We start from the raw sequence: 225,447 nt of genomic DNA, 5'->3' as shown, positions 1-225,447 counted from the left end.
TGCCCGCTGAAGGTCTTGCCCGACTCGGTGAGGAATCCGCTCACCATCAGCTGCTCGACCAGCGACGACACCGCCGCCCTGGTCAGCCCGACCCGCGCCGCGACCGCCGCCCGGGTCACCTCGCCCTCGTCGTGCACGGCCCGCAGCACCAGGCTCAGGTTGTGCCGGCGCACGGTCGCCTTGTCGGCCTTGGGCTCCAGCGGATCCAGCGTGTTCCTCATCGTGACGCCGAGCCTATGCGAACCCCGCCCACACCGAAGAGCGGGCCCGGTCTGCCGACCGGACCCGCTCTCCTTCTCTGTGTCCGAGGGGGGACTTGAACCCCCACGCCCGATAAAGGGCACTAGCACCTCAAGCTAGCGCGTCTGCCATTCCGCCACCCGGACAAGGTGTCTGTCTCGCGGCCCGTGGCCGTTCCGACGTGGAAAACCATAGCAAACATTCGAGGTGCTCGATCACGCCCCCGCCCGTACCGGGGGAGGGGGCAGGATGAGAGGACCCAGCAGCAGCTACGCGGGAGGAACCAGCGTGAGCGAGTCGAGCACGGCACGAACCGCCAACACCACGGCGGGCGAGGACGAGGTCACCGACCTCTGCCGCGACCTCATCCGGATCGACACCAGCAACTACGGCGACCACTCGGGCCCCGGGGAGCGCGCGGCCGCCGAGTACATCGCCGAAAAGCTCGCCGAGGTCGGACTCGAACCGAAGATCATCGAGTCGCACCCGGGCCGCGCCTCCACCGTGGCCCGCATCGAGGGCGAGGACCCGTCCCGGCCCGCGCTCCTCATCCACGGCCACACCGACGTCGTCCCCGCCAACGCCGAGGACTGGACGTACGACCCCTTCTCCGGCGAGGTCGCCGACGGCTGCGTCTGGGGCCGCGGCGCGGTCGACATGAAGGACATGGACGCGATGACCCTCGCGGTCGTACGGGACCGGCTGCGCAGCGGCCGCAAGCCCCCGCGCGACATCGTGCTGGCCTTCCTCGCCGACGAGGAGGCGGGCGGCACGTACGGCGCCCGCCACCTGGTCGACAAGCACCCCGGGCTCTTCGAGGGCGTCACGGAGGCCATCGGAGAGGTCGGCGGCTTCTCCTTCACGGTCAACGAGAACCTGCGCCTGTACCTGGTGGAGACCGCCCAGAAGGGCATGCACTGGATGCGGCTGACCGTCGAGGGCACGGCCGGCCACGGTTCGATGACCAACACCGACAACGCCATCACGGAGCTGTGCGAGGCCGTGGGCCGGCTCGGCCGCCACACGTGGCCGGTCAGGGTCACCAAGACCGTGCGGTCCTTCCTCGACGAGCTCTCGGACGCGCTCGGCACCCCGCTGGACCCCGAGGACATGGAGGCCACGCTCGCCAAGCTGGGCGGCATCGCCAAGATGATCGGCGCCACGCTCCGCAACTCGGCGGCCCCGACCATGCTCGGCGCCGGCTACAAGGTCAACGTCATCCCGGGGCAGGCCACCGCCCATGTGGACGGGCGCTTCCTGCCCGGGTACGAGGAGGAGTTCCTCGCCGACCTCGACCGGCTCCTGGGCCCGCGCGTGCGGCGCGAGGACGTGCACGCCGACAAGGCGCTGGAGACCAGCTTCGACGGGGACCTGGTGGACGCCATGCAGACCGCGCTGCGGGCGGAGGACCCGATCGCCCGGGCCGTGCCGTACATGCTCTCCGGCGGCACCGACGCCAAGTCCTTCGACGACCTCGGCATCCGCTGCTTCGGCTTCGCGCCGCTGAAGCTGCCGCCGGAGCTGGACTTCGCCGGGATGTTCCACGGCGTGGACGAGCGGGTGCCGGTGGAGGGGCTGAAGTTCGGCGTGCGGGTGCTGGACCGTTTCATCGACGCCAGCTGAGACCCGTGGGGGCTCCAACCGGGCGATTAGTCGGCTGAAACGACACTCCAATAATCGACCGCCTGTGCACATGCGACCGAAAAGGGTGAACACGGTCATCATGACGTAGCCCCATTACTTCCCCCTCGTTACAGGTGGTGCGGTCCGCGGCTGGGATCGCATTGCCAACAAGGAGGAATAATGATCAAGAAGGTCGTCGCCATCGCGGCCGCCACCGGGGGCCTGGTTCTGGCGGGCGCCGGCATGGCCGTCGCCGACGCTGGTGCGCACGGTGCCGCTGTGGGCTCCCCGGGCGTCATCTCGGGCAATGTGGTTCAGGTTCCCATCCACATCCCGGTGAACGTCTGCGGCAACACCGTCAACATCGTGGGCCTGCTGAACCCGGCCTTCGGCAACGTCTGCATCAACAAGTGATGCCTGGGCCTCGGCCCGCAAGGGTGTGAGGCCCGGCCGGCCCCGGAGCGCGCGCGACGCGCTCCGGGGCCGGTGGACATGACGCCTCCGCGCGGTGTGCCCGGGGGTATTTCCGGAGCCCAGAAGGCAGGGAACTAGCTATGCGACAGGTCACGCGAAAGGGCCTGACCATCATGGCGGCCGCGGGCGGGGTACTCGCTCTCGGCGGCGGGTACGCACAGGCGCACAACGGCGCCGGCGCCCACGGGGCCGCGACGAACTCCCCGGGCGTCGCGTCCGGGAATTCGGTCCAGGCACCGGTGAGCGTGCCGGTGAACGCGTGCGGCAACTCCGTGAACGTCGTGGGGGCGCTCAACCCCGCGTTCGGGAACAGGTGCGCCAACAAGTCGAGCGGGGCCAAGGCGAGCGGCGCGACCGCCAACTCGCCCGGTGTCGCGTCCGGCAACAACGTCCAGGCGCCGGTGAGCGTGCCGGTCAACGCCTGCGGCAACAGCGTGGACGTCGCCGGCGCGCTGAACCCGACGTTCGGCAACGGCTGCGCCAACGGCCACGACAAGCCCGGTCACCCCGGCAACCCCGGCCCGGGCAACCCCGGGAACCCCGGACCCGGCAACCCGGGTAACCCGGGCCCCGGTGAGCCCGGCCAGCCCGGCCCGGGCAACCCCGGCCCCGGTGAGCCCGGCAACCCCGGCAACCCCGGCCCCGGTGAGCCGGGCAAGCCCGGCCCGGACGAGCCCGGCAAGCCCGGGAAGCCCGGTCAGCCGGCCAACCCGGACGAGCCGACCACTCCGGAGGAGCCCGGTTCCCCGGTCGAGCCGAACGAGCCCGGCGCCCAGACCGTCACCCCGCCGAAGGCGGAGGACGAGCTGGCGCAGACCGGTGCCGGCACCCTCGGGATGCTCATCCCGGCGGGTGCGGGCCTCCTGCTCGGCGGGACGGTCCTCTACCGCCGCGCCCGGCAGTCCTCGTAGTCACCGGCGGTCGCCGTCGGTAGTCGGCCACCGACGCACGCCCCACGACGGAGCGGGCCCCGCATCGCGGGGCCCGCTCCGTCCTGTGCGCTCCTGCGCGTCACCTCACCAGGTGGCGCGTACCTGACGGATGATGCGCCGGCGCAGCCGCACGCGACGGCTGCCGTCCCGGTGCAGACTCAGTCGGTCCAACTCCCAGTGTCCGTACTCGGCATGGTCGGTCAGCAGACGGGTCGCCTCCTTGCGGGACACCCCGCGAGGTACGTACACGTCGACAAATTCGTATTCCGGCATCGCATCTATTGTGCAAGCACCGGCTTCGTACGGATAGCGTCTGGGGTATGTCTGATGCTGCGCAGCCCACCGCTGCCGAGGTACGCGCCGCCGCCGAGGCGGTCAAAGCCGCACTGGACCGCCACCTGGAGGCGGTCGAGAACCGCACCGGTGACGACGACCCGGCCGTCTACGCCGCGTTCAACGAGCTCGCCGCGGCGGCCGAGGCGTACGACGAACGTCTCTACGACCGCTACGACGAGGTCACGCCCTTCGAGATCCCGGGCGTGGAGGACTCGCTGCCCCCCTACGAGGGCCCGGAGGACCCGAGCGCGCTCACCGTGCTGATCCGCCGCGACTACGCCGTGGCCGAGCCGCAGAGGCTGCTGGCCCAGGCGCAGCGCATCGCCGACCTGGACCGGGGGGACCGCGAGGAGGACGGCGCGGACGCGGCCGCGGTGGTGGGGGCGAGCGTGCACGCGGCCCTCGGCGTGCTCTTCGGCGAGTTCGAGCCGGACGAGATCGCCTCGCGCCACAAGGAGTTCGGCCTGGAGGAAGGCGACTCGACCCTCTGGGTCGCCGCCGCGGACGAGCTCCCCGAACCGGGCGAATGGCTCAGCACGCCCTTCGACCAGGCGGACCCGGAACGGGTGATCTGCCGCTTCGACGTGAGCGCGGTGTTCGACGAGGACGAGCTCCACGGCGACCCGGACGAGGCCCCGCCCGGCAGCTCCTGAACCCGTGGGCGCCCCGCCTGGGCGGGGCGCCCACGCGTCACTCCTCACTCCTCCGGTGCCGCCAGCAGCGACTCCAGCAGCCCGCGCAGGCGGGTCGTGCGGGGCGCGGGCAGGATCTCCGCGACCGCGCGCGGAAGCGCCTGGTCCACGCCGTGCACCACCGACAGATGCCGCTCGGCGCGGCCGAACGCCGTGTACACCCACGCCCGGTTCAGGCCCTGCGCCGCATCGCCCGGCAGCACCACCACCGCCGCGGGCCAGCGCGCGCCCACCGCCTGGTGCGCGGTCAGCGCCCAGCCGTGGCGGACCGCCGACTCCACCCGCTCCTTGGGTACGACGACCCGCTCGCCCGCGCAGTCGAGGTGCAGCCCCTGCGCGTCGGCCGACACCACCGTGCCCGGCACCGTACGGCCCGGCGCGGGGGCGTACGCCACGCGGTCGCCCGGGTCGAAGCCGCCGAAGCGGCCCGGCCCCGGGTTGAGCCGCTGCTTCAGCGCCGCGTTCAGCGCCCGGGTGCCCGCCGAGCCGCCGTGGCCGACGGTGATCACCTGGGTCTGGTCGGCGGGGATCCCGAACGCCCGCGGCACCGAGTCCGCGACCAGTTGCACCGTACGGTGCACGGCCTCGCCCGCGTCCCGCACCGGGACGATCACGACCTCCTTGTCCGGGGCCTCCACCTGGTTCAGCTCGCCGACCCCGATGCCGGAGACCAGCTCACCCAGGGGCCCCGGGTCCGGCCTGCGGGAGGCGACCTGCGGGCACACCCGCGCGGCCAGGAGGTCCGCGAACACCCGCCCCGCGCCGGCCGACCACAGCACCCCCGGGTCGCCGCTCAGCACCAGTCGGCAGCCGTCCGGCAGGGACTCCACCAGCATCGCGGCGGTCTCCACGTCCAGCTGCGGGGCGTCCAGCACCACCAGCAGGTCCAGGTCCGCCGTGTCCACGGCTCCCGAGAGCAGACCGGAGACCGTCACCGTGTCCACCGCGCCGTCCGCGCCCCCGCCCTCGTCCGCGTCGAGCCTGCGGCGGCCGTTCTCCGTGTACGTCGCCACGGTGGCCCGCAGGCCCAGCCCGCGCGCCGCCCGGGCCAGGGCCAGCGGTTCCGCCCGGGCCGCCTCGCCGCCCGTGTGGGCGACCAGCCCGTGCTCGGCGACCGCGCGGGCCAGTTCGGCCGGCTCGGCGCCCTCCCAGCGGGGATCGGGCCCCGACTTGGCCAACCGGGCCAGGCCGTCGGCGAGGCTCTCCTCGGCGAGCGCGTACCGGTCCAGCCCCAGCAGCACGGGCACCGGCTCCGCGGGCTCGCCGGACGCCTCGGCGGGCTCCTCCTCCGGGCCTTCCTCCAGGTCGTCCTGCGGCTCCTCCTCCTCGTGGAAGACCAGCACCGCGCCCTCGGTGATGGCGTGCCGTACGGCGTCGTCGGGCTCCGGCACCGAGTGCCCGGCCAGCGCCGCGCGCACCTCGGTCGCCTCCAGCGCCGTGTGCCCCTGGAGCGCCGCCCGTTCCAGCAGCCAGCCGATGAGCGCGGCGGACCGGCGCTCGTCACCCGGTCCGCACTCTTCGCCGAGCAGCGCCCGCGCGAAGCCGTCGGCCTGCTCCGGCCGTACGCCCGGGACCGCCAGCAGCTGCCACGGGTCCTCGCGCAGCACCCGCGCCGCCGACTCGCCGAGCACCGTCGCCACGCGCACGGCGAGGGCCTCCGGAGCGCCGCCCTCGGCCAGCACCGCACGCACGGCCGCCACGGTGTCCGCATCCGCCGTACGCGGCGCGCGGGGGGCCTCGACGGCCCGGGGCCGCTCGGGCGCCGACGGCTCGGGAGCGGGGCGCCGGGGCGCGGACGCGGGGGAGTCGAGGAAGGAGGCGGCCGGCTTCTCACCGCTCTCCACGGCGCGGACCGCCGCGAGCAGGTCCGCCGCCCGCCCGCTGAGCTTGGTGCCCGCCTCGATGGGCCCGGCCTGCTCGGCCTTACGCCGCTCGATGCGCGCCCGCAGCTCCCGCTGGGCGGCCAGCTCGGCTTCCGCCTCGGAGAGCCCCTCGGCGGTCTGCTCCGTGCCCTCCGCGCCCTCCGCGCCCTGCGTGCCTTGCGCCGAGTCCTCCGTACGGGGCTCCGTGCCGTCCTCCGCGGCGGCCTCGGCCTCCGCCTCGACCGCCGCGCCCGGTTCGGGCTCCGCGGCGGGGGCCTGGTCGTCGGAGGAGGGGCCGGGGGCGGTCCCCCGGGGAAGCGCGGTCACAGCGTGCTCCAGTCCTGGTCGGGATAGCGGTGCACCGGGGCGGACACATCGTCCAGCGCCCGGCGGATCTCGTCAGGAAGACTAAGGCTCTCCACTGACAGTGCCTCGCCGAGCTGCCGCGCGGTGCGCGCGCCGACGATCGGCGCCACCACGCCCGGCCGGTCCCGCACCCACGCCAGCGCCACGTGCAGCGGGGTGGTCGCCAGCCCGTCCGCCGCCGTCGTCACGGCGTCCACGATCCGGCTCGACGCCTCTTCCAGGTACGGCTCCACGAACGGCGCCAGCCGCTCCGACGCGCCGCGCGAGTCGGCCGGGGTGGCGTGCCGGTACTTGCCCGTCAGCACCCCTCGTCCCAGCGGTGACGACGGCAGCAGGCCCACGCCCAGGTCCCGCGCGGCCGGCAGCACCTCGCGCTCCACGCCCCGCTGCAGCAGCGAGTACTCCATCTGCGTACTGGCCAGCCGGGCGCGTATCCCGCTGTGCGCGAGCTGCCAGGTGGCCGCCTTCGCCAGCTGCCAGCCGCAGAAGTTCGACACGCCCACGTACCGCGCCCGCCCGCTGCTCACCGCGATGTCGAGGGCCTGGAGCGTCTCCTCCAGCGGCGTCTCGGGGTCGTAGGCGTGGATCTGCCACAGGTCCACGTAGTCGGTGCCCAGCCGGGCCAGCGAGGCGTCGAGCGCCGCGAGCAGATGGCCGCGCGAGCCGTCGAACCGCCGGTCCGGGTCCGGCACGCTGCCCGCCTTCGTCGCGATGACCAGTTCCCGCCGCGGTACGAGCCGCTCCACGAGCTGCCCGAGCAGGTACTCGGCCTCGCCGCCGCCGTACACGTCCGCCGTGTCGATCAGCGTCCCGCCCGCCTCCCAGAACAGCTTCAGCTGGTCCGCGGCGTCGTGCTCGTCGGTGTCCCGGCCCCACGTGAGGGTGCCGAGGCCGATCCGTGACACGCGCAGGCCCGTACGGCCGAGATGCCTCTGCTCCATGGTCGCGAGATTACTGGCCAAGGGCCCACGCGCAGAGACCCTGTGGACAACCTCCCCGGGCCCCGTCCCCTGCCGCGTCGGGGGCGTGCGCGCTAGAGTCCGGCACCAGGACATTACTGATGAGTAGATGAGTGGAGGGGCCGGTATGCGGCTTGGCATCAACCTCGGCTACTGGGGCGCCGGCATGGACGGCGACAACCTCGCCGTCGCCCAGGAGGCCGACCGCCTCGGCTACGACGTGTGCTGGGCCGCCGAGGCCTACGGATCCGACGCCCCGACCGTCCTCGCCTGGGTCGCCGCCCAGACCGAGAACATCGACGTCGGCTCGGCGATCATGCAGATCCCGGCCCGCCAGCCCGCCATGACGGCGATGACGGCCGCCACCCTGGACACGCTCTCCGGCGGCCGGTTCCGCCTCGGCCTCGGCGTCTCCGGACCGCAGGTCTCCGAGGGCTGGTACGGCGTGAAGTTCGACAAGCCGCTCTCCCGCACGCGCGAGTACGTCGAGATCGTCCGCAAGGCGATGGCGCGCGAGCGCCTGACGCACGAGGGCGAGCACTGGACCCTCCCGCTCCCGGGCGGTCCCGGCAAGCCGATCAAGCTCACCGTCCACCCGCAGCGCGCGCACATCCCGCTCTACATCGCGGCCATCGGCCCGAAGAACCTGGAGCAGACGGGCGAGATCGCCGACGGCGCGCTGCTGATCTTCCCCTCCGCCGAGCACCTGGAGGAGACGGCCCTGCGGCACCTGCGCGCGGGCCGCGAGAAGGCCGGCCTGACCATGGAGGGCTTCGACGTCGCCCCGACCGTCCCGCTCGCCCTCGGCGACGACGTCCCCGCGCTCGCCGACACCTTCCGCCCGTACACCGCCCTGTACGTCGGCGGCATGGGCAGCCGCAAGCAGAACTTCTACAACCAGCTCGCCCAGCGCATGGGCTACGAGAAGGAGGCCGCCGAGATCCAGGAGAAGTACCTCTCCGGCGACAAGGCGGGCGCGGCGGCGGCCGTACCGCACCGGCTGATCGACCAGACCACGCTGCTGGGCTCCGTGGAGCGGATCGCCGACGGGATGGCGGCGTACGCGGCGGCCGGGGTCACCACGCTCACGCTCGCCCCGGCCGGCTTCACGCTGGAGGAGCGGATCGCGGCCCTGCGAGCCGGTACGGAGGCCCTGGAGCGCGCCGGGCTCGCGGACTAGGCCTGTCTTCCGGATCAGGCCGGATTAGGGAGCGGGGTCTGGTGCATGGGGTCTCCCCAGGCCCCTTGGGGCCGAGGGGACGGATCGCAAGGCGGAGGAGAGAGCCACTGCGGAGCAGTGGCGACCGACGACAACGCGGCGAGGTGCGGCACCAGGGGCACGCGAGCCCGGCAAGATCCGGAAGACAGGCCCTAGGGCAGGGGCACCGACTGACGGACAAGCCTGCGGCCGTGGTGGGGGCTCGGGGGTCATCCCCGCCACGGCCGTCACGCTGCACAACGCGCCACCGGTCGCGTCGGTTACTGCCTGGACGCCTCGGGAAGCGTCCGGTTCCTCCCCATGCTGCTCCTTTCGGCGGAGTTGCCCCGTGGGTCTGTTGCCACGCCCCCCTCGCCGCACTTGACTCGTCCTTTGCGGAAGTGCGGACAAATGAGGGCCGCCCGCCTGCATGGAGGTGCAGTGATGCTTTCGGCGCGAAGCCTGTTCCAGGAGATCCTGGACAACGACGACTCCTACCAGTTGTTCTGTTCCATCGCGGCCAGCGGCGAAGCCCAGGGCGGCTGGGAGAACGCCCGGATCGCCGCCCTCGTCCCCGAGAGCATGCGCGAGCTCGCCCCCAAGATCACCCGGCACGGCGCCGACGAGGACAAGCACGGCCGGATCTTCAACGCCCTGCTCAAGAAGCGCGGCCTGGACCCGGCCCCCGTCCCGCCGGAGACCGACTACACCATGCTGCTGGAGCGGCGCGGCATCGGCCTGGCCCACGACAAGCTCCGCCGCGACGAGCCGCTGACGGAGCACGACATCGTCGTCTACCTGTCCCACAGCCGGGTCACCGAGCAGCGCGCCGCCGACCAGATGGACATGCTGGTCAAGCACTTCGCCGACCACCCCGAGGTGGGCAAGGCCATCCGCATGATCTGCCACGACGAGGACAACCACCTCGCCTACTGCCACGAGGAGCTGCTGCGCCTCGCGCGCGAGGGACACGGCCGCACCATCCAGCGCACCCTGCGCGAGTCCGCCCTCGCCGAGATCGAGGTCTACCGCGACGTCAGCCTCGCCGTCATGGACCACATGGGCCGCCTCCTGAAGTGGCCCCGCCCCAAGCGGACCGCCCTCGCCCTCGGGATCCGGGCGATGTACGCGTACGAACGGGCCGGCGGCTGGCGACGCATGGTCAGCCTCACCATGCCCCAGCGGCGCGACGCGCTCGGCGGCCCGGCCGAGCCGGCCCCGGCCTTCTGACGCGCTTTTCCCGGAGCCGGCCCGGTCCCGCGCGCGACGGTCGCGGCGGGGCCGGGCCGGCGGGGGTTCAGAGCCAGCCGCGGCGCTTGAAGAGCCGGTACAGGCCCACGCACGCGACGGCCATCAGGACGATGACCATCGGGTAGCCGAACACCCACGTCAGCTCCGGCATGTGCTCGAAGTTCATGCCGTAGACGCCCGCGACCATGGTGGGCACCGCCGCCATCGCCGCCCACGCCGAGATCTTGCGCATGTCGTCGTTCTGCCGCACCCCCATCTGTGCGAGGTGTGCCGAGAGAATGTCCGAAAGCAGTCGGTCCAGCCCTTCCACCTGCTCGGTGGCCCGGGTCAGGTGGTCGCTGACGTCCCGGAAGAACGGCTGGGCGTCCTCGTTCACGAACGGCACACCCGCGCCCGCGAGGCGGGTCATCGGGGCGGCCAGCGGGCCGGTGGCCCGCCGGAACTCCAGGACCTGCCGCTTGAACATGTAGATCCGCGACGCCGTGTTCTTGGAGTCGCCGCCCGCGGGCTGGAAGACCTCCGTCTCCATCTCCTCCAGGTCCACCTGGAGCTCGCCCGCCACCTCTATGTAGTGGTCCACGACGGCGTCGCTGATCGCGTAGAGCACCGAGGTCGGCCCGTGCCGGAGCAGCTCCGGCTCCGCCTCCAGCCGCTTGCGCACGGCCCCCAGCGGTGCGCCCTCGCCGTGCCGGACGGTCACCACGAAGGAGTCGCCCATGAACACCATCAGCTCGCCGGTGGTGACGGTGTCGCCCTGCGGCTCGTACACCACCGGCTTGAGGACCATGAACAGCGAGTCGTCGTACACCTCCAGCTTCGGCCGCTGATGCGCCTTGAGGGCGTCCTCCACGGCGAGCGGATGGAGCCCGAACTCATCCGCGACGTGATCGAACTCACTCTCCGTCGGCTCGTGCAGGCCGATCCACAGGAACGCGTCACCGCCCCATGCCCGTGCCTGGTCCAGGGCGTCGGAGAAGTCTGAGGGGCCCTCGCTGCGGTGCCCGTCCCGGTAGATGGCGCAGTCCACGATCACGGCGCGTATTCTTCCCCGGTCACCGGCCCCTTGCACCCACGATGTCGGTGCGGCCACCTAGGCTGGCGTGCATGGCCACGCTGATCCTCGTAAGGCACGGACGTTCGACCGCCAACACGGCCGGTGTGCTCGCGGGCTGGACGCCCGGCGTCGCGCTCGACGAGCGCGGTGCCGCGCAGGCCGCCGCGCTGCCCGCGCGGCTGGCCGGCGTGCCGATCGCCGCCGTCGTCACCAGCCCGCTCCAGCGCTGCCGGGAGACGCTGCAGCCGCTGCTGGACGCCCGGCCCCGGCTGCCGGTCCACACCGACGAGCGGATCGGCGAGTGCCGGTACGGCGACTGGTCGGGGCGCAAGCTCGCCGAGCTCAACGACGAACCGCTCATGGAGGTCGTCCAGCACCACCCGTCCGCCGCGGCCTTCCCCGGCGGCGAGTCGGTCCGCGCCATGCAGGCGCGCGCCGTCGACGCCGTACGGGAGTGGAACGCCCGGGTGGAGGCGGAGCACGGCGAGGACGCCGTGTACCTGATGTGCTCGCACGGCGACATCATCAAGTCCCTCGTGGCCGACGCCCTCGGGATGCATCTCGATCTTTTCCAGCGGATCCATGTGGATCCTTGTTCCGTGACCGTGATCCGTTACACCCGCCTGCGGCCATTTCTCGTACGGCTCGGCGACACCGGCGACTTCGCGGCGCTGATACCGCGCGAGCAGACCACCGGAGGGTCCGCGGAGGTGGGAGGCGGCGCGGGCGCACCGTGATCGCCCGGCACAGTAGGGTGGACGGGCCGAAGTGCCGTCGGACCGCACGCCGTCGCACCGCACAACTCAAGGACGCAAGGGAGAGGGAACGTGTCCCGTCAGGTGTTCCTCTATGACCCACCGGAGCGCTTCGTGGCCGGCACGGTCGGGCTGCCGGGGCGCCGTACGTTCTTCCTGCAGGCGTCCGCCGGAGGCCGCGTCACCAGCGTCGCGCTGGAGAAGACGCAGGTCGCCGCGCTCGCCGAGCGGATCGACGAACTGCTCGACGAGGTGGTACGCCGGACCGGCGGCAACGCCCCGGTCCCGGCCGTGGCTCCCCCCGACACCGCCGACACCGCCCCCCTGGACGCCCCCATCGAGGAGGAGTTCCGGGTCGGCACGATGGCGCTCGCGTGGGACGGCGAGAACCAGCGCATGATCGTCGAGGCGCAGGCGCTCGTCGAGCTCGACGCGGACTCCGAGGAGGACCTCGCCGAGGCCGAGGAGCGGCTGCTCCAGGACGAGGAGAACGGCCCGCCGATGCTGCGCGTCCGGCTCACCGGGGCCCAGGCGCGGGCCTTCGCCAAGCGCGCCCTCGACGTCGTCAACGCCGGCCGGCCGCCGTGCCCGCTGTGCAGCCTGCCGCTCGATCCGGAAGGACACGTATGCCCGCGTCAGAACGGATACCGCCGAGGGGCCTGACCGGCCTCACGGCGGTGGAGCGGCTCGACCTGCTCGCCGAGGGGGAGCTGACCGTCCGCGGCCAGGTCCGCGAGGCGTCCAACGCGGTGCTGCTCTGTTCCGTCGCGTACGAAGGCCAGGAAGCCGACTGCGTCTACAAGCCCGTCGCGGGGGAGCGCCCCCTGTGGGACTTCCCGGACGGGACCCTGGCGCAGCGCGAGGTCGCGGCGTACGAGGTCTCCGAGGCGACCGGCTGGGGCCTGGTCCCGCCGACGGTCCTGCGCGACGGGCCGTACGGCCAGGGCATGGTCCAGCTGTGGATCGACGGCGACCCGTCGGCCACCCCGCTCCTCGCCCTCGTCGACGACGACGAGCCGGGGGAGGGCTGGAAGGCGGTGGGTCTCGCGGAGGTCGGCGAGGGCCGCACGGCGCTGCTCGTCCACGCCGACGACGTACGGCTGCGACGGCTCGCCGTCCTCGACGCGGTGATCAACAACGGCGACCGCAAGGGCGGCCACCTGCTGCCGGCACCGGACGGCCGGCTGTACGCCATCGACCACGGCGTGACCTTCCATGTGGACGACAAGCTGCGCACGCTGCTGTGGGGCTGGGCGGGCGAGCCGCTCCCCCAGGAGGCGCTGGAGGTCCTGGCCCGCCTGGACGCCGCCCTGGCCCCCGGAGCGGCCCTCGCCGGCCGCCTGGCCGAGCTGCTCACGCCCGCCGAGGTGACGGCGGCCCGGGCCCGGGTGGCACAGCTGCGCACCTCCGCCCGCCATCCCGAGCCGTCGGGGCGGTGGCCCGCGATCCCCTGGCCCCCGGTCTGACGCACCGACGCGGCCGACGTACCCCGGCCGCGTCACCTGCACAGATGGCGCCACGGCGCAAGAGTGCCTATCGCGTCATGATCGTGCATCCGGTTCGTATCCGGAACACCCGTCCGGTTACGCTCGTGGCATGCATGCCTGGCCCGCTTCTGAGGTCCCCGCCCTGCCCGGCAAGGGCCGCGACCTCCGGATCCACGACACCGCGACCGGCGGGCGAGTGACCCTCGCCCCCGGCCCCGTCGCCCGTATCTACGTCTGCGGCATCACGCCGTACGACGCGACCCACATGGGTCACGCGGCGACCTACAACGCGTTCGACCTCGTTCAGCGCGTGTGGCTCGACACCAAGCGGCAGGTCCACTACGTCCAGAACGTCACCGACGTCGACGACCCGCTCCTGGAGCGGGCCCAGCGGGACGGCATCGACTGGGTCGGGCTCGCCGAGCGCGAGACCGCGCTGTTCCGCGAGGACATGACCGCCCTGCGGTTGCTGCCGCCGCAGCACTACATCGGTGCCGTCGAGGCGATACCCGGCATCGTGCCGCTCATCGAGCGGCTCCGCGACGCCGGCGCCGCGTACGAACTCGAAGGGGACGTCTACTTCTCCGTCGAGGCGGACCCGCACTTCGGCGAGGTGTCCCACTACGACCACGACGTCATGCGCGCCCTGTCCGCCGAACGCGGCGGCGACCCGGACCGCCCGGGGAAGAAGAACCCCCTCGACCCGATGCTGTGGATGGCCGCCCGCGAGGGCGAGCCCCGCTGGGACGGCGCCAGCCTCGGGCCCGGACGGCCCGGCTGGCACATCGAGTGCGTCGCCATCGCCCTGGACCACCTGGGGATGGGCTTCGACGTCCAGGGCGGCGGCTCCGACCTGATCTTCCCGCACCACGAGATGGGCGCCTCGCACGCGCAGGCCCTGACCGGCGAGCACCCGTACGCCAAGGCGTACGTGCACGCCGGGATGGTCGCCCTCCACGGCGAGAAGATGTCCAAGTCCAAGGGGAACCTGGTCTTCGTCTCCAAGCTCCGCCGCGACGGCGTCGACCCGGCCGCCATCCGGCTCACGCTCCTCGCCCACCACTACCGCGCCGACTGGGAGTGGACCGACCAGGTCCTCCAGGACGCCGTCGAGCGGCTCGGCCGCTGGCGCGCCGCCGTCTCCCGCCCCGACGGCCCGTCCGCCGACGCCCTGCTCGAGGAGGTCCGCGAGGCACTCGCCGACGACCTGGACACCCCGCGCGCACTGGCGGCCGTGGACCGCTGGGCCGCGCTCCAGGAGTCCGAGGGCGGCACGGACGAGACCGCGCCCGGCCTCGTCTCCCGTACCGTCGACGCGCTGATGGGCGTCGCGCTGTAGTGACGCCGTCCGCCCGACGTACCGTCAGGCGGCGGGCGACGGGCGACGGCTGAGCGGCCGTGACCATGACGGAGGGGCGGCACCGAATCCTCGGTGCCGCCCCTCCGGCGTGCTCTCACTCCTCGGCGGAGCCGTCTTCCTCGGCGGCGTCCGGCCCGGCCTCCGGTCCGGCGTCCGGTCCGGCCTCCGGTCCGGCCTCCGGCCGGGCGTCCGGCCCGGCGTTCGGCCCGGATACCGGCCCGGTGTCAGGCCCGCCGCCGGGCTCGGTGTCGGGCCCGGAACCGGCCTCCCGCTTCGGCGGCTTCGGCGGCCGCGTACGGCCGCTGGAGGTGTCGCGCAGGTACGAGCTGTCGCCCATGTCGGTCGCGTGCCCGGGAGCGGCTCCCTGGCCCCCGGCCCCTGGACCGGTTGCGGGGCCGCCGTCGCGGCGCCGCAGGTACCGCTCGAACTCCCGGGCGATGGCCTCACCCGACGCCTCCGGGAGCTCCGCGGTGTCCCGCGCCTCCTCCAGCGTCTGCACGTACTCCGCCACCTCGCTGTCCTCCGAGGCGAGCTGGTCCACGCCGACCTGCCAGGCCCGCGCGTCCTCGGCCAGCTCACCCAGCGGGATGCGCAGGTCGATCAGGTCCTCCAGCCGGTTCAGCAGCGCCAGCGTCGCCTTCGGGTTCGGCGGCTGCGACACGTAGTGCGGCACCGCCGCCCACAGGCTCACCGCCGGCACGCCCGCGTGCGTACAGGCCTCCTGGAGGATGCCGACGATGCCCGTCGGCCCTTCGTACCGGGTCTCCTCCAGGTCCATCGTGCGCGCCAGGTCCGGGTCGGACGTGACGCCCGTGACCGGCACCGGCCGGGTGTGCGGGGTGTCCCCGAGCAGCGCGCCCAGGATCACCACCATCTCCACGCCCAGTTCGTGGGCGAAGCCCAGCAACTCGTTGCAGAACGAGCGCCAGCGCATCGACGGTTCGATACCGCGGACCAGCACCAGGTCACGCGGCTTGTCGCCGCCCACCCGGACCACCGACAGTCTCGTGGTGGGCCAGGTGATCTTCCGTACCCCGCCGTCCAGGTACACCGTGGGGCGGTTGACCTGGAAGTCGTAGTAGTCCTCGGCGTCGAGCGCCGCGAACACCTCGCCCTTCCACTCCCGCTCCAGGTGCGCGACCGCGGTGGAGGCGGCGTCGCCGGCGTCGTTCCAGCCCTCGAACGCGGCCACCATGACCGGGTCGATCAGCTCGGGAACCCCCTCGAGCTCGATCACCCAGGCCTCCTTCCGAAGTTCCGTGCGTACGAACCAACCTTACGGCTTCCAGGGGGCCCGGCCGCAGCCCCTGTACACGTCCGAGTGCACTGTTCGAGCCGGGGCGCGCGCCCCCGGGACGCGGGCGAGGGCGGCCCCCGGAGGAGCCGCCCTCGTCGTCACCAGACCCCGCGGGATCAGGCCTTCTTGCCGAGCATGTCCTCCACCTTGGCGCGGATCTCGTCCGTCGCCAGGCCACGGATCGTCAGCGTCGTACGGCGGCGCAGCACGTCGTCCGCGGTCTCGGCCCACTCGTGGTCGCGGGCGTAGGCGACCTGCGCCCAGATCTCCGGCGCGTCCGGGTGGATGCGCTCGCCCAGCTCCGGGTCGTCGTACGCCATGCGCGCGATGTCGAAGGAGAGCGAGCCGTAGTGCGTGGCCAGGTGGCGGGCGGTGTCGGCGGCCATGCGCGGGCCCGGCGTACCGCCGTCGACCAGCAGCCGGTGGGCCACGGCGTTGGGGTTGGCTATGCCGGGCAGCGGCAGCTTCTTCGGCAGGGCCGAGATCGGCTCCATGTCGTCGCCGAGGGGGCCGCCGGGCAGGGACGCCAGCTTGTTCATCACCGTGCGGCCGATGTGGCGGAAGGTCGTCCACTTGCCGCCGGCCACCGACAGCATGCCGCCGCGGCCCTCGGTCACGACCGTCTCGCGCTTGGCCTTGGAGGTGTCGCCCGGGCCGCCGGGCAGCACCCGCAGGCCGGCGAAGGAGTACGTGATCAGGTCCCGGGAGAGCTGCTGGTCGCGGATGGAGAACGCGGCCTCGTCCAGGATCTGGGTGACGTCCTTGTCGTTGACCGCGACCTCGCCCGGGTCGCCCTCGTACTCCTCGTCGGTCGTACCGAGCAGCAGCATGTCCTCCCAGGGGAGGGCGAAGGTGATGCGGTACTTGTCGATGGGGGTCGCGAGCGCGGCGCGCCAGGGGGAGGTGCGCTTCAGGACCAGGTGCGCGCCCTTGGAGAGGCGGATGGAGGGGGCCGCGTTGGGGTCCTCCATGCGGCGCAGGTGGTCGACCCAGGGGCCGGTGGCGTTGAGCACGAGGCGCGCGTCGACGCCGAACTCGTCGCCGCTGAGGCGGTCCTTGAGGTCCGCGCCGGTGACCCGGCCGCGGGTGAAGCGCAGGCCGGTGACCTCGGCGTGGTTGAGGACGGTGGCGCCCGCGTCGACGGCGGCGCGGACCGTCATCAGCGCCATGCGCGCGTCGTTCATCTGGTCGTCGCCGTACACGGCCACGGCCTTGAGGTTGTCGGTGCGCAGCTCCGGCACGTCCTGCGCGGCCTTGGCGGGGCTGAGCAGGTGGCCGACGCCGTCGCCGAAGGCGGAGAGCGCCGAGTAGGCGAAGACGCCCGCGCCGAGCTTGGCGGCGCCGTGCGGGCCGCCCTTGTAGACCGGCAGGTAGAAGGTGAGCGGGTTCGCCAGGTGCGGGGCCACCTGGCGGGAGACCGCACGGCGCTCGAAGTGGTTCTCCGCGACCAGCTTCACCGCGCCGGTCTGCAGGTAGCGCAGACCGCCGTGGAGCAGCTTGGAGGAGGCGGAGGAGGTGGCGCCGGCGAAGTCGCCGGCGTCCACCAGGGCCACCCGCAGCCCGGACTGGGCGGCGTGCCAGGCGGTGGAGATGCCCAGGATGCCGCCGCCGATCACCAGGAGGTCGTACGTCGCCTTGGAGAGCTGCTCCCGCGTCTCCGCACGGCTCGGCAGGGAACCGGCAGCCGGGTGCGTCCCGAGGGCCGGGACGCTCTGCAGGGTGGTCATGTCGATTTACTCCTCGTCAGTTCTCTTCTTCGAGCCAGCCCATGGAGCGTTCAACGGCCTTGAGCCAGTTCTTGTACTCGCGGTCGCGGGTGTCCGCGTCCATGCGGGGGGTCCATTCGGCGGCGCGGCGCCAGTTGGCGCGGAGCGCGTCGGTGTCGGGCCAGAAGCCGACGGCCAGACCGGCGGCGTAGGCGGCGCCGAGGCAGGTGGTCTCGGCGACCATCGGGCGCACCACGGGCGCGTCCACGAAGTCCGAGAGGGTCTGCATCAGCAGGTTGTTGGAGGTCATGCCGCCGTCGACCTTCAGGGCGGCGAGCTCGACGCCGGAGTCCTTGGTCATGGCGTCGGTGATCTCGCGGGTCTGCCAGGCGGTGGCCTCCAGCACGGCGCGGGCGATGTGCGCCTTGGTGACGTACCGGGTGAGGCCGGCGATCACACCGCGGGCGTCGGAGCGCCAGTACGGGGCGAAGAGGCCGGAGAAGGCCGGTACGAAGTACGCGCCGCCGTTGTCCTCGACGGAGGATGCCAGGGTCTCGATCTCGGCGGCGGTGCTGATCAGGCCCATCTGGTCGCGCATCCACTGCACCAGGGAGCCGGTGACGGCGATGGAGCCTTCCAGCGCGTACACCGGGGCCTGGTCGCCGATCTTGTAGCCGACGGTGGTGATGAGGCCCGAGTAGGAGTTGATGATCTTCTCGCCGGTGTTCAGCAGCAGGAAGGTGCCCGTGCCGTACGTCGACTTCGCCTCGCCCTCGGAGAAGCAGGTCTGGCCGAAGAGGGCCGCCTGCTGGTCGCCGAGCGCGGAGGCGACCGGGACGCCGTCGAGGACGCCGCCCTTGACCTGGCCGTAGACCTCGGCGGAGGAGCGGATCTCCGGCAGCACGGCCGCCGGGACGCCCATGGACTCGAGGATCTTCTGGTCCCAGTCCATGGTGTGCAGGTTCATCAGCATGGTGCGGGAGGCGTTGGTGACGTCGGTGACGTGGTGACCGCCCTCGACACCGCCCGTGAGGTTCCAGATGACCCAGGAGTCCATCGTGCCGAAGAGGATCTCGCCACGCTCGGCGCGCTCGCGCAGGCCCTCGACGTTGTCGAGCAGCCAGCGGACCTTAGGGCCGGCGAAGTAGGACGCGAGGGGCAGGCCGGTCTCGCGGCGGAAGCGGTCCTGGCCGACGTTGCGGCCGAGCTCCTTGCAGAGCGCGTCGGTGCGGGTGTCCTGCCAGACGATGGCGTTGTGGACGGGCTCACCGGTGTTCTTGTCCCACAGCAGCGTGGTCTCGCGCTGGTTGGTGATGCCGATGGCCTTCACGTCGGCGGCGGTGATGCCGGCCTTCTCGATGGCGCCGGCCACGACCTCCTGGACGTTGGTCCAGATCTCGGCGGCGTCGTGCTCCACCCAGCCGGGCTTGGGGAAGATCTGCTCGTGCTCCTTCTGGTCGACGGAGACGATGCGCCCGTCGCGGTCGAAGACGATGCAGCGGCTGGAGGTGGTGCCCTGGTCGATGGCCGCGATGAAAGGCCCGGTGGTGTGTGCGTCGGTCACGGTTGCTCCCGGAAGTCGGTAAGGGGACGAAGGACGTCTCAGGCGAAGGCGATGGTGTAGATACCCGCGGCGAGGGCTCCGCCCATCAGCGGGCCGACCACGGGGATCCAGGCGTACCCCCAGTCGGAGCCGCCCTTGTTCGGCAGCGGGAGCAGGGCGTGCACGATGCGCGGGCCGAGGTCGCGGGCCGGGTTGATGGCGTAACCGGTCGGGCCGCCGAGCGACAGGCCGATGCCGACCACGACGAGCGCCGTGATCAGGGCGCCGAGGGTGCCGAGGCCCTTGCCGCTGTCGTTGAGGCCCTGCGTGAGGACCGCGAGGACGAGCACGGTGGTGCCGATGATCTCGGTGGCGAGGTTCTGCCACACGTTGCGGATCTCGGGGCCCGTGGAGAAGACACCCAGGACGGGCCCGGCCTTGGCGGCGGCCTCGTTGTGCGGGCCTTCGACGGCCTTGTCGGCCGGGTCACCCACGATCTCGCGATCGGTGAGGTGCGCGTGGAACTGGCCGTAGTACGCGATCCAGACCAGCGCGGCGCCGATCATGGCGCCGAGGAGCTGGCCGGCGAAGTAGACGGGGACGTTCTTCCAGTCCCCGTCCTTGATCGCGATGCCGACCGTGACGGCGGGGTTGAGATGGGCGCCGGAGAGGGAACCCGTCATGTAGACCGCGGTCAGGACCGCGAAGCCCCACCCGAAGGTGATGGCCAGCCAGCCGGCGTTCTGCGCCTTCGAGCGCTTGAGCACGACGGCGGCGACGACGCCGCCGCCGAGCAGGATGAGTACGGCGGTACCAATGATCTCGCCGATGAAGATGTCGGAGCTGGACACCCGCGACTCCTTTGTCCTTCGTCCAGGGGAAGGCGAACCCCGGGTCCCTCCGGTGGTCCGCGCCCTCGGCTGAGGGCGTTAACCGGCCTCCTGGCGTTGCCACACTCTAGCGCCTATTGCCGGTAGGTGTTCGACAATGCCGACCGATGAACGGCAGTTTTGCCGTCGGTTAAACGTGCCGTCAATGGGTTCGGCTGGCCGAAATGCGTTCGTTACCGGGGTGCGGGCGGTGCGGTGAGGCCTGCCCGGTGCGCGGCGCGGGCGCTGCCGTGACGGAGCCGGCGGCCGGGGGCCCGCGCGGCCGGGCCTGGCGCACTAGGGGCGTCCGGGCGGGCGCGCCTGCTCGCTCCCGGGCGCGCGGGTGCGCGGGTGCGGGGCACGGAGGCGGGTGGGGGAGTGGTACGGGCGCGAGGCGGCCGGGCGGGCGCCGCGGCCCGCTGTGCCGGGGTCCGGCAGGGCCGGGGGCGCGTGTGCGCAGGGGGCTCGGTGGGCTTGAGGACCCGTACGGCGGTCCATGACCGCGCCCGGCAGGGCGCATGATCGGCGGTGCGGGCCGCGGGGCTTTGCGGTGCCGGGGGGCGGACGGGTTCAGGGCTCCGGGGTGCGCCGGGACTCTGTGGCGCCGGGACTCGGAGGGGTCCGGGGCTCTGGGTGCCCCGGGGCTCTACGGCGCCGGCGTGCGTGGAGCCGTGTGCGGTCGTGCCGCGCGAGGCCCCGCACAGCGCCCGAGGCCCTCGCACAGCGCGCGAGGCCCCGCCGGCAGCAGGTGCCGGAGGGCTCAGAAGCGGCCCGCGCCCAGGTCGCGGGAGACCGCGCGGGCGCAGTCCCGTACCGCCGCGACCAGCTCCGAGCGCAGCTCGCCGTCGTTGCAGACCCGCTCCACCGCGCCCGTGATGGCGACCGCGCCGACCGGCATCCGGCGCCGGTCGTGGATGGGTGCGGCCACCGACGCCACGCCGTCCCAGGTCTCCTCCACGTCGGCGGCCCAGCCGCGCGCCCGCGTCATCTCCAGTACGGTCTCGAAGTCGTCCAGCGTCGTGATGGTGCGCGGCGTGAACGCCTCGCGCTCCGCCTCCACGGCCTCGCTGTGCGCCACCGGATCGTACGCCGACAGCACCTTCCCCAGCGCCGTGGAGTGCAGCGGCTGCATCGCCCCGACCTCCAGCACCTGGCGGCTGTCGTCCGGGCGGAAGACGTGGTGGATGACGAGCACGCCGTGCTGGTGCAGCACGCCCAGGTGGACGCTCTCGCCGCTGGAGCGGGCCAGGTCGTCCGTCCATACCAGGGCCCGGGCCCGCAGCTCGTGCACGTCCAGGTAGCTGTTGCCGAGCCGCAGCAGCTCCGCGCCCAGCTGGTAGCGCCCGGAGGCCGGGTCCTGCTCGACGAAGCCCTCCGCCTGGAGGGTGCGCAGGATGCCGTGGGCCGTACCCTTCGCGAGCTCCAGCGACGAGGCGATGTCGGACAGACCGAGACGGCGCTCCCCACCCGCGAGCAGGCGCAGCATCGCCGCCGCTCGTTCAAGCGACTGGATGTTCTTCGGCATCGCCCCTGCCCTTCTTCCACAGTTCGACAATGCTGAACACTATCGGCCGATGCCGACCTTGAGCCACACCCGAGAAGCACTCGGAAATCAGTCGGCCCCGGCACACCCCCGACAGCCCGAGGACAGCATGCAGTCCGGCACGTGGAACGAGATGTCCACCCCATGGGGTACGCGGTTACCCTGGCCCGGTGCGCTTCCCACTGGAGGCGCAAAGCCGACAGCCGTCGCAACCAGGGAGCACTTCCATGGCCTCGTCGCCGACCCCTTCCGCTGACAGCAATCAGGTCACTGACAGCAGGACCCGAGCCGCCGCCCTCCGCGAGGCCCTCGCCACCCGTGTGGTGGTGGCCGACGGAGCCATGGGCACCATGCTCCAGGCCCAGGACCCGAGCCTCGAGGACTTCGAGAACCTCGAAGGCTGCAACGAGATCCTCAACGTCACCCGGCCCGACATCGTGCGCTCGGTCCACGACGCGTACTTCGCCGTGGGCGTGGACTGCGTCGAGACCAACACCTTCGGCGCGAACCTCGCGGCCCTGGGGGAGTACGACATCCCCGAGCGCGTCCACGAGCTGTCCGAGGCCGGCGCCCGGATCGCCCGCGAGGTCGCCGACGAGTACACCGCCTCCACCGGACAGCAGCGCTGGGTGCTCGGCTCCATGGGCCCCGGCACCAAGCTGCCGACGCTCGGCCACGCCCCGTACACCGCGCTCCGCGACGCCTACCAGCAGAACGCCGAGGGCATGATCGCCGGCGGCGCCGACGCGCTGCTCGTGGAGACCACGCAGGACCTGCTCCAGACGAAGGCCGCCGTCCTCGGTGCCCGCCGCGCGCTCGACGCCCTCGGCACCGACCTGCCGCTGATCGTCTCCGTCACCGTGGAGACGACGGGCACCATGCTCCTGGGCTCGGAGATCGGCGCGGCGCTGACCGCGCTGGAGCCGCTCGGCATCGACATGATCGGTCTGAACTGCGCCACCGGCCCCGCCGAGATGAGCGAGCACCTGCGCTACCTGGCCCGCCACTCGCGCATCCCGCTGTCCTGTATGCCCAACGCCGGCCTGCCGGTGCTGGGCAAGAACGGCGCGCACTACCCGCTGACCGCCCCCGAGCTCGCCGACGCGCAGGAGACCTTCGTGCGCGAGTACGGGCTGTCGCTGGTCGGCGGCTGCTGCGGTACGACCCCGGAGCACCTGCGCCAGGTCGTCGAGCGCGTCCGCGGCCTCGCCCCGGCGCCGCGCGACCCGCGCCCGGAGCCGGGCGCCGCGTCGCTGTACCAGACGGTGCCGTTCCGGCAGGACACCTCGTACCTCGCCATCGGCGAGCGGACGAACGCGAACGGCTCGAAGAAGTTCCGCGAGGCCATGCTGGAGGGCCGCTGGGACGACTGCGTGGAGATGGCCCGCGACCAGATCCGCGAAGGCGCCCACATGCTGGACCTGTGCGTGGACTACGTCGGCCGTGACGGCGTCGCCGACATGGAGGAGCTGGCCGGGCGCTTCGCCACCGCCTCGACGCTGCCGATCGTGCTGGACTCCACCGAGGTCGAGGTCATCCGGGCCGGCCTGGAGAAGCTCGGCGGCCGCGCGGTGATCAACTCGGTGAACTACGAGGACGGCGACGGCCCCGAGTCGCGGTTCGCCAAGGTCACCGCGCTCGCCAAGGAGCACGGCGCCGCGCTGATCGCGCTGACGATCGACGAGGAGGGCCAGGCCCGCACCGTCGAGACGAAGGTGGCGATCGCCGAGCGGCTGATCGCCGACCTGACCGGCAACTGGGGCATCCACGAGTCGGACATCCTCATCGACACCCTGACCTTCACCATCTGCACCGGTCAGGAGGAGTCGCGCAAGGACGGCATCGCCACCATCGAGGCGATCCGCGAGCTCAAGCGGCGCCACCCGGACGTCCAGACCACGCTCGGCCTGTCGAACATCTCCTTCGGCCTCAACCCGGCCGCCCGCATCCTGCTCAACTCCGTCTTCCTCGACGAGTGCGTCAAGGCGGGCCTCGACTCGGCGATCGTGCACGCCTCCAAGATCCTGCCGATCGCCCGCTTCGACGAGGAGCAGGTCACCACCGCCCTCGACCTCATCTACGACCGGCGCCGCGAGGGCTACGACCCGCTCCAGAAGCTGATGCAGCTCTTCGAGGGCGCCACCGCCAAGTCCCTCAAGGCCGGCAAGGCCGAGGAGCTCGCCGCGCTGCCGCTGGACGAGCGCCTCAAGCGCCGCATCATCGACGGCGAGCGCAACGGCCTGGAGGCCGACCTCGACGAGGCGCTGGCCACCCGCCCGGCGCTCGACATCGTCAACGAGACGCTGCTCGACGGCATGAAGGTCGTCGGCGAGCTGTTCGGCTCGGGCCAGATGCAGCTGCCGTTCGTGCTCCAGTCGGCCGAGGTCATGAAGACCGCCGTCGCCTACCTCGAACCCCACATGGAGAAGGTCGAGGGCGAAGAGGCGGGCAAGGGCACCATCGTGCTGGCCACCGTCCGCGGCGACGTCCACGACATCGGCAAGAACCTCGTCGACATCATCCTGTCGAACAACGGCTACAACGTCGTCAACCTCGGCATCAAGCAGCCGGTCTCGGCCATTCTCGAGGCCGCCGACGAGCACAAGGCCGACGTCATCGGCATGTCCGGGCTCCTGGTGAAGTCCACGGTGATCATGAAGGAGAACCTGGAGGAGCTCAACCAGCGCGGCCTGGCCGCCCGCTTCCCGGTCATCCTCGGCGGCGCCGCCCTCACCCGCGCCTACGTCGAACAGGACCTCCACGAGATCTACGAGGGCGAAGTCCGCTACGCCCGCGACGCGTTCGAGGGCCTGCGCCTGATGGACGCCCTGATCGCCGTCAAGCGCGGCGTGCCCGGCGCCACCCTGCCCGAGCTCAAGCAGCGCCGCGTCCGGGCGGCCGCCACCGTGGTGGAGGAGCCGGCCCCCGAGGGCGGCGTCCGCTCCGACGTCGCCACCGACAACCCGGTGCCCACCCCGCCGTTCTGGGGCACCCGCGTCGTCAAGGGCATCCCGCTCAAGGACTACGCGTCCTGGCTGGACGAGGGTGCGCTGTTCAAGGGTCAGTGGGGCCTCAAGCAGGCCCGTACCGGGGACGGCCCCACGTACGAGGAGCTCGTGGAGACCGAGGGCCGGCCGCGGCTGCGGGGCTGGCTGGACCGGCTCCACACCGAGAACATGCTCGAAGCGGCGGTCGTCTACGGCTACTTCCCGTGCGTGTCCAAGGGTGACGACCTGATCCTCCTCGACGACAGCGGCCACGAGCGCACCCGCTTCACCTTCCCGCGCCAGCGGCGCGGCCGGCGCCTCTGCCTGGCGGACTTCTTCCGCCCGGAGGAGTCCGGCGAGACCGATGTCGTCGGCCTCCAGGTCGTCACCGTCGGCTCGAAGATCGGCGAGGCCACCGCCGAGCTGTTCGCCGCCGACTCCTACCGCGACTACCTCGAACTGCACGGCCTGTCCGTCCAGCTCGCCGAGGCCCTCGCCGAGTACTGGCACGCACGCGTGCGCGCCGAGCTCGGCTTCGCCGGCGAGGACCCGGCGGACGTCGAGGACATGTTCGCGCTGAAGTACCGCGGCGCCCGGTTCTCCCTGGGCTACGGCGCCTGCCCCGACCTGGAGGACCGCGCCAAGATCGCCGGCCTCCTCCAGCCGGAGCGCATCGGGGTCCACCTCTCCGAGGAGTTCCAGCTCCACCCCGAGCAGTCCACGGACGCGATCGTCCTCCACCACCCGGAGGCGAAGTACTTCAACGCCCGCTGACGCGGCCGAAGGCGCGTTTCCGGAACGCGACGTACACTGGTCGGTCCAGTGCAGGCCGGTCGCCCTTCCCACCGGGGGTTCTCCCGCGGGAGCGCGACCGGCCTTCTCGTCCCTCGATGGAGGTGTGCCGATGACCAGCACGGTCCCCGTGTCCCCGACCCGTACGGCCGATGGAGCCGCCCTTCAGGCCGTCTTCCTGGACATGGACGGCACGCTGGTCGACACCGAGGGCTTCTGGTGGGACGCGGAGGTCGAGGTCTTCGCCGAGCTGGGCCACCGGCTCGACGAGTCCTGGCGGGACGTGGTGGTCGGCGGGCCGATGACCCGGAGCGCCGGGTTCCTCATCGAGGCCACCGGGGCCGACATCACCCTCCCCGAGCTGACCGTGCTCCTCAACGACAGATTCGAACAGCGCATCGACCGCGGTGTGCCGCTCATGCCGGGGGCCGAGCGGCTGCTGGCCGAGCTCACCGCGCACGAGGTCCCCACCGCCCTCGTCTCCGCCTCGCACCGCCGCATCATCGACCGCGTCCTGCTCTCCCTGGGCCCGGACCGGTTCACCCTCACCGTCGCGGGCGACGAGGTGCCCCGGACGAAGCCCCACCCGGACCCGTACCTCCTCGCCGCCCGCGGCGTGGGCGCCGAGCCCGGCCGGTGCGCCGTCATCGAGGACACCGCCACCGGGGTCGCCGCCGCCGAGGCCGCGGGCTGCAGGGTGGTCGCCGTTCCCTCCGTCGCGCCGATCGCGCCCGCCGCCGGCCGGGCCGTCGTCCGCTCCCTGGAAGAGGTCGACCTCGGTTTTCTCCGTTCATTGATCAACGGAATGAACTGAGCCGCATACGGCGAAAACCGAGAGCGCCCGGCCGGGTCTTTTCCGTAACCGGGAAAAGAGGGAATCCGGCGTGACGTTGGTCACTCTGCGTGCTGGTCAGGCCAGGCCTTCGGAGCCTCCGGGTGCCGCTTCCGGCCCCTGCGGTGGGCCCATGTGTCCCGATTCATCAAGGCGTGTACGAAAAATTCGCCGCATAGTGATCGCCGGTGGCGCATTACTCCTCACTGTCTGATGCGGGCTCAACTCAAGCCCGTTCCAGAGCGCCTGACACCGCCCACTAATCTCTTGGCGAGAACTTCGCCGCACTAATCCGCGTGTTCGCGTCAAGCCACCAGCACTTCCGTCGAACACCGGACCGATCGCTCTGTATCCCGGCCCGATCGCCCCGCCCCGACCGGGCGGCCGCGGCGGAGTACGCCACACCGCTGTACCCAGTGCCGGATGAGGAGAACGTCCAGATGAACCGCAAGACCTTGGTGCTGCCGGCCGTCATCGGCCTGCTGGCCCCCGTACTCGCAGCCTGCGGCGGCTCGGAGGCGGGATCCGGCGACGGCAACGCCATCGTCGTCGGCACCACGGACCGGTTCACCGCCACGAAGGACGCCTCCGCCCCCTTCGACCCGGCCTTCGCGTACGACGCCGGCGCCTGGAACGTCCTGCGCCAGACCGTGCAGACGCTGATGCGCGTCCCGCGCGGCGGCGGCACGCCGGTCCCCGAGGCCGCCTCCCAGTGCGCCTTCACCGACCGGGCCAGCGAGCGCTACCGCTGCACCCTGCGGGAGGGCCTCACCTTCTCCGACGGCACGCCCGTCACCGCCAAGGACGTGAAGTTCTCCATCGAGCGCGTCCTCGCCATCAACTCCGACAACGGCGCCGCCGGCCTCCTGTCGAACATCGACACCATCGAGACCAAGGCCGACGACGAGGTCGTCTTCCACCTCAAGACGCCCGACGCCACCTTCCCGTACAAGCTGTCCACGCCCGTCGCGGGCATCCTCAGCGCCGACAAGTACGACGCCAAGAAGCTCCGCGACGGCTTCCAGGTCGACGGCTCCGGCCCGTACACCATGCGGCCCGAGGTGCGGGACGACCAGGTCACGAAGATCGTCTTCACCCGGAACGAGCACTACAAGGGCGACATCAAGCTCCGCAACGACCGCGTCGAGCTGCGCTCCTTCGACGGCTCCGCGGCCATGGGCGACGCCCTGGAGTCCGGCTCCATCGACATGATGACCCGCACCATGTCGCCCGAGCAGATCAAGGACCTCGCCGAGCACCCCGAGGAGGGCGTCGAGCTCCGCGAGATGCCGGGCCTGGAGATCCGCTACCTCGCCTTCAACACCAAGGCCGCCTCCGTCCAGGACAAGGCCGTCCGCCAGGCCGTCGCCGCCGTCGTCGACCGCGGCCAGATCGCCGCCAAGGTGTACGGCTCCACGGCCACCCCGCTCTACTCGCTGATCCCGTCGACGATCACCGCGCACACCAACTCGTTCTTCAACAAGTACGGCGAGCCCAGCAGCCAGAAGGCCGCCTCCATCCTGCGCGAAGCCGACATCACCACCCCGGTCAAGCTGACGCTGCACTACACCAGCGACTACTACGGTCCGGGCACCGCCAAGGAGTTCGAGGCGCTGCGCGACCAGCTCAACGCCACCAAGCTCTTCGACGTCCGCGTCGAGGGCGTCCCCTGGTCGACCTTCCGCCCCGCGCAGAAGCGCGGCGAGTACGCCGTCTACGGGCTCGGCTGGGTCCCCGACTTCCCCGACCCGGACAACTACATCGCGCCGTTCCTCGACGCCGACAACTTCCTCAACTCCCCCTACGTCAGCACCGAGGCGCGCGGCAAGCTCATCCCGCAGTCGCGCCGCGCCGCCGACCGCAACTCCGCCTCGCCCGCCTTCGAGCAGCTCCAGGACATCGTCGCCAACGACGTCCCCGTGCTTCCGCTGTGGCAGGGCAAGCAGTACGTCGCCCACCGCAACGACCTCACCGGTGTGGAGTGGGCCCTCAACACCTCCTCGGACCTCCAGCTCTGGGAGCTGGCCCGAGGCAACGCCTGACCCACGATGTACCCGGCCGCGCGACGGGCGCGGTCGTCACATGCAAGATCCAGAGGCAAGGTTCCTGTGAAGGTGCACAACAAGTGGCTGACCGCCCCCCTCTCGGCAGTGCTGGCGGCCGCCATGCTGAGCGGTTGCGGTTCGGAGAAGGGCGACGCGGGTGAGAGCGGCGTCACGGTGCTCGTCGGCATGTCCGACGACGTCCTGTCGACCGACCCCGCCGCCGGTTACGACCCCGGCTCCTGGCTGCTGTTCAACAACGTCTTCCAGTCCCTGCTGAGCTTCCCCAAGGGCGGTTCCACGCCACAGCCGGAAGCGGCCGAGAAGTGCGGCTTCGACCAGGGCAGCAGCACGGTCTACCGCTGCACGCTCCGCGACGACCTGAAGTTCAGCAACGGCAACCCGCTGACCTCCGAGGACGTCAAGTTCTCCTTCGAGCGGGCGCTGAAGATCAACGACCCGGCCGGCCCGGCGCCGCTGCTGACCTCGATCCAGTCCATCGATACGCCCGACGAGCAGAACGTCGTCTTCAAGCTGAAGGTCCCGGACGCGACCTTCCCCAGCAAGATCGCCTCGGGTGCGGGCTCCATCGTGGACCACCGCGAGTACGCCGCCGACAGCCTGCGCACCGACGGCAAGGCGGTCGGCTCCGGCCCGTACAAGCTGGAGTCGTACTCCGACGGCAAGGCGGTCTTCTCCGTCAACCACGAGTACCAGGGCACGGCCAAGGTGAAGAACGGCGGCGTCACGCTGAAGTTCTACAACGGCGACCGCAAGTCCCTCGCCGACGCCCTGAAGAAGGGCGACATCGACGTCGCCTACCGCGGCCTCGCCGCCGCCGACATCGCCGAGCTGAAGGAGTCGGCGACGGCCGACTCCAAGATCGAGGTCATCGAGGGCACCAGCGCCGAGGTCAAGCACCTCGTCTTCAACGTGAAGGACCCGGTCGTCGGCAAGCTCGGCGTCCGCAAGGCCATCGCGTACCTCGTCGACCGCGACGCCCTGGTGGAGGACGTCCACCGGGCCACCGCCACCTCCCTCTACTCGATCGTCCCGGCCGGCATCACCGGCCACAACACCGCCTTCTTCGACACCTACGGCGACCGGCCCCAGCCCGAGAAGGCCAAGCAGGCCCTGCGCTCCGCCGGTGTCGACGGCAAGGTCCAGCTCACCCTCTGGTCCACGCCCAGCCGTTACGGCCCGTCCACGGACGAGGAGTTGAAGGCGATCGCCAAGCAGCTCAACGCCAGCGGCCTGTTCGACGTCACCGTGAAGTCCGTCGAGTACGCCCAGTACGAGAAGGACATCAAGGCCGGCAAGTACGGCGTGTACGTCAAGGGCTGGGTCCCCGACTACCCGGACCCGGACAACTTCACCTCGCCGTTCTTCGGCGAGGGCAACGTCCTCGAGAACAACTACGAGAACAAGCGGATCACCGGGACGATCATCCCGAAGACCGCGGCCGCCGCCGACCGCACGGCCACCGAGGAGGACTACGGCAAGCTCCAGGACCTCGTCGCCGAGGAGCTGCCGATCCTGCCGCTGTGGCAGGGCAAGCAGTACGCCGTCGCCCGCGACGGCATCACGGGCCTGGAGTGGACGCTGGACGCGTCGACCGTCTTCCGGTTCTGGGAGATCAAGAAGGCCTGACCGGCCCGACGGCCGGATACGGGGCGGGGTGCCTGCGGCGGACGCCGGGCACCCCGCCCCGTCGTCGTACCGACAGGCCGGTCCGGGCTACTTACCGGTCCGGGCTGCTCGCCGGTCCGGGCTACTGCTGCGCGCCGGGGCGCACCAGGCCGCTCTCGTACGCGTACACCGCCGCCTGCACCCGGTCGCGCAGGCCCAGCTTCGTCAGCACATGGCCCACGTGCGTCTTGACCGTCGTCTCGCTGACGAACAGATCCGCGGCGATCTCCGCGTTCGACAGCCCCCGCGCCACCAGCTTCAGCACCTCGACCTCACGGTCGGTCAGCGTGTTCAGCGCGTCGGGCACCGGCTCCTCGCCCGAGGGCAGATGGCTCGCGTACTTGTCCAGCAGCCGGCGCGTGATGCTCGGCGCCAGCATCGCCTCGCCCGCCGCGACCACCCGGATCGCCTGCACCAGCTCATGGGCGGGCGCGTCCTTCAGCAGGAAGCCGCTCGCCCCCGCGCGCAGCGCCTCCACCACGTACTCGTCCAGGTCGAAGGTCGTCAGGACCAGCACCTTCGCCGGCCCGTCCCGCTCCGGCCCGGTGATCTGCCGGGTCGCCTCCACCCCGTCCATCCGGGGCATCCGGATGTCCATCAGCACCACATCGGGCTGCAGCGCCCGCACCTGGTCGAGGGCCTGGAGGCCGTCCCCGGCCTCCCCGACGACCGCGATGTCCTGCTCCGCCTCCAGAATCATCCGGAAACCGGTGCGCAACAGCGGCTGGTCGTCGACCAGTAGGACGCGGATGGCCACGAGTACTCCTTAAAGGCCGTCAAGGCTCGGCTGACCGGGCCCATTCTGCCCTGCCGCCTCCGGAGCGTCCGCCCGCTGCGCCGGGATCACCGGCAGCGGGTACACCGGAGGCGTACCCCCGAACTCCGGGCAGAACGACCGGTGGTCGCACCAGCCGCACAGCTTCGTCGGCCGCGGCCGCCAGTCACCCGTCTCGGTCGCCCGGCGGATCGCGTCCCACAGCGCCAGCAGCTTGCGCTCGACCCGCAGCAGGTCCGCCTCCACCGGGTCGTACGTCATCACATCGCCGCTGCCCAGATACACCAACTGGAGCCGGCGCGGCACCACGCCCTTCAGCCGCCACACCACCAGGGCGTAGAACGTCATCTGGAACAGCGCCCCCTCGCTGTACTCCGGCCGCGGCGCCTTGCCCGTCTTGTAGTCGACGATCCGCACCTCACCCGAAGGAGCCACGTCGACCCGGTCGATCACCCCCCGCAGCCGGAGCCCCGACTCCAGCTCCGTCTCCACGAACAGCTCCCGCTCCGCCGGCTCCAGCCGCGTCGGGTCCTCCAGCGTGAACCACCGCTCGACCAGCTGCTCCGCCTCGGCCAGCCAGCGCGTCAGCCGCTCGCCCTCGGCGTCCCCCTCGAACAGCTCCCCGAGCTCCGGCCGCGCCTCAAGCAGCCGCTCCCACTGCCCGGGCACCAGCGACCTCGCCCGCGGAGCCGTACGCTCCGCCGCCGGGGCGTCGAAGAGCCGCTCCAGCACCGCGTGCACCAGCGTGCCGCGGGTCGCCGCCTCGCTCGGCTTCTCGGGCAGCTTGTCGATCACCCGGAACCGGTACAGCAGCGGGCACTGCATGAAGTCGCTCGCCCGCGACGGCGACAGCGACGCGGGCGGCCGGGGACTCGCGGGGCCGTCCGGGCCCGGCGAGCCGGAAGGGCTCGTGGTCATGGTTCAGAACCCTACGGCCCGCCACTGACAACGAGCGGCATACCATCGACGCCAGACCGCCCGCCATTGCATGATCGTGAGTAGCTCATCACGCTACGCACCGAAGGGAACCCGTGAAAAAGGACGACGAGAGCGGCGAGACCCCCCGCCCGAGGTCCGACACGGCCGCAGCCGGCCCCGACACCGGCACACCGCGCGAACCCGGCGGTGGCATCCTCATGGGCCGCCTCTTCGGCGTGCCCGTGTACGTGGCCCCGAGCTGGTTCCTGGTGGCCGCCCTCATCACCTGGGTCTTCGGCGGCCAGCTCGACCGCGTCCTGCCCGAACTCGGCACCATGCGCTACCTGGTCTCCCTCTTCTTCGCGGTCGCCTTCTACGCCTCCGTACTCGTCCACGAACTGGCCCACACCCTCGCCGCGCTCCGCTTCAAACTGCCGGTGCGCCGCATCCAGCTCCAGTTCTTCGGCGGCGTCTCCGAGATCGAGAAGGAGTCCGAGACCCCCGGCCGCGAGTTCGTCCTCGCCTTCGTCGGCCCGCTGCTCTCCCTGGTCCTCGCCGGAGCCTTCTACGCCGCGCTGTACGCCGTCGAACCCGGCACCGTACCCGGCGTCCTGCTCGCCGGACTGATGATCTCCAACCTGCTCGTCGCCGCCTTCAACCTGCTGCCCGGCCTGCCGCTGGACGGCGGCCGCATGCTCCGCGCCGTCGTCTGGAAGATCACCGGCAGGCCCATGGCCGGCACCGTCGCCGCCGCCTGGGTGGGCCGCGCCCTCGCCGTCGCCGTCCTCATCGGGCTGCCGCTGCTCACCCACACCGGCGCACTCGGCGCCGCGGGCGGCGAGATCGGCGGCATGGAGACCGTCACCGACGCCCTCCTGGCCGCCATCCTCGCCGCGATCATCTGGACCGGCGCCGGCAACAGCCTGCGCATGGCCCGCCTGCGCGAGCACCTGCCCGACCTGCGCGCCCGCGCCCTCACCCGGCGTGCCGTCCCCGTCGAGTCCGACACCCCCCTCTCCGAGGCCCTGCGCCGTGCCAACGAAGCAGGCGCCCGCGCCCTGGTCGTCGTCGACGGTCACGGCGAGCCGACCGCCCTCGTCCGCGAGACGGCCATCGTCGGCGTCCCCCAGCACCGCCGCCCCTGGGTCGCGGTCAGCGGCCTCGCCCAGGAGCTCACCGACGGCATGCGCGTCCCCGCCGAGCTCGCCGGAGAGGCCCTCCTGGACCGGCTGCGGGCCACCCCCGCCAGCGAGTACCTCGTCGTCGAGGAGACCGGGGAGATCTACGGCGTCCTGTCCACGGCCGACGTCGAGCGGGCCTTCGTCCAGGCCATGGCACGGCCGGGTTCGTAAACCCCATACACTGGTCACATGTCCGAACCGACCGGTGCCGCCCGCCGTCGCGGGCCCTTCAAGGTCGGGGACCAGGTCCAGCTCACCGACCCCAAGGGACGCCACTACACGTTCACGCTCGAGGCCGGGAAGAACTTCCACACCCACAAGGGTTCCTTCCCGCACGACGAGCTGATCGGTGCTCCCGAGGGCAGTGTTGTCCGAACCACGGGAAACGTCGCCTATCTCGCGCTGCGCCCCCTGCTCCCCGACTACGTCCTGTCCATGCCCCGCGGCGCCGCCGTGGTCTACCCCAAGGACGCGGGGCAGATCCTGGCCTTCGCCGACATCTTCCCCGGCGCGCGCGTCGTCGAGGCGGGGGTGGGTTCCGGCTCGCTCAGCAGCTTCCTGCTGCGCGCGATCGGGGACAGCGGCATGCTGCACTCCTACGAGCGCCGCGAGGACTTCGCCGAGATCGCGAAGGCCAACGTCGAGCGCTACTTCGGTGGCCCGCACCCCGCCTGGCAGCTCACCGTCGGCGACCTCCAGGACAACCTGTCGGACTCCGACGTCGACCGCGTCATCCTGGACATGCTCGCCCCCTGGGAGTGCCTGGAGGCCGTCTCCAAGGCGCTCGTCCCCGGCGGCATCCTCTGCTGCTACGTGGCGACCACGACCCAGCTCGCGCGGACCGTCGAGTCCATCCGCGAGATCGGCTGCTACGCCGAGCCGCAGCCCTGGGAGTCGATGATCCGCAACTGGCACGTCGAGGGCCTGGCCGTCCGCCCCGACCACCGGATGATCGGCCACACCGGCTTCCTGGTCACCGCCCGCCGCCTCGCGGACGGCGTCGAGCCGCCGATGCGCCGCCGCCGGCCCGCCAAGGGCGCGTACGGCGACGACTACGAAGGCCCCAACAAGGGCTGACGCCCTGAGGCTGACGCCTCGACAACGCACGGGCGCCGCCCTCCCGTTCCCGCCATCGGCGCGGGAACGGGAGGGCGGCGCCTTCGCGTTCACCCGGGCTTGACCCCCCTGTTCCGCCTCCCTGTGACATATGGCACGATGCAGGCCACCCCCACCGCACAGCCCACAGGAGGCACTCCGCGTGCAGCCCTCCGCCGCCCTGGACCTCGCGCACACCCACGCCCGCCCGGTGCACTGGCTCGCCACCGCCACGGCGATGGCCGCGGTGGTCGCGGCCGCCGGACTGCTGCAACCCGGCGCCGCCACCGCCTCGCAGACCGGCGGCGCCGTCACCACCGCCGCGGCCCCGGCCGCCCCGGCGCCGGTCACCGCCCCGGACGCGAGAGCGGCGACGTACCCGCTGGAGTGCGGCGGAGCGCCCACCGCGGTGGCGAAGCGCGCATCGGGGGACCTCGACGGGGACGGGCGTCCCGAGACGGTCGCGGCCGTCCGCTGCGACGCCGGTTCCGGTACGCCGCCGAGCGGCCTCTACGTCCTCACGGCGGGGCGCGACGGCACCGGAGCGCGCGTGGTGGCCACCCTGGTGGAGCCCGCCGAGCGGCTCTCGGCGAGCGAGCTCGCCGTCCGTGACGGTGTCGTCACCGCGACGCTCATGGGGTACTCGTCGGCGGACGTGCCGCGCTGCTGCCCGGACCGGGTGGAGACGGTCAAGTGGCGGTGGGCGGGTGGAAAGTTCGTCCGCTCCGAGCTCGCCGAACCAAGCGATATGTAGGGGTATGCCCGTGTTGACGCTGTCACTCAGCGTCGGGACCGTAGACCTCCACCTTGTCCGAAACGCGTCGGACATGGATGCAGTCGCCCGGACATTCCTTGGCGGAGTCCACCACGTCCCGCAGGAGCGGCAGCGGTACGGGCGTCGTGGCGCCCTTGTCCTGCAACAGCTCGTCGTCAGCGCTCTTGACGTACGCCAGGCCGTCGATGTCCAGTTCAAAGACCTCGGGGGCGTACTGCGCGCAGATCCCGTCGCCGGTGCAGAGGTCCTGGTCGATCCAGACCTCAAGGGCCTCGTCGGCGCTCGTGGTCGGAGCCTCGTGCTGCACGCAATTCCCCTAGCTTCGTTCGTCTAAGTCCGGCCACCCCCGACGGGTGTTGGCCCCTCCGACCATACAACCGCCCGCTTTCAGATGTTGATGGGTGGGTATCCCCCTGGCAGTGAGGGAGAGCGCAAGGGTGAAGATCGGACACACCTCGAGAGTCTTTGTGATCTAGGGGTTTCAATCACCACCCACCCAGGTAGGGTCAGGAAGCGTCCAGCTCCCCTTGGAGGAGGTGAGGACCGTGGCAGCCCACGACGACGACATCAACCGCGGCATCCGGCCGGGGCGGGGGTCTGAGGACCCAGCCGGCCAGGTCGCCTATCTCGAGCAGGAAATCGCCGTCCTGCGACGTAAGCTCGCCGACTCTCCGCGTCACACGAGGATTCTCGAAGAGCGGATCGTCGAGCTGCAGACCAATCTGGCCGGCGTGTCCGCTCAGAACGAGCGGCTCGCCAACACGCTCCGTGAGGCCCGCGATCAGATCGTGGCCCTCAAGGAGGAGGTCGACCGGCTCGCGCAGCCGCCGGCGGGGTTCGGTGTCTTCCTGCAGGCGAACGAGGACGGCACCTGCGACATCTTCACCGGGGGCCGCAAGCTCCGGGTGAACGTCAGCCCCAGCGTCGAGCTCGAGGAGCTCCGGCGCGGCCAGGAAGTAATGCTCAACGAAGCGCTCAACGTGGTCGAGGCCATGGAGTTCGAGCGCGCCGGGGACATCGTCACCCTCAAGGAGATCCTGGAGGACGGCGAGCGGGCCCTGGTGCTCGGGCACACCGACGAGGAGCGGGTGGTGAGGCTCGCCGAGCCGCTGCTGGACACCACCATCCGCCCCGGCGACGCCCTGCTGCTGGAACCCAGGTCCGGCTATGTGTACGAGGTCATCCCGAAGAGCGAGGTCGAGGAGCTCGTCCTCGAAGAGGTTCCGGACGTCGACTACACGAAGATCGGCGGTCTGGGCAACCAGATCGAGCTGATCCGCGACGCGGTCGAGCTCCCGTACCTCTACCCCGACCTCTTCCAGGAGCACGAACTGCGGCCGCCGAAGGGCATCCTGCTCTACGGCCCGCCCGGCTGCGGCAAGACGCTGATCGCTAAGGCCGTCGCCAACTCCCTTGCCAAGAAGGTCGCCGAGGTGACCGGCCAGCCCGCGGGGAAGAGCTACTTCCTCAACATCAAGGGCCCCGAGCTCCTCAACAAGTACGTCGGCGAGACCGAGCGGCACATCCGCCTCGTCTTCCAGCGTGCCCGTGAGAAGGCGAGCGAGGGCACCCCCGTCATCGTCTTCTTCGACGAGATGGAGTCCCTCTTCCGCACCCGCGGGTCCGGTGTCAGCTCGGACGTGGAGAACACCATCGTCCCCCAGCTGCTCGCCGAGATCGACGGTGTGGAGGGCCTGGAGAACGTCATCGTCATCGGCGCCTCCAACCGCGAGGACATGATCGACCCCGCCATCCTGCGGCCCGGCCGGCTCGATGTGAAGATCAAGATCGAGCGCCCGGACGCGGAGGCGGCCAAGGACATCTTCGCCAAGTACCTGACACCTTCGCTGCCGCTGCACGCCGACGACCTGGCCGAGCACAACGGCAACAAGGAAGCCGCCGTCGACGCCATGATCCAGTCGGTCGTGGAGCAGATGTACGCGGAGTCCGAGGAGAACCGGTTCCTCGAGGTCACGTACGCGAACGGCGACAAGGAAGTCCTGTACTTCAAGGACTTCAACTCCGGAGCGATGATCCAGAACATCGTCGACCGGGCGAAGAAGATGGCCATCAAGGCGTTCCTCGACCACAACCAGAAGGGTTTGCGGGTCTCCCACCTCCTCCAGGCGTGCGTGGACGAGTTCAAGGAGAACGAGGACCTGCCGAACACCACGAACCCGGACGACTGGGCTCGTATTTCCGGAAAGAAGGGCGAGCGGATCGTCTTCATCCGCACCCTCGTCACCGGAAAGCAGGGCGCGGACACCGGTCGCTCCATCGACACGGTGGCGAATACCGGCCAGTACCTGTAATCGCAAACCGGCTGCGGGTGTCCGTACCGGGCATCCGCAGCCGGTTGCTTTCCGTGATGAACAAATGAACGAATGAACGGCCACGGGGGCATCATTCCGACCACACCGCAGCAATGACGCAATGGATCTCCCCACCAGCGCGGAGGCGTTCTAGGCTCTTCCATACCGCCGGGTCGCGCAGTGCGGGGACGGGCACCGCATACGCATCGGGGTACCAGCGGTACTTGAGCGCCGTTTCCGAACGGGGACGCCGCCGGGCAAGGAGGGCCGCATGACTGTACGGCGAGTAATGGGCATCGAGACGGAGTACGGGATCTCCGTCCCTGGGCACCCGAACGCCAATGCCATGCTCACCTCGTCCCAGATCGTCAACGCCTACGCGGCGGCGATGCACCGGGCGCGCCGCGCCCGCTGGGACTTCGAGGAGGAGAACCCGCTGCGGGACGCCCGCGGCTTCGACCTCGCCCGCGAGGCCGCCGACTCCAGCCAGCTCACCGACGAGGACATCGGCCTGGCCAACGTGATCCTCACCAACGGCGCCCGGCTCTACGTGGACCACGCCCACCCGGAGTACAGCGCCCCGGAGGTCACCAATCCGCGCGACGCCGTCCTGTGGGACAAGGCGGGCGAGCGGATCATGGCCGAGGCCGCCGAGCGGGCGGCCCAGCTGCCCGGCGCCCAGCCGATCCACCTCTACAAGAACAACACCGACAACAAGGGCGCGTCCTACGGCACGCACGAGAACTACCTGATGAAACGGGAGACCCCCTTCTCGGACATCGTGCGCCACCTGACGCCGTTCTTCGTCTCCCGGCAGGTCGTCACCGGCGCCGGCCGGGTCGGCATCGGCCAGGACGGCCACGAGCACGGCTTCCAGATCAGCCAGCGCGCGGACTACTTCGAGGTCGAGGTCGGCCTGGAGACCACGCTCAAGCGACCCATCATCAACACCCGCGACGAGCCGCACGCCGACGCCGAGAAGTACCGCCGGCTCCATGTGATCATCGGCGACGCGAACCTGTCGGAGATCTCGACGTACCTCAAGCTGGGCACGACCTCCCTGGTCCTGTCCATGATCGAGGAGGGCTTCATCACGGTCGACCTCGCCGTCGACCAGCCGGTGCGCACCCTCCACCAGGTCTCGCACGACCCCTCCCTGAAGCGCCTGATCACGCTCCGTAACGGACGGACGCTGACCGCCGTGCAGCTGCAGATGGAGTACTTCGAGCTGGCCCGCAAGTACGTGGAGGAACGGTTCGGGGCCGACGCCGACGAGCAGACCAAGGACGTCCTGTCCCGGTGGGAGGACACCCTCAACCGGCTCGAGAACGACCCGATGAGCCTCTCCGGCGAGCTCGACTGGATCGCGAAGCGCGAGCTCATGGAGGGCTACCGGCGCCGGGACGGCCTCGACTGGGACGCCGCCCGGCTCCACCTGGTGGACCTCCAGTACGCCGACGTACGGCCCGACAAGGGCCTGTACAACCGTCTGGTGGCCCGCGGGAAGATGAAGCGCCTCCTGGACGAGGAAGCGGTCCAGCGGGCCCAGAGCAAGCCGCCGGAGGACACCCGGGCCTACTTCCGCGGCCGGTGCCTGGAGCAGTACGCGGACGACGTCGCGGCGGCCTCGTGGGACTCGGTCATCTTCGACCTGCCCGGCCGCGACTCCTTGCAGCGGGTGCCCACCCTGGAACCGTTGCGCGGTACACGCAACCACGTGAAGGCGCTGCTGGACCGCTGCCGCACGGCCGAGGAGCTGGTCCGCGTCCTGTCCGGCGGCTGAGACCACGGGACCAGTCGTTCGAAAAGAGCTTCGGCCGGCGATCTTCCGGGAATCATGGTGATGGGCCCCGGACGTTGAGGAAAGTGCAGGGCCGATGTCAGACCGTCCTTGTAGGGTCTGATCTTGAGAGACCGAACCAAGCGGGCAAACCGAGCGGGGTGAGGGATATGGCGACCAAGGACACCGGCGGCGGGCAGCAGAAGGCGACGCGCTCCACGGAGGAGGTCGAGGAGCAGGCCCCGGAGGCGCAGGCTTCCGAGGACCTCAAGGAGCGCCAGGAGAAGCTGTCGGACGACGTCGACTCCGTGCTGGACGAGATCGACGACGTACTCGAAGAGAACGCAGAGGATTTCGTGAGGTCCTTCGTGCAAAAGGGCGGGCAGTAGGGGTCGTTGTCCGTTTCCGGGCCGTCGGTGGAGGAGCTCCGGCAGGAGCTTCGATCCCGACGGCACCGGGGCGGATGACCGGCGACGGCACGGGTAAGGTCCGTGCACAGCACGCATGATCGGCCCGGCCGCCGCAGCGGCGGGCCGCCGCCTCATTTCGGAAGGAATCGCGTGGAAGCCAACCCTCGTAGCACCGGGCGTCTGCCGGCAGCCTTCCTGACGCCCGGCTCGTCCTCCTTCATGGACTTCCTGGCCGACCACTCGCCGGAGCTGCTGCCGGGCAACCGCACGCTGCCGCCCCTGCAGGGCGCCATCGAGGCCCCGCACGGGACCACCATCGTCGCCGCCACGTTCCCCGGCGGCGTCGTCCTCGCCGGTGACCGGCGGGCCACCATGGGCAACATGATCGCCCAGCGCGACATCGAGAAGGTCTTCCCGGCCGACGAGTACTCGGCCGTGGGCATCGCCGGCACCGCCGGTCTCGCCGTGGAGATGGTCAAGCTCTTCCAGCTGGAGCTGGAGCACTTCGAGAAGGTGGAGGGCACCCAGCTCTCCCTGGAGGGCAAGGCCAACCGCCTCTCCACGATGATCCGCAGCAACCTGGGCATGGCCATGCAGGGCCTGGCCGTCGTCCCGCTCTTCGCCGGCTGGGACGTCGAGCGCGAGAAGGGCCGGATCTTCTCGTACGACGTGACGGGCGGCCGCTCCGAGGAGCACGGCTTCGCGGCCACCGGTTCCGGTTCGATCTTCGCGCGGGGCTCCATGAAGAAGCTCTACCGCGAGGACCTCACCGAGCAGCAGGCGGTCACCCTCGTCGTGCAGGCGCTGTACGACGCGGCGGACGACGACTCGGCGACCGGCGGTCCCGACGTGGCGCGCCGGATCTTCCCGGTCCTCACCGTCATCACGGACGAGGGCTTCCGGCGGCTCACCGAGGCCGAGGCCTCCGAGATCTCCCGCTCCGTGCTGGAGCGCCGCCTCGAACAGCCCGACGGACCGCGCGCCGCGCTGCTCTGATGAACCCGCCACTGAAGAAAGGGACGGATAGCCGGTGACGACGCCGTTCTATGTCTCGCCCGCCCAGGCCATGCAGGACCGGGCGGAATACGCCCGCAAGGGCATCGCCCGTGGACGCAGCCTGGTTGTGCTGCAGTACGCCGACGGCATCGTCTTCGTCGGTGAGAACCCGTCCCGAGCCCTGCACAAGTTCAGCGAGATCTACGACAGGATCGCCTTCGCCGCCGCCGGCAAGTACAACGAGTACGAGAACCTGCGGATCGGCGGGGTGCGCTACGCCGACCTGCGTGGCTACACCTACGACCGGGCCGACGTCACGGCCCGCGGGCTCGCCAACGTCTACGCCCAGACGCTCGGCACCATCTTCTCCAGTGCCGGCGAGAAGCCGTACGAGGTGGAGCTGGTCGTCGCCGAGGTGGGCACCTCGCCCGAGGGCGACCAGATCTACCGGCTGCCGCACGACGGGTCGATCGTCGACGAGCACGGCTCGGTCGCGGTCGGCGGCAACGCCGAGCAGATCAGCAGCTTCCTCGACCAGCGGCACCGCGACGGGATGTCGCTCGCCGAGGCGCTGAAGCTCGCCGTACAGGCGCTGTCCCGGGACACCAACGGCAGCGAGCGGGAGATCCCCGCGGAGCGGCTGGAGGTGGCGGTCCTGGACCGTACGCGTCCGCAGCAGCGCAAGTTCAAGCGGATCGTCGGCCGCCAGCTGGTCCGCCTGCTGGAGGCGGACGGCGCGGCTTCGACGCCGACGGACGCCCCCTCGGACGAGGCGGAGGAGGAGTAGCCCCCGGGTTCAAGGGCTGCGAATGTCGCTGATGCCCCGGTCCGCCGCCAGGCGGGCCGGGGCATCGCCGTGCCGGGGCCCGGCACGGCGGGCGCCGGGCCATTCCGGTGTGGGCGCGCCCGCCGTGGGCTACGCCGGTGCCGGGCCCGAGGAGCCGCGGGGGACCAGGGCCACCGGGAGGTCGCCGTCCTCCGGGGGCCGGCCCGTCAGCACGGCCAGCAGCGCCGCCATGCCGCGCTCGCCGATGCGCTCGGCCGGCAGCCGCACCGTCGTGAGCTCGGGCTCCACCGCGGTCGCCAGCGCCAGGTCGTCGAAGCCGGTGACCGACACGTCCTCCGGCACCCGCAGTCCCAGGCGCCGTACCGCCTTGCAGGCGCCCGCCGCCAGGATGTCGTCGTCGCACACGACGGCCGTCGGACGCGGGCCGGGCCCGCCCAGCGCACGCTCGGCCGCCTCCCGGCCGCCCGCCACGCTCAGCGGCGCCGCGACGGTACGGACCTCGACGCCGGGCGCCTCGCGCAGGTACGCGTCCAGGGCGCGGGCGCGTACGTCGAAGGTCCAGGACGGCACCGCCGACGACAGGTGCAGGAAGCGGCGGTGGCCCAGGCCCAGCAGGTGGGCCAGCACCTGCCGCATGCCGTCGGCGACGTCGAGGTTCACATGGGCGGCCGCGCCCGGATCGGCCGGGTCGCTGTCGAGCATCACCAGCGGCAGGTCCGTGCCCCGGATCGCCCGCAGCGCGTCGGCGGCCATCGACGAGGCGATGACCCCGTCCAGCGCGGCGCGCGCCGAGGCGAACGGGTCCCGCGCCGGGCCGACGCCCTCGGGCGAGGGGTACAGGACCACGCCGAAGTCGTGTGCGGCGGCGACCGTGGCCGCGCCCGTGTAGACGCGGGCGAAGAACTCGTTCGTGAGCGCCGGGACCACCAGCAGCGCCGTGCGCGTACGGCCGAGGCGCAGGCTGCGGGCCGCGAGGTTGGGCCGGTAGCCCAGCTCGTCCGCCGCGTCCCGCACGACGGCGGCGGTCCGCTCCGAGACCCGCCCGCGCCACTTGTCGCCGAGCACCAGGGACACGGTGGCCTGCGACACCCCGGCCGCGCGGGCCACGTCCCGGCTGGTGGGCGGGGCCGCGGCCCTGGGTGCCGGGTCCGGGTCCGGGTGGTGCACGCGCGCCTCCGCGTCTCGACGATCAGTGACGATCAGTGGCCGCGGGGTGGACCCGCGGAATGCCGTCATGGTACGTATGACGCAGGACGTTATACGTAAAACCTCGGCATGATCGCCGGGTGAGAGGGGCAGCACATGGCCGCCACGGCCGGCGGATACGCCGACATACTCCGGGCACCCCACGCCCTCCGGCTGCTCGTCGGCACCCTCGTCGGGCGGCTGCCCAACGGCACCGGACCCATCGCGATCATGGTCTTCACCCGGGCCGAGGGCGGCAGCTACAGCCTGGCCGGCGCGCTCGCCGGCGTGTACGGCCTCGCCAACGCCATCGGCCAGCCCGTCCTCGGCCGCGCCGTCGACCTGTACGGCCAGCCGCGCGTGCAGCTGCCCGCCGCCGTCGTCTCCGCGCTCGGCATGGCGCTGCTCGTCCTCACCGGAACGGAGCCGCTGCCGCTGACGTACGCGGCCGTCGCCGTCGCCGGGCTCTTCACCCCACCGCTGGAAGGCGGACTGCGCGCCCTGTGGCCGAGCGTGCTGGGCCGCGAGGACCGGGTCCACCGGGCGTACGCCATGGACGCGGTCGCCCAGGAAGTCATGTTCACCGTCGGCCCGTTGCTGGTCACGCTGCTCGTCGCGGTCTGGTCGCCGTCCGCCGCGCTGCTGGTGATCAACGCGCTCGGCGTCCTCGGCGCCCTCTCCGTCGTCGTCTCCGAGCCGTCCCGTACCTGGCGCTCCGCGCCCCGCGACGCGCACTGGCTGGGCGCCCTGCGCTCGCCCGGGCTGCTCGCCCTGCTCGGCTCCTTCTTCTTCGTCGGCCTCGCCCTCGGCTCCATCACGGTCGCGGCGTACGCGTACGCCGAGGACCACGGCAGCGAGTCCGTGTACGGCTGGCTCATGGCCGCGCTCGGGCTCGGCGCCCTCATCGGCGGCGGCCTGTACGGCGCCCGCCAGTGGGCCGGCGCCCCCGAGCGGCGGCTGCGCGCGCTCGTCGCCCTGCTGGCCCTCGGCTATCTGCCGCTGGTGCTCACCCCCGGGGTCGTCCCCATGACGGCCCTGGCGGCCGTCTCCGGGGTCTTCCTGGCGCCCGCCATCGCCTGCGCCTTCATCGTCGTCGACCGGCACGCGCCGCGCGGCACGGTCACCGAGGCGTTCTCGTGGCTGGTCACCACCTTCGGCGTGGGCGCCGCGGCGGGAACGGCCGTGGCCGGTCCGGCAGTAGAGCTGGCCGGTACCGCCGCGAGTTTCGCCGTCGCGGGCGCCGCCGGATTCGCCGCCCTGCTGGTCCTGCTGGCCACCCAGCGGGCACTGGCAGTTCCGCTGCGTACGGCCCAACCCGCCGACGATGTCGTGGCGACATCGGAAAATGATCGAAACGGTGCAGTCGAACCCGGTTTCAGCACGGGCCATCAGGCGTAATGTTCCCTCATGGACCGCCGCATTTTCGGGCTGGAGAACGAGTACGGCGTCACGTGCACGTTCAGGGGACAGCGCCGACTGTCTCCTGACGAAGTGGCGCGCTACCTCTTCCGCCGTGTCGTGTCATGGGGCCGCAGCAGCAACGTCTTCCTGCGGAACGGCGCCCGCCTCTACCTCGACGTGGGATCGCATCCGGAATACGCAACGCCCGAATGCGACAACGTGACCGAACTGGTCACGCACGACAAGGCCGGCGAGCGCATTCTGGAAGGCCTGCTCGTCGACGCAGAACGCCGTCTGCACGAGGAGGGAATCGCGGGCGACGTCTATCTCTTCAAGAACAACACCGACTCGGCGGGAAACTCCTACGGCTGCCACGAGAACTATCTCGTCGCCCGCCACGGAGAGTTCTCCCGGCTCGCGGACATCCTCATTCCGTTCCTGGTGACCCGGCAGCTGCTCTGCGGCGCCGGCAAGGTGCTGCAGACCCCGCGCGGCGCCGTGTACTGCGTCAGCCAGCGCGCCGAGCACATCTGGGAGGGCGTCAGCTCCGCCACGACCCGCTCCCGGCCCATCATCAACACCCGCGACGAACCGCACGCCGACGCCGAGCGCTACCGCCGCCTCCACGTCATCGTCGGCGACTCGAACATGTCCGAGACGACCATGCTGCTCAAGGTCGGCGCCACCGACCTCGTCCTGCGCATGATCGAGGCGGGCACGGTCATGCGCGACCTCACCCTGGAGAACCCGATCCGGGCCATCCGCGAGGTCAGCCACGACATCACCGGACAGCGCAAGGTACGCCTCGCCAGCGGGCGGGAGGCCTCCGCCCTGGAGGTCCAGCGCGAGTACTACGACAAGGCCGTCGACTTCGTCGACCGGCGCGGCATCCGCACCGGTACGGTCGCCCAGGTCCTGGAGCTGTGGGGCCGCACGCTCGACGCCATCGAGCAGGAGGACCTGGACCGGATCGACACCGAGATCGACTGGGTCATGAAGTACAAGCTGCTCGAGCGCTACCGGGCCAAGCACAACATGACCATGTCGCACCCGCGGGTCGCCCAGATAGACCTCGCGTACCACGACATCCACCGTCGGCGCGGGCTCTACTACCTGCTGGAGAAGAACGGACAGGCCGCCCGGATCTGCAACGACGTGAAGATCTTCGAGGGCAAGTCCGTGCCCCCGCAGACCACCCGCGCCCGGCTGCGCGGCGACTTCATCCGCCGCGCCCAGGAGCAGCGCCGGGACTTCACGGTCGACTGGGTGCACCTGAAGCTCAATGACCAGGCGCAGCGCACGGTGCTGTGCAAGGACCCCTTCCGGTCGGTCGACGACCGGGTGGAGAAGCTGATCGCCGGGATGTGATCCGCAGGCCTCGGCGCCGAAAGGGCCCCGCACGTTTCTCGTGCGGGGCCTTGTCACGCCCTAGAGTGGCGGACGACCACTGTGCCGTCTGAGATCTGAGGAACACGTGCGCCGACTTGCCGGCCTACTCGTCGTCCCCCTGCTGCTGCTGTCCACGGCGGCGTGCGGCGACGACAAGGGCTCCACCGCCTCCGACACCGCCTCTACCGCCTCGATGAAGAACGGTCTCCCGGCGATCACCGCGGGAGCGAAGTTCGGGGAGAAGCCCACCCTTGCCAAGGGCGAGGGCGCCCCGCCCAAGGAGCTCAAGGTCGAGGTCCTCAGCGAGGGCAAGGGCCAGAAGCTCAAGAAGGGCGACCAGGCCCAGGTGCACTACCTCGGGCAGACCTGGGACTCCGACAAGCCCTTCGACAACAGCTTCGACCGCGGTGAGCCCTTCTCCGTGTCCATCGGCGGCGGCGGCGTCATCGAGGGCTGGCAGAAGGCCCTGGACGGCCAGAAGGTCGGCAGCCGCCTGGAGGTCTCGATCCCGCCGGAGCTCGGTTACGGCGCGCAGGGCCAGGGCGACATCAAGCCGAACTCCACCCTCGTCTTCGTCATGGACATCGTGAAGGCCAAGACCTTCATGTCCTCCGCCAAGGGCACCGAGGTCGCGCAGGACAACATCGACCTGCCCAAGGTCGGCACCAACACCGACGGCAAGGCCCCGTCGGTCGACGTGCCGAAGAAGGCCGCGCCGAAGAAGCTGGTCTCGAACTACGTCATCGAGGGCACCGGCCCGGCCGTGAAGCCGAGCGACACGGTCGCCGTGCAGTACAAGGGTGTCCTGTGGGACGGGGGCAAGGAGTTCGACAGCAGCTTCTCGAAGGGCGGCCCCGTCACCTTCCCGCTGGCCAACGTGATCCCCGGCTGGTCCGAGGGCCTGGCGGGCAAGAAGGTCGGCAGCCGCGTGCTCCTCGTCGTACCGCCGGACAAGGCGTACGGCGACCAGGGCCAGGGGCCGATCCCGCCCAAGGCGACGCTGGTGTTCGCGGTGGACATCCTCGGAGTCGCGTAGCGGACGTCTGTAAGACTGGCCCTTTGCACATCGCACACCAAGGAGCATGTTTCCCGTGAGCAACGACAAGCCCGAGGTCGACTTCCCGGGCGGCGAGCCGCCGGCCGACCTTGAGATCAAGGACGTCTGGGAGGGCGACGGCGAGGTCGCCCAGGCCGGCCAGTTCGTCAAGGTCCACTACGTGGGTGTCGCCTTCTCCACCGGCGAGGAGTTCGACGCCTCCTGGAACCGCGGCACCCCGCTGGAGTTCAAGCTCGGTGTCGGCCAGGTCATCGAGGGCTGGGACAAGGGCGTGCAGGGCATGAAGGTCGGCGGCCGCCGCCAGCTGATCATCCCCCCGCACCTCGCGTACGGCGACCGCGGCGCCGGTTCCGCCATCGCCCCGGGCGAGACCCTGATCTTCGTCTGCGACCTGGTGGCCGTCCGCTAGGGCCGACGCCCGCGGCCGTTTCCCGGTCGTACCGGTCGTACCGGTCGTTCGAGGCCCATGCCGTTCCACGGCATGGGCCTCGGCTTTTGCCACGACACCCCGGGGCGGTACCGTCATCCGGCGAGAGTGTCTCCACGAGCAGAGGTGGGTGCAGGGCGTCGATGGCGATTGCCAAGGCCGAGCGGCTGATGAATCTGGCGCTGTGCCTGCTCGGGACCCGCCGTCCGCTGAGCAAGCGCGAGCTGCGCGGCTCCATCGAGGCGTACCTGGAAGCCGGCTCCGACGAGTCCTTCAACCGTATGTTCGAGCGCGACAAGGACGACCTGCGCGAACTGGGCCTGGTCATCGAGACCGTGGAGAACCTCGACGGCGAGACCGGCTACCTCGCCCGCCGCGACTCCAACCGCCTGCCGCCCGTCCAGCTCGACGCCGAGGAGGCCGCCGCGCTCGGCCTCGCCGCCAAGGTGTGGCAGCAGGCCCGCCTCGCCGGTGCCGCCAGCGGCGCCCTGCAGAAGCTGCGTGCCGCGGGCATGCCCGAGGCCGAGGACACCTTCGACGACCGGCACAGCGCGCTCGAACCGCGCATCCCGGTCCACGAGGCTGCCTTCGAACCGCTCATGCTGGCCTGCCGCGACCGCCGCCCGGTCGTCTTCCAGTACCGCAAGGCCAACGCCGCCCGCCCGGAGACCCGCCAGGTCGAGCCGTGGTCGCTGGAGTGCTGGCGCGGCCACTGGTACCTGGCCGGCTGGGACCGCGAGCGTGGCGCCGGGCGCGTCTTCCGCCTCTCCCGGATCACCGGCACGGTCCGCTCCCGGGCCGGCGCCTTCACCGCGCCCGTACCGGACGTCTCGACCGTCCGCGAGACCGTCGAGCGGTGGGCGGGGGAGAGCGCGACCCGCTCCGCGCGGATCCGGCTGCGCACGGACTGCGGCTACCCGCTGCGCGCCCGCGCCCTGTCCGTGACGGAGCTGGGTGACGGCTGGGACGAGCTGGAGATTCCGTACGGGCACGGCCTGGACGCCTGGCTCGTCGAGTTCGGGCCGGACGTCGTCGTACTGGAACCGGCCGATCTGCGGGCCGATGTGGTGGACCGGCTGCGCGCCGTGGCCAAGGGCTGAGGGGGACGTACGAAACGATGGCCACGAACGCGATCGACCAGACCCGGCGGATGCTGTCCCTGGTGACGTACCTGCGTGAGCGCCCCGGCGCGCACGTCGGCGACGTCGCCCGGGCCTTCGGGATCACCGAGGACGAGCTGATCTCCGACCTCGACGTGCTGCCCATGTGCGGGACCAGCTTCCGCGGCGGCGACCTGCTGGACATCGACACCGACGGCGAGCGGATCTGGTGGCACAACCCGGCCGCCCTCGCCGCCGAGGCCGCCGAGCCGCTGCGGCTCGCCGCCGACGAGGCCACCGCGCTGCTGGTCGCCGCGCGGGCCGTCGCCACCCTGCCGGGACTGCGCGAGGGCGACCGCGAGGCGCTGCTGCGCGCCACCGCGAAGCTGGAGGCGGCGGCCGGCGAGGCGGCGGGCGCGAGCTCCCGCCTCTCGGTGACCTTCGAGTCCGAGGGCGGCGTCTTCGCCGAGGTCGACCGCGCCATCTCGGAGCGGCGCCGGCTGTGGGTGCGGTACTACTCTCCCGCGCGCGACGAGCTCACCGAGCGCGAGGTCGACCCGATCCGGCTCTTCGCCGTCGGCCATACGTACATGGAGGCGTGGTGCCGGCTCTCCGAGGCGCGGCGCACCTTCCGGCTCGACCGGGTGGCCGAGATCCGGATCCTCGACGAGCCGTCGGCGCCGCCGGAGATAGAGCTGCGCGACCTGTCCGAGGGCCTCGTCCAGCCGTCGGCCGACGACCCCGAGGTCGTGATCGAGGTGGGCCCCGGCGGCCGCTGGGTCGCCGAGTACTACCCGCACGACAGCGCCGAGGAGCTGCCCGACGGCGGCCTGCGCGTCACCGTGCGCACCCCTGACCCGGCGTCGCTGCGGCGGCTCGCGCTGCGGCTGGGGCGCGACGGGCGGATCGTCTCGCCGCCGGAGCTGGCGGAGAGCGCGCGACGGGCGGCGGCCGAGGCGCTGGCCGCGTACGACGGCGTCTGACGCGGCGGCCGACGGGTCCGACGGCGTCCTACGGGTCCGACGGGGTCCGACGGCGACGGTCGTCGGGGGCGACCGCGAAGAACCGGCCATGTGGGAGCCGACGAGTGGATGAAAAGTCGAGGGAATCGAGCGATATGTCCGCGACGCCCGGAACCGGGACCAGCGTCGGAATCGGAATCGGAAGCGGAAGCACCGCCGGTGCCGGCACCCGTGCCGGGGTCGGGGCCGGAGCCGCCGCCGGAACCGGAACCCTGTCCCCGTCCCCGCCGCTCGCGCCGGTCCTCTTCAAGGCCGCCTGCTCCGAGTGCCACGCACGCTGCGAGCTCTCCGCCGGCTGCCTCCGGCTCGCCATCGGCGCCAGCCGGCGTACCACCTTCTACTCCTTCACCTGCCCCGCGTGCGGCTCCGCCGTCCGCAAACCGGCCGGCGCGCGCATCGTCGAGCTCCTCACCGGGGGCGGCGTGCGGACGCTGCGGCTCCACTCCACCGTCTGACGAGGTCTAGGCTCTGCGCATGTTCTGGCCCATGCTCGCCATCGCCCTCGGTTTCCTCGGTATCGCCGTCCTCGGCGTCCTGGGCATCCGGGTGTTCATCGAGGCCCAGCGCCTCGGACGTCAAGTGACGCACACCACACAGCGGATCAACCGCGCGGCCGAGGACCTGGAACGCGCGGCCACCGATCTGGCCCGTACGGGGGAGACGCTGCGGTGACGCGATAGCGCACGCGGCCTCCTCCCGTCCACTCCCGGCAGGTACGCTGCTGGTTGCGGCGGTTTCGCTGAAATCCGCCGCAAACGGGAGTACGCACAGGGATTGCCGGGCGTTTACCCGTGCGCGTTACGATCCTGACGGCCGTTGGCTCGGACATCAGTCCGGTTCACCGGCCGGGAGCCCGCCCCAAGCCGCCTCGGTGAGAAGGTAGACAACAGTTATGTTCCGACAGATCGGCCCTCTTGAGATCACTCTCATCGTCCTGGCCATCGTCCTCCTCTTCGGCGCCAAGAAGCTCCCGGAGATGGCCCGTTCGCTCGGCAAGTCCGCCCGCATCCTGAAGAGCGAGGCCAAGGCGATGAAGACGGACGGGCAGCAGCCCGCCCCGGCCGACCCGCCGGCCGAGCAGCCCCCGGCCCAGCGCACCATCAAGGCGGCGCCCGGTGACGTGACCAGCGCCCGCCCGGTCACCGAGCCGTCCGACACCACCCAGCGCTGACCCAAGGCCGACCGCCGAGCGGACGGCCTGCCGCACGAGATGAGGACGTGGGTTGCTCAAGCCTGCCCGCAGTAAGAAGGAGAAGGACCCCGAGGGGCGGATGCCGCTCGCGGACCACCTGCGCGAGCTCCGCAACCGGCTCGCGAAGGCCATGCTGGCGATCACCATCACGTCCATCGCCGCGGCGTTCTACAGCCAGGAGTTGATGGACTTCCTCTCGTCACCGGTCGAGCGGTGCCCGAAGGGAGTCATGGAGACCGGTGGCAAGTGCGCCACCATCGTCTACAACGACCTGCTGTCCCCGTTCACGACCACGGTCAAGGTCGTCCTGATGGCGGGCATCGTCCTGTCGTGCCCCGTCTGGCTCTACCAACTGTGGGCCTTCGTCGCGCCGGGCCTCCACAAGAGCGAGAAGAAGTACACGTACTTCTTCGCCGCCGCCGCGGTCCCGCTCTTCGCCGCCGGCGTCTACGTCGCGTACCTGATCATGCCGGTGAGCATGAGCGTGCTGCTCAGCATCACGCCGGACCCCGCGGCCAACCTGCTCGAAGTCGACAAGATCCTGGACTTCACGGTCCGGATGGTCCTCATCTTCGGCTTCTCCTTCGAGCTGCCGGTGCTGCTGATCATGCTCAACGCCGCCGGGATCGTCACCGGACGGCGCATGGCCGGCTGGTGGCGCGGTGTGATCATGGGCATCTTCGTCTTCGGCGCCATCGCCACCCCGTCCACGGACCCGCTCGGCATGATCGCCCTCTCCGGGCCCATCATCCTGCTGTACTTCCTGGCCGTCGGCATCGCCCTCCTCAACGACAAGCGGCGACGGCGGAACGACCCGGACGCCGAGCTGGACGACGACGAGGCCGCTCCCGTCGACCTCACCCCCGCCCCGATCGGCGAGGTGGAGGCCGTGCCGTCCGCGCGCGCCGCGCTGCCCGAGCAGGCCACCGGAGACGCCGCCGGCTCCCGTACGCAGCGGCTGAACGGCTACGACGACATCACCTGAGGCCGGTCACACCCCGCCTCCGTACCGCTGCGGACCGTGGTGTCGTGCACGGCGGATTAAAGATCGAGCTGACTGTCAGTGGTGACGGGTACGCTCGATAACAAGATGACCCAAGAAGACCTCACACCCGCGGAGGCGTACGCGGCGGCCCGGCGCCGCGCCGCCGAGCAGGCGACCGCGCTCGCTCCCTTCCGGGACCTGTACGACTTCGAGCTGGACCCGTTCCAGATCGAGGCCTGCCGTGCCCTGGAGGCAGGCAAGGGCGTACTCGTCGCGGCCCCCACCGGCTCCGGCAAGACCATCGTCGGTGAGTTCGCCGTGCACCTCGCCCTGGAGCAGGGGCGCAAGTGCTTCTACACCACGCCCATCAAGGCGCTGTCCAACCAGAAGTACGCCGACCTGGTCAAACGCTACGGGCCGGAGAAGGTCGGCCTGCTGACCGGCGACAACAGCGTCAACTCCGAGGCACCGGTGGTGGTCATGACCACCGAGGTCCTGCGGAACATGCTGTACGCGGGCTCCCAGTCGCTGCGCGGCCTCGGCTACGTGGTCATGGACGAGGTGCACTACCTCTCCGACCGGTTCCGAGGCGCCGTGTGGGAGGAAGTGATCATCCACCTCCCCGAGTCGGTGACGCTGGTGTCGCTCTCGGCGACCGTGTCCAACGCCGAGGAGTTCGGCGACTGGCTGGACACCGTCCGCGGCGACACCGAGGTGATCGTCTCCGAGAGCCGTCCCGTCCCCCTGTGGCAGCACGTGCTGGCCGGGCGCCGGATGTACGACCTCTTCGAGGAGGAGACCGACCACGGCGGCCGCGGCTCCGCCCGGCGCGAGGTCAACCCCGACCTGCTGCGCCTGGCCCGCATGGAGAACTCCCGCCCGTTCAACGGCCGTGACCGGCGGCGCGGCAGGATGAGCGAGGCCGACCGGGAGCGCGAGCGGCGCCAGCGGTCCCGGATCTGGACACCCGGACGCCCCGAGGTGATCGAGCGGCTCGACGCCGAAGGGCTGCTGCCCGCCATCACCTTCATCTTCAGCCGCGCCGGCTGCGAGGCCGCCGTACAGCAGTGCCTGTACGCCGGGCTGCGGCTCAACGACGAGGAGTCGCGCCGACGGGTGCGGGAGCTCGTCGAGGAGCGCACCGCGTCCATCCCGACGGAGGACCTGCACGTCCTCGGGTACTACGAATGGCTCGAAGGCCTGGAGCGGGGCATCGCCGCACACCACGCCGGCATGCTGCCGACCTTCAAGGAGGTCGTCGAGGAGCTCTTCGTACGGGGCCTGGTCAAGGCGGTGTTCGCCACCGAGACCCTCGCCCTGGGCATCAACATGCCCGCGCGGTCCGTCGTGCTGGAGAAGCTCGTCAAGTGGAACGGCGAACAGCACGCCGACATCACCCCGGGCGAGTACACCCAGCTGACCGGACGCGCCGGGCGGCGCGGCATCGACATCGAGGGCCACGCCGTCGTGCTCTGGCAGCGCGGCATGGACCCGGAGTACCTCGCGGGCCTCGCCGGCACGCGCACCTACCCCCTGCGCTCCAGCTTCAAGCCGTCGTACAACATGGCGGTGAACCTGGTCGACCAGTTCGGGCGGCACCGCTCGCGCGAGCTGCTGGAGACGTCGTTCGCTCAGTTCCAGGCGGACAAGTCGGTGGTCGGCATCTCCCGCCAGGTGCAGCGCAACGAGGAGGGGCTCGAGGGCTACCGCGAAGGCATGACCTGCCACCTCGGCGACTTCGAGGAGTACGCGCGGCTGCGCCGCGAGCTCAAGGAGCGCGAGACCGAACTGGCCAAGCAGGGCGCGGCGCAGCGGCGTGCGGCGGCCGCCTCCTCGCTGGAGAAGCTCAAGCCCGGTGACGTCATCCACGTGCCGACCGGCAAGTTCGCCGGCCTGGCGCTGGTCCTGGACCCCGGCCTGCCGGCCGGCCGGTCCAACGGGCACCGCGGCTTCGAGCACGCCGACGGGCCGCGCCCGCTGGTGCTCACCGCCGAACGGCAGGTCAAGCGGCTCGCCGCCATCGACTTCCCGGTGCCGGTGGAGCCCCTGGAGCGGATGCGCATCCCGCGCACCTTCAACCCCCGCTCCCCGCAGTCGCGGCGGGACCTCGCGTCCGCGCTGCGTTCCAAGGCCGGGCACATCGTCCCCGACCGGCACCGCAAGCAGCGCTCCGCGGCGGCCGACGACCGCGAGATCGCCCGGCTGCGCAAGGCGCTGCGCGCGCACCCCTGCCACGGGTGCGACGAGCGCGAGGACCACGCCCGGTGGGCCGAGCGGTACCACCGCCTCCAGCGGGACACGCGCCAGCTGGAGCGGCGCATCGAGGGGCGGACGAACACCATCGCCCGTACCTTCGACCGGATCGTCGCGCTGCTGACCGAGATGGACTACCTGCGCGCCGACGAGGTGACCGAGAACGGCAAGCGGCTCGCCCGGCTCTACGGCGAACTGGACCTGCTGGCCAGTGAATGCCTGCGCGAGGGCGTGTGGGAGGGCCTCAACCCCGCCGAACTGGCCGCCTGCGTCTCGGCGTTGGTGTACGAAGCCCGGCAGTCGGACGACGCCGTCGCACCGAAGCTGCCGACGGGCCGCACGAAGGCCGCGCTCGGTGAGATGGTCCGCATCTGGGGCCACCTGGACGCCCTGGAGGAGGAGTTCAGGATCAACCAGACCGAGGGCGTCGGCCAGCGCGAGCCGGACCTCGGTTTCGCCTGGGCGGCCCACCAGTGGGCCTCCGGCAGCGGCCTGGACGAGGTGCTGCGCGAGACGGAGATGCCGGCCGGCGACTTCGTCCGGTGGTGCAAGCAGGTGATCGACGTCCTCGGCCAGATCGCGGCCGCGGCGCCGAGGGAGGACAGCACGGTCGCCAAGAGCGCGCGCAAGGCGGTCGACGGGCTGCTGCGGGGAGTGGTGGCGTACAGCTCGGTGGGCTGACGGCGTTCCACCCCGTGGAGAGGTGAGGGCCCGGTCGGATCGCTCCGGCCGGGCCCTCAGTGCGGGTGCGCGCCGAGACGCTCGGCGAGCGCGACGAGTTCGGGGGCGCGCAGGACCCGGTCGCCGTATCCCGGGAGCGGGACGTGCAGCGGTGACGTCCAGCGCGCGGGGATGGCGGCCGCGCCGTACACGGCGCCGGCCAGCGCCCCCGTCACCGCGGCGACCGTGTCGGTGTCGCCACCCAGGTCGATCGCCGCCGCCAGGGCCTCCTCGAAGGAGCCGGTCGTCCGCAGGGCCCAGAGCGCGGAGCCCAGGCACGGCCAGACCGCGCCGTTGAACTCGGTGGCGTCATCCGGATGCCAGCCGGGCGCCAGGACGGCGGCCCACCGCGCCCGATGGCCCGGGTGCACGGCGGCGAGGGCGTCCGGTACCGCCGCCACGGGGTCGGCGCCCTCCAGTGCCACGCGGATCAGCTCGTGCAGCAGGGCCGTACCCTCCCACGCGGCCCGGTCGCCGTGCGTGAGCGCCGCGATCCGCCGGGCGGCCTCCATGGTGCCGGTGCGTCCGGCGCCCGCGAAGTACACGGCGGACGTGGCGGCCCGCATGAGCGAACCGTTGCCCGCCGCGCGGCCGTTGAGCTGGAAGTGCAGCGCGGCCGCCAGGTCCCACGGCTCGCCGTTGGTCAGGACGTCCTCCGTCTGGAGCCCGATGTCCTTGGGCTGGCCCGCCGCCCAGCGCCGGAACCGGTCGAAGACGTCCGGCAGGTCGAGGCCGCCCCGCTCCAGCAAGGACTCGCCCACCAGCACCGCCATCTGCGTGTCGTCGGTGGCCTCGCCCGGGTCCCAGCCCCCGCCTCCGCACATCTCGCCGACGCCGTCCGGGAACCGGGCGCGGTACACGCCCGGCAGGCCGAACTCGAAGGGCGCGCCGAGGGCGTCGCCGACGGCGGAACCCAGGACGGTGCCGGTGACGCGCTCGTACGGGTGCATGTGTTCAGGCTAGGGGCTGGTGGGCCCGGTGCGCCGGGTCCTCACCTCTCGTACGGCCAGGAAGACGAGCAGGCCGATGGGGGAGAGGAGGATGGTCAGGACCAACAGGGGCCCGGTGAGCAGCGGGTGCAGGGTGAGTTCGCGCGACCGCAGGAAGATCCACTGTCCGATCAGCAGGTCCCAGGCGATGACCTGGGCCCAGATGGCTCCGGCTCCGTCCGCCAGGGCGGTCAGGTCGCGGAAGGTCTCCAGATCGGGCTCGCGTACGGCGGCCCAGAGCTCCGGGAACACCGGGACGGCCAGGCCCAGATAGACGAGCAGGATGGGTACGACGGTGAGGGGGGACGAGGCGATCCGCGTGGTCCCTCGCCAGTGGGGCGCCAGGATCATCAGCAGCCAGACGGGCGCGGCCAGATAGAAGGACAGCTCGAAGAGGATGACGGTCATGCCACTCGCTCCAGGTGCGCGGGGCGGGCACCAGTCGCCGGCGCCGTCGTACGGAGCGCGGCCCAGCCGCCGACCGCGGTGAGGAGCGCGACGACCCCCGCCGCGGTGAGTGTCGCGCCGTCCGGGTGGACCAGGGGCTGACCGCGCAGCGCCTGCCAGGTGACCAGGGCGAAGACGGCCGCGTACGCCGCCGAGGCCACGAGCACCAGGCGCAGGCGTACACGCTCGTCGCGCAGCCGGGCGAACCGGGGCGCCAGGGCGACGAGGACCAGGAGGAAGAGCGGCAGCAGTTGGAGCGCGTGCATGCCGACGAAGTGCGGGATGCGGAGGTCGCCGCCGGTCGTCGACCAGCCGGTGAGGGGCATGGCCGGACCGCCGTCCGGTACGCCGACGCTGTGCGCGCCGACCACCTCGGAGGCGCCCGGCTGCTGACCCGGCGCGGGCCGTGTCATGCGGAAACCGATTCCGGCGCCCGCCAGTGCCAGCAGAGCGCCCAGCCTGAGGGCCCAGGCGGACGCCCGGTCCACGAACCGCGCCCGGAACAGCAGGACGGCGATGACGAGCGTCGCGCTCCACAGCACGACGACCGTGCCCGCCATCGCGTCGTACAGCGTGCTGTCGAAGGGCGTGGCGTGGTTGAAGTGGCTGCGTCGTCCGCGGGCCGCCTGGAAGGTGATGATCGCCATCTCGACGGCGGACGACGTGGCCACGATGGTCCCCGCCCACCAGCCGGTGCGCCGGAAGCGCGGCAGCAGCGACAGCATCCACGCGAGCGACAGGCAGTACGCCACGAACGAGACCGCGAACTTGAACGGCTTGGCCCAGACCGGCGCCCCGGCGAGGACGCGGTCGTCGATGACCAGTCCGACGGCGGCGACGCCGGCGAGGAGGGCCATGGCGGCGGAGAAGAGGAGGAGAGGCCGGTGCAGCGATGACAGCCGGTGCGAGAAGGACATGGAGAACCCCCAGTTATGGGTAGCGGCGCTATCCGCTATCCGATAGCGAGACTATCTATGATGAGAGTTCTCAAGGCAAGGGGTGACGCGGGCATGCGCATTGGTGAGTTGAGTCGGCGGACCGGGGTGTCGGTCCCGACGATCAAGTACTACGTACGGGAAGGGCTGCTGCCGGCCGGGCGGCTGACCAGCCCCAACCAGGCGTCGTACGACGAGACGCACGAGCGGCGGCTCCGCCTGGTGCGGGCCCTGATCGACGTCGGCGGGCTGTCGGTCGCGGCCCTGCGCGAGGTGCTCGCCGCGATCGACGACCCCCGGCGGCCGGTCCACAAGGTGCTGGGCGAGGCGACCCACCGCCTGACGGCGTCGAGCGGCGACGAGGTGGACCCGGAGCGGGAGGCGGCGCGCGTGACGGCGAAGGAGCTGGTGGCGGGCCGGGGGTGGCGCGTCGGGGACGGGAACCCCGCGCTGGACGCGCTCGCCGGCGCGCTGGCCGCGTTGCGGCAGGTGGGGCACGCGGATTTCTTCGAGGTGCTGGACGCCTACGCGGAGGCCGCGGAGCGTGTCGCCGCGGCGGATCTCGCGTGGGTGGCGGGGGGTGCCAGGCGCGAGGACCTGGTGGAGAGCGCGGTGGTCGGGACGGTGCTGGGGGAGGCGGTGTTCGCGGCGCTGCGGCGGTTGGCGCATGTGGATGCGTCGGCGCGGCGGTATGGGGAGGGGGAGGGTGAGGGCGAGGCGCGGGAGTGAGAGGGAATCCGCCCCGCGATGCCCAGGGTGGCTTCGGAGTTGCTCGGCTTGATCCCCCGGGCGAATCCGCGCTCACGCGACGCTCGGCCTGATCACGCCTCACTGTTGAGCAAGGCCCACGCCCTGCGGGACCGCCGCCCGCAGTTCCCTCACCACAGCGCGCACGACGGCGGATCCGGCCAGTTCGGAGGTGGTGACATAGCCGACCTGGCGTGTCGGGCGATCGAGACCGAGATCGGTGATCGCGACCGAGTTCGCCGCTCCGACCAAGGAGAGCGCGGGCATGATCGCCATTCCGTGACCGCCGCTCACCAGGGAGAGCACCGCTCCGTCGTCCTCGGCCTCGACGGTCGCCTTCGGGATCCAGTCCTGTGCCGCCCACCAGTCACGGGTGTACGAGCCGCAGTTCTCCGCCCAGTCGACCAGCGGCAGCGAGCGCGGGGCGGCGTGACCCTTCGGGTGTACCAGGGCGTACGGCTCTTCGAGGAGCCGGCTCGCGACCAGACCCGGTGGAGGCGGCACGGAGCCGCCGAGTGTGGCGATGGCTATGTCGGCTCTCCCGTCGGCCACTTCGCCCGCGGTGCCGCGCCCCACCTCGCGTACGATCCGCACCCGCGGCTCGATCCCGGGATGCCGGACGCGTAGCCGCTGGAGGACGGGCGGCAGCAGGTGGAGAGCCGCGCTGCGGAAGGCCGCGATCCGCAGCGGCCCCTCCGCCGCGTCGAACCGGGCCGCGCCGCGCGCCTCGGCGTTCAGGACGTCCAGCAGGCGCAGGATGCGGCGGGCGTACGCCACGGCCTTGTCTCCGGCGAGGGTGGGACGGGCGCCGGTGCGGCCGCGGTCGAAGAGCACGGCACCGATCTTGCGCTCGCTGCCGCGCACCGAGTGGGAGACCGCGGACTGCGTCAGACCGAGTGTCCCGGCCGCGGCCGAGAACCCGCCGGTGTCCGCGACCGCCACCAGGACGCGCAGTTCGTGTGGGGCGAGATCGGAGTCGGTACTGCGGGCCACAGGGCGCTCACCTCGAGATATGAGGACTGCTCATGGAACGGTCGGTCGCATGAGCCCAACCGACTGCCCAGGTGGCGCATTCCCGCCCTACGGTCCGTTCATGAACACGACCGCGCTCACCGTGCATCAGATCGCCCGCCCCCACGGCTTTCCCACCGCCCAGCACTTCGCCTTCATCGAGTCCCCGCTTCCCGAGCCCGCAGTCGGCGGCGCGCTCGTGGAGAACCTCTACTGGTCCGTCGACCCGTATCACCGCGAGCTGATGGACGACGTGCCCGGCGGCTTCGCGCTCGACGCACCGCTGGAGGGCCGCACCATAGGGCGAGTCATCGCCTCGCGCACGCCCGATCTGGCCGAGGGCGAGATCGTGTTCCACCGGCAGGGCTGGCGCACGCATGCCGCGGTCACGCCGGAGGAGGTCCGACGGCTGTCCCGCTTCGAAGGGGTGCCGCTGACCGCGTACTTGAGCACTCTCGGTGGTACGGGCCTGACCGCCTATGTGGGCCTCACCCGGATCGCCCGGCTTCAGGAGGGCGAGGATCTGTTCGTGTCGGCAGCGGCGGGCGGGGTCGGCACGGCGACCGGGCGGTTCGCCCGACTGCTCGGCGCCGGACGGCTCGTGGGCAGCGCGGGCTCGGCGGCGAAGGCAGACCACCTTACGCGGGAGGTGGGCTATGACGCCGTCTTCGACTACCACGACGGGCCCGCCGCCGACCTGCTCGGCAAGGCCGCGCCAGGCGGCATCGACGTGTTCGTCGACAACGTCGGCGGCGAGCAGCTGGCCGCGGCAGTGGGAGCGCTGCGCGAGTTCGGGCGCATCGTCCGCGTCGGCACGATCAGCCAGTACAACACCCCCGGCGCGTCGCACCCGCGCTTCGACTACGCGGACATTGTGGAGAAGAGCATCCGGATGGAGGGCTTCCTGGTCAGCAACCACCGCGATGTGCAGGAGGAACTGTACGAGTTCGCGGTGCCGCATCTGCAGAGCGGTCGGCTCGCTCTGGACGAGACGGTGGTCGACGGTTTCGAGCACATCGTGGACGCGTTCCTGGGAATGCTGCGCGGCGAGAACACCGGCAAGATCATCGTGCGGGACCGCACGGAGGCCCCGTCCGTGAGCTGACACCCGACCCGGTATCGCGGAGCGGCGTCTCCAGGACCCTCGACCGACACATGACCAGCGATCGATCGTGACCGGGCCATCGCGGATCGGTTCGCAGCCGTGATCCGCCCCGGACCCAGGGGCCGGCGGGCCCCGGCCCTTCAGGGCGTGAGGTCCCGGTGGCGGGCCGGGGTGCGGGGACGGTAGGGCTCGCCGGGGCCGGGGCCGGGGCCGGGGCCGGTGCCTGCGGCGGCCGGGAGGTGGCTCAGGCAGCCGCCGGGCCCGCGGGGGGCTCCTGTTCGCGTTCCACCTGGGCGTTCCAGTCGCGCTTGATCGCGCGCCAGGCCTCGTCCGTCTGGCCCAGGCGCCAGTAGCCCGAGATCGAGAGGCGTTCGCGGGGGATCTGGCGGTCCTGGCGGAGGTGGCGGCGGAGGTCCTTGACGAAGCCGGCTTCGCCGTGGACGAAGGCGTGGACGTCGCCGGGCGGGAAGTCCAGGTCCTGGACCGCTGTCAGGAGCGCCTCGCCGACCGGGCGGCCGGTGCGGTGGAACCAGCGGAGCTCGACGCCGGGCGGAGCCGCGATCTTCTGTTCGTCGTCGGGGGAGTCGACCTCCACGAAGGCGTGCCCCACGGCGCCCTCCGGCAGCCGCTCCAGCGACGCGGCGATCGCCGGCAGTGCGCTCTCGTCGCCGACGAGCAGGTGCCAGTCCGCCGCCGGGTCCGGCGCGTACCCGCCGCCCGGGCCGAGGAAGCGAATCGTTTCGCCCACCTGCGCGGAGGCCGCCCACGGGCCGGCGAGGCCCTCGTCGCCGTGGACGACGAAGTCGACGGTCAGCTCGCGCTGGGCGGCGTCCCACGCCCGTACCGTGTACGTCCGGGTCGTCGGCCACTGCTCGCGCGGGAACTCCTCCCGGATGCGGTCCATGTCGAAGGGCTCCGGGTAGGTCACCCCCGGCGCCGGGAAGAGCAGCTTGACGTAGTGGTCGGTGAACTCGTCCGCGCTGAAATCGGACAGCCCCTCGCCGCCGAGGACCACCCGCACCATGTGCGGCGTGAGCCGCTCGGTACGGACGACACGAGCTTCGCGGGCCTTCGGTGCCTTGCGGGCGGGCTGCTGCGCCACGGTGGTCTCCCCGTCTCTCCCCGAACATGGTTGCTTAGGCTTACCTAAGCTAACACCTCACCCCCGTAGCACGGAGAGCAAACGGTCCAGCGAGCCGCCCAGCCCCCACCGCGCCGCCAGCTCGTCCAGCGCCTCCGGCTCCACCGGCCCCGCCGGCAGCGCGGGGTCGAAGTCCGGCAGCGGCACGTCGTCGGCGACCCGCACCACCTTCGGCGCGACCGCCACGTACTCCCGCGACTCGGCCAGCCGCCTGCGCTGCGCCGGCGAGAGCTTCGACGCCGGGTCGTCGACCGCGGCCATGATCCCGGCGAGGTCCCCGTACGCCGCCAGGAGCTTCGCGGCGGTCTTCTCGCCGATGCCGGGCACCCCCGGCAGCCCGTCGCTCGGGTCCCCGCGCAGCAGCGCCAGATCGGCGTACCCCCGCCCGTCCACGCCGTACTTCGACCGCAGCCAGTCCTCGTCCGTGACCTGGAGGCTGCCGACGCCCTTGAGCGGATACAGCACCCGCACGCCCCGGGCGTCGTCCACCAGCTGGTACAGATCGCGGTCCCCGGTGACGATGTCCACCGGCCCCGCCGCCCGCGCCGTGAGCGTGCCGATCACGTCGTCCGCCTCGTACCCCGCGACGCCGACCCGGGCGATGCCCACCGCGTCCAGCACCGCCTCGATCACCGGCACCTGGGGCGACAGCGTGTCCGGGATCTCCTCCTCGTCCGGGCCCGTCCCCGGAGCGGCCTCCTCGGCGACCCGGTGCGCCTTGTACGACGGGATCAGCTCCACCCGCCAGTGCGGCCGCCAGTCCGCGTCCATGCACGCCACCAGCTCGTCCGGCCGGTGGTCCTGGACTAGCCGGGCGATGAAGTCCAGCAGCCCGCGCACGGCGTTGACCGGCGTGCCGTCCGGGGCCTTCACGGAGTCGGGGACCCCGAAGTAGGCGCGGAAGTAGAGGGAGGCGGTGTCGAGGAGCATCAGGCGTCGCGTCACACCACCGATCATGCACCACCCCACCGACACCGGACTGACACGCCAGTGAAGGGGGTCACCATTCCGTTGTGCCGGAAGTGCCCGGGCCGGTCTCACCGTGCGCGTGAGGCCCGCCCTATCGCGCCTTTCCCTCCCGTTGCGCTACTCGGTGGTACCGACGCTGCGTAAGGTGGTCGGAGAGGGAGGGAGCCGTAGAGATGGACGACAAGGAGACGCTTCGCGTGGGCGCGGCCGTCCGCCGGAGGCGCAGAGCACTCTCGCTCACCCTCGCCGCGGTGGCCGAGCGCAGTGGGCTGTCCGTGCCGTTTCTCAGCCAGATCGAGAACGAGCGCGCCCGGCCCAGCACGCGCTCCCTGGAGCGCGTCGCGGACGCCCTGGAGACCACGGCCGTGGAGCTCCTCTACGCGGCCGACTCGACGCGCACCGTCGACGTCGTGCGGGCCGACGACGCCTCCGGCGTGCCCGGCGTACGGCCGCTGGTGCGCGGCGAGCACCAGATGCACGCCGACGAGTTCACCGGCGAGCACGACGCCGGACGGGAGCTCGTCCTGCGCAACGACGCCCTGCTGTACGTCGCCGACGGCGCCGCCCAGGTGGAGGCCGAGGGCCGCGCCTACCGGCTGGAACGCGGCGACACGCTGTACCTCTCCGGTGGCGTGCGCCACCGCTGGCGTGCCACCGGGCCCGCCACCCGCATCCTGGTCGTCGCCGTCGCCGAGCACATGGGGACGGCGCCCCGCGATGGCTGAACGCACGGGTGCCGAGCGCACGGGGGCCGGGCACGGGGCGGCCGTACGTACGCGGGTCGTCTCCCTGGTGCCCTCCCTGACCGAGACCGTCGCCGCCACGGCGCCCGGCCTGCTCGTCGGTGCCACGGACTGGTGCACCCACCCCTCCGGCCTCGACGTCACCCGTATCGGCGGTACGAAGAACCCGGACGTGGCCGCCATCGCCGCCCTGCGCCCCGACCTCGTCCTCGCCAACGAGGAGGAGAACCGCGCCCCCGACCTCGCCGCCCTGCGTGCCGCGGGACTGGACGTGCTGGTCACCGAGGTGCGCACCCTGGAGCAGGCCTTCGTCGAGCTGGACCGCGTGCTGCGGGCCTGCGGCGTACGGACCCGGCCGCGCTGGCTCGACGAGGCCGAGGCGGCCTGGGACGCGCTCACCCCGGGCCCGTACCGGCGCAGGGCCGTCGTGCCCATCTGGCGCCGCCCCTGGATGGTGCTGGGCCGCGACACCTTCGCGGGCGACCTGCTGGCCCGCCTGGGTGTGGTCAACGTGTACGCGGACCACGCCGAGCGCTACCCGCGCGTCCCGCTCGACGAGCTGCGCGCCTCCGGCGCCGACCTGGTGGTCCTGCCGGACGAGCCGTACCGCTTCACGGCGGACGACGGACCCGAGGCGTTCGAGGGCATCCCCGCCGCGCTCGTCGACGGGCGCCACCTCACCTGGTACGGGCCGTCCCTGGCGACGGCACCGGCGGCGCTGCGAGCAGCGCTCCGCTGACCAGCCCCCGTACGGTCCGGGCGGCGGCCACCAGCCAGACCGCCACCAGCAGCGCGTACAGCGCCACGGCCAGCCACAGCAGCGGCGTGAGCCCGGTGTGCCGGGCCAGCCCCTCCGCGCCGGTCACGCACACGCCCACCGGGAACGTCAGCGCCCACCACGTCATCGCGAACCCCATGCCCCTGCGGCGCGCCCGCACCAGCAGGGCACCGGCCAGTACCAGCCACATCAGGGCGAAGCCCATGACCGGCACGCCGTACAGCACGGCCAGCGTCGTCCCGTAGGGAAGGTACGGTGCCGCGTCGGCGAAGTTGTTCGCGGCCGTCGTGGACTGGCCCAGCGGCCCGAGCACCAGGAAGAGCGTCGGCGTCAGGGTGAGGGGCAGCGGCCCGCCCGTCATCAGCCGCCCGAAGACCAGCGGAAGCATCAGCAGCACCGCGAACAGGCTCAGCCCGAACAGCCCGTAGCAGGTGAGCAGCAGCGTCCCCTGCCACTGCCCCGGCGGCAGATGCGGTACGAGGAAGGGGCCCTGCGCGGCGGAGACCATGGGCGCCACCACCGGCAGCAGCCACACCGGAGAGGCGGCCTCGATCCGGTGGTGCACCACCATCAGGTACGGGACGGTGACCGCGACCGCCACGCCGAGGGCCGTGCCCAGGGCGAACAGCACACCGTCCAGGGCGAGGGCCGCGTCCATCCCGATCCAGTCCCTGCCGACGGTGAGGGCGCCCCCGCCGACCGACACCATGGCCATGGCCACGCACCCGTAGAACGGCGCCACCGCCGGGTCCAGCAGATGGGCCCGGGCCTGGTCGCGGTGGTGCGTCCAGTGCAGCGTCCGCGCCACGAGCAGTACGGCGAGCATCAGCAGGGACAGGGCCCAGACGGCGGTGCAGGCGGTCCGCAGACCGGGCACCCGGACGGGCAGGGCGGCACCCGCGCCGGCGACGATCGCGGTACCCATCACCGTCGCGTACCAGTTGGGTCCGAGATGGCGGACCGCCAGGGTGCGGGGGACGCGGGGGAGAGGGGTGTACTGCGCGAGCGTTGTTGCCATCCACCCACCGTGACCTGCGCCGATGCCCACCACCAGGGATCTTGTCCCTATGACCCCATAAACTGAAGTTATGAGCCTGTCGCATCGCGTCCCCGACCTCGGAGCCCTCGAACTGCTGCTCGCCGTCGCCCGGCATGGCAGCCTGGGCCGGGCCGCGCGCGAGGTCGGCATCACGCAGCCGGCCGCCAGCAGCCGGATCCGCTCCATGGAGCGGCAGCTCGGTGTCGCCCTGGTGGACCGCTCGCCGCGCGGCTCGCGGCTGACCGACGCGGGTTCCCTCGTCACAGACTGGGCGCGGCGGGTGGTGGAGGCGGCGGAGGCGTTCGACGTGGGGGCGCAGGCGCTGCGGGACCGGCGCGATTCGCGCCTCCGGGTCGCCGCCTCCATGACCATCGCGGAGTACCTGCTGCCCGGGTGGCTCATCGCGCTGCGCGCCGAGCGCCCCGACACGGCCGTCTCGCTCCAGGCGGGCAACTCGGCCGCCGTCGCCGCCTGCCTGCTCGCGGGCGAGGCGGACCTCGGGTACGTCGAGGGGCTCGCCGTGCCGGACGGCCTGGACGCCGTGGTCGTCGCCCACGACCGGCTCGTGGTGGTCGCCGCGCCCTCGCACCGCTGGGCCCGCCGCCGCGGCCCCGTCACCCCGGCGGAGCTGGCGGCGACCCCGCTGGTGCTGCGCGAGTACGGCTCCGGCACCCGCCAGGTCCTGGACGCCGCCCTCGCCGACCACGGCGGCCTCGCGGACCCGCTGCTGGAGCTCGCCTCCACCACGGCCGTCAAGGCGGCGGCCGTGACCGGCGCGGGCCCGGCGGTCCTCAGCGAGCTCGCGGTCACCGAGGAACTCGCCTCGCGCCGCCTGGTCGAGGTGCCGGTCGAGGGCGTCCACCTCCACCGCGCCCTGCGCGCGGTCTGGCCGACGGGCCCGCTGCCGACGGGGCCGGCCCGCGACCTGCTGTCGCTGGCGCGGGGGTAGGGGCCGGAGGGGAGAACAGGCAGCCGGACGGGTCCCGCAACTCCCTGTGCAGCTTCGTCCATTGGCTTGTGTAGGGTCATCCATTGACGTGTCCCGGACGTCCTGAGTCCGTTTCCGTCCGGAACGTCGATCATTCGCTTGTCCGCACGGGGGAAGGGAGCCCAGCAGATGGCATGGGACGAATGGGAGCGACTGAAGGCCGACGCCAGCGGCAGAGATTCCTCGCGAATGCAACTGAACGAGGCTCCGAGCGGCAAGGGCGGAGCCGGACAGGGCGACCTCACGGTCTCGCAGAAGGACCTGGCCGCGGTCGGCGACAGCGCGTTCAAACTGTTCGAAGACCTCGGCCGGTACGGCCGTGACGCCTGGTCCAGCAGCCAGACCGCGGCCAAGGACCTCACGTCGCAGGAGTTCGCGCTCGGCGGCGCCCTGCACACGGTGCAGGACCGGTGGGAGAAGTCCCTCACGACCCTGCTCGACGCCTGCGCGCACATCTCCAACCACATGGACTTCACCCAGAAGGCCCACGCGGGCGACGAGTACCACATCACGTCGACCGTGAGCAGCATCGCCACCCTGGACAAGGGCTTCGACGAGGGGGCGAAGCGCTGATGGACCTCGAGGCGCTGCGCAACGCCAACTTCTCCGCGCTCAGCACCGCGATCGGCGACTGGTCCACGGTCGTCAAGAACCTGACGACCATGGAGAAGCGGGCGCAGGACGACATGAAGGCCAAGGCCGACAGGGCCAACTGGACCGGTGTCAACGCCACCGTCTCCCGTACGTTCATCTCCAAGACGGCCGGCGAGTTCTCCGACGCCCTCGCCCAGGCCACCTCGATCCACAACATCCTCAAGGACACCCACGACGAGCTCGTCGGCTACCGGGACCAGCTGAGGAAGGCCCTCGACGACGGCTTCGCGCGGGACAAGCTGTCCGTCTACGGCGAGAAGGGCGGCGGCTTCCGCGTCGAGGCCGCCGTCCACCCGAAGCCGCCGGACTGGGAGCAGAAGGCGGATGCGCTGCGGGACACCATCCAGCGCATCCTCACCCAGGCCACCACCAGCGACTCCACCGCCGCCCGCGCTCTGCGAGCCATCGCCGAGCAGGCCGACTACGGCTTCTCCGGCATCAAGGCGGCCGACCGCGACTCCGCCGCCGACGCGCTGAAAGCGGCCGACGCCATGGCCAAGCTGGCGAAGGACGCCAAGAAGATGTCGCCCGAGGAGTTCGCCGAGTTCCAGCGGACCGTGGCCAAGTACAAGAACGACGAGCTCTTCGCCGCGCAGTTCGCCTCGCAGCTGGGCGGGAAGCAGACGCTCCAGTTCTGGAACGACGTCGCCGAGATGAACGCGGGAGCGCGGGGCGACGAGCTCAAGCAGCTCCAGAGTCTCCAGAGGGACCTGAGCACCACGCTCGCCACGGCCACGATCTCCGACACGGCCGGCATGACGGAATGGAAGAAGACGGTCCTGGCCGAGGCGACCACCGCCTTCCGGTACGACACCGCCGACCCGCTGCGGCCCAACGGCGCCATGGGTTACCAGGTCATGAGCAGCCTGATGCACCACGGAAAGTACGACTCCGAGTTCCTGGACGCCTACGGCAAGCAGCTCCTGAAGATGGACATGGCGCCGGCCGGCCTCACCGGCATGGGCACCAACGACCTCTGGAAGGCCGGCAACATCACGGACCTGGTCTTCGGCGACGACGACGGCCGGGACCCGCTGATCGGCTACATGAAGGCGCTGTCGCACAACCCCGAGGCGGCGCTGGACACCTTCGGCGACAAGAAGGTGTTCGAGCACATGCTGGAGAGCACCCGCTACACCGACCGCGACGGAGCGGTGGCGCACGCCCTCGAGGCGGCGGTGACGGGTTACGGGGACGGCGAGAAGGCGACCGACGTCAGGCCGCACAGCAAGGCGCAGATAGCGCTGATGCAGGACGTCATGCACGCGGTCGCGCAGCCGGAGACCGGCGCCAAGCTGGTGAACAAGGCCACGGGCGAGAGCTTCGGCGACATGGCGGCGGCGTACATGCCGGAGATCAGCAGGTCGATCGCCGGCACGGGAGCCGAGTCGATCTTCTGGACCAATGGCCAGTACACCGAGGGCGACTTCCAGAAGGTGGACGTCACGCGCTTCCTGTACGAGACGGCCAGGGACCCCATGGGGCGCGCCGCGATCATCGTCGGCGAGAGCGTCTACACGGCCAGTTCGCTGGAAGCGCACATCGCCGAGCCGGAGCGTTTCGACGGGAAGACGGAAGACGCCGTCAAGGCCATCGCCACGAACGCCGGAATCATCGAGGGCATCGTCGGACATTCGGTCGCGGACGCCAGGATCGCCGGAGACCTGGAGGCCGAGAAGGAGGCGAACACCGCCCTGAAGACCAAGGGTGACGTCGTCAAGTCCATCCTGTCCGCCGGCGTCGGCGTGGGTACCGTCGCTCTGGTGGGCACGGCACCCGCCGTGGCCGCGACGGCAGCAGCGGTCAGTGGATTCTTCGGCGGAATCGCCGGTATGTCCGTCGACCGCATCATCGACGCGCAGCAGATTGACGGAGCTCTGGACCAGTCCCTCTACGACAGTGGAGGGAAGTTGAACGACGCCCAGGAATCGGCCAATTCGCAGACACAGGAAAGCGCCGTCAACGCCATCAACGAGCACGGCTCCAAGGAATTGACGGAAGGCGCCACCCGAAACATGATTCGCGAGGCGATCGAGGCGGGCTGGACTCGAAGCGACACCTTGCTCGAGGACTCCCATGCCCGCCCGGCCGCGTGACCTTTGAGTGGATACGGGCAGTCTGATGCAGGCAAGTCGTAAGAAGACCGTCATGCGCGCGGGTCTGGGGTGTCTGCTGGCCCTCGCGGCGGTTTTCGGATACCTGGAGATCTTCACCAAGGGGCTCGACCGGCTACCGGCCCGGCCGTGTGACGGTGCGGTCGACCGGGAGACGGTGGCCCGCGTGCTGCCGACGGCCCGTTCGGCCGAGGAACGCGGGAGGCTCAACCTGGAGGCCGGCGGCGGCTTCCTGTTCGGGTGTTATGTCCGCACCAGCGGCGGCTCCGTCATCTCGGGAGAGGCGGAGGGCCGCGACGCCGCTGCGGATCGGTGGCGGGACTCCCACGAGAAGAACGGGAACGAAGCGGATCCCGTCGAGGTGTCGTCCGGCGGCATCAGAGCCGTGGTGCACTCGGACAGCGCGTTCGTGTACGTCCCCTGCACTCCGCCCGGCAAGAAGCCCGGCGAGGCGCGGGAAGCGTACGCGCTGACCGTCGACGCCCGCACCATCGGTGAGACCCGCGTTCACGGGCACGAGCTGCGCCAAGTCCTCGTCGACTTCGCCTACCAGCTCGCCCGCCACACGTACGAGACCGTCGACTGCCAGGAGGCGCGGACCTTCCCGAAGGAGCTGCCCCGGCTCCCGGCCGCCTGAGGCACGCGAGAGGCCCGGTCCGCTATCAGCGGGCCGGGCCTCACGCGTACTCACGACGCCGCCGCGACCAGCCCCTCCATCACCCGCAGGTCGGCGTCCATCTCGGGGTGCCACTGCACGCCCATCGCCCAGCGCGTGCCCGGCAGCTCGACCGCCTCCACCGTGCCGTCCTCCGCGTGCGCCGAAGGGGTCAGGCCGCGGCCCAGCCGGTCCACCGCCTGGTGGTGGTACGTCGGGACCGTCACCGCTTCCGGGACCAGGGAGGCGTACCGCGTGCCCGGGACCGGCTTCACCGTGTGGGCGGCGAAGACGCCGGGGCCGCCGGTGTGCCCGTCCAGGTGCTGCACCAGGGTGCCGCCGAGTGCCACGTTGAGCAGCTGCATGCCGCGGCAGACGCCCAGCAGCGGCGTGCCGGTCGCGAGGGCCGCGTCGATCAGCGCGAGCTCCCAGGAGTCCCGCTCCGCCGCCGCCGGGCCCGTGCGGGGGTCGCGCTCGGCGCCGTACCGTACGGGGTCGACGTCGGCGCCGCCCGCGACGACCAGGGCGTCGAGGCGGGCCACCGCCTCCGGGGCCGTGGCGGGCGCGTCCGGCGGGAGCATCGCGGCGATGCCGCCCGCCGCCTGGACCAGGCGCGGGTACGTCTCCGGCAGCAGCGCCGCCGGCATGTCCCAGACGCCCCACCGGGCGCGGTCCAGGTAGGTGGTGACGCCGATGAGCGGCTTCGGCACGGGTGGTTCCTCTCGGTTGCGTGTCAGTTGCGTTCGAGCTCGGCTTCGGCTGCCGCCAGCGCCGCGAACTCCTCCTCGGGCGCGCTCGCGACGAGACGGTGCCGACTGTAGAAGGCGAAGTACGCGAGGGCGACGACGTACACCCCCAGCGCGATGAGTGCCGCGTCCACGTCCACCAGAAACGTCGCCACCAGGGCGGACAGCGCGAGGACCAGCGCGACGGAGGACGTCAGGACGCCACCGGGCGTGCGGTAGGGGCGCGGCAGGTCCGGCTCGCGGCGCCGCAGCACGATGTGGGACAGCGCCATCAGGGCGTAGCTGATGGTGGCGCCGAAGACGGCGATGTTCAGCATCCGCGCGCCGTCGCCGGTCCCGGCCGCCAGCGCAAAGCCGATCGCCCCCGGGATCAGCAGCCCCAGGTACGGCGACCTGCGGCGGCTGGTCAGCGACAGGAAGCGGGGCAGGTAGCCCGCGCGGGACAGGGCGAACAGCTGGCGCGAGCCCGCGTAGATGAGCGAGAAGAACGACGCCACCAGGCCCGCCAGGCCCGCGTAGTTGACGAACCGGCTCAGCGGGGTCGGACCCCCGTCCCCCTGGAGCGCGACGACGAGCGGGTTGCCCGCGTCCTGGATCGCCGCCGAGCCGCGCGCCCCCGTGGCCGCGAAGAACGTCAGGACGGCGAGCAGCACCAGGACCATCATCGACAGCGAGAGCGCGCGCGGCATGGACCGCACCGGGTCCTTGGCCTCCTCGGCGGCCAGCGGCACGCCCTCCACGCCGAGGAAGAACCACATCCCGAAGGGGAAGGCCGCCCAGATGCCGAGCAGGCCGAAGGGCAGCCAGGAGCTCGCCCCGAAGGCGGACCCGTCCACCGGGATGTCGTCCAGCCCGTCGGCGTGGAACTCCGTGAAGGCGCCGGCCGCGAAGATCAGCAGCGCAGCCACCGCGATCGCCGTCACGATGAGGCTGAAGCGCAGCGCCTCGCCCACGCCCCACAGGTGGATGCCGATGAAGACGACGAAGCACGCGAGGTAGACCGGCCAGCCGGACTCCAGGCCGAACAGGCCGAGCGATTCGACGTAGTCGCCGATGAAGATGGAGATGGCGGCCGGGGCCAGGACGTACTCGATGAGGATGGCCGTCCCGGTCAGGAAGCCGCCCCAGGTGCCGAGGGCGCGGCGCGCGAAGCCGTAACCGCCGCCGGCGGCGGGGAGGATGGCGGACAGCTCGGCGAGCGCGTACACCAGACAGGCGTACATCACGCCCATCAGGAGGGTGGCGATGGCCAGCCCGCCGAAACCGCCCTCCGCCAGGCCGATGTTCCAGCCGGAGAAGTCTCCCGAGACGACGTAGCCGACCCCCAGGCCGGTCAGCAGCAGCCAGCCGGCGCTGCCCTGCCGCAGGGCCCGTCGTTTCAAGTAGTCGTCCGCGGGGACCGGGGTGTCCTTGGTTTCTTCCAGCGTCATGGCAGCGTGCTCCCGCATCGGTCGGGGCCCAATGGAATGGACCCATACCTTTGCGGTGGCCGGGAGGGGAGCGCAACCCCCGTGCGTTACGTTCCGGTTACGCCGGGCCCCGCGCCCCGGCCGCGGCTCACGCCAGGAAGCCGCGCAGCAGCGCAGCCGTCCCCGCGCAGTGCTCCCGCATCACCTCGCGCGCCGCGTCCACGTCCCCCTCCAGCACCGCCTCCACCAGCGCGGTGTGCTGGTGCTGCGAGTGCTCCAGGTTCCGCACCAGCAGCGGGATGCAGTCCAGCAGGTCGTTCACCGTCGCCCGGACCGCCGCGTACTGCGCCGTCAGCGTCGGCGACCCCGACAGCTCCGCCAGTGTGAGGTGCAGCAGTGTGTCCTGGCGCCGGTAGTCGTCCAGCGGTGCGTCGTGCGTCGCCCGCAGCGCCGCGCGCAGCCGCTCCGCGCCCTCCTCGGAGAGCCCGTGCGCCGCGCACAGCCCGGCCGCGCCCACCTCCAGCACCTCCCGGAAGCGCAGCGTGTCCTCGACGTCGACGGCGGCGACGCGGCGGCGCAGCTCCTCCTCGCCGTGGTCGCCGGGCGCGCGGTCGCGGCGCAGCACAAACGTTCCGCCGTAGCGGCCGCGCCGGCTCTCCACGAGCCCCTGCTCCTGGAGCACCTTCAGCACCTCGCGCAGGGTGACCCGGCTGATGCCCATCCGCTCGGCCAGCTCCCGCTCGGCGGGCAGGCGCTCGCCACCGGGCACCAGGCCGAGCCGTACGACCTGGAGGATCTGCTCCAGCGCCTCCTCGAAGCCGTTGCCCGCCCGCACCGGGCGCAGGACCGGTGTCAGCCGGTCCTCCGGTTCGCTCTTCTTCGCCACCTCGCGGTTTCCCCTTCCCAAGCAATGGTCTCCGGCAATACCTTATGGCTCCCGGCTGACCGAAGGAGGAGCATTCCCGTGGCAGACCGCAAACCCCCGCTCACCGTCGAGGAGCTGCGCGCCCTCGTCGCGAGCGGTGAGATCGACACAGTGGTCCTGGCCTTCCCCGATATGCAAGGGCGGCTCCAGGGCAAGCGGTTCGCCGCACCCTTCTTCCTCTCCGACGTGCTCGAGCACGGCACGGAGGGCTGCAACTACCTCCTCGCCGTGGACGTGGAGCTGAACACCGTCGACGGCTACGCGATGTCCTCATGGAACAACGGCTACGGCGACTTCGCCATGCGCCCCGACCTGTCCACCCTGCGGCGCGTCCCCTGGAACGAGGGCACGGCGCTCCTCATCGCCGACCTCGCCTGGAGCGACGGAACCCCGGTCGTCGCCGCGCCCCGCCAGATCCTGCGCCGCCAGCTGGAACGGCTCGCCGAGCACGGCTACACCGCGCACGTCGGCACCGAGCTCGAGTTCATCGTCTTCAAGGACACCTACGAGCAGGCCTGGGACGCCGGGTACAAGGGGCTCACCCCGGCCAACCAGTACAACATCGACTACTCCGTCCTCGGCACCGGCCGCATCGAGCCCCTCCTGCGCCGCATCCGCAACGAGATGGCCGCCGCCGGCCTCACCGTCGAGTCCGCCAAGGGCGAGTGCAACCCCGGGCAGCACGAGATCGCCTTCAAGTACGACGAAGCCCTGGTCACCTGCGACCAGCACGCCGTCTACAAGACGGGTGCCAAGGAGATCGCCGCCCAGGAGGGCGTCTCGCTCACCTTCATGGCGAAGTACAACGAGCGCGAGGGCAACTCCTGCCACATCCACCTCTCCCTCCAGGACGCCGAGGGCCGCAACGCCATGGCGGGCGACGGACCCGGCGGCATGTCCCCGGTCATGCGCCACTTCCTCGCCGGGCAGCTCGCCGCGCTCCGCGACTTCTCCCTCCTCTACGCGCCCAACATCAACTCGTACAAACGCTTCCAGCCCGGCTCCTTCGCCCCCACCGCCGTCGCCTGGGGGTACGACAACCGCACCTGTTCCCTCCGGGTGGTCGGCCACGGCCGCTCCCTGCGCTTCGAGAACCGCCTCCCCGGCGGTGACGTCAACCCGCACCTCGCCGTCGCGGGCCTGGTCGCGGCCGGTCTGTACGGGATCGAGCACGAGCTGGAGCTGCCCGAGCCGTGCGACGGAAACGCCTACACCGCCGACTACGCCCACGTGCCGACCACCCTGCGCGAGGCCGCCGAACTGTGGGAGAACAGCCCCCTGGCGAAGGCGGCCTTCGGGGACGAGGTCGTCGCCCACTACCGCAACATGGCGCGGGTCGAACTGGACGCCTTCGACGCCGCGGTCACCGACTGGGAGCTGCGCCGCTCCTTCGAACGCATGTGAGGCCCTCCCCTTGAGCACCGAAGAGACCACCGAACACCTCGTACTGAACCCCGCCACCGAAGAGGTCGTCGCCACCGTCCCGGCGGCCACCGCCGCCGACGTCGACGCCGCGGTCACGCGCGCCGCCGCCGCCCAGAGGACCTGGGCCGCCGCCGCCCCCGCGGACCGCGCCCGTCTCCTGCGCCGCTTCGCCGCCGTCGTCGACGACCACCGGGAGGAGCTGGCCCGGCTGGAGGTCCGCGAGGCCGGCCACACCCTCGGCAACGCCCGCTGGGAGGCCGGCAACGTCCGGGACCTGCTCGACTACGCGGCCGGGGGAGTGGAGCGCCTGAACGGCCGCCAGATCCCCGTCCCCGGCGGCCTCGACGTCACGATCCTCGAACCCCTCGGCGTCGTCGGCGTGATCGCCCCCTGGAACTTCCCGATGCCCATCGCCGCCTGGGGCACCGCCCCCGCCCTCGCGGCCGGCAACGCCGTCGTCCTCAAGCCCGCCGAGACCACCCCGCTCACCGCACTGCGGCTCGCCGAGCTCGCCCTGGAGGCGGGCCTCCCGGAGCACCTGTTCCAGGTGCTGCCCGGAGCCGGGGCCGTCGCCGGGAACGCGCTCGTCGAGCACCCCGGAGTCGCCAAGATCGTCTTCACCGGCTCCACGCGCGTCGGCAAGCAGATCATGGCGAAGTGCGCCGACCGCGTGAAGCGCGTGACGCTCGAACTCGGCGGCAAGAGCCCCAACATCGTCTTCGCCGACGCCGACATCGAGGCCGCGGCCGCCACCGCCCCCATGTCGTTCCTCGACAACTCCGGCCAGGACTGCTGCGCCCGCACCCGCATCCTCGTCCAGCGCAGCGCGTACGACCGCTTCCTGGAGCTCCTCACGCCCGCCGTCGAGGAGGTCGTCGTCGGCGACCCGTCCGACGAGCGGACGCAGATGGGCCCGCTGATCTCCCGCACGCAGCTGGACAGGGTGCGCGGGTACGTCCCCGAGGACGCGGCCGCGATCCGCGGGAAGGCCCCGGAGGGGCCCGGTTTCTGGTTCCCGCCCACCGTCCTCACCGGGCTCCCGGCGGACGCGCCCGCCGCCATGGAGGAGATCTTCGGGCCGGTCGCCGTCGTCCTCCCCTTCGAGGACGAGGAGGACGCCGTACGGCTCGCGAACGCCACCGAGTACGGCCTGTCCGGCTCCATCTGGACCCGCGACGTCGGCCGCGCCCTGCGGGTCTCCCGCGCCGTCCGCGCGGGCGCCCTCTCCGTCAACTCCCACTCCAGCGTCCGCTACTGGACCCCGTTCGGCGGCTTCAAGCAGTCCGGCCTCGGCCGTGAGCTCGGCCCCGACGCCCTGACCGCCTTCACCGAAACCAAGAACGTCTTCATCAGCACGGAGGCCTGAGACCCCATGACCGCCACCAACGAGAACACCGTCTGCCGCCGCCTGGTCGGCCGTACCGCCGTCATCACCGGCGCCGGCAGCGGCATCGGCCTCGCCACCGCCCGCCGCCTCGCCTCCGAGGGCGCCCACGTCGTCTGCGGCGACATCGACGAGAAGGCCGGCAAGGCCGCGGCCGACGAGGTGGGCGGCACCTTCGTACGCGTCGACGTCACCGACGCCGAACAGGTCGAGGCGCTCTTCAAGACGGCGTACGACACGTACGGCAGCGTCGACATCGCCTTCAACAACGCGGGCATCTCGCCGCCCGACGACGACTCCATCCTGGAGACCGGCCTGGAGGCGTGGAAGCGCGTCCAGGAGGTCAACCTCACCTCGGTCTACCTGTGCTGCAAGGCCGCCATCCCCTACATGCGGCGCCAGGGCAAGGGCTCCATCATCAACACCGCGTCCTTCGTCGCCCGCATGGGCGCGGCCACCAGCCAGATCTCGTACACCGCCTCCAAGGGTGGCGTGCTCGCCATGTCACGCGAGCTGGGTGTGCAGTTCGCCCGCGAGGGCATCCGCGTCAACGCCCTGTGCCCGGGGCCGGTCAACACCCCGCTCCTGCAGGAGCTGTTCGCCAAGGACCCCGAGCGGGCCGCGCGCCGCCTCGTCCACATCCCGGTCGGGCGCTTCGCCGAGGCGGAGGAGATCGCGGCCGCCGTCGCGTTCCTCGCCAGCGACGACTCGTCCTTCGTCAACGCCACCGACTTCCTCGTCGACGGCGGCATCTCCGGCGCGTACGTCACGCCCCTGTAGGGACCGCGCGGGTGGCCGGGCGTCGTCGTACGGCGTCCGGCTGCCTACGCTGATCGCATGAGCATGACGACTCCTCCCGGCTGGTACCCGGACCCGGGCAACCCCGCCGTCGAGCACTGGTGGGACGGCACCGCGTGGACCGGCCGCACCCGCCCTGTCGGCCGCCCCCCGAGAGGCCGGAGCGGTGTGCTTCCGCTCGCCGTCGCCGGGACCGTCCTGGTGGCGGCGGTCGCCGTCGCGGCGGTCGTCCTCCGGCCCTCCGGCGACGACGAGGCCCTCGCCCCGCCGCCCTCCCCCACGGCCCCGGTGACGACGACCCCGGCGACGCCTACGCCTTCCCCCTCCGGTGCCGGCGCCGAGGGCGACCCCGCGGTCGTCGTCGACCAGCTCAACGGCATCACCCTCCCCATCCCCGACGGCTGGGAGAAGCCGGAGCACACCACGGCCGACGTCGCCACCGTGACCACCGTGGCCGACGTGCCCTGCCCCGGCGACACGAGCCGCTTCTGCAAGCCCGGGACCGTCACCTCCTGGACCGTCAGCGCGCCGGAGGGCAGCACCGTCAAGGCCATCGCCGAACAGGACGTCGTGACGGCCGCGGACCGCGCGTACGAGGAGGACGCCCTCGGCAACCGCCTCCACGGCGGCATCCGTTCCCACAAGGTGATCGCCTCGCGCCCGGCCGTCGTCGCCGGCCGTACCGGCCACCTGGTCCGCTGGCAGGTCACCACCGGCAACGGCCCGGGCGGCTACGTCCAGTCGCTCGCCTTTCCCGCCCCCTCCGGCAACGGGACCCCCGTGGTCGTACGGTTCGCCTTCGACGCCGGCCCGGAGGGGCCGCCCCTGACCCTCATGGACGAGATCACGCGCGGGATCCGCCCCATCGGCAGTGCCACGGGCGGCGGCGTCGGCAGCTCCATCGGGCCGTGAGGGCCGCGAGGGCCGCGAGGCCTTAGAGGAACGTCCGGCCCTCACCGCGGTACGTCGGTACGGTCGCCGTGATCCGGTCGCCCTCGATCAGGTGCAGCGCGTCGAACCGCTCGCACAGCTCGCCCGCCTTCGCGTGCCGGAACCACACCTTGTCGCCGATCAGCAGATCGTCGGCGGGGGTGCCCAGCAGTGGCGTCTGCACCTCGCCCGCGCCCTCCTGCGGGTCGTACCGCAGCCCTTCGGGCAGGTACGGCACCGGCAGCCGGTCCTTGCCCGGCGCGCCCGACGCGGGGTAGCCGCCGCCGAGCACGGTGACCGCGCCCACGCCCGGGCGGCGGACGACGGGCTGCGCGAACAGCGCGGCCGGCCGGCCGGTGAAGGAGGTGTAGTGGTCGAACAGCCGCGGCACGTAGAGCCCCGACCCGGCCGCGACCTCCGTCACCGCGTCCTCGGCCGCGGTGTGCTGCACGCTCCCCGTACCGCCGCCGTTGACGAACTCCAGCTCCGGCGCCACCGCCCGGACCGCGTCCACCACGGCCGCCCGCCGGACCGCCAGCTCCCTACGGGCGGCCGCCTGCATCAGCCGCACGGCCCGCGACCGCGCCGGCCGCCCCGCGACCGCGTCCCCGACCCCCGCGACGTGCCCCTCGTACGCCATCAGCCCGACCAGCCGGAACCCCGGCCGCCGCGCCACCGACCGGGCCACCTCGGCCACCTGCGCGGGCGTGTGCAGCGGCGAGCGCCGCGCCCCGATCCGTACGCGGCCGCCCAGCAGGCGCAGCGAGGTGTCCAGCTCCAGACAGACCCGGATCTCCTCGGCCCCGCCCTCACGGGCCCGGTCGATCAGCTCCAGTTGCGCCGGGTCGTCGACCATCACCGTCACCGCGCGCGCGAGCTTCGGGTCCCGCGCGAGCTCCGAGAAACCGGCCCGGTCGACCGAGGGGTACGCCAGCAGGACGTCCTCGAACCCCGCCCGCGCCAGCCACAGCGACTCGTCGAGCGTGAACGACATGATCCCGGCGAACCCGTCCCGGGCGAGCACCCGCTCCAGCAGCGCCCGGCACCGTACCGACTTGCTCGCCACCCGGACCGGCTTCCCGCCGGCCCGGCGGACCAGGTCGTCGGCGTTCGCGTCGAACGCCTCCAGATCGACGACGGCCAGCGGCGCGTCGAGATGGGCGGTGGCCCGGTCGTACCGGGCCCGGTCAGCGGCACGGGGAGTCATGGCCCGAGCCTGCCAGACGGTGCTACCTCCGGGTAGGGGGATGTTCCGGTCAGATCGGTGCGGGCCCCCGCCGCCCACCCGCGGCCGCGTTGCGGCGGACCTGGGAGGAAGCCTTAGAGTGACGACACGCGCCGACGAACGGGCCTGCCCCGAAAGGCGATCCGGACGACAACCAGGGGGGCGGATGAGCACCGAAGCACGACGCCCGTCCTCCCGCATCACCGACGCCCTCCTCCCTCCGGAACGCCCCGCATCGCCGGAACGCCCCACGCCTCCGGAAACGCCGACCCCGGCCGCCCCGCGGTCCGCGCCCTCCGGCGCGGCACGGCCGGCCGCCCCGCTGCCCCCGCTCGCCGAGAGCGCCCCGCCGGCTGAACCGCCGGCCTCCCCGTCGCCCGAGAACACCCCGCCGGCTTCCCCGCCGCGCCGGGCCGCCGCCCCGCTGCCTCCGCTCGCGCCGACCTCCCCGCCGACCGCGCCGCCGACCTCGCTGCCGGTCGCGCCCCCGCGCCCCGCCGCCCCCCGGCAGCCCGCGCCCGCCGCCGCCCAGGAGCCGCCGCGCGCCCCCGGAGTGCCGCGGCCGCAGACCCAGGCCGCGCCGCAGCCTCCCGCCGCGCCGCAGCCGCCCGCGTCCGCCGCCGGCGAGACCACCGCGCGTCTCCGCCCCGTGCGGCAGGAGCCGGGCGCCGAAAGCACCGCGCGCCTGAGGCCCGTACCGCAGCAGTCCGCCCCGGCAGAGGCACCGGCCGGCGCCCCGGCCGTGGCTCCGGCGCCCTCGCGGCGACCGCCCGTCGGGTCCGTCAACCTGGGACCGGCGCCCTCCGGCCCACCCGTCAGCGCCCCGCACGCCTACTGGGGGCCGCTGCCCCCCGAGGCGCCCGTGGAGCAGACCACCCGCCTGCGGCCCGTCCGGGACCGCCACCCCGCGCGCACCGGGGCCGCCCTCGCGTGCCTGGTGCTCGGGCTCGGGCTGATCGGCGGCGCCGTGGCCGGGGCGTGGCTCGCCGGGGGCCCGGGCCCCGACCCGGCCGCCCGTACCGCGTACACCGAGGCCCGCACCCTCTGGCACAGCGTCCCCGTCGACACCCTCTTCCCCCGCACCCTCAAGGGCGAGGACGCCGGTCCCGGCCGCGCCGACCGAGTGTGGACGCGCGTCGCCGTGGCGCCCGACGGCCCCTGCGCGGGGGCGCTCGACCCGCTGCTCCTCAAGGCGCTGCGCCCCGTCGGCTGCGCACGCGTGCTGCGCGCCACGTACACCGACGCCACCTCGACCAGCGTCACCACCGTCGGCATGGTCTTCACCGAGGCCGACGCCACCGCCATGACCGCTCTGAGGGCGCGTTTCGGCGACGAGAGCCTCGACGAGCGCCCCGACCTGATGCCCCGCACCCTCCCGGCCCCCGACACCGTCGCCGCCGGCTTCGGCGACAAGCAGCGCGCCAGCTGGCGGGTGAGCGTCCTCACCGAGGCACCGGTGATCGTGTACGCGGTCTCCGGCTTCGCCGACGGCCGTACCGTCCCCGACCCGCAGCCCGCCGCCGAGGCGATGGCGGAGGGCCAGACGACCGCGTCCGCCCAGGCCGGCCTCGGGCACGAGGCCAAGGGCATAGCCGACCGCGTCGAGCGCGGCCTGCGCGCCGCCCTCGCCAAGGCCACCAGCACCCAGGAGCCGCAGTGAGACGCCGCCCGCGCGCCGTCGCCGCCGCCCTCGCGGCCGTCGGCTTCGCGCTGCTGCCCGCCGCCCCCGCCCACGCCGACGCGATCCGCGCCCAGCAGTGGGGACTGGAGGCCATGCACACCTCCCAGGCGTGGCGTACCACCAAGGGCGCGGGCGTCACCGTCGCCGTCCTCGACACCGGCGTCGACCCCACCCACCCCGACCTCGCCGGCAACGTCCTGCCCGGCAAGGACCTCATCGGCTTCGGCGCCGGCCAGGGCGACCGCGCCTGGGCCCGCCACGGCACCGCCATGGCCGGGATCATCGCCGGTCACGGCCATGGGCGCGGCAACCAGGACGGCGTCCTCGGCATCGCGCCCGAGGCGAAGATCCTCCCCGTCCGCGTCATCCTCGAAGGCGCCGACCCCGCCCGCACCAAGGCCCGCACCACGCGCGGCACCGCCCTCGCCAAGGGCATCCGCTGGGCCGTCGACCAGGGCGCCGACGTCATCAACCTCTCCCTCGGCGACGACAGCGAGTCCGCCCACCCCGACGCCGGTGAGGACGCCGCCGTCCAGTACGCCCTCTCCAAGGGCGTGGTCGTCGTCGCCTCCGCCGGCAACGGCGGCGAGAAGGGCGACCACATCTCGTACCCCGCCGCCTACCCCGGCGTCATCGCCGTCACCGCCGTCGACCGCTACGGCACCCACGCCGCCTTCTCCACCAGCCGCTGGTACGCCACCGTCAGCGCGCCCGGCGTCGACATCGTCATCCCCGACCCGGACCGCAAGTACTACCAGGGCTGGGGCACCAGCGCCGCCTCCGCGTTCGTCTCCGGAGCCGTCGCCCTGGTCCGCGCCGCCCACCCCGAACTGACGCCCGCCCAGATCAAGAAGCTCCTCGCCGACACGGCCCGCGACCGCCCCGAGAGCGGCGGCCACGACGACGACAAGGGCTACGGCACGGTCGACCCCGCCGCGGCGATCGAGGTGGGCGGCACGCTGCGCCCGGCCGACCCGAAGGCCGCCACCTCCGGCTACGCCAAGCGCTACTTCGGCACCGGCCCCAGCCCCGAGCCCGAGGAGGAGGCGGGCACCGGGCTGATCGCGCCCGTCACCGGCGGCGTCGGCGTCCTGCTGGTGATCGTCGCCGTCGTCCTGTGGCGAGGGGGCCGCGCGAACGGGTACTGACGCCCGGATAGGCTCGACGCGTGGCGCTCAAGAACATCCCCGACCCCGGTTTCTCCGACGACGACGGCACCGCCGACCCCGAGCTCACCGCCGCCCTCGCGGCCTGGGCCGAGGACCGGTCGGCCGAGCCGCGCGTGCTCGCGGCGCTCAAGGGCGCCCGGCTGCTGGTCCCCGTCGTCGCCGTCCTCGGCGAGGTGGAGGAGGACGAGGAGACCGGGCTGCGCCGCGAGAAGACCAGCGACATGGCCGTGCCCACGCTCACCGCCGGCGACCGCCGCGCGCTCCCCGCGTTCACCTCCCTCGAGTCCCTGGCCCGCTGGGACCCGGCCGCCCGCCCCGTCGCCGTACCGCTGCACCAGGCGCTCCAGGCGGCCGCCCACGAGAAGGCCGACACGCTGGTGCTGGACCTCGCGGGACCGGTGTCGTACCAGCTGACCGGCCGCGCGCTGCTCGCCGCCGCCGAGGGCCGCACGACGACCGACCCGCTCGCCGACCCCGCCGTCACCGAGGCGGTACGCGCGGTGGTGACCGCAGAGCCGGCCGTGCTCCGCGCGTACCTGGTGCCCGGCGGCGGCGCGGACGGCACGCTCGCGCTCGTCACCGGTCCGGCCGCGCCGCCCGCGGAGACCGCCCAGCGCGTGGCCCGCGCGCTCGCGGCCGACGAAACACTGAGGGCCCGCCTGGTGCGGGGCCTGGACCTGGCACTCCTGCCGGCCGAGGCCACCCCTCCGGGCGAGCCCTTCTACGTGAGACCGTGAGCGATCAGCTGTAAACGGGACCCGTGTACTTCTCGCCCGGCCCCTGACCCGGCTCGTCCGGCACGATCGACGCCTCGCGGAACGCCAGCTGCAGCGACTTCAGCCCGTCGCGCAGCGGCGCCGCGTGGAACGAGCTGATCTCCGTCGCGCCCGCGTCGAGCAGACCCGCCAGCGCGTGGATCAGCTTGCGCGCCTCGTCGAGGTCCTTGTACTGGTCGCCCTCCTCGGTGAGACCGAGCTTCACGGCCGCGGCGCTCATCAGGTTGACGGCGACCGTGACGATCACCTCGACCGCGGGCACCTCCGCGATGTCGCGGGTCATGGTCTCGAAGTCGGTCGTCTCCGCACCGGAGGCGGAGTCGGAAGCGGAGGGGTTGCTCGGCGTGGCGTCACTCATGACGCCCACGATAGGCGCAGGCAAGGGGCGCGGCGAAAGCCGCTCCAGTGGAGCCGGTGCTTGAACCGGACAGTTAGCCGCACCCCCGGGAAGCTGCTAACCTGGTGTGACGACCGGCCGGACACGACTCGTGCTCCGGCCCACAAGTGGAGGCTCCGCTCTCCCACCTGGCCGTCCTCCGGGACGGCGGGTCACCGGTCAGACGGCGACCATCGTTCCGTACGGACGATGGGGCCGTCCGAATGCGCGCCCCGCGGTTGACCGCGGCGGTGCTCCGGTAGCACGAGGAGCCCCGCCTGTGTCCCGTCCGGGGCATTTTTCATGCGCCGGCGCGGTTGGTCTCACTAAACAGACGTTACGCGTCCGTCCGCCAGGCGGTCGCGTGGTGCTACCGAGGAGGATCCATCAGCACCGAGCCCCGCATCAACGACCGGATTCGCGTTCCCGAGGTGCGACTTGTCGGTCCCAGCGGCGAGCAGGTGGGCATTGTGCCGCTCGCCAAGGCGCTGGAGCTTGCGCAGGAGTACGACCTGGACCTGGTTGAGGTCGCGGCGTCCGCACGGCCGCCGGTCTGCAAGCTCATGGACTACGGCAAGTTCAAGTACGAGTCGGCCATGAAGGCCCGTGAGGCGCGCAAGAACCAGGCGCACACGGTCATCAAGGAAATGAAGCTCCGGCCGAAGATCGACCCGCACGACTACGACACCAAGAAGGGTCACGTCGTCCGGTTCCTCAAGCAGGGCGACAAGGTCAAGATCACGATCATGTTCCGTGGTCGCGAGCAGTCCCGGCCGGAGCTCGGCTACCGACTGCTGCAGCGGCTGGCGGAGGACGTCCAGGACCTCGGCTTCATCGAGTCGAACCCGAAGCAGGACGGCCGCAACATGATCATGGTTCTCGGTCCGCACAAGAAGAAGACCGAGGCCATGGCCGAGGCCCGCGAGGCGCAGGCCGCCCGCAAGGCGGAGCGCCAGGGCCAGCCCGCTCAGGCGGACGAGCCCACCGAGGTGGAGCAGCCCGCCGAGGCGGAGTCCGCCCAGTAGGCCCGAGGTCCCCGAGGGCCTGTGTCCGGGGCATCCGCCCAGGACTCAACCGATACACCTGACGCTCCCGCGTGCCGGTCCCCGGACCGGCTGGGAGCGCCACTGACGAGGAGAGAACGGCGCTATGCCGAAGAACAAGACGCACAGCGGTGCCAAGAAGCGCTTCAAGATCACCGGCTCCGGCAAGGTGCTGCGCGAGCGCGCCGGCAAGCGCCACCTGCTCGAGCACAAGTCGTCCAAGCTGACGCGTCGCCTCACCGGCAACGCCGAGATGGCCCCGGGTGACAGCGCCAAGATCAAGAAGATGCTGGGCATCTGATTGACCTCCCGCCCTCGGTGACGGGGGCATCCGGTCACCGCCGGGATCCATTCGTTTCCGGGTCGTGTGAGTCCAACCACGACCCCGCTACAAGGAGTTAACACGTGGCACGCGTCAAGCGGGCAGTCAACGCCCACAAGAAGCGCCGGGCGATCCTCGAGCAGGCCAGCGGTTACCGCGGCCAGCGCTCGCGCCTGTACCGCAAGGCGAAGGAGCAGGTCACCCACTCCCTCGTCTACAACTACAACGACCGCAAGAAGCGCAAGGGCGACTTCCGTCAGCTGTGGATCCAGCGCATCAACGCCGCTGCCCGCGCCAACGGCATCACCTACAACCGCTTCATCCAGGGTCTGAAGGCCGCCAACATCGAGGTGGACCGCAAGATCCTGGCCGAGCTGGCCGTCAACGACGCCAACGCGTTCGCCGCGCTCGTCGAGGCCGCCCAGAAGGCGCTCCCGAGCGACGTCAACGCCCCGAAGGCCGCCGCCTGATCTCCCAGGCTGTAGGACTTCCGCCCGGACCCGCAGGCCCAGCGCCTGCGGGTCCGGTCTGTTCCACCCCCGTGCGTACGAGAAGAGAGCCGCCGACCACCATGGGCACCCCCGAGCTCCCCGAGCTGATCTCCCCCCGCTCCCCGCGCGTCATCGCCGCCCGGCGGCTCGCCAAGCGGAACTTCCGGGGCAAGGAGCGGCGGTTCATCGCCGAGGGCCCGCAGGCCGTGCGGGAGGCCGTCGCCCACCGCAGCGGCGGCGAGCCGACGCTGGTCGAGCTGTTCACCACCGTCGAGGCCGCCGAGCGGTACGCCGACATCGTCGAGGCCGCCCGCGCCACCGGCGCCCGCGTCCACCACGCCTCCGACGCCGTCCTCGCCGAGGTCTCCCAGACCGTCACCCCGCAGGGACTCCTCGGCGTATGCCGGTTCCTGGACTCGCCCTTCGAGGAGATCCTCAAGGGCCGCCCCAAGCTCGTCGCCGTCCTCGCCCACGTACGCGACCCCGGCAACGCCGGCACCGTGCTGCGCTGCGCCGACGCCGCCGGCGCCGACGCCGTGGTCCTCACCGACGCCTCCGTCGACCTGTACAACCCCAAGGCGGTACGCGCCTCCGTCGGTTCCGTCTTCCACCTGCCGGTCGCGGTCGGCGTCCCCGTCGAGCAGGCCGTCGCCGGGCTCCGGGGGGCCGGCGTGCGGATCCTCGCCGCCGACGGGGCGGGCGAGGCCGACCTGGACGCCGAGCTCGACGCGGGCACCATGGGCGGCCCCACCGCGTGGATCTTCGGCAACGAGGCCTGGGGCCTCCCCGAGGAGACCCGCGCCCTCGCCGACGCGGTCGTCCGCGTACCGATCCACGGCAAGGCCGAGAGCCTGAACCTGGCCACCGCCGCCGCCGTATGTCTCTACGGCTCCGCGCGTGCGCAGCGCGCTGCCGGAGGGTGCCGCTCCGTCACCTCCAGCTAGTAGGCTGGCGGGCCGGGGGAGCGGCCCACTGTGCGGTACGGAGGGGTGGGATTCGGGGATGACGCCCGGGACGAGCAGGCCGTCGGCAAAGCGGGGCGCTTTACTCAACGCGCCCGCCGAACGCGCGCCCGCCGCACCCAGCGCGCCCGGCGCGCCCGCCGAGTCCGCCGCCCAACGCACGCCCGCCGCCCCCGGCGCGTCCCCGGTGCCCGCCGCCGCGCCGGACGCCTACGCGTCCGCCTGCGCCTACGAGCCCGACGACCTGCCCGACGGCCTGGTCATCGCCGACCGGCACGGCACCGTGGTCTGCTTCAACGCCGCCGCCGAACGCCTCACCGCCGTCCGCCGGGACGCGGCCCTCGGGCGGCCGCTGGAGGAGGCGCTCCCCCTGGAGGACCTCAAGGGCCGTCGCTGGTGGGCGCTGACCGACCCGTACGGCGGGCTCGCCATCCGGGGCGGCCAGCCCGAGCGCAACCTGCTGCTGCCCGGCAACCGGGAGGTCCTGGTCGCCGCCCGCTACGTGCGCGAGCACCCCCTGGGCCCGGTCCGGAAGGTCGTCGTCACCCTGCGCGGCACCGAGGCCCGGCGCCGTACCGAGCGCAGCCACGCCGAACTGATCGCCACCGTGGCCCACGAGCTGCGCTCCCCGCTCACCTCCGTCAAGGGCTTCACCGCCACGCTCCTCGCCAAGTGGGAGCGGTTCACCGACGACCAGAAGCGGCTGATGCTGGAGACCGTGGACGCCGACGCGGGCCGCGTCACCCGGTTGATCGCCGAGCTGCTCGACATCTCCCGAATAGACTCCGGCCGCCTCGAGGTGCGCCGCCAGCCCGTCGACATCGCCGCGGCCATCGGCCGCCACATCCAGGCCCACACCGCGCGCGGCCAGTCCCCGGACCGCTTCTTCGTGCGCGTACGCCGCCCGCTGCCCGATCTGTGGGCCGACCCCGACAAGATCGACCAGGTCCTCGGCAACCTGCTCGAAAATGCGGTGCGGCACGGCGAGGGAACCGTCACCATCGAGGTGGCACCCACCGGCGCCGACGACGAGGAGAAGGGAACGGCGGTCACCGTGAGCGACGAAGGCCCCGGCATCCCCGAGGAGTCGATGGGCCGTGTCTTCACCCGCTTCTGGCGGGGGAGCAAGCGCGGCGGGACCGGCCTCGGCCTGTACATCGTCAAGGGCATCGTCGAGGCGCACGGCGGGACGATCACCGTCGGCCGCGGACCGGCCGGCGGCGCCGAGTTCCGATTTACGCTGCCCGTGAGCGCCCCGGCCTATCTGGCGTAACAGAGGCCGCGCAGGTGTCCACGGGCTGATCCTCGGCTCATCCGCCACCCCATACCCCGTTAGACTCGTCCTTTGGCACCTTTGCGTCCTCGGTCGTCGAGCGGGGGCCCCAGCCAGCCCACGGAAGTACGGAAGAGATGTCGGCACCCAATAAGTCGTACGACCCTGTCGAGGTCGAGGCACTGAAACCGGAAGAGATCGAGCGCATGCGGGACGAGGCGCTCGCCGCCTTCGCCGCCGCCGGCGACCTCGACGCGCTCCACGAGGCGAAGATCGCGCACACCGGCCCCACCTCGCCGCTGTCGCTCGCCAACCGGGAGATCGGCGCCCTGCCCCCGCACGCGAAGGCGGAGGCCGGCAAGCGCGTGGGCCAGGCCCGCGGTGCCGTGAACAAGGCACTCGCCGCCCGCCAGGCGGAGCTGGAGGCCGAGCGCGACGCGCGCGTGCTGGTCGAGGAGGCGGTGGACGTCACCCTTCCGTACGACCGCGTGCCGGCCGGCGCCCGCCACCCGCTGACCACCCTTATGGAGCGCATCGAGGACGTCTTCGTCGCCATGGGCTACGAGGTCGCCGAGGGCCCCGAGGTCGAGTCCGAGTGGCTCAACTTCGACGCGCTCAACATCGCCGTCGACCACCCCGCCCGCGGCGAGCAGGACACCTTCTTCGTCGCCGACGCCGAGGGCACCTCCGGCTCCGGTGTCGTGCTGCGCACGCACACCTCGCCGGTCCAGGTCCGGTCCATGCTGGACCGCGAGCCCCCGGTGTACGTGATCTGCCCCGGCCGCGTGTACCGCACGGACGAGCTGGACGCCACGCACACCCCGGTCTTCCACCAGGTCGAGCTGCTCGCCGTCGACGAGGGCCTGACCATGGCCGACCTGAAGGGCACCCTCGACCACATGGTCCAGGCGCTCTTCGGCGGTGAGGGCATGAAGACCCGGCTCCGGCCGAACTTCTTCCCCTTCACCGAGCCGTCCGCCGAGATGGACATGGTCTGCTACGTGTGCCGCGGCGAGTCCGTCGGCAACCCCGACCGCCCCTGCCGCACCTGCTCCAGCGAGGGCTGGATCGAGCTCGGCGGCTGCGGCATGGTCAACCCCAAGGTGCTGACCGCCTGCGGCGTGGACCCGGAGAAGTACAGCGGCTTCGCCTTCGGGTTCGGCATCGAGCGGATGCTGATGTTCCGCCACAACGTGGAAGACATGCGAGACATGGTCGAGGGTGACGTCCGGTTCACCCGGCCGTTCGGGATGGAGATCTGATGCGGGTCCCGCTTTCGTGGCTGCGGGAGTACGTCGACCTGCCGGCGACGGAAACCGGCCGTGACGTACAGGCCAAGCTGGTGTCGGCGGGCCTGGAGGTCGAGACCGTCGAGCAGCTCGGCGCCGGGCTCACCGGCCCGCTGGTCGTCGGCCAGGTCCTCACCATCGAGGAGCTGACCGAGTTCAAGAAGCCCATCCGCTTCTGCACCGTCAACGTCGGCCAGGCCAACGGCACCGGTGAGCCGCAGGAGATCATCTGCGGCGCCCGGAACTTCGCCGAGGGCGACAAGGTCGTCGTGGCCCTCCCCGGCGCCGTGCTCCCCGGCGACTTCCGGATCGCCGAGCGCAAGACGTACGGCCGGATCTCCCGCGGCATGATCTGCTCCACCGACGAGCTCGGCATGGGCGACGACGGCACGCACGGCATCATCGTGCTGCCGCCCGAGATCGAGATCGGCATCGACGCCACCGAGCTGCTCGAGCTGTACGACGAGGTCCTCGACATCGCCGTCACGCCCGACCGCGGCTACTGCCTGTCGATGCGCGGCGTCGCCCGCGAGGCCGCCACCGCCTACGGCCTGCCGCTGCGCGACCCGGCGCTCCTCGACGTACCCGCGCCGAACGCGTACGGCTACCCCGTCAAGGTCTCCGACCCCATCGGCTGCGACCGCTTCACCGCGCGCACCGTCGTCGGGCTCGACCCCGAGGCGCGCTCCCCGATCTGGCTGCGCCGCCGCCTCCAGAAGGCCGGCATGCGCCCGATCTCGCTCGCCGTCGACGTCACCAACTACGTGATGCTCGAGCTCGGCCAGCCGCTGCACGCGTACGACCGCACCCGCGTCCAGGGGGCGATCGGCGTGCGCCGCGCGGAGGAGGGCGAGAAGTTCACCACCCTCGACGGCGTCAAGCGCGTCCTCGACGCCGAGGACCTGGTGATCACGGACGAGCGCGGGCCCATCGGCCTCGCGGGCGTGATGGGCGGCGCGAACACCGAGATCGCCGACTCCGTCACCGACCCCGAGACCGGCGAGGTGCGCGGCACCACCGAGGTCGTCATCGAGGCCGCCCACTTCGACCCGGTCTCCATCGCCCGCACCGCGCGCCGCCACAAGCTGTCCTCCGAGGCGTCCCGGCGCTTCGAGCGGGGCGTCGACCCGCAGGCCGCCGCCGCTGCCGCGCAGCGGACCGTCGACCTGCTGGTGCTGCTCGCGGGCGGCACCGCCGAGGCCGGCGTCACCGAGATCGTCGCGCCGTCCGCCCCGCGCACGGTGACGATGGCCGCCGACCACCCCGACCGCGTCGCCGGTGTCGTCTACGGCCGCGAGACCGTCGTCCGCCGCCTCCAGGAGGTCGGCTGCGACGTCCTGGGCCAGGACGAGCTGACCGTCACCGTCCCGTCGTGGCGGCCGGACCTCGCCCACCCGAACGACCTCGCCGAAGAGGTCATCCGGCTGGAGGGGTACGAGAACCTCCCGTCCACGCTGCCCAAGCCCCCGGCCGGCCGCGGCCTGACCGCGCGGCAGCGGCTTCACCGCCGCGTCGGGCGGGTCCTCGCGGGCGCCGGGTACGTCGAGGCGCCGAACTACCCGTTCGTCTCCCCGCAGGTCTTCGACCAGCTGGGCCTCGCGGCGGACGACCCGAACCGCGAGGTCGTCACGCTCGTCAACCCGCTCTCCGACGAAGAGCCGGCGATGCGCACCACCCTGCTCCCCGGGCTGCTCGGCGCCCTGCGCCGCAACGACGGGCGCGGCAGCCACGACCTGGCGCTCTTCGAGACCGGCCTGGTCTTCCACCCGGCCGGCCAGGCCGGGACCGCCGTGGTGCTGCCCGTCGACCGCCGTCCCACCGACGAGGAGATCGCGGCCCTCAACGCCCCGCTCCCCGCGCAGCCGCGCCACGTCGCGGTCGTCCTCGCCGGGGCGCGCGAGCAGGCCGGCTGGTGGGGCCAGGACCGTCCGGCCGACTGGGCCGACGCGGTCGAGGCCGCCCGGAGCGTCGCCCGCGAGGCCGGCGCCGAGCTCGTCGTCCGCCAGGGCCAGTACGGCCCGTGGCACCCGGGCCGCTGCGCCGAGCTGGCGGTCGTCGTGGAGGGCGAGGAGCAGGTCGTCGGATACGCCGGTGAGCTGCACCCGCGGGTCGTCAAGGCGCTGCACCTGCCCGCCCGTACGTGCGCGATGGAGCTGAACCTCGACACCGTCGAGCGCGCTTCGGCCGGTGCCCTGCGCGCGCCGCGGATCTCGGCGTTCCCGGTCGCCACGCAGGACGTCGCCCTGGTCGTCGGCAAGGACGTGCCGGCCGCCGACGTCGAGCGCGCGCTGCACGAGGGCGCGGGCGAACTGCTGGAGTCCCTCCGGCTGTTCGACGTCTTCGAGGGCGAGCAGATCGGTGAGGGCCGCAAGTCCCTGGCGTACGCGCTGCGCTTCCGCGCCGCCGACCGCACGCTGACCGTCGAGGAGGCCTCGGCCGCCCGTGACGCCGCGGTGGCGCTGGCCGCCGAGCGGACGGGCGCGGTGCTGCGCGGCGCCTGACACCCGCGTGCGTCCCACGGGACGCGTCCCACGTGATGAGGGGCATGGCCGGAACACCGGCCATGCCCCTCACTCGTTCGAGTGGGAAGGCTGGTGGAGCCCGCCCCGCGGCGGAGACGATCGACAGAATCGTCCCGACCGCGACAGGGGCCTGAAGAAGGGCGGTCCGCATGATCCGTATGGCCCGTACGCGATCTTGGCCTCGTCACCCTGCTTCGCTCGTCCCGCTCGTGCTGCCCACCCTCTGGGGCGGGGTCGCCGTCCTGTGGAAGCTCACCTGTCCGCTGGCCCAGCAGGAGAGCCTGCCCACCCGGCTCGTCACCTGCGTCGTGTTCTTCACCGTGGGCACCGGTCTCATCCTGGGCCTCCGGAACCGTCTGGCTCGGGAGCTGCGGCAGGTCCGGGCCGTCGCGCAGGCCGCGCAGCAGGTGCTGCTGCGCCCGCTGCCGCCGCGGCTGGACGGCCTGTCCGTCGCGGCGGGCCAGCTCTCCGCCGCCCCGGGCGCGGCCGTGGGCGGCGACCTGTACGAGGCGGTGGCCACGCCGTACGGCGTACGCGTCGTCATCGGCGACGTACGGGGCCATGGGCTCGGCGCCCTCGGCGCGGTGGCCGCCGTGCTCGGCAGCTTCCGGGAGGCCGCGCACGACGAGCCGGAACTCGGCGGCGTCCTGCGCCGGTTGGACCGGGCGCTGGCGCGGCATCTGCGCGAGCGGGGCCGCCATGAGCATCCGGCCGCTGGTGGCTGGAACCCGCTGAGCCCGTCGGCGGAGGAGTTCGTCACCGTGCTGCTGCTGGAGATAGCCCGGGACGGCGAGGTCCGGGCGCTCAACTGCGGCCATCCATGGCCCTATCGGCTCGGCCCCGGCGCCGAGCCGGTCGCCGCGGGCGACCCCCTGCCGCCGCTCGGGGTCTCCCCGCTCCCCGACGAGCTGCCCGCGCAACGGTGCACCCGGCTGCTGCCGGGGCAGGCGCTGTTCCTGCACACGGATGGCGCCGAGGACGCGCGGGACCGGGACGGGCGGTTCTTCCGGCTGGAGGAGGTGCTGGCGCAGACCGCGCGGGCGGGCGCGCCGCCGGCCGCGGTCGTCCAGTGCGTGCACGCCGCGCTGCTGCGGCACACCGGCGGGCGGCTGACCGACGACGTCGCCCTCGTCGTCCTGCGCAACGACGTCACCCGCCCGTCGTTGGTGCCGCCCGCCCCGCCGCGGAGTATCGGGCAGATCCGGCAGGACGGACGGCACGCGACGGGTCACCGCAACTGTACGAGGGGGAGCCGGTGACCCGCCGCCTCTGTGAGAGACAGCCCAGTCAACCGGCGCCCACGGCTGGGCGGGAGCGTACGCGGGGCACGGACCGGGGCACTCGGTTCACACCCCGTGCGAACGCGCCTGCACTAGTCTGAGCGCACCGAGTCATTCGGAGGGGCCCATGCAGCCCAACACCCTGCTCGACGCCCTGCTCGACGAGGCGGGGATCTCCCACGCCGGCCTCGCCGCGCATGTGAACCAGGCCGGCCGTGCCAGAGGCATGGCGCTGCGGTACGAACACACGGCCGTGGCCCGCTGGTTGAAGGGCCAGCGTCCGCGCGGTCGGGTGCCGGACCTGATCTGCGAGGTGCTGAGCGCCCGGCTGCACCGGCCCGTCACGCTCGACGACGTCGGCCTGGGCGTGGCGGGCGAGGCCGCCGCCGGGCACGGCTCGCCGCTGTCCGGCTTCGTCGAGCGGGCCACCGCCCTGTGGCGCTCCGACGAGCAGCAGCGGCCGCACATACTGGGCGCCCCGGCCGTCACCGGCACGCCCGCGGTGATGCCCGTATGGGAGTGGGAGAACCCTCCCGAGGACGCGGACGTCTCGCGCGACGGGCAGACGCACGTGTCGGACGGCGACATCGAGATGCTGCGCGCCGCCCGGGCGCACTACGAGCTCATGTACCGCAAGGCGGGCGGCATCGCCACGCGTGCCCGGATCGTCGGGTTCCTCAACGCCGAGACCGCGCCGCTGCTGCGCGGCTCCTACAGCGACGCCCTCGGCCGGCAGTTGCACCGCGCCACCGGCGGCCTGGTGGCGGTGGCCGGGATCTGCGCGTACGACTCCGACGCGCACGGGCTCGCGCAGCGCTATTTCCACCAGGCGCTGCGGCTGGCGAAGGCGAGCGGGGACCGCGGGCTGGGCGCGTACGTGATCGCGCTGCTGGTCAACCAGTCGCTGTTCCTGGGGGAGCACCGGCAGGCGGTCGCGTTCGCGGAGGCGGCGCTGCGCACGGCGGGCCGGGAGATCACCCCCGCGCTCGCCGCCGACCTCTACGCCATGCAGGCGAAGGCGTACGCGCACCTCGGGGACGGCGCCGGTGCCCTGCGGTGCATCCGGCACGCGGAGGCGGAGGCGGACCGCATCCGGCCGGGGCGCGAGCCCGACGAGACCGGCTACGTCCAGCCCGGGCTGGTCAATGTGCAGGTCGCGGAGGCGCTGCTCAGCCTGGGGGACCTGAGCGGCGCCCGGGAGCACGCGGCGGCCGCCGTGCGCACCCCGGCACACGACCGGGGCCGGGTCCACCGGCTGGCGATGCTCAGCCAGATCGAGCTGCGGCAGGGCGAGGCCGATCGCGCCGCGCGGACCGCCGTGGAGATGGCCGAGCGGGCCCGGGGGATGGAGTCGCAGCGGCTGCGGGACCGGTTGCGCGCGGTGCGGGAGCACCTGGTGGCGAGCGGGTGCGGTGAGGCGCGCGAGGCCGCCGAGCTCATCGATGGGGCGTTGCGCGTTCCGCTGTGACCCCGCACCTGCTGCGATATTGCCACCTACGTGTCGGAAGGTGGCAGAACCGTGCAGTGGACGAACTTAAACGAACAGACCGTGTATGAGAACCGCTGGTTCAAGGTGAACCTCGCGGACGTCGCACTCCCCGACGGCCGGCACCTCGACCACTTCCTCATCCGGCTCCGTCCGGTCGCGGTGGCGACCGTCGTCAACGAGGCCAACGAGGTGCTGATGCTGTGGCGCCACCGCTTCATCACCGACAGCTGGGGGTGGGAGCTGGCGGCGGGCGTCGTCGAGGACGGCGAGGACGTCGAGACCGCGGCGGCGCGGGAGATGGAGGAGGAGACGGGCTGGCGCCCCGGGCCGCTGCGGCACCTGCTCACCGTCGAACCGTCCAACGGCCTGACCGACGCCCGCCACCACCTCTACTGGGCGGAGGAGGCCACCTACACCGGCCCTCCCGAGGACGCCTTCGAGTCCTCGCGCCGCGAGTGGGTCCCGCTGAAGCTGGTCCCCGACATGATCGCCCGCGGTGAGGTCCCGGCCGCCAACATGGCGGCCGGGTTGCTGTTGCTGCACCATCTGCGGCTGGGCTGAGGCCACTTCCCGGAGTGCGTCAGCGCCCGAGCGCCTGCCACACCGCGACCGCGAGCGCGCCCACCGCGGTGAGCACGGACACGGCGGGCACGGGCCACCTCGTGTGCTCCAGCGCCGCGACGCGCGAGGCCAGATCGGTCAGATCGCGGTCGATCTGGCCGTGGCGCTGGGCGAGCAGCGCCAGTTGGCCGTCGATCCGCGCGAGACCGACGTCGAGACAGCGCCGCAGCTCTGCGAACTCCTCGACGGCCGCTAAGTGTTCGGGGTCGGTGGTGGTCACGGTTCTACGCTCCTCTTCGTTGACTGGCCGAGACTGGCCGACGACGGGCCGGGGCCGAGTCAACTCCCCCTGGTGGAGCGGGGGGAGCGTGTGCGAAGGGCATATGCGCACACGCTCCGCACACCCCGTGCGAATCCCGGTCGCGGAGCGTTGCGCGTGACGCGTGACGCGTGACGAGTCGCGCGTTGCGCGGTCACGCGTACGGGTAGAAGCCCGATCCCGTCTTGCGGCCGAGCCGGCCCGCGTCCACCATCCGCTGGAGCAGCGGGGGAGCGGCGTACAGCGGCTCCTTGTACTCGGCGTACATCGAGTCGGCGACCGAGTGGACCGTGTCCAGGCCGATGAGGTCCGCGAGCTTCAGCGGGCCCATCGGGTGGGCGCAGCCCAGCTCCATGCCGTTGTCGATGTCCTCGCGGCTGGCGATGCCCGACTCGAACATCCGGATCGCGGAGAGGAGGTACGGGATCAGCAGCGCGTTCACCACGAAGCCGGAGCGGTCCTGGGCGCGGATGGCGTGCTTGCCCAGCACCTTCTCCACCACGGCCTGGGCGCGGCTGAGCGTGCCCTCGGAGGTGGTCAGCGCCGGGATCAGCTCGACGAGCTGCTGCACCGGGGCCGGGTTGAAGAAGTGGATGCCGATGACCTGGTCCGGGCGGGACGTCGCCACGGCCAGCTTCACCAGCGGGATGGAGGAGGTGTTGGAGGCGAGGATCGCGTCCTGGCGGGTCACGACCTGGTCGAGGACCTGGAAGATCTCCGTCTTGACCTGCTCGTTCTCCACGACGGCCTCGATGACGAGGTCGCGGTCGGCGAACTCGCCGAGGTCCGTGGTGAAGCTGAGCCGGGCCAGCGTCGCGTCGTGCTCCTCCTGGGTGATCTTGCCGCGCTCGGCGGCCTTGGAGAGCGAGTTGTACAGCCGGGTACGGCCGATCTCCAGCGCCTCGCCGGTCGTCTCGGCGACCTTGACCTCCAGGCCGCTGCGGGCGCACACCTCCGCGATGCCCGCGCCCATCTGGCCGCAGCCCACCACTCCGACGCGTTCGATGTCGGTCACATCGTGCCTTTCGCTGTTCTTGCGGGTGGCAGGTTCCCCGTGTGATTCCGGCGCCCGCCTCGACCCCCTGACGTTACTCCGTTCGGGCCGGTGGGGGGCGGCCCGGGGCGGGCATGCTCTGCGGGGACGTCCGGACAATCCAACCGGTAAGGGGCGATGAATGCGGCACATCGGAAGGAACGGAAGGATCGGAAACATCCGGAGAAGAGGTCTGATGGCGGGCGCGGCGGGGGTGCTGGCGACGCTGTGGGCGGCGGCCGAGGCGGGCGCGGCACCCCGGCGGGCACCGGCGGGCGTCGCGGGCGTCGGCGCGGGTGCCGGCGCGGCAGGCGGGCCCGCTCCGGCCGAAGGGGCCCGGCCCGGGACGGCGCCCGGGCCGGCGGGGGCGCGCGCGGCGGGCGGCAAGGAGTTCCGGGGGATGTGGCTGGCCACGGTCGCCAACCGGGACTGGCCCTCCCGGCCCGGGCTGACCGCCGACGCGCAGCGCGCCGAACTGCTCGCCCACCTCGACACCGCCGTCGAGCGGCGGCTCAACGCGGTGGTCTTCCAGGTGCGGCCCACCGCCGACGCCCTGTGGCCCTCGCCGTACGAGCCCTGGTCGCACGTCCTCACCGGCGTACAGGGCAAGGACCCCGGCTGGGACCCGCTGGGGACGGCCGTCGAGGAGGCGCACCGGCGCGGGCTGGAGCTGCACGCCTGGTTCAACCCGTACCGCGTGGCCAACCACACGGACCCGACCCGCCTGGCCGAGAACCACCCCGCCCGGGTGCACCCCGACTGGGTGGTGCCGTACGGCGGGAAGCTCTTCTACAACCCGGGCCTGCCCGAGGTGCGCCGCTTCGTGCAGGACGCCATGCTCGACGCCGTGCGCCGGTACGCGGTCGACGGCGTCCACTTCGACGACTACTTCTACCCGTACCCGGTGGCCGGACAGGCCTTCGACGACGACGAGGCGTACGAGGCGTACGGCGCGGGCTTCCCGGACCGGGCCGCCTGGCGGCGGGACAACATCGACCGGCTGGTGCGCGAGATGTCGTACCGGATCAAGGAGACGCGGCGGCGCGCCCGGTTCGGGGTCAGCCCCTTCGGGGTGTGGCGCAACGCCGCGACCGACCCGCTCGGCTCCGACACCCGGGCGGGCGTCCAGACGTACGACGACCTGCACGCCGACACCCGCACGTGGGTGAAGGAGCGCTGGATCGACTACGTGGTGCCGCAGCTCTACTGGCACATCGGGTTCGCCGCCGCCGACTACGCCAAGCTGGTGCCCTGGTGGAACGAGGTCGTGCGGGACACGGGCGTCCGGCTGTACGTGGGGGAGGCCCTGTACAAGGCGGGCGACCCCGCTCAGCCCGAGCCCTGGCAGGACCCGGCCGAGCTGTCGCGCCACCTCACCCTCACCGAGCGGTACGACCAGGTGCGCGGCCATGTCTTCTTCTCGGCCAAGGAGGTCGGGGCGGACCGTATCGGGGCGATGGCGAGGGTGGTGGCCGACCACTACCCGACCGCGGCCCGTCCGTGGCGCTGACCGGCCGTTGAGCGGCAGCCGACCGGCTGCCGCCTGCCGGGCCGACCGCCGGCGATCCGTCGGCGGTCGGCCTACATCTGTTCCTCGTGCCGGACGACGCTGTCGGGTCCGGGGGACATCACCGTCTCGTGCCCGTCCTCGAAGCGGACGCGGTACGGGGGATTGCCGTCCTTTCCCAGCACCTCGACGACCTCGGCCGTCCGGTCGTGCTGGCCGACGGTCCTGCCGTGCACCGTCAGTTTGTCGCCCTTGCTCGCGTGCATCGAGTGACCTCCTCGCGCCGTGGATCGAAGTTGCCGGACTTATCGGAGTTATCCCGTATGGGGAGTTTACGTCCGCAGGTGTGTCCCGCGTCACTTCGGACGGGTCGGACGGAGGGCTCAGGAGCCGGTCCGCTGGGTCACCGCGATGCACACGAGGACCGCGCCGGCCGCCAGCGGCGCGGCGGGCGAGACCGCCTCGCCCAGCAGCCACACCGACCAGACCAGGGTCAGGAGCGGCTGGGCGAGCTGGAGCTGGCTGGCCCGGGCGATGCCCACCGCCGCCATGCCCCGGTACCAGACGTACAGGCCGAAGAAGGTCGACCCGGCCGCCACCCACACCAGGCCCACGACGCCGTGCGTGGTCAGCCGCACCGGCTCGAAGGCCAGCGCGACCGCCGAACCGGCCACGGCGAGCGGCAGGCACAGCACCAGCGCCCAGCCGATGACCTGCCAGCCCGGCATCACCCCGGCCAGCCGGCCGCCCTCGGTGTATCCGGCCGCGCACACCAGCAGCGCCGCGAAGAGGTACAGATCGCCGGCCGACAGGTCGCCCCCGCTCTGCTGCACGGTGAACGCGATCACCACCGCCGCCCCGGCCAGCGCGGCCGCCCAGAAGGCGCGCGACGGCCGCCTCCCGGTGCGCACGGCCGCGAACACGGCGGTCGTCAGGGGCAGGAGCCCCACGACCACGGCGGCGTGCGAGGTGGTCGAGGTCTTCAGTGCCAGCGTGGTCAGCAGCGGGAACCCCACCACGACACCGCCGCCGACCACCGCGAGCCCGGCCCAGTGGCGGCGGTCCGGGACCGGTACGCGCAGGGCGAGCAGGAAGGCTCCGGCGATCAGTGCGGCGAGCGTGGAACGGACGGCGACGAGCGACCAGGGGCCGAAGCTCTCCAGCCCCCAGGCGGTGGAGGGGAAGGTGAGCGAGAAGGACACCACGCCCAGCGCGGCGAGCAGCGTGCCCACGCCGCGACGGTCGGCCGTCCCGGAGGCGGTCGTCCGGGAGGACGGGGTTGCGGGCTCCGTGCTCGACGGGGTGACCGGGGCCGGGGCCTGCACTGCTATCGCGGTCGGGGTGGTAGCGCTATTCTGTGCTGTCATGCACGAGCGTAGCAGCGTCGCTGAACTGGCGGCCACCCTGAAGCAGGAGCTGGACCGCTACTCTCCAGGTGGAAAGCTGCCGTCCAGTCGGGCCCTGGTCGAGCGCTACCGGGTCTCGCCGGTCACCGTCTCCCGGGCCCTGGCCCGGCTCGCCGCCGAGGGCCTGGTCGTCACCCGGCCCGGAGCGGGCGCCTTCCGGGCCCAGCCGCGCGCCACCGGCACACCGGCGGCCGGCGACACCTCCTGGCAGGAGGTCGCCCTCAGCGCCGACTCCGCGACCGAGCTCGTGCCGCGCTCCGTCGACGCCTCGGGCGTGCTCGTCACCCTCGCCGCGCCGCCCACCGGTGTGGTCGAGTTCAACGGCGGCTACCTGCACCCCTCCCTCCAGCCCGAACGGGCCCTCGCCGCCGCGCTCGCCCGCGCCGGCCGGCGCCCCGGCGCCTGGAGCCGGCCGCCCACCGACGGGCTGCACGAGCTGCGCGACTGGTTCGCCCGCGAGATCGGCGGCACCGTCACGGCGGCGGACGTCCTCATCACCGCGGGCGGCCAGGCCGCGATCGCCACCGCGCTGCGGGCCCTCGCCCCGCCCGGCGCGCCCGTCCTCGTCGAATCGCCCACCTATCCGGGCATGCTGGCCGTCGCCCGCGCCGCCGGGCTGCGCCCCGTGCCCGTGCCGACCGACCGCGACGGCGTCCGCCCCGACCTGCTGGCCGCCGCCTTCCGGGCCACCGGCGCGCGCGTCTTCGTCGTCCAGCCGCTCTTCCAGAACCCCACCGGCGCGGCCCTCCCCGTCGAGCGGCGCCGCGAGGTGGTGCGCATCGCCCGCGAGGCCGGCGCCTTCGTCGTCGAGGACGACTTCGCCCGCCACCTCGTCCACGAGGACGCGGGCCCGCTCCCCGTGCCGCTCGCCGCCGACGACCCGGACGGCGTCGTCGTCCACGTCCGCTCGCTCACCAAGATCGCCTCGCCCAGCCTGCGGGTCGGCGCGCTGGCCGCGCGCGGCCCCGTGCTGGAACGGCTGCGCGCCATCCAGGTCGTCGACACGTTCTTCGTACCGCGGCCCCTGCAGGAAGCCGCCCTGGAGCTCGTCGGATCTCCCGCGTGGAGCCGCCACCTCCGCTCCGTAGCGGCCGAGTTGAAGTCCCGGCGCGACGCGCTGGCCGCCGCGCTCGCCCTGCACCTGCCCGAACTCGCCCTCACCCACCTCCCCTCCGGCGGCCACCAGCTCTGGCTCCGCCTCCCCGACACCCTCGACGAGCCCGCCCTGGTCGCCGCCGCCCTGCGCGCGGGCGTCGCCGTCGCCCCCGGCCGCCCCTACTTCTGCGCCGAACCACCCGCCGGGCACGTACGCCTCGGCTTCGCCGCCGTCGCCGGACCGGCCGAGCTCGCCGAGGGCGTACGCCGGCTGCGCGCCGCCCGCGACGAACTGCGGCGCTGAGAACCGCCCAGGGAAAGCGTGGCACGCGCCACTGACAATCGGCCCCCGCCCTGCCAGAGTCCGATCATGGACGAGACGACGAAGGCGAACCCCCTGACGGCGAACGGCCCGGTGGCGAGCGGCCCGGCGGCGGGCGGCGGCGCCCTGGGCGCGTACGAGATCTCCACCGACCCCGCCCGCCTCGACCGCGCCCGCGTCCACCACTGGCTGTCGACCGACGCGTACTGGGCGCTCGGCCGCAGCCGCGACAAGCAGGACCGGGCCATCGACGGATCGCTCAACTTCGGCCTGTACGAGACCGGCTCCGGCGAACTCGTCGGCTACGCCCGCGCCGTCACCGACCACGCCACCTTCGCCTGGCTCTGCGACGTCTACGTCGACCGCGCAGCCCGCGGCAAGGGCCTGGGAACCGCCCTCGTCGAGGCGGTCCGCGACCACTTCGCCCCGCTGGGCGTCAAACGCGTCATGCTCGCCACCGAGGACGCGCACGGCGTGTACGAGAAGGTCGGCTTCCGGGCCCTGGACGTGCCCGAACACTGGATGGCGCTCCGATTCCAGTAGGCCGCGGACGAGCGGTTAGCCTGAGGTCACGATGAACCGTCTGACCACGCCCTGGGGCGATGCCGAGCTCGCCCGCTTCCCCGAGGACCCGCGCGATCCGCTGCGCGCCTGGGACGCCGCCGACGAGTACCTGCTGCGGCACCTGGCGGAGGAGTCCCCGGACCTCTCCGGCACCGTGGTCGTGGTCGGCGACCGGTGGGGCGCGCTGGTCACCTCGCTCGCCGGGCTCGGCCCCGTACAGATCACCGACTCCTTCCTCGCCCGCGAGGCCACCCGTGCCAACCTCGCCCGCAACGGGATCGAGGAGGGGTCCGTACGGCTCCTCACCACCCGCGACACCCCGCCCGAACGCATCGACGCGCTGCTCGTCCGCGTCCCCAAGAACCTCGCGCTCCTGGAGGACCAGCTGCACCGGCTCGCCCCCGCGCTGCACGCGGGGACGGTCGTCGTCGGCACCGGCATGGTCAAGGAGGTCCACACCTCCACGCTGAAGCTCTTCGAGCGGCTCGTCGGCCCCACCCGCACCTCGCTGGCCGTCAAGAAGGCCCGCCTCATCTTCTCCACGCCGGACCCGTCGCTGCGGCGCGGCCCGAGCCCCTGGCCGTACCGGTACGCGCTGCCCGGCGACGCCCCCGCCCCCGTGGCCGGCCGGAGCGTCGTCAACCACGCCGGCATCTTCTGCGCCGACCGCCTCGACATCGGCACGCGCTTCTTCCTCCGGCACCTGCCGACGACGGGCCCGGGCCGCCGCCGCGTCGTCGACCTCGGCTGCGGCAACGGCGTCGTCGGCCTCGCGGTGGCGCTCGCCGACCCGGAAGCGGAGCTGGTCTTCGTCGACGAGTCGTACCAGGCGGTCGCGTCGGCGGAGGAGACGTACCGGGAGAGCGCCCCGGCCGGGACGAAGGCGGAGTTCCTCGTCGGCGACGGGCTCGCGGACGTCCCCGCGGAGTCCGTGGACCTCGTCCTCAACAACCCGCCCTTCCACAGCCACCAGGCGACCACCGACCGCACGGCCCGGCGCATGTTCACCGACGCCCGCCGCGCGTTGCGGCCCGGCGGCGAGCTGTGGGTCATCGGCAACCGGCACCTGGGCTACCACGTGACGCTGCGGCGGATCTTCGGCAACTGCGAGACCGTCGCGAGCGACCCGAAGTTCGTGGTCCTGCGGGCGGCGAAGCGGTAGCACCTGGCGCCGGGTCCGTTCGCCGCCCGTGCCCCCGCCCCCGCCCCGATCCCGGCTTCGGCCCCGGCCGACGGCCTACCGCGCCGCCGTGAACACCAGCGACGCGTTGTGCCCGCCGAAACCGAACGCGTTCGTCAGCGCCGCGCCCACCGGCCCCCGGCGCGGCCCGCCGGTGACGACGTCCAGCTTCACCTCCGGGTCCAGCGTGTCGAGGTTCACCGTCGGCGGCACGACGCCCTCGCGCACCGCCATGATCGCGGCCAGCGCGCCCACCGCCCCGGCCGCGCCGAAGAGGTGACCCGTCATCGACTTCGTCGCCGTCACGGCCGGGTGCGTTCCGATCGCCTCGGCCACCGACCGCGCCTCCGTCACATCGCCCTGTGGCGTCGACGTGGCGTGGGCCTGCACGTGCCCGATGTCCAGCGGCGACAGCCCGGCCGCCGCCAGCGCCAGGCGCATCGCGCGGACCTGGCCCTCCGGGTGCGCGGCCGTGATGTGGTACGCGTCCGACGTCACGCCCGCCCCGGCGAGCGCCGCGTGGGCGCGGGCCGCCCGCGCCGCCGCGAAGTCCGCGCGCTCCAGCACCACCACGCCCGCGCCCTCGCCGATGACGAAGCCGTCCCGGTCCACGTCGAAGGGCCGGGACGCCCGCTCGGGGGCGTCGTTGCGCGTCGAATGCGCCCTGGCCTGTGCGAACCCTGCCAGCGTCAGCGGGCAGACGCACGCCTCGGCGCCGCCCGCCACCACCACGTCCGCCCGGCCCAGCCTGATCAGGTCCAAGCCCATGGCGATCGCCTCCGCGCCCGACGCACAGGCGCTCACCGGGGTGTGCGCACCGCCCCGGGCGCCGAGCTCGATGCTGACCCAGGCGGCCGGGCCGTTCGCCATCAGCATCGGCACCGTGTACGGGGAGACCCGCCGGACCCCGGACGCCTCCAGCACGTCGTCCTGGCCGAGCATGGTCAGCGCCCCACCCGTGCCCGTACCGATCACCACGGCCAGCCGCTCCGGCTCGACCTCCGGAGCCCCCGCGTCGGCCCACGCCTCCCGCGCGGCGACGAGCGCGACCTGCTCGCAGCGGTCCATGCGCCGGGCCTGTACGCGGTCCAGGACCTCGGTGGGTTCGACCGCGAGCCGGCCCGCGATCCGTACGGGCAGCCCGGCCGCCCACTCCTCCTCGATGGGGCGGATCCCCGACCGGCCGGCCAGCATCCCGGCCCAGGTGGACGCCGCGTCCCCGCCGAGCGGGGTGGTGGCGCCGAGACCCGTCACGACCACGTCACCCGTGTAAGCGCTCACTGGCACACCCTTCTTTATTGATATCGCACAACAAGATCACTCCGCTTGTCACTCTGCCAGCGAACCGATCCGTGGTCAGGTGCGTATCTCCACGGATTCCGGCCGTCCGGGTTTATGGGAATCCCACACAACCGATGGCTCCTCCCCCTACCCGTCATACCTGAGAGCCAGGGCCCGGATGCCCTCCCCGGCGGGACGCGGATCACCCGGCCCGGTCCCTAACGTCCGGACTGGAAGCCCGCCCACACCCCTCCGGTACGGAAGGACCGCTCATGGCGTCCCGCCTGCGCCGCGGCCTGCTCGCCGCGCTCCTCACCACCTCGGTCGCCCTGCCGGTGTCGGCCGCCGCCCGCCCCTCCGCCGTACCCGCGCCGGCCCCGGCCCGCCTCGCACCGCTCACGGCCGCCACGGCCGCGCCCGGGGCGCTCGACGCGCGCTACGCCGTCAACCGGGACTCACTCCGCGCGGCCGCGCGCATGGCCGCCGACCACGGCGACCGCCGACGCGCGGCCTCGCTGCGTGCGATGGCACACCCGGAACGCCGCTTCCTCCACTTCGACGGCCGCGACGGCGGCCGCACCGCCGAGGTCCTCGGGGACCTGGCACGCGCCGACCGCGTCGCGGTGCTCGTACCCGGCGCCGACACCGGTCTCGACACGTACGGCCGCTTCCACGCCGGCGCCGTGGCGCTCCAGCGCGAACTGGGCGACCGGGCGGCCGTCGTCGCCTGGCTCGGCTACGAGACGCCGCGCACCCTGGGACCCGAGGCCCTGACGGACGGCCGCGCCGCCGACGCCGGGCCGCGACTGGCGGCCTTCGTCAGGGAGTTGGCCCGCGCCAAGCCCGCCGCGCGGATCTCCCTGCTCTGCCACTCCTACGGCTCCGTCGTCTGCGCCGACGCCGCCCCGGGCCTGCCCCTCGCCGACATCGTCCTGTACGGCAGCCCGGGCACGGGCCGCACCGGCACCGCCCGGCAGCTGCGCACCACGGCCACCGTCTGGGCGGGGCGGGGCGCCACCGACTGGATCGCCGACGTCCCGCACGTACGGTTCCGGATCCCGCTCCTCGCCACCGTCGGGTTCGGGACCGACCCGGTGTCGCCGGAGTTCGGCGCGCGCCCCTTCGACGCGGGCCCGGGCGGCCACAGCGACTACCTCGGACCCGGCTCCGTACCCCTGCGCAACATCGCCCGCATCGTCTCCGGGGAGGTTCCCGATGCGTGAACTCGTCCGGCGGATCGACGCCGCCACCCCGCCCGGCCGTGACCGCGCCGTCGACGGCCTGCGTGCCCTCGCCATCCTCGGCGTGGTCCTCGGGCACTGGCTGGTGACGGCCCTGGTCGCCGACAGCGGCACGGTCCGCGCCACCAGCCCGCTGTCGTACCTGCCCCACCTCGCCCCCGTCTCCTGGCTGCTGCAGACCCTCGCCGTCTTCTTCCTGGCGGGCGGTTACGTGGCCGCGCGGAGTCACGCGGCCGCCCGCGCCGACGGCACGGGGTACCGCCGGTGGCTGGGCGCGCGCCTGGTGCGGCTGTCCCGGCCGGTGGTCGCCGTGGCGGCGGTGTGGGCGGTGGCGGCGGGCGCGATGCTCGCCGCCGGGGCGGGCGCCGGGACCGTCAACACCCTGCTCAAGCTGGTGCTGTCGCCGCTGTGGTTCCTGGTCGTCTTCGCGGCGCTGACGGCGGCGACCCCGCTCGTGGCGCGGCTGCACCCGCTGTGGCCGCTCGCCGTCGTGCTCCACGTCGACCTGGTGCGCTTCGGCCTCGGCGGCCCGGACGCGCTCGGCTGGGTCAACGTGGCGGCCGGCTGGCTCGTGCCGTACTGCCTGGGCGCATTGTGGGCGCGGGACGGCCTGCCGGGGCGTACGACGGGATGGGCGCTGGTCGCCGTCGGCTCCGCCGCCACCGCCGGCCTCGTCCTGGGCGCCGGCTACCCGGCGTCCATGGTGGGCGTGCCCGGTGCCGCCGTCTCCAACCTCAACCCGCCGACGCTCGCCGCCGTCACCTTCGGCGTCGCCCAGTGCGGCGCGGCGCTGCTGCTCATCGGCCCGCTGCGGCGGGTGCTGAGGCGGCCCGGGGCGTGGGCGGCCGTGGCGCTGGTGAACCTCTCCGCGATGACGGTCTTCCTCTGGCACCAGACGGCGATGATGGCCGTCACCGCGCTCGGCCTGCTCGCGGACGGGCCCCTGCCAGGGCTGCACACCGTCCCGGACGGCGCCGGCTGGATCGCGGCCCGGCTCGCCTGGCTGCCGCTGTTCGCGGTGGCGCTCCTCGTGTGCTGGGCGGCGTTCCGTACGTACGAGCAGCGCCGGACGCGGGGCGGTGCCGGCCGTGTCGTACGCGTGAGCAGGCCCGTACGCGACAAGGAGGCGCGGCGTGCCTAGGGTGAGCCATGTGACCAGGGGGACGGTGGGGGAGCGGTGGGTGCGGGGTTCGCGTGCGGTCGTACGCGCTCTGCGCGAGGACCTGTTGACGGTGGATCCGGAACGGCTGCCGGGAGTCCGGGCGCCGCGCTGGCTCGACTGGCGGCCCGTTCTTTTGGTCCCGCTGGTCCTGATCGCCGCGATGCTGGTCGTCGTGGGCGCGGAGGAATACGGCTCCGACTACGGGCTGGGCAGCGGGCTGGGCGTGTTGTTCGCCTGCGTCCAGGCGGCGGCGCTCGTCGCCGGGCTGTACTTCCCGGTTCCGGCCTGGTGGGCGGCGACGCTCGTCATGGCCATGGCCGCGCAGCCCCTTGCCGACGGCGCCGTCGACCCGCACCCCTGGGCGCCGGGGCCGCTCCTGCCCCATGCGGGGGTGCCGTACCCGTGGACATCCGGTGGCCTCGGCGTGCAGGCGGGCCTGCTGTTCCTGCTCGCCCTGCGGGTCCGGCTGCGCGCCGCGGGCATGGCACTGGTCATCACCGTGCTGGCGGGGATCCTGCTGATGCTGGACGCCGTGGGCTCCGGGTACCGCCTCGGGAGCGTCCTTCTGGCCGTTCCGGTCCTGGTGGGGGCGACGGTGCTCGGCGCGGCCCTGCGCGGCCGCCAGGTCGCCCGTACCGAACTGAGCGTCCAGGAGGAGCTCACCGCCGAGGAACGCGCCCGGCGCACGCTGCTGGAGGAGCGCCACCGGATCGCGCGGGAGCTGCACGACGTGGTCGCCCACCACATGTCGGTCATCTCCATCCAGGCGCAGGTCGCCCGGCACCTCGTCGCCGACCCGCCCGACGCGCTGCGCGAGAACCTCGCCGGCATCCGCCAGAGCGCCGTCGAAGCCCTCACCGAACTGCGCCGCGTCCTCGGCGTCCTGCGCTCCGAGGAGGCCGCCACCGAGGGCGGACGCCACGCCCCGCAGCCGACGCTCGCCCAGCTGGACGAGCTCCTCGCGGGCGTGTGCGGCGCCGGTGTCACCGTCACCGCCCGCACCACCGGGGAACGGCGTCCGCTGCCGCCGGGTGTCGAGCTGTCGGCGTTCCGGATCGTGCAGGAGGCGCTCAGCAACGTGATGCGGCACGCGCCCGGTGCCGAGGTGCGCGTGGAGACGGGGTACCACCCCGCCGCGCTCACCGTCCGCGTCACCAACACCCCGCCGGCCCGCCCGGCCGCGCCCTCGCCGGGCGCCGGACACGGTCTGCTCGGCATGCGCGAGCGCACGGCGATGCTCGGCGGCGACCTCGCCACCGGGCCCACCCCGGACGGCGGTTACGAGGTGACCGCGGTCCTGCCGACGCACCCCGCCCACCCCTGTGAGGACTCCGCATGACCGCCCCCATCCGCGTCCTGATCGCCGACGACCAGATGATGGTCCGCCAGGGCTTCACCGTGCTGCTCGACGCCGAGCCCGGCATCGAGGTCGTCGGCCAGGCCGTGGACGGCCTCGACGCCGTCGCCAAGGTCGCCGAACTCGCCCCCGACGTCGTCCTGATGGACATCCGCATGCCCGGCCTCGGCGGCATCGAGGCCACGCACCGCATCACCGCGGCGCCCGGCGCCACCGCCCGCGTCCTGGTCCTGACCACCTTCGACCTCGACGAGTACGTGTACGAGGCGCTGCGCGCCGGTGCCTCCGGCTTCCTCCTCAAGGACGCCTCCGCCGAGGAACTCGCCCAGGCGGTCCGGGTCGTGGCCGACGGACAGGCACTGCTCGCGCCCACCATCACCAAGCGGCTCATCGCCGAGTTCACCCGCGTGACCCGCAGCGCCCGTACCGCCCGCACCCCGCGCCAGGGCCGCGCCGGCGAGCTGACGGAACGCGAGACCGAGGTCCTGTCGCTCATCGCACAGGGCCTGTCCAACGCGGAGATCGCCGAGCGGCTGGTCGTCGCGGAGCAGACCGTGAAGACCCACGTCGGCCGGATCCTCGTCAAACTGGGCCTGCGCGACCGGACCCAGGCGGCGGTCTTCGCGTACGAGACGGGCCTGGTGCGCCCGGCCGGGTACTGAGCGGCAGGCCGCGCGACCGGCGGCGGGGGCTCCTACGGCGCCGCGTCCGGCACGAAGCGGCTCAGCCGGTAGGTGGTCGGCTGCGCCAGCCGCCCGCAGAGCGTGTCGATCCGGGTCATCACCCCGTCGGGCTGCTCCGCCGACGTACGCGGACGGCGCAGGTACGCGCGCCACTCCGCCTCGTCCTGCGTCTCGAACACCACTTCCCAGCGGCCCGCCCCGGGAGCAGTGCGGACGTCGGCCCGCCGACTCGCGGCCTGCTCCCGGTTCTTCCTCTTCCTCTGTCCCGGCATCGGCCCATTGTCCCCGAAGGCCCTCTGCCCACGGCATGCCCCCCGGCGCCCGGCCGCGTGCCGCTCGGGAGCGTACGGCGGCCCTGGAGGACCTGGTTCGGATCACCGGCGTACGACGCCGGAGAGGACCGCGTCCACGACCCTGCCGACGGCCTCTGCCTCCGGCGGAACGCCTTCCCGGTCGGCGAACAGCAGGTGCACGGCGCCGATGAGGGTGGGAGCGAGGGTGCCGACGTCCGCGTGGGCGTCGACGCGGCCCAGCTCCCGCTCGGCGGACAGGTACGAGGCGATCATCGCGGCCGCTTCGGCCAGGACCGGGACGCCGGCCGACCGGCCCCGGCGCAGGCGGGCGCGCAGCTCGTCCCGGGAGATGACGAGGGCGACGATCGCCACGGCGACCGACCGGAAGAGCTCCATCAGCGCGTCGGTGACGTTGCCCGTGACGGTGCCGGTCCCGGCGGCGGCCCGCAGGGCGGCGGCCTGGTCGTCGATGCGCTGGACCCGGTCCCGTACGAGCTCGGCGAGGAAGGCGTCGAAGTCGGCGAAGTGCCGGTGCAGGACGCCCTTGGCGCACCCGGCCTCCGTGGTGACCGCCCGGCTGGTCAGCGCGTTCGGCCCGGCCCGGAGCAGGACCCGCTCCGCGGCGTCGAAGAGCTGCTCGCGCGGGTCGCGGATGGCCACGCCTGTCGGCATCAGTCCCGGCCCCCGTCTTCGTCCCCGTCCCCGTCCCTGGCTCCGGTTCCGCTCTCGCTTCCGGGCCCGCTTTCGGGGCCGCCCCCGGCTCCGGCTCCGCCGTCGAGGACCGCGGTGACCGCCACCGTGACGTACCGCATCGTGAAACCGCCGCCCCGCGCGTCGACCGCAGCCCCGACACCCTCCAGCACCTCCGCCAGCTTGTCGGGCGGGAGCCGGGTGAAGGCACCCAGGGTGGGCATCTGGTCCAGCCACGCGTCCCGCGTGTAGGACCACTCCCAGTCGAAGCGCCACTGCTCCGGCTCGCTGAAGCCACCCGCCTCGCGTATCCCGTCGGCGGCCTTGGCGAAGACCGCCTCGTACGCGTCCAGGGAGCCCTGCGCCATCGCGTGGTGGTCGAACGGCGCGTCGGGCAGCGCCCGTCGGCAGACCTCGGAGACGGCTTCCGCCAGGTCGGGCGGCAACCGGAACGCGTTCCAGAACGGCGCCAGCAGCCCGCCGGGGCGCAGTACGCGCGCGGCCTTGGCCGCTCCCTCGACGGGGTCGATCCAGTGCCACGCCTGGCCGGCGACGACCGCGTCGAACTTCCGGCCGGCCGGGTCCCAGGCTTCGAACGTCGCCACCTCCACCTCGGTCCCGAGCCGCCGCGCCCGGTCGGCCATGCGCGGGTCGGGCTCGACCCCGAGGGCCCGGCAGCCGGCCGCCCGGAACTGGCGGGCGGCGATGCCGGTGCCGCACCCGACGTCGAGGACGCGCGGGCCCGGGCCGGCGGCGACGATCCGCTCGACGAGGGCCTGGGGATAGCGGGGCCGGGCACGGTCGTAGCGCTCGGCGTCCGCGCCGAACGCCTCGGCTACGTACCGGTGTTGGTGAGGCCCCTGTCCGGACGGACGGCCTCGCTCGGGCGAAGTGGGCATACGCCCACTTGTAGGCGGCGCGTGCCCACTCGTCAAGGGGGTCCACGATGTTCCGACCACGCAGCCCCCTCGGCCGCGTGCCATCCTGGTGCGTATGGCGACCCTGGAGGACCTGGTACGGCTGCGGCGCGCCCGCGACGTGATGGACCGCGACTACGCGCAGCCGCTGGACGTGCCCGCGCTGGCCAAGGTCGCCCTGATGTCGGCGGGGCACTTCTCCCGCAGCTTCCGCGCCGCCTTCGGGGAGACGCCCTACAGCTACCTGATGACCCGACGTATCGAGCGGGCGAAGGCGCTGCTGCGGCGGGGCGACATGAGCGTGACCGAGGTCTGCTTCGCGGTGGGGTGTACCTCGCTCGGGTCGTTCAGCTCGCGCTTCACCGAGCTCGTCGGCGAGAGCCCCAGCGCCTACCGGGCCCGCTCCCACGAGGCCGGTGCCGCGATCCCGGCCTGCGTCGCCAAGGTCCTCACCCGGCCGTCCCGGGACCGCGCACCGGCCGGGGCCGAAGAACGACCGGTCCGGACCGGAGGAGAACCGGTCAGGATCGGAGAAGCGGAAGCGGCCGCCGCCTCGTAGCGTCGACGGCATGGACATCAAACTCTCACAGTGCTTCATCGCCGTCGACGACCATGACAAGGCGCTCGCCTTCTACCGCGACGTCCTCGGCCTCGAGGTGCGCAACGACGTCGCGTTCGAGGGGATGCGCTGGGTGACCGTCGGCTCGCCCACGCAGCCGGGCGTGGAGATCGTCCTCGAACCGCCGCTCGCCGACCCCAACGCCTCGCCCGCCGACCGGCAGGCGATGGCCGAACTGCTGGCCAAGGGCATGCTCCGCGGCGTCATCTTCACCACCGACGACTGCGACGCCACCTTCGAACGCATCCGGGCCGCCGGCGGCGAGGTGCTGCAGGAGCCGATCGACCAGCCGTACGGCGTCCGCGACTGCGCCTTCCGCGACCCGGCCGGCAACATGCTCCGCTTCAACCAGCCCCGCAAGCGGTAACGACCGGCTTCGGCCGGGCCCGCCGCCCCGCCGCCGGAGCGCTCCAACTCCGGTGGCGGGCACGCGACTCGGCCGCCCGAAAGACCACTCGCCGGGGAGCGCAAACCACCGTGACCGCGCTCCCCGGCGCGGGGCATACTTCCCCGACGCCGAAAGGTCGCCGGCCCCTCCGCCCCACCCGCCCCACAGATGGAGAGACGATGAGCATGGCCACGACGACGGACCCGCAGTCGCCCGTGCCGCACACCGCCGACAGCCACGATCTGATCCGCGTGCACGGCGCGCGTGTGAACAACCTCAAGGACGTCAGCCTGGAGATCCCGAAGCGCCGGCTGACGGTGTTCACCGGAGTCTCCGGTTCGGGCAAGAGCTCACTCGTCTTCGACACCGTCGCCGCGGAGTCCCAGCGGCTGATCAACGAGACCTACAGCGCCTTCGTGCAGGGCTTCATGCCGACGCTGGCCCGCCCCGACGTCGACGTACTCGAGGGCCTGACGACCGCGATCATCGTCGACCAGCAGCGGATGGGCGCCAACCCCCGCTCCACGGTGGGCACCGTCACCGACGCCCACGCCATGCTGCGCATCCTCTTCAGCCGGCTCGGCCACCCGCACATCGGCTCGCCGCAGGCCTTCTCCTTCAACGTCGCCTCCATCAGCGGCGCCGGCGCGGTCACCCTGGAACGCGGCGGGAAGACCGTGAAGGAGCGGCGCGACTTCAAGATCACCGGTGGGATGTGCCCGCGCTGCGAGGGCATGGGCAGGGTCTCCGACGTCGACCTGTCGCAGCTGTACGACGACACCAAGTCGCTCAACGAGGGCGCTCTCACCGTCCCCGGTTACAGCGTGGACGGCTGGTACGGCCGCATCTACACCGGCTGCGGCTTCTTCGACCCCGACAAGCCGATCCGCGACTTCACCGAGAAGGAGCTGTACGCCCTCCTCCACAAGGAGCCGACCAAGATCAAGGTCGAGGGCATCAACCTCACCTACGAGGGGCTGATCCCGAAGCTCCGGAAGTCGATGCTGTCCAAGGACCGGGAGGCGCTCCAGCCGCACATCCGGGCGTTCGTGGACCGGGCGGTCACCTTCGCCACCTGCCCCGAGTGCGACGGCACCCGGCTCACCGAGGCGGCCCGCTCGTCCAAGATCCGGGGCATCAGCATCGCCGACGCCTGCGCGATGCAGATCAGCGACCTCGCCGCCTGGGTCCGCGACCTCGACGAGCCCTCGGCGGCGCCGCTGCTCGCCTCGCTGCGGCAGACCCTGGACTCCTTCGTGGAGATCGGGCTCGGCTACCTCTCGCTCGACCGGCCGTCGGGCACGCTGTCGGGCGGCGAGGCACAGCGCGTCAAGATGATCCGCCACCTCGGCTCCTCGCTCACCGACGTCACGTACGTCTTCGACGAGCCGACCGCCGGCCTGCACCCCCACGACATCCAGCGGATGAACGACCTGCTGCTGCGGTTGCGCGACAAGGGCAACACCGTCCTCGTCGTGGAGCACAAGCCCGAGGTGATCGCCATCGCCGACCACGTCGTCGACCTCGGCCCCGGCGCCGGTACGGCGGGCGGCACGGTCTGCTTCGAGGGCACCGTCGAGCAACTGCGGGCCGCCGACACCGTCACCGGCCGCCACCTCGACGACCGGGCCGCGCTCAGGGAGGCGGTGCGCAAGCCCACCGGCACGCTGGAGATCCGCGGCGCGACGGCGAACAACCTCCGGGACGTCGACGTCGACGTCCCGCTCGGGGTGCTGTGCGTGGTCACCGGCGTGGCCGGTTCCGGCAAGAGCTCGCTCATCCACGGGTCGATCCCCGCCTCCGAGGGTGTGGTGTCCATCGACCAGACCCCGATCCGCGGCTCGCGGCGCAGCAACCCCGCGACGTACACCGGGCTGCTCGAGCCGATCCGCAAGGCCTTCGCCAAGGCCAACGGGGTCAAGCCCGCGCTCTTCAGCGCCAACAGCGAAGGTGCCTGCCCCACCTGCAACGGCGCCGGCGTCATCTACACCGACCTGGCGATGATGGCCGGTGTCGCCACCCCCTGCGAGGAGTGCGAGGGCAAGAGGTTCCAGGCGTCGGTCCTCGACCACCACCTCGGCGGGCGCGACATCAGCGAGGTGCTCGCGATGTCGGTGACCGAGGCCGAGGAGTTCTTCGCCACCGGCGAGGCGCGGACCCCGGCGGCCCACAAGATCCTGACGCGGCTCGCCGACGTCGGGCTCGGCTACCTCACCCTCGGCCAGCCGCTCACCACGCTCTCCGGCGGCGAGCGGCAGCGGCTGAAGCTCGCCACGCACATGGCGGAGAAGGGCGGTGTGTACGTGCTCGACGAGCCGACCACCGGCCTCCACCTCGCCGACGTCGAGCAGCTGCTCGGCCTGCTGGACCGGCTGGTCGACTCCGGCAAGTCGGTCATCGTCATCGAGCACCACCAGGCGGTCATGGCGCACGCCGACTGGATCATCGACCTCGGCCCCGGCGCCGGCCACGACGGCGGCCGGATCGTCTTCGAGGGCACCCCCGCCGACCTCGTCGCCGCCCGCTCCACCCTCACCGGCGAGCACCTCGCGGCGTACGTCGGCGCCGGCGGCTGAACGCTTCCGTGGAAACGGCCGCGGGTTGGTCGGGGTTGGTGGCGTGCGATGCACACGCCGCCCATAACGTCATTGGGGGAGGCGGTGGTTGATGAGGCCGTTGTCGGTGCGAGATGGCAAGATGAGCCACGTGGTTGCGTGACTGACACACCGAGAAGCGGAACAGCCGGGGGGCAGCGCCAGTGCGTGAGGTCGTCTATTTGTCCGAGGGCAAGCTGAGCGGGTTCCTGCCGGAGCCTCGGCTGTCCCTTCCCACCATCAAACTGCACGCCGGCGTATCGATGGCCGGGATCAACGTGGAGAGCCCCTCGGCGGACCTCGACCGGGACCTGTTGCGCCACCTGAAGCGGGTGGAGAAGGAGCTGGAGCGGCACGCGTCCTCACACCTGGAGCCCGAGCTTGCTCCCGGCCGCTGGGTGCAATTCGAGGCCCCGCTGAGCTGGATCACGCTCCGCGGCAGGTACCAGGACCTCGTGCTGTTCGTCGACCCGGCCCCGCGCCCTCCCGAAGCCGGCGTCACCCGTCGCCTGTTGCTCCACGGGTCGGCCCGTCACCTGAGCGGCCGTCCCCCTGTCCAGATCGACGGACCCGCGCTCACGGACCTGGATGGCGGAGGTCACAGCGCCGGTACGCTCTTCGTCACGCAGGCCGGACACGTCCTTGCCGCACTGGCCCAGGCCCAGGGTCCGCTCGGCCCCGACGCACAGGACGACGATACTCAGCCCCGATCGGCCCCATCCCTGTCCCGGGCCGGCATCCGCGAGCTGCTTGCAGCCCTCGACGCCGAGAGCGCCGAGGTCAGCACCTCCGCACTCATGATCGGCTATGCCCGGGTGAGCGCCCTGCTGCCCGCGACGGCCACCGACGGAGGCTGCCTGGTTGCGAGCCCCTTGATCGTGGAGTACGGCAGCTAGTGTGCTGGTCGCGCGGAGCCAAGGAGCGCCCCGCGCGGAGCCGAAGCGTTCCAGAAGGAGCACGCCATGGAACACGGGACTGAGGCCCTTCGCGGTGTTCCCCTGGAGGCCCGGCAGATCCGCGCCGCCCTGGTACGGGAGTTCGTCGGCCTGCTCGACATGGACGACGTCACGACGGGATCCCGTTCTCAGCGCGAGAGGGTCTTTCTCTCCCGAGCCCTGGCCGCCAAGGCGGTGCAGCTGGTCGCGGACTGTACGGCAGCGGAGGCAGCTGCGGCGGTCGTAGACGGAGCGGACGACCACGGTCTCGATGCCGTGTTCGTCTCACCCGCGACCACGGAGATCTGGCTGGTCCAGGCGAAGTGGAGCGAGCATGCCACCGCCCGACTGGACAGCGTCGCAGCCCAGCGGTTGCTCCAGGGCGTCCAGGACCTCTTCGACTTCCGGTACGACCAGTTCAACGCGAGGTTCCAACAACTGGTCGCCAGAATCGACGCGTTGCTCAACGAGGCGGCTCTTCGGGTCCACCTGGTCTTCGCCGCCCTGGGCGACGAAGGCCTCTCGCTTGAGGCAGAAGATCTGTTGCACGAACGCGTGAGGGAGTTCAACCGGTTCGGGGAGCTGCTGGACTTCCGCATCCTGGGCGTCCGGGACTTCTACGCCATCGTACGGAAGGAGTCCCTGCCCGAGCCTGCGACGGTCACCGCCACGTTGTCGGACGGCTGGCACCTGAACTCGACCCCCTATCAGACGTATCTCGGCACGGTGAGCGCCGAGGAAGTGGCTGGGTGGTACGAGCAGCACGGCGCGCGGCTCTTCGATCAGAACGTGCGCTTCGCGCTGGGTGCGACCGACGTCAACGCGACCATGGTCGACAGCCTGCTCAACGCCCCCCAGGAGTTCTGGTACCTCAACAACGGCATCACGGTGTTGTGTGACTCGGTCCAGACCACGTATGTCGCCCGACGGGCTCAAGGCCAGCCGGTTCGACTTGAGCTGGGCAACGCACGAGTCGTGAACGGCGCGCAGACAGTGGCCGCTGTCCGTCAGGCCTACGAGCAGGAACCGCGGGCGGTCGCCGAAGCGCTCGTCGCGGTCCGCCTCATCTGCCTGGACGGGGCCCCGAACGACCTGGCGCAGCGGATCACACGAGCGACCAACACGCAGAACCGCGTGGAAGCACGGGACTTCGCCGCGCTGGATCCCCAGCAGCAGCTCATCCGTCAGGACCTCGCCCTGACGCTGGGCAAGTCGTACGTCCTCAAGCGCGGCAGCCCGGAGCCGTCACCGGCCGCGGGGTGCACCATGGCCGAGGCGGCGCTCGCCCTCACCTGTGCCTACCCCGATGCCGCTCTGCTCGCCCGGTACCGGGCGGACGGCGATGTCCTGTGGCGCCGCGGCTCGGGCGGCTTCTACTCCCGGCTGTTCGACAATCGGCCGGGTGCGTTGCAGATCTGGCGATCCGTCAGCCTCTTGCGTCAGGTCCGTGACGAACTGGCGGTCCTGGCCGGCAGTCTGGAAGGACGCGAGCGCGTGGTCGCCGACCGAGCCGAGCTGCTGGTCGCCCACGCGGTCTTCCAGCTGATCGGCGGCGACGGAATCGATGAGCCGGGAGACGACTGGGAAGCGCGGGCCCAGGGCGCCGTGAAGCGGACCGCCGAGATCCTTGTCGCCCTGACCGACCACCTGGACGCTCGCCACGGGCAGCACGCCTTCCTCGCCCGGATCATGCGCGACGAGCAGAGTTGCCGACACCTCATTTCGGACGTCCTGCAGACCCTGCGGCATGGAGCTGAGAGAAGACTTGCCGTCCCACCCCGTCCGAACCGTAGGCGTCGTCCCAACACCGTGCCGTTCCTCGTCCAACACCGGCTCATCGACGACGGGGCCCAGCTGATCTACCGTCCCGGCACGGTCACAGAGCGGGACGCCGTGAGCGGATGGCTGAGTGGGGGTCCTGAGCGGTACCTGGCCACCTGGGTCAACGACGCCCGCAAGCCCCTGATCTGGGCGCTGGACGGCCGAAGCTACTCACCGTCGGGGCTGGTGCTGCGGATCTGGGAGAGCGCCGAGTGGGTCGAACAGCCCGTGGCGGTGCAGGGTACGACGCGGTGGTACCTGCCCGGCGAAGGCACACTGGCCGATCTCGCGGACGAGCTGCTGGCAGATATGGAAGCGGCGGGCGACGGTCCCGGTGTGGAGTGAGGGGCACGTCCTCGACGAGCGCTACGAGCTGCGCCGACGGCTTGGCCGTGGCGCCATGGGGGACGTCTGGCTGGCGTACGACCGCCGATCACGGCGAGCGGTGGCCGTCAAAGGCATCCATCGGGAACTCGTCGACCCCCATCACCCTGAGGAACTGATCCAGCGCTTCACGCTGGAGGCCGACCTGCTGGCGCGCTGGGAGCACCCGGGCATCCCGCAGTTCCTCGACGCACGCGTGGATTCCGTCGCGAGCGACGCCTACTTGGTGATGGAGCACGTTCTCGGGCGGGATCTCACCCAGGTCCTCGCGGACGGACACCGCTTTTCCGAGGACGAGGTCGTGTCCCTCGCCGTTCAGATCTGTGACGTCCTCGAACACACCCATGCGATCCCCGTCATTCACCGGGACCTTAAGCCCGCCAACATCATGCTGACCGACCGACACCGAGTGGTGGTGCTGGATTTCGGCGTGGCCAAGGTGTTCAGGACGGATCAGGCACGGCTGACCCAGAACAACAGGGTCCTGGGCACCGTCGCCTACATGTCGCCTGAGCAGTGTGAGGGACGCGATGTCCATCCACGCAGCGACCTGTACTCACTGGCCTGCGTGCTCTACGAACTGCTCACCGGCATACCGCCCTTCGGCGACGCGGACGTGGCCCGGGTCATGCAGCGCCATCGGTACCAGACACCGGAGCCGGTCAGTCTGCTGCGGCCCGGTGTCTCCCCGACGCTGGAGGCGGTAATCATGGCCGGTCTGGCGAAGCGGGCGAGCGACCGCCCGGCCACCGCCGGCGAATTCCGGAGACGACTCGAGTCGACGCACGACCCCCTCGCCACGTGTCCGCCGGCCTCTTCCCGCTCGCTTTCTCCGCTTTCCGCCCCAGGCGGTCCGGCGCTCGAGACGCTCCCTATCGCCGTGCGGATCACACGCGCGCAAGCGCTTTTCGAGGAGGGGCTCATCGCACAAGCCCTGCCTGCGTACGCCCGCCTCGCGCAAGACCTGGCAGATCTCGGTCCAGAGCACGTCGAAGACGCGGTGCGTTGCCGTTTCGGTCTCGCAAGGTGCCAGAGGCACCTCGGCTACCAGGAGGAGGCCCTCAAGGCTCTCTCGGCCCTCGCGGACGAGCTGCGGTCCTGGTCACCCGAGGACCGTCTGCTGCTCGAGGTCCGCTTCCATGTCGGTCAGCTCCTCCTCGACCTGGGTGACGAACATGGCATCACCGAGCTCGCCGAGGTCTACCGGGCGCTGAAGGCCGCCGCGCGTCCGGAAGACGCGGCCATGACCGCCGAGGTCCGCAGGGCGCTCACCCGCGCCACGTTGGGATGACCAACCCCTTCCTGTCGTACTGAGCGGCGATGCGTGGGGTTCTTTGCATAAAGCTGCAGCACTGCGTATAGTCATGCCATCACCGAGGAGGACCGATGGCAGTACGAGCAGCAGTGGCGGGCGCGAGCGGATACGCGGGGGGAGAGCTCCTCCGCCTGCTCCTCGCCCACCCCCGCGTCGAGATCGGCGCCCTGACCGGCAACTCCAACGCCGGCCAGCGCTTCGGCGGGCTCCAGCCGCACCTGCTGCCGCTCGCCGACCGGGTGCTGGAGCCGACCACCGCCGAGGTCCTCGCCGGGCACGATGTGGTGTTCCTCGCGCTCCCGCACGGGCAGTCCGCCGCCGTCGCCGAGCAGCTCGGCGACGACGTCCTCGTCGTCGACATGGGCGCCGACTTCCGGCTGCGCGACGCCGCCGACTGGGAGAGGTTCTACGGCTCCCCGCACGCCGGGACCTGGCCCTACGGCCTCCCCGAGCTGCCGGGCGCCCGCGCCGCGCTGGAGGGGTCCAAGCGCATCGCGGTGCCCGGTTGCTACCCCACGGCCGTATCGCTCGCGCTCTTCCCGGCGTACGGCAGCGGCCTCGTCGAGCCGGACGCCGTGATCGTCGCCGCCACCGGCACCTCCGGCGCGGGCAAGGCGCTCAAGCCGCACCTGCTCGGCTCCGAGGTCATGGGTTCCATGTCCCCGTACGGCGTCGGCGGCGGCCACCGCCACACGCCCGAGATGATGCAGAACCTGGGCGCCGTGGCGGGCGAGAAGGTCACCGTCTCCTTCACCCCGACCCTCGCCCCCATGGCCCGCGGCATCCTCGCGACCTGCAGCGCCAAGGCCAAGCCGGGCACCACGGCCGAGGACGTACGCGCCGCGTACGAGAAGGCGTACGCCGACGAGCCGTTCGTCCACCTCCTGCCCGAGGGGCAGTGGCCCGCGACCGCCTCCGTCTACGGCTCGAACGCCGTCCAGGTCCAGGTCGCGTACGACGAGGCGGCGGGGCGCGTCATCGCGATCAGCGCCATCGACAACCTCACCAAGGGCACCGCCGGCGGCGCGGTGCAGAGCATGAACATCGCCCTCGGGATCCCCGAGGAGACCGGACTTTCCACGATCGGAGTCGCACCGTGAGCGTCACGGCAGCCAAGGGATTCACGGCGGCGGGCATCGCCGCCGGGATCAAGGAGAACGGCAACCCGGACCTGGCCCTCGTGGTCAACACCGGGCCGCGCCGCGCCGCCGCGGGCGTCTTCACCTCCAACCGCGTCAAGGCCGCGCCGGTCCTGTGGTCCGAGCAGGTCCTGAAGACCGGCGAGCTGACCGCCGTCGTCCTCAACTCCGGCGGCGCCAACGCCTGCACCGGCCCGAAGGGCTTCCAGGACGCCCACGCCACCGCCGAGAAGGCCGCCGACGTCCTCGGCATCGGCGCGGGCGAGGTCGCCGTCGCGTCGACCGGCCTCATCGGCGTACTCCTCCCCATGGACAAGCTGCTCCCCGGCGTGGAGAAGGCCGCCGAGGCGCTCAGCGAGCACGGCGGCGAGAAGGCCGCCATCGCCATCAAGACCACCGACACCGTCCACAAGACGTCCGTCGCCACCGGCACGGACGGCTGGACCGTCGGCGGCATGGCCAAGGGCGCGGGCATGCTCGCCCCCGGCCTCGCCACCATGCTCGTCGTCCTCACCACCGACGCCGACGTCGACGCCGCGGCGCTCGACAAGGCGCTGCGCGACGCCACCCGCGTCACCTTCGACCGGGTCGACTCCGACGGCTGCATGTCCACCAACGACACCGTGCTGCTCCTCGCCTCCGGCGCCTCCGGCACCACGCCCGCGTACGAGGAGTTCGCCGAGGCCGTCCGCACGGTCTGCGACGACCTCGGCCGACAGCTCATCGGAGACGCCGAGGGCGCGTCCAAGGACATCCGCGTCGAGGTGGTCAACGCCGCCTCCGAGGAGGACGCCGTCGAGGTGGGCCGCTCCATCGCCCGCAACAACCTCCTCAAGTGCGCGATCCACGGCGAGGACCCCAACTGGGGCCGCGTCCTGTCCGCCATCGGCACCACCAAGGCCGCCTTCGAGCCGGACCGGCTCAACGTCGCCATCAACGGCGTCTGGGTCTGCAAGAACGGCTCCGTCGGCGAGGACCGCGACCTCGTCGACATGCGCTACCGGGAAGTGACGATCACCGCCGACCTCGCGGCCGGCTCCGCGTCGGCGGTCATCTGGACCAACGACCTCACCGCCGACTACGTCCACGAGAACAGCGCGTACAGCTCATGAGCACGACACGCAAGCACACCGCCCTGCCCAAGGCCCAGATCCTCATCGAGGCGCTGCCGTGGCTGACCCGCCACCGCGGCAAGACCGTCGTCATCAAGTTCGGCGGCAACGCCATGATCGACGAGGACCTGAAAGCCGCCTTCGCCCAGGACGTCGTCTTCCTGCACCACGCCGGCCTCAAGCCGGTCGTGGTGCACGGCGGCGGCCCGCAGATCAGCGCGGCGCTCGACCGCCACGGCATCGTCAGCGAGTTCAAGGCGGGCCTGCGGGTCACCACCGAGGACGCGATGGACGTCGTACGGATGGTCCTGGCCGGGCAGGTCCAGCGCGAGCTCGTCGGGCTGCTCAACCAGCACGGCCCGCTCGCCGTCGGCCTCACCGGCGAGGACGCCCACACCATCACCGCCACCAAGCACCAGCCGCGCATCGACGGCGAGCTCGTCGACATCGGCCGGGTCGGTGAGATCACCGGCATCGACACCGGCGCCATCGAGGCCCTGCTCGCCGACGGCCGCATCCCGGTCGTCTCGTCGATCGCCCGTTCCCAGGACGACGGACATGTCTACAACGTCAATGCTGATACGGCGGCTGCGGCACTCGCTGCGGCGCTGGGCGCCGAGACGCTGATGGTCCTGACCGATGTCGAGGGCCTGTACGAGGACTGGCCCCACTCCGACGAGGTCATCAGCCGGCTCACCGCCACCGAGCTGGAGAAGCTGCTGCCCGAGCTCTCCAGCGGCATGGTCCCCAAGATGGAGGGCTGCCTCCACGCCGTACGCAACGGCGTGACGACCGCGCGCGTCATCGACGGCCGCGTGCAGCACTCCATCCTCCTGGAGATCTTCACCGACGAGGGCATCGGCACGATGGTCGTGCCGGACGGACAGGGGGAGTCATGAGCACCGACGCACTGCGGCAGCGCTGGCAGGCCGCGCTGATGGACAACTACGGCACGCCGAAGCTGTCCCTCGTACGCGGTCAGGGCGCGAAGGTCTGGGACGCCGACGGCACCGAGTACCTCGACTTCGTCGGCGGCATCGCCGTCAACGCCCTCGGCCACGCCCACCCCGCGATCGTCGAGGCCGTCTCCACGCAAGTAGCCACCCTCGGCCACGTCTCCAACCTCTTCGTCGCCGAGCCGCCCGTCGCGCTCGCCGAGCGGCTGCTCCAGCTCTTCGGCCGGCCGGGCCGGGTCTTCTTCTGCAACTCCGGCGCCGAGGCCAACGAAGCCGCCTTCAAGATCGGCCGGCTGACCGGGCGCACCCACATGGTCGCCACCACCGGCGGGTTCCACGGCCGCACCATGGGCGCGCTCGCCCTCACCGGCCAGCCCGGCAAGCAGCAGCCGTTCCTGCCGCTGCCCGGCGACGTGACGCACGTGCCGTACGGCGACGTCGACGCGCTGCGCGCGGCGGTCACCGAGGAGACGGCGTTCGTCATCATCGAGCCCATCCAGGGCGAGATCGGCGTCGCCGTCCCGCCCGCCGGCTATCTGAAGGCGGCCCGCGAGATCACCCGCGCCACCGGCACCCTCCTCGTCCTCGACGAGGTGCAGACCGGCATCGGCCGGTGCGGCCACTGGTTCGAGCACCAGGCGCACGGCGTCGAGCCCGACCTGGTCACCCTCGCCAAGGGCCTCGGCGGTGGACTGCCGCTCGGCGCGACCGTCGCCTTCGGGCCGGCGGCCGACCTGCTGAAGCCCGGCCACCACGGCACCACCTTCGGCGGCAACCCCATCGCCTGCGCCGCAGGACTCGCCGTCCTCGACACCCTCGCGGCCGACGGGGCCCTCGACCAGGTCAAGCGCGTCGGCGAGAAGCTGCGCGACGGAATCGAGGCCCTGGGCCACCCGCTGGTCTCCCACGTCCGCGGCGCCGGCCTCCTGCTGGGTATCGTGCTCACCGAGCCCCTCGCGCCGCAGGTGCAGCAGGCGGCTCAGGACGCCGGCCTCCTGGTGAACGCGCCCGCCCCCGATGTCGTACGGCTCATGCCCCCGCTGACCATCGGCGACGACGTGGTGGACGCCTTCCTCCGGGCCCTGCCCGGCGCCCTCGACGCAGCAGGCAACGGGGACGGACGATCCGGAGAATGAGACGACGATGAGCGAGGCCCAGGACAACGAGAACGGCGGGCCGTCCGTTCCGCAGACGCGCACCGCGCGCCACCGCCGGATCGTGGACATCCTCAACCGGCAGCCGGTGCGCTCCCAGAGCCAACTGGCGAAGCTCCTCGCGGACGACGGGCTGAGCGTCACCCAGGCGACGCTCTCCCGCGACCTCGACGAGCTCGGCGCGGTCAAGATCCGCAACACGGGCGGCGAACTGATCTACGCGGTCCCCAGCGAGGGCGGCTTCCGCACCCCGCAGGCCCCCCTCGGCGAGTCCGCCAAGGAGGAGCGCATGCGGCGCCTCTCCGGCGAACTGCTGATCTCCGCCGAGGCATCCGCCAACCTGGTGGTCCTGCGCACCCCACCGGGCGCGGCCCAGTTCCTCGCCTCCGCGATCGACCAGGCCGAACTCCACGCGGTCCTCGGCACCATCGCGGGCGACGACACCCTGCTCCTCATCTCCCGCGACCCGTCGGGCGGCCAGGCGCTGGCGGACCACCTGCTGCGGCTGGCGCAGAAGGAGCGCTGAGCGCCGGGGCCCCGGTCAGCAACCGCTGACCGGGGTGAGGGAAACCAGGGCTTTGTGCGGGACGGTGCGGAGCGCCTTGGCGGCGCCCCGCCCGGTCCGCACCACGACACCGGCCCGATCGGCCCTGACCAGTTCGCCACACAGCTCGGTCGACGACGTGGTGACCCGGACGGCATGCCCCGCCGGCGCGGCGGCCGCCGTCCACACGACTCCCGTGGCCCCGGCGGCGAGCGCCAGCCCCGACACGCAGCACACGGTGGCCCACCGCAACGAGCGGGTGACGCGGACCACTTCGCTCGCCGTCCAGCGGCGAAGATTCTGCCCGCTGAGGACGATCCGCTGCCCCGGGCGCCCGTGGGCGGCCCGCAGGGCGAGCAGGGCACCGCACACCAGCACCGCGAAGGCCGCCGCGGCCAGCCCGGCCGCCCACCGGCCGGGGGCGGCGGGCAGCCCGGCCAGCTGGTCTTGCCCCTTGACTACGGTGAGGACGGCGAGCAGGGCGGTCAGAGCCGTCAGCCCGTTCCTCCAGCCCTCGGCCTGGCGGCGCAACTCGGGCAGCTGGGTGAACTCCAGCTCCCGGGCCAGCTCCGCCCAGCGCCGGTCCGACCGCGCACTCACGAGCCGCCGTCCGCGGGCGCTTCCGCACCGCTCAGCCGCCAGCTCGCACCGCAGCCGACGAAGGCGGCGTTCGAGGGCAGGGACGGATGCGGATGACCGCACTCGCAGAAGTGGACCTCGCCGGCGAGGACATCGGGGGCAGGGCCCGCCGCGCGGGCCCGGAAGGGCCACGGGCTCTTCGTACCGACACCCGGCAGGCCGTACGGATACTCGGTGACCGTGGGCCCGTAGCAGCGCGGGCAGACGCCCTCCACCACGAGCCGCAGTCCGTCCGCCGAGGTGCGCTGGGAGAAGGGCGTCCGGGCACGTCCCATGTCGGTCTCCGCATACGGAACGCCGACGTCGTGCGCGGCGGGGTGCTCAGTCGGCTCGGTCAACCTCGTCCTCCAGATCCAACTCGAACAGCGGCGCGTACAGGCGCAGCCGCTCCCTCACCCATGCCTCGGTCTCGCCGGTCACCTGGGCGGCGAAGCTCACCTGCCGCGCGCTCACGCGCCCGTGCAGGGCGGGCAGCATGCCGTCTCCGTGCTCGGACAGCAGGATGAGGTCCTGCCATAGGGGCAGCGCCTCCGGTACGGCCGGCTCCGGCCACCCGGGCATGCGGGGGGTCTCCTCCATGGGGAGGTATGGCGAGACGCGCTGCCAGGTGTGACTCATGCCCTCGCCGAGCCGCGCCGCGATGCTGACCAGGTCCAGCGGCACGAGCGGGGACCCCGGCTCGGAGACGCGCAGTTCGGCTTTGAGTGCCAGCTGATCCTCGGCCTCCGGCCTTGCCCGGGGAAGGCGCTTGATCGCCTCCTCCGTCAGCTCGGGCACGAGCGCTCCGATGGACCTCAGCCGTGCCAGACGGCGATAGGCCTCGCGGGGCCCGATGTGGAGGGCGCGGGCGTACGCGGCGAGTCTGGCGGCCGTCAGCGGCGCCCACTTCGGCGGCTCGAACCACTCGCCGTCGAGCAGGGGGTCGTCATCGACGTCGTCCCAATTCAGCAGTGCGGCCGCCTCCTCACGGCTGGGCCGCAGATCCGCCAGCTCCGCCGGCAACGGAGGGACGGTGAGGCCGAAGCTCTTCGCGCGCTTCCGGGCCCGCTTCCACGTCTTGCCCAGCGACGACTTCAGTTCGAGGCCGGCGGAGAAGAGGACTTCCCCGGTGGGCAGGACGGGGTAGTCGGCCGCATCGAACGACGTGTCCTGGCCCGAGAACACGTACTGGTCCGTCAGGGGCAGGTCGCTCCACGACCGCAGCAGGGCACCGGCCCGGGGAACGTCCAGGCCGATTTCCCGCAACTCCTCGACCGTGTACGCCAGCTCCTCCCAGTCCATCTCGTGCGGCCGCACGTACGCCAGATCGCGTAGCGTCAGCCCGTCCTCGGGACGGATGCCCGCGCGGTAGACAGAAGCCACGAGTCCGGCGGCATCCGGCTCCACATAGACGCCCTTGCCGATCCCTTTCCGGTAGCGCCGTGTGTGGCGCAGGCCCAGGAACTCGGCCCAGTGCGACAGCTCCTTCTCCGCCTTGAGCAGCGAGATGTCCCATTCCGCCGCCAGTTCGATGGTCGCTCCCCAGGCCAGTTCCACGCTCCCGTCATCGGCGGCGCGCAGGTAGTCCACCACCACGTTCAGGGTGTCGAACGGAACGCGATCCCACCTCTCGACCGATCGCTCGCTGGGAGCCTTCCATCCCAACCAGTCGAAAAGCGCCAGGTGTTCGCGTACGGCGTGCGGCTCGCGTCCCAGACGCCGCGCGATACGCACCACATCCCATGGCCGTCGCGTGCGGCGCCACTCGCTGTTCTCCTCCAGGTACAGGATCTGGAGATCGCCGTCGTCGCACACATGCTGTCGATGGTGCTCGGGTACGGCGGCAACCGGTGCCGGCAGGAAGGGCGCGTAGCGCTCGGCCGTCCGCGCCAGGTCACCGAGCGGGAGATGCGCGGTGGCGGAAGCTCGGACCAGGCCACCGAGGTCGTCGGGGGAGTGCCGATACGCGTTGCTGTTACGCCGCTCCCAGGCTTTGCCCTCCGGCCCCAGCAAGCCGTCCATGACCAAGGAGTCACGCCAGTCGGGCACCCACTCCAGGTCCCCGGGCTGCCGGACAGCCGGTGGCGCCAACCGCGGATGGGCGACGCGCAGGGCGCGTGCCGCGCGCAGCATCGTGGCCACGGTGACGCCCTGGTGGTGCGCCGCCTTCACGGCCGTACGCCAGTCCCGAGTGACCGTCGACACGATGTCCGCCCAGCCGGGGTCCGGCACGGGGTACCCCGTCAGTGACGCGGGAGCGGGCTCCGTGCGTGCCAGATGGTGGTGGCCGAGGGCCGCCGCCCGCCATGCCCTGGTGTAGGCCCAGCGGTTCTCGTTCCTGTACGGCGCGGGCTTGTCCCTTGTGACCTGCGCGTCCCAGTGGAAGCAGCCGATGGTGTCGAGGTCTGTCGACGTGCCCCATGGCTGCACCCCTACCCGTAGGCCCTTGCCCTGCCAGTCCTGCCAGAGCTGCCGGGCGGCGTGAAGGTTGCGGCTCTCCAGCGTCCAGAGCCAATCGAGCGACAGCCTCGACGAGGACGCCAGCGCACCGGCACCCTTCCGCCACATCTCCTGCGCTCACCGGCGGTCGTACGACTGTAGTTTCTTGCGGTTGAGGCTCAGCTCACCGGCGTGCGGCCCCGTGAGGTTGAGCACGTAACCGAACGGCTTCTTGTCCGTGCGGATCCCGTCGCACAGCAGTGCACCCTCGTTGGCCACCCACCACAGCACGCCGGGAACGGCCTCCACCGCCCATGTGTCGTCGGCTCCGGCGGGCGGCTGGAGCTCTCCCGCGCGCCAGTGGTGCTCCCGTCCGGACGCGTCGGACACCCACAGGTCGAATTCGCTGACCAGCACGAGCGTGCGCAGCGTGGCCAGGCACGACAGCGCCTGGGCGGAGTCGCGCAGATACAGGCGCACGCGTGTCCCACCCTCGGCGCAGCCTCCCTCCTCGCGGCCGCACTCCTGGATCCGGAACAGGCTGCCGCTGCTCGAGATGTCGACCCTCAGGCCACGGGCCGCCACCGTGCCGTCAGGGGCGACGGGCCTCGTGACGATGGACATCTCATCGGCCAGCATGAAGTAGCTGAACACGCCGATGCCGAAGCGGCTGTTGGCGTAGAGCCGCAGGCGCTGGTCGTGCCGCAGCCAGGCGGCCTGCTCGCGCCGGAACGAACGGGTTTGCCCGAACTGGCGGCCGGCCTGCGTGAAGGTGCTCTTCAGCTGTTCCACGCTCATGCCCACACCATTGTCCAGGCACTCGATGTACCGGCCGCGCTCGTCCTTGCCCTCGGTGAGGGAGATCCGGCCCGACCAGGGCACCGGTTCGCTGCCGCTGCTTTGCAGGTAGCGCCACCGCATCGCCCGGTAGCGGCAGGCGTCCATGGCGTTCTGGTACAGCTCCCGCACAGCCAGCGCCGTCTCGCCGTCGTAGAGCCGCTCCCCCATGAGGAGATCCCGCACTTCGGTCTGCGCGAGACTGAAGCGCAGCAGCGGAACGTCATAGGCGTTGCGGCCGTTGTCCCCGGAAGGGTGCAGTCCCCGGTCGGTCACGCGGGCCGGTATCCCGGACAGCAGGGCGGCGCGCGACGGTGGTAGCTGCCGCGCGGACTCCCGCAGAGCGCGCGCGAGCTCGTCCGCGTGCTCGACGACGCCCGCGAGCGCGGCGTGGAGTGCGGGGTGCGAGCACTCCAGGTCCAGGTGTGCGCCGTGGTCATCGGTGTCCCATGCCGCTTGCCGTACGGCGTCGATCACGTCCTGCGGCAGGACCGGGTCCGAGACGGCGAGGTGTTCGGCGACGACGTCCGGCAAGGTGCGGACGTCGAGCGCCAGGACCGCGGCGAACCGCAACAGCTCCGCCAGTTCACGCGACCGCAGCGTCTGGTGTCCGCCGGGCAGCAGGATCCGGCCGGAGGCCAGTCCCGGTGGATCCTCCGCGGGGGCACCGAGGGCGATGCCCGCGGCGACGGTCCGAAGAGCCGCCGCCAGTGCGGGCGCCCGGCGAGCCCCCTCGCCCGTCTCGCCCATCAGGGCCGCGGCGAACGGTCCGGCCTCCGCGTCCGGGACGGGGTCCTCGTCGGTCTCGAACCGCTCCGCGATCCACCGGTGCACCAGCCAGAGCACCACACTGGTGCCCTCGTCGTACAGACCGTTCCGCCAGCATGCGGAAACCTTCTTAGCGATGTGCGGGTGATGCTCGGCCACCTGCTCGTAGTTCCTGCGCCAGGCGTCGGCGTCCTCCCGGCGCCGCACCGTGTACGGCTTGATGTCCCGCGCCTGGCTCAGCAGCCGGGCCCGGGCGGCCTCGTACAGGAACGGTGCGGCGATCAGCGCGGCGGCTTCGACGGCGGAGAGCGTCACCGTCTTGGGCAGTAGGCCCGGCAGCCGGTCCCGCAGGAGGCGGACGGGGAAGGCGTCGTCCGCCCACGGGTCCGGCATGCGCTTCTGGGCGAGATGGACCACGGAAGCACAGGTCTCGGCCAGCACAGCCAGGTGCTCCTGCAGCGCCCGCAGTCTGCGCCCTTCCCCCTCCGTGACCCGTTCCCATAGGGCGGTGTCGAGAACGGCGTCCCGCCAAGCGTCCAGCAGCGGCCGGCCTTCGCAGACGACGGTGGCCCGGGCCTCATCGCCCAGCTCCGTGCCGTAGTAGACCTGCGGTTCCTGCTGCGCTCCCGCCTGCCGGCGGGCCAGGCCCACGGTGTGCTGCCGTGCCGCCTCGTACACCTCCTGGACGGTGCGGGCCTGGGTCAGGGGGCTGAGGGCCTCCGCGAGAGCGCGTGTGAAGAAGCTGCCGTCCGCCGTGAACCCGGCCTGCTGGCCCGGCCCGCACGCGGTCATCACCGCGAAGCGGCCCGAGGGCTGGCCTTTGAGGATGCGGCTGCCGAACGGTTCTGCGCCACCGGAGTCGCCGCCGCGGCACGCGTCGATCAGCCAGAGCACCGTCCCGGCCGCGGAGGCGGCAAGGGACGGACTGATGTCGGCCGGGAGGAGTGTGTCGAGATACGGCTGCCGCCACTCTTCGTCGGCCGTGTGCGGCGCGCGGGCGTCGGATGGTACGAGGTAGTCGGTGTCACCGACCCGGATGCCGTGCCCGGAGAAGTGGATAAGGAGTGTGCCGTCGGGCGGTACCCGCCGGGACACCTCATGGATGGTCGTGGTGATCTCGGCCCGGGTCGCGTTGGGTAGCGTCTCGATCTCGTATCCGGCGGCTGCGAGCGAGTCGCTCACGACCCGCTGGTCGGCGGCGACCGCTTCGTCCAGGCGCTCGAACCTGTGCTCGGCCTGCGGCGTGGACGCCACTGCGATCAGCAGCGCGACGCGAGTGTCCGCCATGGTCGTTCCCCCCGAACCCTCCGAACCCAGCCCCGTGATCGTACCGGTGGGCGATCTCTCGCCGCTTTTCAGACCGCGTCCGTGCGCGGCGGCAACGGCAAGGGCAGGGCCGGCAGGCCGTCCAGGCTCACGCCGACGTGTTCCTTCTTCTCGCAGTACGCCGCGAACTCCTCGTCCGTCTTGCGGCCGAAGTGCTCGGCGTGCTGCGTGCGCTCCTCGCGGTAGTCCATGAACGGCACGGCGAAGCCGCACGCGTCGCTGATCCGCTGGGCGTGGACGAGGATGATCGCGCGGGCCGAGGGGCCGTCGACGTCCTTGAAGTACGGGATGAACTCGGCCCAGCGCGGGTCGTCCCGGAACACCGCCTCGCCCTTGCCGTGCACCCGCAGCACCTTCGGGGGACCGCTGAACGCACACCACATCAGCGTGATGCGGCCGTTGCCCTCCTCGCGCACATGGGCGATGGTCTCGGCGCCGCTGCCCCCGAAGTCCAGGTAGGCGAGGGTCAGTTCGTCGATGACGACGAGGCTGCCCTTGCGGCCCTTGGGGGAGAGGCTGACGTGGCCGTCGCCCGTCAGCGGGGCGGTGGCCGTGAAGAACACCGGCTGCTGTTCGATGAAGTCGCGTATACGGCCTTCGATGCGTGCGTAGCGTTGTCCCATGAGCGCATTATCGTCCCACCCGTTGCGCCCGGGACAGGAAACGATAATGGTCGCTCGCGGACAGCAGTTGGTCGTGCGTGCCGGTGGCGACGGCCCGGCCGCCCTCCAGGACGACGATGACGTCCGCCGCCCGGATGGTGGAGTACCGGTGCGCGATGACCAGCAGGGCGCACTCGCGGGACACCCGCCGGATCGAACGGCGCAACGCCTCCTCGCTCACCGCGTCCAGATGGGCCGTCGGCTCGTCGAGCAGGAGCAGCCGGGGCCGTGTGAGCAGCGCGCGGGCCAGGGCGATGCGTTGGCGCTCACCGCCCGACAGCGCCGTGCCGTGCTCGCCCGCCTCGGTGTCCAGGCCGTGCGGAAGCCGGTCCACCAGATCGGTCAGGTGCGCCAGTTCGACCACCCGGGCCAACTCGTCCGGGCCCGCGTCGGGCACCGCGTACAGCAGGTTCTCCCGCAGCGTCCCGTACAGGACGGGGGAGTGCTGCTCGACGAGCCCGATGCGGGAGCGGTGCTCGGACCGGCTCACGGCGCGTACGTCCTGGCCGTCGAAGAACACGCGCCCCGCGTCCGGGTCGTAGAAGCGCTCGGCGAGGGCGAAGACCGTGGACTTGCCGGCGCCCGAGCTGCCGATCAGTGCGACATGGCCGTGCTGCGGCACCTGGAACGACATGCCGCGCAGCACAGGGCGCCCGGGGTCGTACCCGAACCAGACGTCCCGGAACTCCAGGACGGGAGGGACGGGCGCCCCCGCGCGGACCGGGGCCGGCGGCGTACGCACCGTGCGGGCCGTGTCCTCCTCGCCGGGCAGGCGCAGGACCTCGTCGATGCGGCGCAGCGCGCCCATGCCCTGCTCCAGGGTGCTCACCGCCTGGAAGACCGCGCCCACCGGCCCGACCAGGTACAGCATGTAGAGCAGGAACGCGGCCAGATCCGCGACCGAACCCTCCCGCCCCGCGACCCGTACGCCGCCGATGAGCAGCACCACCAGGAACGAGCCGTTGAGCGCGAGCCCCACGGCCGGCGCCACCACCGCGTCGAGCCGGCCCATCCGCACCCCCGCCGCGTACGCCGACGCGGCCCGCGCCCCGATGCGTTCGGCCTCCCGCGCCTCGGCACGGCTCGCCCGTACGGTGCGCAGGGCGCCGAGCGCCCGCTCGAGCTCCGCCGTCATGGCGCCGGTCGCCTGCTGGGCGCGGAACGACGCCGTCTGGATGCCGCGCAGCACCGAGGCGACGGCCAGCGCGCCGACGGCGATCACGGCGGCCACGACCAGAAAGAGCGTCCAGTCGAGCCAGACCATCAGCGCGACGACGCCCGCCAGCCCGATGACACCGGTCACCGCGTCGGTGAACCCCTGGGCGATGAGCAGCCGCAGCGCGGTGCTGTCGTTGCTGGTGCGCGAGATCAGATCCCCGATGCGGTGCCGGTCGTACACGGCCATGGGCAGCCGCAGCACGTGCCCGATGAGCCCGAGCCGGACGCCCAGGACGATGCCTTCGCCGGTACGGGCCAGGACGTACTGCGCGAGGGCCTGCACCAGTGCCTGGGCGGCGAAGAAACCGACCAGCAGGGCGACGAGGAACCCGATGGCGCTCCCGGCCGCCGTCGACTCGATCACCTTCTTCACCAGCAGGGGCTGCGCCAGTCCGAGCGCCGACGCCCCCAGCGTCAGCGCCACGGCGAACCCCACCCACCGCCGGTGCCCCCGGAGCAGCCGCACCACGTCCCGGAACCCGGCGCCGTGCGGCTCGGGTGTCGTCGCCCGCCGCTTCACGGCACCGTGAAGAGCGTGCGGAAGTAGTCGGGCGGGTACTCCTCGCCCACGGGCACCCCCTCCGCCTCCACCCAGGCGTGCGCGCCGAAGGGCGGCAGGCGCCGCGCGCCCACGCACCAGGTCGGCCACCGGCCGTGGAGCCGGCACAGCAGGGTCGTGGCCAGCGACCTGGGCAGGCAGCCCTCCCGTCCTCCGCAGGCCAGGCTCACCGCGACGACGGTGTTCCGGGCCGCCCGCGTCTGTTCGACGGTGGCCGGCCGGGCGCCCCGGCGGAGCCAGCCGAGCACGGTACGGATGCGCCGGGGCCGCTGGGCCGCCAGCAGCCGTGCGACGCCGACGACGAGCCGCACGACGAGCCGGCGGCGGAGGGGCACCGAGCGCGGCCGGTGGAAGACGACCTCCGGCGTACTCATGAGCTCTTCTTCTCCGTGCGCCGCCGGTACAGGCGACGGCGCCGCGCGGATTCCCCGCCGTTCTCCTCGGCCAGACCCGCGGCGCACAATTCACCGACCAGTTCCCGCACGTCCCGGTCGGCGCTGTCGGCGTCCACCGCGAATTCACGGGTCAGGGAACGTACGGCATCGGAGGGGGTTCCGCCGTCCAGCAGGGTACGCAGAATCAGCGCTGCGGTCGGATTGAGGGTCCAATACTGATCGTGGTCCTCATCCAGGACCGCGATTCCGTATTCGGTCTCGGCCGTGAACACGCCGTCACGCAGCTTGAACGTCATGGGACCTCTCCCTTTCCCGCGTACTTTCCCGCGTACGGAGCCACATTTCGCACGCCGCCGTCTGGTACAGCGCGTCGAACGACAGGGTCGGGGGCAGCGGCCGGGAGCACACCGCGCGGAACGCGTCCACGTCGATCAGGCCCAGCCGGGCCAGCCGGGAGTCCTCGCACAGCGCCAGCACGTCGGCGCGGTGCTCGCGCAGGCCCACCTCGACCTCGTGGGAGCCTTCGTCCTTGGTGTGGCGGGTCAGGCTGTCGCCGGGGACGATGCCGCGCATCGCCTCGACGATGAGCGGCTTGTACCGCCACGGAGTGATCCGGTCCTCCGGCCGCACGGCCAGGCCCGCTTCGATGACCCGGTCGTCGTAGTAGGGGCTGGCGAGCGTGAGCCCGAAGCGGTCGGTCACCTGGGCCAGCTGCCGGACCATCCGGGAGATGGCGGCCATCCCCGTCAGCTCGACGTGGAGCCCACGTCTCTCGGCCAGCGGTTCGACGGTACGGGCCGCGGCGCGTATCCGTTCCCGTACGGCCGCCACCGCGTCCGGCGACGTCCACGGCGGCAGTCCCGGCGGCGACCCCCAGTCCAGGGTGGGCCGCTCCGTCGGCGGGGCCGGAGCGGTGAGCTGGTCCGCGGCGCTCGCGAGCCAGGCCCGGTAGGGGCGGCTGTCCCACAGCTGCCGCAGCGTCTCGCGGTACGGCCACGGGCGCTGGGCGGCGAAACCGCGCACGCGCTGCCACGCGAGCCGGGGCCGCGTGCGGATCAGGTCGTGCAGGTGCGCCGGCGAGCCGGCGAGCAGTTCGTCCCCGCCGAAGCCCGTCAGGTGCATCCGCGAGCCGCGTTCCGCGGCGAGCCGCGGGATCTCCAGCCAGCGGCTGAGGAAGGCGGCGGCCGGGCACGGCTCGTCGAAGAGCCCGTCCATGCCCCCGGTGATCCCTCCGTCGCCGTCGGCCAGGCCGTCGTACACCATCGGCAACCGGTCGCCCGCGATGACGTGGTGCTCGACGCCGCCGCCCAGCCCTTCGACGGTACGGCGGGCCCATGCCACGTCGTCGCCCATGGGGTCGCGGCCGTCGGCGGTGTACGCGACCACCTCCGCGCCGGCGCGGACGGCCAGCGAGCACACCGACGTCGAGTCCAGCCCGCCCAGGTCGCAGCTGACCGGCGTCCGGCCCCGCACCCGCGCCTCGACCGCCGCGGACAGCGCCTCGCGCAGCGCCCGCGCCCCCTCGGCCATCGGCACCACCGGCTCGGGGGGCGTCCACCAGGCGACGGCTCGTCCCCGGCCACCGCCGTCGAGCGCCAGGTAGTGGCCGAGCGGCAGGGCGCTGACCTCGCGCCACACCGGTTCACCCGACAGCGGGTGCAGCGAGATCGTCTGCAACAGGCGGAGCGCCATCCGCTCCTCGTCGACCTCGGCGCCGAGCAGGTCGGCCAGCACGTCCGCCCGGTCGGCGGCCACCGCGGCATCGCCGACCCTCGCGTGGAACACCCGCCGCAGCCCGCTGACACCGCCCTGGACGCGTACGGACCCGGCGACCGAAGCGGTCAGGTACGCGCTGCCCACCAGGGAACCGGCCAGCCCGTCGAGGTCGGCCACGGTCCGTACGCGGGCGGCCTCCCGGGCGAGCCGGTCCGCCGTGACCGCGTGCTCACCGAGGACGGCGATCTTCACCAGGCCCGCCTCACCGACGGCCATGGCGCCGGGGGACCAGCGGCCGAGCAGCCAGGGGCGGCCACTGGGGTGGCCGACCTCCTGGAGCGCGGGTACGGCCGGTACCGCCCGTCGACGCAGCGCGGCGACGACGGGGTCCGCCGCGGCGGAGTCCGGAAGGACGACGAACCGGCCGGGGCCCTCCCCGGAAACGGGAAAACTGACCATGAGGTGCCTTCCTGACGCGGAACCGGGGGCGGCGGGGCCGTCAGCGCACACCCACCGCCACCCGGCGTCTCCTCCTCAGAAGCTGAACCGGAAGACCAGGACCTTCTCAGGGCCTCGTGAGGTACCCAGGCCGGTCTTGCGGAAAGAGCCGACCGCGGTCAACGTCGGACGCTCGTAGACGCGCATGTCGTCACACCTCCTCTCGTCGCACGGGGCGGTGCGACCACACGGAAAGCGCGGTCGCATCACCGGATTCGCCGCCTTGGAATGCCGTGTGGGGTTCGCCGTCCTTATGGCCGGGGACCTCGCAGGGGTCGCATGAAAACTCAAGGACCCTTTTCACCCGACCCACTCTTGCCGCCTCAACCATCGTGGTTTTCAACCTTTTTGGTGGAGCGGGCCGTGTGCTTTTCGCGAGTTCCAGCCTAAGCCTTACCGTCCTCGTGTGCACAAGGACGGCACAACGGAACGGAGGGAGTGGGGAGTCGTCGGCCGCGGGCACCGTATTCCCCGCTACCGCAGGCGGGTTGAGGAAACTCGCGGCACACATGGTGCCGCGTTCCACCATTCGACGTGTCGACGCTTGTGCCTTTCAACGTCTTTCCCGGTCCGGCCCCAGGGCGCTCCCGCCGGGCCCGGCTCATCGCCCCACCCGCCCCGCTACCGCCTGGCGCCCCGTGTGGCCCGCGTCACGCCCGCGAGCCCGGATTGACGAATCATACGGACCCCTGCATACTTATACCCATCACCGCATGCACTGTAAGGAGAAACCCGTGACCGAGCGCGTCGTACTCGCCTATTCGGGCGGACTGGACACCTCCGTCGCCATCGGCTGGATCGCCGAGGAGACGGGTGCCGAGGTCATCGCCGTCGCCGTGGACGTCGGCCAGGGCGGCGAGGACCTGGACGTCATCCGCAAGCGCGCGCTCGCCTGCGGTGCGGTCGAGGCCGAGGTCGCGGACGCCAAGGACGAGTTCGCCGACGAGTACTGCCTCCCGGCGATCAAGGCCAACGCGCTGTACATGGACCGCTACCCGCTGGTCTCGGCGCTCTCCCGGCCCGCGATCGTCAAGCACCTGGTCGCCGCCGCCAAGAAGCACAACGCCGGCATCGTCGCGCACGGCTGCACCGGCAAGGGCAACGACCAGGTCCGCTTCGAGGCCGGCATCCAGGCGCTGGGCCCCGACCTGAAGTGCATCGCCCCGGTCCGCGACTACGCGATGACCCGGGACAAGGCCATCGCCTTCGCCGAGAAGGCGGAGCTGCCGATCGCCACCACCAAGAAGTCCCCGTACTCCATCGACCAGAACGTCTTCGGCCGCGCCATCGAGACCGGCTTCCTCGAGGACATCTGGAACGCGCCGATCGAGGACATCTACGAGTACACGTCGAACCCCGCCACCCCGCGCGAGGCCGACGAGGTCGTCATCACCTTCAAGGAGGGCGTCCCGGTCGCCATCGACGGCAAGCCCGTCAGCGTCCTCCAGGCCATCCAGCAGCTCAACGAGCGCGCCGGCGCGCAGGGCATCGGCCGGATCGACATGGTCGAGGACCGCCTCGTCGGCATCAAGTCCCGCGAGGTCTACGAGGCTCCCGGCGCGATCGCCCTGATCACCGCCCACCAGGAGCTGGAGAACGTCACCGTCGAGCGCGAGCTGGCCCGCTACAAGCGGCAGGTCGAGCAGCGCTGGGGCGAGCTCGTCTACGACGGCCTGTGGTTCTCGCCGCTCAAGCGCGCCCTGGACGGCTTCATCAACGAAGCCAACCAGCACGTCTCCGGCGACATCCGGATGACCCTGCACGGCGGCCGCGCCGTCGTCACCGGCCGGAAGTCCGAGCAGGCGCTGTACGACTTCAACCTCGCCACGTACGACACCGGCGACACCTTCGACCAGTCGAAGGCCCAGGGCTTCATCGACATCTTCGCCCTCTCGGCGAAGATCGCCGCCCGGCGTGACCTGGCCTGACGCCGACTCGTTCGACAGCCGCCTCCCCGTCCGCGCCCGGAGGGGGAGGCGTTCTGATTCCACAGCGTGACCCACAGCCTTGAGGAGCTAGTGCAGTGAGCAGCAACACCGGTGACGTCCGGCTCTGGGGTGGCCGTTTCGCCGACGGCCCCGCCGAGGCCCTGGCCAAGCTGTCGGCGTCCGTGCACTTCGACTGGCGCCTCGCGCCGTACGACATCGCCGGCTCGCGCGCCCACGCGCGCGTGCTCCACAAGGCGGGGCTGCTCACGGCGGACGAGCTGACGCGCATGCTGGCGGGCCTCGACCAGCTGGAGGCGGACGTCGCGGACGGCTCCTTCGTGGGCACCATCGCCGACGAGGACGTCCACACCGCGCTGGAGCGCGGCCTGCTGGAGCGGCTCGGCCCGGACCTCGGCGGCAAGCTGCGGGCCGGCCGGTCCCGCAACGACCAGGTCGCCACGCTCTTCCGGATGTACCTGCGCGACCACGCCCGGATCATCGGCGGCCTGCTCGCCGACCTCCAGGACGCCCTCGTCGGCCTCGCCGAGGCCCACCCGGACGTCGCCATGCCGGGCCGTACGCACCTGCAGCACGCCCAGCCGGTGCTCTTCGCCCACCACGTCCTCGCGCACGTGCAGTCCCTCTCCCGGGACGCCGAGCGGCTGCGCCAGTGGGACAAGCGCACGGCGGTCTCCCCGTACGGCTCCGGCGCCCTCGCCGGCTCGTCCCTCGGGCTCGACCCGGAGGCGGTCGCCAAGGACCTGGGCTTCGAGAACGGCAGCGCGGGCAACTCCATCGACGGCACGGCCTCGCGCGACTTCGTCGCCGAGTTCGCCTTCATCACCGCGATGATCGGGGTGAACCTCTCCCGGATCGCCGAGGAGATCATCATCTGGAACACGAAGGAGTTCTCCTTCGTGACCCTGCACGACGCCTTCTCCACCGGCTCGTCGATCATGCCGCAGAAGAAGAACCCGGACATCGCGGAGCTGGCGCGCGGCAAGTCCGGCCGCCTGATCGGCAACCTGACCGGGCTCATGGCCACCCTCAAGGCCCTGCCCCTCGCCTACAACCGCGACCTCCAGGAGGACAAGGAGCCGGTCTTCGACTCCTGCGACCAGCTGGAGGTCCTGCTCCCCGCCTTCACCGGCATGATGGCCACGCTCACCGTCAACCGGGAGCGCATGGAGGAGCTGGCCCCGGCCGGCTTCTCCCTCGCGACCGACATCGCCGAGTGGCTGGTCAAGCGGGGCGTGCCGTTCCGCGTGGCGCACGAGGTCGCGGGCGAGTGCGTCAAGGAGTGCGAGGCGCACGGCATCGAGCTGCACCAGCTCACCGACGAGCAGTTCGCCAAGATCTCCGAGCACCTCACCCCCGAGGTCCGTACGGTCCTCAACGTCCGCGGCGCCCTCGCCTCCCGCGACGGCCGCGGCGGCACGGCCCCCTCGGCCGTCGCCACCCAGCTCTCCGAGGTCAAGGCCGACCTGGTGATCCAGCGCGCCTGGGCCACCGCGAAGCACTAGTCCTCACCACGCCGAGGTCACACCGCCGCCGCCCACTCCGCGAGCGCGTCGAAGTCCGGCCGTATCAGTCCGATACGGGGATCGACGTGCAGCAACAGGGCGGCGGCGAGGTGTTCCCGCTCCACGTACTCCCGGTCGTACGCCGTGATGTCGTCGTCCACCCAGGCGAACGGCCGCCCCGCCGCGTACTCGAGGATGTACTGCGTCTTCCAGAAGGTCCCGCGAGGGGCCTTTCCGTGCATCTGGGGCCAGTCGATGTACGGCAGCTCGGGCAGGCCCAGGTGCGGCCCTATCCAGTCGTTCGCCTCGCCCTTCCACGTCGTGGCCCAGACGAGCTCGTAGTCCTCCGCGAGGGCGAGCAGCTCCTTCCCGTGCTCCGGATTGAGCGGACCGTCCACGTCGATCAGCAGCAGTGGCTTCATGCGCCTCAGCATCCTGTCCTCCTCCTCGTGAGTCGATCGAATTTCGAATGAGACATTGATGTCTCACTTGGGTTATGGTTGTCTCATGACAGTCGATCGTGAGCAGGTGCTGCGCACCGCCGCCGCCCTCCTCTCCCGCAAGGCGACCGCCACCATGGACGAGGTCGCCCGCGCCGCAGGCATCGGCCGGGCCACCCTCCACCGGCACTTCGCCGGGCGGGACGCGCTGGTGAGGGCGCTGGAGGCGCTCGGCATCCAGGAGTTCGAGGCGGCCCTCGACGGCGCCCGGCTCGACGACGGCCCCGCCGAGGCGGCGCTGCGCCGGCTCATCGCCGGGGTGGAGCCCGTCGCGGGACTGCTCGCGTTCCTCGTCACCGAGAACCAGCTCTTCGAGGGCGACCAGGTGAACGAGGGATGGGCCCGCCTCGACGCCCGCGTGGCCGCGCTGTTCCGGCGCGGTCAGGAGGAGGGCGAGTTCCGGATCGACCTCACACCCGCCTGGCTCACCGAGGCGCTCTACGGCCTCATCGGCACCGGCGCCTGGGCCGTGCAGGACGGGCGGGTCGCCGCCAAGGACTTCCAGTACATGATCGCCGAGTTGCTGCTCGGCGGAGCACGCAGGAGCGTGGAGAGATGACCCGTACAGAACAGCTCACCAAGGGATCGGAGGTTGTACGCCGCCCCGGGCGGTGGCTGGCACTCGCCGTACTCGTCCTGGCCGTGCTGCTCGTCGCGGTCGACGCCACCGTCCTCGGCCTGGCCACCCCCTTCCTCAGCGAGGACCTGCGCCCCACCGGCACCCAGCTGCTGTGGATCGGCGACGTCTACTCCTTCGTCATCGCCGGGCTCCTCGTCTCGATGGGCAGCCTCGGCGACCGCATCGGCCGCAAGAAGCTGCTGCTGACCGGCGCCGCCGCCTTCGGCGCGGTGTCCGTGCTCAACGCGTACGCCACCACCCCCGAGCTGATGATCGTCGCCCGCGCGCTGCTCGGCGTCGCCGGCGCGACCCTCATGCCGTCCACGCTGGCGCTCATCCGCAACCTCTTCCACGACCCGCGCGAGCGCAGCCTCGCCATCGGCATCTGGGGCGCCATGGCCTCGGCCGGCGCGGCCGTCGGGCCGGTCGTCGGCGGGTTCCTGCTGGAGCACTTCTGGTGGGGCTCGGTCTTCCTGATCAACCTGCCCGTCATGGTGGTGCTGGTGGTCGTCGGCATCAAGTTCATCCCCGAGTCGAAGAACCCGGCGCCTGGTCCCTGGGACCTGCTCAGCGTCGCGCTCTCGCTCGTCGGCATGATCGGTGTCGTCTACGCCGTCAAGGAGGCGGCCGCGCACGGCCTGCGCCTCGACATGGCCGTCGCCGCCGTGATCGGCGTGGGTGCCCTCACCTGGTTCGTGCGGCGCCAGCTCCGGCTGGAGGCTCCCGTGCTGGACATGCGGCTCTTCCACCACCGGGGCTTCTCCGGGGCCGTCCTCGCCGACCTGCTGACCATTCTGGGCCTGTCCGGACTGGTGTTCTTCCTCTCCCAGTTCCTGCAACTGGTGCAGGGCCGCCACCCGCTGGAGGCGGGCCTCGCCGAACTGCCCGCCGCGATCGGCGCCGTGACGGCGGGTCTGATCGCGGGCACCGTCGCCCGCCGCTTCTCGGTGCGGTCCGTCGTCTCCGGCGGCCTCGCCGGCGTGGGCCTGGCCCTCGCCGCGCTGACGCTGCTCGACCGGTCCACCGGCTACCCCATGCTCGGCGCGTCGCTGCTGGTCGTCGGCGTGGGCGCGGGCTTCGCGTTCACCGTCACCGCCGACGTCATCCTCTCCAGCGTCCCCCGGGAGCAGGCGGGTGCGGCCTCGGCGGTGTCCGAGACGGCGTACGAACTCGGCGCGGCGCTCGGCATCGCGCTCCTCGGCTCCGTCGTGACCGGCGTCTACAGCGACTTCGCCACACCGGACGGCGTGCCCGCCGGTACCGCCGCGGCCGCGCACCAGTCGCTGGGCGGCGCGGTGGAGGCGTCCGCCGGCCTGCCGGACGCCACGGCCACCGCGCTGGTCACGGCCGCGCAGGACGCCTTCGTCGAGGGCCTGCGCATCGCGGCGGGCGTCGGCGCGGTCGTCCTGCTGGCGACGGCGGTCGCCGCGTGGTTCCTGCTGCGGGGCCAGAAGCTGGCGGAGGGCGTCGAGCACCCGTGACGCCATGACGGAGGGCCGCACCCCACCGGGGGTGCGGCCCTCCGTCGTATACAGCCGTGCGCGAACCCGTCGGTTACGCGGCCTTCGCCTTCGTCCGCCGCCCTCGCGGGCTCGGCGCCGGGGCGCCTCGCACGCTTCGGGCGGCCGCGCCGGCCGCCGGCCGGCGGCGGCCCGTCAGGCCGCCTTCGCCTTCGTCGCGTACATGTCCACGTACTCCTGACCGGACAGCCGCATGACCTCCGTCATCACGGAGTCCGTCACCGCCCGCAGCACGTACCGGTCGCGGTCCATGCCCTCGTACCGCGAGAACTCCATCGGCTCGCCGAAGCGCACCGTCACCCGGCCGGGGCGCGGCAGCCCGGCGCCGCCCGGCTGGAGCTTGTCCGTGCCGATCATGGCGAACGGCACCACCGGCGCGCCCGTCATCAGCGTCAGCCGCGCGATGCCCGTGCGGCCCCGGTAGAGCCGGCCGTCGGGGGAGCGGGTGCCCTCCGGGTAGATGCCGAAGACCCTGCCCTCCTCCAGCACCCGGCGGCCCGTCATCAGCGCGGCCACGCCGCCGTTGGCGCCGTCGCGGTCCACCGGGATCATGCCGACGCCCGTGAAGAACCAGGCCATCAGACGGCCCTTGATCCCCTTGCCCGTGACGTACTCGTCCTTGCCGATGAAGCAGACCTGCCGGTCGCAGACGATCGGCAGGACGATCGAGTCGATGAAGGTCAGGTGGTTGCCCGCGAGGATGACCGGTCCCGATCCGGGGATGTTCTCCGCGCCCTCCACCCGGGGGCGGAACATCAGGCGCATGACGGGGCCGAGCACTGCCTTGATGAGGGCGAAGCGGGACAACGAGTCCTCCGACGAAGTAGCCGAGAAGCCAACCGGGTATGTGACCAGTATGTGCGGGTGAGGACGATACTCGCGGGTCACCCCGCACCGCACATCGGGTTGACGTACCCGATACGCGACGTTGACCTGTGTTTTCCACACGTTCGTCGGGGGTCTCCCGTACGTAAGGCCGAAGTACCTACGATCGGGCCTCGCTCACTCGCCCGAAAGGGCGATCACGCTGACGTACGTAAGGAGCCTTCATGACACAGGGTGCGCGCAGGCGAGCCGTCCTCGGAGCGGCGGTGGTCGGCTCGGCCGCCGTCCTCTCGGCGGGGAGCGCCGGTACGGCGCAGGCCAGGCCCCCCGCCCCGCACCGGCGGCTGCCCGTCCCCACGGTCATCGCGCACCGCGGCGCCAGCGGCTACCGGCCGGAGCACACCCTCGGCTCGTACCAGCTCGCCCTCGACATGGGGGCGCACGTCATCGAACAGGACCTCGTCCCGACGAAGGACGGCCACCTGGTCTGCCGCCACGAGAACGACATCACCGGCACCACGGACGTCGCCGACCACCCCGAGTTCGCCTCCCGCAAGACGACGAAGACCGTCGACGGGACCACCCTCACCGGCTGGTTCACCGAGGACTTCACCCTCGCGGAGCTGAAGACCCTGCGCGCCAAGGAGCGCATCCCGGCCACCCGCCAGGAGAACACCCTGTACGACGGGCGCTGGACCGTCCCCACCTTCGAGGAGGTGCTGCGCTGGGCCGAGAAGGAGGGCCGCCGACGCGGCCACCCGGTGTGGCTGTACGTCGAGACCAAGCACCCGACCTACTTCCGCAAGCTCGGCCTCGGCCTCGAGGAGCGGCTCGCCCGGCTGCTGCGCCGGTACGGGCGCCACGGCGCCGACTCGCCGACCTTCCTCCAGTCCTTCGAGCCGACCAGCATGGAGCGCATGGCGAAGCTCGTCTCCACGCCGCGCGTCGTGCTGCTGTGGACCCCGGACGACCGCCCGTGGGACTTCCGCGAGGCGGGCGACCCCCGCACGGTCGCCGACCTGATCACGCCCGAGGGCCTGAAGGGGATCGCCGCGTACGCGCAGGGCATCGGCCCGCTGCTGGACCTCGTCATCCCGAAGGACGAGAACGGCAAGCTGGGCAAGCCGACCACCCTGGTACGTGACGCGCACGCCGCGAAGCTGCTCGTCCACCCGTACACGCTGCGCAACGAGAACACCTTCCTGCCGGCCGACTTCCGGCGCGGCACGGATCCGGCGGCCTTCGGGGACGTCTTCGGCGCGTACGAGACCTACTTCGCCACGGGGATCGACGGCATCTTCACCGACCACCCGGACACGGGCCTGCTGGCGGCGGCGGACGCCCGCACCCGCTGAGCCGGGGGCCGGGGGCCGAGGACCGGGAGCCGGGCGCCGGGGTCACCCGCACGGGCGGTTTGGGCGGCGCGTGGAAACCGCCGCCCGGACCGCCCGAGTCATGCCCGGCATGACGACGACACCGACCGGCACCCCCGGCACCGCCCACCTCCCCGAACCCCTCCGCGCCCTCGCGCCCCTCCTCGCCGCCGAGTGCCACGCCGAGGCCACGGCCGCCGGCATCGAGCCGGACGACCTCGAACAGGCCGTGTGGCTCCGCCTCCTGGAACGGCTGGACGGCTCCGGCCCCGCCTCCCCGCCCGGCTCCGGCCCGGCCTCCAGGCACGGTTCCAGTCCCGCCTCCCGGCCCCGCGGCGGCTCCGCCTCCCGGCGGCCCGCCGGCGTGCCGGACGACCCCGCCGACTGGCTGCGCCGCGCCGTGCGCGCCGAGGCCCGCCGCGCCCGCCGTACGGCCGTGCGCGAGCACCCGTACGGCGGCGAGGAACCGCCCCCGTTCCCCTTCCCGGTCCCGGACGCCGGGCACGACGCCGGGCCCGAGAGCGCCGCGCTCACCGCCGAACGGCGCCGCGTCCTGCGGCGCGCCATCGATCGGGCGCCCGCCCACTGTCGGAGGCTGCTGGCTGCGATGTTGTCGCCAAACGACCCGACCTACCGCGAAATCGCAGGAGAGTTGGGTATCTCACAGGGGAGTCTAGGGCCGATGCGTTCCCGTTGCCTGGGATGTCTGCGCAGAATGCTGCCGGCAGAGGTTGCCGCTCCCGCCCATCGGGGAATGGTGCGGTAGACCGACAGGGCGTATCAGGTGAGCCGGAGGCATGCACACATGGGCATGAGCGTGACCATCTCAGCGGCGGACGAGCAGGACGCGGAGCACATCCTCAAGCTGCAGTACCTCTGCTACCAGAGCGAGGCCGAGCTCTACGGCGACTACACCATCGAGCCCCTCACCCAGACCCTCGACGACCTGAAGGCCGAGATCGCCCGCGGCCACGCGCTCGTGGCGCGGCTCGGCGGCGAGGTCGTCGCCTCCGTACGCGGCGAGGTCGACGCCACCGGCACGGCCCGCATCGCCAAGCTCATCGTCCACCCGCGCATGCGCCGCCACGGTCTCGGCAGCCGGCTCCTCGACGCCATCGAGCAGCACTTCGCCGCCGACCCGGCCGCCAAGCGCTACCAGCTCTTCACCGGCCACCGCAGCGACGGCAATCTGCGCCTCTACCGCAAGAAGGGGTACGAGGCGGTCGCCACCCGGCAGGTCGGGCCGCGCCTCACCCTGGTCACGCTGGAGAAGGCCGCGTAGCCGCCTTCCGCAGCCACAGGATCCCGGTCACCGGCAGCAGTACCGGGATGAAGACGTAGCCGTACCCGTACCGGGACCACACCGTGGTGTCCGGGAACGCGCCCGGGTCCAGCAGTGACCAGGTCCCCACGGCCAGCACGCCCACCAGCTCGGCGGCGCAGCACACCAGCGCCGCCCTGCGGGCCGTCTCCCCGCCCCGTACCAGCGTGTACGTGATGAAGACGTACACCACGGCCGCGAGGGCCGACAGCGTGTACGGCAGCGGCGCGCGGTCGAACTCGGTCGCGATCTGGTACGCCGACCGCGACACGGCGCCGACCGACATCACCCCGTACAGCCAGACCACGAGCATGCCGGGCCCCTGGACCAGCCTGCGCTCCGCCGCCACGTCAGGCCCCCCAGATGTCGAAGAGGCGCACTTCCAGCACGGCCAGCACGACCGCGCCCGCCGCGACGGTCGCCGACCCCCAGCGGGTGCGCTCCGCCAGCGACATGAACCCGGCCGCCGGCACCGCGCAGAACGCGCCGAGCAGGTACGCCACGAAGATGGCCGTACCCTCGTCGGCCTTCTCGCCGCGCGCCAGCAGCACGACGCCGATGACCAGCTGAGCGAGCGCCAGCACCGTCACCACCGCCATGCCGATGAAGTGCCAGTCCTTGGTGGGCTGGTCCCGGTAGGCGGCGAAGCCGCACCAGGCGGCGAGGGCGAGCGCGGCCACGGAGACCGCGACCGTCAGGGCGTCGAGCATGCGCCGAGACTAATACGGCCCAAAAGGCCCGGTGCGACCGCCCCCGGGGCGGCACCCCGCTCCGTGCACCACCCCGGCAGCCGTGGTCTTGACCACAACATGCCACCGCGCGCGAGCCGCCGCCGCGGCCGCCGAGCCGGTCGTCCCGCCGTATCCGCGCAGGTCATGGAGGTGCAGCCACCCCCCGATGTGCGGAATATCGGCGTCCGCATGGTGTGACGCAGCGGTCCGCTATGCGGACAGCCGCCCGAACCCCGAAGACGTGTCTGCTTTACTGGCACGCATGACCACGACGAGCAGCCGCACCCTTGCGACCGAGGCGATGATGACGCCCGGTGCTCGTTGTATGTGTCGAATGTGCGCCTTCTGAGGGCCCCCGCGTGAGCCTCGCGCCCCGAAGCGAGACCGACAGCCGAGCCGGCCGCCGCGCCCGTACGCCAGCGGAACGAAGACCGCGACCGCCGGACCGCGCCGCCCGCCCCGCGCACGTGCCACCCCCCGGCCACCGCCGAACCGGCCGTGCCGCGTGTCGGAACGACGAACGACCCGTGTGACGAATGCCCCGTGCCCGGCGGACTCCGCGCCGCGCACTCGACAGTGACGGAAACCCCTGTGATCACCACCTCGGGCCTGACCAAGGTCTACGAGACGAGAGGCCGCCAGGTCACCGCTCTGGACGGCGTCGACCTCCACGTCCGCGAGGGCGAGGTCTTCGGCGTCATCGGACAGAGCGGCGCCGGCAAGTCCTCCCTCATCCGCTGCGTCAACCTCCTGGAGCGCCCCACCTCCGGCACCGTGACGGTCGACGGCACCGACCTGACCGCGCTCGCCGGCCGGGGCCGCCGCGCCGGCAAGGAACTGCGCCGCGCGCGCAGCCGCATCGGCATGGTCTTCCAGCACTTCAACCTGCTGTCCTCGCGCACCGTCCAGGACAACATCGAGCTGCCCCTGGAGATCCTCGGCGTCCACGGCGCCGAGCGCTCCCGCCGTGCGCGCGAACTCCTCGACCTCGTCGGCCTCGCCGACAAGGCCAAGGCGTACCCCGGCCAGCTCTCCGGCGGCCAGAAGCAGCGCGTCGGCATCGCCCGCGCGCTCGCCGGCAACCCGAAGGTGCTGCTCTCCGACGAGGCGACCAGCGCGCTGGACCCGGAGACCACCCGCTCCATCCTCCAGCTGCTGCGCGACCTCAACCGCCAGCTCGGCCTGACCGTCCTCCTCATCACGCACGAGATGGACGTCGTCAAGCAGATCTGCGACTCGGCCGCCCTGATGAAGAAGGGCCGGATCGTCGAGTCCGGCACGGTCGCCGAGCTGCTCGCCACCCCCGGCTCCGAGCTCGCCCACGAGCTCTTCCCGGTCACCGGCACCGCCACCGGCCCGGACCGCACGGTCCTCGACGTCACCTTCCACGGCGAGGCCGCCACCCAGCCGGTGATCTCCCAGCTGTCGCGCACGTACAACGTCGACATCTCGATCCTCGGCGCCGCCATGGACACCGTCGGCGGCAGGCAGATCGGACGCATGCGCATCGAGCTGCCCGGCCGTTACGAGGACAACGTCGTGCCCGTCGGCTTCCTGCGCGAGCAGGGCCTCCAGGTCGACGTCATCGACGACGAGGCGACCGGTGCCACCGCCGCCACCGAAGAGCCGCTGCTGGTCAAGGAGGCCACGAAGTGACCTGGGAAGAGATGCGGCCCCTGCTGGAACAGGGCACCATCGACACGCTCTACATGGTGCTGTGGTCCACCGTCGTCACCGTCATCGGCGGTCTGCCGCTCGGCGTCCTCCTCGTCCTCACCGACAAGGGCGGACTGCTGCAGAACCGGCCGGTGAACAAGGTCATCGGCGCGATCGTGAACGTCGGCCGCTCGCTGCCGTTCATCATCCTGCTCGTCGCGCTGATCCCCTTCACGACCTTCGTGGTCGGCACCTTCATCGGCCCGAGCGCCATGATCGTGCCGCTCTCCATCGGCGCCATCCCCTTCTTCGCGCGCCTCGTCGAGACGGCGATCCGCGAGGTCGACCACGGACTGGTCGAAGCCGTCCAGTCCATGGGCGGCTCCATCCCGACGATCGTGCGGAAGGTGCTGCTCCCGCAGGCCCTGCCGTCCCTGATCGCCGCCCTCACCACCACGGTCATCACGCTGATCAGCTACTCGGCGCTGGCCGGCGCGGTCGGCGGCGAGGGACTCGGCTCCAAGGTCATCACCTACGGCTACCAGCGCTTCGAGACCGAGTTCATGCTCGTCACCGTGGTGCTGCTGATCGTCATCGTGACCGTCGTCCAGCTCATCGGCGACCTCGCCGTACGGCTCCTCGCCCGCCGGGGACGTACCGCCTCCTGACTTCCTCCCCCACACAGCCCGCACTCCTTGTCCGGGCGTTGTCCGCACCACCAGAAAGAGGCACTTTTCGTGCGTAAGAACATCAAGAACCTGAAGCTCACCACCGCCTTCGCCGGCATCACCGCCCTCGCCCTCGGCCTCACCGCCTGCGGCACGGCCTCCGACCCGGGCGCCAAGGCCGACGGCGGCAAGGCCGACCCGTCGAAGCCGCTCGTCGTCGCCGCGTCCCCGACGCCGCACGCCGACATCCTCACCTTCGTCAAGGACAACCTGGCCGAGAAGGCCGGCCTGAAGCTGGAGGTGAAGGAGTTCACGGACTACGTCCTGCCGAACACCGCCACCGAACAGGGCCAGGTCGACGCCAACTACTTCCAGCACAAGCCGTACCTCGACGACTTCAACAAGAAGAACGGCACGCACATCGTCCCGGTGGTCAACGTCCACCTGGAGCCCCTCGGCTTCTACTCCAAGAAGGTCAAGGACCTCAAGGACCTCAAGCCCGGCCAGACCGTCGCCGTCCCCAACGACACCACCAACGAGGGCCGCGCGCTCAAGCTCCTCGCCGACCACGGTGTCATCACCCTCAAGGACGGCGTCGGCGCCGACGCCAAGCTCTCCGACATCAAGGACAAGAAGGGCCTGGAGTTCAAGGAGCTGGAGGCCGCCACCGTGCCCCGCGCCCTGAACGACGTCGACGCCGCCGTCATCAACGGCAACTACGCCATCGAGGCCAAGCTCAACCCGGCCAAGGACGCCCTGGCGCTGGAGAAGCCCGAGGGCAACCCGTACGCCAACTTCCTCGCCGTCAAGAAGGGCAACGAGAACGACCCCCGGGTCCAGAAGCTCGTCAAGCTGCTGAACTCGCCCGAGGTGAAGAAGTACATCGAGGACACCTACAGCAACGGCGCGGTCATCCCCGCCTTCGGCGCCGTGAAGTAACACCCCCGAACCCCGCAGGCCCCGCGCACCCCATCCGGTACGCGGGGCCTGCGGCGTCACCACGGTGACGTGACGACGCGGCCGTACCGACCCGCCCATGCGTATCGCGTGCCCCATGCTGCATGCTGTGCGTTCATGGCTTTACGAACGGTTTTACGGACGGTCTTCGGCATGGAGCAGCGCATGACATCCACCTTTCCGGACATCTCCATCAGCACGGAACGGCTGGTGCTGCGCCCCTACGAGGAATCGGACATTCCGGCTCACACCGAGATGATGAACGACGAGCTGATCGTCGCCTGGACGTCGGTTCCCCACCCGTACACCACCTCCCACTCCCGGGAGTGGGTCGGCAGGATCGCTCCTGCCGAGCGCACCGAAGGCCGCGGCATCGTCCTCGCCGTCACCGAGTTCCTCACCCAGCGCCTCGTCGGCTCCGTCCACCTCCGCAACACCAACTGGCACACCCGCGCCACCGAGGCCGCCTACGTCACCGCCCCCTGGGCCCGCGGCGAGGGCTACGCCACCGAGTCCCTCCTCGCCGTCGCGCAGTGGCTCTTCCGCGACCGGCGCTTCGAACGCCTCGAACTGCGCACCGCCGCCGGCAACACCGCCTCCCAGCAGGTCGCCCAGAAGATCGGCTGCATCAGCGAAGGCGTGCTCCGCAACGCGTGGATAGCCCGCAGCCGGACGGAGGACGGCGGCTGGGCCGACATCCGCACCGACCTGATCGTCTGGAGCCTGCTCCCCGAGGACCTCGAAGGCGCCGACGACCAGCACGCCGACGCCGGTTACAGCGGCTACACCGACTGGAACTGACCGCCGTCCCGCGCGGTACCCTCAGCCTGCCCCCGACCTGCATCAACACCCCAGGAGACAGACCAAGATGGCCGACCGGGTCACGGTGATCGGCTGGGACGGCTCGCCCCTCACCGCGGCCGCGCGGTCCGCCCTGTCGGCCGCCACCCTGGTGGCCGGAGCCGCCCACCACCTCGCGCTCCCCGAGGTCCCGCCGACCGCCGAGCGCATCCGCCTCGGCAGCGTCGACCTCGCCGCCCGCCGCATCGCCGGCCACCGCGGCACCGCCGTCGTCCTCGCCGACGGCGACCCGGGCTTCTTCGGCGTCGTCCGCACCCTGCGCGCACCCGAGCACGGGCTGGAGGTCGAAGTGGTGCCCGCCGTCTCCTCCGTCGCCGCCGCCTTCGCCCGGGCCGGCATGCCCTGGGACGACGCGCAGATCGTGGTCGCCCACAGCCGTACGCTGCGCCGGGCCGTCAACGTGTGCCGCGCCCACACCAAGGTCGCCGTCCTCACCTCCCCGGGCGCCGGCCCCGCCGAACTGGCCCTGCTCCTCGAGGGCGTGCACCGCACCTTCGTCATCTGCGAGGAGCTCGGCACCGAGCGCGAACAGGTCACGGTCCTCACCTCCGACAAGGCCGCCGACCACGCCTGGCGCGACCCCAACGTCGTCATCGTCATCGGCGCCACCGCCGCCCCCGCCCCCGCCGGACCCTGGCTGATGGGCCGCGATCCCGGCCCCGTACGCGGCTGGGCCCTGCCGCCCGGCGCGTACGACGGCGAACCCTCCCGCGGCGAATCGGCGGACCTGCGCGCCGCCCAGCTCGCCCGCCTCGGCCCCCGCCCCGGCGACCTCGTCTGGGACATCGGCTGCGGCTCCGGCGCCCTCGCCGTGGAGGCCGCCCGCTTCGGCGCCGCCGTCATCGCCGTCGACGCCGACCCCGACGCCTGCGCCCGCACCGAGGCCGCCGCACGCCGCTTCGGCGTCCAGCTCCAGACCGTCGCGGGCCGCGCCCCGCACGTCCTGGAACGGCTGCCCGAGCCCGACGTCGTACGCGTCGGGGGCGGGGGAGTGCCGGTCGTCGCCGCCTGCGCCGACCGCCGCCCCGAGCGGATCGTGGCGCACGCCACCACCAGGGACGAGGCCGAGGCGATCGGCGCCGCCCTGACGGAGGGCGGATACGCGGTCGAGTGCGCACTGCTCCAGAGCGTCGAACTCGACACCTCCGCCTGGCGGGAGCGCGACCGCTCCGTGGTGTTCCTGCTGGCCGGAAGCAGGCCGGCTCCGGCCCCGTGACCATGCCACTACGGCACGGGAGGTAGGCTGGCCGATTGTTGTACCGCAGCCGGGCGTTCGGCACTACGTACGCCAATGTCCGGAAAAGGGGCCCTCTTTGGGGCGGCCTCTGTGGTATGGCGCAATCGGGGGGGTGCGCGACGTGGCGCAGTCCACAGCCAACGGTGGCGGAACCCGCTGCCATGCCCGGCCGAAGGCCGCGACAATACGTGATGTCCCGCGGGCCTTCGTGCCGCGCGGCGCGCACGCTCGTTCTCTTCGATGAGTGCGGGCGAAGGTCTGAAGGAGCACAACCGATGGGCGAGGGGTACGCATGACTGACACCGGCCAGGTCCCGGGCGAGGGACAGCCGGAGAGCCCGGGCATGGTGGAGCAGCCGGGCATCCCCGCTCCGGACGCGTACACCTTCCTGGACCCCTCCGACACCACCGCCGAGGACGACGACCTGCTGCTGATGCCGGGCGCCCAGGGCGCGTGGGGCAGCGACCCGCAGGCCGCCGCCGTGGCGCCCCCGCCCATGCCGGCGCAGGCGCAGCCGCAAGCGATGCCGGTGCACCAGGCGCAGGAGCCGACGCCGCAGCCGGTGGAGGCGCCCGCCCCGGAACCGATCGCTCCGGAGCAGCCGCAGCCCGTGTACGAGGCGTACGCACCGGCCGCCCCCGAGCAGCAGCCGCAGGCGGCGTACGAGCCGGCCGCCCCCGAGCAGCAGCCGCAGGCGGCGTACGAGCCGGCCGCCCAGGAGGCGGACGCGCACGTGGCGGGCGGCCGTGACTCGGGGTCGGTCGACCTCGGCGCCGTACGCATGCCGCTGGCGGAAGCCGCGCCCGCTCCCGCTCCCGAACCCGCCCAGACTCCGGCGCCGGCCGTCCAGGGCCCGCCGCCCGCGCGGCGCCCGCTCCACATGGGGCCGCCGGTGACCGACGCGCCCTCCGGCGTGGTCCGCTCCCTCGCCGACCGCGGCCCGGCCGCCGCTCCGTCGGCTCCCGCTCCCGCTCCCGTTCCGGCGCCGGCGCCGGAACCGATGCCGGAGCCCGCGCCGGTGCCGGTACAGAACCCGGGCCCGGCGACGACCGGCCCCGAGTACTTCGAGGTGGCCCACGAGGAGCCCGCGCCGGTCCAGCCCGGTCCGCAGCTCGCGGTCGACATCCCGCCGCAGGGCGCGGAGCCGTGGTCCCCGCAGCCGGTCGAGGCCGTCCAGCCGCTGCCCGCGCCGACGGAGCCCCAGCCGGAGGCTCCGGTCCCAGCAGAAACGGTCGTTCCGCAGGCGCCGGTGGAGCCGTCCGCCGCGGAGCCTGCCGCCGAGCCCGCCCCGGAGCCGGTCGCGACCGTCCCGGCGCAGCGCGTGGCCGCCCCGGAGCCCGCGGCGGAGACCCCGGCCCCCGCGGCCCCCGTCGAGGCGGAGGCCACCCCGCAGGAGCCCCAGGTTCCGCCGGTGGCGGAGGCGCCCGAGGCCCCTGCGGCCCCCGAGGTACTTGAGGCTCCCGCAGCCCCCGAGGTTGTTGAGGTGCCTGAGGCTCCCGCGGCCCCCGAGGCCCCCCAGGTGATCGAGCAGCCGACGGCCGAGGCCCCCGCGCCCGAGACTCCGGCCGTCGAGGAGCCGCCCGCCGTCGAGCCCGCCACCGAGGAGCCGGCCGCCGAGGAGCAGCCGGTCGAGGTGGAGGCAGCCCCCGAGCAGGTCCAGCCCGTCGAGGCGGAGGCAACTCCCGAGCCGGCCCAGCCGGTCGAGGCCCCCGCTGACGAGGAGCCCGCGGCCGACACGAGCACCACCACGGTCGCCACCGACACCACGGACGCCGCCCCGGCACCGGCAGCAGCCCCGGCCACGCAGCCGGAAGAGGTTCCGGCCCCGGCCACGGACGCCGCCCCGGCCCCGGCCACGCAGCCGGAAGAGGCCCCGGCCCCGACAGCGGCCACCCCGCCCGCCCCCGGCTACGACGAAGCCGAGCGCGAGGCGGTCCTGCGCGTGATGCGCGAGCGGCGCGACATCCGCAACGGCTTCCGCAGCGACCCGATCCCGCACGAGGTCCTGCTCCGCGTCCTCGAAGCAGCCCACACGGCACCGTCCGTCGGCCACTCGCAGCCGTGGGACTTCGTCGTCATCCGCTCCGCCGAGACCCGGCGCACGATGCACGAGCTCGCCCAGCGCCAGCGCGAGGCGTACGCGAAGTCGCTGCCCAAGGGCCGGGCCAAGCAGTTCAAGGAACTGAAGATCGAGGCGATCCTCGACACCCCGGTCAACATCGTGGTGACCGCCGACCCGACCCGGGGCGGCCGCCACACGCTGGGCCGCCACACGCAGCCCCAGATGGCGCCGTACTCCTCGGCCCTCGCGGTCGAGAACCTCTGGCTCGCCGCCCGCGCCGAGGGCCTCGGCGTCGGCTGGGTCAGCTTCTTCGACGAGCGCGAGATGGTCCGCGCCCTCGGCCTGCCCGAGCACCTCGAAGTGGTCGCGTACCTCTGCGTGGGGTACGTCGACGAATTCCCCGAGGAGCCCGAGCTGATGCAGGCGGGCTGGTCCAAGCGCCGCCCGCTCTCGTGGGTCGTCCACGAGGAGACGTACGGCCGCCGCGCGCTGCCCGGCGAGGAGCCGCACGACCTGCTCCAGGAGACCGTCGCCAACATCCGCCCGCTGGACGCGAAGGCGCTCGGCGAGGCGTGGGAGCGGCAGAAGCGCATGACGAAGCCCGCCGGGGCGCTCGGCATGCTGGAGATCATCTCCGCCCAGCTCTCCGGTCTGTCCCGGATGTGCCCGCCGCCGATCCCGGAGCCCGCCGCCGTGGCGATCTTCGCGGGTGACCACGGCGTCCACGCCCAGGGCGTCACCGCCTGGCCGCAGGAGGTGACGGCCCAGATGGTGGCCAACTTCCTCGGCGGCGGCGCGGTCTGCAACGCGTTCGCCAACCAGGTGGGCGCGGAGGTCTGCGTCGTCGACGTCGGCGTCGCGGCCGACCTGCCCGCCACGCCGGGCCTGCTGCCCCGCAAGGTGCGCCCCGGCACGGCCGACTTCACCATCGGCCCCGCCCTCACCCGCGAGGAGGTGCTCGCCGCGATCGAGGTGGGCATCGAGACGGCCCGCGACCTGGTCGCGGCCGGCAACAAGGGCCTGCTCACCGGCGAGATGGGCATCGCGAACACCACCTCCTCCGCCGCGCTGATCTCCGTCTACACGGGTGTCGACCCGGCGGAGGTCACCGGCCGCGGCACGGGCATCAACGACGAGATGCACGCCCGGAAGGTGGACGTCGTCCGCCGGGCCCTGGAGCTCCACCAGCCGGACGCGGCCGACCCCATCGGCGTCCTCGCGGCCATCGGCGGCCTGGAGCACGCGGCGCTGGCCGGCTTCATCCTCGGCGGCGCGTCGCTGCGTACGCCGGTCATCCTGGACGGCGTCAGCGCGGGCGCCGCGGCGCTCGTGGCCCGCGCCATCGCACCCGAGGCCCTGGCGGCGTGCATCGCGGGCCACCGCAGCGCCGAGCCGGGCCACGTCGCGGCCCTCAACAAGCTGGGCCTGCGCCCGCTGGTCGACCTGGACCTCCGCCTCGGCGAGGGCACGGGCGCGCTGCTGGCCCTCCCGGTGGTCCAGAGCGCGGCGCGCGCGATGCACGAGGTGGCGACGTTCGACTCGGCGGGCGTCACGGAGAAGTAACTCCGCGCTCCGGAGGTCCCGCCCACGAGGGTGAGGGGGACGGGGTCGGAGCGTGGGGGGTGCTCGGGCGTAAAACGACTGAACTCGCGCGAAGCGCGGTGAACGAGAGCCCGAGCACCCCCCACCGAAGACCCCGGCCCCCGCCCGGGCCCACCCGCCGCAAGCGGCAACCACCGCAAGCGCCCCACCGGCGCAAGAGCCCTGGCCGCAAGCGGCAACCACCGCACGCAGCCCCCGCCCCACCGGCCAAAAGCCCCGCACCCGCCGCAAGCGGCAACCACCGCAAGCGCCCCACCGGCGCAAGCGCTCACCGGCCATAAGCCCCCCCACCGGCGCAAGCCACCCCCACCTCCACCCCACCCCACCTCCACCCCCCGCCCCCCACACGGTCCCTCCACGGCGAAAGCCCCCGGACCACCCCGGCGCCCCGCACCGTAAGGTGGTCGCAAGCGCCCCACCGCCGCGCGCCTCCCGCGCCACCCCTGCCCCACCAGCCGCTTCACCGTCGCAGCGGCCTCGCAGACAGCACATCGCAGACCGCACACCGCACCACCGCCCCCGTCGAGGAGCCGCACCCTCATGGTCGAGTACGCCGAGCAGCCCGCCTACCCCGTCGGACTTCGCCTCTCCGGGCGCCGGGTCGTCGTCATCGGCGGCGGCCAGGTCGCCCAGCGCCGTCTCCCCGCGCTCATCGCGGCGGGCGCCGACATCACCCTCGTCTCGCCGTCCGCGACCCCGTCCGTCGAGGCCATGGCGGAGGCGGGCGAGATCACCTGGGTGAGGCGCCGTTACGAGGACGGCGACCTCGCCGACGCCTGGTACGCGCTGGTCGCGTCCACCGACCCGGAGGCCAACGCCCGCGCTTCCGCCGAGGCGGAGCGCCACCGAGTGTGGTGCGTACGCTCCGACGACGCCGATGCGGCCACGGCCTGGACCCCGGCGACGGGCCGCGGCGAGGGCGTCACCGTCGCGGTCCTCACGGGCCACGACCCGCGCCGCTCCGCCGCCGTGCGGGACGCGATCCTCGAGGGACTGCGCGACGGCTCCATCGGCGCGCCGCACCACCGCGCCCGTACGCCGTTCGTCGCCCTGGTCGGCGGCGGCCCCGGCGACCCGGACCTGATCACGGTCCGCGGCCGCCGCCTGCTCGCGGAGGCGGACGTCGTCATCGCGGACCGCCTGGGCCCGCGTGACCTGCTCGACGAGCTGCCGCCGCACGTCGAGGTGATCGACGCCGCGAAGATCCCGTACGGCCGCTTCATGGCCCAGGAGGCGATCAACAACGCGCTGATCGAGCACGCGAAGGCGGGCAAGTCCGTGGTCCGCCTCAAGGGCGGCGACCCGTTCGTCTTCGGCCGGGGCATGGAGGAGGCGCAGGCGCTCGCGGAGGCGGGCATCGCGTGCACGGTCGTGCCGGGCATCTCCAGCTCGATCAGCGTGCCGGGCGCGGCGGGCATCCCGGTGACGCACCGCGGCGTGGCGCACGAGTTCACCGTGGTCAGCGGCCACGTCGCGCCCGACGACCCGCGTTCGCTCGTGGACTGGGAGTCCCTCGCGAAGCTGCGCGGCACCCTGGTGATCCTCATGGGCGTGGACAAGATCGGCGCCATCGCGCAGGCGCTGGTCGCGTACGGCAAGGCCCCGGAGACGCCGCTGGCGCTGATCCAGGAGGGCACGACGGCCACGCAGCGGCGCGTGGACGCGACGCTCGCGACGGTGGCGGAGAAGGTCAAGGCGGAGGACGTACGCCCGCCGGCGGTCATCGTCATCGGCGACGTCGTCCACGAGGGCCCGCACAAGCGCCCCGCGGCGCAGCCGTCCGCGTAACGCTCCCCCTACACGCGACCACACGCGACCGCGACCACACTCGACTCGCTCCGACGACGACAAGGCAGCACCCCGTGGCGGAACTCCTCACCCTCGCCGACCCCGACGACCCCCGGCTGCACGACTACACGGGCCTGACCGACGTCGAGCTGCGCCGCAGGCGCGAGCCGGCCGAGGGGCTGTTCATCGCCGAGGGCGAGAAGGTCATCCGGCGGGCCGCCCAGGCCGGTTACGCGATGCGGTCGATGCTGCTGTCGGCGAAGTGGGTCGACGTCATGCGGGACGTCATCGAGGAGGCCGAGGCGCCGGTGTACGTGGTGAGCCCGGACCTCGCCGAGCGGGTGACCGGCTACCACGTGCACCGCGGCGCGCTCGCCTCGATGCAGCGCAAGCCGCTGCCGGCGGCGGACGAGCTGCTCGCCGGCACGCGCCGCGTCGTCGTGATGGAAGGCGTAAATGATCATACGAATATTGGGGCCATATTCCGGAGCGCCGCCGCGCTCGGCATGGACGCGGTGCTGCTGTCGCCGGACTGCGCCGACCCGCTGTACCGCCGCTCGGTGAAGGTCTCCATGGGCGCGGTGTTCTCCGTGCCGTACGCCCGCCTCGAGTCCTGGCCCCAGGGACTGGAGACGGTACGGGAGGCGGGCTTCCGCCTGCTCGCGCTGACGCCGCACGAGAAGGCGGCGGCGATCGACGAGGTGGCCCCGCACCGCATGGAGCGGGTGGCGCTGATGCTGGGTGCCGAGGGCGAGGGCCTGTCGGCGAAGGCGCTGCGCGCGGCCGACGAGTGGGTCCGCATCCCCATGGCGCACGGGGTGGACTCGCTGAACGTGGGTGCGGCGGCCGCGGTCGCGTTCTACGCGGTGGCCACCGGCCGCCCCGAATCCTGAGCGCCCACTCCTGCAGCCCTGCTACCCCTGAAGGCCCTGCGCGGCCGCGATCCCCAGCAGCACGATCAGCGTCACGACGACGAAGACGACGATCCGCTGGCGCAGGAGCCGCGGGTTCGCGGGCCGTCGCCCGCCGGGCGACGTCCGTACGCCGGGCCGGGAGCCCGTGGGCCGGGTCCCGGGGCGCCCGCCTCCGGTCCGCGCGCCCCCGCGTGAGGGGTGCGGTGCGGGCGTACGCGGCGCGCCGCGCCCCTGGGTCGTACGCCCCCCCGTGTTGCGGCCGGTGTTGCGTTCCGTGTCCCGCGCGGGGCCCCGCTCCCCGTTGCGTTCCGTGTACCGCTCGGTGGGCCGGTCCGTGGGCCGCTCGTCCAGGGACCGCCCCACCGGTCGCTGCGCGAGCGGCCTCTCCGACAGGCCCTGTGCCTCGCGCGCGGCGATCTCCTTGAGCCGCATGGACAGCTGCAGCGTGCTGGGCCGCTCCTCCGGGTCCTTCGCCAGGCAGGCCCGTACGAGGGGGGCCAGCGCGTCCGGCACGCCGCGCAGCTGCGGCTCCTCGTGCACCACCCGGTAGAGCATGACCTCGGAACTGCCGTGCCCGAACGGCGAGTCGGCCATCGCCGCGTACGCCAGGGTCGCGCCCAGCGAGAACACGTCCGTGGCGGGCGTGACGGCCGCGCCCCGCACCTGTTCGGGGGCGAGGAAGCCGGGGGAGCCGACCGCCGTACCGACGTGGGTGAGCGTGGAGGCGCCGGTCGCCCAGGCGATGCCGAAGTCGATGATCCGGGGGCCCTTGGGGGACAGCAGGATGTTCGACGGCTTGAGGTCCCGGTGGACCACCCCGGCCTCGTGGACGGCCACCAGCCCCTCGGAGAGCGCGGCGCCGATGGCGGCCACGTCGGCCGCCGACAGCGGCCCCTCCTCGGCGACCTTGTCGTGCAGGGACGGACCCGGCACGTACTGGGTGGCGAACCACGGGCGGTCCGCCTCCAGGTCGGCCGCCACGAGCCGCGCCGTGCATCCACCGCGAATGCGCCGCGCGGCCGACACCTCGCGGGCGAAGCGCGACCTGAACTCCTGGTCCTCGGCGAGATCCGGCCGGATCACCTTCAGGGCCACCCGCTGTCCACGCCGGTCGGAGCCCAGGTACACGACCCCCATGCCGCCGGCGCCCAGCCGCCGGTGCAGCCGGAACGAGCCGACGACACGCGGATCCTCGCGCCGGAGCCGCATCATCGCCATGTCCGTCCCCTACCTACGGTGGGGAGCTCCCCACCCCGCAGCCGCGGTTATCCGTTTGACGGGCACAGCTTACGTACCCGCGCCCCGGTGTGCTCATAGGCCGCGCCCTCGCGGACGGATTGAGGAGGGGTCAGAAGGCGGCAGGGCTACGGGCTTCCGGCGGCCGCGGGTCCCACGACCCGCCGGGCGAGGGGGAGTTGGGGCACGGCGCGGAAACGACCCGGTGCACCGCCGAGCGGGGTGATCGACATCACCCCGCGCCCCCACCTCCCGCGACCCCGCGCCCCCACCTCCCGCGACCCCCGCGCCCCCACCTCCCGCGAACCCGTCGCGCGTCCCCGTCACCCCTCGGGGATGTCCCCCACCCCCGGGACCGCGTCTCCACCCAGGGGAGTACGCGCCGGGCCCACGGCTCATCCTCCGGGAGGCCTGGCAATCGGTACGCGGGCATGACGCCTCCGACCGGCCGCGTCCCTAATGTTGAGCTCAAGCGGCGGGTGCGGTACTCGTCCCCCGAGATCGGACGCCCGCCGCTGCCAGATCGACAGGAGAGGAACCATGGCGGACACGGCACCGCGGACGCTGGTCCGCGCGCAGGGACGGAAGGCCTACGCCTCGTTCGGCGACCGCCCGTCCGGCAGGCGCCACCCGTTGGTGGCGACGATGATGGTTCTTCCCCTGGCGGCACTGCTGGTGGTCGCCTTCGGCGGCTGGGACGCGGTGCTCACACAGGCGTCGTCCGTGGGCGTGATGCTGGGGCGCTGAGCGGCGCCCCGGATCCGGGAGAGCGGCCCGGGTCGGGGACATCCGGCCAACAACCCCGTGGGGACGGGGGTGCGGCGGACGGCTGGGGCCTGATGCGAAAGACAGGCCCTGTGGGTGGCCGGCAGCTGGGGAGCTGCCGGCCACCGAGCTTTTCCCGGGCCGTAGGGTCGGCGTATGGAGACCGGGAAGGTACTCGTCCAGGAGCTCGCGGGGGTCGCGCGGCGTGCCGCGCATCCCCAGGGCCCGGCGCGCGCGGGGTGCCCCGCGTGTGGGCGGAGCGCGCCCGCCGTGCTGGCCGACCGCGCGGACGGAACCGTCGTACGGCACGGGCACGCCGTCGCCAAGGCGCACGCGCCCGACACCGAGGAGGCCGCGCACCGCGCGCGCCTCGCGGTCGCCGCGCATCCCCTTCTGTCGGGCATCCTGCTGCCGCCCCTGCCGGTGAGCGCCGCGGAGGTGCGGGGCCGCCCCGTGACGGCCTGGCCGTACGGCACACCCGTCGACCCCGCCGACCCGGACGCCGCACCCTGGGAGGAGGCGGCGACGCTGCTGGCCAGACTCCACGCGGTCCTGCCCGCCGACCTCCCCGGCCCCCTGCCCCCCATGCGCGGTCCGGCCAAGGCGGCCCGCGCCGTGGCACGTATGCGGGCGGCGGGGCCGCATCCGGCCGCGGCCCCCGTCCTGGCGGCCTGGACGCGGCTGCCCGCCTGGGCCCGCGACGAAGCCCCGTCACCCGGTCCGGCGGCGCTCTGCCACGGCGACCTCCACCTCGGCCAGCTCGTCCGCCACCCGGCCGCCACCGGCCCGTGGCTCCTCATCGACGTGGACGACCTCGGTCTCGGCGACCCCGCCTGGGACCTGGCCCGCCCGGCGGCCTGGTACGCGGCCGGCCTGCTGGCGCCCGACGTGTGGGCGCGGTTCCTCGGCGCGTACCGCGCGGCAGGGGGCCCGGCGGTCCCCGCGGACGGCGACCCGTGGCCCCGGCTCGACGTCCCGGCCCGCGCGCTGACGGTGCAGACCGCCGCCCTCGCGGTCGCCAAGTCCCGCGCCGAGCACCGGGACCTGGACGACGTCGAGCTCGGCGTCGTCGACGCCTGTACCCGAATTGCGACACTCCCGCCCGAGTTGGACCCCGGCCCCACGTCGTAGGGTGAGGACACCATCCGTACGGCGAGGAGTTGAGCCGAACCATGCAGTGTCCCAAGTGCCACGCGCCCATGCACACGTACAACCGCAACGGCGTCCAGATCGAGCAGTGCAGCGGCTGCCGGGGGATCTTCCTCGACTACGGCGAGCTGGAGGCGCTGACCCGTCTGGAGGCCCAGTGGGTGCAGCAGGCCCCGCCCGCGCCGCCGGCCCCGCAGGGCTACCCGGCTCCGGCCGCCCCCGCCTGGGGTGCGCCGCACCACGGCCACCACGGGCACCACGGCAGCCACCACCGCGGCTTCGGCCGGCTGCTCTTCTCCTCCTGAGCGGGGGAACAGCACGGAGCCCCGGCCGCGTGATGCGACCGGGGCTCCGGACGGTGTGGACGATACTGGGATTGAACCAGTGACCTCTTCCGTGTCAGGGAAGCGCTCTCCCGCTGAGCTAATCGTCCTCGGGACCATGATCCGAACAATGAAGACGATCAAGATCATGGGCACTGCGTGCGCGATACTGGGATTGAACCAGTGACCTCTTCCGTGTCAGGGAAGCGCTCTCCCGCTGAGCTAATCGCGCGGGGGATCCGAAGATCCAGTGGACGATACTGGGATTGAACCAGTGACCTCTTCCGTGTCAGGGAAGCGCTCTCCCGCTGAGCTAATCGTCCTTGGAGGTGGAGACGGGATTTGAACCCGTGTAGACGGCTTTGCAGGCCGTTGCCTCGCCTCTCGGCCACTCCACCCGGAGTGCAGGGGGTCGGGAAGATCCCCCACTTCGAGCGGACGACGAGATTCGAACTCGCGACCCTCACCTTGGCAAGGTGATGCTCTACCAACTGAGCCACGTCCGCTTGTCGTTTCCGTTTCGCTTTCGCGTCCCGGCGACGTGTTGAACTCTAGCGGATTCCCGGGCCAGTACAAAAACGCGTTTGCCCAGCGTGCTGCGCTGACCTCGCCCGGCGCCGTCCCACCGGCCCCCGCCATAGACTCGCAAGCGTGCACCACCTCGCTCCTCTGGCCCGCTTCGGCGGCCTCCTCGCCACCGACCTGCGGGACGTCACCAGTGATCCCGAGGCCCTCGACTCGACCGGCTTCTGGGCGGTCAGCGCCGACTTCGAAGGCCGTCTGACCTGCGCCCGCTTCGGTGACGTCCGTACGGCCCCCGTTCCCGCGCCCGTCCCCGGCGCCTGGCGTGGACCCGCCACCGGCGACTGGACGTCGTCGCTCGACCGCGCCGCGTACACCGCGGGCGTCCGCAGGATCCGGGAGCACATCGCGGCGGGCGAGGTCTACCAGGCCAACCTCTGCCGGGTGCTCTCCGCGCCCCTGCCGGACGCCGCCGCCGACGTCGACGCGCTCACCGCGCTCCTCGCGCGCGGCAACCCCGCCCCGTACGCCGGAACGATTCGCCTGCCCGCCCACGGCGTGGAGATCGCCACCGCGTCCCCCGAGCTCTACCTGCGGCGCGACGGCCGCACCGTGGAATCCGGCCCGATCAAGGGCACCGGCCGCACGCCCGAGGACCTGCTCGACAAGGACCACGCCGAGAACGTGATGATCGTCGACCTGGTCCGCAACGACCTGGGCCGCGTCTGCGCCACCGGATCGGTGACCGTCCCCGCGCTCTGCGCCGTCGAGGCGCACCCCGGACTCGTCCACCTCGTCTCCACCGTGCGCGGCGAGCTCGCCCCGCGAGCGGGCTGGACGGAGCTGCTGGAGGCCACCTTCCCGCCCGGCTCCGTCACCGGCGCCCCCAAGTCCAGCGCCCTGAGGATCATCGAGGCGCTGGAGACCGCGCCCCGGGGTCCGTACTGCGGCGGCATCGGCTGGGTCGACGCCGACCGCCGCACCGGAGAGCTCGCCGTCGGCATACGCACCTTCTGGATCGACCGCGCGGACGGCGCCGCCGTGCTGCGCTTCGGCACCGGCGCCGGCATCACCTGGGGCTCCGACCCGGAGCGCGAGTGGGCCGAGACCGAACTCAAGGCGTCGCGGCTGCTCGCGGTAGCGTCGGGGACGTACGAGGCGAGTGGAAGGACCATCGGACAATGAAGCTGTGGGTCGACGGCGGGCTGCGCGACGCGGACACCGCCCGGATCTCCGTGCTGGACCACGGCCTGACCGTGGGCGACGGGATCTTCGAGACGGTCAAGGCGGAGGACGGCCGTCTGTTCGCGCTCGAGCCGCACCTCGACCGGCTCACCCGCTCCGCCCGCGGCCTCGGCCTGCCCGATCCGGACCTCGACGAGGTGCGCCGCGCCTGCGCCGCGGTCGTGGAGGCCAACCCCATGCCGCTCGGGCGGCTGCGCATCACCTACACCGGGGGCCTGTCCCCGCTCGGCTCCGAGCGCGGCGACACCGGGCCCACCCTGATCGTCGCCCTCGGCGAGGCCAAGCACCGGCCCGACACCACGGCCGTGATCACGGTCCCCTTCACCCGCAACGAGCGCGGCGCGCTCACGGGCCTGAAGACCACCTCGTACGCCGAGAACGTCGTCGCCCTCGCCCAGGCGCACGCGCAGGGCGCCTCCGAGGCGCTGTTCGCCAATACCGTCGGACAGCTCTGCGAGGGCACCGGCTCCAACGTCTTCGTCGTCCTCGACGGGCAGCTCCACACCCCGCCGCTCGCCTCCGGCTGCCTCGCCGGCATCACCCGCGCCCTCACCGTGGAGTGGACCGGTGCCCAGGAGACCGACCTGCCGATGGACGTCCTGCGGAGCGCGGAGGAGATCTTCCTGACCTCCACCCTGCGCGACGTCCAGGCCGTCCACCGGGTCGACGGCCGCGACCTGCCCGGCGCCCCCGGCCCGGTCACCGCCAAGGCCATGCGGATCTTCGCGGAGCGCGCCGCCCAGATGTGAGCCCCCGGCCGCGGGGTGGGTAGGACACTGCTGATGACCACCACCCTGCGGCCGACCGGGCCGCTTCAGCAGGCCCCCGACGGCACGCGCTCACGCTCGTACGACATCTGCGTGAACAGCCGTCCCGTCGGCGCGGTCGAGCTCGGCACCCAGCCCGGATTCGGCACGGCGATCGGGACCGTCCGCTCGCTGCGCGTCGACGAGCCCGACCGGCGGCGCGGCCGCGCCACCGTGGCCGCGCTCGCCGCCGAGGAGGTCCTGCGGGGCTGGGGCTGCCGCCAGATCCAGGTCGTCGTCCCCGTCGAGGCCACCGTCGCGCTCCGCATGACCGAAGCCCTCGGCTACACCGAGCGCGGCCGCACCATGGTGAAGGACCTCGCGGGGCCGCCGCCCGCGCCGCCCGACGACGGCGTGACGGTGCGGCCGATGAGCGAGGCCGAGTTCCAGGAGTGGTACGCCACGGCCCGGGAGACCTTCGCCCGCGGCTGGATCGCCCGCGGCGTACCAGAGGCCCAGGCCAGGGCGGCGTCCGAAACCAGCCACCGCACGAGCCTCCCCGACGGCCTCGCCACCGAGGGCACCGCCTTCCACGTGGCCGTACGCGACGGGAGCGGGATCGCCGGCCACCTATGGACCGGCCGGCGCGCACTCGACCCCGGCGGCGAGCCGGTCGCGTACGTGTACGACATCGAGGTCGCCGACGGCCAGCGCGGCCGGGGCTACGGCCGGACCCTGATGCTCGCCGCCGAGCGCACCGCCCACGGCTGGGGGCTGCGCCGCATCGCCCTCCACGTCTTCGCGGGCAACACCCCGGCGGCGCGGCTGTACGAGTCGCTCGGCTACGCCACCACGCACCTCCACCGCTTCAAGCCCCTGCTCTAGCGGATGTCTAGGCAGACGGTGGGGCCGCGGCGTACCTTGTGGATCTTGGTATGTACACCGTCCGACGGAGGAGAGTCCCCGGCATGGCCGTCATCCACCAGACCACCGTCACCCCCAGCAAGCTGGAGATGCTCACCGCCTGGCTGCCCTCGCGCCCCTGGTACCGCGGCGACGGGGAACCGCGGCTGACCAAGGCCGGCGGTTTCCGGCTGGACGACCCGGAGGGGGAGGTCGGCATCGAGTTCATGGTGGTCACCGACGCCGCACCGGGCGCCGACGGCGCCTCCGCACCGGCCGGCTACCTGGTGCCGCTCACCTACCGCGGCGCCCCACTGGAGGGGGCGGAGCACGCTCTCGTCAGCACCGCGGAGCACGGCGTGCTGGGCACGCGATGGGTCTACGACGGCTGTCACGACCCGGTCCTCACCGCCCAGCTGCTCGCCCTGATCGAGGGCCGGGTGCAGGCCCAGGCCCAGAGCGTCAGCGACGCCGTCGACGAGGAGGTCGCCCGCTCCTTCACCGGCGACGGGCCGGTCCCGGCGGATTTCACCACCGTCGTCGAGCACCCGGACCGCACCGAGCTGTCCACGCCGGACGGCGCGACGCTCGTCCTGCGGCGGATCTTGAGCCCCGGCTCCGACGGCCCGGCGGACCTGCCCGAGGGGGCCGCCGGACACGTCGTCGGTGCCTGGGAGCTGCCGGACGGCAGCCGGGCGCGGGGCCTGGTCGCCGTCCTGCACGTCTGAGGGTCGGAGCCTAGGGCCTGTCTTCCGGATCTTGCCGGGCTCGCGTGCCCTGGTGCCGCACCTCGCCGCGTTGTCGTCGGTCGCCACTGCTCCGCAGTGACTCCCTCCTCCGCCTTGCGATGTACGGCACCAGACCCCGCTCCCTTAACCGGCCTGATCCGAAAGACAGGCCCTAGGCCTGGGCCAGGAGCCGGTCGGCGATCTCCTCGATGCGCTCGCGCAGACCCTCCTGGCTCTTGCCGCCGTCCAGCCGCTCGCCACCGATCACGTACGTGGGCGTGCCCGTGACGCCGATCGCCTTGCCCTCGGCCTGGTCGGCGTCCACGGCCAGCAGGTGCCGGCCGTCGATCAGCGCCGTGTCGAACTCCTCGGTGTCCAGGCCCAGTTCGGCCGCCACCTCCAGCAGTAGCGGCTCCCCGCGCGACGCCAGCTCCTCGGTCCTGGCCAGCACCGCCTCCGCGTACGGCCAGCCCTTGCCCTGTTCCAGCGCCTCCTCGGCGGCCTGCGCCGCAGCGTAGGCGTGCTGGTGCCGCTCCAGCGGGAAGTGCCGCAGCCGCACCTCCAGTCGGTCGCCGTAGCGGGCGCGCAGGTCGCGCAGGTCCTCCAGCGCGGCGTGGCAGTCGGGGCACTGGAGCTCGCACCAGACGTCGAGGACGACGGGGCCGGCGGTGTGGTCGGTGGGGGAGTCAGTCATGAGACCAGTTTTCCAGCAGGGGCCGCGGGTCCCCAACCCGGAGATCTCCCTGAGGTTGGCCGAGGACCGTGGCCGCCGGACGCGCGCCCGGTGCAGGATGGAGGGGACGTATGACCCGAGGGGTGTACGACCCGAAGACGTGCGACCTCGCCACCGCCCAGCCTGGAGGACCGGATGCTCGCCGAGACCGTTTGCTCCGCCGTGTCGGCGGCAGGGCTGGGCATCGCGGCCATCGCCGCGTACCGCAGGCGGTTCCTCGCCGCCACCCGTATCGCCGCCTACGCGCTCGTCCCGCTCGGACTGGTGATGACCGGCGCCGTGGAGTGGCTGGCCGGGACGGCCTTCAGCCCGGTGGCGTGGGCCGGTTTCGGCGTGCTCGGCGTGGCGTGGCTGCTGTTCGCGACCGGCAGGGCCGTCGAGCGGCGCAGGGCCGGCAGGCGCGTGCAGCCGGAGGCGGTCGCCCCGGCCGCGTCGGCGCCCTCCCTGGGCGCCGGTTCCGCCGGACCGCGCCGGCCCGCCGGACCGCGCCGGCCCGCCGGGAAGTCCGGCCCGACGTCCGGCCCGAAGTCCGCCCAGAAGTCCGGCCCCGCCCCCGCCGACGACTTCAGCGACATCGAGGCGATCCTCAAGAAGCACGGCATCTGAAGCGTCCTCTGTGCGGAACGGCTGAGGGGCCTCCGGGAAACCGGCGTCCCCCACAAGCGTGTGGGAAGGGCCGTTCCCCGATCATCGGGCGTCCGGTTGCGCCATCATCGGCCCCGAGATGCTGGATACCTCGCGGGAGCGTCCTCCCGCCACCACGAAAGAGCCGCGCGGTTGCCTCTTCGCGCTGTCCCAGCCCCCGTTGATGATCTTCCTGGGGGTGATCGGCTGCCTGCTGCTCATGGCCGCCGTCCACGACCTGTTCCTGCTCTGACCCCGACCCCGATCCCGATCCCGACGCCGGCCCCGACTCCCGCTCCGGCTCCGGATCAGCCGGTCGTTGCTTCCTTGCGGCGGGCCCGGTACGCCGCCACATGCAGACGGTTACCGCAGGTACGGCTGTCGCAGTAGCGGCGGGAGCGGTTGCGCGACAGGTCGACGAAGGCCCGCCCGCAGTCCGGCGCCTCGCAGCGCCGCAGCCGCTCCCGCTCGCCCGCGACCAGGATGAAGGCGAGGGCCATGCCGCAGTCGGCGGCCAGGTGGTCGGCGACCGACGCGCCCGGCGCGAAGTAGTGCACGTGCCAGTCGTAACCGTCGTGGTCGGTGAGCTGCGGTGTGGTGCCGGCCGCGGCCACCAGCTGGTTGATCAGGTCGGCGGCGGTGTGTGCGTCGGGCGCCGCGAACACCTCGGCGAACCGTTTCCGTACGTCCTGGACCGCCTTCAGATCCCGCGTGTCGAGCTCGCCGACGCCGCTGACGTCGTGGTCGCGTACGAACGCGTACAAGGCGGCGACGTCCCCGAGTATGTCGTCCCGCCCGTCCTCGGGCGCCGTGTTCATCAAGTCGACGACGGTGTCGAGGGCGATCCGGGTGTCGTGGGGGATCAGCACGAATTCCGCTCCGCTCCCTGGCCTGATGCGGTGGGCGGGCGCCCGCCGCATGTGGCGCCGACTCTAGCGGCTCGTGCGCGCGCCACCGGATGCGTGCCGGTTTCGTACCGGCTTCGCGGGCTTCGCGGGCTTCACGGAGCAGGCGGCACACGACCGCGCCGTCACGGCGAGGGTTCGCCGTGACGGCGCGGGTGTCCGTCCTGTACAGCCTGTCGGTGGCCGTGTGGGGTTGTCCGCGCGGCGCCGTCGCCCCGAGTCGGACGGCGCCGTGCGGCTCTCGGCCTGGCTCAGCCGCTCAGCTCGTCAGCCGGTCAGCTTTCGGCCAGGATGTGCGAGAGCTCCGTATCGAGGTCGAAGTGTCGGTGCTCGGTGCCCGGGGGGACGGCGGCGTCGGTCCGCTTCAGGAACGACTCCAGGGCCCTCGCCGGGGCCTCGAGCAGGGCTTCTCCCTCCGGGGAGCTCAGCGCGATGCAGACGACGCCTTGGCCGTGGCTGCGAGACGGCCAGACACGGACGTCGCCGGTTCCGGTGGGGCGGTGCAGCCCCTCGGCGAGAAGGTCGCGGGCGAACACCCACTCGACCGTCTCCTCGGCTCCGGTGTGGAAGGTGGCGTGCACGGCATACGGATCGGCCGTGTCATACCGCAGGCCCGCCGGTACAGGCAGTGAGGACTCGCTCGACACAACGAGGCGCAGGTGCAGCTCGCAGCTGACCGTGGTGTTCATAAGCGCCAGGGCCTTTCGCTCAGTGTGCGCTCGGGGATTCGCACGTCGGCGAAATCGACATGCCACCTACGGTGCCGTTGTAAACCCCTCTGTCTGTTTTGTGATGGTTGAGCTCCCTCGTATGGCGGTGTGTAACCGGTGGTTATACGGCCATTCCGGTGCCCCCGCCTCGTCCGGTAGGTTGGGCCTCATGAAAGCGGAGAGTGACGAGCGGGGGAGGGGCGCCCAGCCGGCCGCTCCGGAACCCGCCACGGGGGACGTGACAGGCCGCGAGACCGACGAACCGGCGCTCGGTTCGCGGGCGCCCGGCTTCATCAAGGCGCGGCGCACGCTGCACCTCAGCTGGCAGGTCGGCGTGTTCGTCGTCGGCCTCGCCGTGGTCGGGGCGGGCATCGTGATGCTGCCGCTGCCCGGCCCGGGCTGGGTGGTGATCTTCGGCGGCATGGCCATCTGGGCCACCGAGTTCGTCTGGGCGCAGCTGGTGCTCCGCTGGACGAAGCGGAAGGTCACCGAGGCGGCGCAGCGCGCCCTCGACCCGAGGGTACGCAGGCGCAACATCATCCTCACGACGATCGGCCTGGTGATCATCGCCGCGCTCGTCGGTGTTTACGTGTGGAAGTACGGCATCGTCATGCCGTGGAAGATCCCCCGCTGACGGGGCAACCCTCACCGGCTCCCCTCCCGGGGTGGTCGGAGGCACCTGCTGACATGCGGTAATGTTTGCGGTGCGCCCGGGCGATTAGCTCAGTGGGAGAGCGCTTCGTTCACACCGAAGAGGTCACTGGTTCGAACCCAGTATCGCCCACCACCCGGACCGGAGGCCCGGAGACGTGATCACGTCTCCGGGCCTCCGGCGTACCCGGCCCGCCCGCGCCGCCCGTGCGTCAGCGCAGCCGGCCCACCCTCTCGCGCAGCCGGCGAGCGTCCCGCAACCGCTGTTCGTAGGTCGCCCCCACCGCGAGCAGCAGCAGTCCCGCCAGGGCCGGCGGCAGCCACCTCGGCAGCGCACCCACCACCTGCGCGACGTACGGCGCCAGCTCGTGCAGCCCCACCAGCGCCAGCACCGCACCACCCAGCACCAGCGGCGCCTGGAGCCGCAGCCACGCTCCCAGCAGCGTCACCGCGAGGGCCCCCAGCCCGAGCAGCAGCGGCCGCACCCACTGGGCGTCACCCCACGCCGCGAACAGGCTCGGCACCAGCGTCGCGGCCAGCCCCGGGCCGTACGCCGCCCACGACGACGCCTCCGGGTCGCGCCGCCTGCGCAGCACGCCCACCACCAGGGCCGGCACCGTCACCGGGAGCGTGTACGCCTCCGGTGCCGACACCCCCGAGGCCGCCAGCCGCACCCACGTCGCCGCCACGCACAGCACCGCGGCCGCGTACCCGGCGACAGGGCGCCGCTCCGGGCGCAGCGCCGTGGCCGCCGCCAGTACGCCGCACAGCGCCAGCACGAGCGCCAGGTACGCCGGCCGGCCGGCCGCGAGCCCCACCGCCACCACCGCCGCGCCCGCACCGGTCAGCTCGACCGGCAGCGCCACCGGGTGGAGCCGCAGCCGCGCGCCCACGGCGACGGTCGCCGCGGGCACCGCGAGCAGCGCGAGCGCCGTGCCGTGCGCGGACAGCGCGGCGAGCCCGGCGCCCGCGCCCACGCACCCCGCCGCCGCGACGACCGCCACGCACGCCGCCACCGCCCGTACGGCCTGCGTCACCGCCGCCAGCGCCGCGCCCGCGAACAGCGCGGCCAGCACCCCGGCCACCACCACGGAGGCCACCGGCCCGGCACTCGCCGCCCACGCGGCGGCCCCGGCCGACACCAGCCCGCAACCGAGCGCCACAGCCGCCAGGACACCCGTCGGAGCGCCCGCCTCGCCCTGCTGCGGCAGCCGCCGCGCCAGCGCCTCCGGACGAGCCACCAGCGCCAGCAGCACCGCCGTCAGCACCAGCTGCGCCGCCAGGGACGCCGCGTACGGCAGCCGCACCGCCTCCGGCAGGGACAGCGCCGCCGCCGACGCCACGATCAGCGCGCCCGGACGGGCCGCCGTCCACCGCACCACCGCGAGCACCGCCGCCACCGTCACCAGCACCACCGGCGTCGACCACGGCACCCCCCGGCCCGGCATCACCACGGCCACCATCAGCGGCGCCGCCGCCCACGCCACCGACAGGCCCTGCACCACGCCCGACGCGCCCAGCAGCCCCAGCCGCAGACCACCCGGCACCCGTCCGGCACCGGCCACCGCCGCCACGGCCACCGCGCACAGCAGGTACCCCGGCACCACCCACCCCGCGGGCAGCACCCCCCGCAGCAACCCGCCCGCACCGGCCACGGCCGCCAGGCCCGCCGCCGCCGCGCACACCACCGCCACGTCCTCCCGGAGCGCGGCCGTGCGCCACGCCACGTACAGCGCCAGGCCCGACACCCCCAGCAGCAGTACGGCCCCACCGGCGCCGCCCGCCACCACCGACAGCCGGACACCCGTCAGCACCGCCCAGGCGCCCGCCGCACACGCCCCGGCGCACGCCACCCCGCGCACCGCCGGCGACGGCCGCGCCCACAGTGCCAGCACCGCGTCCAGCCCCGCCGTCACCAGCATCGCCCACGCCACCGGCAGCGCCCCGGCGTCCGCCGCCAGCGCCCCCAACGGCAGCGGCAGTTGCGCCGCCGCCACCGCCGCGGGCAGCGGCAGCCGCAGCCGCGCGACCCCCGTGCCATAACCCGCCCACAACACCGCCAGCACACCCGAGGCGACCGCCGCGTACCCCAGGCCGCCCGCGTCCGGCAGCGCCACCCGGTGCAGCGCGTACGCGTCCAGCACCATCAGCACCAGACCCAGCCCCGCCACCGACTCCGCGGTCGACGCCAGCCCCCGCCGCAGCAGCACCACCGGCGCCGCCAGCGCCACGGCCGTCACGACACCGAGGACGGCGGCGCGGCCGGCGATGCCCAAGTGACCCCAGCTGACCAGCGTGAAGGCGACGGCGGCCACCGTCAGCAGCGCCCCGCCCAGCGTCAGCAGCACGTTCTGCGCGCTGCGCGGCGAGGTCTCCCGCCCCGCCACCGGCGGAGCGGGCGGAAGAGGGGCGTGGAGCACGCTGAGCAGCCAGGCCCGGCGTGCCAGCAACTGCGCGCGGCGCGCATCCAGTTGCACCAGCTCACGCTCGACGAGCGCGAGCTCCTGTGCGGGCGGCGGAATGTTGTCCATACGGCGGAGTGTGGCGCCTGTCACGCCGCCGCGGCATCGGTGCTCGTACTCAGATGCGCATGAGTACACCCGGCGCACGCGGGCCGGGGCCGTAACGGGTTTGAAGGAAACGCACCAGGACCTGTATGGTTCAGTGCGTTCCCGGGCGATTAGCTCAGTGGGAGAGCGCTTCGTTCACACCGAAGAGGTCACTGGTTCGAACCCAGTATCGCCCACCGCCGGGAAGAGCCGGTCCGTCACCGTACGGACCGGCTTTTTCGTGTCCCACGGGAGACCGGGGGCTACGCGGCCGCCGCCGGTACCTCCGGACGCAACGGCCATGCCGGATCCACCGCCTCCTCCGACCCGTTGCGCGCGAACCACGCCTGCAGCCCGCGCGCCTGCGCCGCGTGCCACACCGCCTGCAGCGCGTGCAGCTCCGCCGGCGACAGCCGCTCCAGGCGCGCCGCGAACCGCCGCCCCACCGCCCGTACCACCTCGAGCGCCGCCGCCGCGTCCGCCGCCGCGTCGTGCGCCCCCTCCAGCGGGACCTCGTACTCGGCACACAGGTCCGTCAGGGTGCGCCGGCCCTTGCGGTAGCGGTCCAGGTGCTTGTCCAGCACCCGCGGATCCAGCACGCACAGCGGCGCGTTCTCCAGGTAGCGCGCGAACGACGAGGCGCGATGGCGGCGCAGCTCCCGGTCCAGCAGCGTCAGGTCGAACGGCGCGTTCATCACCACCAGCGGCCGCCCCGCCGCACAGTGCTCCGCCAGTGCCCGGCCTATCTCCTCCATCACCGGAGCGGGCCAGCGCCCGTTGCGCTGGAGGTGATCGTCCGTCAGGCCGTGCACCTCCGTCGCCTCCCGAGGCACCGGTATGCCCGGGTTCACCAGCCACCGCGTGGCCCGGACCCGCCCGCCCGCGGTGTCCTGAACGACGACGGCGGCCGACACGATCCGGTCCCGCTCGACGTCAACTCCCGTTGTTTCCGTGTCGAATGCGGCCAGGGGCCCCTCGTACCAGAGCGTCATACCCCGAACTCCTCGCGCGTGCCCGGCACATGGCGTCATGCCATCTGCCCGGAACGGTGATACCCGCGCCGTTTGCACCGTACGCAACGCGGTGACAACACAGGTGAGGGGTGGTCGAACTGACGCCCCGTCGTCGCCTGGAAGGCATGAGGAGCCATGGCGCTCGCGCAGCCCGAACCCGGGGGGCTGCTTCCCCAGCAGATCGCACCGCTGCGGGGCGCACTCGCCACCACCGCCTGCATGGAGACCCTCCAAGTGGGCTACCTCCACGCGGTCGCGGCCGCCGCCGGCTGCTCGCTCTCCCAGCCCTTCCCGGACAACGGCATCGACTGGCACGTCAGCCACAGCGCCCCCGGGCACGTGGTCGACGACGAAGTCACCGTCAAGGTGCAGCTCAAGGCCACGTACCAGATCCCGCCGCACCCCCCGGGGCCGACGTTCTCCTTCACCCTCGACAACGAGCACCTGGTGAAGCTCGCCCGGACCCCCGTCGCCGTGCACAAGATCCTGGTCGTGATGATCGTCCCCAGGGTCCGGGAGGAATGGCTGCGCGCCGGCCACGACCGCCTCGACCTGCGGCACTGCTGCTACTGGACCAACCTCGCGGGCCACCCGGTCACCGGCAGGCGCCGCACCACCGTGCGCATCCCCACCACACGGATCTTCGACGACCGGGCACTGTGCGACATCATGGCCCGGGTCGGGGCGGGAGGAAGACCCTGATGCACCGGCCGACCGACGAGCCCATGCGGCCCCACCCCCACCCCCACCCCGTGACCGGAGTCCCGTCCCCGTGGACGGGCGCGGCCCCCGGCCCCGCCGCCGGCACCCCCGGCCCGGCCCTCGACCCCGCCCGCGTCGACCCCCTCGTCCTCGGCGCGCTGCTCGGCCGGCACGGCTGGCGGCGCCGCGGCGGCGCGACCGGGCGCTACAGCCGGTGGACCCCGCCGGGCCCCGGCACCACGCCCATCAGCCTCCTCGTCCCCGAGAGCCGCGCCTTCCCGGACTGCGACGACCTCCTCGGCGAGGCCCTCACCGCGCTCGCCCGCTGCCCCGCGCCCTCCGCCCGCGAGGTGCTCGTCGGCCTCACCGTGCCCAGCGACGAGATCCGCTGGTGGCGCGACACGCCCCCCGGCCCCTCCTCCACGGCCACCTGGACCGCCCAGGAGCAGCTCCGCTCCGCCGCCCGCCAGATCCTCCTCGCCGGCGCCCTCGCCGTACGGGGTCGCGCCCGCTACCACGGCGCACGCCACCGGCGGCAGGCCCAGGCCCTCCTCGACGGCGTCCTCGTGGCGGCGGCCCCCGGCGGGCGCGGCCTCACCGCCTTCGTCCCCGTCGACCCCGCCCGGGCCGTCACCGCACGGCTCTACCACGCCCTGTACGCCACCCGCGAGGCCGTCGACTACCAGCGGGCCACCGGACGCCACGACGCCTTCGACGCCGCCGTCGAAGCGGGCGCCAGCCGCGAGCTCACCGAGGCCCTCATCGCCCTCGTCCGAGGCGCCGAAGGCGCCGCGATCACCCTCGCCTGGGCCCCCGCCACCGGCGCGCCCGAAGGGTGCGCGCCCCGCCCCGAACCGGTCGAGTTCTCGCCCGGGGACCTGCCCGCCCTGCGCGAGGCCGGCGCCCGCTACCTCCAGGACGAGCCCTCCGTGCCCGTCCGCCTCACCGGGGCGGTCGTACGCCTCCGCCGGTCGGGGCCGCGCGGGCCGGGCACCGTACGGCTCCGGGTGCTCGCCGGGGCGGAGGTACCGCACGTACGGGTGGCCCTGGACGAGGACGCGTACCGCACGGCCGGCCACGCCCACCTGCACGGCCTGCCGCTGCGCGTCACCGGGCGGCTGGAGAGCCGGGGCGGCTTCCGGCGGCTGACGGACGCCTCCGACGTCGTACTCGTCCAGGTCGACGAGGCGGAGCGGGACCGGCTGATGAAGTCCCTCCAGGAGAACCTGGGCTTCTTCGGGGAGGCGGACGGGTCCGCCGACTGACCTCCGGACTCCGGGAAACCGTTTCGCGGGTGGGTCGGGCGGCTCGGTACCATGCGGTAATGCATTGCAATGCAATGCAACGCAGTGCTTCCCCCTTCAGTCAGGAGAGACCGGTGTCAGACGTCCGTGTGATCATCCAACGCGATTCCGAGCGGGAAGAGCGCGTGGTGACGACGGGCACTACCGCCGCCGACCTCTTCGCCGGCGAGCGCACCGTCGTCGCGGCGCGCGTCGCGGGCGAGCTGAAGGACCTCGCGTACGAGGTCCGCGACGGCGAGACCGTCGAGCCGGTCGAGATCTCCTCCGAGGACGGCCTGAACATCCTCCGGCACTCCACCGCGCACGTCATGGCGCAGGCCGTGCAGGAGCTCTTCCCCGAGGCGAAGCTGGGCATCGGCCCGCCGGTGAAGGACGGGTTCTACTACGACTTCGACGTCGAGCGTCCCTTCACCCCCGATGACCTCAAGGCCATCGAGAAGAAGATGCAGGAGATCCAGAAGCGCGGCCAGCGCTTCTCGCGCCGGGTCGTCACCGACGAGGCCGCCCGCGAGGAGCTGGCGAACGAGCCGTACAAGCTGGAGCTCATCGGCATCAAGGGCTCCGCCTCCAGCGACGACGGCGCGGACGTCGAGGTGGGCGGCGGCGAGCTGACCATCTACGACAACCTCGACGCCAAGACCGGCGAGCTGTGCTGGAAGGACCTCTGCCGGGGCCCGCACCTGCCCTCGACCCGGGTCATCCCCGCCTTCAAGCTGATGCGCAACGCCGCCGCGTACTGGCGCGGCAGCGAGAAGAACCCGATGCTGCAGCGCATCTACGGCACCGCGTGGCCGTCCAAGGACGAGCTGAAGGCGCACCTGGACTTCCTCGCCGAGGCCGAGAAGCGCGACCACCGCAAGCTCGGCAGCGAGCTGGACCTCTTCTCCATCCCCGACGAGATCGGCTCCGGCCTCGCGGTCTTCCACCCCAAGGGCGGCATCATCCGCCGGGCCATGGAGGACTACTCGCGGCGCCGGCACGAGGAGGCGGGCTACGAGTTCGTCTACACCCCGCACGCGACCAAGGGCAAGCTGTTCGAGAAGTCGGGCCACCTGGACTGGTACGCCGAGGGCATGTACCCGCCCATGCAGCTCGACGAGGGCGTGGACTACTACCTCAAGCCCATGAACTGCCCGATGCACAACCTGATCTTCGACGCGCGCGGCCGGTCCTACCGTGAGCTGCCGCTGCGCATGTTCGAGTTCGGCACGGTGTACCGGTACGAGAAGTCCGGCGTGGTGCACGGCCTGACCCGCGCCCGCGGCTTCACCCAGGACGACGCGCACATCTACTGCACCAAGGAGCAGATGGCGGACGAGCTCGACTCGCTGCTGACCTTCGTGCTGAACCTGCTGCGCGACTACGGCCTGAACGACTTCTACCTCGAACTGTCCACCAAGGACCCGGAGAAGTTCGTCGGCTCCGACGAGGTCTGGGAAGAGGCCACGGAGGTGCTGCGCAAGGCGGCCGAGAAGCAGGGCCTGCCCCTGACCCCCGACCCGGGCGGCGCGGCCTTCTACGGCCCGAAGATCTCCGTCCAGGCCAAGGACGCCATCGGCCGTACCTGGCAGATGTCGACCATCCAGGTCGACTTCAACCTGCCGGAGCGGTTCAACCTGGAGTACACCGCGCCGGACGGCTCGCGCCAGCGGCCGGTCATGATCCACCGCGCCCTCTTCGGTTCGATCGAGCGCTTCTTCGCCGTGCTGCTGGAGCACTACGCGGGCGCCATGCCCCCGTGGCTGGCCCCGGTCCAGGCGGTCGGCATCCCGATCGGCGACGCCCACGTGCCGTACCTGCAGGAGTTCGCCGCCGAGGCGAAGAAGAAGGGCCTGCGGGTCGAGGTGGACGCGTCCTCGGACCGGATGCAGAAGAAGATCCGGAACCACCAGAAGCTGAAGGTCCCGTTCATGGTCATCGTCGGCGACGACGACATGAACGCCGGCACGGTCTCCTTCCGCTACCGCGACGGTTCGCAGGAGAACGGCATCCCGAAGGACGAGGCCATCGCCAAGCTCCTCGACGTCGTGGAGCGCCGCGTCCAGGTCTGACCCGGAGGTGAGGCGAGGGGCGGTCCCGGACGGGTCCGCCCCTCGCCGCATTCGCCCGCACGCCAGCGAATATGCTGGCTCGCATGACGACTGAGCCGGAGCAGCAGATCGGAGTCGGGACGCCTGACGCGTTCCAGCGCCTGTGGACGCCCCACCGGATGGCGTACATCCAGGGCGAGAACAAGCCCACCGGCCCCGGGGCCGACGACGGCTGCCCGTTCTGCACCATCCCGGCGAAGTCCGACGAGGACGGGCTGATCGTCACGCGGGGCGAGAAGGTGTACGCGGTGCTGAACCTCTACCCGTACAACGGCGGGCACCTCATGGTCGTCCCCTTCCGGCACGTCGCCGACTACACCGAGCTCGACGACGCCGAGACCGCCGAGCTCGCGGTGCTCACCAAGCAGGCGATGACCGCCCTGCGCACCGCCTCCGGTGCGCACGGGTTCAACATCGGCATGAACCAGGGCAGCGCCGCCGGCGCCGGGATCGCCGCCCATCTGCACCAGCACATCGTGCCGCGCTGGGGCGGCGACACCAACTTCATGCCGGTCGTCGGCCACACCAAGGTGCTGCCGCAACTCCTCGCGGACACCCGCCGGATGCTCGCCGAGGCCTGGCCGACGACGACCGCTTAGTCACGCGTCGTACACGTCCGCCTTCTTCGGCATCGGGTCCTGGACGAACCCGCTGAGCACCATCGAGCGGTTGGTGAAGCGCTCCGTGTCCACGCCGTGATCGTCGAGCATCTTGATGGTCGCGGCGTGGACCGCCCGCAGTACGGGCGTGGCCGCGCGGATGGCGTCGTCGGCCATGAAGCGGTGGCGCCAGGGCTGGGCGGCCCAGGCGTGCCGCAGGCCGAAGGGCTCGGGCAGGACGAGCTTGCCGCCGAGGAAGTCGAGGACCGGCGGGAACCAGGTCAGCGGGGCGCGGACGGCCAGCCGTACGACTTCGTCGTTGGTGATCAGCGGCAGCAGCACCTCCTTGGTCTCCCAGAACCGGACGGTCTTGGAGACCTCCTTCTTCGGCGCCTCCGGCTTCGTGGTGAAGAGCGAGTGCACGGGGCCGAGGGCGTGGCCGGTGACCTCGATGCGGAGCGTGTGCAGCAGGGCGGTCACGGTGACCATCATGGTGAGCACCAGCTGGCCGTCCCAGAGGACGAACTGCACGCCGAGGTAGTGGCGGTTGCCCTTGCCGAACTGGTTCTCGTTGCAGATGCGCTGTATCTCGTGCGGCTTGACCTGGTACGCGACGACGTCCTCGCCCTCGGGCCGCGCGACCTCCTTGGCGCCCTCGCCGACGGGGGAGACGATCCAGTGGCTGACCGACGGGGTGGGGAAGCCGGTCTTGAGGGTGCCGCGTTCGAGCATCTTGAGCTGGTCGTGGATGGGGCGGATCACGTCCCAGGTGCGGAAGGCGTGGATCTCCTTGCCCTCCTTGGGGATCAGCTCCTCGGCGAGGTGCCAGCTGCCCCAGCGCGTGCCCATGCCGAGTATGCCCTTGGGGCCTGCGTAGAAGACGACGTTGGAGCGCTGCTCGGCGGTGAGCTTCTCCAGGGACTGGCGCAGCTCTTCGGCGGCGGTCTCGTTGGGGTCCTGGGGTACGGCTTCGGGGATCTTGGGACCGATGCCGCCACCGCCGCTGAGGAGGGAGTCCCAGCGGGCGCGCAGGTCCTTGGCGGTGCGCTCGCAGACGCGTTTGGCGAGGAACCAGCCGACGACCGGGGCGACGACCATGATGCGGAGGTAGAGCCCCAGCAAGCCGGTGAAGGGCAGCCGGAGCAGGAAGAGGACGGCGAGGATGCCCATGCCGACGAGGAGGCCGGTGCCCAGGGCGCCGGAGCCCTTCTTGTCGGCGGAGGTCTTGGCGAGGGCGCTGCGCACCTGGAAGACCGTCATCCAGGCGAGCATGCCGGGCAGGAAGACGACGCCGAAGAAGACGGTGATCAGGGTGAGGAGCTTGTCGCGCCGCCTGCGGATGTTGGTGGCGGCCAGGCAGTGCTCGACGACCGTCTGTGGTTCGGCGCCGAAGGACTGGATCAGCGGCTTGCGGGCGCCGCCCAGCATCCGGACCTGTACGGCGCGGGAGAAGGCCTCACCGAGGTTGGGCGCGAAGAGGGAGAACTTGCCCTTCTTCACCGTCGACTCGTGCCATTCGTTGTTGGCGTCGAGGATCTTCTCCATCTTGTCGTCGCGGTAGGCGGCGGAGGCGAGCGCGTGCGTCGCCGCCATCTGTCCGGCCGAGCCCTGGATCGGGACCTGCGCCCCGGGGCTGAAACTGTCCATCGTCGTCACTGCCGCCGCCCCCACCTCTCACAGCTGTCCGCTCTGCGGCCTTCCCAACGACCGTGCCCGGCACACCTGGTGGCCGCCCTGAGCCGAGGTGGCCGCCCTGAGCCGAGCAGTACAGCCTATCGGGGCGTACGGTCCGGTGTCCGGAGACGGCCGAATGCCGCCCACCGCGGGTGGTCCTCGGGACGGTTGCGGTGGGCGGCTGATCGATTCGGGATGGATTCGGGATGGATTCGGGTCAGCTTGCGGTCTTTTCGCGGACCTTCTCCGCGACGTGCGCGGGCATGGGCTCGTGGCGCGCGTACGTCCGGTCGAACCGGCCCGTGCCGTGGGAGATGGAGCGGAGGTCGACGGCGTACCGTCCGATCTCCAGCTCGGGCACCTCGGCGCGGACGAGGGTCCGCCCGGGCCCGGCTTGTTCGGTGCCGACGACGCGGCCCCGGCGGCCGGAGAGGTCGCTCATGACCGGGCCGACGTACTCGTCGGGGACGAGGACCTGGAGTTCGGCGACGGGTTCGAGGAGGTTGATCCGGGCGTCGGCGGCGGCTTCGCGCAGGGCCAGGGCGCCGGCGGTCTGGAAGGCGGCGTCGGAGGAGTCCACCGAGTGCGCCTTGCCGTCGAGGAGGGTGATGCGTACGTCGACGAGCGGGTGCCCGGCGGCGACGCCCTTCGCGGCCTGGGCCCGTACGCCCTTCTCGACGGACGGGATGAACTGGCGGGGCACCGCGCCGCCGACCACCTTGTCGACGAACTCGATGCCGGAACCCTGGGGCAGCGGTTCGACCTCGATCTCGCAGATGGCGTACTGGCCGTGTCCCCCGGACTGTTTGACGTGCCGTCCGCGCCCCGCCGACCTGTCGGCGAACGTCTCGCGGAGGGCCACCTTGTGGGGTACGGCGTCGACCTGGACGCCGTAGCGGGTGCGCAGCCGTTCCAGGGCGACGTCCATGTGGGCCTCGCCGAGGCACCACAGGACGACCTGACCGGTGTCCTGGTTCTGTTCGAGGCGCATGGTGGGGTCCTCGGCGGCGAGGCGCGCGAGGCCCTGGGAGAGCCTGTCCTCGTCCGCCTTGCTGTGGGCCTGGATGGCGAGCGGCAGCAGCGGCTCGGGCATGGTCCAGGGCTCCATGAGGAGCGGGTCGTCCTTGGCGGAGAGCGTGTCCCCGGTCTCGGCGCGGACCAGTTTGCCCACGCAGCACAGGTCGCCGGCGATGCAGCGGTTCATCTGCCGCTGCTGCTTGCCGAAGGGCGCGGACAGGGCCCCGACGCGCTCGTCGACGTCGTGGTCCTCGTGGCCGCGGTCGGCGAGGCCGTGCCCGGAGACGTGGACGGTCTCGTCGGGGCGCAGGGTCCCCGAGAAGACGCGTACCAGCGAGATCCGGCCGACGTACGGGTCGGACGCCGTCTTGACGACCTCGGCCACCAGCGGCCCGTCGGGGTCGCAGGTGATCGCCGGGCGCGGGCGGCCGTCCGGGGTGGTGACGGCGGGCGCCTCACGCTCCAGGGGCGTGGGGAAGCCGCGGGTGATCAGCTCCAGCAGTTCCACGGTGCCGAGGCCCTGCTTGCCGCCGGGGGCGGCGGGGGCTGCGGCGAGGACGGGGTGGAAGGTGCCGCGTGCGACGGCCTTCTCCAGGTCCTCGATGAGGGTCTTGAGGTCGATCTCCTCGCCGCCGAGGTAGCGGTCCATGAGGGTCTCGTCCTCGCTCTCGGCGATGATGCCCTCGATCAGCCGGTTGCGGGCCTCGGCGATGAGGTCGCGCTGGGTGTCGTCGGGTGGGTTCTCCTTCCGTTCGCCGGAGGAGTAGTCGAAGATCTTCTGGGTCAGCAGGCCGACCAGTCCGGTGGCGGGGGCGTGCCCGTCGGCTGCCTCGGGGCCGAGTACGGGCAGGTAGAGGGGGAGGATGGCGTCGGGGTCGTCGCCGCCGAAGATGTCGGCGAGGACCTGGGTGAGCCGCTCGAAGTCGGTGCGCGCGGTGTCGAGGTGCGTGACGACGATGGCGCGGGGCATGCCGACGGCCGCGCACTCCTCCCACACCATCCGGGTGGAGCCGGCGACGGCGTCGGCCTCCTGGGCCGCCGACACCACGAAGAGGGCCGCGTCCGCGGCGCGCAGGCCGGCCCGCAGCTCCCCGACGAAGTCGGCGTAACCGGGGGTGTCGAGCAGGTTGATCTTGTAGCCGTCCCAGCCGACGGGGACGAGGGAGAGCTGTACGGAGCGTTGCTGACGGTGCTCGATCTCGTCGTAGTCGGAGACCGTGGCGCCGTCCTCGACCCGTCCTGCCCGGTTGACCGCGCCGGCGGTCAGCGCGAGGGCCTCGACGAGGGTGGTCTTACCGGATCCGCTGTGGCCGACCAGCACCACATTCCGTACCGATGCGGGCTGGTCGGCCGTAAGAGCCCTGCCGGCGGCTCCTGGGTGGGTGTTCGCCTTGTCGCCCATGATTTCTTCCTCCTGATCGCCGGTGCACGGTGCGTGCACGGTGGAGGTGGGGGGCGCGGGCGCGGGGGAGCGACCCTCAAGCGGGGCAGCTCCGGCGGTGCCCGCGGTGGTCTTTCGAGCTTTCCACTCCGGTCAGGCCGCGTCCATACGACAGACATACGCGTGCGTCGGGTATCCGGTTATTCGCCGATGCCACGTGGGGTGCGTGGTGCCCCGGGGTGTGGGCGGGGCGGTGCTGGCTACGATGGGCCAGCCGGTGGCCGATGGGGCCGCGCGGCTCACCGACCCTCGGGAAGGCCATGCTGAATAAGTACGCGCGTGCGTTTTTCACGCGTGTTCTCACACCGTTCGCCGCGTTTCTGCTCCGCCGCGGAGTGAGCCCCGACGCCGTCACGCTCATCGGCACGGCGGGGGTGGTGGCCGGGGCGCTGGTCTTCTTCCCGCGGGGCGAGTTCTTCTGGGGCACGATCGTCATCACGCTGTTCGTGTTCTCCGACCTGGTGGACGGGAACATGGCCCGCCAGGCGGGGATCTCCAGCCGCTGGGGCGCCTTCCTGGACTCGACGCTGGACCGGGTCGCGGACGGCGCCATCTTCGGCGGCTTCGCCCTGTGGTACGCCGGCAAGGGCGACGACAATGTGCTGTGTGCCGTGGCCATCTTCTGCCTGGCGAGCGGCCAGGTCGTGTCGTACACCAAGGCGCGGGGCGAGTCGATCGGCCTGCCGGTGGCGGTGAACGGCCTGGTCGAGCGCGCGGAGCGGCTGGTCGTCTCGCTGGTGGCGGCGGGTCTCGCCGGACTGCACGGCTTCGGCGTCCCGGGTGTCCAGGTGCTGCTGCCGATCGCGTTGTGGCTGGTGGCCGTGGGAAGCGCGGTGACGCTGGGGCAGCGTGTGGTGACGGTGCGGCGCGAGGCCGCGGAGGCGGACGCCGCCGGGGCGCGGGGGAGTGAGGCCACATGAGCGGGGCGAAGGACCGGCTGACGGACGCGCTGTACGGGCTGGGCTGGGCGGCGGTCAAGAAGCTGCCCGAGCCGGTGGCGGTGGGCCTGGGGCGGCGCATCGCCGACACGGCGTGGAAGCGGCGCGGCCAGGGCGTGCTGCGGCTGGAGTCCAACCTCGCGCGCGTGGTGCCGGACGCGTCCCCGGAGCGGCTGGCCGAGCTGTCCCGGGCCGGGATGCGTTCGTACATGCGCTACTGGATGGAGTCCTTCCGGCTGCCCTCGTGGAGCGCGCGGCGCGTGGCGGACGCCGTCAAGGTGCTCGACGTCCACCGCCTGACGGACGGGCTGGCCTCCGGGCGAGGCGTGGTGCTGGCGCTGCCGCACCTGGCGAACTGGGACCTGGCCGGGGTGTGGGTGACCCGGTCGCTGGGCGTGCCGTTCACGACGGTGGCCGAGCGGCTGAAGCCGGAGTCGCTGTACGACCGGTTCGTGGCGTACCGCGAGTCGCTGGGCATGGAGGTGCTGCCGCACACCGGCGGGTCGGCGTTCGGGACCCTGGCGCGGCGGCTGCGCGCGGGCGGGCTGGTGTGCCTGGTGGCGGACCGGGACCTGTCGGCGTCGGGCGTCGAGGTGAAGTTCTTCGGCGAGGCGGCGCGGATGCCGGGCGGGCCCGCGATGCTGGCCCAGCAGACGGGTGCGCTGCTGCTGCCGGCGACGCTCTGGTACGACGGCACGCCGGTCATGAAGGCGCGGGTCCATCCGCCGGTGGACGTGCCCGAGACGGGGACGCGGGCGGAGAAGACCGCGGTCATGACGCAGGCGCTGGCCGACGCCTTCGCCACCGGGATCGCCGAGCACCCGGAGGACTGGCACATGCTGCAGCGGCTGTGGCTCGCGGACCTGGACGAGGAGCGGGGCCGGGACGCTGACCGGGGCCGGGGCCCTGACCGGGGCGAGGTGTTGTCGTGAGGATCGGCATCGTCTGCCCGTACTCCTGGGACGTGCCGGGCGGCGTCCAGTTCCACATCCGTGACCTCGCGGACCACCTGATCCGGCTCGGGCACGAGGTGTCCGTGCTGGCCCCCGCCGACGACGACACGCCCCTGCCGCCCTACGTGGTCTCGGCGGGGCGCGCGGTGCCCGTGCCGTACAACGGCTCGGTGGCGCGGCTGAACTTCGGCTTCCTGTCGGCGGCGCGCGTGCGGCGCTGGCTGCACGACGGCACCTTCGACGTGATCCACATCCACGAGCCGGCGTCGCCGTCGCTGGGGCTGCTGGCGTGCTGGGCGGCGCAGGGGCCCATCGTGGCGACCTTCCACACGTCCAACCCGCGCTCACGCGCCATGATCGCGGCGTACCCGATCCTCCAGCCGGCGCTGGAGAAGATCAGCGCGCGGATCGCGGTGAGCGAGTACGCCCGCCGGACGCTGGTGGAGCACCTGGGCGGGGACGCGGTGGTCATCCCGAACGGCGTGGACGTCGACTTCTTCGCCAAGGCCGACCCCAAGCCGGAGTGGCAGGGCGGCACGCTGGGCTTCATCGGCCGGATCGACGAGCCGCGCAAGGGCCTGCCGGTGCTGATGAAGGCGCTGCCGAGGATCCTGGAGGCCCTGCCGGAGACCCGGTTGCTGGTCGCGGGCAGGGGCGACGAGGAGGAGGCCGTGGCCTCGCTCCCGGTCGACATGCGCCGCCGGGTGGAGTTCCTCGGCATGGTCAGCGACGAGGACAAGGCGCGGCTGCTGCGCAGCGTGGACGTGTACGTGGCGCCCAACACGGGCGGCGAGAGCTTCGGCATCATCCTGGTCGAGGCCATGTCGGCGGGCGCGCCGGTACTGGCCAGCGACCTGGACGCGTTCACGCAGGTGCTGGACAAGGGCGCGGCGGGCGAGCTGTTCGCCAACGAGGACGCGGACGCCCTGGCGGACGCGGCGATCCGCCTCCTGGGCGACCCGGCGCGCCGCCAGGAGCTCCACGAGCGGGGCAGCGCGCATGTGCGGCGCTTCGACTGGTCGACGGTGGGCGCGGACATCCTGGCGGTGTACGAGACGGTGACGGACGGCGCGGCCTCGGTGGCCGCGGACGAGCGGGTGGGGGGCCTGCGGGCGCGGTGGGGGCTGGCGCGGGACTAGGGCCCTTTCGGCGCGCGGCGGGCATTGTCAGTGGTGCCTGCGACGATCACTCCATGAGCGAAGTGACCGAAGCGACCGAGGCGACCGCCTCCACCGACGCGACCGGAGCGGCCGGGCTCGCCTCTGCCATCACGGGCTACTGGGACGCTGCCGCGGCGACGTTCGACGACGAGCCCGACCACGGCCTGCGGGCGGCGCCCACCCGTGCCGCCTGGCGGGACCGCGTGCTGCGGTGGGCGCCCGCCGAGCCGTCCGACGTGCTGGACGTCGGCTGCGGCACCGGCTCGCTCTCGGTGCTGCTCGCCTCGGCGGGGCACCGCGTGACCGGCGTGGACCTCGCGCCGCGCATGGTCGAGCAGGCGCGGGCCAAGGTGGCGGCCGCCGGGCTCGCCGCGCGCTTCCTCGTCGGCGACGCGGCCGCGCCGCCCACGGGCGGGGACCGCTTCGACATGCTCGTCTCACGGCACCTGATCTGGACGCTGCCCGACCCCGAGACGGCGCTGCGCGCCTGGGTGGACGGACTCCGCCCGGGCGGCCGGCTCCTGCTGGTCGAGGGCCGCTGGCGCGAGGCGGGACCCACCGCCTACGTACCGGGCGCCGAGGACCTGCCGTGGAACGGGGGCGTGAGCGCGGAGGAGCTGGCCTCGGTGGTGCGTCCACTCGTCAGCGACCTGGACGTCGAGCCGCTCAGCGCGGTCCCGGAGCTGTGGGGCGGCCCGGTCGCGGACGAGCGGTACGCGCTGGTGGCGCGGCTCTGAGGCAGGCGCACGGCGCGGGGGCGGGCCGGGCCCGCGTGCCGAACACCGTGACGGCGGACTTCCGGGCGGCCCTCCACACGCCGCGTCGCGCCCCGCGTAAGAGCCGCCGCGGCCGCCGAGCCGTTCTTCCGGAAGGCCCCTCCGCCACGCCAGCGCGTAGACATCATGGACGGCATGGGACAGCACACCGCCATCGAACGGCTCGACCTCGGGTACTTCATCCGCCCCGCCGCCGAGGCGGGCACCGCGCGCCCGCGTGTCGAGCCCGTGCTCGCGTACCTCGTACGGCACGAGGCCGGGCTCCTGCTCTTCGACAGCGGCCTCGGCTCCGGCGACCCCGAGGCCGAGGCGCACTACCGGCCGCGCCGCAAGGACCTCGGCGCCGCGCTCGCGGCGAGAGGCGTGGGCACGGACGACATCGACCTCGTCGTGAACTGCCACCTCCACTTCGACCACTGCGGCGGTAACCCGCTCCTCGCGGGCCGTCCCGTTCTCGTCCAGCGCGGGGAGCTCGCCACCGCCCGCGCCGGGGACTACACCATCGGCGCGCTCGTCGACTTCCCCGGCGCGCGCTACGAGGAGCTCGACGGCGAGGCCGAGGTGTGGCCGGGAGTCCGGGTCGTCCCGACACCCGGGCACACGGCCGGGCACCAGTCCCTGGTCGTCTCCGGACGCGAGGGCACCACGGTGCTGGCGGGGCAGGCGTACGACTTCGCCTCGGAGTTCGCGTCCGACGAGATGGCCCGCCGCGCCCGCGCCGAGGGGGCCGAGGAGTTCGAGGGCCGCTACCGGCCCTGGCTGGACCGGCTCGCGGAGTTCGAGCCGAGCCGCGTCCTCTTCGCGCACGACCGCTCGGTGTGGGAAGGGCGCATGCCGGCGCCCCGGTAGCCTGTGCGCCCGTGATCGAAACCCTCATCTGGATCGTCGTCGGCCTGGTCGCGATCGGTCTCTACCTGAGCTGGACCGCGGGCCGGCTCGACCGGCTGCACGCCCGGATCGACGCCGCCCGCGCCGCGCTCGACGCCCAGCTCGTACGGCGCGCCTCCGTCGCCCAGGAGCTGGCCACCTCCAAGGTGCTGGACCCGGCCGCGTCGATCGTGCTGTACGAGGCGGCGCACGCGGCCCGGCAGGCCGAGGAGGAGCACCGCGAGGTCGCCGAGAGCGAGCTCAGCCAGGCGCTGCGCGCCGTGTTCGGCGAGCCGGAGCAGGTCGAGGTGGTGCGGGACGCGCCCGGCGGCGAGGAGGCGGCCCTGGAGCTCGCGGCGGCGGTGCGGCGGGTGCCGATGGCCCGGCGGTTCCACAACGACGCCGTACGGGCGGCGCGGGCACTGCGCAGGCACCGCACGGTGCGCTGGTTCCGGCTCGCGGGCCACGCGCCGTTCCCGATGGCGTTCGAGATGGACGACGAGCCCCCCGTGGCACTCGCGGACCGGCCGTAACCAGGGCACCCACGCGAAAACGAGCCACCGGCTCGCTATTGGCCCTTGATGTGGACTGGCCGGGGCGGGTTTCCTCACTGTTGTCGAAAACCCCCTGTTCTTTCGAGTGAGGTCCCTCGTGTCCAGCACGCTCCCCACCACCCCGCAGTCCCCCGAGACCGGCACCGCCCGCGTGAAGCGCGGCATGGCCGAGCAGCTCAAGGGCGGCGTGATCATGGACGTGGTCAACGCCGAGCAGGCGAAGATCGCCGAGGACGCCGGCGCCGTCGCGGTCATGGCCCTGGAGCGGGTCCCCGCCGACATCCGCAAGGACGGCGGCGTGGCCCGGATGTCCGACCCGAACATGATCGAGGAGATCATCGACGCGGTCTCCATCCCGGTCATGGCCAAGTCCCGCATCGGCCACTTCGTCGAGGCCCAGGTCCTGCAGTCCCTCGGCGTCGACTACATCGACGAGTCCGAGGTCCTCACCCCGGCCGACGAGGTCAACCACTCCGACAAGTGGGCCTTCACCACCCCCTTCGTCTGTGGCGCCACCAACCTCGGTGAGGCCCTGCGCCGCATCGCCGAGGGCGCGGCCATGATCCGCTCCAAGGGCGAGGCCGGCACCGGCAACGTCGTCGAGGCCGTCCGCCACCTGCGCCAGATCAAGAACGAGATCGCCAAGCTGCGCGGCTTCGACAACAACGAGCTGTTCGCCGCCGCCAAGGAGCTGCGCGCGCCGTACGAGCTCGTCAAGGAGGTCGCCGAGCTCGGCAAGCTGCCGGTCGTGCTGTTCTCCGCCGGTGGCGTCGCCACCCCCGCCGACGCCGCGCTGATGCGCCAGCTCGGCGCCGAGGGCGTCTTCGTCGGCTCCGGCATCTTCAAGTCGGGCGACCCGGCCAAGCGCGCCGCCGCCATCGTGAAGGCCACCACCTTCTACGACGACCCGAAGATCATCGCCGACGCCTCCCGCAACCTGGGCGAGGCCATGGTCGGCATCAACTGCGACACCCTCCCCGAGGCCGAGCGCTACGCGAACCGCGGCTGGTAAGGCACACGACACCATGAGCAACACCCCCGTGATAGGCGTCCTGGCCCTCCAGGGCGACGTACGGGAGCACCTGATCGCCCTGGCCGCGGCGGACGCCGTGGCCAGGCCGGTCCGGCGCCCCGAAGAGCTCGCCGAGGTCGACGGCCTGGTCATCCCCGGCGGCGAGTCCACCACCATCTCCAAGCTGGCCGTGCTCTTCGGGCTGATGGAGCCCCTGCGCGAGCGCATCAAGGCGGGCATGCCCGTCTACGGCACCTGCGCCGGCCTGATCATGCTCGCCGACAAGATCCTCGACCCGCGCTCGGGCCAGGAGACCCTCGGCGGCATCGACATGATCGTGCGGCGCAACGCCTTCGGGCGGCAGAACGAGTCCTTCGAGGCGGGCGTCGAGGTCGCCGGCGTCGACGGCGGGCCCGTGGAGGGCGTCTTCATCCGCGCCCCCTGGGTCGAGTCGGTCGGCGCCCAGGCCGAGGTCATCGCCGAGCACGACGGCCACATCGTCGCCGTACGGCAGGGCAACGCGCTCGCCACGTCGTTCCACCCGGAACTGACCGGCGACCACCGCGTCCACGCCCTGTTCGTGGAGATGGTGCGCGCCACGCGCTGATCCCGTCCCGGTAGGATCTCTGGGGTTCGTTCTGAAATGGGTTACGCGAAGGAGACAGGCAGATGTCCGGCCACTCTAAATGGGCTACGACGAAGCACAAGAAGGCCGTGATCGACGCCAAGCGCGGCAAGCTCTTCGCGAAGCTGATCAAGAACATCGAGGTCGCCGCCCGCACCGGCGGCGGCGACCCGGACGGCAACCCCACGCTCTACGACGCCATCCAGAAGGCGAAGAAGAGCTCCGTCCCGAACAAGAACATCGACTCCGCGGTCAAGCGCGGCGCCGGCCTGGAGGCCGGTGGCGCCGACTACGAGACGATCATGTACGAGGGCTACGGCCCGAACGGCGTCGCGGTGCTCATCGAGTGCCTCACCGACAACCGCAACCGCGCCGCCTCGGACGTCCGCGTCGCCATGACCCGCAACGGCGGCTCGATGGCCGACCCCGGCTCGGTGTCGTACCTGTTCAACCGCAAGGGCGTCGTCATCGTCCCCAAGGGCGAGCTGACCGAGGACGACGTGCTCGGCGCGGTCCTGGACGCCGGTGCCGAGGAGGTCAACGACCTCGGTGAGAGCTTCGAGGTCATCAGCGAGGCCACCGACCTGGTCGCGGTCCGCACCGCCCTCCAGGAGGCCGGCATCGACTACGACTCGGCCGACGCCAACTTCGTCCCGACCATGCAGGTCGAGCTCGACGAGGAGGGCGCGCGCAAGATCTTCAAGCTGATCGACGCGCTGGAGGACAGCGACGACGTGCAGAACGTCTTCGCCAACTTCGACGTCTCCGACGACGTCATGGCGAAGGTCGACGCCTGACCGACGCACGTACGCACGTACGCACGCACACGACGGGCCGACGGGACACACCCCGTCGGCCCGTCGCGTTGTCAGTGCCACCCGATAGCCTGCACGAACAGATTGACGAAGGAGGGGTGGCGTGCGTGTTCTCGGGGTGGACCCAGGGCTGACGCGGTGCGGCGTCGGTGTCGTCGAAGGCGTCGCCGGCCGTCCGTTGACGATGCTCGGCGTCGGTGTCGTGCGCACACCGGCCGACGCGGAGACCGGTCACCGTCTGGTCGCCATCGAGCGCGGCATAGAGGAGTGGCTCGACGAGCACCGCCCCGAAATGGTCGCCGTGGAGCGCGTCTTCAGCCAGCACAACGTCCGTACGGTCATGGGCACGGCCCAGGCCAGCGCCGTCGCCATCCTGTGCGCCTCGCGCCGCGGACTGCCCGTCGCCCTGCACACCCCCAGCGAGGTCAAGGCCGCCGTCACCGGCAGCGGCCGCGCCGACAAGGCGCAGGTCGGCGCCATGGTGACCCGCCTCCTGCGGCTCGACGCCCCGCCGAAACCGGCCGACGCCGCCGACGCCCTCGCCCTCGCCATCTGCCACATCTGGCGGGCCCCCGCCCAGAACCGGCTCCAGCAAGCCGTCGCCGCCCACCGGGCCATGACCGTGAAAGGCCGTACCGCATGATCGCCTTCGTGAGCGGCCCCGTCGCCGCGCTCGCCCCGACCACCGCCGTGATCGAGGTCGGCGGCGTCGGCATGGCCGTCCAGTGCGCGCCCAACACCATCGCCGGCCTGAAGGTCGGTCAGGAGGCCCGCCTCGCCACCTCGTTGGTCGTCCGGGAGGACTCCCTCACCCTGTACGGCTTCGCCGACGACGACGAGCGCCAGGTCTTCGAGCTGCTCCAGACCGCCAGCGGCGTCGGCCCGCGCCTCGCCCAGGCCATGCTCGCCGTGCACAGCCCCGACGCACTGCGCGCCGCGGTCGCCTCCGGCGACGAGAAGGCGCTCACCGCCGTCCCCGGCATCGGCAAGAAGGGCGCCCAGAAGCTGCTGCTGGAGCTCAAGGACCGGCTCGGCGAGCCCCTCGGCTCCGTACCCGCCGCCCGCGCCGCGACGGCCCCCCGCTCCTGGAGCGACCAGCTGCACGCCGCCCTGATCGGCCTCGGCTACGCCACGCGCGAGGCCGACGAGGCGGTCGCGGCCGTCACCCCGCAGGCCGAGGCGGCCGGCGGCGAGCCGCAGATCGGCCAGCTCCTCAAGGCCGCGCTCCAGACCCTCAACCGCACCCGCTGACCCCACGAGGCATTCGAACTGTGAACTGGGACGACACCGCACCCCCGGCCGACGACCCCGCGACCGCCCCCGCCGAGCGGCTGGTCGGCGCGGCCGCCGACGGCGAGGACCAGGCCGTCGAGGCCGCCCTGCGCCCCAAGTCGCTGGACGAGTTCGTGGGCCAGGAGCGGGTGCGCGAGCAGCTGGACCTGGTGCTCAAGGCGGCCCTCGCGCGCGGGGCCACCGCCGACCACGTGCTGCTCTCCGGCGCCCCCGGCCTCGGCAAGACCACCCTCTCCATGATCATCGCCGCCGAGATGGGCGCCCCCATCCGGATCACCTCCGGCCCCGCCATCCAGCACGCCGGCGACCTCGCCGCGATCCTCTCCTCCCTCCAGGAGGGCGAGGTCCTCTTCCTCGACGAGATCCACCGGATGTCCCGGCCCGCCGAGGAGATGCTCTACATGGCGATGGAGGACTTCCGCGTCGACGTCATCGTCGGCAAGGGCCCCGGCGCCACCGCCATCCCGCTGGAGCTGCCGCCCTTCACCCTGGTCGGCGCCACCACCCGGGCCGGACTGCTGCCGCCCCCGCTGCGCGACCGCTTCGGTTTCACCGCCCACATGGAGTTCTACGCCCCGAGCGAGCTGGAGCGGGTCGTCCACCGCTCCGCCCGGCTCCTCGACGTCGAGATCGAGGCGGACGGCGCCGCCGAGATCGCCGGCCGCTCCCGTGGCACGCCCCGCATCGCCAACCGCCTGCTGCGCCGCGTCCGCGACTACGCCCAGGTCAAGGCCGACGGCGTGATCACCCGCGAGATCGCCGCCACCGCGCTCGCGGTGTACGAGGTGGACGGCCGCGGCCTCGACCGGCTCGACCGGGCGGTCCTGCAGGCGCTCCTCAAGCTCTTCGGCGGCGGCCCGGTCGGTCTGTCCACGCTCGCCGTCGCCGTGGGCGAGGAGCGCGAGACCGTCGAGGAGGTCGCCGAGCCCTTCCTCGTACGGGAGGGGCTGCTGGCCCGTACGCCCAGGGGGCGGGTCGCGACGCCCGCCGCGTGGGCCCACCTCGGGCTCGTACCGCCGCAGGCCCACGGGCCGGGAAGCGGACAACAGGGGCTGTTCGGGGCGTGACGGCGAGGTCACTCGCCGGGCCCGGAACCACGGTGCCATGCTGGGCGTTGTTCCAATGATGCGGACTCGCCTAGACTCCGCCGATGCCGACCCTTCGGTCGGCGTACCCACCCCCGAAGACCAGGCCGCGGCCGACCCCGACGCCGACCGCGACCGTGCGAAGGATTTGTCGTCCCGTGGATATCGTGACCCTTCTCCCGTTCATCGTCCTCATCGGGGCCATGTTCCTGATGACCCGCTCCGCCAAGAAGAAGCAGCAGCAGGCAGCGGCGATGCGCAACCAGATGCAGCCCGGCTCCGGCGTGCGGACGATCGGGGGGATGTACGCCACCGTCAAGGAGGTCGGCGACGACACGGTCCTCCTCGAGGTTGCCCCGGGCGTCCACGCCGTCTACGCGAAGAACGCGATCGGCGCCGTCCTCGAGGACGAGGAGTACAACCGCATCGTCCACGGCGACACCGGCACCGACGCCGAGACCGACGAGGCCGTCGTCCCGGACGACATCTCCTCGCTCACCGAGGGTGACAAGATCGACCTCGGCAAGAAGGACGCGGCCGACGACGCCGGGACCGCTCCCGAGGCGATCGACGCCACCAAGGACGCCAAGGACGCCAAGACCGACGACAAGAGCGACGGCGACACCGACGCGAAGTAAGGCTGGCATCATCCGGGGACCGCGTGACGCCGCGCAGCGGCGTACCGCGGTCCGCGCGTCCGTGCCGACACACGCGGGGGAATCCCCACACCACTTCGTGGCCGCCTCGACGCTCACCCGGCGCGTGGCGGTTGGACAGGGAGAAACGAGAAGGTGGCAGCACCCAAGAAGGGCAGAGGGCAGACGACGGGGGGCCAGGGCAGGCCAGGGCGTGCCCTGGCCCTGATCCTGATCGTCATGGGCGCCCTGATCGGCGGGATGTTCGCGTCGGGTGACCTCACCCCGCGCCTGGGCATCGACCTCGCCGGCGGCACGAGCATCACGCTCAGGGCGGAGAACCAGCCCGGCAAGCCGGACTCCATCAACAACACCAACATGCAGACCGCGATCGGCATCATCGAACGCCGCGTCAACGGTCTGGGTGTCTCGGAGGCGGAGGTCCAGCAGCAGGGCGAGCGGCACATCATCGTCAACATCCCCAAGGCGACGGACTCCAAGCAGGCCCGCGAGCAGGTCGGCACCACCGCCCAGCTGTACTTCCGGCCGGTGATCACCGCCGCCGGCAGCGGCCCCATCGAGGAGCCCCCCGCCGCGAGCGGCTCCCCGAGCCCCAGCGCCAGCCCCAGCGGCAAGGCCACGCCCAGCGGCAAGGCGACCCCCTCGCCCAGCGCCACCACTCAGGGCCGCGCCGTCCCGGACGCCCTGAAGAAGGCCCCCTCGCCGTCGGCGACCCCTTCCGGCAAGCCGGCCCCGTCCGGCAGCCCGACCGGCACCCCGCAGCCGTCCGGTTCCGCCGACGCGGGCGCCGCCGGCCTGGAAGCGCAGTTCGCCGCGCTGGACTGCCGCCCGAAGGGCGAGAAGAAGGAAGTGCCCAACCCGGCGCGCAACGCCGACCCGGCCAAGCCCACCGTGGCCTGCGGCACCAAGGGCGACGCCAAGTACATCCTCGGCCCGTCCGAGGTCGAGGGCACGGACGTCGACGAGGCCAAGGGCGTCCTCGACCCGACCCGCAACATGTGGATCGTCCAGCTCGGCTTCACCGACAAGGGCGCCAAGAAGTTCGCCGCCACCACCGGCAAGCTCGCCTCGCAGGCCCCGCCGCAGAACCAGTTCGCGATCATGCTCGACGGCCAGGTGGTCTCCGCCCCGTCCGTCAACAGCGTCATCGGCGGCGGCAGCGCCGAGATCACCGGCAGCTTCAACCAGGAGTCCGCCACCGACCTGGCCAACGTCCTGTCCTACGGCGCGCTCCCGCTCTCCTTCGAGGAGGAGAGCGTCGACACCGTCAGCCCGGCGCTCGGCGGTGAGCAGCTCATGGCCGGCCTGATCGCCGGCGCCATCGGCCTCGCGCTCGTCGTGATCTACCTGGTGGTGTACTACCGGGGTCTGGCGCTCATCGCGCTCCTCAGCCTCCTGGCCTCCGCGGTCCTCACCTACGCCCTGATGGCGCTCCTCGGCCCGGCCATCGGCTTCGCGCTGAACCTGCCGGCCGTCTGCGGCGCCATCGTCGCGATCGGTATCACCGCGGACTCGTTCATCGTGTACTTCGAACGCATCCGTGACGAGATCCGCGAGGGCCGCACGCTCCGCCCGGCCGTCGAGCGGGCCTGGCCGCGCGCCCGGCGCACCATCCTCGTCTCCGACTTCGTGTCCTTCCTCGCCGCCGCGGTGCTGTTCATCGTGACCGTCGGCAAGGTGCAGGGCTTCGCGTTCACGCTCGGCCTGACGACCCTCCTCGACGTCGTCGTCGTGTTCCTCTTCACCAAGCCGCTGATGACGCTGTTCGCCCGGACGAAGTTCTTCGGCAGCGGCCACGCGTGGTCGGGACTGGACCCCAAGCGCCTCGGAGTCAAGCCTCCGCTGCGCCGCTCGCGCCGTTCCGCCTCCGCGACCATCGACCCGAAGGAGGCGTGAGATGTCACGACTCGGCACCCTCGGCGCCCGCCTGTACCGCGGTGAGGTCGGTTACGACTTCGTCGGCAAGCGGATGCTCTGGTACGGCGTCTCCATCCTGATCACCATCACGGCCATCGCCGGACTGCTGATCCAGGGCCTCAACATGGGCATCGAGTTCAAGGGCGGCGTGGTCATCACCACCCCCAAGACCTCGGTGTCCGTCGCCGAGGCCAGGGACGCCACCGCGGAGGTCTCCGGCCACACCCCGATCGTCCAGGAGCTGGGCAACGGCGGCCTGCGCATCCAGATCAGCGACGTGGACACGGCCAAGGCCGACAAGATCGCCACGGCGCTTGCCGACGACCTGAAGGTCCCCGAGGACCAGCTCAACGCCCAGCAGGTCGGCCCGAGCTGGGGCGAGCAGATCGCCAACAAGGCCTGGACGGGCCTCGGCGTCTTCATGGTCCTCGTGGTGATCTACCTGGCGATCGCCTTCGAGTGGCGCATGGCGCTCGCCGCGCTGATCGCCCTGATCCACGACCTCACCATCACGGTCGGCATCTACGCCCTGGTCGGCTTCGAGGTCACGCCGGGCACCGTGATCGGTCTGCTCACGATCCTCGGTTACTCCCTCTACGACACCGTCGTCGTCTTCGACGGTCTCAAGGAGGCGTCGAAGGACATCACCAAGCAGACACGCTGGACGTACAGCGAGATCGCCAACCGCAGCCTCAACAGCACGCTGGTGCGCTCCATCAACACCACCGTGGTGGCGCTGCTGCCGGTCGCGGGCCTGCTCTTCATCGGCGGCGGCTTCCTGGGCGCCGGCATGCTGAACGACATCTCGCTGTCGCTCTTCGTCGGCCTCGCCGCCGGCGCGTACTCCTCGATCTTCATCGCCACACCGCTGGTCGCCGACCTCAAGGAGCGCGACCCGCAGATGAAGGCGCTGAAGAAGCGCGTCCTGGCCAAGCGGGCCGCCGCCGCCAAGGGCGAGTCCGCCTCCGCCGACGCCACGGACGGCGGCGGCGAGCCGCAGGACGGCGCGGACCAGGACGGCGACGACGCGACGCCCGCCGGGGCCGTCGTCGGCCAGCGCCGTCAGCCGACCCGCGGCCGGGGGAAGAGGCGATGACCGACAGCAGTACGCGGGAACTCCTGCTCAGCCGCATCCGGGACGTCCCGGACTACCCCAAGCCGGGCGTGGTCTTCAAGGACATCACCCCGCTGCTCGCCGACCCGAAGGCGTTCCACGCCCTCACCGGCGCGCTGGCCGAGCTCTGCGTCCGCAGCGGCGCCACCAAGATCGTCGGCCTGGAGGCGCGCGGCTTCATCCTCGCCGCGCCGGTCGCCGTCACCGCGCAGCTGGGCTTCATCCCCGTCCGCAAGGCGGGCAAGCTGCCCGGGGCCACGCTGAGCCAGGCGTACGACCTGGAGTACGGCTCCGCCGAGATCGAGGTGCATGCCGAGGACCTGCTCCCCGGTGACCGCGTGATGGTCATCGACGACGTCCTCGCCACCGGCGGCACCGCCGAGGCCGCGCTGGAGCTCATCCGGCGGGCCGGCGCGGAGGTCGCGGGCGTCGCGGTCCTCATGGAGCTCGGCTTCCTGGGCGGCCGGGCCCGCCTGGAGCCCGCTTTGGGCGACGCGCCGCTGGAGGCGCTCATCACGCTCTGACCGCGCGAGGCAGGCACGTACGACGGGCGCCCGGGGAACACCCCCGCGGCGCCCGTCGTCGTACCCGCCACCTGTACCCGGCTCGTACGTGCCACCTGTACCCGCGGCCCGTGCCCGCGGCGGTCCCGTACCCGCCGCCCGCGCCCGCCCCCCAACCGCGTGAAGCACCCGGCCGCCCGGGTCGATACCATGGGTGTCCGGGCTCGACCGGGGGACCCGGGACCCGCACGAGGAGCGCTCTTGCCAGACGAGGCCCAGCCACTCTCCGCCGCGAAACCCGACCAGCGGGCCGACCAGGCCGCGGCGACCCCAGCCACGCCCCAGAACCGGAACGAGCCCGCGGAGGGCGCGCCCAGGCCCCCGGCCACCCCGCAGCGCCCCTCCGGCCCGGCCCCCGTCTCGGCCCCGAAGCCCACCACGCCCGCCGCCGCCCGCTCCGGCGGCTCCTCCAACCGCGTCCGGGCCCGCCTCGCCCGGCTCGGCGTGCAGCGCTCGTCGCCGTACAACCCGGTCCTGGAGCCCCTGCTGCGCATAGTCCGCAGCAACGACCCGAAGATCGAGACGTCGACCCTCCGCCAGATCGAGCGCGCCTACCAGGTCGCCGAGCGCTGGCACCGCGGCCAGAAGCGCAAGAGCGGCGACCCGTACATCACGCACCCGCTCGCCGTCACCACCATCCTCGCCGAGCTCGGCATGGACCCCGCGACGCTGATGGCGGGCCTCCTCCACGACACCGTCGAGGACACCGAGTACGGCCTGGAGCAGCTGCGCAAGGACTTCGGCGACCAGGTCGCCCTCCTCGTCGACGGCGTCACCAAGCTCGACAAGGTCAAGTTCGGCGAGGCCGCGCAGGCCGAGACCGTCCGCAAGATGGTCGTCGCCATGGCCAAGGACCCGCGCGTCCTGGTCATCAAGCTCGCCGACCGCCTGCACAACATGCGCACCATGCGCTACCTCAAGCGCGAGAAGCAGGAGAAGAAGGCGCGCGAGACCCTGGAGATCTACGCGCCGCTCGCCCACCGCCTGGGCATGAACACCATCAAGTGGGAGCTCGAGGACCTCGCCTTCGCGATCCTCTACCCCAAGATGTACGACGAGATCGTCCGCCTCGTCGCCGAGCGCGCCCCCAAGCGCGACGAGTACCTCGCCACCGTCATCGACGAGGTCCAGTCCGACCTGCGCGCCGCCCGCATCAAGGCGACCGTCACCGGCCGCCCGAAGCACTACTACAGCGTCTACCAGAAGATGATCGTCCGCGGCCGTGACTTCGCGGAGATCTACGACCTGGTGGGCATCCGCGTTCTCGTCGACACGGTCCGCGACTGCTACGCCGCCCTCGGCACCGTCCACGCGCGATGGAACCCGGTCCCCGGCCGGTTCAAGGACTACATCGCGATGCCGAAGTTCAACATGTACCAGTCGCTCCACACGACGGTCATCGGCCCCAACGGCAAGCCCGTCGAGCTGCAGATCCGCACCTTCGACATGCACCGCCGCGCCGAGTACGGCATCGCCGCCCACTGGAAGTACAAGCAGGAGGCCGTCGCCGGCGCCTCCAAGGTGCGCACCGACGTACCGAAGAAGGCCGGCAAGGACGACCACATCAACGACATGGCGTGGCTGCGCCAGCTGCTCGACTGGCAGAAGGAGACCGAGGACCCCAGCGAGTTCCTGGAGTCCCTGCGCTTCGACCTCTCCCGCAACGAGGTCTTCGTCTTCACCCCGAAGGGTGACGTGATAGCGCTGCCCGCCGGGGCGACGCCGGTCGACTTCGCGTACGCCGTCCACACCGAGGTCGGCCACCGCACCATAGGAGCGCGGGTCAACGGACGGCTCGTCCCGCTGGAGTCCACCCTCGACAACGGCGACCTGGTGGAGGTCTTCACCTCCAAGGCCGCCGGCGCCGGACCCTCCCGCGACTGGCTGGGCTTCGTCAAGTCGCCCCGGGCCAGGAACAAGATCCGCGCCTGGTTCTCCAAGGAGCGCCGCGACGAGGCGATCGAGCAGGGCAAGGACGCCATCGCGCGCGCCATGCGCAAGCAGAACCTGCCGATCCAGCGCATCCTCACCGGCGACTCGCTGGTCACGCTCGCGCACGAGATGCGCTACAGCGACATCTCCTCGCTCTACGCGGCGATCGGCGAGGGCCACGTCACCGCCCAGTCCATCGTCCAGAAGCTGGTGCAGGCGCTCGGCGGCGAGGAGGCCGCCAGCGAGGACATCGCCGAGTCGGCGCCGCCCAGCCGCGGCCGCGGCAAGCGCCGCACCAAGGCCGACCCGGGCGTCGTGGTCAAGGGCGTCGAGGACGTCTGGGTCAAGCTGGCCCGCTGCTGTACGCCGGTGCCGGGCGACCCGATCATCGGCTTCGTCACCCGCGGCAGCGGCGTATCGGTTCACCGCGCCGACTGCGTCAACGTCGACTCGCTCTCGCAGCAGCCCGAGCGGATCCTCGACGTCGAGTGGGCGCCGACCCAGTCGTCCGTCTTCCTGGTCGCCATCCAGGTCGAGGCGCTGGACCGCTCCCGGCTCCTGTCGGACGTCACCCGGGTGCTGTCCGACCAGCACGTCAACATCCTGTCGGCGGCCGTCCAGACCTCCCGCGACCGCGTCGCCACCTCCCGCTTCACCTTCGAGATGGGCGATCCCAAGCACCTGGGCCACGTCCTGAAGGCGGTGCGCGGCGTGGAGGGCGTGTACGACGTCTACCGCGTGACCTCGGCCCGCCGACCGTGATGACGTAACGGAAGATGGCCCCGACCACGGTCGGGGCCATCTTCCGTTACGCGATGGCGGGTGTCAGCCGCCGAACTCCTGCAGACCCTTCAGCGCCTGGTCCAGCAGCGCCTGCCGGCCCTCCAGCTCACGCGCCAGCTTGTCGGCCTTGGCGTCGTTGCCCGCCGCCCGGGCCGCGTCGATCTGCTTCTTCAGCTTGTCGACCGCGTCCTGGAGCTGCCCCGTCAGACCCGCCGCACGCGCGCGTGCCTCCGGGTTCGTACGCCGCCACTCGGCCTCCTCGGCCTCCTGGATCGCCCGCTCCACGGCGTGCATCCGGCCCTCGACCTTCGGGCGGGCGTCACGCGGTACGTGGCCGATGGCCTCCCAGCGCTCGTTGATGGCCCGGAAGGCCGCGCGGGCCGCCTTCAGGTCCGTCACCGGCACCAGCTTCTCGGCCTCGCCCGCGAGCTCCTCCTTCAGCTTGAGGTTCTCGGCCTGCTCGGCGTCACGCTCCGCGAAGACCTCGCTGCGCGCCGCGAAGAAGACGTCCTGGGCGCCGCGGAAACGGTTCCACAGCTCGTCCTCGTGCTCGCGCTGGGCGCGGCCCGCCGCCTTCCACTCCGCCATCAGCTCGCGGTAGCGGGCGGCCGTGACACCCCAGTCCGTGGACCCGGAGAGCGCCTCCGCCTCGGCGACCAGCTTCTCCTTGACCTTGCGGGCCTCCTCGCGCTGCGCGTCCAGCGACGCGAAGTGCGCCTTGCGCCGCTTGGAGAACGCCGAGCGGGCGTGCGAGAAGCGGTGCCACAGCTCGTCGTCGGACTTCCGGTCGAGCCGGGGCAGGCCCTTCCAGGTGTCCACCAGCGCGCGCAGCCGCTCGCCCGCGGCCCGCCACTGCTCGCTCTGGGCCAGCTCCTCGGCCTCGACGACCAGCGCCTCCTTGGCCTTGCCGGCCTCGTCGGTCTGCTTGGCCTTCTGGGCCTTGCGCTGCTCGCGCCGCGCCTCGACCGTCTCGACCAGCTGGTCCAGCCGCTTGCGCAGCGCGTCGAGGTCACCCACGGCGTGGTGCTCGTCCACCTGCTGACGGATGTGGTCGATCGCGGCCATCGCGTCCTTGGCCGACAGATCGGTGGTCTTCACCCGCTTCTCGAGGAGGCCGATTTCGACCACCAAGCCCTCGTACTTGCGCTCGAAGTAGGCCAGCGCCTCCTCGGGAGAACCGGCCTGCCACGATCCGACGACCTGCTCGCCGTCGGCTGTACGCACGTACACGGTGCCCGTCTCGTCGACGCGGCCCCACGGGTCGCTGCTCACAGCGCCTCCTCCACATGATGCCGACGAGGGCGGTCACCCCCGGGCATCGTCCACAGTTCCCTGACGGGCCTCGCCCGCCCTCCACAACGCGACAGTCGAGGTCGCGCTGCACAACGCCAATCTAGGCGACCGGCCGCCCGGCTGTCCGCACTCAGCGCGACCGAAATTCGGCAGTTCACGCGTCACTCCGCCCCGGGCGGGGGCGAGGGGCCTCACGCCTTGCCGACGGTGGCCTTCTCGATGGTCACGGCCTTCTTCGGCGCGCCGTCGGTGGTGCCGCCCTCGACCCCGCCCTCGGCGATCTTCTGCACGGCCTTCAGGCCGGCCGCGTCCATCGTGCCGAAGGGGGTGAACTGCGGGGGCAGCTTGGTGTCCTTGTAGACCAGGAAGAACTGGCTGCCGCCGGTGTTCGGCTGCATGGTGTTGGCCATCGCCACCGTCCCGGCGGGGAAGGTCACCGTGCCGTCCGCGCCCGCCTTGCCCAGCGCGGTCAGGTTCTCGTCCGGGATGGTGTAGCCCGGGCCGCCCGTGCCGTCGCCCTTCGGGTCGCCGCACTGGAGCACGAAGATGCCCTGGGTGGTCAGGCGGTGGCATTTGGTGCCGTCGAAGTACTTCTTGTCCGCGAGGTGCTGGAACGAGTTCACCGTGCGCGGGGTCTTCGCCGCGTCCATGGCGATCTTGACGTCGCCGTGGTTCGTGGTGAGCGCCATCGTGTACTTCGCCTTGGCGTCGATGGCCATCTTCGGCTCCGGCGAGGAGCTCTCGCTCGCGGTCGGCGACGGCGGGAGCTCGACCGGCTTCTTCGCGTCCGCGGCGGACTCGGAGCGGAAGGTGGTGTACGCCCCGGCACCGACCACCAGCACCGCGACGACCGAGGCGATGATGACCGTGTTGCGGCGCTTGGCCTTCTTGCGGGCCTCCTCACGGCGCTTCATCTGCCGCTCGTACTTCTCCCTGGCGAGCTGGCGCCGCCGCTGATCGCTGCTGACCACCGGGTGTCTCTCCTTGTCGGTTGTCGGTCGGTTGTCGGCCGTCCGTCCGTTCCCACCTGTCCTGGCGGAGCGTGCCCGTACCGTATACGGGTTGGCTGTGGAATGAGCAGCGCCGGTAGGCTCTGATCTGCTGCATTCTTCCGCCGGACGACTTTTTAAGGACGATCGTGCTCATTGCCGGGTTCCCCGCCGGGGCCTGGGGGACCAATTGCTACCTGGTCGCCCCCGCCGCAGGCGAGGAGTGCGTGATCATCGACCCGGGCCACCAGGCCGCCCAGGGAGTCGAGGAGACGCTCAGGAAGCATCGGCTGAAGCCCGTCGCCGTCGTGCTGACCCACGGCCACATCGACCACGTCGCCTCCGTCGTCCCGGTCTGTGGCGCCCATGACGTACCCGCGTGGATCCACCCCGCCGACCGGTACATGATGAGCGACCCGGAGAAGGCCCTCGGCCGCTCCATCGGGATGCCGCTGATGGGGGAGCTGACGGTGGGGGAGCCGGACGACGTCCACGAGCTCACCGACGGGGCGAAGCTGAGCCTGGCGGGTCTGGAGCTCACCGTGTCGCACGCGCCCGGCCATACCAAGGGGTCGGTGACCTTCGGCATGCCCGAGGCGGCGGACATCCCGCCCGTCTTCTTCTCGGGCGACCTGCTGTTCGCCGGCTCCATCGGACGCACCGACCTGCCGGGCGGTGACATGGACGAGATGCTCGCGTCGCTGGCCCGCGTGTGCCTGCCGCTCGACGACTCGACCGTGGTGCTGTCCGGCCACGGCCCCCAGACGACCATCGGCCGCGAGCGCGCCACCAACCCGTATCTGCGGGAGGTGGCGGCCGGCCAGGGAGCGGGCCCCGCTCCCCGACGAGGAATGTGACGAGAGACCTTCCGTGAGTACTTTCCAGGCCCCCAAGGGCACGTACGACCTGCTTCCGCCGCGCTCCGCGACGTTCCTCGCCGTGCGCGAGGCGATCTCCACGCCGCTGAAGAACTCCGGCTACGGGTACGTCGAGACCCCCGGCTTCGAGAACGTCGAGCTGTTCGCGCGCGGTGTCGGCGAGTCCACCGACATCGTCACCAAGGAGATGTACGCCTTCGAGACCAAGGGCGGCGACAAGCTGGCCCTCCGCCCCGAAGGCACCGCGTCCGTGCTGCGCGCGGCGCTGGAGGCCAACCTGCACAAGCAGGGCAACCTCCCCGTCAAGCTCTGGTACTCGGGCTCGTACTACCGCTATGAGAAGCCTCAGGCAGGCCGCTACCGCCACTTCTCGCAGGTCGGCGCCGAGGCGATCGGCGCCGAGGACCCGGCGCTCGACGCCGAGCTGATCATCCTCGCCGACCAGGCGTACCGCTCGCTGGGCCTGCGTGAGTTCCGCATCCTGCTGAACTCGCTCGGCGACAAGGAGTGCCGCCCGGTCTACCGCGAGGCCCTCCAGGGCTTCCTGCGCGACCTCGACCTCGACGAGGACACCCGCCGCCGCGTGGAGATCAACCCGCTGCGCGTCCTCGACGACAAGCGCGCCGAGGTGCAGAAGCAGCTGGTCGGCGCCCCGCTCCTGCGCGACTACCTGTGCGACGCGTGCAAGGCGTACCACGAGCAGGTGCGCGAGCTGCTGACGGCGGCGGGCGTCGCCTTCGAGGACGACGAGAGGCTGGTGCGCGGCCTGGACTACTACACGCGCACCACCTTCGAGTTCGTCCACGACGGCCTGGGCTCCCAGTCGGCGGTCGGCGGCGGCGGCCGCTACGACGGCCTCTCCGAGATGATCGGCGGTCCCGCCCTGCCGTCCGTCGGCTGGGCGCTCGGCGTCGACCGCACGGTCCTCGCCCTGGAGGCGGAGGGCATCACGCTCGACCTGCCGGCCACCACCAGCGTCTACGCCGTGCCGCTGGGCGACGAGGCGCGCCGGACCCTGTTCGGCATCGTCACCGAGCTGCGCCGGGCCGGGGTCGCGACCGACTTCGCGTACGGGGGCCGGGGCCTCAAGGGGGCCATGAAGATGGCCAACAGGTCGGGCGCCCGGTACACGCTCGTCGCCGGCGAGCGCGACCTCGCCGACGGCGTGGTCCAGCTCAAGGACATGGAGTCCGGCGAGCAGGAGGCGGTCGCGCTGGACGCGGTCGTCGAGATCCTGCAGGCCCGCTACGCCTGACACGCACGCCCGGGGCGGGGTCCGGTCATGGCCGGACCCCGCCCTTCTTATGTCCACCGAACGGCGGACGGTGGCCCGCGTGCGGCAAAATGACCCCTGCCCACCAGCCTCCGAACGATGGAACGGCGATATGACGACTGCGACGGTTCACGACGGGTCCCCGGACTCCCGTACGGGCACGGGGGCGAGCCGGGCGTTCGCGTGGATGCTGGTGGTCACGGGGGCGGCGGGGCTGCTCGCGGCGTGGGTGATCACGCTGGACAAGTTCAAGCTGCTGGAGGACCCGACCTTCCAGCCGGGCTGCAGCCTGAACCCGGTCGTCTCCTGCGGCAACATCATGAAGAGCGAGCAGGCGTCGGCCTTCGGCTTCCCCAACCCGATGCTCGGCCTGGTCACGTACGCCATGGTGATCGCCATCGGCGTCGCCCTGCTCGCCGGTGCCCGCTACCGCCGCTGGTACTGGCTCGGGCTGAACGCGGGCACGCTCTTCGGCGTCGGCTTCTGCATGTGGCTGATGTACCAGTCGCTGTACGAGATCAACGCGCTGTGCCTGTGGTGCTCGCTGGCGTGGGTCGCGACCATCGTCATGTTCTGGTACGTGACCTCGCACAACGTCCGCAACGGGCTGCTGCCCGCGCCCCGCGCGCTGCGCGGTTTCCTCGACGAGTTCACCTGGGTCCTGCCGGCCGTCCACATCGGGATCATCGGGATGCTGATCCTGACCCGCTGGTGGGACTTCTGGACCAGCTGACGTGAGCCCGGCTGACGTGAGCCGGGCGGCCCGGCCGGGAGTGTCAGTGGGCTGACATAGGCTTCTGGATGTGGAGCCCGACCTCTTTACCGCCGCAGCCGAAGACCGCCAGGAGAAGGACCCGGCCGGCCGACCCCTGGCCGTCCGGATGCGCCCGCGCACCCTCGACGAGGTCGTCGGCCAGCAGCATCTGCTCAAGCCCGGATCCCCGCTGCGCCGCCTGGTGGGCGAGGGCTCCGGGGGCCCGGCGGGCGCCTCGTCCGTGATCCTGTGGGGTCCGCCGGGCACGGGCAAGACCACCCTGGCGTACGTCGTCTCCAAGGCGACCAACAAGCGCTTCGTGGAGCTCTCCGCGATCACGGCCGGCGTCAAGGAGGTCCGCGCGGTCATCGACGGCGCCCGCCGCGCCACCGGTGGCTTCGGCAAGGAGACCGTCCTCTTCCTCGACGAGATCCACCGCTTCAGCAAGGCCCAGCAGGACTCGCTCCTGCCCGCCGTGGAGAACCGCTGGGTCACCCTCATCGCCGCCACCACCGAGAACCCGTACTTCTCGGTGATCTCCCCGCTGCTCTCCCGCTCGCTCCTGCTCACCCTGGAGCCGCTCACCGACGACGACATCAGCGGCCTGCTGGAGCGCGCGCTCACCGACGAGCGCGGCCTGGGCGGCGCGGTCACCCTGCCCGAGGACGCCCGGGCGCATCTGCTGCGGATCGCGGGCGGCGACGCCCGCCGGGCGCTGACCGCGCTGGAGGCGGCCGCCGGAGCGGCGATGGCCAAGGGGGAGCCGGAGATCACCCTCTCCACCCTGGAGGAGACGGTCGACCGGGCGGCGGTGAAGTACGACCGGGACGGCGACCAGCACTACGACGTGGCGAGCGCGCTGATCAAGTCGATCCGCGGTTCGGACGTGGACGCGGCGCTGCACTACCTGGCGCGGATGATCGAGGCGGGGGAGGACCCGCGGTTCATCGCCCGCCGGCTGATGATCTCCGCCAGCGAGGACATCGGGCTCGCGGACCCGACCGCCCTGCCCCTCGCGGTCGCGGCGGCCCAGGCGGTGGCCATGATCGGCTTCCCGGAGGCGGCCCTCACCCTGAGCCACGCCACGATCGCACTCGCCCTCGCCCCGAAGTCGAACGCCGCGACGACGGCGATCTCCGCGGCCCGGGAGGACGTACGCAACGGGCTGGCGGGACCGGTCCCGCCCCATCTGCGCGACGGGCACTACAAGGGCGCGGCCAAGCTGGGCCACGCCCAGGGATACGTCTACCCCCACGACGTCCCGGGCGGTATCGCCGCCCAGCAGTACGCGCCGGACGCGATCCACGGCAGGCGGTACTACGAACCCACGCGGTACGGCGCGGAGGCGCGGTACGCGGACGTGGTGGAGAAGGTGCGCGAGCGACTGCGGGGCGAAGGCACCGCGTAGCCGGCGCCCGGGCGTCAGCTCCGCGCGGCCTGGAAGAGGGTGTGCATGGCCCGCCGCAGCCCGTTGACGTCGCGCACGGGCGCGGGGAAGTCGAAGCGCGCGTCGAAGCAACGCCCGGCCGTGTCCCGGCACCGCACCCGCAGCCCGAACCGGTCCAGCGCGAGCGGCACCACACGCTCCACCTCCTGCGCGTGCTGGGCGCCCTGCGCGTCGTCGCGTTCGAGCAGGGCGCTCAGGGCCTGGACGTGGTCGTCGTGGGTGGCGGCGAGGTGCTGGAGCAGCTCGGTCTCGTACGCGGTGAGGGGGTCGGGCCGGGCGGCCGCGAAGTCCTCGGAACCGACCATCGCGTCGCCCCACAGGTCGTCGACGTACACCTCGCCGACCTCCAGGCGCAGCATCATGTGGCCGGGGGCGGCGATGCCGGGCGCGCAGGTCAGCCAGCCGGAGACCCAGGCACGGCCGCGGATCCGGTCCGGGACGGCGACCGGGGCGACGTCGGTCAGCTCCAGTACGGCGGGCAGTTCGTCGTCCTGCGCGTGCGTCGCGGCCCGTACGGCCGGGGAGTCCGCGGGGTACAGCAGGAAGACCTCGCCCTCGGTGCCGACGGTCCGCGCGTCGGGCACCAGCTGGTCGGGGCGGGCGCCGTCGGTCCCGGGCGCGACCAGTACCGCGGAGCATGTACTCTGTACGAGAGTTCGTGTGCGCTCGGCTGCTGACGGCATCCGCGCGATTTCAAGCCCGCTGGGACGCGGCTGACCATGAGCTGATCGGACCTCCGTCACATCGACGCTCTGCGAGGCAGGAGCGTCGCTCTTTGTGCTGCAGTCTGTGATGCGCGTGGTGTTCCCAGGGCTCGACATGCGATCTCCTTGATTAAGGTAAGCCTAACCTAACCTATATCGGAGGTCTGGAGAACGTGCCTAACCAGTCGCGTCCCAAGGTCAAGAAGTCCCGTGCGCTCGGTATCGCGCTGACGCCGAAGGCCGTCAAGTACTTCGAGGCTCGCCCCTACCCGCCGGGTGAGCACGGCCGTGGCCGCAAGCAGAACTCGGACTACAAGGTCCGTCTGCTCGAGAAGCAGCGTCTGCGCGCCCAGTACGACATCAGCGAGCGCCAGATGGCGCGCGCCTACGACCGCGCCAAGAAGGCCGAGGGCAAGACGGGCGAGGCGCTGGTCGTCGAGCTCGAGCGCCGCCTCGACGCCCTGGTCCTGCGTTCGGGCATCGCCCGCACCATCTACCAGGCCCGCCAGATGGTCGTCCACGGCCACATCGAGGTCAACGGCGGCAAGGTCGACAAGCCGTCCTTCCGCGTGCGCCCCGACGACGTCGTCATGGTCCGCGAGCGCAGCCGCAGCAAGACGCTGTTCCAGGTCGCCCGCGAGGGTGGCTTCGCCCCCGAGGGTGAGACCCCGCGCTACCTCCAGGTCAACCTGAAGGCCCTGGCCTTCCGCCTGGACCGCGAGCCGAACCGCAAGGAAATCCCGGTCATCTGCGACGAGCAGCTGGTCGTCGAGTACTACGCCCGCTGACGCAGGCGTAGCCCTCACCGGCTTCGAGCCCGCCGCCTCCCGTTGGGAAGGCGGCGGGCTCTCCGCGTTTCCGGGCCGCGTTCCGCGGCCCCGCCGCCCTCAGGCCGGCGCGTTCCGCGGCCCCGCCGCCCTCAGGCCGGTGGCGTCGAACGCGCCCGCGCCTCCGGTCCGCCCGCCAGCGCCCGCGCCACCGCCGCCTCCAGGGGCAGGGCCCGCCCCTCCGCCTCGTACCCGCGGTACCGCTCCGCGCCCAGCAGCTCGGTCGCCCGCTGTTCGCACAGGGCGCGGGGCGCGCCGAAGTAGCCGGAGCCGAACAGGGGCAGACCGACCGCCTCCCACATCGGCGCGGCCGCGCCCTGGAGCACCGCGGCCTCCGCCGGGTCGCCCTCGCTCGCCGTCACCAGGGCGAGCAGCTCCACCGCCAGCACCAGGCCGACCAGGTCGTGGAACGCGTGGTCGATGGCGATGCACTCGCCGAGCAGGCCCCGCGCCTCGCCGTGCTCGCCGCGCGTCCAGGCCGCGTAGGCCAGGACGTACAGCGCGTACGCCCGGGTCCACCGCTCGCCGCGTTCCTCGCAGACCTCACGGACCTCCCGGCACAGCGCCACCGCACCGTCCAGGTCGCCCAGGAACACCTTCGCCATGGCCAGTTCCACCTGGCCCATCAGCACCTGGCTGTTGAGCTCGCCCAGCGCCCGGTAGGCGTCCTGCGCCCGCCCCAGCAGCTCCTCGGCGTGCGGCATGTCGTCCGAGACCAGCGCCAGACAGCCCATCCGGTGGGTGGCGTACGCGGCCGCCAGCGCGCTGCCCGAACGCGCCGCGTCCTCCTCGCAGGTGTACAGCGCCGCCATCGCCGCCGTGTTGTCGCCCTGGAGGATCGCGACGTACCCCAGCACCCACAGCGCCTTCAGCCGCGCCTCGCCGTGGCGGGACTCCAGCGCCACGGCCCGGTCCAGCCAGTGCCGGCCCTCCGCGAGCCGCCCGCAGCCCACCCAGTAGAACCACAGCGTCCCGGCGAGGTGCTGCGCCAGGTGTGCTTCGCCCGGCTCCTCCAGGCACAGCTCCAGCGCGGCGCGCAGATCGGGCAGGGCGCTGTCGGTGCAGGCCGCGACCTCGGCCTGGCGCGGGCCGAACCAGTCCAGCTCGCACCAGGCGGCCAGGCCCAGGTACCAGTCGCGGTGCCGCCGCCGCAGCCGCTCCTCGTCGCCGAGCGCGGCCAGCCACTCGGCGCCGTACGCCCGGACCGTGTCGAGCATCCGGTACCGCACGCCCGCCGCCGTGTCCTCGCGCACCACCACGGACTGGGCGAGCAGTTCCCCGAGCACGTCCAGCACCCGCTCGGCGGGCAGCTGCGGGCCGGCGCACACGTACTCGACGGCGTCCAGGTCGAACGGCCCGGCGAAGACCGACAGCCGCGCCCACAGCAGCCGCTCCTCGGGCGTGCACAGCTCATGGCTCCAGCCGATGGCGGTCCGCAGCGTGCGATGGCGCGCGAGCTCGCCCCTGGCCCCGCACGTCAGCAACCGGAACCGGTCGTCCAACCGGTGCAGCAGCCCCTCCAGGCCGAGCGCCGGCAGCCGCCCCGCCGCCAGCTCCAGCGCCAGCGGGATCCCGTCCAGGCGGCGGCACAGCTCCCGTACGGCGCCGGGGTCGGCGGCCCGGAAGCCGGGCACGGCCGCCGCGGCCCGGTCGAGGAACAGCCGCACCGCGTCGGCGTCGGACATCGGCGCCAGCGGCAGCACCGCCTCGCCGTCGATCCGCAGCGGCCTGCGCCCGGCGGCCAGCACGGTCAACCCCGGCGCCCGGCACAGCAGTTCCCGTACGAGCGCGGCGCACCCCTCCACGAGGTGCTCGAAGCCGTCCAGGACGAGCAGCAGCCGCCGCTCGGCGAGGTGCTCCACCAGCACCTCGCGCGGCGGCCGGCGGGTGTGGTCGGTCAGGCCGAGCGCCTCCATCAACGCGTGTTCCAGCAGCCCCGCGTCCCGCAGGGTGGCGAGCCCGGCCAGCCGGACCTCGTCGCAGGAGCGTTTCGCCACGCCACCGCCGACTCCGCCGCCACGCCCGTCGCCGAGCGCGTCGCCGCGCCCGTCGGCAACGCCGTCGGCGGGTTCCCCGGCCACGGCCGCCGCGACGCGCAGGGCCAGCCGGGACTTTCCCACCCCGCCGACGCCCACCACCGTCACGAGCCGGAACTCCGCCAGGAGCCGTCGCAGCTCGTCGAGTTCGCCCTCACGCCCGACGAACCGGTTCAGCTCTGCCGGAAGGTTGCTGCGTCGCATGAAACACGGAGGGTACCGAGCCAGGTGCACTCCGTACAATCGGACGTAATGGCTCCGGAGGGGCCTGTTCCCCTCTGCCGCCCAGACCACGGGTAATGCGGTTCGGGGAGCGCGGGCGGGCGCGATAGGCTCGGATAACGACTTTCGAAGCATCCATTGAGAGAGCGGTGCGCAGTGACCGGTGGAGAGGTTGCCGGGATTCTGGTGGCCGTCTTCTGGGCGATCCTGGTCTCCTTCCTGGCCGTGGTGCTGGTGAGGCTGGCCCAGACGCTGAAGGCGACCACCCGGCTCGTGGCAGAGGTGACGGAGCAGGCGGTCCCGCTACTGGCCGACGCCTCCGCGACCGTGCGCGCCGCGCAGACCCAGCTCGACCGGGTCGACGCCATCGCGACGGACGTCCAGGAGGTCACCTCCAACGCGTCCGCACTCTCCACGACGGTCGCCTCGACGTTCGGCGGACCGCTGGTCAAGGTCGCGGCGTTCGGCTACGGCGTACGCCGGGCCATGAGCCGGAACAAGAACGACAAGCCGGCCGAGCAGCCCCGGCGCACGGTCGTCGTCGGCCGTACGGTGCCGTCGGCCCGGAGCAGCAGGAAGAAGCGAAAGGGCTGACGCAGGGATGTTCCGCCGTGCTTTCTGGTTCACCGCGGGCGCAGCAGCCGGCGTGTGGGCCACCACCAAGGTCAACCGCAAGCTCAAGCAGCTGACCCCCGAGAGCCTCGCCGCGCAGGCCGCCGACAAGGCGATCGAGACCGGCCACCGGCTCAAGGACTTCGCGCTCGACGTCCGCGCGGGCATGCTCCAGCGCGAGGCCGAGCTGGGCGAGGCGCTGGGCCTCCAGGCGCCGGTCGACGACCACGCCCTCCCGGCCCCGCGCCGGGCGGCGGCGCTGGACCCCGGCGCGCGGCGCCCGGACCCGGACCGGCGCGACCCGCACCACCCGTATCCCCACCACCACTCGTACAACCGGAATGAGGACCACTGATGGAGTCGGCTGAAATCCGCCGTCGCTGGCTGAGCTTCTTCGAGGAGCGCGGGCACACCGTCGTCCCTTCGGCGTCGCTCATCGCGGACGACCCGACTCTGCTCCTCGTCCCCGCGGGCATGGTCCCGTTCAAGCCGTACTTCCTGGGTGAGGTCAAGCCGCCGTTCTCGCGCGCCGCCAGCGTCCAGAAGTGCGTGCGGACGCCGGACATCGAGGAGGTCGGCAAGACCACCCGGCACGGCACGTTCTTCCAGATGTGCGGCAACTTCTCCTTCGGCGACTACTTCAAGGAAGGCGCCATCAAGCTCGCCTGGGAGCTGCTGACCAGCTCCGTCGAGCACGGCGGTTACGGCCTGGAGCCCGAGAAGCTCTGGATCACCGTCTACCAGGACGACGACGAGGCCGAGCAGATCTGGCGCGACGTCATCGGGGTTCCCGCCGAGCGCATCCAGCGTCTGGGCAAGAAGGACAACTTCTGGGACATGGGCGTCCCGGGCCCCTGCGGCCCCTGCTCCGAGATCAACTACGACCGCGGCCCCGAGTTCGGCGTCGAGGGCGGCCCGGCCGTCAACGACGAGCGGTACGTCGAGATCTGGAACCTCGTCTTCATGCAGTACGAGCGCGGCGAGGGCCGGGGCAAGGACTACCCCATCCTCGGCGACCTCCCGTCGAAGAACATCGACACGGGCCTCGGCATGGAGCGCCTGGCGATGATCCTCCAGGGCGTACAGAACATGTACGAGACCGACACCCTGAAGGTCGTCATCGACAAGGCCACCGAGCTGACCGGTGTGCGCTACGGCCAGGCCCAGGAGAGCGACGTCTCCCTCCGTGTGGTCGCCGACCACATGCGCACCTCCGTGATGCTCATCGGCGACGGCGTCACCCCCGGCAACGAGGGCCGCGGCTATGTGCTGCGCCGCATCATGCGCCGCGCCGTCCGCAACATGCGGCTGCTCGGCGCCTCGGGCCCGGTCGTCGGCGAGCTCGTGGACACCGTCATCCGCACGATGGGCGAGCAGTACCCGGAGCTGGAGACCGACCGCAAGCGCATCGAGACCGTCGCGCTCGCCGAGGAGGCCGCGTTCCTCAAGGCCCTGAGGGGCGGCACCAACATCCTCGACACGGCCGTGACCGAGACCAAGGCCGCCGGTGGCACGGTCCTCTCCGGCGACAAGGCGTTCCTGCTCCACGACACCTGGGGCTTCCCGATCGACCTCACCCTGGAGATGGCCGCCGAGCAGGGCCTCTCCGTGGACGAGGAGGGCTTCCGCCGCCTGATGAAGGAGCAGCGGGAGCGCGCCAAGGCCGACGCCCAGGCCAAGAAGACCGGCCACGCCGACGTCTCCGCCTACCGTGCGATCGCCGACACCGCCGGCGCCACCGAGTTCGTGGGCTACACCAACACCGAGGGCGAGACGACCGTCGTCGGCCTGCTCGTCAACGGTGTGTCCTCGCCCGCCGCCACCGAGGGCGACGAGGTCGAGGTCGTCCTCGACCGCACCCCGTTCTACGCCGAGGGCGGCGGCCAGATCGCCGACACCGGCCGCATCAGGCTGCACAGCGGTGCCGTCATCGAGGTGCGCGACGTCCAGCAGCCGGTCCCGGGCGTCTCCGTCCACAAGGGATCGGTGCAGGTCGGCGAGGTGACCGTGGGTTCCACGGCGTACGCCACGATCGACGTCAAGCGCCGCCGGGCCATCGCCCGCGCCCACAGCGCCACCCACCTCACCCACCAGGCGCTGCGCGACGCCCTCGGCCCGACGGCCGCCCAGGCCGGTTCGGAGAACCAGCCCGGCCGGTTCCGGTTCGACTTCGGTTCGCCGTCCGCCGTGCCGCAGGCCGTCATGACCGACGTCGAGCAGAAGATCAACGAGGTCCTCGCCCGCGAGCTCGACGTGCACGCCGAGGTCATGCCGATCGACGAGGCCAAGCGCCAGGGCGCCATCGCCGAGTTCGGCGAGAAGTACGGCGAGAAGGTCCGCGTCGTCACCATCGGCGACTTCTCCAAGGAGCTGTGCGGCGGTACGCACGTCCACAACACCGCCCAGCTGGGTCTGGTGAAGCTGCTGGGCGAGTCGTCGATCGGCTCGGGCGTGCGCCGCATCGAGGCCCTCGTCGGCGTCGACGCGTACCACTTCCTCGCCAAGGAGCACACGGTCGTCGCCCAGCTCCAGGAGCTGGTCAAGGGCCGCCCCGAGGAGCTGCCGGACAAGATCTCCGCCATGCTCGGCAAGCTGAAGGACGCCGAGAAGGAGATCGAGAAGTTCCGCGCGGAGAAGGTCCTCCAGGCCGCCGCCGGGCTCGCCCAGGGCGCCAAGGACGTCCGCGGCGTGGCCGTGGTGACCGGCCAGGTGCCGGACGGCACGTCCGCCGACGACCTGCGCAAGCTGGTCCTCGACGTGCGCGGCCGCATCCCGGGTGACCGCCCGGCCGTGGTCGCCCTGTTCACCACCGCCAACGGCCGCCCGCTGACGGTCATCGCCACCAACGAGGCCGCCCGCGAGCGCGGTCTGAAGGCCGGCGAGCTGGTCCGTACGGCCGCCAAGACCCTCGGCGGCGGCGGTGGCGGCAAGCCGGACGTCGCCCAGGGCGGTGGCCAGAACGTCGAGGCGATCGGCGAGGCCGTCGAGGCCGTCGAGCGGCTCGTCGCGGAAACGGCCTGATGCGACGCGGCCGTCGCCTCGCGATAGACGTCGGGGACGCCCGGATCGGGGTCGCCTCGTGCGACCCCGACGGGGTCCTCGCGACGCCGGTGGAGACCGTGCCGGGACGGGACGTCCCGGCCGCGCACCGGCGGCTGCGGCAGATCGCCGAGGAGTACGAACCGATCGAGATCGTCGTCGGGCTCCCTCGCTCCCTCAGCGGGGGCGAGGGCCCGGCGGCGGCCAAGGTCCGGGCCTTCGCCCAGGTGCTCGCCCGCTCGGTCGCGCCCGTGCCGGTGCGGCTGGTGGACGAGAGGATGACCACGGTGACGGCCACTCAGGGACTCCGCGCATCGGGCGTGAAGTCCAAAAAGGGCCGGTCCGTGATCGACCAGGCAGCCGCTGTGATCATCCTCCAGAACGCTCTTGAGTCCGAACGGGTATCCGGTAATCCGCCCGGTGAGAGCGTCGAAGTGGTCATCTGATCGCGATACGGTAACGTTCCGCGCGATACGGCGCGTTCGAACAAGCGCTGTACTACGTAGAGGCGGATGTCCGGAAGCCTCGCGGCCGTTTGGGGATCGATGACTGGATATGGACGGGGCCCCGGCTCCGAACCGTGGCACCCCGAGGACCCGCTGTACGGGGACCAGGGGTGGAGAGGTCATCCGACCGACGGCGCGCCACACCCCCAGCCGCACCAGCAGCCGCAGGCGCATCCGGAGCCGCACGCGCAGCCGTACGGCACCCAGCAGTACCAGTACCAGGAGCACGCCGCGTACGGTGCCCAGCAGTACGACGGCCGCCAGTACGACGGTCAGCCGTACACCGGGCAGCCGTACGGCGGCCAGCATTTCAACGGCCAGCAGTACGACGGGGGTTGGGAGACGGGCCAGCAGGCGGCGATGCCGTACGGCGCCCCGCCTGCCCCGGCCGCCCCGTACGGCGGTGGCGACCCGGACCCCTACCGCACCCCCGAGGCCTACCCGCCGCCGCAGCCCCCGGGCCAGCGGCGGCCGGCCGACCCGGAGCCCTCGTACGAGGAGGAGCGGCAGCCCGAGCCCGAGGAGGAGAACCACCCGTTCTTCTCGAACGGCGACGGCGACGACGCCGACCGCGATGACCCCGAGGCCGACGACCCCGCGTCCACCCGGAGCGAGCGCCGCGGCCGGTCGAGGAACGCCAAGGGTGCCAAGGACTCCCCGAAGGCGAAGAAGCGCAAGAGCCGCAACGGCGTGGCCTGCCTCGTCGTCGCCCTCGTGCTGGTGGGCGGCGCGGGCGGTGTCGCGTACTTCGGCTACCAGTTCTGGCAGAGCCAGTTCGGCGCGGCCCCCGACTTCGAGGGCACGGGCACCAGCGAGACCGTCCAGGTGACCATCCCGCAGGGCGCCGGCGGGTACGAGATCGGCAGCATCCTCGTCAAGAACGGCGTCGTGAAGAGCCAGGGCGCTTTCGTCTCCGCGCAGAGCAAGCACCCCAAGGGCAAGAACATCCAGGCGGGCGTCTACACCCTCAAGAAGGGCATGTCGGCGACGAGCGCCGTCGAACTGATGCTGAATCCGCTGAGCCAGAGCACCCTCATCATCCCCGAGGGCAGACGCAACGCCTGGGTCTACGAGCAGATCGACAAAAAGCTCCAGCTGAAGGCCGGAACCACCGAAGCGGTGGCGGCCGCGGAGGCGAAGAACCTCGGCCTCCCGGCCTGGGCGACCGGCCACCGCAACGTCAAGGACCCGCTGGAAGGGTTCCTCTTCCCGGCCAGCTATCCGGTCGCCAAGGGCGCCAAGCCGGAGGACGTCCTCAAGAAGATGGTCGCTCGCGCCAAGGCCGAGTACATCAAGGCCGACCTGGAGGGCAAGGCCAAGACCCTTGGTCTGAAGAGTCCTTGGGAACTGCTCACGGTCGCCAGCCTGGTCCAGGTCGAGGGCAAGACGGACGACGACTTCCGCAGGATGAGCGAGGTCGTGTACAACCGCCTCAAGCCCACCAACACCGAGACCAACCAGCTGCTGCAGTTCGACTCCGCCTTCAACTACCTCCAGGGCGAGAGCAACATCGACATCAGCGAATCCGAGATCAACAGCAACCAGGACCCGTACAACACGTACACCCAGAAGGGCCTCACCCCCGGGCCGATCAGCAATCCCGGCATCGAGGCGCTGGAAGCCGCCATGGACCCGACGAAGGAAGGCTGGATGTACTTCGTCGCCACGGACGGCATGAACAAGACGGAATTCGCCAAGACGCACGACGAATTCCTGAAACTGAAGGATAAATTCAATGACAGCAAGGGCAGGGACTGACCCGCGCAGGGCCGCCGTCCTCGGATCGCCCATCGCCCACTCCCTCTCCCCGGTCCTCCACCGGGCCGCCTACGCGGAGCTCGGCCTCACCCACTGGACGTACGACCGGTACGACGTGGACGAGACCGCGCTCCCCGGGTTCTTCGAGAGGATGGACGAGACCTGGGCGGGGCTGTCGCTGACCATGCCGCTCAAGCGGGCCGTCATACCGCTCCTCGACGAGATCACCGAGACCGCGGCGTCGGTGGAGGCCGTCAACACCGTGGTCCTCACCGACGACGGCCGCCGCGTCGGCGGCAACACCGACATCCCGGGCATGGTCGCCGCCCTGCGGGAGCGCGGTGTGGAGCGGGTCGACTCCGCCGCGATCCTCGGCGCGGGCGCCACCGCCTCCTCCGCGCTCGCCGCGCTGTCCCGCATCTGCGCCGGGCCCGTCACCGCGTACGTACGCAGCGAGGCCCGCGCCGCCGAGATGCGCGTCTGGGGCGAGCGGCTCGGCGTCCAGGTCCGTACCGCCCCCTGGAGCGACGCCGCCGACGCCTTCCGGGCGCCGCTCGTCATCGCCACCACGCCCGCCGGGACGACCGACGCGCTCGCCGCCGCGGTGCCCGACCGGCCGGGCACCCTCTTCGACGTGCTGTACGACCCGTGGCCGACGGCCCTGGCGGCCGCCTGGTCGGCGCGCGGCGGCGCCGTCGTGGGCGGTCTGGACCTGCTCGTCCACCAGGCCGTGCTCCAGGTCGAGCAGATGACCGGCCTGACCCCGGCCCCCCTTGCGGCCATGAGGGCCGCGGGGGAGCGGGCCCTCGGCGCGAGCTGATGGACCACATGGACCACGCGCAGCCGTGGGCCGCGTCGAACGGCGCCGCGATCACCCGGGGCATCCTCGCCCTGCTGCCGGACTGGGTCACCTGGACCTTCTTCGGGCTCGTCGTGGCCTGCGTGCTGGCGGCCCTGGTGGTGAAGGTCCGGCGCAGGTTCCGGACCTGATCTTGCCCAAAGCGGCGTCCGCCTGCTGGACCGGTCGACCGGTCCAGGCCCGGGACATGGGAGGATCGGGGTAAGGCGGGCCAGGGCCGCGCACCCGGTCGCGCCGTCGCAGTCGAGGCGCGAGCATGAGGAGCACCGTTGAGCAGGTTGCGCTGGCTGACCGCGGGGGAGTCGCACGGCCCCGCACTGGTGGCGACGCTGGAGGGTCTTCCCGCCGGTGTCCCGATCACCACGGAGATGGTGGCGGACCACCTGGCCCGGCGGCGCCTCGGCTATGGGCGCGGCGCGCGGATGAAGTTCGAGCAGGACGAGGTGACCTTCCTCGGCGGTGTGCGGCACGGTCTGACCATGGGTTCCCCGGTGGCGGTCATGGTGGGCAACACCGAGTGGCCGAAGTGGGAGAAGGTCATGGCGGCCGACCCGGTCGACCCGGCCGAGCTCGCCGAGCTGGCGCGTAACGCGCCGCTGACCCGCCCCCGCCCCGGCCACGCGGACCTGGCCGGCATGCAGAAGTACGGCTTCGACGAGGCCCGCCCGGTGCTGGAGCGCGCCTCCGCCCGGGAGACCGCCGCCCGCGTCGCCCTCGGTGCCGTGGCCCGCTCCTACCTCAAGGAGACGGCCGGCATCGAGATCGTCAGCCACGTGGTCGAGCTGGCCGCCGCGAAGGCGCCGTACGGGGTGTACCCGACCCCGGCCGACGTCGAGAAGCTGGACGCGGACCCGGTGCGCTGCCTGGACGCGGACGCGTCGAAGGCGATGGTCGCGGAGATCGACCAGGCCCACAAGGACGGCGACACCCTCGGCGGCGTCGTCGAGGTCCTCGCGTACGGCGTGCCGGTCGGCCTCGGCTCGCACGTCCACTGGGACCGCCGCCTCGACGCCCGTCTCGCCGCCGCGCTCATGGGTATCCAGGCCATCAAGGGTGTCGAGGTCGGCGACGGCTTCGACCTCGCCCGCGTGCCCGGCTCGAAGGCCCACGACGAGATCGTCTCGACGCCGGAGGGCATCAAGCGCACCTCGGGCCGCTCCGGCGGTACGGAGGGCGGCCTGACCACGGGTGAGCTGCTGCGGGTGCGGGCGGCGATGAAGCCGATCGCCACCGTGCCGCGCGCGCTGGCCACGGTCGACGTGGCCACCGGTGAGGCGGCGCAGGCCCACCACCAGCGCTCCGACGTCTGCGCCGTCCCGGCGGCCGGGATCGTCGCGGAGGCGATGGTGGCGCTGGTCCTCGCGGACGCGGTCGCGGAGAAGTTCGGCGGCGACAGCGTGACCGAGACCCGCCGCAACGTGCGGTCGTACCTCGACAACCTCCAGATCCGGTGAGCACCGGCCCCCTGATCGTCCTGGTCGGGCCGATGGGCTCCGGCAAGTCCACCGTGGGCGCGCTGCTCGCCGAGCGGCTCGACACGTCCTACCGGGACACCGACGCCGACATCGTCGCCGCCGAGGGCCGAGAGATCTCCGACATCTTCATCGAGGACGGCGAGGAGCACTTCCGCGCGCTGGAGCGCGAGGCCGTACGGGCCGCCGTCGCCGAGCACACGGGCGTCCTCGCCCTCGGCGGCGGCGCCATCCTCGACGCCGGAACCCGCGGGCTCCTCTCCGGGCTCCCGGTCGTCTACCTCTCGATGGACGTCGAGGAAGCGGTCCGCCGCGTCGGCCTCAACACCGCACGCCCGCTGCTCGCCGTCAACCCGCGCCGCCAGTGGCGCGAGCTGATGGAGGCCCGGCGGCACCTGTACACCGAGGTCGCCCGGGTCGTCGTGGCCACGGACGACAAGACCCCCGACGAGGTCGCCCAGGCGGTCCTCGACGCACTGGAGCTTCAGAAGTGACTGACCACGCAGTGACCCGCATCCAGGTCGCCGGCACCGCCGGCACCGACCCGTACGAGGTACTGGTGGGCCGGCAGCTGCTCGGCGAACTCCCCGGCCTCATCGGCCCCAGGGCCAAGCGCGTCGCCGTCATCCACCCCGAGGCGCTCGCCGAGACCGGCGAGGCCCTGCGCGCCGACCTCGCCGAGCAGGGGTACGAGGCGGTCGCCATCCAGGTGCCGAACGCCGAGGAGGCCAAGACCGCCGAGGTCGCCGCCTACTGCTGGAAGGCGCTCGGCCAGACCGGCTTCACCCGCACCGACGTCATCGTCGGCGTGGGCGGCGGCGCCACCACCGACCTCGCCGGGTTCGTCGCGGCGACCTGGCTGCGCGGCGTCCGCTGGATCGCCGTCCCCACCACCGTCCTCGCGATGGTCGACGCTGCCGTCGGCGGCAAGACCGGCATCAACACCGCCGAGGGCAAGAACCTCGTCGGCGCCTTCCACCCGCCCGCGGGTGTGCTGTGCGACCTCGCCGCACTCGACTCGCTCCCGGTCCACGACTACGTCAGCGGCCTGGCCGAGATCATCAAGGCCGGCTTCATCGCCGACCCCGTCATCCTCGACCTGATCGAGGCCGACCCGGCCGCCGCCCGCACGCCCGAGGGCCCGCACACCGCGGAGCTCATCGAGCGCTCCATCCGCGTCAAGGCCGACGTCGTCTCGTCCGACCTCAAGGAGTCGGGCCTGCGCGAGATCCTCAACTACGGCCACACCCTCGCGCACGCCATCGAGAAGAACGAGCGCTACAAGTGGCGCCACGGCGCCGCCGTCTCCGTCGGCATGGTCTTCGCCGCCGAGCTCGGCCGCCTCGCCGGCCGCCTGGACGACGCCACCGCCGACCGGCACCGCACGGTCCTGGAAGCGGTCGGCCTGCCCCTCACCTACCGGGGCGACCAGTGGCCCAAGCTGCTGGAGACCATGAAGGTCGACAAGAAGTCCCGCGGCGACCTGCTGCGCTTCATCGTGCTCGACGGCCTCGCCAAGCCGACGGTCCTCGAAGGCCCGGATCCGGCCATCCTGGTCGCCGCGTACGGGGAGGTCTCCGCATGACCGCCCGCCGGGTGCTCGTCCTCAACGGCCCCAACCTCGGCCGGCTCGGCTCGCGCGAACCGGACGTCTACGGCTCCACCTCCTACGCCGGACTCGTCTCCGCCTGCCAGACCCTGGGCAAGGAGCTGGGCTTCGACGTGGACGTACGCGAGACGAACGACGAGGGCGAGATGATCCGCTGGCTCCACGAGGCGGCCGACGGCTCCCTCCCGGTCGTCCTCAACCCCGGCGCCTTCACGCACTACTCGTACGGCATGCGGGACGCGGCCGCGCAGCGCACCGCCCCGCTCATCGAGGTGCACATCTCCAACCCGTACACCCGCGAGGAGTTCCGCCACACCTCCGTGGTGGCCGCCGTGGCCAGCGGCACCGTCGCCGGCTTCGGGATCGGGTCCTACCGCCTCGCCCTGCGCGCGCTCGCCGAGGAACTGACGGCCTGACGGCCACGCGCTCCCCGGCCGTTCCCATAGTGGCGGCCGGGGAGGGTACGGTTCGGTAACGGGAGGCCCCAACGGCCGCCCCACCAGCGCCGATCGGACGAGATGGAGTGGCACCGGATGCAGCACGCAGTGGGGGCTCCGCTGCCGCCGCCCCACCAGCCGGGGCACGCAGCCGCCGCATGGATGAGCCAGCACCAGCACCCCCAGGCCCCCATCCCACCGGGGCCACCGCCCATCCCGCACACCCCGCCCGCCCCGGGCTGGACCGCGCCCGCACCGCAGGCCGGGCCACCGCAGGCCGGACCGCATCCTGCCGGACCGCCCCATGCCGGACCGCCCCCTGCCGTGCCGTCGCACGCCGGGCCCTCGCCCGCCGCGCCGCCGCAGGCCGCGCCTCCGCGTGACGCCACCGGTCACATCCAGCTGCCGCCCGGTGGCCCGGTGGCCGTCCCCACCCCGCCGCACACCGGCCACGGCACCGGCAACGCCACGCTCGCCGTCCTCCTCATCGGCCCGGCCGGTGCGGGCAAGACGACGGTGGCCCGCCACTGGGCCAGGAACCGCCAGGTCCCCACGGCGCACATCAGCCTCGACGACGTACGCGAATGGGTCTGCGCGGGCTTCGCCGACCCCCAGGACGGCTGGAACGACCAGTCCGAGGCCCAGTACCGCCTCGCCCGCCGCACCTGCGGCTTCGCCGCGCGCAACTTCCTCGCCAACGGCATCTCCTGCATCCTCGACGACGCCGTCTTCCCCGACCGCCCCGTCGTCGGCCTCGGCGGCTGGAAGCGCCACGTCGGCCCCGGCCTGCTGCCCGTCGTCCTCCTGCCGGGCCTGGAGATCGTCCTGGAGCGCAACGCCGAGCGCACCGGCAACCGGCGCCTCTCGGACGAGGAGGTCGCGGGCATCCACGGCCGCATGGCCGGGTGGTACGGCTCCGGCCTGCCGATCATCGACAACTCCACGTACGACGTCGAGACCACGGCCCGCGTCCTGGACGACATCCTGGCCCGCTCGATAGCCAGCCCCCCGGCGTACTGAACCCCGCAGCCGCCCGTGTATGCCCGTGTACGCCCGCGGCCACCCGCGTACGCCCGTCCCGCCCGGTCGCCGCACCCCGTCCGGACCTGCTCGAACTGCCGCCTCGGCCCCGCGCTCGTAGGCTCGTGACATGTCACAGGTGTATGCGGCCCGCCGCGGGCGGCTGCGCGACCGGTGCGCGGCGGCCGGCACAGCGGCGGCTCTGGTCTCCCGTCCCGCGAACGTCCGCTACCTCGCGGGCGGCTCGCCCCCCGGCGCCGTCCTGCTGGTCGGCGCCGACGACGACGTGCTGGTGTGCCCTCGGCCGCCCACCGGCGACCCGGCCGAGGGGCGCATCGACGAGGAACTGCGCCAGATCGTGCTCCAGGCCTCCGGCGGCGACCCGGCCGTCGCCGCCTGCGACTTCGCGGGCAAGGCGGGCGCGGAGACGCTCGCCGTCGAGGAGCACCACCTCAGCGTCACCCGCTACCGCGCCATGGGCTCCGTCGCGCCCCGTCTGCGCCTCGTCGATCTCGGCCGCGCCATCGAGCAGGAACGTATCGTCAAGGACGAGGACGAGATCACCTGCCTCCGGATCGCCGCCGAGATCACCGACCAGGCCCTCGGCGAGCTCCTGGAGTCGATCCTCGTCGGGCGCACCGAGCGCCATCTCGCCCTCGAACTGGAGCGCCGCCTCGTCGACCACGGCGCCGACGGTCCCGCCTTCCCGACCTCCGTCGCCACCGGCCCCCACGCGGGCCGCGGCGGCCACCGCCCCTCGGACCGGCGCGTCGAGGAGGGCGATTTCCTCTCCGTCTGCCTCGGCGCGAACTACCGCGGCTACCGCTGCGAGATCGGCCGCACCTTCGTCATCGGCACCTCGCCCGCGGACTGGCAGATCGAGCTGTACGACCTCGTCTTCGCCGCTCAGCGGGCCGCCCGGGAGACCCTCGCCCCCGGTACCGCGTACCGCGACGTGGACCGGGCCGCCCGCCAGATCCTGGACGCGGCGGGGTACGGCGACGCCGTCGCGCCCTTCCTCGGACACGGAGTCGGGCTCGAAATCGAGGAGGACCCGCAGCTGGCACCCGCCGCCATGGGTAAACTGGACGCTTGTGTGCCGGTCACCGTCGAACCGGGGGTCCACCTCCCGGGCCGGGGCGGGGTCCGGATCGATGACACGCTCGTCGTGCGCCAGGAGGCGGACGGCGGACCCGAGCTACTCACCATCACGACCAAGGAGCTGCTCGCGCTGTAAGGGATCGCACCCTGAAGCGGCGCGCACCGCACCACGCCTCGGTCGTCCACCAGCGTCAGTCCAGGAGATTCCGCAACCGTGGCCACCACGAACGACCTCAAGAACGGCATGGTGCTCAAGCTCGACAACGACCAGCTGTGGTCCGTCGTCGAGTTCCAGCACGTCAAGCCCGGCAAGGGCCCGGCCTTCGTGCGCACCAAGCTCAAGAACGTGCTCTCCGGCAAGATCGTCGACAAGACCTTCAACGCCGGTGTGAAGGTCGAGACGGCCACCGTCGACCGCCGCGACATGCAGTTCTCGTACATGGACGGCGAGCACTTCGTCTTCATGGACATGCAGACCTACGACCAGCTGCACGTCGACCGCAAGGCCGTCGGCGACGCCGCCAACTTCCTGATCGAGGGCTTCACGGCCACCGTCGCCACCCACGAGGGCGAGGTGCTGTACGTCGAGCTCCCCGCCGCCGTCGAGCTCACCATCAAGGAGACGGAGCCGGGAGTCCAGGGCGACCGCTCCACCGGTGGCACCAAGCCCGCCATCCTGGAGACCGGCCACCAGATCCAGGTCCCGCTCTTCATCACCACCGGTGAGAAGATCAAGGTCGACACCCGCACCAGCGACTACCTCGGCCGGGTGAACAGCTAACCGTGGCTGCCCGCAACAAGGCCCGCAAGCGGGCCTTCCAGATCCTCTTCGAGGCCGACCAGCGCGGCGTGTCCGTGCAGGAGGTCCTCGCGGACTGGATCCGGCACGCCCGGTCGGACGACCGGCAGCCGCCGGTCAGCGAGTTCACGATGGAGCTGGTCGAGGGGTACGCGCCGTACGCCGCCCGGATCGACGAGCTGATCTCCACCTACGCCGAGGGCTGGACGCTCGACCGCATGCCGGTCGTCGACCGGAACATCCTGCGCCTCGGTACGTACGAACTGGTGTGGGTGGACGGCACCCCGGACGCCGTGGTGATCGACGAGGCGGTGCAGCTCGCCAAGGAGTTCTCCACCGATGACTCCCCGTCGTTCGTCAACGGCCTCCTGGGCCGCTTCAAGGACCTGAAGCCCAGCCTCCGCCGGGCCGCCTGATCCCTGGCCCCAGCCCGTACGAAGGGCCCGCAGCGCCGCCGAGCGCCGCGGGCCCTTCGGCGTACCCGCCCCCCGGCGTGCGGGCGGCACGTGCGCATACGAAAGCCGCCGGGTGCGGCAGGAACCCCGCAAGGTCCCGCCGCCCCCGGCGGCAACGTTTCTGCTGTGTACGGACGCGTACGGATGCGTACGGACGTATCGGACGTGTACGTACGAGAAGAGGGCCGGCTCAGGCCTCTTCGTGGGCGACGGCCCGCCGCGCGTCCGCGTCCAGCACGCCCCAGCTGATGAGCTGCTCGGTGAGGACCGAGGGCGACTGGTCGTAGATCACCGCGAGCGTGCGCAGGTCGTCCTGGCGGATGGAGAGCACCTTGCCGTTGTAGTCACCACGCTGCGACTGGATCGTCGCGGCGTAGCGCTGCAGCGGGCCCGCCTTCTCGGCGGGGACGTGCGCCAGGCGCTCCAGGTCCAGGACCAGCTTCGGCGGCGGCTCGGCGGCCCCGCCCGGCGTGGTGCCCGGCAGCAGCTCCTGCACCGGGACGCCATAGAAGTCGGCCAGCTCGGCGAGGCGCTGTACGGTCACGGCGCGGTCGCCGCGCTCGTACGAACCGACCACGACGGCCTTCCAGCGGCCCTGGGACTTCTCCTCCACCCCGTGGAGGGAGAGGCCCTGCTGGGTGCGGATGGCACGGAGCTTGGCCCCGAGCTGTTTTGCGTATTCGCTGGACATATAGCTCCCGGGACGAAGAGTGGTAACTCACTGTGAGGTTACGCAGCGTTACTTGGCTGCGTCAAGCCGAATGGTCCATACCGACCGTCTTCACGGGGTGGGGTCGGGGGCACTCCCCGGGGGCTGGTACCGTGGATGGCGCAATTCCGACGTCCTTTAAGGTCCGTCCCGTGAGGCGGAGAAGGAGGTCCGTTTCGTATGGACGCCATTCAGCAGTCCGATGCCGCGCGCCCCGTCCTCGAGGGCCCCGACATCGCCCGGGTTCTGACCCGTATCGCCCACGAGATCGTCGAACGTGCCAAGGGCGCCGACGACGTGGTCCTCCTCGGCATTCCCACGCGCGGCGTGTTCCTCGCCCGCCGTCTCGCCGACAAACTCGACCAGATCACCGGACGCACGGTGCCGGTCGGCTCCCTCGACATCACCATGTACCGCGACGACCTGCGCATGCGCCCGGCGCGTGCGCTCGCCCGCACCGAGATCCCCGGTGACGGCATCGACGGCCGCCTGGTCGTCCTCGTCGACGACGTGCTCTTCTCCGGTCGCACCATCCGCGCCGCCCTCGACGCGCTCGGCGACCTCGGCCGCCCCCGCGCCGTCCAGCTCGCCGTCCTCGTCGACCGCGGACACCGCGAGCTCCCCATCCGCGCCGACTACGTCGGCAAGAACCTCCCGACGTCGCTGCGGGAGACGGTCAAGGTCCAGCTCGCCGAGGAGGACGGCCGCGACGCCGTGCTGCTCGGCGTCCGCGAGACCGCCCCGGCCGCCGACGAGCAGTAGCACGCGCGTCCCGTACGCCCCCTTCGTACGGCGCGCGCCCTCCCTGCGCCCCCGCACGTCTCCAGGGCCCCGCAGCAGGGCTCGCCTCGGCCCACGAAACTCCACGAACCCGGAGAAACACCCCCGATGATGCGCCACCTCATCTCGGCCGCCGACCTCACCCGCGACGACGCCGTCCACATCCTCGACACCGCCGAGGAGATGGCCCGGGTCGCCGACCGGCCGATCAAGAAGCTGCCCACCCTGCGCGGCCGGACCGTGGTCAACCTCTTCTTCGAGGACTCCACCCGCACCCGCATCTCCTTCGAGGCCGCCGAGAAGCGCCTCTCCGCCGACGTCATCAACTTCAGCGCCAAGGGCTCCTCGGTCTCCAAGGGCGAGTCCCTCAAGGACACCGCGCAGACCCTGGAGGCCATGGGCGTCGACGCCGTCGTCATCCGGCACGGCGCCTCCGGTGCCCCGTACCGCCTGGCCACCTCCGGCTGGATCGACGCGGCCGTCATCAACGCCGGCGACGGCACCCACCAGCACCCCACGCAGGCGCTGCTCGACGCCTTCACCATGCGCCGCCGCCTGGTCGGCCGGGACGCGGGCCTGGGCAAGGACCTGGCCGGCAAGCGCATCACGATCGTCGGCGACGTCCTGCACAGCCGGGTCGCCCGCTCCAACGTCGACCTGCTGCACACGCTCGGCGCCGAGGTCACCCTCGTCGCCCCGCCCACGCTCGTGCCCGTGGGCGTCGAGACCTGGCCGTGCGAGGTGTCGTACGACCTCGACAGCACCCTGCCGAAGTCCGACGCCGTGATGATGCTGCGCGTCCAGCGCGAGCGCATGAACGCCGCGTTCTTCCCCACCGAGCGCGAGTACTCCCGCCGCTACGGCCTGGACGGCGACCGCATGGCGAAGATGCCGGAGCACGCCATCGTCATGCACCCCGGGCCCATGGTCCGCGGCATGGAGATCACCGCCGAGGTCGCCGACTCCGACCGCTGCACGGTCGTCGAGCAGGTCGCCAACGGCGTCTCCATCCGCATGGCCGTCCTCTACCTGCTGCTCGGCGGCAACGAGTCCGCCGTCGCCCAGTCCACCCGTACCGAGGAGAAGTAAGACCCATGAGCAAGATCCTGATCCGTGGTGCGAAGGTGCTGGGCGGCGAGGCCCAGGACGTCCTGATCAACGGCGAGACCATCGCGGAGGTCGGCAGCGGGCTGAGCGCCGAGGGCGCGACCGTCGTCGAGGCCGAGGGGCGGATCCTGCTGCCCGGCCTGGTGGACCTCCACACGCACCTGCGCGAGCCGGGCCGCGAGGACTCCGAGACCGTCCTCACCGGCACCCGCGCCGCCGCCTCCGGCGGCTACACGTCCGTGTTCGCCATGGCCAACACCTTCCCGGTCGCCGACACCGCCGGTGTCGTCGAGCAGGTCTACCGGCTCGGCCAGGAGCACGGCTACTGCGACGTGCAGCCCATCGGCGCCGTCACCGTCGGCCTGGAGGGCAAGAAGCTCGCCGAGCTGGGCGCCATGCACGAGTCCGCCGCCGGCGTCACCGTCTTCTCCGACGACGGCAAGTGCGTGGACGACGCCGTGATCATGCGCCGCGCCCTGGAGTACGTGAAGGCCTTCGGCGGCGTCGTCGCCCAGCACGCCCAGGAGCCGCGCCTCACCGAGGGCGCCCAGATGAACGAGGGCGTCGTCTCCGCGGAGCTCGGTCTCGGCGGCTGGCCGGCCGTCGCCGAGGAGTCGATCATCGCCCGCGACGTGCTCCTCGCCGAGCACGTCGGCTCGCGCGTGCACATCTGCCACCTGTCGACCGCCGGGTCCGTCGAGATCGTCCGCTGGGCCAAGTCCCGCGGCATCGACGTCACCGCCGAGGTCACCCCGCACCACCTCCTCCTGACGGACGAGCTGGTCCGCTCGTACAACCCCGTCTACAAGGTCAACCCGCCGCTGCGCACGGAGCGCGACGTGATGGCGCTGCGCGAGGCGCTCGCCGACGGCACGATCGACATCGTCGCCACCGACCACGCTCCGCACCCGCACGAGGACAAGGACTGCGAGTGGGCCGCGGCCGCCATGGGCATGGTCGGCCTGGAGACCGCGCTCTCCGTCGTCCAGCACACGATGGTCGAGACCGGGCTGCTCGACTGGGCCGGCGTCGCCGACCGCATGTCCTTCACGCCCGCGCGGATCGGCCGCGCCACCGGCCACGGCCGCCCCGTCTCGGCTGGTGAGCCCGCCAACCTCACGCTGGTCGATCCGGCATACCGTGGAGCCGTGGACCCCGCGGGCTTCGCCTCCCGCAGCCGCAACACGCCCTACGAGGGCCGCGAGCTGCCGGGCCGTGTCACCCACACCTTCCTGCGGGGCCGGGCGACGCTCATGGACGGGAAGCTGGCGTGACACTCTTCGAACTGGCCGCGGAGCAGAAATCCGCAGAAGTGACCGACTGGGCCGCCCGGCTCGGCTGGGTCGCCGGACTGCTCCTCTTCGTGGCCTTCGTCTACTGGCTGATGCGCCAGGGCTGGAAGTGGCGCGGCGCCCTCCAGTCGGACCTCCCGGACCTGCCGGGAATGCCGGATACCCCCGGCACCGCGACACTGACCCACCCGTCTCCCACCACCACCCTCAACGGAGGCGGCAAGCCGCCCCTGCTCACACTCAGCGGCCGCTACCACGGCTCCACCACCGCGGGGCAGTGGCTCGACCGCATCGTCGCCCACGGCCTGGGCACCCGGAGCCGCGTCGAGCTGACGCTCACCGACGCGGGCCTGGAGGTCGTACGCCCCGGGGCGCGCGACTTCTTCGTCCCGGCGGAGCAGCTGCGCGAGGCCCGGCTCGACAAGGGCATCGCGGGCAAGGTCCTCGCCGAGGGCGGCCTGCTGATCGTCACCTGGGCGCACGGCGAGAAGCTGATCGACTCCGGCTTCCGCTCGGACCGCGCGGCCGAGCACATCACCTGGGTCGACACCCTGAACTCCATGATCACCACGACGGAAGGCACCGCACGATGACCACCTCCACCAGGGGAGCTGCCAAGACTCCCGCCGTACTCGTCCTGGAGGACGGCCGCGCCTTCCGCGGCCGTGCCTACGGGGCCGTGGGGGAGACTTTCGGCGAGGCCGTCTTCTCCACCGGCATGACCGGTTACCAGGAGACCTTGACCGACCCGTCGTACCACCGCCAGGTCGTCGTCATGACCGCGCCGCACGTCGGCAACACCGGTGTCAACGACGAGGACCCCGAGTCCAAGAAGATCTGGGTCTCCGGCTACGTGGTGCGCGACCCCGCCCGCATCCCGTCGAGCTGGCGTGCCACGCGCACGCTGGACGAGGAGCTGGCCGCCCAGGGTGTGGTCGGCATCAGCGGCATCGACACCCGCGCGCTGACCCGCCATCTGCGTGAGCGCGGCGCGATGCGCGTCGGGATCTTCTCCGGTGACGCCATCGGCGGGGATGCGGAGATGCTGGCCAAGGTCCAGGCGCAGCCGCAGATGAAGGGCGCGAACCTGTCGGCGGAGGTCGCCACCAGTGAGCCGTATGTCGTCCCGGCGATCGGCGAGAAGAAGTTCACCGTGGCCGCGATCGACCTGGGCATCAAGGGCATGACCCCGCACCGGATGGCGGAGCGTGGCATCGAGGTGCATGTGCTGCCCGCGACCGCCACCGCCGAGGACGTGTACGCGGTCGAGCCTGATGGGGTGTTCTTCTCCAACGGTCCTGGCGACCCGGCCACCGCCGACCACCCGGTGGCGTTGATGCAGGCCGTCCTGGAGCGGAAGACGCCCCTGTTCGGCATCTGCTTCGGCAACCAGATCCTGGGCCGCGCGCTCGGTTTCGGCACGTACAAGCTGAAGTACGGCCACCGGGGGATCAACCAGCCGGTGCAGGACCGTACGACGGGCAAGGTCGAGGTCACCGCGCACAACCACGGCTTCGCCGTCGACGCGCCGCTCGACAAGCCGTCCGACACCCCCTTCGGCCGTGCCGAGGTGTCCCACGTGTGTCTGAACGACAACGTGGTGGAGGGCCTGCAGCTGCTCGACCAGCCGGCCTTCAGCGTCCAGTACCACCCCGAGGCGGCCGCCGGCCCGCACGACGCCGCGTACCTCTTCGACCGCTTCGTATCCCTGATGGAGGCCGAGCGTGCCTAAGCGCACCGATATCCAGTCCGTCCTGGTCATCGGCTCCGGCCCGATCGTCATCGGCCAGGCCGCCGAGTTCGACTACTCCGGCACCCAGGCGTGCCGCGTCCTGAAGTCCGAGGGCCTGCGGGTCATCCTGGTCAACTCCAACCCCGCGACGATCATGACCGACCCGGAGATCGCCGACGCCACCTACGTCGAGCCGATCACCCCCGAGTTCGTCGAAAAGATCATCGCCAAGGAACGCCCCGACGCGCTCCTGCCCACCCTCGGCGGCCAGACCGCGCTCAACACCGCCATCTCCATGCACGAGCAGGGTGTGCTGGAGAAGTACGGCGTCGAGCTCATCGGCGCCAACGTGGAGGCCATCCACAAGGGCGAGGACCGCGACCTGTTCAAGGGGGTGGTGGAAGAGGTCCGTAGGAAGATCGGCCACGGTGAGTCCGCCCGCTCGGTGATCTGCCACTCCATGGACGACGTCCTCAAGGGCGTCGAGGTCCTCGGCGGCTACCCCGTCGTCGTCCGTCCCTCCTTCACCATGGGCGGCGCCGGCTCCGGCTTCGCGCACAACGAGGAGGAGCTGCGCCGCATCGCCGGCCAGGGCCTGACCCTCTCGCCGACCACCGAGGTGCTCCTGGAGGAGTCGATCCTCGGCTGGAAGGAGTACGAGCTGGAGCTGATGCGCGACAAGCACGACAACGTCGTGGTCGTCTGCTCCATCGAGAACTTCGACCCGATGGGCGTGCACACCGGTGACTCGATCACCGTCGCCCCGGCGATGACGCTGACCGACCGCGAGTACCAGATCCTGCGGGATGTCGGTATCGCGATCATCCGCGAGGTCGGTGTGGACACCGGCGGCTGCAACATCCAGTTCGCGGTCAACCCCGCCGACGGCCGGGTCATCGTCATCGAGATGAACCCGCGCGTCTCGCGCTCCTCCGCGCTCGCCTCCAAGGCAACCGGCTTCCCGATCGCGAAGATCGCGGCCCGTCTCGCCGTCGGCTACACGCTGGACGAGATCCCGAACGACATCACGGAGAAGACCCCGGCGTCCTTCGAGCCCACGCTCGACTACGTGGTGGTCAAGGCTCCGCGCTTCGCCTTCGAGAAGTTCCCCTCCGCTGACTCGACGCTGACCACGACGATGAAGTCGGTCGGTGAGGCGATGGCCATCGGCCGTAACTTCACCGAGGCGCTGCAGAAGGCGCTGCGCTCGCTGGAGAAGAAGGGCAGCCAGTTCACCTTCACCGGCCCGGTCGGTGACAAGGCCGAACTGCTGCGTGAGGCGGTCCGCCCGACGGACGGCCGGATCAACACCGTCATGCAGGCGATCCGCGCGGGTGCGACCCCGGAGGAGGTCTTCGACGCGACGAAGATCGACCCGTGGTTCGTCGACCAGCTCTTCCTGATCAAGGAGATCGCCGACGAGCTGGCCGCCGCCGACCGCCTGGACGCCGACCTCCTCGCCGAGGCCAAGCGCCACGGCTTCTCCGACGTCCAGATCGCCGAGATCCGCGGCCTGCGGGAGGACGTCGTCCGCGAGGTCCGCCAGGCCCTCGGCGTCCGCCCGGTCTACAAGACGGTCGACACCTGCGCCGCCGAGTTCGCGGCGAAGACGCCGTACTTCTACTCCTCGTACGACGAGGAGAGCGAGGTCGCGCCGCGTGAGAAGCCCGCGGTGATCATCCTGGGGTCGGGTCCGAACCGTATCGGTCAGGGCATCGAGTTCGACTACTCCTGTGTCCACGCCTCCTTCGCGCTGAGCGAGGCGGGCTACGAGACGGTGATGGTCAACTGCAACCCCGAGACGGTCTCGACGGACTACGACACCTCCGACCGTCTGTACTTCGAGCCGCTGACGCTTGAGGACGTGCTGGAGATCGTCCACGCCGAGCAGCA

The 225,447-nt window shown here is 72.2% G+C and carries 210 protein-coding genes and 8 tRNA genes (1 of these 218 only partly in view); 151 read left to right on the top strand and 67 right to left on the bottom strand.

Features of this window, described 5'->3' with window-relative positions; all coding sequences use genetic code 11:
- Together AC07FJ_RS24295 and AC07FJ_RS24290 are read right to left on the bottom strand one after the other, a co-directional pair.
- On the bottom strand, nucleotides 1-221 hold the 5' portion of the coding sequence (locus AC07FJ_RS24295) for an ROK family transcriptional regulator (protein ID WP_479051401.1). It extends 1,060 nt beyond the left edge of the window; 221 of the gene's 1,281 nt are visible here — the first part of the coding sequence; the start codon lies at nucleotides 219-221; the stop codon falls past the left edge of the window.
- 80 nt (nucleotides 222-301) lie between these two features.
- Nucleotides 302-386 (bottom strand) — tRNA-Leu (locus AC07FJ_RS24290).
- Nucleotides 387-528: 142 nt separating this feature from the next.
- On the opposite strand from AC07FJ_RS24290, the gene AC07FJ_RS24285 reads away from it, so the two are divergent.
- The 3 genes from AC07FJ_RS24285 to AC07FJ_RS24275 all read left to right on the top strand — a co-directional run bounded on the left by AC07FJ_RS24285 (nucleotide 529) and on the right by AC07FJ_RS24275 (nucleotide 3,248).
- Nucleotides 529-1,863 carry a M20/M25/M40 family metallo-hydrolase gene (locus tag AC07FJ_RS24285; RefSeq protein ID WP_479051400.1) on the top strand — a complete coding sequence of 445 codons (1,335 nt, stop codon included), beginning with the start codon at nucleotides 529-531 and terminating at the stop codon, nucleotides 1,861-1,863.
- 180 nt (nucleotides 1,864-2,043) lie between these two features.
- Nucleotides 2,044-2,277, top strand: a complete 234-nt coding sequence (locus AC07FJ_RS24280) for a chaplin (RefSeq protein ID WP_361422098.1) — start codon at nucleotides 2,044-2,046, stop codon at nucleotides 2,275-2,277.
- Between the two features lie 140 nt (nucleotides 2,278-2,417).
- Nucleotides 2,418-3,248, top strand: a complete 831-nt coding sequence (locus AC07FJ_RS24275) for a chaplin (RefSeq protein ID WP_479051399.1) — start codon at nucleotides 2,418-2,420, stop codon at nucleotides 3,246-3,248.
- Between the two features lie 105 nt (nucleotides 3,249-3,353).
- On the opposite strand, the gene AC07FJ_RS24270 is transcribed toward AC07FJ_RS24275, so the two are convergent.
- Nucleotides 3,354-3,542, bottom strand: coding sequence for a DUF5703 family protein (locus tag AC07FJ_RS24270; protein ID WP_005319466.1), 189 nt, complete (start codon nucleotides 3,540-3,542; stop codon nucleotides 3,354-3,356).
- 47 nt (nucleotides 3,543-3,589) lie between these two features.
- Between AC07FJ_RS24270 and AC07FJ_RS24265 the strand changes: the two genes are divergently transcribed.
- Nucleotides 3,590-4,258 carry a hypothetical protein gene (locus tag AC07FJ_RS24265; protein WP_361422104.1) on the top strand — a complete coding sequence of 223 codons (669 nt, stop codon included), beginning with the start codon at nucleotides 3,590-3,592 and terminating at the stop codon, nucleotides 4,256-4,258.
- A 44-nt stretch (nucleotides 4,259-4,302) separates the two neighbouring features.
- Here the strand turns inward: AC07FJ_RS24265 and AC07FJ_RS24260 are convergent, their stop codons facing one another.
- Nucleotides 4,303-6,486, bottom strand: a complete 2,184-nt coding sequence (locus AC07FJ_RS24260; protein WP_479051398.1) for a helix-hairpin-helix domain-containing protein — start codon at nucleotides 6,484-6,486, stop codon at nucleotides 4,303-4,305.
- Nucleotides 6,483-7,466: an aldo/keto reductase gene (locus AC07FJ_RS24255; protein ID WP_361422110.1), complete on the bottom strand. Its 984-nt coding sequence runs from the start codon at nucleotides 7,464-7,466 to the stop codon at nucleotides 6,483-6,485. The genes AC07FJ_RS24260 and AC07FJ_RS24255 overlap by 4 nt, the downstream gene beginning before the upstream one ends.
- A gap of 145 nt (nucleotides 7,467-7,611) precedes the next feature.
- On the opposite strand from AC07FJ_RS24255, the gene AC07FJ_RS24250 reads away from it, so the two are divergent.
- On the top strand, nucleotides 7,612-8,664 hold the full coding sequence (locus AC07FJ_RS24250; protein ID WP_479051397.1) for an LLM class F420-dependent oxidoreductase: 1,053 nt from the start codon (nucleotides 7,612-7,614) through the stop codon (nucleotides 8,662-8,664).
- A 462-nt stretch (nucleotides 8,665-9,126) separates the two neighbouring features.
- Nucleotides 9,127-9,912, top strand: coding sequence for a ferritin-like domain-containing protein (locus AC07FJ_RS24245; RefSeq protein ID WP_479051396.1), 786 nt, complete (start codon nucleotides 9,127-9,129; stop codon nucleotides 9,910-9,912).
- A gap of 67 nt (nucleotides 9,913-9,979) precedes the next feature.
- Here the strand turns inward: AC07FJ_RS24245 and corA are convergent, their stop codons facing one another.
- On the bottom strand, nucleotides 9,980-10,975 hold the full coding sequence (corA, locus tag AC07FJ_RS24240; RefSeq protein ID WP_479051525.1) for a magnesium/cobalt transporter CorA: 996 nt from the start codon (nucleotides 10,973-10,975) through the stop codon (nucleotides 9,980-9,982).
- Nucleotides 10,976-11,037: 62 nt separating this feature from the next.
- On the opposite strand from corA, the gene AC07FJ_RS24235 reads away from it, so the two are divergent.
- From AC07FJ_RS24235 to mshC, 4 genes are all read left to right on the top strand, one after another.
- A complete protein-coding gene (locus tag AC07FJ_RS24235) occupies nucleotides 11,038-11,724 on the top strand; it encodes a histidine phosphatase family protein (protein WP_479051395.1) in 687 nt (228 codons plus the stop codon).
- A 90-nt stretch (nucleotides 11,725-11,814) separates the two neighbouring features.
- Entirely contained in the window at nucleotides 11,815-12,405 is a 591-nt protein-coding gene (locus AC07FJ_RS24230) for a DUF3090 domain-containing protein (RefSeq protein WP_355366865.1), read from the top strand.
- Entirely contained in the window at nucleotides 12,369-13,208 is an 840-nt protein-coding gene (locus AC07FJ_RS24225) for an SCO1664 family protein (RefSeq protein WP_479051394.1), read from the top strand. Before AC07FJ_RS24230 ends, AC07FJ_RS24225 begins: the two co-directional genes overlap by 37 nt.
- A gap of 130 nt (nucleotides 13,209-13,338) precedes the next feature.
- On the top strand, nucleotides 13,339-14,568 hold the full coding sequence (gene mshC / locus AC07FJ_RS24220; protein WP_361422125.1) for a cysteine--1-D-myo-inosityl 2-amino-2-deoxy-alpha-D-glucopyranoside ligase: 1,230 nt from the start codon (nucleotides 13,339-13,341) through the stop codon (nucleotides 14,566-14,568).
- Nucleotides 14,569-14,683: 115 nt separating this feature from the next.
- On the opposite strand, the gene AC07FJ_RS24215 is transcribed toward mshC, so the two are convergent.
- The 5 genes from AC07FJ_RS24215 to AC07FJ_RS24195 all read right to left on the bottom strand — a co-directional run bounded on the left by AC07FJ_RS24215 (nucleotide 14,684) and on the right by AC07FJ_RS24195 (nucleotide 21,529).
- Nucleotides 14,684-15,826 carry a PAC2 family protein gene (locus tag AC07FJ_RS24215; RefSeq protein ID WP_479051393.1) on the bottom strand — a complete coding sequence of 381 codons (1,143 nt, stop codon included), beginning with the start codon at nucleotides 15,824-15,826 and terminating at the stop codon, nucleotides 14,684-14,686.
- A 176-nt stretch (nucleotides 15,827-16,002) separates the two neighbouring features.
- On the bottom strand, nucleotides 16,003-17,613 hold the full coding sequence (locus tag AC07FJ_RS24210; protein WP_361422131.1) for a glycerol-3-phosphate dehydrogenase/oxidase: 1,611 nt from the start codon (nucleotides 17,611-17,613) through the stop codon (nucleotides 16,003-16,005).
- A 16-nt stretch (nucleotides 17,614-17,629) separates the two neighbouring features.
- Complete coding sequence (gene glpK, locus AC07FJ_RS24205) at nucleotides 17,630-19,156, bottom strand: glycerol kinase GlpK (RefSeq protein WP_479051392.1); 1,527 nt, start codon at nucleotides 19,154-19,156, stop codon at nucleotides 17,630-17,632.
- Between the two features lie 38 nt (nucleotides 19,157-19,194).
- On the bottom strand, nucleotides 19,195-19,986 hold the full coding sequence (locus AC07FJ_RS24200) for an MIP/aquaporin family protein (protein WP_479051391.1): 792 nt from the start codon (nucleotides 19,984-19,986) through the stop codon (nucleotides 19,195-19,197).
- 778 nt (nucleotides 19,987-20,764) lie between these two features.
- A complete protein-coding gene (locus AC07FJ_RS24195) occupies nucleotides 20,765-21,529 on the bottom strand; it encodes an IclR family transcriptional regulator (RefSeq protein ID WP_479051390.1) in 765 nt (254 codons plus the stop codon).
- Between the two features lie 245 nt (nucleotides 21,530-21,774).
- Here AC07FJ_RS24195 and metH point away from each other — a divergent pair, with 245 nt between their 5' ends.
- The 4 genes from metH to AC07FJ_RS24175 all read left to right on the top strand — a co-directional run bounded on the left by metH (nucleotide 21,775) and on the right by AC07FJ_RS24175 (nucleotide 29,850).
- Nucleotides 21,775-25,308 (top strand): methionine synthase, encoded by a 3,534-nt coding sequence (metH, locus tag AC07FJ_RS24190; RefSeq protein ID WP_479051389.1) that lies wholly within the window; start codon nucleotides 21,775-21,777, stop codon nucleotides 25,306-25,308.
- A 130-nt stretch (nucleotides 25,309-25,438) separates the two neighbouring features.
- Entirely contained in the window at nucleotides 25,439-26,140 is a 702-nt protein-coding gene (locus tag AC07FJ_RS24185) for an HAD family hydrolase (protein ID WP_468289659.1), read from the top strand.
- A 458-nt stretch (nucleotides 26,141-26,598) separates the two neighbouring features.
- On the top strand, nucleotides 26,599-28,200 hold the full coding sequence (locus AC07FJ_RS24180; RefSeq protein WP_479051388.1) for an ABC transporter substrate-binding protein: 1,602 nt from the start codon (nucleotides 26,599-26,601) through the stop codon (nucleotides 28,198-28,200).
- Between the two features lie 66 nt (nucleotides 28,201-28,266).
- Nucleotides 28,267-29,850, top strand: coding sequence for an ABC transporter substrate-binding protein (locus AC07FJ_RS24175; protein WP_468289664.1), 1,584 nt, complete (start codon nucleotides 28,267-28,269; stop codon nucleotides 29,848-29,850).
- A gap of 121 nt (nucleotides 29,851-29,971) precedes the next feature.
- Here AC07FJ_RS24175 and AC07FJ_RS24170 read toward each other — a convergent pair whose 3' ends face one another.
- On the bottom strand, nucleotides 29,972-30,646 hold the full coding sequence (locus AC07FJ_RS24170; RefSeq protein ID WP_361422155.1) for a response regulator transcription factor: 675 nt from the start codon (nucleotides 30,644-30,646) through the stop codon (nucleotides 29,972-29,974).
- A 9-nt stretch (nucleotides 30,647-30,655) separates the two neighbouring features.
- Nucleotides 30,656-31,582 (bottom strand): RecB family exonuclease, encoded by a 927-nt coding sequence (locus AC07FJ_RS24165; RefSeq protein ID WP_479051387.1) that lies wholly within the window; start codon nucleotides 31,580-31,582, stop codon nucleotides 30,656-30,658.
- Nucleotides 31,583-31,695: 113 nt separating this feature from the next.
- On the opposite strand from AC07FJ_RS24165, the gene AC07FJ_RS24160 reads away from it, so the two are divergent.
- From AC07FJ_RS24160 to AC07FJ_RS24150, 3 genes are all read left to right on the top strand, one after another.
- On the top strand, nucleotides 31,696-32,934 hold the full coding sequence (locus AC07FJ_RS24160) for a site-2 protease family protein (protein ID WP_468289672.1): 1,239 nt from the start codon (nucleotides 31,696-31,698) through the stop codon (nucleotides 32,932-32,934).
- An 18-nt stretch (nucleotides 32,935-32,952) separates the two neighbouring features.
- Complete coding sequence (locus AC07FJ_RS24155) at nucleotides 32,953-33,840, top strand: tRNA (adenine-N1)-methyltransferase (protein WP_361422164.1); 888 nt, start codon at nucleotides 32,953-32,955, stop codon at nucleotides 33,838-33,840.
- Between the two features lie 181 nt (nucleotides 33,841-34,021).
- Nucleotides 34,022-34,612: a hypothetical protein gene (locus tag AC07FJ_RS24150; RefSeq protein ID WP_479051386.1), complete on the top strand. Its 591-nt coding sequence runs from the start codon at nucleotides 34,022-34,024 to the stop codon at nucleotides 34,610-34,612.
- Between the two features lie 22 nt (nucleotides 34,613-34,634).
- On the opposite strand, the gene AC07FJ_RS24145 is transcribed toward AC07FJ_RS24150, so the two are convergent.
- Nucleotides 34,635-34,940, bottom strand: coding sequence for a ferredoxin (locus tag AC07FJ_RS24145; RefSeq protein WP_479051385.1), 306 nt, complete (start codon nucleotides 34,938-34,940; stop codon nucleotides 34,635-34,637).
- Nucleotides 34,941-35,178: 238 nt separating this feature from the next.
- On the opposite strand from AC07FJ_RS24145, the gene arc reads away from it, so the two are divergent.
- The 5 genes from arc to prcA all read left to right on the top strand — a co-directional run bounded on the left by arc (nucleotide 35,179) and on the right by prcA (nucleotide 40,918).
- Entirely contained in the window at nucleotides 35,179-36,945 is a 1,767-nt protein-coding gene (gene arc / locus AC07FJ_RS24140; protein WP_361422172.1) for a proteasome ATPase, read from the top strand.
- 271 nt (nucleotides 36,946-37,216) lie between these two features.
- Nucleotides 37,217-38,728, top strand: coding sequence for a depupylase/deamidase Dop (gene dop, locus AC07FJ_RS24135; protein WP_479051384.1), 1,512 nt, complete (start codon nucleotides 37,217-37,219; stop codon nucleotides 38,726-38,728).
- 167 nt (nucleotides 38,729-38,895) lie between these two features.
- Nucleotides 38,896-39,114: a ubiquitin-like protein Pup gene (locus AC07FJ_RS24130; protein ID WP_062646942.1), complete on the top strand. Its 219-nt coding sequence runs from the start codon at nucleotides 38,896-38,898 to the stop codon at nucleotides 39,112-39,114.
- Nucleotides 39,115-39,285: 171 nt separating this feature from the next.
- Nucleotides 39,286-40,131 carry a proteasome subunit beta gene (prcB, locus tag AC07FJ_RS24125; RefSeq protein ID WP_403552386.1) on the top strand — a complete coding sequence of 282 codons (846 nt, stop codon included), beginning with the start codon at nucleotides 39,286-39,288 and terminating at the stop codon, nucleotides 40,129-40,131.
- A gap of 34 nt (nucleotides 40,132-40,165) precedes the next feature.
- Nucleotides 40,166-40,918: a proteasome subunit alpha gene (gene prcA, locus AC07FJ_RS24120; RefSeq protein ID WP_403552385.1), complete on the top strand. Its 753-nt coding sequence runs from the start codon at nucleotides 40,166-40,168 to the stop codon at nucleotides 40,916-40,918.
- 129 nt (nucleotides 40,919-41,047) lie between these two features.
- On the opposite strand, the gene AC07FJ_RS24115 is transcribed toward prcA, so the two are convergent.
- A complete protein-coding gene (locus AC07FJ_RS24115; RefSeq protein WP_479051383.1) occupies nucleotides 41,048-42,154 on the bottom strand; it encodes a LacI family DNA-binding transcriptional regulator in 1,107 nt (368 codons plus the stop codon).
- A 66-nt stretch (nucleotides 42,155-42,220) separates the two neighbouring features.
- Between AC07FJ_RS24115 and AC07FJ_RS24110 the strand changes: the two genes are divergently transcribed.
- The 11 genes from AC07FJ_RS24110 (at nucleotide 42,221) to AC07FJ_RS24060 (ending at nucleotide 53,610) form a co-directional block, all read left to right on the top strand.
- Entirely contained in the window at nucleotides 42,221-43,501 is a 1,281-nt protein-coding gene (locus AC07FJ_RS24110) for an MFS transporter (RefSeq protein ID WP_479051382.1), read from the top strand.
- A 9-nt stretch (nucleotides 43,502-43,510) separates the two neighbouring features.
- A complete protein-coding gene (gene pafA / locus AC07FJ_RS24105; RefSeq protein WP_355362339.1) occupies nucleotides 43,511-44,872 on the top strand; it encodes a Pup--protein ligase in 1,362 nt (453 codons plus the stop codon).
- Nucleotides 44,873-44,978: 106 nt separating this feature from the next.
- Nucleotides 44,979-45,929, top strand: a complete 951-nt coding sequence (locus AC07FJ_RS24100) for an FKBP-type peptidyl-prolyl cis-trans isomerase (RefSeq protein WP_479051381.1) — start codon at nucleotides 44,979-44,981, stop codon at nucleotides 45,927-45,929.
- A 55-nt stretch (nucleotides 45,930-45,984) separates the two neighbouring features.
- Nucleotides 45,985-46,359: an FKBP-type peptidyl-prolyl cis-trans isomerase gene (locus AC07FJ_RS24095; protein ID WP_361422196.1), complete on the top strand. Its 375-nt coding sequence runs from the start codon at nucleotides 45,985-45,987 to the stop codon at nucleotides 46,357-46,359.
- A gap of 161 nt (nucleotides 46,360-46,520) precedes the next feature.
- Nucleotides 46,521-47,477, top strand: coding sequence for a helix-turn-helix transcriptional regulator (locus AC07FJ_RS24090; RefSeq protein ID WP_479051380.1), 957 nt, complete (start codon nucleotides 46,521-46,523; stop codon nucleotides 47,475-47,477).
- Nucleotides 47,478-47,494: 17 nt separating this feature from the next.
- On the top strand, nucleotides 47,495-48,460 hold the full coding sequence (locus AC07FJ_RS24085) for a helix-turn-helix transcriptional regulator (RefSeq protein WP_361422202.1): 966 nt from the start codon (nucleotides 47,495-47,497) through the stop codon (nucleotides 48,458-48,460).
- 134 nt (nucleotides 48,461-48,594) lie between these two features.
- On the top strand, nucleotides 48,595-48,954 hold the full coding sequence (locus AC07FJ_RS24080) for a hypothetical protein (protein WP_479051379.1): 360 nt from the start codon (nucleotides 48,595-48,597) through the stop codon (nucleotides 48,952-48,954).
- A gap of 19 nt (nucleotides 48,955-48,973) precedes the next feature.
- On the top strand, nucleotides 48,974-49,171 hold the full coding sequence (locus AC07FJ_RS24075; RefSeq protein WP_084897529.1) for a hypothetical protein: 198 nt from the start codon (nucleotides 48,974-48,976) through the stop codon (nucleotides 49,169-49,171).
- Nucleotides 49,172-49,391: 220 nt separating this feature from the next.
- A complete protein-coding gene (gene tatA, locus AC07FJ_RS24070; RefSeq protein WP_479051378.1) occupies nucleotides 49,392-49,670 on the top strand; it encodes a Sec-independent protein translocase subunit TatA in 279 nt (92 codons plus the stop codon).
- Nucleotides 49,671-49,722: 52 nt separating this feature from the next.
- Nucleotides 49,723-50,676 carry a twin-arginine translocase subunit TatC gene (tatC, locus tag AC07FJ_RS24065; RefSeq protein ID WP_479051377.1) on the top strand — a complete coding sequence of 318 codons (954 nt, stop codon included), beginning with the start codon at nucleotides 49,723-49,725 and terminating at the stop codon, nucleotides 50,674-50,676.
- Nucleotides 50,677-50,781: 105 nt separating this feature from the next.
- Nucleotides 50,782-53,610, top strand: a complete 2,829-nt coding sequence (locus AC07FJ_RS24060; RefSeq protein WP_361422214.1) for a DEAD/DEAH box helicase — start codon at nucleotides 50,782-50,784, stop codon at nucleotides 53,608-53,610.
- A gap of 56 nt (nucleotides 53,611-53,666) precedes the next feature.
- Here AC07FJ_RS24060 and AC07FJ_RS24055 read toward each other — a convergent pair whose 3' ends face one another.
- Genes AC07FJ_RS24055 through AC07FJ_RS24045 form a run of 3 tightly spaced genes read right to left on the bottom strand, consistent with a single transcriptional unit; the run spans nucleotide 53,667 to nucleotide 56,002 of the window.
- Nucleotides 53,667-54,599, bottom strand: coding sequence for an ADP-ribosylglycohydrolase family protein (locus AC07FJ_RS24055; RefSeq protein ID WP_479051376.1), 933 nt, complete (start codon nucleotides 54,597-54,599; stop codon nucleotides 53,667-53,669).
- 9 nt (nucleotides 54,600-54,608) lie between these two features.
- Nucleotides 54,609-55,046: an ABA4-like family protein gene (locus tag AC07FJ_RS24050; RefSeq protein ID WP_479051375.1), complete on the bottom strand. Its 438-nt coding sequence runs from the start codon at nucleotides 55,044-55,046 to the stop codon at nucleotides 54,609-54,611.
- Nucleotides 55,043-56,002, bottom strand: coding sequence for a hypothetical protein (locus AC07FJ_RS24045; protein ID WP_479051374.1), 960 nt, complete (start codon nucleotides 56,000-56,002; stop codon nucleotides 55,043-55,045). Before AC07FJ_RS24045 ends, AC07FJ_RS24050 begins: the two co-directional genes overlap by 4 nt.
- 93 nt (nucleotides 56,003-56,095) lie before the next feature.
- On the opposite strand from AC07FJ_RS24045, the gene AC07FJ_RS24040 reads away from it, so the two are divergent.
- A complete protein-coding gene (locus AC07FJ_RS24040) occupies nucleotides 56,096-56,749 on the top strand; it encodes a MerR family transcriptional regulator (protein ID WP_479051373.1) in 654 nt (217 codons plus the stop codon).
- Nucleotides 56,750-56,848: 99 nt separating this feature from the next.
- Here the strand turns inward: AC07FJ_RS24040 and AC07FJ_RS24035 are convergent, their stop codons facing one another.
- The gene (locus tag AC07FJ_RS24035) at nucleotides 56,849-57,760 is read right to left on the bottom strand and encodes a LysR family transcriptional regulator (protein WP_479051372.1); all 912 of its coding nucleotides are present in this window, start codon (nucleotides 57,758-57,760) and stop codon (nucleotides 56,849-56,851) included.
- A gap of 100 nt (nucleotides 57,761-57,860) precedes the next feature.
- On the opposite strand from AC07FJ_RS24035, the gene AC07FJ_RS24030 reads away from it, so the two are divergent.
- A complete protein-coding gene (locus AC07FJ_RS24030) occupies nucleotides 57,861-58,883 on the top strand; it encodes an NADP-dependent oxidoreductase (protein ID WP_479051371.1) in 1,023 nt (340 codons plus the stop codon).
- Between the two features lie 244 nt (nucleotides 58,884-59,127).
- Here the strand turns inward: AC07FJ_RS24030 and AC07FJ_RS24025 are convergent, their stop codons facing one another.
- On the bottom strand, nucleotides 59,128-59,985 hold the full coding sequence (locus tag AC07FJ_RS24025; protein ID WP_479051370.1) for a siderophore-interacting protein: 858 nt from the start codon (nucleotides 59,983-59,985) through the stop codon (nucleotides 59,128-59,130).
- Nucleotides 59,986-60,042: 57 nt separating this feature from the next.
- A complete protein-coding gene (locus AC07FJ_RS24020) occupies nucleotides 60,043-60,954 on the bottom strand; it encodes a 5'-3' exonuclease (protein WP_479051524.1) in 912 nt (303 codons plus the stop codon).
- A gap of 212 nt (nucleotides 60,955-61,166) precedes the next feature.
- Here AC07FJ_RS24020 and AC07FJ_RS24015 point away from each other — a divergent pair, with 212 nt between their 5' ends.
- Nucleotides 61,167-61,718, top strand: a complete 552-nt coding sequence (locus tag AC07FJ_RS24015; RefSeq protein ID WP_361422237.1) for a helix-turn-helix domain-containing protein — start codon at nucleotides 61,167-61,169, stop codon at nucleotides 61,716-61,718.
- Nucleotides 61,711-62,475, top strand: coding sequence for a helical backbone metal receptor (locus tag AC07FJ_RS24010; protein WP_479051369.1), 765 nt, complete (start codon nucleotides 61,711-61,713; stop codon nucleotides 62,473-62,475). Before AC07FJ_RS24015 ends, AC07FJ_RS24010 begins: the two co-directional genes overlap by 8 nt.
- Here the strand turns inward: AC07FJ_RS24010 and AC07FJ_RS24005 are convergent.
- Nucleotides 62,414-63,532 (bottom strand): TDT family transporter, encoded by a 1,119-nt coding sequence (locus AC07FJ_RS24005; RefSeq protein WP_479051368.1) that lies wholly within the window; start codon nucleotides 63,530-63,532, stop codon nucleotides 62,414-62,416. The genes AC07FJ_RS24010 and AC07FJ_RS24005 overlap by 62 nt on opposite strands.
- Nucleotides 63,533-63,602: 70 nt before the next feature.
- Between AC07FJ_RS24005 and AC07FJ_RS24000 the strand changes: the two genes are divergently transcribed.
- From AC07FJ_RS24000 to AC07FJ_RS23985, 4 genes are all read left to right on the top strand, one after another.
- On the top strand, nucleotides 63,603-64,502 hold the full coding sequence (locus tag AC07FJ_RS24000; RefSeq protein ID WP_479051367.1) for a LysR family transcriptional regulator: 900 nt from the start codon (nucleotides 63,603-63,605) through the stop codon (nucleotides 64,500-64,502).
- Nucleotides 64,503-64,670: 168 nt separating this feature from the next.
- A complete protein-coding gene (locus AC07FJ_RS23995) occupies nucleotides 64,671-65,114 on the top strand; it encodes a hypothetical protein (protein WP_479051366.1) in 444 nt (147 codons plus the stop codon).
- Nucleotides 65,114-67,291 (top strand): hypothetical protein, encoded by a 2,178-nt coding sequence (locus AC07FJ_RS23990; RefSeq protein ID WP_479051365.1) that lies wholly within the window; start codon nucleotides 65,114-65,116, stop codon nucleotides 67,289-67,291. The genes AC07FJ_RS23995 and AC07FJ_RS23990 overlap by 1 nt, the downstream gene beginning before the upstream one ends.
- A 25-nt stretch (nucleotides 67,292-67,316) precedes the next feature.
- Nucleotides 67,317-67,946: a hypothetical protein gene (locus AC07FJ_RS23985; protein ID WP_479051364.1), complete on the top strand. Its 630-nt coding sequence runs from the start codon at nucleotides 67,317-67,319 to the stop codon at nucleotides 67,944-67,946.
- A gap of 50 nt (nucleotides 67,947-67,996) precedes the next feature.
- Here the strand turns inward: AC07FJ_RS23985 and AC07FJ_RS23980 are convergent, their stop codons facing one another.
- The 3 genes from AC07FJ_RS23980 to AC07FJ_RS23970 all read right to left on the bottom strand — a co-directional run bounded on the left by AC07FJ_RS23980 (nucleotide 67,997) and on the right by AC07FJ_RS23970 (nucleotide 71,005).
- Nucleotides 67,997-68,674, bottom strand: coding sequence for a gamma-glutamyl-gamma-aminobutyrate hydrolase family protein (locus tag AC07FJ_RS23980; RefSeq protein WP_479051363.1), 678 nt, complete (start codon nucleotides 68,672-68,674; stop codon nucleotides 67,997-67,999).
- 23 nt (nucleotides 68,675-68,697) lie between these two features.
- Nucleotides 68,698-70,140: an ethanolamine permease gene (eat, locus tag AC07FJ_RS23975; protein WP_479051362.1), complete on the bottom strand. Its 1,443-nt coding sequence runs from the start codon at nucleotides 70,138-70,140 to the stop codon at nucleotides 68,698-68,700.
- A gap of 127 nt (nucleotides 70,141-70,267) precedes the next feature.
- Nucleotides 70,268-71,005, bottom strand: coding sequence for a FadR/GntR family transcriptional regulator (locus AC07FJ_RS23970; RefSeq protein WP_479051361.1), 738 nt, complete (start codon nucleotides 71,003-71,005; stop codon nucleotides 70,268-70,270).
- Between the two features lie 78 nt (nucleotides 71,006-71,083).
- Between AC07FJ_RS23970 and AC07FJ_RS23965 the strand changes: the two genes are divergently transcribed.
- Genes AC07FJ_RS23965 through AC07FJ_RS23950 form a run of 4 tightly spaced genes read left to right on the top strand, consistent with a single transcriptional unit; the run spans nucleotide 71,084 to nucleotide 75,563 of the window.
- Nucleotides 71,084-72,448, top strand: a complete 1,365-nt coding sequence (locus tag AC07FJ_RS23965; RefSeq protein ID WP_479051360.1) for a glutamine synthetase family protein — start codon at nucleotides 71,084-71,086, stop codon at nucleotides 72,446-72,448.
- Between the two features lie 10 nt (nucleotides 72,449-72,458).
- Nucleotides 72,459-73,835: an aldehyde dehydrogenase family protein gene (locus tag AC07FJ_RS23960; RefSeq protein ID WP_479051359.1), complete on the top strand. Its 1,377-nt coding sequence runs from the start codon at nucleotides 72,459-72,461 to the stop codon at nucleotides 73,833-73,835.
- A 6-nt stretch (nucleotides 73,836-73,841) separates the two neighbouring features.
- Entirely contained in the window at nucleotides 73,842-74,633 is a 792-nt protein-coding gene (locus AC07FJ_RS23955; RefSeq protein WP_361422273.1) for a 3-oxoacyl-ACP reductase, read from the top strand.
- A 57-nt stretch (nucleotides 74,634-74,690) separates the two neighbouring features.
- On the top strand, nucleotides 74,691-75,563 hold the full coding sequence (locus tag AC07FJ_RS23950) for a DUF2510 domain-containing protein (protein ID WP_479051358.1): 873 nt from the start codon (nucleotides 74,691-74,693) through the stop codon (nucleotides 75,561-75,563).
- A gap of 22 nt (nucleotides 75,564-75,585) precedes the next feature.
- Here the strand turns inward: AC07FJ_RS23950 and AC07FJ_RS23945 are convergent, their stop codons facing one another.
- Nucleotides 75,586-76,788, bottom strand: coding sequence for an amino acid deaminase/aldolase (locus AC07FJ_RS23945; RefSeq protein ID WP_479051357.1), 1,203 nt, complete (start codon nucleotides 76,786-76,788; stop codon nucleotides 75,586-75,588).
- 805 nt (nucleotides 76,789-77,593) lie between these two features.
- On the opposite strand from AC07FJ_RS23945, the gene AC07FJ_RS23940 reads away from it, so the two are divergent.
- From AC07FJ_RS23940 to AC07FJ_RS23930, 3 genes are read left to right on the top strand one after another with little or no spacing between them, the layout of a single operon-like run.
- The gene (locus tag AC07FJ_RS23940) at nucleotides 77,594-78,466 is read left to right on the top strand and encodes a hypothetical protein (RefSeq protein ID WP_479051523.1); all 873 of its coding nucleotides are present in this window, start codon (nucleotides 77,594-77,596) and stop codon (nucleotides 78,464-78,466) included.
- The gene (mycP, locus tag AC07FJ_RS23935; protein WP_479051356.1) at nucleotides 78,463-79,635 is read left to right on the top strand and encodes a type VII secretion-associated serine protease mycosin; all 1,173 of its coding nucleotides are present in this window, start codon (nucleotides 78,463-78,465) and stop codon (nucleotides 79,633-79,635) included. Before AC07FJ_RS23940 ends, mycP begins: the two co-directional genes overlap by 4 nt.
- 20 nt (nucleotides 79,636-79,655) lie before the next feature.
- Complete coding sequence (locus AC07FJ_RS23930; RefSeq protein WP_479051355.1) at nucleotides 79,656-80,393, top strand: SseB family protein; 738 nt, start codon at nucleotides 79,656-79,658, stop codon at nucleotides 80,391-80,393.
- Nucleotides 80,394-80,397: 4 nt separating this feature from the next.
- Here AC07FJ_RS23930 and AC07FJ_RS23925 read toward each other — a convergent pair whose 3' ends face one another.
- On the bottom strand, nucleotides 80,398-80,790 hold the full coding sequence (locus tag AC07FJ_RS23925) for a DUF1844 domain-containing protein (protein WP_361422291.1): 393 nt from the start codon (nucleotides 80,788-80,790) through the stop codon (nucleotides 80,398-80,400).
- Between the two features lie 335 nt (nucleotides 80,791-81,125).
- On the opposite strand from AC07FJ_RS23925, the gene infC reads away from it, so the two are divergent.
- The 10 genes from infC (at nucleotide 81,126) to AC07FJ_RS23875 (ending at nucleotide 92,040) form a co-directional block, all read left to right on the top strand.
- Entirely contained in the window at nucleotides 81,126-81,833 is a 708-nt protein-coding gene (gene infC, locus AC07FJ_RS23920; protein WP_355362395.1) for a translation initiation factor IF-3, read from the top strand.
- Between the two features lie 124 nt (nucleotides 81,834-81,957).
- Complete coding sequence (rpmI, locus tag AC07FJ_RS23915; RefSeq protein ID WP_010476245.1) at nucleotides 81,958-82,152, top strand: 50S ribosomal protein L35; 195 nt, start codon at nucleotides 81,958-81,960, stop codon at nucleotides 82,150-82,152.
- A gap of 104 nt (nucleotides 82,153-82,256) precedes the next feature.
- Nucleotides 82,257-82,643: a 50S ribosomal protein L20 gene (gene rplT, locus AC07FJ_RS23910; protein WP_031080021.1), complete on the top strand. Its 387-nt coding sequence runs from the start codon at nucleotides 82,257-82,259 to the stop codon at nucleotides 82,641-82,643.
- Nucleotides 82,644-82,744: 101 nt separating this feature from the next.
- A complete protein-coding gene (locus tag AC07FJ_RS23905; RefSeq protein WP_361422485.1) occupies nucleotides 82,745-83,608 on the top strand; it encodes a TrmH family RNA methyltransferase in 864 nt (287 codons plus the stop codon).
- A 58-nt stretch (nucleotides 83,609-83,666) separates the two neighbouring features.
- Entirely contained in the window at nucleotides 83,667-84,899 is a 1,233-nt protein-coding gene (locus AC07FJ_RS23900; RefSeq protein ID WP_479051354.1) for a sensor histidine kinase, read from the top strand.
- Nucleotides 84,900-85,036: 137 nt separating this feature from the next.
- A complete protein-coding gene (gene pheS / locus AC07FJ_RS23895; protein WP_479051353.1) occupies nucleotides 85,037-86,161 on the top strand; it encodes a phenylalanine--tRNA ligase subunit alpha in 1,125 nt (374 codons plus the stop codon).
- Complete coding sequence (gene pheT / locus AC07FJ_RS23890) at nucleotides 86,161-88,689, top strand: phenylalanine--tRNA ligase subunit beta (RefSeq protein WP_479051352.1); 2,529 nt, start codon at nucleotides 86,161-86,163, stop codon at nucleotides 88,687-88,689. The genes pheS and pheT overlap by 1 nt, the downstream gene beginning before the upstream one ends.
- Nucleotides 88,690-88,868: 179 nt before the next feature.
- Nucleotides 88,869-89,969: a PP2C family protein-serine/threonine phosphatase gene (locus AC07FJ_RS23885; protein WP_479051522.1), complete on the top strand. Its 1,101-nt coding sequence runs from the start codon at nucleotides 88,869-88,871 to the stop codon at nucleotides 89,967-89,969.
- Between the two features lie 148 nt (nucleotides 89,970-90,117).
- Nucleotides 90,118-91,458, top strand: a complete 1,341-nt coding sequence (locus tag AC07FJ_RS23880) for a transcriptional regulator (protein WP_479051351.1) — start codon at nucleotides 90,118-90,120, stop codon at nucleotides 91,456-91,458.
- A 51-nt stretch (nucleotides 91,459-91,509) separates the two neighbouring features.
- A complete protein-coding gene (locus AC07FJ_RS23875) occupies nucleotides 91,510-92,040 on the top strand; it encodes an NUDIX hydrolase (protein ID WP_479051350.1) in 531 nt (176 codons plus the stop codon).
- Nucleotides 92,041-92,059: 19 nt separating this feature from the next.
- Here AC07FJ_RS23875 and AC07FJ_RS23870 read toward each other — a convergent pair whose 3' ends face one another.
- Both AC07FJ_RS23870 and AC07FJ_RS23865 read right to left on the bottom strand, forming a co-directional pair.
- A complete protein-coding gene (locus AC07FJ_RS23870) occupies nucleotides 92,060-92,320 on the bottom strand; it encodes an ADP-ribosylation factor GTPase-activating family protein (protein WP_468289810.1) in 261 nt (86 codons plus the stop codon).
- A 193-nt stretch (nucleotides 92,321-92,513) separates the two neighbouring features.
- Nucleotides 92,514-93,374 (bottom strand): 3-hydroxybutyryl-CoA dehydrogenase, encoded by an 861-nt coding sequence (locus AC07FJ_RS23865; protein ID WP_361422313.1) that lies wholly within the window; start codon nucleotides 93,372-93,374, stop codon nucleotides 92,514-92,516.
- A gap of 187 nt (nucleotides 93,375-93,561) precedes the next feature.
- On the opposite strand from AC07FJ_RS23865, the gene AC07FJ_RS23860 reads away from it, so the two are divergent.
- A complete protein-coding gene (locus tag AC07FJ_RS23860) occupies nucleotides 93,562-94,902 on the top strand; it encodes a glycoside hydrolase family 10-like protein (RefSeq protein ID WP_479051521.1) in 1,341 nt (446 codons plus the stop codon).
- Between the two features lie 71 nt (nucleotides 94,903-94,973).
- Here the strand turns inward: AC07FJ_RS23860 and AC07FJ_RS23855 are convergent, their stop codons facing one another.
- Nucleotides 94,974-95,165, bottom strand: coding sequence for a DUF1918 domain-containing protein (locus AC07FJ_RS23855; protein WP_361422319.1), 192 nt, complete (start codon nucleotides 95,163-95,165; stop codon nucleotides 94,974-94,976).
- A gap of 117 nt (nucleotides 95,166-95,282) precedes the next feature.
- Entirely contained in the window at nucleotides 95,283-96,266 is a 984-nt protein-coding gene (locus tag AC07FJ_RS23850; protein WP_479051349.1) for a DMT family transporter, read from the bottom strand.
- Between AC07FJ_RS23850 and AC07FJ_RS23845 the strand changes: the two genes are divergently transcribed.
- The 3 genes from AC07FJ_RS23845 (at nucleotide 96,265) to AC07FJ_RS23835 (ending at nucleotide 99,448) form a co-directional block, all read left to right on the top strand.
- On the top strand, nucleotides 96,265-97,704 hold the full coding sequence (locus AC07FJ_RS23845) for an aminotransferase-like domain-containing protein (protein ID WP_479051348.1): 1,440 nt from the start codon (nucleotides 96,265-96,267) through the stop codon (nucleotides 97,702-97,704). The genes AC07FJ_RS23850 and AC07FJ_RS23845 overlap by 2 nt on opposite strands.
- A gap of 66 nt (nucleotides 97,705-97,770) precedes the next feature.
- On the top strand, nucleotides 97,771-98,265 hold the full coding sequence (locus AC07FJ_RS23840; protein WP_479051347.1) for a GNAT family N-acetyltransferase: 495 nt from the start codon (nucleotides 97,771-97,773) through the stop codon (nucleotides 98,263-98,265).
- A 31-nt stretch (nucleotides 98,266-98,296) separates the two neighbouring features.
- Nucleotides 98,297-99,448, top strand: coding sequence for a methyltransferase (locus AC07FJ_RS23835; protein WP_479051346.1), 1,152 nt, complete (start codon nucleotides 98,297-98,299; stop codon nucleotides 99,446-99,448).
- Between the two features lie 75 nt (nucleotides 99,449-99,523).
- Here AC07FJ_RS23835 and AC07FJ_RS23830 read toward each other — a convergent pair whose 3' ends face one another.
- On the bottom strand, nucleotides 99,524-100,747 hold the full coding sequence (locus tag AC07FJ_RS23830) for a beta-ketoacyl-[acyl-carrier-protein] synthase family protein (RefSeq protein ID WP_479051345.1): 1,224 nt from the start codon (nucleotides 100,745-100,747) through the stop codon (nucleotides 99,524-99,526).
- 272 nt (nucleotides 100,748-101,019) lie between these two features.
- Here AC07FJ_RS23830 and AC07FJ_RS23825 point away from each other — a divergent pair, with 272 nt between their 5' ends.
- The 4 genes from AC07FJ_RS23825 to AC07FJ_RS23810 are packed head-to-tail and all read left to right on the top strand — an operon-like array spanning nucleotide 101,020 to nucleotide 105,169.
- On the top strand, nucleotides 101,020-101,970 hold the full coding sequence (locus AC07FJ_RS23825) for an alpha/beta hydrolase (protein ID WP_479051344.1): 951 nt from the start codon (nucleotides 101,020-101,022) through the stop codon (nucleotides 101,968-101,970).
- Nucleotides 101,963-103,129 (top strand): acyltransferase family protein, encoded by a 1,167-nt coding sequence (locus AC07FJ_RS23820; protein WP_479051343.1) that lies wholly within the window; start codon nucleotides 101,963-101,965, stop codon nucleotides 103,127-103,129. Before AC07FJ_RS23825 ends, AC07FJ_RS23820 begins: the two co-directional genes overlap by 8 nt.
- A 10-nt stretch (nucleotides 103,130-103,139) precedes the next feature.
- Complete coding sequence (locus AC07FJ_RS23815; protein WP_479051342.1) at nucleotides 103,140-104,489, top strand: sensor histidine kinase; 1,350 nt, start codon at nucleotides 103,140-103,142, stop codon at nucleotides 104,487-104,489.
- Nucleotides 104,486-105,169, top strand: a complete 684-nt coding sequence (locus AC07FJ_RS23810; RefSeq protein WP_479051341.1) for a response regulator — start codon at nucleotides 104,486-104,488, stop codon at nucleotides 105,167-105,169. The genes AC07FJ_RS23815 and AC07FJ_RS23810 overlap by 4 nt, the downstream gene beginning before the upstream one ends.
- Nucleotides 105,170-105,201: 32 nt before the next feature.
- Here AC07FJ_RS23810 and AC07FJ_RS23805 read toward each other — a convergent pair whose 3' ends face one another.
- The 3 genes from AC07FJ_RS23805 to AC07FJ_RS23795 form a co-directional block, all read right to left on the bottom strand.
- On the bottom strand, nucleotides 105,202-105,462 hold the full coding sequence (locus AC07FJ_RS23805) for a hypothetical protein (RefSeq protein WP_479051340.1): 261 nt from the start codon (nucleotides 105,460-105,462) through the stop codon (nucleotides 105,202-105,204).
- Between the two features lie 102 nt (nucleotides 105,463-105,564).
- Complete coding sequence (locus AC07FJ_RS23800) at nucleotides 105,565-106,155, bottom strand: TetR/AcrR family transcriptional regulator (RefSeq protein WP_479051339.1); 591 nt, start codon at nucleotides 106,153-106,155, stop codon at nucleotides 105,565-105,567.
- A complete protein-coding gene (locus AC07FJ_RS23795) occupies nucleotides 106,155-107,072 on the bottom strand; it encodes a class I SAM-dependent methyltransferase (protein WP_479051338.1) in 918 nt (305 codons plus the stop codon). Before AC07FJ_RS23795 ends, AC07FJ_RS23800 begins: the two co-directional genes overlap by 1 nt.
- Before the next feature lie 94 nt (nucleotides 107,073-107,166).
- On the opposite strand from AC07FJ_RS23795, the gene AC07FJ_RS23790 reads away from it, so the two are divergent.
- From AC07FJ_RS23790 to AC07FJ_RS23740, 11 genes are all read left to right on the top strand, one after another.
- A complete protein-coding gene (locus AC07FJ_RS23790) occupies nucleotides 107,167-107,649 on the top strand; it encodes a helix-turn-helix transcriptional regulator (protein ID WP_479051337.1) in 483 nt (160 codons plus the stop codon).
- 10 nt (nucleotides 107,650-107,659) lie between these two features.
- Nucleotides 107,660-108,076 carry a VOC family protein gene (locus AC07FJ_RS23785; protein WP_468289851.1) on the top strand — a complete coding sequence of 139 codons (417 nt, stop codon included), beginning with the start codon at nucleotides 107,660-107,662 and terminating at the stop codon, nucleotides 108,074-108,076.
- A gap of 200 nt (nucleotides 108,077-108,276) precedes the next feature.
- Nucleotides 108,277-110,673 carry an ATP-binding cassette domain-containing protein gene (locus tag AC07FJ_RS23780; RefSeq protein WP_479051336.1) on the top strand — a complete coding sequence of 799 codons (2,397 nt, stop codon included), beginning with the start codon at nucleotides 108,277-108,279 and terminating at the stop codon, nucleotides 110,671-110,673.
- A 182-nt stretch (nucleotides 110,674-110,855) separates the two neighbouring features.
- Entirely contained in the window at nucleotides 110,856-111,587 is a 732-nt protein-coding gene (locus AC07FJ_RS23775; RefSeq protein ID WP_479051335.1) for an SAVMC3_10250 family protein, read from the top strand.
- A gap of 66 nt (nucleotides 111,588-111,653) precedes the next feature.
- A complete protein-coding gene (locus AC07FJ_RS23770) occupies nucleotides 111,654-113,792 on the top strand; it encodes an AIPR family protein (protein ID WP_479051334.1) in 2,139 nt (712 codons plus the stop codon).
- Complete coding sequence (locus tag AC07FJ_RS23765; RefSeq protein ID WP_479051333.1) at nucleotides 113,782-115,122, top strand: protein kinase domain-containing protein; 1,341 nt, start codon at nucleotides 113,782-113,784, stop codon at nucleotides 115,120-115,122. Before AC07FJ_RS23770 ends, AC07FJ_RS23765 begins: the two co-directional genes overlap by 11 nt.
- Nucleotides 115,123-115,217: 95 nt before the next feature.
- Nucleotides 115,218-116,246 (top strand): N-acetyl-gamma-glutamyl-phosphate reductase, encoded by a 1,029-nt coding sequence (argC, locus tag AC07FJ_RS23760; protein ID WP_479051332.1) that lies wholly within the window; start codon nucleotides 115,218-115,220, stop codon nucleotides 116,244-116,246.
- The gene (gene argJ / locus AC07FJ_RS23755; protein WP_479051331.1) at nucleotides 116,243-117,397 is read left to right on the top strand and encodes a bifunctional glutamate N-acetyltransferase/amino-acid acetyltransferase ArgJ; all 1,155 of its coding nucleotides are present in this window, start codon (nucleotides 116,243-116,245) and stop codon (nucleotides 117,395-117,397) included. The genes argC and argJ overlap by 4 nt, the downstream gene beginning before the upstream one ends.
- Nucleotides 117,394-118,296, top strand: a complete 903-nt coding sequence (argB, locus tag AC07FJ_RS23750) for an acetylglutamate kinase (protein WP_479051330.1) — start codon at nucleotides 117,394-117,396, stop codon at nucleotides 118,294-118,296. Before argJ ends, argB begins: the two co-directional genes overlap by 4 nt.
- Entirely contained in the window at nucleotides 118,293-119,489 is a 1,197-nt protein-coding gene (locus AC07FJ_RS23745) for an acetylornithine transaminase (protein ID WP_479051329.1), read from the top strand. Before argB ends, AC07FJ_RS23745 begins: the two co-directional genes overlap by 4 nt.
- Before the next feature lie 7 nt (nucleotides 119,490-119,496).
- A complete protein-coding gene (locus tag AC07FJ_RS23740; protein WP_361422385.1) occupies nucleotides 119,497-120,033 on the top strand; it encodes an arginine repressor in 537 nt (178 codons plus the stop codon).
- A 15-nt stretch (nucleotides 120,034-120,048) separates the two neighbouring features.
- Here the strand turns inward: AC07FJ_RS23740 and AC07FJ_RS23735 are convergent, their stop codons facing one another.
- The 10 genes from AC07FJ_RS23735 to AC07FJ_RS23690 all read right to left on the bottom strand — a co-directional run bounded on the left by AC07FJ_RS23735 (nucleotide 120,049) and on the right by AC07FJ_RS23690 (nucleotide 131,234).
- Entirely contained in the window at nucleotides 120,049-120,651 is a 603-nt protein-coding gene (locus tag AC07FJ_RS23735) for a hypothetical protein (RefSeq protein ID WP_479051328.1), read from the bottom strand.
- Complete coding sequence (locus tag AC07FJ_RS23730; protein WP_479051327.1) at nucleotides 120,648-121,028, bottom strand: hypothetical protein; 381 nt, start codon at nucleotides 121,026-121,028, stop codon at nucleotides 120,648-120,650. Before AC07FJ_RS23730 ends, AC07FJ_RS23735 begins: the two co-directional genes overlap by 4 nt.
- Nucleotides 121,012-123,237, bottom strand: a complete 2,226-nt coding sequence (locus AC07FJ_RS23725) for a wHTH domain-containing protein (RefSeq protein ID WP_479051326.1) — start codon at nucleotides 123,235-123,237, stop codon at nucleotides 121,012-121,014. Before AC07FJ_RS23725 ends, AC07FJ_RS23730 begins: the two co-directional genes overlap by 17 nt.
- A gap of 9 nt (nucleotides 123,238-123,246) precedes the next feature.
- The gene (locus tag AC07FJ_RS23720; protein ID WP_479051325.1) at nucleotides 123,247-126,000 is read right to left on the bottom strand and encodes an HD domain-containing protein; all 2,754 of its coding nucleotides are present in this window, start codon (nucleotides 125,998-126,000) and stop codon (nucleotides 123,247-123,249) included.
- 68 nt (nucleotides 126,001-126,068) lie between these two features.
- Nucleotides 126,069-126,662, bottom strand: a complete 594-nt coding sequence (locus AC07FJ_RS23715; RefSeq protein WP_479051324.1) for a pyridoxamine 5'-phosphate oxidase family protein — start codon at nucleotides 126,660-126,662, stop codon at nucleotides 126,069-126,071.
- A gap of 7 nt (nucleotides 126,663-126,669) precedes the next feature.
- Nucleotides 126,670-128,439: an ABC transporter ATP-binding protein gene (locus AC07FJ_RS23710; protein ID WP_479051323.1), complete on the bottom strand. Its 1,770-nt coding sequence runs from the start codon at nucleotides 128,437-128,439 to the stop codon at nucleotides 126,670-126,672.
- The gene (locus AC07FJ_RS23705) at nucleotides 128,436-128,852 is read right to left on the bottom strand and encodes a lasso peptide biosynthesis B2 protein (protein ID WP_479051322.1); all 417 of its coding nucleotides are present in this window, start codon (nucleotides 128,850-128,852) and stop codon (nucleotides 128,436-128,438) included. The genes AC07FJ_RS23710 and AC07FJ_RS23705 overlap by 4 nt, the downstream gene beginning before the upstream one ends.
- Nucleotides 128,849-129,169, bottom strand: a complete 321-nt coding sequence (locus tag AC07FJ_RS23700) for a lasso peptide biosynthesis PqqD family chaperone (protein WP_479051321.1) — start codon at nucleotides 129,167-129,169, stop codon at nucleotides 128,849-128,851. Before AC07FJ_RS23700 ends, AC07FJ_RS23705 begins: the two co-directional genes overlap by 4 nt.
- Nucleotides 129,150-131,048, bottom strand: coding sequence for a lasso peptide isopeptide bond-forming cyclase (locus tag AC07FJ_RS23695; RefSeq protein ID WP_479051320.1), 1,899 nt, complete (start codon nucleotides 131,046-131,048; stop codon nucleotides 129,150-129,152). Before AC07FJ_RS23695 ends, AC07FJ_RS23700 begins: the two co-directional genes overlap by 20 nt.
- Nucleotides 131,049-131,123: 75 nt before the next feature.
- Complete coding sequence (locus AC07FJ_RS23690; protein ID WP_479051319.1) at nucleotides 131,124-131,234, bottom strand: keywimysin-related RiPP; 111 nt, start codon at nucleotides 131,232-131,234, stop codon at nucleotides 131,124-131,126.
- Nucleotides 131,235-131,821: 587 nt separating this feature from the next.
- Here AC07FJ_RS23690 and AC07FJ_RS23685 point away from each other — a divergent pair.
- On the top strand, nucleotides 131,822-133,015 hold the full coding sequence (locus AC07FJ_RS23685; protein WP_361422391.1) for an argininosuccinate synthase: 1,194 nt from the start codon (nucleotides 131,822-131,824) through the stop codon (nucleotides 133,013-133,015).
- 95 nt (nucleotides 133,016-133,110) lie between these two features.
- The gene (gene argH, locus AC07FJ_RS23680) at nucleotides 133,111-134,538 is read left to right on the top strand and encodes an argininosuccinate lyase (protein ID WP_479051318.1); all 1,428 of its coding nucleotides are present in this window, start codon (nucleotides 133,111-133,113) and stop codon (nucleotides 134,536-134,538) included.
- Nucleotides 134,539-134,555: 17 nt separating this feature from the next.
- Here argH and AC07FJ_RS23675 read toward each other — a convergent pair whose 3' ends face one another.
- Entirely contained in the window at nucleotides 134,556-134,960 is a 405-nt protein-coding gene (locus tag AC07FJ_RS23675) for an HAD domain-containing protein (protein ID WP_479051520.1), read from the bottom strand.
- An 85-nt stretch (nucleotides 134,961-135,045) separates the two neighbouring features.
- On the opposite strand from AC07FJ_RS23675, the gene AC07FJ_RS23670 reads away from it, so the two are divergent.
- Entirely contained in the window at nucleotides 135,046-135,597 is a 552-nt protein-coding gene (locus tag AC07FJ_RS23670) for a TetR/AcrR family transcriptional regulator (RefSeq protein ID WP_479051317.1), read from the top strand.
- The gene (locus AC07FJ_RS23665) at nucleotides 135,594-137,138 is read left to right on the top strand and encodes an MFS transporter (protein ID WP_479051316.1); all 1,545 of its coding nucleotides are present in this window, start codon (nucleotides 135,594-135,596) and stop codon (nucleotides 137,136-137,138) included. Before AC07FJ_RS23670 ends, AC07FJ_RS23665 begins: the two co-directional genes overlap by 4 nt.
- A 174-nt stretch (nucleotides 137,139-137,312) precedes the next feature.
- Here AC07FJ_RS23665 and AC07FJ_RS23660 read toward each other — a convergent pair whose 3' ends face one another.
- Nucleotides 137,313-137,984, bottom strand: coding sequence for a lysophospholipid acyltransferase family protein (locus AC07FJ_RS23660; protein WP_479051315.1), 672 nt, complete (start codon nucleotides 137,982-137,984; stop codon nucleotides 137,313-137,315).
- A gap of 242 nt (nucleotides 137,985-138,226) precedes the next feature.
- Between AC07FJ_RS23660 and AC07FJ_RS23655 the strand changes: the two genes are divergently transcribed.
- From AC07FJ_RS23655 to AC07FJ_RS23645, 3 genes are all read left to right on the top strand, one after another.
- Nucleotides 138,227-139,357, top strand: a complete 1,131-nt coding sequence (locus tag AC07FJ_RS23655; protein ID WP_479051314.1) for a glycerophosphodiester phosphodiesterase — start codon at nucleotides 138,227-138,229, stop codon at nucleotides 139,355-139,357.
- Between the two features lie 109 nt (nucleotides 139,358-139,466).
- Nucleotides 139,467-140,141, top strand: a complete 675-nt coding sequence (locus AC07FJ_RS23650; RefSeq protein ID WP_479051313.1) for a sigma-70 family RNA polymerase sigma factor — start codon at nucleotides 139,467-139,469, stop codon at nucleotides 140,139-140,141.
- 39 nt (nucleotides 140,142-140,180) lie between these two features.
- Nucleotides 140,181-140,657: a GNAT family N-acetyltransferase gene (locus tag AC07FJ_RS23645; RefSeq protein ID WP_361422410.1), complete on the top strand. Its 477-nt coding sequence runs from the start codon at nucleotides 140,181-140,183 to the stop codon at nucleotides 140,655-140,657.
- On the opposite strand, the gene AC07FJ_RS23640 is transcribed toward AC07FJ_RS23645, so the two are convergent.
- Nucleotides 140,635-141,009: a hypothetical protein gene (locus tag AC07FJ_RS23640; protein WP_468290168.1), complete on the bottom strand. Its 375-nt coding sequence runs from the start codon at nucleotides 141,007-141,009 to the stop codon at nucleotides 140,635-140,637. The two genes, AC07FJ_RS23645 and AC07FJ_RS23640, sit on opposite strands and share 23 nt — an antisense overlap.
- Nucleotides 141,010-141,046: 37 nt before the next feature.
- Nucleotides 141,047-141,406: a hypothetical protein gene (locus tag AC07FJ_RS23635; RefSeq protein WP_361422413.1), complete on the bottom strand. Its 360-nt coding sequence runs from the start codon at nucleotides 141,404-141,406 to the stop codon at nucleotides 141,047-141,049.
- A 612-nt stretch (nucleotides 141,407-142,018) separates the two neighbouring features.
- Here AC07FJ_RS23635 and AC07FJ_RS23630 point away from each other — a divergent pair.
- From AC07FJ_RS23630 to AC07FJ_RS23595, 8 genes are all read left to right on the top strand, one after another.
- A complete protein-coding gene (locus AC07FJ_RS23630; RefSeq protein WP_479051312.1) occupies nucleotides 142,019-143,083 on the top strand; it encodes a methionine ABC transporter ATP-binding protein in 1,065 nt (354 codons plus the stop codon).
- On the top strand, nucleotides 143,080-143,751 hold the full coding sequence (locus AC07FJ_RS23625) for a methionine ABC transporter permease (protein WP_361422419.1): 672 nt from the start codon (nucleotides 143,080-143,082) through the stop codon (nucleotides 143,749-143,751). The genes AC07FJ_RS23630 and AC07FJ_RS23625 overlap by 4 nt, the downstream gene beginning before the upstream one ends.
- A gap of 69 nt (nucleotides 143,752-143,820) precedes the next feature.
- Nucleotides 143,821-144,690, top strand: a complete 870-nt coding sequence (locus tag AC07FJ_RS23620) for a MetQ/NlpA family ABC transporter substrate-binding protein (RefSeq protein WP_479051311.1) — start codon at nucleotides 143,821-143,823, stop codon at nucleotides 144,688-144,690.
- A gap of 183 nt (nucleotides 144,691-144,873) precedes the next feature.
- Nucleotides 144,874-145,509: a GNAT family N-acetyltransferase gene (locus AC07FJ_RS23615; RefSeq protein ID WP_479051310.1), complete on the top strand. Its 636-nt coding sequence runs from the start codon at nucleotides 144,874-144,876 to the stop codon at nucleotides 145,507-145,509.
- Between the two features lie 67 nt (nucleotides 145,510-145,576).
- Nucleotides 145,577-146,785, top strand: a complete 1,209-nt coding sequence (gene cbiE / locus AC07FJ_RS23610) for a precorrin-6y C5,15-methyltransferase (decarboxylating) subunit CbiE (protein WP_479051309.1) — start codon at nucleotides 145,577-145,579, stop codon at nucleotides 146,783-146,785.
- Between the two features lie 313 nt (nucleotides 146,786-147,098).
- Nucleotides 147,099-150,431, top strand: a complete 3,333-nt coding sequence (gene cobT, locus AC07FJ_RS23605; RefSeq protein ID WP_479051308.1) for a nicotinate-nucleotide--dimethylbenzimidazole phosphoribosyltransferase — start codon at nucleotides 147,099-147,101, stop codon at nucleotides 150,429-150,431.
- 579 nt (nucleotides 150,432-151,010) lie between these two features.
- Nucleotides 151,011-152,258, top strand: a complete 1,248-nt coding sequence (cobA, locus tag AC07FJ_RS23600; protein ID WP_479051307.1) for a uroporphyrinogen-III C-methyltransferase — start codon at nucleotides 151,011-151,013, stop codon at nucleotides 152,256-152,258.
- 74 nt (nucleotides 152,259-152,332) lie between these two features.
- Nucleotides 152,333-153,151: a TrmH family RNA methyltransferase gene (locus AC07FJ_RS23595; protein ID WP_479051306.1), complete on the top strand. Its 819-nt coding sequence runs from the start codon at nucleotides 152,333-152,335 to the stop codon at nucleotides 153,149-153,151.
- Nucleotides 153,152-153,172: 21 nt separating this feature from the next.
- On the opposite strand, the gene AC07FJ_RS23590 is transcribed toward AC07FJ_RS23595, so the two are convergent.
- A complete protein-coding gene (locus AC07FJ_RS23590; RefSeq protein ID WP_479051305.1) occupies nucleotides 153,173-154,390 on the bottom strand; it encodes a serine/threonine-protein kinase in 1,218 nt (405 codons plus the stop codon).
- 558 nt (nucleotides 154,391-154,948) lie between these two features.
- Here AC07FJ_RS23590 and AC07FJ_RS23585 point away from each other — a divergent pair.
- The 3 genes from AC07FJ_RS23585 (at nucleotide 154,949) to AC07FJ_RS23575 (ending at nucleotide 156,627) form a co-directional block, all read left to right on the top strand.
- Complete coding sequence (locus tag AC07FJ_RS23585; RefSeq protein ID WP_361428914.1) at nucleotides 154,949-155,155, top strand: hypothetical protein; 207 nt, start codon at nucleotides 154,949-154,951, stop codon at nucleotides 155,153-155,155.
- A gap of 174 nt (nucleotides 155,156-155,329) precedes the next feature.
- On the top strand, nucleotides 155,330-156,304 hold the full coding sequence (locus AC07FJ_RS23580; RefSeq protein ID WP_479051304.1) for a phosphotransferase family protein: 975 nt from the start codon (nucleotides 155,330-155,332) through the stop codon (nucleotides 156,302-156,304).
- Nucleotides 156,305-156,345: 41 nt separating this feature from the next.
- Complete coding sequence (locus AC07FJ_RS23575) at nucleotides 156,346-156,627, top strand: TFIIB-type zinc ribbon-containing protein (protein ID WP_361428910.1); 282 nt, start codon at nucleotides 156,346-156,348, stop codon at nucleotides 156,625-156,627.
- Between the two features lie 56 nt (nucleotides 156,628-156,683).
- On the opposite strand, the gene AC07FJ_RS23570 is transcribed toward AC07FJ_RS23575, so the two are convergent.
- The 5 genes from AC07FJ_RS23570 to AC07FJ_RS23550 form a co-directional block, all read right to left on the bottom strand.
- Nucleotides 156,684-156,755, bottom strand: a tRNA-Val gene (locus tag AC07FJ_RS23570).
- Nucleotides 156,756-156,805: 50 nt separating this feature from the next.
- Nucleotides 156,806-156,877, bottom strand: a tRNA-Val gene (locus AC07FJ_RS23565).
- Nucleotides 156,878-156,896: 19 nt separating this feature from the next.
- Nucleotides 156,897-156,968 (bottom strand) — tRNA-Val (locus AC07FJ_RS23560).
- Between the two features lies 1 nt (nucleotide 156,969).
- Nucleotides 156,970-157,043: transfer RNA gene (locus AC07FJ_RS23555), tRNA-Cys, on the bottom strand.
- Nucleotides 157,044-157,078: 35 nt separating this feature from the next.
- Nucleotides 157,079-157,151 (bottom strand) — tRNA-Gly (locus AC07FJ_RS23550).
- 145 nt (nucleotides 157,152-157,296) lie between these two features.
- Here AC07FJ_RS23550 and AC07FJ_RS23545 point away from each other — a divergent pair.
- The 4 genes from AC07FJ_RS23545 to AC07FJ_RS23530 all read left to right on the top strand — a co-directional run bounded on the left by AC07FJ_RS23545 (nucleotide 157,297) and on the right by AC07FJ_RS23530 (nucleotide 160,789).
- On the top strand, nucleotides 157,297-158,352 hold the full coding sequence (locus AC07FJ_RS23545) for a chorismate-binding protein (RefSeq protein ID WP_479051303.1): 1,056 nt from the start codon (nucleotides 157,297-157,299) through the stop codon (nucleotides 158,350-158,352).
- Nucleotides 158,349-159,161 carry an aminotransferase class IV gene (locus AC07FJ_RS23540; protein ID WP_479051302.1) on the top strand — a complete coding sequence of 271 codons (813 nt, stop codon included), beginning with the start codon at nucleotides 158,349-158,351 and terminating at the stop codon, nucleotides 159,159-159,161. Before AC07FJ_RS23545 ends, AC07FJ_RS23540 begins: the two co-directional genes overlap by 4 nt.
- A gap of 33 nt (nucleotides 159,162-159,194) precedes the next feature.
- Complete coding sequence (locus AC07FJ_RS23535) at nucleotides 159,195-160,043, top strand: GNAT family N-acetyltransferase (RefSeq protein ID WP_479051301.1); 849 nt, start codon at nucleotides 159,195-159,197, stop codon at nucleotides 160,041-160,043.
- Between the two features lie 83 nt (nucleotides 160,044-160,126).
- The gene (locus AC07FJ_RS23530) at nucleotides 160,127-160,789 is read left to right on the top strand and encodes a maltokinase N-terminal cap-like domain-containing protein (protein WP_479051300.1); all 663 of its coding nucleotides are present in this window, start codon (nucleotides 160,127-160,129) and stop codon (nucleotides 160,787-160,789) included.
- Nucleotides 160,790-160,961: 172 nt separating this feature from the next.
- On the opposite strand, the gene AC07FJ_RS23525 is transcribed toward AC07FJ_RS23530, so the two are convergent.
- A complete protein-coding gene (locus AC07FJ_RS23525) occupies nucleotides 160,962-161,483 on the bottom strand; it encodes a DsbA family protein (protein WP_479051299.1) in 522 nt (173 codons plus the stop codon).
- 174 nt (nucleotides 161,484-161,657) lie between these two features.
- Between AC07FJ_RS23525 and AC07FJ_RS23520 the strand changes: the two genes are divergently transcribed.
- Together AC07FJ_RS23520 and AC07FJ_RS23515 are read left to right on the top strand one after the other, a co-directional pair.
- Entirely contained in the window at nucleotides 161,658-162,128 is a 471-nt protein-coding gene (locus AC07FJ_RS23520) for a hypothetical protein (RefSeq protein ID WP_479051298.1), read from the top strand.
- Between the two features lie 118 nt (nucleotides 162,129-162,246).
- On the top strand, nucleotides 162,247-162,399 hold the full coding sequence (locus tag AC07FJ_RS23515) for a hypothetical protein (RefSeq protein ID WP_361428898.1): 153 nt from the start codon (nucleotides 162,247-162,249) through the stop codon (nucleotides 162,397-162,399).
- Nucleotides 162,400-162,454: 55 nt separating this feature from the next.
- Here AC07FJ_RS23515 and AC07FJ_RS23510 read toward each other — a convergent pair whose 3' ends face one another.
- Nucleotides 162,455-163,015 (bottom strand): CGNR zinc finger domain-containing protein, encoded by a 561-nt coding sequence (locus AC07FJ_RS23510; RefSeq protein WP_479051297.1) that lies wholly within the window; start codon nucleotides 163,013-163,015, stop codon nucleotides 162,455-162,457.
- A 311-nt stretch (nucleotides 163,016-163,326) separates the two neighbouring features.
- Nucleotides 163,327-163,740, bottom strand: coding sequence for an SsgA family sporulation/cell division regulator (locus AC07FJ_RS23505; protein ID WP_003959770.1), 414 nt, complete (start codon nucleotides 163,738-163,740; stop codon nucleotides 163,327-163,329).
- 190 nt (nucleotides 163,741-163,930) lie between these two features.
- Between AC07FJ_RS23505 and AC07FJ_RS23500 the strand changes: the two genes are divergently transcribed.
- Together AC07FJ_RS23500 and AC07FJ_RS23495 are read left to right on the top strand one after the other, a co-directional pair.
- Entirely contained in the window at nucleotides 163,931-164,395 is a 465-nt protein-coding gene (locus tag AC07FJ_RS23500) for a TIGR02611 family protein (protein WP_479051296.1), read from the top strand.
- 78 nt (nucleotides 164,396-164,473) lie between these two features.
- A tRNA-Val gene (locus AC07FJ_RS23495) sits at nucleotides 164,474-164,548 on the top strand.
- A 76-nt stretch (nucleotides 164,549-164,624) separates the two neighbouring features.
- On the opposite strand, the gene AC07FJ_RS23490 is transcribed toward AC07FJ_RS23495, so the two are convergent.
- Nucleotides 164,625-166,943: an SCO7613 C-terminal domain-containing membrane protein gene (locus AC07FJ_RS23490; RefSeq protein WP_479051295.1), complete on the bottom strand. Its 2,319-nt coding sequence runs from the start codon at nucleotides 166,941-166,943 to the stop codon at nucleotides 164,625-164,627.
- A gap of 143 nt (nucleotides 166,944-167,086) precedes the next feature.
- Here AC07FJ_RS23490 and AC07FJ_RS23485 point away from each other — a divergent pair.
- A tRNA-Val gene (locus AC07FJ_RS23485) sits at nucleotides 167,087-167,158 on the top strand.
- 66 nt (nucleotides 167,159-167,224) lie between these two features.
- On the opposite strand, the gene AC07FJ_RS23480 is transcribed toward AC07FJ_RS23485, so the two are convergent.
- The gene (locus tag AC07FJ_RS23480; protein ID WP_479051294.1) at nucleotides 167,225-167,953 is read right to left on the bottom strand and encodes an exonuclease domain-containing protein; all 729 of its coding nucleotides are present in this window, start codon (nucleotides 167,951-167,953) and stop codon (nucleotides 167,225-167,227) included.
- Nucleotides 167,954-168,109: 156 nt separating this feature from the next.
- Here AC07FJ_RS23480 and AC07FJ_RS23475 point away from each other — a divergent pair, with 156 nt between their 5' ends.
- The 4 genes from AC07FJ_RS23475 to AC07FJ_RS23460 all read left to right on the top strand — a co-directional run bounded on the left by AC07FJ_RS23475 (nucleotide 168,110) and on the right by AC07FJ_RS23460 (nucleotide 172,669).
- Nucleotides 168,110-168,676 (top strand): DUF4365 domain-containing protein, encoded by a 567-nt coding sequence (locus AC07FJ_RS23475; protein ID WP_361428889.1) that lies wholly within the window; start codon nucleotides 168,110-168,112, stop codon nucleotides 168,674-168,676.
- A complete protein-coding gene (locus tag AC07FJ_RS23470; protein ID WP_479051293.1) occupies nucleotides 168,676-169,941 on the top strand; it encodes a hypothetical protein in 1,266 nt (421 codons plus the stop codon). The genes AC07FJ_RS23475 and AC07FJ_RS23470 overlap by 1 nt, the downstream gene beginning before the upstream one ends.
- Before the next feature lie 113 nt (nucleotides 169,942-170,054).
- Entirely contained in the window at nucleotides 170,055-172,031 is a 1,977-nt protein-coding gene (gene thrS / locus AC07FJ_RS23465; RefSeq protein WP_479051292.1) for a threonine--tRNA ligase, read from the top strand.
- A gap of 71 nt (nucleotides 172,032-172,102) precedes the next feature.
- The gene (locus AC07FJ_RS23460; RefSeq protein WP_479051291.1) at nucleotides 172,103-172,669 is read left to right on the top strand and encodes an HIT family protein; all 567 of its coding nucleotides are present in this window, start codon (nucleotides 172,103-172,105) and stop codon (nucleotides 172,667-172,669) included.
- Here AC07FJ_RS23460 and AC07FJ_RS23455 read toward each other — a convergent pair whose 3' ends face one another.
- Both AC07FJ_RS23455 and AC07FJ_RS23450 read right to left on the bottom strand, forming a co-directional pair.
- Nucleotides 172,670-174,316, bottom strand: a complete 1,647-nt coding sequence (locus AC07FJ_RS23455) for a hypothetical protein (protein WP_479051290.1) — start codon at nucleotides 174,314-174,316, stop codon at nucleotides 172,670-172,672.
- A 244-nt stretch (nucleotides 174,317-174,560) separates the two neighbouring features.
- Complete coding sequence (locus tag AC07FJ_RS23450) at nucleotides 174,561-176,762, bottom strand: elongation factor G-like protein EF-G2 (RefSeq protein WP_479051289.1); 2,202 nt, start codon at nucleotides 176,760-176,762, stop codon at nucleotides 174,561-174,563.
- Between the two features lie 299 nt (nucleotides 176,763-177,061).
- Between AC07FJ_RS23450 and pgsA the strand changes: the two genes are divergently transcribed.
- From pgsA to AC07FJ_RS23365, 17 genes are all read left to right on the top strand, one after another.
- Nucleotides 177,062-177,721, top strand: a complete 660-nt coding sequence (gene pgsA, locus AC07FJ_RS23445) for a phosphatidylinositol phosphate synthase (protein WP_479051288.1) — start codon at nucleotides 177,062-177,064, stop codon at nucleotides 177,719-177,721.
- Nucleotides 177,718-178,671, top strand: a complete 954-nt coding sequence (locus tag AC07FJ_RS23440) for a phosphatidylinositol mannoside acyltransferase (protein ID WP_479051287.1) — start codon at nucleotides 177,718-177,720, stop codon at nucleotides 178,669-178,671. Before pgsA ends, AC07FJ_RS23440 begins: the two co-directional genes overlap by 4 nt.
- Nucleotides 178,668-179,831: a glycosyltransferase family 4 protein gene (locus AC07FJ_RS23435; RefSeq protein ID WP_468289996.1), complete on the top strand. Its 1,164-nt coding sequence runs from the start codon at nucleotides 178,668-178,670 to the stop codon at nucleotides 179,829-179,831. The genes AC07FJ_RS23440 and AC07FJ_RS23435 overlap by 4 nt, the downstream gene beginning before the upstream one ends.
- Before the next feature lie 53 nt (nucleotides 179,832-179,884).
- Nucleotides 179,885-180,589: a class I SAM-dependent methyltransferase gene (locus AC07FJ_RS23430; protein WP_479051286.1), complete on the top strand. Its 705-nt coding sequence runs from the start codon at nucleotides 179,885-179,887 to the stop codon at nucleotides 180,587-180,589.
- Nucleotides 180,590-180,763: 174 nt separating this feature from the next.
- Entirely contained in the window at nucleotides 180,764-181,477 is a 714-nt protein-coding gene (locus tag AC07FJ_RS23425; RefSeq protein ID WP_479051285.1) for an N-acyl homoserine lactonase family protein, read from the top strand.
- 11 nt (nucleotides 181,478-181,488) lie between these two features.
- Nucleotides 181,489-182,028, top strand: a complete 540-nt coding sequence (locus AC07FJ_RS23420) for a hypothetical protein (protein ID WP_361428867.1) — start codon at nucleotides 181,489-181,491, stop codon at nucleotides 182,026-182,028.
- 184 nt (nucleotides 182,029-182,212) lie between these two features.
- Nucleotides 182,213-183,061, top strand: a complete 849-nt coding sequence (gene pdxS / locus AC07FJ_RS23415) for a pyridoxal 5'-phosphate synthase lyase subunit PdxS (protein ID WP_468290173.1) — start codon at nucleotides 182,213-182,215, stop codon at nucleotides 183,059-183,061.
- Nucleotides 183,062-183,074: 13 nt separating this feature from the next.
- Nucleotides 183,075-183,668 carry a pyridoxal 5'-phosphate synthase glutaminase subunit PdxT gene (pdxT, locus tag AC07FJ_RS23410; protein WP_361428864.1) on the top strand — a complete coding sequence of 198 codons (594 nt, stop codon included), beginning with the start codon at nucleotides 183,075-183,077 and terminating at the stop codon, nucleotides 183,666-183,668.
- A gap of 62 nt (nucleotides 183,669-183,730) precedes the next feature.
- Complete coding sequence (locus AC07FJ_RS23405; RefSeq protein WP_351823323.1) at nucleotides 183,731-184,483, top strand: YebC/PmpR family DNA-binding transcriptional regulator; 753 nt, start codon at nucleotides 183,731-183,733, stop codon at nucleotides 184,481-184,483.
- A 121-nt stretch (nucleotides 184,484-184,604) separates the two neighbouring features.
- Complete coding sequence (ruvC, locus tag AC07FJ_RS23400; RefSeq protein WP_361428862.1) at nucleotides 184,605-185,144, top strand: crossover junction endodeoxyribonuclease RuvC; 540 nt, start codon at nucleotides 184,605-184,607, stop codon at nucleotides 185,142-185,144.
- The gene (ruvA, locus tag AC07FJ_RS23395; RefSeq protein ID WP_479051284.1) at nucleotides 185,141-185,752 is read left to right on the top strand and encodes a Holliday junction branch migration protein RuvA; all 612 of its coding nucleotides are present in this window, start codon (nucleotides 185,141-185,143) and stop codon (nucleotides 185,750-185,752) included. Before ruvC ends, ruvA begins: the two co-directional genes overlap by 4 nt.
- 20 nt (nucleotides 185,753-185,772) lie before the next feature.
- Entirely contained in the window at nucleotides 185,773-186,861 is a 1,089-nt protein-coding gene (gene ruvB / locus AC07FJ_RS23390; protein ID WP_361428858.1) for a Holliday junction branch migration DNA helicase RuvB, read from the top strand.
- Nucleotides 186,862-187,037: 176 nt separating this feature from the next.
- On the top strand, nucleotides 187,038-187,517 hold the full coding sequence (gene yajC, locus AC07FJ_RS23385) for a preprotein translocase subunit YajC (protein ID WP_479051283.1): 480 nt from the start codon (nucleotides 187,038-187,040) through the stop codon (nucleotides 187,515-187,517).
- Nucleotides 187,518-187,670: 153 nt separating this feature from the next.
- Entirely contained in the window at nucleotides 187,671-189,431 is a 1,761-nt protein-coding gene (gene secD / locus AC07FJ_RS23380) for a protein translocase subunit SecD (RefSeq protein WP_479051282.1), read from the top strand.
- Nucleotide 189,432: 1 nt separating this feature from the next.
- Entirely contained in the window at nucleotides 189,433-190,548 is a 1,116-nt protein-coding gene (gene secF / locus AC07FJ_RS23375) for a protein translocase subunit SecF (RefSeq protein WP_479051281.1), read from the top strand.
- The gene (locus AC07FJ_RS23370; RefSeq protein ID WP_479051280.1) at nucleotides 190,545-191,090 is read left to right on the top strand and encodes an adenine phosphoribosyltransferase; all 546 of its coding nucleotides are present in this window, start codon (nucleotides 190,545-190,547) and stop codon (nucleotides 191,088-191,090) included. Before secF ends, AC07FJ_RS23370 begins: the two co-directional genes overlap by 4 nt.
- Before the next feature lie 240 nt (nucleotides 191,091-191,330).
- Nucleotides 191,331-193,823: a RelA/SpoT family protein gene (locus AC07FJ_RS23365; RefSeq protein ID WP_479051279.1), complete on the top strand. Its 2,493-nt coding sequence runs from the start codon at nucleotides 191,331-191,333 to the stop codon at nucleotides 193,821-193,823.
- A 63-nt stretch (nucleotides 193,824-193,886) separates the two neighbouring features.
- Here the strand turns inward: AC07FJ_RS23365 and AC07FJ_RS23360 are convergent, their stop codons facing one another.
- Nucleotides 193,887-195,116 carry a DUF349 domain-containing protein gene (locus AC07FJ_RS23360; RefSeq protein ID WP_479051278.1) on the bottom strand — a complete coding sequence of 410 codons (1,230 nt, stop codon included), beginning with the start codon at nucleotides 195,114-195,116 and terminating at the stop codon, nucleotides 193,887-193,889.
- Nucleotides 195,117-195,328: 212 nt separating this feature from the next.
- Nucleotides 195,329-196,108 carry a peptidylprolyl isomerase gene (locus AC07FJ_RS23355; protein ID WP_479051277.1) on the bottom strand — a complete coding sequence of 260 codons (780 nt, stop codon included), beginning with the start codon at nucleotides 196,106-196,108 and terminating at the stop codon, nucleotides 195,329-195,331.
- A gap of 167 nt (nucleotides 196,109-196,275) precedes the next feature.
- Here AC07FJ_RS23355 and AC07FJ_RS23350 point away from each other — a divergent pair, with 167 nt between their 5' ends.
- From AC07FJ_RS23350 to AC07FJ_RS23335, 4 genes are all read left to right on the top strand, one after another.
- Complete coding sequence (locus AC07FJ_RS23350) at nucleotides 196,276-196,983, top strand: MBL fold metallo-hydrolase (protein WP_479051276.1); 708 nt, start codon at nucleotides 196,276-196,278, stop codon at nucleotides 196,981-196,983.
- Between the two features lie 13 nt (nucleotides 196,984-196,996).
- Entirely contained in the window at nucleotides 196,997-198,259 is a 1,263-nt protein-coding gene (gene hisS / locus AC07FJ_RS23345) for a histidine--tRNA ligase (protein ID WP_479051275.1), read from the top strand.
- Between the two features lie 130 nt (nucleotides 198,260-198,389).
- Nucleotides 198,390-199,010: a vitamin K epoxide reductase family protein gene (locus AC07FJ_RS23340; protein WP_479051274.1), complete on the top strand. Its 621-nt coding sequence runs from the start codon at nucleotides 198,390-198,392 to the stop codon at nucleotides 199,008-199,010.
- 70 nt (nucleotides 199,011-199,080) lie between these two features.
- Nucleotides 199,081-200,439 carry a replication-associated recombination protein A gene (locus AC07FJ_RS23335; protein ID WP_479051273.1) on the top strand — a complete coding sequence of 453 codons (1,359 nt, stop codon included), beginning with the start codon at nucleotides 199,081-199,083 and terminating at the stop codon, nucleotides 200,437-200,439.
- 14 nt (nucleotides 200,440-200,453) lie between these two features.
- On the opposite strand, the gene AC07FJ_RS23330 is transcribed toward AC07FJ_RS23335, so the two are convergent.
- Nucleotides 200,454-201,161: a DUF2470 domain-containing protein gene (locus tag AC07FJ_RS23330; RefSeq protein WP_479051272.1), complete on the bottom strand. Its 708-nt coding sequence runs from the start codon at nucleotides 201,159-201,161 to the stop codon at nucleotides 200,454-200,456.
- A gap of 194 nt (nucleotides 201,162-201,355) precedes the next feature.
- Here AC07FJ_RS23330 and rpsD point away from each other — a divergent pair, with 194 nt between their 5' ends.
- Nucleotides 201,356-201,970, top strand: coding sequence for a 30S ribosomal protein S4 (gene rpsD, locus AC07FJ_RS23325; RefSeq protein ID WP_361428831.1), 615 nt, complete (start codon nucleotides 201,356-201,358; stop codon nucleotides 201,968-201,970).
- Between the two features lie 131 nt (nucleotides 201,971-202,101).
- Here rpsD and AC07FJ_RS23320 read toward each other — a convergent pair whose 3' ends face one another.
- Entirely contained in the window at nucleotides 202,102-204,249 is a 2,148-nt protein-coding gene (locus AC07FJ_RS23320; RefSeq protein WP_479051271.1) for an ATP-binding protein, read from the bottom strand.
- A 174-nt stretch (nucleotides 204,250-204,423) separates the two neighbouring features.
- On the opposite strand from AC07FJ_RS23320, the gene AC07FJ_RS23315 reads away from it, so the two are divergent.
- From AC07FJ_RS23315 to nusB, 15 genes are all read left to right on the top strand, one after another.
- Nucleotides 204,424-204,861, top strand: a complete 438-nt coding sequence (locus AC07FJ_RS23315) for a DUF948 domain-containing protein (protein ID WP_479051270.1) — start codon at nucleotides 204,424-204,426, stop codon at nucleotides 204,859-204,861.
- A gap of 7 nt (nucleotides 204,862-204,868) precedes the next feature.
- Complete coding sequence (locus AC07FJ_RS23310; protein WP_479051269.1) at nucleotides 204,869-205,234, top strand: DUF6167 family protein; 366 nt, start codon at nucleotides 204,869-204,871, stop codon at nucleotides 205,232-205,234.
- Nucleotides 205,234-207,900, top strand: coding sequence for an alanine--tRNA ligase (gene alaS / locus AC07FJ_RS23305; RefSeq protein WP_479051268.1), 2,667 nt, complete (start codon nucleotides 205,234-205,236; stop codon nucleotides 207,898-207,900). The genes AC07FJ_RS23310 and alaS overlap by 1 nt, the downstream gene beginning before the upstream one ends.
- Nucleotides 207,900-208,364, top strand: a complete 465-nt coding sequence (gene ruvX / locus AC07FJ_RS23300) for a Holliday junction resolvase RuvX (protein WP_361428821.1) — start codon at nucleotides 207,900-207,902, stop codon at nucleotides 208,362-208,364. Before alaS ends, ruvX begins: the two co-directional genes overlap by 1 nt.
- 99 nt (nucleotides 208,365-208,463) lie before the next feature.
- Entirely contained in the window at nucleotides 208,464-210,182 is a 1,719-nt protein-coding gene (gene mltG, locus AC07FJ_RS23295; protein WP_479051267.1) for an endolytic transglycosylase MltG, read from the top strand.
- Nucleotides 210,160-211,002, top strand: coding sequence for a shikimate dehydrogenase (locus tag AC07FJ_RS23290; RefSeq protein WP_479051266.1), 843 nt, complete (start codon nucleotides 210,160-210,162; stop codon nucleotides 211,000-211,002). The genes mltG and AC07FJ_RS23290 overlap by 23 nt, the downstream gene beginning before the upstream one ends.
- Nucleotides 211,003-211,010: 8 nt before the next feature.
- A complete protein-coding gene (locus AC07FJ_RS23285; protein ID WP_479051265.1) occupies nucleotides 211,011-211,172 on the top strand; it encodes a hypothetical protein in 162 nt (53 codons plus the stop codon).
- Between the two features lie 138 nt (nucleotides 211,173-211,310).
- A complete protein-coding gene (aroC, locus tag AC07FJ_RS23280) occupies nucleotides 211,311-212,495 on the top strand; it encodes a chorismate synthase (protein WP_479051264.1) in 1,185 nt (394 codons plus the stop codon).
- Nucleotides 212,492-213,007 carry a shikimate kinase gene (locus AC07FJ_RS23275; RefSeq protein WP_479051263.1) on the top strand — a complete coding sequence of 172 codons (516 nt, stop codon included), beginning with the start codon at nucleotides 212,492-212,494 and terminating at the stop codon, nucleotides 213,005-213,007. The genes aroC and AC07FJ_RS23275 overlap by 4 nt, the downstream gene beginning before the upstream one ends.
- The gene (gene aroB / locus AC07FJ_RS23270; protein WP_361428810.1) at nucleotides 213,004-214,098 is read left to right on the top strand and encodes a 3-dehydroquinate synthase; all 1,095 of its coding nucleotides are present in this window, start codon (nucleotides 213,004-213,006) and stop codon (nucleotides 214,096-214,098) included. Before AC07FJ_RS23275 ends, aroB begins: the two co-directional genes overlap by 4 nt.
- Nucleotides 214,095-214,538: a type II 3-dehydroquinate dehydratase gene (aroQ, locus tag AC07FJ_RS23265; protein ID WP_361428808.1), complete on the top strand. Its 444-nt coding sequence runs from the start codon at nucleotides 214,095-214,097 to the stop codon at nucleotides 214,536-214,538. The genes aroB and aroQ overlap by 4 nt, the downstream gene beginning before the upstream one ends.
- Nucleotides 214,539-214,655: 117 nt before the next feature.
- Nucleotides 214,656-215,579 (top strand): Pro-rich N-terminal domain-containing protein, encoded by a 924-nt coding sequence (locus AC07FJ_RS23260; RefSeq protein WP_479051262.1) that lies wholly within the window; start codon nucleotides 214,656-214,658, stop codon nucleotides 215,577-215,579.
- 130 nt (nucleotides 215,580-215,709) lie between these two features.
- Complete coding sequence (locus AC07FJ_RS23255; protein WP_479051261.1) at nucleotides 215,710-216,816, top strand: aminopeptidase P family protein; 1,107 nt, start codon at nucleotides 215,710-215,712, stop codon at nucleotides 216,814-216,816.
- Nucleotides 216,817-216,894: 78 nt separating this feature from the next.
- The gene (gene efp / locus AC07FJ_RS23250; protein ID WP_361428801.1) at nucleotides 216,895-217,461 is read left to right on the top strand and encodes an elongation factor P; all 567 of its coding nucleotides are present in this window, start codon (nucleotides 216,895-216,897) and stop codon (nucleotides 217,459-217,461) included.
- Between the two features lie 2 nt (nucleotides 217,462-217,463).
- On the top strand, nucleotides 217,464-217,895 hold the full coding sequence (gene nusB, locus AC07FJ_RS23245) for a transcription antitermination factor NusB (RefSeq protein ID WP_361428799.1): 432 nt from the start codon (nucleotides 217,464-217,466) through the stop codon (nucleotides 217,893-217,895).
- A 229-nt stretch (nucleotides 217,896-218,124) separates the two neighbouring features.
- Here nusB and bldD read toward each other — a convergent pair whose 3' ends face one another.
- Nucleotides 218,125-218,625, bottom strand: coding sequence for a transcriptional regulator BldD (gene bldD / locus AC07FJ_RS23240; RefSeq protein ID WP_064068023.1), 501 nt, complete (start codon nucleotides 218,623-218,625; stop codon nucleotides 218,125-218,127).
- Between the two features lie 198 nt (nucleotides 218,626-218,823).
- Here bldD and pyrR point away from each other — a divergent pair, with 198 nt between their 5' ends.
- From pyrR to carB, 6 genes are all read left to right on the top strand, one after another.
- Nucleotides 218,824-219,405, top strand: coding sequence for a bifunctional pyr operon transcriptional regulator/uracil phosphoribosyltransferase PyrR (gene pyrR, locus AC07FJ_RS23235; RefSeq protein ID WP_361428797.1), 582 nt, complete (start codon nucleotides 218,824-218,826; stop codon nucleotides 219,403-219,405).
- A gap of 126 nt (nucleotides 219,406-219,531) precedes the next feature.
- Nucleotides 219,532-220,512 (top strand): aspartate carbamoyltransferase catalytic subunit, encoded by a 981-nt coding sequence (locus tag AC07FJ_RS23230; RefSeq protein WP_361428795.1) that lies wholly within the window; start codon nucleotides 219,532-219,534, stop codon nucleotides 220,510-220,512.
- A gap of 5 nt (nucleotides 220,513-220,517) precedes the next feature.
- Nucleotides 220,518-221,804, top strand: coding sequence for a dihydroorotase (locus tag AC07FJ_RS23225; protein WP_479051260.1), 1,287 nt, complete (start codon nucleotides 220,518-220,520; stop codon nucleotides 221,802-221,804).
- Nucleotides 221,801-222,415: a PH-like domain-containing protein gene (locus tag AC07FJ_RS23220; RefSeq protein ID WP_479051259.1), complete on the top strand. Its 615-nt coding sequence runs from the start codon at nucleotides 221,801-221,803 to the stop codon at nucleotides 222,413-222,415. Before AC07FJ_RS23225 ends, AC07FJ_RS23220 begins: the two co-directional genes overlap by 4 nt.
- Entirely contained in the window at nucleotides 222,412-223,554 is a 1,143-nt protein-coding gene (gene carA / locus AC07FJ_RS23215; RefSeq protein ID WP_479051258.1) for a glutamine-hydrolyzing carbamoyl-phosphate synthase small subunit, read from the top strand. The genes AC07FJ_RS23220 and carA overlap by 4 nt, the downstream gene beginning before the upstream one ends.
- Nucleotides 223,547-225,447: carbamoyl-phosphate synthase large subunit (gene carB / locus AC07FJ_RS23210; protein WP_479051257.1), on the top strand; the 1,901-nt coding region annotated here is incomplete at its 3' end. The genes carA and carB, both read left to right, overlap by 8 nt.

This window comes from Streptomyces sp. NPDC045998 (genome assembly GCF_056430285.1).
The sequence above is the reverse complement of the archived record's forward strand: the minus strand, read 5'-3'. Positions and strand labels throughout refer to the sequence as shown.

What these genes read in the sequence shown, in the direction of transcription:
- AC07FJ_RS23800 (WP_479051339.1), bottom strand. Translation starts at nt 106,155, where the DNA reads ATGCCGACAGGCGTGGCCATCCGCGACCCGCGCGAGCAGCTCTTCGAC.
- AC07FJ_RS23770 (WP_479051334.1), top strand. Translation starts at nt 111,654, where the DNA reads ATGGAACACGGGACTGAGGCCCTTCGCGGTGTTCCCCTGGAGGCCCGG.
- AC07FJ_RS24040 (WP_479051373.1), top strand. Translation starts at nt 56,096, where the DNA reads ATGCGCATTGGTGAGTTGAGTCGGCGGACCGGGGTGTCGGTCCCGACG.
- AC07FJ_RS24045 (WP_479051374.1), bottom strand. Translation starts at nt 56,002, where the DNA reads ATGTCCTTCTCGCACCGGCTGTCATCGCTGCACCGGCCTCTCCTCCTC.
- AC07FJ_RS23745 (WP_479051329.1), top strand. Translation starts at nt 118,293, where the DNA reads ATGAGCACCGACGCACTGCGGCAGCGCTGGCAGGCCGCGCTGATGGAC.
- AC07FJ_RS23905 (WP_361422485.1), top strand. Translation starts at nt 82,745, where the DNA reads ATGGGCACCCCCGAGCTCCCCGAGCTGATCTCCCCCCGCTCCCCGCGC.
- AC07FJ_RS23505 (WP_003959770.1), bottom strand. Translation starts at nt 163,740, where the DNA reads ATGAACACCACGGTCAGCTGCGAGCTGCACCTGCGCCTCGTTGTGTCG.
- AC07FJ_RS23535 (WP_479051301.1), top strand. Translation starts at nt 159,195, where the DNA reads ATGACCACCACCCTGCGGCCGACCGGGCCGCTTCAGCAGGCCCCCGAC.
- AC07FJ_RS23855 (WP_361422319.1), bottom strand. Translation starts at nt 95,165, where the DNA reads ATGCACGCGAGCAAGGGCGACAAACTGACGGTGCACGGCAGGACCGTC.
- AC07FJ_RS23720 (WP_479051325.1), bottom strand. Translation starts at nt 126,000, where the DNA reads ATGGCGGACACTCGCGTCGCGCTGCTGATCGCAGTGGCGTCCACGCCG.
- AC07FJ_RS23525 (WP_479051299.1), bottom strand. Translation starts at nt 161,483, where the DNA reads ATGACTGACTCCCCCACCGACCACACCGCCGGCCCCGTCGTCCTCGAC.
- AC07FJ_RS24130 (WP_062646942.1), top strand. Translation starts at nt 38,896, where the DNA reads ATGGCGACCAAGGACACCGGCGGCGGGCAGCAGAAGGCGACGCGCTCC.
- AC07FJ_RS23440 (WP_479051287.1), top strand. Translation starts at nt 177,718, where the DNA reads ATGAGCGGGGCGAAGGACCGGCTGACGGACGCGCTGTACGGGCTGGGC.
- AC07FJ_RS24255 (WP_361422110.1), bottom strand. Translation starts at nt 7,466, where the DNA reads ATGGAGCAGAGGCATCTCGGCCGTACGGGCCTGCGCGTGTCACGGATC.
- AC07FJ_RS24275 (WP_479051399.1), top strand. Translation starts at nt 2,418, where the DNA reads ATGCGACAGGTCACGCGAAAGGGCCTGACCATCATGGCGGCCGCGGGC.
- pheT (WP_479051352.1), top strand. Translation starts at nt 86,161, where the DNA reads ATGCGGGTCCCGCTTTCGTGGCTGCGGGAGTACGTCGACCTGCCGGCG.
- AC07FJ_RS24110 (WP_479051382.1), top strand. Translation starts at nt 42,221, where the DNA reads ATGGCCGCCACGGCCGGCGGATACGCCGACATACTCCGGGCACCCCAC.
- AC07FJ_RS23985 (WP_479051364.1), top strand. Translation starts at nt 67,317, where the DNA reads ATGCAGGCAAGTCGTAAGAAGACCGTCATGCGCGCGGGTCTGGGGTGT.
- AC07FJ_RS23700 (WP_479051321.1), bottom strand. Translation starts at nt 129,169, where the DNA reads ATGACGTTCAAGCTGCGTGACGGCGTGTTCACGGCCGAGACCGAATAC.
- AC07FJ_RS23255 (WP_479051261.1), top strand. Translation starts at nt 215,710, where the DNA reads ATGTCACAGGTGTATGCGGCCCGCCGCGGGCGGCTGCGCGACCGGTGC.
- AC07FJ_RS23835 (WP_479051346.1), top strand. Translation starts at nt 98,297, where the DNA reads ATGAACCGTCTGACCACGCCCTGGGGCGATGCCGAGCTCGCCCGCTTC.
- AC07FJ_RS23430 (WP_479051286.1), top strand. Translation starts at nt 179,885, where the DNA reads ATGAGCGAAGTGACCGAAGCGACCGAGGCGACCGCCTCCACCGACGCG.
- pyrR (WP_361428797.1), top strand. Translation starts at nt 218,824, where the DNA reads ATGGACGCCATTCAGCAGTCCGATGCCGCGCGCCCCGTCCTCGAGGGC.
- AC07FJ_RS23645 (WP_361422410.1), top strand. Translation starts at nt 140,181, where the DNA reads ATGGGCATGAGCGTGACCATCTCAGCGGCGGACGAGCAGGACGCGGAG.
- AC07FJ_RS23810 (WP_479051341.1), top strand. Translation starts at nt 104,486, where the DNA reads ATGACCGCCCCCATCCGCGTCCTGATCGCCGACGACCAGATGATGGTC.
- AC07FJ_RS23530 (WP_479051300.1), top strand. Translation starts at nt 160,127, where the DNA reads ATGGCCGTCATCCACCAGACCACCGTCACCCCCAGCAAGCTGGAGATG.
- eat (WP_479051362.1), bottom strand. Translation starts at nt 70,140, where the DNA reads ATGACGCTGGAAGAAACCAAGGACACCCCGGTCCCCGCGGACGACTAC.
- AC07FJ_RS23845 (WP_479051348.1), top strand. Translation starts at nt 96,265, where the DNA reads ATGCACGAGCGTAGCAGCGTCGCTGAACTGGCGGCCACCCTGAAGCAG.
- AC07FJ_RS24080 (WP_479051379.1), top strand. Translation starts at nt 48,595, where the DNA reads ATGTCCGCGACGCCCGGAACCGGGACCAGCGTCGGAATCGGAATCGGA.
- AC07FJ_RS23990 (WP_479051365.1), top strand. Translation starts at nt 65,114, where the DNA reads ATGGACCTCGAGGCGCTGCGCAACGCCAACTTCTCCGCGCTCAGCACC.
- AC07FJ_RS24010 (WP_479051369.1), top strand. Translation starts at nt 61,711, where the DNA reads ATGGCTGAACGCACGGGTGCCGAGCGCACGGGGGCCGGGCACGGGGCG.
- AC07FJ_RS23650 (WP_479051313.1), top strand. Translation starts at nt 139,467, where the DNA reads ATGACGACGACACCGACCGGCACCCCCGGCACCGCCCACCTCCCCGAA.
- AC07FJ_RS23995 (WP_479051366.1), top strand. Translation starts at nt 64,671, where the DNA reads ATGGCATGGGACGAATGGGAGCGACTGAAGGCCGACGCCAGCGGCAGA.
- AC07FJ_RS23370 (WP_479051280.1), top strand. Translation starts at nt 190,545, where the DNA reads ATGACCGACAGCAGTACGCGGGAACTCCTGCTCAGCCGCATCCGGGAC.
- pafA (WP_355362339.1), top strand. Translation starts at nt 43,511, where the DNA reads ATGGACCGCCGCATTTTCGGGCTGGAGAACGAGTACGGCGTCACGTGC.
- AC07FJ_RS23580 (WP_479051304.1), top strand. Translation starts at nt 155,330, where the DNA reads ATGGAGACCGGGAAGGTACTCGTCCAGGAGCTCGCGGGGGTCGCGCGG.
- AC07FJ_RS23590 (WP_479051305.1), bottom strand. Translation starts at nt 154,390, where the DNA reads ATGGCGATGATGCGGCTCCGGCGCGAGGATCCGCGTGTCGTCGGCTCG.
- AC07FJ_RS23515 (WP_361428898.1), top strand. Translation starts at nt 162,247, where the DNA reads ATGCTGGATACCTCGCGGGAGCGTCCTCCCGCCACCACGAAAGAGCCG.
- AC07FJ_RS24085 (WP_361422202.1), top strand. Translation starts at nt 47,495, where the DNA reads ATGGCCACGAACGCGATCGACCAGACCCGGCGGATGCTGTCCCTGGTG.
- AC07FJ_RS23780 (WP_479051336.1), top strand. Translation starts at nt 108,277, where the DNA reads ATGAGCATGGCCACGACGACGGACCCGCAGTCGCCCGTGCCGCACACC.
- AC07FJ_RS23405 (WP_351823323.1), top strand. Translation starts at nt 183,731, where the DNA reads ATGTCCGGCCACTCTAAATGGGCTACGACGAAGCACAAGAAGGCCGTG.
- pdxS (WP_468290173.1), top strand. Translation starts at nt 182,213, where the DNA reads ATGGCCGAGCAGCTCAAGGGCGGCGTGATCATGGACGTGGTCAACGCC.
- pdxT (WP_361428864.1), top strand. Translation starts at nt 183,075, where the DNA reads ATGAGCAACACCCCCGTGATAGGCGTCCTGGCCCTCCAGGGCGACGTA.
- AC07FJ_RS23460 (WP_479051291.1), top strand. Translation starts at nt 172,103, where the DNA reads ATGCTGGCTCGCATGACGACTGAGCCGGAGCAGCAGATCGGAGTCGGG.
- AC07FJ_RS24090 (WP_479051380.1), top strand. Translation starts at nt 46,521, where the DNA reads ATGGCGATTGCCAAGGCCGAGCGGCTGATGAATCTGGCGCTGTGCCTG.
- AC07FJ_RS24075 (WP_084897529.1), top strand. Translation starts at nt 48,974, where the DNA reads ATGTTCTGGCCCATGCTCGCCATCGCCCTCGGTTTCCTCGGTATCGCC.
- AC07FJ_RS23840 (WP_479051347.1), top strand. Translation starts at nt 97,771, where the DNA reads ATGGACGAGACGACGAAGGCGAACCCCCTGACGGCGAACGGCCCGGTG.
- AC07FJ_RS23320 (WP_479051271.1), bottom strand. Translation starts at nt 204,249, where the DNA reads ATGCGACGCAGCAACCTTCCGGCAGAGCTGAACCGGTTCGTCGGGCGT.
- AC07FJ_RS23740 (WP_361422385.1), top strand. Translation starts at nt 119,497, where the DNA reads ATGAGCGAGGCCCAGGACAACGAGAACGGCGGGCCGTCCGTTCCGCAG.
- AC07FJ_RS24000 (WP_479051367.1), top strand. Translation starts at nt 63,603, where the DNA reads ATGAGCCTGTCGCATCGCGTCCCCGACCTCGGAGCCCTCGAACTGCTG.
- dop (WP_479051384.1), top strand. Translation starts at nt 37,217, where the DNA reads ATGACTGTACGGCGAGTAATGGGCATCGAGACGGAGTACGGGATCTCC.
- ruvA (WP_479051284.1), top strand. Translation starts at nt 185,141, where the DNA reads ATGATCGCCTTCGTGAGCGGCCCCGTCGCCGCGCTCGCCCCGACCACC.
- AC07FJ_RS24155 (WP_361422164.1), top strand. Translation starts at nt 32,953, where the DNA reads ATGTCCGAACCGACCGGTGCCGCCCGCCGTCGCGGGCCCTTCAAGGTC.
- cobT (WP_479051308.1), top strand. Translation starts at nt 147,099, where the DNA reads ATGACTGACACCGGCCAGGTCCCGGGCGAGGGACAGCCGGAGAGCCCG.
- AC07FJ_RS24185 (WP_468289659.1), top strand. Translation starts at nt 25,439, where the DNA reads ATGACCAGCACGGTCCCCGTGTCCCCGACCCGTACGGCCGATGGAGCC.
- AC07FJ_RS23715 (WP_479051324.1), bottom strand. Translation starts at nt 126,662, where the DNA reads ATGGGACAACGCTACGCACGCATCGAAGGCCGTATACGCGACTTCATC.
- AC07FJ_RS23670 (WP_479051317.1), top strand. Translation starts at nt 135,046, where the DNA reads ATGACAGTCGATCGTGAGCAGGTGCTGCGCACCGCCGCCGCCCTCCTC.
- aroQ (WP_361428808.1), top strand. Translation starts at nt 214,095, where the DNA reads ATGACCGCCCGCCGGGTGCTCGTCCTCAACGGCCCCAACCTCGGCCGG.
- AC07FJ_RS23310 (WP_479051269.1), top strand. Translation starts at nt 204,869, where the DNA reads ATGTTCCGCCGTGCTTTCTGGTTCACCGCGGGCGCAGCAGCCGGCGTG.
- AC07FJ_RS23955 (WP_361422273.1), top strand. Translation starts at nt 73,842, where the DNA reads ATGACCGCCACCAACGAGAACACCGTCTGCCGCCGCCTGGTCGGCCGT.
- pgsA (WP_479051288.1), top strand. Translation starts at nt 177,062, where the DNA reads ATGCTGAATAAGTACGCGCGTGCGTTTTTCACGCGTGTTCTCACACCG.
- AC07FJ_RS23285 (WP_479051265.1), top strand. Translation starts at nt 211,011, where the DNA reads ATGGACCACGCGCAGCCGTGGGCCGCGTCGAACGGCGCCGCGATCACC.
- AC07FJ_RS23585 (WP_361428914.1), top strand. Translation starts at nt 154,949, where the DNA reads ATGGCGGACACGGCACCGCGGACGCTGGTCCGCGCGCAGGGACGGAAG.
- AC07FJ_RS24055 (WP_479051376.1), bottom strand. Translation starts at nt 54,599, where the DNA reads ATGCACCCGTACGAGCGCGTCACCGGCACCGTCCTGGGTTCCGCCGTC.
- AC07FJ_RS24050 (WP_479051375.1), bottom strand. Translation starts at nt 55,046, where the DNA reads ATGACCGTCATCCTCTTCGAGCTGTCCTTCTATCTGGCCGCGCCCGTC.
- AC07FJ_RS23450 (WP_479051289.1), bottom strand. Translation starts at nt 176,762, where the DNA reads ATGGGCGACAAGGCGAACACCCACCCAGGAGCCGCCGGCAGGGCTCTT.
- cobA (WP_479051307.1), top strand. Translation starts at nt 151,011, where the DNA reads ATGGTCGAGTACGCCGAGCAGCCCGCCTACCCCGTCGGACTTCGCCTC.
- AC07FJ_RS24195 (WP_479051390.1), bottom strand. Translation starts at nt 21,529, where the DNA reads ATGCCGAAGAACATCCAGTCGCTTGAACGAGCGGCGGCGATGCTGCGC.
- AC07FJ_RS23850 (WP_479051349.1), bottom strand. Translation starts at nt 96,266, where the DNA reads ATGACAGCACAGAATAGCGCTACCACCCCGACCGCGATAGCAGTGCAG.
- cbiE (WP_479051309.1), top strand. Translation starts at nt 145,577, where the DNA reads ATGGCCGACCGGGTCACGGTGATCGGCTGGGACGGCTCGCCCCTCACC.
- AC07FJ_RS23880 (WP_479051351.1), top strand. Translation starts at nt 90,118, where the DNA reads ATGCAGCCCAACACCCTGCTCGACGCCCTGCTCGACGAGGCGGGGATC.
- AC07FJ_RS23455 (WP_479051290.1), bottom strand. Translation starts at nt 174,316, where the DNA reads ATGGACAGTTTCAGCCCCGGGGCGCAGGTCCCGATCCAGGGCTCGGCC.
- carA (WP_479051258.1), top strand. Translation starts at nt 222,412, where the DNA reads ATGACCACCTCCACCAGGGGAGCTGCCAAGACTCCCGCCGTACTCGTC.
- AC07FJ_RS24235 (WP_479051395.1), top strand. Translation starts at nt 11,038, where the DNA reads ATGGCCACGCTGATCCTCGTAAGGCACGGACGTTCGACCGCCAACACG.
- AC07FJ_RS23230 (WP_361428795.1), top strand. Translation starts at nt 219,532, where the DNA reads ATGATGCGCCACCTCATCTCGGCCGCCGACCTCACCCGCGACGACGCC.
- AC07FJ_RS23945 (WP_479051357.1), bottom strand. Translation starts at nt 76,788, where the DNA reads ATGACTCCCCGTGCCGCTGACCGGGCCCGGTACGACCGGGCCACCGCC.
- AC07FJ_RS23785 (WP_468289851.1), top strand. Translation starts at nt 107,660, where the DNA reads ATGGACATCAAACTCTCACAGTGCTTCATCGCCGTCGACGACCATGAC.
- AC07FJ_RS24265 (WP_361422104.1), top strand. Translation starts at nt 3,590, where the DNA reads ATGTCTGATGCTGCGCAGCCCACCGCTGCCGAGGTACGCGCCGCCGCC.
- pheS (WP_479051353.1), top strand. Translation starts at nt 85,037, where the DNA reads ATGTCGGCACCCAATAAGTCGTACGACCCTGTCGAGGTCGAGGCACTG.
- AC07FJ_RS23500 (WP_479051296.1), top strand. Translation starts at nt 163,931, where the DNA reads ATGAAAGCGGAGAGTGACGAGCGGGGGAGGGGCGCCCAGCCGGCCGCT.
- AC07FJ_RS24270 (WP_005319466.1), bottom strand. Translation starts at nt 3,542, where the DNA reads ATGCCGGAATACGAATTTGTCGACGTGTACGTACCTCGCGGGGTGTCC.
- AC07FJ_RS24115 (WP_479051383.1), bottom strand. Translation starts at nt 42,154, where the DNA reads ATGACGGCATTCCGCGGGTCCACCCCGCGGCCACTGATCGTCACTGAT.
- AC07FJ_RS23705 (WP_479051322.1), bottom strand. Translation starts at nt 128,852, where the DNA reads ATGAGTACGCCGGAGGTCGTCTTCCACCGGCCGCGCTCGGTGCCCCTC.
- AC07FJ_RS23480 (WP_479051294.1), bottom strand. Translation starts at nt 167,953, where the DNA reads ATGACGCTCTGGTACGAGGGGCCCCTGGCCGCATTCGACACGGAAACA.
- tatA (WP_479051378.1), top strand. Translation starts at nt 49,392, where the DNA reads ATGTTCCGACAGATCGGCCCTCTTGAGATCACTCTCATCGTCCTGGCC.
- metH (WP_479051389.1), top strand. Translation starts at nt 21,775, where the DNA reads ATGGCCTCGTCGCCGACCCCTTCCGCTGACAGCAATCAGGTCACTGAC.
- AC07FJ_RS23725 (WP_479051326.1), bottom strand. Translation starts at nt 123,237, where the DNA reads ATGTGGCGGAAGGGTGCCGGTGCGCTGGCGTCCTCGTCGAGGCTGTCG.
- AC07FJ_RS23520 (WP_479051298.1), top strand. Translation starts at nt 161,658, where the DNA reads ATGCTCGCCGAGACCGTTTGCTCCGCCGTGTCGGCGGCAGGGCTGGGC.
- AC07FJ_RS23805 (WP_479051340.1), bottom strand. Translation starts at nt 105,462, where the DNA reads ATGCCGGGACAGAGGAAGAGGAAGAACCGGGAGCAGGCCGCGAGTCGG.
- AC07FJ_RS23425 (WP_479051285.1), top strand. Translation starts at nt 180,764, where the DNA reads ATGGGACAGCACACCGCCATCGAACGGCTCGACCTCGGGTACTTCATC.
- AC07FJ_RS23640 (WP_468290168.1), bottom strand. Translation starts at nt 141,009, where the DNA reads ATGCTCGTGGTCTGGCTGTACGGGGTGATGTCGGTCGGCGCCGTGTCG.
- AC07FJ_RS23490 (WP_479051295.1), bottom strand. Translation starts at nt 166,943, where the DNA reads ATGGACAACATTCCGCCGCCCGCACAGGAGCTCGCGCTCGTCGAGCGT.
- AC07FJ_RS23950 (WP_479051358.1), top strand. Translation starts at nt 74,691, where the DNA reads ATGAGCATGACGACTCCTCCCGGCTGGTACCCGGACCCGGGCAACCCC.
- AC07FJ_RS23795 (WP_479051338.1), bottom strand. Translation starts at nt 107,072, where the DNA reads ATGCCCACTTCGCCCGAGCGAGGCCGTCCGTCCGGACAGGGGCCTCAC.
- AC07FJ_RS23820 (WP_479051343.1), top strand. Translation starts at nt 101,963, where the DNA reads ATGCGTGAACTCGTCCGGCGGATCGACGCCGCCACCCCGCCCGGCCGT.
- AC07FJ_RS24180 (WP_479051388.1), top strand. Translation starts at nt 26,599, where the DNA reads ATGAACCGCAAGACCTTGGTGCTGCCGGCCGTCATCGGCCTGCTGGCC.
- argC (WP_479051332.1), top strand. Translation starts at nt 115,218, where the DNA reads ATGGCAGTACGAGCAGCAGTGGCGGGCGCGAGCGGATACGCGGGGGGA.
- AC07FJ_RS23690 (WP_479051319.1), bottom strand. Translation starts at nt 131,234, where the DNA reads ATGCGCGTCTACGAGCGTCCGACGTTGACCGCGGTCGGCTCTTTCCGC.
- mltG (WP_479051267.1), top strand. Translation starts at nt 208,464, where the DNA reads ATGACTGGATATGGACGGGGCCCCGGCTCCGAACCGTGGCACCCCGAG.
- AC07FJ_RS23665 (WP_479051316.1), top strand. Translation starts at nt 135,594, where the DNA reads ATGACCCGTACAGAACAGCTCACCAAGGGATCGGAGGTTGTACGCCGC.
- AC07FJ_RS23825 (WP_479051344.1), top strand. Translation starts at nt 101,020, where the DNA reads ATGGCGTCCCGCCTGCGCCGCGGCCTGCTCGCCGCGCTCCTCACCACC.
- bldD (WP_064068023.1), bottom strand. Translation starts at nt 218,625, where the DNA reads ATGTCCAGCGAATACGCAAAACAGCTCGGGGCCAAGCTCCGTGCCATC.
- AC07FJ_RS24165 (WP_479051387.1), bottom strand. Translation starts at nt 31,582, where the DNA reads ATGACCACGAGCCCTTCCGGCTCGCCGGGCCCGGACGGCCCCGCGAGT.
- AC07FJ_RS23330 (WP_479051272.1), bottom strand. Translation starts at nt 201,161, where the DNA reads ATGCCGTCAGCAGCCGAGCGCACACGAACTCTCGTACAGAGTACATGC.
- AC07FJ_RS23900 (WP_479051354.1), top strand. Translation starts at nt 83,667, where the DNA reads ATGACGCCCGGGACGAGCAGGCCGTCGGCAAAGCGGGGCGCTTTACTC.
- AC07FJ_RS24250 (WP_479051397.1), top strand. Translation starts at nt 7,612, where the DNA reads ATGCGGCTTGGCATCAACCTCGGCTACTGGGGCGCCGGCATGGACGGC.
- AC07FJ_RS23340 (WP_479051274.1), top strand. Translation starts at nt 198,390, where the DNA reads ATGACGACTGCGACGGTTCACGACGGGTCCCCGGACTCCCGTACGGGC.
- AC07FJ_RS23470 (WP_479051293.1), top strand. Translation starts at nt 168,676, where the DNA reads ATGCACCGGCCGACCGACGAGCCCATGCGGCCCCACCCCCACCCCCAC.
- AC07FJ_RS23540 (WP_479051302.1), top strand. Translation starts at nt 158,349, where the DNA reads ATGAAGCTGTGGGTCGACGGCGGGCTGCGCGACGCGGACACCGCCCGG.
- AC07FJ_RS23675 (WP_479051520.1), bottom strand. Translation starts at nt 134,960, where the DNA reads ATGAAGCCACTGCTGCTGATCGACGTGGACGGTCCGCTCAATCCGGAG.
- AC07FJ_RS24210 (WP_361422131.1), bottom strand. Translation starts at nt 17,613, where the DNA reads ATGACCACCCTGCAGAGCGTCCCGGCCCTCGGGACGCACCCGGCTGCC.
- AC07FJ_RS24245 (WP_479051396.1), top strand. Translation starts at nt 9,127, where the DNA reads ATGCTTTCGGCGCGAAGCCTGTTCCAGGAGATCCTGGACAACGACGAC.
- AC07FJ_RS23475 (WP_361428889.1), top strand. Translation starts at nt 168,110, where the DNA reads ATGGCGCTCGCGCAGCCCGAACCCGGGGGGCTGCTTCCCCAGCAGATC.
- AC07FJ_RS24225 (WP_479051394.1), top strand. Translation starts at nt 12,369, where the DNA reads ATGCCCGCGTCAGAACGGATACCGCCGAGGGGCCTGACCGGCCTCACG.
- AC07FJ_RS24015 (WP_361422237.1), top strand. Translation starts at nt 61,167, where the DNA reads ATGGACGACAAGGAGACGCTTCGCGTGGGCGCGGCCGTCCGCCGGAGG.
- AC07FJ_RS23260 (WP_479051262.1), top strand. Translation starts at nt 214,656, where the DNA reads ATGCAGCACGCAGTGGGGGCTCCGCTGCCGCCGCCCCACCAGCCGGGG.
- AC07FJ_RS23790 (WP_479051337.1), top strand. Translation starts at nt 107,167, where the DNA reads ATGGCGACCCTGGAGGACCTGGTACGGCTGCGGCGCGCCCGCGACGTG.
- AC07FJ_RS23885 (WP_479051522.1), top strand. Translation starts at nt 88,869, where the DNA reads ATGGCCCGTACGCGATCTTGGCCTCGTCACCCTGCTTCGCTCGTCCCG.
- AC07FJ_RS23925 (WP_361422291.1), bottom strand. Translation starts at nt 80,790, where the DNA reads ATGAGTGACGCCACGCCGAGCAACCCCTCCGCTTCCGACTCCGCCTCC.
- AC07FJ_RS23575 (WP_361428910.1), top strand. Translation starts at nt 156,346, where the DNA reads ATGCAGTGTCCCAAGTGCCACGCGCCCATGCACACGTACAACCGCAAC.
- rpmI (WP_010476245.1), top strand. Translation starts at nt 81,958, where the DNA reads ATGCCGAAGAACAAGACGCACAGCGGTGCCAAGAAGCGCTTCAAGATC.
- mshC (WP_361422125.1), top strand. Translation starts at nt 13,339, where the DNA reads ATGCATGCCTGGCCCGCTTCTGAGGTCCCCGCCCTGCCCGGCAAGGGC.
- alaS (WP_479051268.1), top strand. Translation starts at nt 205,234, where the DNA reads ATGGAGTCGGCTGAAATCCGCCGTCGCTGGCTGAGCTTCTTCGAGGAG.
- AC07FJ_RS23225 (WP_479051260.1), top strand. Translation starts at nt 220,518, where the DNA reads ATGAGCAAGATCCTGATCCGTGGTGCGAAGGTGCTGGGCGGCGAGGCC.
- AC07FJ_RS23655 (WP_479051314.1), top strand. Translation starts at nt 138,227, where the DNA reads ATGACACAGGGTGCGCGCAGGCGAGCCGTCCTCGGAGCGGCGGTGGTC.
- ruvX (WP_361428821.1), top strand. Translation starts at nt 207,900, where the DNA reads ATGCGACGCGGCCGTCGCCTCGCGATAGACGTCGGGGACGCCCGGATC.
- AC07FJ_RS24030 (WP_479051371.1), top strand. Translation starts at nt 57,861, where the DNA reads ATGAACACGACCGCGCTCACCGTGCATCAGATCGCCCGCCCCCACGGC.
- argB (WP_479051330.1), top strand. Translation starts at nt 117,394, where the DNA reads ATGAGCACGACACGCAAGCACACCGCCCTGCCCAAGGCCCAGATCCTC.
- AC07FJ_RS23290 (WP_479051266.1), top strand. Translation starts at nt 210,160, where the DNA reads ATGACAGCAAGGGCAGGGACTGACCCGCGCAGGGCCGCCGTCCTCGGA.
- AC07FJ_RS23695 (WP_479051320.1), bottom strand. Translation starts at nt 131,048, where the DNA reads ATGGTCAGTTTTCCCGTTTCCGGGGAGGGCCCCGGCCGGTTCGTCGTC.
- secF (WP_479051281.1), top strand. Translation starts at nt 189,433, where the DNA reads ATGTCACGACTCGGCACCCTCGGCGCCCGCCTGTACCGCGGTGAGGTC.
- AC07FJ_RS23635 (WP_361422413.1), bottom strand. Translation starts at nt 141,406, where the DNA reads ATGCTCGACGCCCTGACGGTCGCGGTCTCCGTGGCCGCGCTCGCCCTC.
- AC07FJ_RS24005 (WP_479051368.1), bottom strand. Translation starts at nt 63,532, where the DNA reads ATGGCAACAACGCTCGCGCAGTACACCCCTCTCCCCCGCGTCCCCCGC.
- AC07FJ_RS24060 (WP_361422214.1), top strand. Translation starts at nt 50,782, where the DNA reads ATGACCCAAGAAGACCTCACACCCGCGGAGGCGTACGCGGCGGCCCGG.
- AC07FJ_RS23615 (WP_479051310.1), top strand. Translation starts at nt 144,874, where the DNA reads ATGACATCCACCTTTCCGGACATCTCCATCAGCACGGAACGGCTGGTG.
- AC07FJ_RS24280 (WP_361422098.1), top strand. Translation starts at nt 2,044, where the DNA reads ATGATCAAGAAGGTCGTCGCCATCGCGGCCGCCACCGGGGGCCTGGTT.
- AC07FJ_RS24020 (WP_479051524.1), bottom strand. Translation starts at nt 60,954, where the DNA reads ATGCTCCTCGACACCGCCTCCCTCTACTTCCGCGCCTACTTCGGGGTC.